The following is a 230,686-nucleotide window of genomic DNA, read 5'->3' on the forward strand; positions in this document are numbered from 1 at the left end:
GCATTTGTATCTACACTCATCCTTGTTTCGGTGATTACTTTCCTAGTGTTTCAAGTCTTGCCTGGCGATCCAGCGCAGATCATCTTAGGCGTTGATGCAGACCCTCAGCAGATAGCCGCTCTACGAGAAACAATGGGACTTGATCGATCAGCGGGTGAACGATACCTAACGTGGGTCAAGGATACGTTATCTGGTGATTTCGGAGAGTCCATTCGTTATCACAGACCGGTAGCAGATATGTTAGTCGAGCGCTTACCGGTTACGCTTTCGCTAGCTTTGTTCTCCCTAGGGTTGACCCTCCTCGTAGGGCTTCCCTTAGGGATTTACATTGCTAGAAAGGATGGTAAATTGTCGGCACTGCTCTTATCACTCTTTACTCAGCTGGGTGTTTCTATACCTTCATTTTGGTTAGCTTTTATTCTTATTTTACTATTCTCCGTAACGCTCAAACTATTTCCAACCTACGGATATACTCCTTGGAGTGAAAATCCGATCGGAGCGATTAAATCATTGTTCTTACCTTCGCTTGCCCTGGCTATCCCAGGGGTTGCCGTAGTGATTCGCTATTTAAGAAATACGCTACTAGACCAATCTCGTATGGACTATGTACGAACTGCAAGAAGTAAAGGTCAACATGAGAAGGGGATCATGTATCGTCATATTTTACGTAATGCACTTATTCCGGTCATTACTATTGTAGGTTTATTAATTGCGGATACACTGGGAGGCAGTATCGTGGTTGAGAACGTATTTGCACTTCCTGGAATCGGGAGTTTGCTCGTAACTTCAATAGGTACAAGGGACTTGCCGCTAGTTCAAACGATGGTGCTATACATTGCAATTATTGTCGTCAGTATCAACTTTATCGTCGATATTCTCTATAAGGTCATCGATCCTCGTATTCGATTGAAAAGGTGAAGGCTATGAACTTTAAGCAATTATTCAAAAGTAAGCCGTTGATGATAGGAAGTTCTTTAATTGGAGTATTGTTGCTGCTGATGCTAATCAGTCTGTTCTATACGCCGTATGGACCTAACGAGATGAATGCTAGCATGCGTTTGGCGAGTCCGCAGCTGGCACATCTATTCGGGACGGATAACTTCGGTCGGGATATCTTCAGTCGAATCATGAACGGGGCGCAAACGGCATTTCTTATCGGTTTTAGTTCCGTGGCCATCGGATTAGTATTTGGGGTATTGATTGGCGCGATTGCGGGGTATTTCGGCGGTTGGTTGGATGAGATTATTATGCGCATCATCGATGCGATGCTAGCATTTCCAGGTATATTACTGGCAATTATGCTAGTTTCCGTGTTTGGGCCAGGGCTTAACAATACGATAATCGCATTAGGGATTATGAGTATCCCTTCATTTTCACGGATTGCCCGTAGTGGCTTTATTCAGTACAAGGAATTTGACTTTGTCAAAGCATCTATAGCTAAAGGAGCAGGACCACTGCGTATTATCTTTTATCATATTCTTCCGAATATGGTGTCGTCTCTTGTTGTTGCGACTTCACTAAGATTTTCGGGATCGATTCTAGCGGAAGCAGGATTAAGCTATTTGGGACTTGGAGTACAGCCTCCTAATCCAAGCTGGGGCAGAATGCTGAATGAGGCACAGCCTTTCATGATTAATGCTCCGTGGTATGTCTTAATTACAGGCGTAGTGATTACAGTTATGGTTCTTGGCTTTAATTTAATTGGCGACGGAATTCGTGATCTTTACGACAGGAAGGGATAGGGGGAATGATCGATGGAATCAGCTCTATTGGCAATGCAGGATGTAGAAGTGGCATTTTCTATTGGGAAGAAAAGCTATCCTGCGTTGCAGGGCATCTCTTTTCAGGTCCGGGAAAAAGAAGTCTTAGGTATCGTTGGTGAATCCGGTTGTGGAAAGAGTCTCACTTCCTTATCCGTGATGGGACTATTGCCTGGCACGGCCAAGATTACTAAAGGCAAGATTGTATTAGGTGACTCGGATGTGACTCATTTGACGGCGGAGGCCTGGTGTCAGATCAGAGGACAGCAAATATCAATGATCTTTCAGGACCCTATGACAGCCTTGAATCCGTTGGTTCCTATAGGCAAGCAGATTGAGGAGACCGTTCGAATTCATTCGGCTATCTCGAAGAATGAGGCCAAGCAGCGAACTCTCGAAATGATGACTAAAGTTGGTCTCTCTAGAGTGGAGCAATTATATCATGAATATCCTCACCAGCTTTCCGGTGGCATGAGACAAAGAGTCATGATCGCCATGGCGCTCATTTGCGAGCCGCAGCTATTGATTGCCGACGAGCCTACAACAGCTCTGGACGTAACGATTCAAGCACAAATTCTTGATTTGCTTCGGGACATGAACCAAACGACAGGTACTGCGATTATTTTTATATCTCATGATCTAGGAGTCATCCGTGAGGTATGTGATCGAGTGATCGTAATGTATGCCGGATATATCGTAGAGGACGCTCCTGTGGCGGAGCTATTAGAAGCGCCCAAACATCCTTATACCCTCGGATTACTACAGTCGATTCCAGATATAGAGAAGAGGGGCCAACCCTTGCATACGATATCCGGGCGCGTGCCGGCAATTACCGAACGGTCAGCCGGATGCCCATTTGTGGGACGTTGCTCAAGTGCTTCCACTAGATGTGAACGAAGTGTTCCTGATCTTACACCTGTGTCGGATACTCATCGTGTTCGCTGTCATCTGTACTCAGAAGTAGGTGCAGTTATATGACGGAGACTTTACCTTTGGTCCGAGTAGAATCTTTATCGAAACATTACGAAGTATCAAGACAAGGACTGCTGGAAGAAAAACAATATGTTAGAGCCGTGGACGACATTTCTTTTGACATTGGCCATGGGGAGACCTTTGGTTTGGTTGGTGAAAGTGGCTGTGGTAAATCAACAACAGGTCAAATGCTTGTCCATCTGTTACAGCACACAAAGGGGAACATCTACTTTGGAGAACGGGATATTACGAATGTCTCGAAAAATGTGATGAAATCCCTGCGTCAGGAACTACAAATCGTATTCCAAGATCCGTATTCTTCGTTAAATCCAAAAAAACAAATCGGCTGGCTCTTAGAGGAGCCCCTAATTATTCATAAAATTGGTGATAAGACAACGAGACAACAAATTGTAGCGGAAGTGCTGGAACAGGTTGGATTGGACCCAAGCTATCTCAAACGGTACCCTCATGAATTAAGCGGTGGACAAAGGCAGCGGGTAGGGATCGCCTCCGCTTTGGTCTTGAATCCTAAGTTTATCGTGATCGATGAAGCGGTATCCGCCCTGGATGTATCGGTTCAGTCACAAATCCTAAATCTGCTGAAGGAGCTGCAGCATAGACGAGGATTAACCTATCTTTTTATTTCGCATGATCTCAATGTCGTTCAATATATGAGCGATCGGGTAGGCGTTATGTACCTAGGAAAAATAGTGGAAATATTCGATGTCGAGTCAGGTGAAGAGCCCCTTCATCCTTATACCCGGGCTCTATTCTCAGCTATACCCAACGTGAAAGGTGAAAGGAAGGAACGGGTCCTGCTAAAAGGGGATGTTCCTAATCCAATTCATCCGCCGAAGGGGTGTACATTTCACCCGAGATGCCCATTTGCGATGGAGAAGTGTAAGCAGGAGGCGCCCCAATTACACCCGTTTGGATTAAATCATCAAGTTAGCTGTCATTTATATGAGGAGGCGAAGGTTAGCCGATGAAAATAGGTGTTATATCAGATTTACATGTCGATCTAAACGAGCTGCCCGGAGAATCCCTTATTGAGGAGATATTGTTACAAGTAGTACGTTCAAGTGAACTTAATTATCTTATTATAGCTGGAGATATTTCCAATGATGTCGGCCGAAGTCTCGCTGTACTCAACATGCTGCAGGCACAGTCCGGTATCCCTGTTCTGTTCGTTCCAGGGAATCATGATTATTGGAGTAAAGATAACGGAGTGACGGATACATGGGAAATTTACAGACAATTTCAGTCCTTTGCAGGATGCTTGAGTGAAAAGCCGTTTGAGCTAGGGGACGATTGGGTCGTGATCGGAAACTCAGGTTGGTATGATTATACGATGGGTGAGCCGAAATACAGCTTTGAAGATTTTGAGAAAATGCATGCGATGGATCGGACATGGCAGGACAGTATTTATGTCAAATGGGATATGAGCAACCGTGACATTCATCGCTATTTCTATCAACATCTGGAGAATGAACTGGAGAAATACCGTAACAAGAACATCATTATGGTAACGCATATGCTAACTCATCCTTATTTCAAGGCACCTATTGATCACCCGCAGTGGCAGTATTTTAACGCCTTCCTAGGAAGCAATGAGTATACAACACTGTACCACAAATATCAGGTGCGTTATGGAATTATGGGACATGTCCACTACCGTAAAACATATACCGAACAGGAGACAGAGATGATCTGTGCCTGCTTAGGATATCGCAAGGAATGGAGAGGGACAGAAGCAATCAAAGAAATCCAGGATTGTCTGCATATCATATCTCTTTAAGAGCCCTTATTCGATAATAAAAATATAGAAGCTGCCTCTAGTAGAATCTACATGGAGGCAGCTTCTTGTGTGCTGGGGGATTTTATTGAATGAAATCCACCATGGATCGGATGATAAGATGTTCCGCTGAAGAAGGAGAGAATGGCTTACCTTCCTTGCCCCTTGCCTGGAATTGCACAGTGACAGGTTGACCTGGAATTAGGTCAAAAAAGTTGTCGCTAAAGATGCCTTCAGTTTGGGTCGTCAACCATACTCCTCTGGCAAGAACATCACTTTCTAGCGTGTAGATACCATTGGCTTCATCTTCTACTTTGCATGTAATGTTTGCACTTTGAAGTGTACAGTCATTAGTGGGGACAAAATAGTGCATTTTGCGATCCAACACTTGACCGTCTTGTTCCAATGTTGCTCGAAGCACGGCTTCTTGATGGTTACTATTCTCGATCCAATCCGCTTTGGATTCAGATCTAATTAGAGCTGCAGTATTTGGTTCCACACTCAGTGGCTGTTGCACCTTCTTTATCAAACGACCATGGAAGTCAAATAGTTCAAGCACAAGTTTGCAGTTCGTAGGTGTGAGGACATCGGACGCAACATGAACATCTGCACGTTCTGGATCACTTCCGTCAATGGAGACCATGATGTCACACATGCTGTTCTTGATATAATATTGAGCGGCTTTCCAGCGACCATGATAATCGATACTTGCCCAAGAGGCTACCGGCCAGCAATCATTGATTTGCCAGTATAGAGAGCCCATGCAATAAGGCATGTTCCGACGGTGGGCTTCGATCGCTGTCTTCATGGCTTCTGCCTGAAGGATTTGGCTCATGTAGAGGAAGGAGGAGAAATCCTTCGGCTCCGGTAAATACATATCCATGTATTGTTTGATCAGTCGATTGCCGTCATTATTACGTTGGTGGCATAGCATGACAGCAGACTCCAGCTCCATATCAGAAGGTTCGGCATATGTGTATACGGATTTCTCCTCCGGGAAGGATTGGAAGCCGTATTCACTCATGAACCGTCCAACTTTAGCATTGTAATTCTCAAATGGCTCCGCTGCATGCCATACTCCCCAATAATGAATGTCGCCTGTGCTAGACAATGCATGTGAATGCTGATCTTTATTCTCTGTTAAAGCTTGCAGCGGTGAGGAAGGCCAGTAGGCTACATTGTGATGTAACTTGCTTACCGCTTCGGGTAGCAACTGATGGAAGATAGCTTCATAATCAGACCAAATTTGCTCTCGCTGCTGCTCGTTATAATTTTGCTTCCAGCCCCATCCGGCATTCTCGTCAAAATGTGCCCAAGCGGAATCCATCTCGTTGTTACCGCACCATAAGGCGATAGAGGGATGGTTCCGAAGACGTTTGATATTCTCCTCAGCTTCGATCAGAACGTTATGAAGAAAAGCTTCGTCTCCAGGATACATGCTGCAGGCGAACATGAAATCTTGCCATACGAGTATTCCGTATTCATCGCACAATTCATAGAATACATCTTGCTCATAGATGCCACCGCCCCATACGCGAAGCATATTCATGTTGCTCATTGCGGCACTGGCGATTTCGTGCTCGTATCTTTCTTTAGTCACCCGCGAAGCAAAGCTATCATTTGGAATATGGTTAGCGCCTTTGGCGAAGACCGGAACACCATTCAACTCGAAGTAAAAAGAACTACCCTTCTCATCCTTCTTCCGAATGAGGTTGATGGTTCTCAGACCGGTTCGTACAGTCCGTTCTGCGAGAGAATTGCCCGCGTGAGTAAATTCCACTTTGAATTCGTAGAGATGTGGATCTCCTAACCCACGTGACCACCATAATTGGGGGTTAGCTATTTCGAATTCGAGGTTGATGTGGTTGGTTCCCTGTCTGAGATCCACATCTAACTCCCATTCTAAGCTTTTGGCAGACAGTCTAATTAAACCTGAGTAGGCCTGATCGCTCTCTATTTCGATGACAGCAGTCAATTTCGCCAGCTGAGGGGTGACCTCTTTTTGCTCCATGTATAGATCGTTGATCTTCACCTCGGACCAAGCTTCGAGCCGGGCCTCACGCCAAATACCACTCGTGACAAATCGAGGGCCCCAATCCCAGCCGTAATGATAAGGGGCTTTACGCGCAAATACGCTGACCTTTTTATCGGCTAACCCTCCACCTTCCGACTGGTCGTTAGGTGCTGGCAAAGCATAACCCAGAGCTTCGAGTTTCGGTAAGTCCTCAGCAATAGGTGAACGGAAGGTGATGTGAAGGTGATTGTTATGTTGCTGCAATAGGTCCTGCACATCTACTTTCCAAGTACGAAACATATTGTCGGCAGAAAGTATGGCTTTACCGTTTAAAGTAACATCTGCGTAAGTATCGAGTCCTTCAAAAATGAGCTCCACGTGCTGGTGGCTCAGCAGTTGTTCATCGGCATCAAACAGCGCCTCGTATTCCCAGTCCTTCTTGTCGATCCACTGTAAATTTTGTTCATTTATTCCGTAAAAGGGGTCAGCAATAATTCCGTTATCCAGCAAATCAGTATGTACACAGCCGGGTACGGTTGCCTGGAGCCACTCTTGATCATCACATGCTTTAAACTTCCAGTTATTCAGGATTAGCTTCATCGTTGTCATTTCATCCTCCCGTAGTAGTTTGAAGTGACATCATTATACAACGCACCTAAAATAACGTAAACTCAATTTGTAATTATTATGTTCATAATGTAAAGTAAGTGTATATAAAGTGAAAAAATGAAGCGTTTATCATAAATATATCCATTGTTAGTTAACAAAATGAACATTATCTTGTTGGGAGTTGTAAATAGTGAAAAGGAAAATGACTTCGCTGGATATTGCCAACCGCCTTGGATTGTCACGGACCACGGTCTCCAAAGCCTTAAATGGGCATGAGGGAATACCGGATTCGACACGTGAACGAGTGTTAAATGTGGCTGCTGAAATTGGGTATAAACACTATGGGAGAGAGATGTCTCTTGGTGTTGATGGCTCTAAAGCTAAGGCGGTATCCGGTATGCCGGATGCATCTCCAGCGGCATTACGAACGATTGCTCTCCTTATGGATAGGGGGATGGCCCAGCAAGGATATTGGGTAGATGTGCTAAGAGGAGTGGAAGAAGCAGCAAGTCAGAACGATTGCACGATGGTATTACACTTTATTTCACCTCAAGATTGTATGGAATTGAAGATTCCTCATTCTTTGGGTCAAAGAGAAATCGATGGAATCATTGCCGCGGGGTTATTTTCAAAGGATTATGTCAAAGTTTTAACAGCGTTAGGTCTTCCAACGGTACAGATAGATTGCCATGCTGATGTCCACACGAAGGATATGATATGTGATACGGTGATGATGGAGAGTGAGCAAAGTGTATACGAACTTACCAACCATTTAATCTCTCTTGGTCATACCAGAATTGGATTCATTGGTGATATCCAGAATTGCCTTTCATTTCATGAGCGATGGTTTGGTTTCACGCGGGCTTTGATCCATGCTAACTTACCTCTGTTACAGTCATGCTGTGCTATAACACCTGTACCTGGGCACTATTTCGATATTCAGGAGGTTAGTGGTTCATTGGAAGTCATGCCGGAGCTTCCGAGTGCATTCGTATGTGCGAACGATCTGGTTGCTAGACAGGTAAAGAAATGGCTGTTGTCTCAAGGTCTTAGGGTACCTAGAGATGTATCGATAACTGGTTTTGATCTGCTGAGTACTGGAGAGGAATCCGGCGGCGGTAATGAGCTGACATCAGTTAGGGTAAACGGCAGCAATATTGGCGCAAGAGCGTTTGAGCAACTATTATGGCGGGCTCAGCGTAGAAATCGCCCAGCCGAGAATATTCGCCTTGCTTGTTCTGTGGAAATAGGAGACTCAACCTCATTTATAGCTTCAAATCCGAAAGATTGAATTTCTAGCAATCAAAGAAAAAACAAGCCCAGGACAACTGCCCAGGGCTTGTTTTTTGATTGGTTGTTATTCCGTGATTTCAACTGGAATGAGCTTGAATTGAGTGACATCAACCAGCCCACGGTTTGAAATGCGGATTTCGGGAATGACAGGCAGAGCGATCAGTGAGAAGGTCATGAAGGGTGCGTTCATGGAACAACCAAGTGTTCTCCAAGCTTCTTCTAATTGATTAACCTGTGCTACAACGGTCTCCAAAGACTGATCTGATATCAGACCAGCGATGGCCATAGGTACTGCAGCGAGGATCTGACCGTCTAGAACGACGATCATCCCACCACCAAGCTTCGCGAGCTCATTGGCGGCAAAGGCCATATCTTCAGGATTTGTCCCCATAACGATCAGGTTGTGACTATCATGAGCTACGGTTGAGGCAACCGCTCCTCGTTGAAGCTTGAAGCCTCTAGCGAAGGCTAGTGAAATATCGCCCGTTCCCTTATGACGCTCTATGCAGGCCAATTGGATCACATCTGCTTCAAGGTCCGGTTGAATGATCCCACCAGATACCTTAAGCGTTGCAGTCGTCTTGACTGTCCGGGCACTGTTCTCGATAACATCAATAACATGAACCTTTGTTTCTCCTTGTTCTATGTCGCTGGAGAGCAGGAAGTCAGAAGGTTGAAGCGGCCGTGCTAAATGAATGGAATCGAGGGCCTTATCGGGATAGACGTAGGTTGGAAACTGGGCTTTAAGTTCGCCATGATCAAATACAACATCACCATCCGTGATAACCGTTGAGGGTTCCATCTGGCGTAGATCATCGATCAATAGGATGTCGGCACATTTACCAGGTGCTATACCGCCAATGTCGCCATCTAATTTGAAATAGCGAGCTGTATTGATAGTCCCCATTTGAATTGCGGTAATGGGGTCAACGCCTTCCTCGATTGTCCGGTGTACAACATGATTGAGGTGGCCTTTTTCAACCAGTGTTTGTGGGTACGCATCATCTGTTACGAGCATGATGTTGTCGGAGCGTACATGATCCTCAGTCACAACCTTGATGACTTCCTTGACGTCTTGCCAAGCGGAGCCTTCACGAACCATAAGATGCATTCCTAAGCGAAGCTTAAGTAACGCCTGTTCTTTGGTTACAGTTTCATGACATGAGCTTGCGCCACTAGCGATATACGCTTGCAACATGGGCTCATCTTCAGCAGGAAAATGTCCGGTTACGGTCTTGCCTGCTTTCAGAGTTGCTGCGATTTCTCCAGCCATTTTAGGATCGCCATAGACTACACCGGGGAAGTTCATTACTTCACCAAGACCCTCAACGCCGTCCCAAGTCATACCTTCGGTGATATCGGATACTTCTAATGTAGCTCCTGCATCTTCCAAGTCGTCTGTGGCAGGGACACAAGAAGGGAAAGTTGTGTATACCTTAAGAGGGAGTCCGCGTCCTTCCTCGTGCATCCATTTAACACCTTCGGTCCCAAATACGTTAGCGATCTCGTGCGGATCCATGAATATTGCAGTTGTACCTTTAGCTAGCGCGGCTTTGGCGAATTCAGTAACGGTAAGCATCGTGCTCTCAACATGCATATGGGCGTCCATAAGGCCTGGGGCAATAAAGCGCCCAGATGCATCAATAACAGTAGTATTATCTCCGATCGTATGAGAGGCATCTCCGACGAATGCAATTCTTCCTTGGGCTACTGCTACGTCGATGTGGCTCAACAGTTCACCTGAGTATACGTTAACCAATGTTCCGTTCTTAATGACGAGTTCAGCTTTACTTTTTCCTATAGCTACATCAGCTAATACGTTACTGACGTCATATAATGGTTTTCTTTGCTGTGCATTCATAATTTATAAAGGGCCTCCTGTAAATAATATTTAATAAAGGTTAACGTATATATCGTATTAATTCAACAAAAGGCTGTCATCCAAGCAGATATTTCACCTGCTTGGATGACAGCCTTTATGTGGTTAAGATCCCTTATACTCCTTGTGGAGGAGTGATCTTCTCAATAACTTTGTCTACTAGTCCGTACTCTTTTGCTTCTGCTGCACTCATGAAGTAGTCGCGGTCGGTATCCTTCTCGATCCGTTCCAACGGCTGTCCTGTACGCTCTGCCAAGATATGATTCAGCTTGTCGCGCATCTTCAAGATGCGGCGTGCACGAATTTCAATATCTGTCGCTTGTCCTTCGGCTCCGCCGAGTGGTTGGTGAATCATAATTTCACTATTCGGCAGCGCATAACGCTTGCCTGGTGCACCTGCATTTAGCAAGAAAGCTCCCATTGAAGCGGCGAGCCCCACGCAAATTGTGGATACATCAGATTTAATGAACTGCATGGTGTCGTAGATAGCCATACCGGCTGTAATCGAGCCACCAGGGCTGTTGATATAGAGACTGATATCTTTGCCCGGATCTTCCGCATCCAGGAATAGCATTTGAGCAATAATGGAGTTAGCGACTACGTCATTGACCTGGGAGCCGAGGAATATGATTCGGTCTTTAAGCAGTCTGGAATAGATGTCGTAGGCGCGCTCCCCGCGGTTACTTTGTTCGACGACCATTGGAATATAACTCACCGATAAAACCTCCTTAAATTTGGATGAGGCATCGCAGGCCCATTTGTTCAAATGGGAGAATCGCCTGTTGCTCTCCATATCGTATTGAATTAGTCACATCAATCTCATAATAGACGAAATCGATTGATATTATCCTCATCATAAACAAATTCAAACAGAAAGTCAAAGATAGTCAAACTAAGGGTAATAAAAATCCCCTAAACGGGGATGTAGTTTAAATAATATGGCGCGCCCGCGAGGAATCGGACCTCGATCTCAGGCTTCGGAGGCCTGCGTCATATCCATTGGACCACGGGCGCAAATGAAGAGTAGCAAAAATGATTATATGATATTGACATGTAAATTGCAAGCGTTAGTTATAGGTTAGAGCTTATACAAAAACAGGGAAAGGTTAAGAATGACGAGATGAAATTGTAGTACGAGTGTTTTTAATATATTTATAGAAGAAATTTTTTTACTCTCAGATCGCATTCATAATAATAGTAATGATTCAATTGCTGTCTTTTTGTTTAATGTGGGTGAATAACCCAGGAAGGTCATGGAAGCTGGAAGAAAAGGATATTTTAAACTTTTAGATTATAGGCAAAGAGTGCCTTAAACATAGTGAAATAGAAATAAAAAAATGAAGTGTTGAGGGGAAGACAGGGCAGATATAGCAGCCCCTAACTGCAATAACTTTATCTAGATGTATAAGAGGTAAGCAGAATGTGAATTATACGAACGTCAGACTTGCAACAGAGAGAAAAATTGGTTAGAATGTAAGTGGGACTTAAAAAGTTTACCCGGGACATTTAAGGGCCATAAAGAGAAGCAGAGAGAAGACGAAGCTTGCAGGAGTTGAAGGCATGCGTAATATTTTAGAAATGCAACAGCAGCTTCTTCCTGATCTCATGGAAATTCTCAAGAAAAGGTACACCATACTTCACCAGATCATGTTATCTGACGTAATTGGCCGTAGAACTTTGGCAACCTCACTGAACATGACGGAACGTGTGTTACGTGCTGAAACGGATCTCCTGAAGGCTCAAGGCCTGATTGAAATTGAGAATATAGGCATGAGAATCAGCGATTCGGGCAGGACACTGCTGGAGAAACTGGAACCGGTAGTGAAGGATATTTTTGGCCTGGCTAATTTGGAAGAGAAGATTCGTAAGGCCTATGGCCTGCAGAAAGTAGTAGTTATTGCAGGTGATTGTGAGACTTCGCCACTTATCAAGCGTGAGCTTGGGCGGGCAGGAGCGAAGGCGCTATTACGAGTGATGCAAGATGGTGACGTTGTTGCCGTTACTGGCGGTTCAACAATGGCAGAGGTCGCAGAACAATTAACACCTTCGGCTAATGCAGTGCTGAAACAAAGCTGGTTCGTACCGGCAAGAGGCGGACTCGGCGAAAGTCTTGAGATTCAGGCCAACACGATTGCTTCCGGAATGGCAAAGAGACTTGGGGCAGGCTATAGTCTGCTACATGTACCCGATTTGTTAGGGAAGGAAGCCTATCAGTCGCTTGTGCACGATCCAAATATCCATGATATTGTGGGCATGATCCGTAAAGCTAGAATCGTAGTTCACGGTATCGGAGACGCCATGGAAATGGCACGACGTCGTAAGATGGAGTTGCCGATGGTTGAGGATTTGCAGAAGGATGGCGCTTTGGCGGAATCATTTGGCTACTATTTTGACGAAGAAGGCGTTGTGGTTCACAAAATGCTGACCCTGGGACTCCGGTTGGAAGACATCATGAAGACTGACATCGTTATTGGAATCGCAGGCGGCAAGAGTAAAGCGAAGGCGATTCATGCCGTACTGAAGTTCGGTCATGAAGGCATTCTTGTCACTGATGAAGCAGCAGCGATGGAAATCGTCAGTGAACTGGAGAACAAGAACAGACAGCAAGAGCACAATGCAATGTGATATTTTTTGATACAATTATTGTTTACTACCGTTTACTCACGGCGGGCTATTCGGTCTGTCTTGAATAATAAAAAAAATGAACATTTGGGAGGAACTATTCAATGAGTATTAAAGTTGGTATTAACGGTTTCGGACGTATTGGACGACTTGCTTTCCGTCGTATTCAAAACGTGGAAGGTATCGAAGTAGTAGCTATTAATGACCTGACTGACGCTAAAATGTTGGCTCATTTGTTGAAATATGATACAACTCAAGGTAAATTTGACGGCGAAGTTGAAGTTCATGACGGATTCTTCAAAGTAAATGGCAAAGAAGTTAAGGTTATTGCTAACCGTAACCCTGAAGAATTGCCATGGGGCGAGCTTGGCGTAGACATCGTACTAGAGTGCACAGGTTTCTTCACAACTAAAGAAGCTGCTGAGAAACACATCAAAGCTGGCGCTAAAAAAGTTGTTATCTCCGCACCTGCTACAGGCGACATGAAAACTGTTGTTTACAACGTTAACCATGACGTTCTTGATGGTACTGAAACAGTTATCTCTGGCGCATCTTGCACAACAAACTGCTTGGCTCCAATGGCAAAAGTTCTTCAAGATCAATTCGGTATCGTTGAAGGCTTGATGACTACAATCCACGCTTACACTGGCGACCAAAATACTTTGGATGCTCCACACGGCAAAGGTGACTTCCGTCGTGCTCGTGCAGCAGCTGAGAACATCATTCCTAACACAACTGGTGCTGCAAAAGCAATCGGTCTTGTTATCCCTGAATTGAAAGGCAAACTTGACGGTGCAGCTCAACGTGTGCCTGTAGCTACAGGTTCTTTGACTGAGTTGGTAACTGTTCTTGAGAAGAACGTAACTGTTGATGAAATCAACGCAGCAATGAAAGCAGCTTCCGATCCTGAAACTTTTGGATATACTGAAGATGAAATCGTATCTTCCGATATCAAAGGTATCACTTTTGGTTCCCTGTTTGATGCAACTCAAACTAAAGTATTGACTGTTGGCGACAAACAATTGGTTAAAACAGTTGCTTGGTATGACAATGAAATGTCCTACACAGCTCAATTGGTTCGTACTTTGGAATTGTTTGCAAAAATCGCTAAGTAATATTTTGAAATTCAAACAAGGCAATCAAAGAGGAGCACCCTTACCCAAGGACTCCTCTTTGGTTCATGCTTAAGACTATATATAGCTTCAAATCGACATTCACACACAAATGTTTGATATATAGAGATAATGTTTTTCTTAGGAGAGAAACAATAAATATGGATAAGCGCAGTCCTTTATATAAAGAGACGCGCACCTAACATTAGGAGGAACGTGGGGATGAACAAGAAGAGTGTACGTGATGTAGAAGTAACTGGTAAACGCGTATTTGTCCGCGTTGATTTCAATGTACCGATGCAAGATGGAGCAATTACGGACGACACTCGGATTCGTGAGACGCTTCCAACGATCAAATACTTGATCGAAAATGGAGCAAAGGTCATTTTGGCGAGCCACTTGGGACGTCCAAAAGGTCAAGTGAATGAATCCATGCGTTTGACTTTGGCAGCTGAGCGTTTGGCTGAGTTACTTGGCAAACCTGTAGCTAAAGCAGATGAAGCAATTGGTGAAGAAGCTAAAGCGAAAGTAGCAGCTTTGAACAATGGCGACGTGCTTGTACTTGAAAATGTTCGTTTCTATCCAGGTGAAGAGAAGAATGATCCAGAACTCGCGAAACAATTCGCTGAGCTTGCTGATTTGTTCGTGAACGATGCTTTTGGCGCCGCTCACCGTGCACATGCTTCGACTGAAGGTATCGCTCACTTCTTACCAGCGGTATCTGGCCTATTGATGGAGAAAGAATTGTCTGTACTTGGCAAAGCATTGTCAACTCCAGACCGTCCTTTCACTGCAATCATTGGTGGTTCCAAAGTTAAGGACAAAATCGATGTTATCGACAACCTACTTAACATTGCTGACAATGTATTGATCGGCGGAGGTCTTGCTTACACATTCTTCAAAGCTCAAGGGTATGAAATTGGGCAATCCTTGCTTGATGATACGAAGCTAGATGCATCTCTAGGCTTCATCGAGAAAGCAAAGAAACTAGGTAAAAACTTCGTGCTTCCTGTTGACGTTGTTGTCGCTGATGACTTCAGTGCGTCTGCTAATCATAAAGAAGTTGACATCGACAGCATTCCTGCTGACTGGGAAGGCGTAGACATCGGACCGAAGACTCGTGCTATGTACGCTGATATCATTAAGAATTCGAAATTGGTTGTTTGGAACGGACCAATGGGCGTATTCGAAATTGATATTTTTGCGAACGGTACGCATGAAGTAGCTAAAGCTTGCGCTACTACAGAAGGTTACACAATTATCGGTGGCGGTGATTCCGCAGCTGCTGCAGAGAAATTCCACTTGGCTGAGCAAATGGATCACATTTCCACAGGTGGCGGAGCTTCCTTGGAATTCATGGAAGGTAAGGCACTTCCAGGCGTTGAAGCTTTGAACGACAAGTAAGAATTAATTATTGGGAACATAGAAGGAGTGAGCCGCATGAGAACACCAATTATTGCAGGAAACTGGAAGATGTTCAAAACCGTTTCCGAAGCGAAGGAATTTTTCGAAGCGGTGAAAGGTAAAGCAGAAGTTGACGGAGTAGAGAGCGTCATCTGTGCACCATTCACTAACCTTCCAGCTTTGGTTGAAGCAGCTAAAGGGACGTCAATCAAAATTGGCGCTCAAAACCTGCACTTCGAAGATGAGGGTGCATTCACCGGAGAAATTAGCGGGGGAATGTTGAAAGAACTAGGCGTGGACTACGTTATCATTGGTCACTCCGAGCGTCGTGCTTACTTTGGCGAAACGGATGAAATTGTTAACAAAAAAGTTCATGCTGCATTCAAACACGGTTTGACTCCGATCCCATGCGTGGGTGAGAAGCTTGAAGAACGTGAAGCAGGTCAAACGAAAGATGTCGTGAAAGTGCAAACAGAAGCGGCTCTTAAAGGTTTGACTCCTGAGCAAGCGGCTCAAGTTGTTATTGCTTACGAGCCAATTTGGGCAATCGGTACTGGCAAATCTTCTACTTCGCAAGATGCGAATGAAGTTATTGCTTATATCCGTAGTCTCGTTAAAGATTTGTACAGCAATGACGTGGCAGACAAAGTACGCATTCAATATGGCGGTAGTGTAAAACCTGAGAATGTAAAAGAGTATATGGGACAAAGCGACATTGATGGCGCACTAGTTGGTGGAGCCAGTCTGCAACCTGTATCTTATACTCAGTTGGTTGAGGGGGCAAAGTAAGATGACTGCTCCTAAACCTGTAGCACTGATCATCATGGACGGATTCGGACTTCGGAATACAGTAGAAGGAAACGCGGTAGCACAAGCTAATAAGCCAAACTACGATCGTTACCTGAAACAATATCCGAATACGACTTTGACCGCTTGCGGCGAGGCAGTAGGTCTTCCGGAAGGTCAAATGGGTAACTCTGAAGTAGGTCACTTGAACATTGGTGCCGGCCGCATCGTGTATCAAGATCTTACTCGGATTTCCAAATCCATCCGCGAAGGTGATTTCTTCCAGAACCAAACGTTGGTTGAAGCCGTTCGCAACGCGAAACAAAACGGTAAGAAACTTCATTTGTATGGTTTGCTGTCTGATGGCGGCGTTCATAGTCATATCGATCACTTATTCGCGATGCTTGACCTTGCTAAGAAGGAAGAGCTAAACGATGTATATATCCATGCGTTCCTGGATGGCCGCGACGTGGCTCCAGATAGTGCAAAAGGATTCATCGAGCGATTGATCGCTAAGATCGAAGAAGTTGGCGTAGGTAAAATTGCTACAGTCCAAGGACGTTACTATGCTATGGACCGTGACAAGCGTTGGGAGCGCGTCGAGAAATCGTACCGCGCGATGGTATACGGCGAAGGCCCTAAATATACCGATCCAATTGTAGCTGTTACGGAATCATATGAGAAATCGGTATTTGACGAATTCGTTATGCCGACCGTAATTGTTGATGGACATGATCAACCAGTTGCTTTAGTTGAGTCTGGTGATTCGGTAGTCTTCCTTAACTTCCGCCCTGACCGCGCTATTCAATTGTCGAACGTGTTCACGAACAAAGACTTCCGTGGTTTTGATCGTGGCCCTAAATTCCCAGAAGGATTACATTTCGTTTGCTTGACTCTGTTCGCAGAGACGGTTGATGGTTATGTAGCTTATGAACCTAAGAACTTGGATAACACATTTGGTGAAGTGCTTGTTCAAAATGGTAAAAAGCAGCTTCGGATTGCGGAAACTGAGAAGTACCCACATGTTACTTTCTTCTTCAGTGGAGGACGTGATGTTGAGCTTCCGGGTGAAACACGGATCCTGATTAATTCACCGAAGGTTGCTACGTATGACTTGCAACCTGAGATGAGTGCTTATGAAGTGGCAGAGGCTTGTGTGAAGGAGATTGAGGCTGATAAACATGATGCCATCATTCTTAACTTTGCCAATCCGGACATGGTAGGACATTCCGGTATGCTGGAGCCAACGAAAAAAGCAGTAGAAGTAACCGACGAATGTGTTGGTAAAGTTGTAGACGCTGTAACTGCTAAAGGCGGAGTTGTTATCATTATCGCTGATCACGGTAATGCCGACATGGTATTCGATGAGAATGGCCGTCCATTTACTGCACACACAACGAACCCAGTACCATTTATCTTGACGGACGAGAACGTTGTGCTTCGCGAAAGCGGAATTCTTGCTGACGTGGCTCCAACGCTTCTTGATCTGATGGGATTGCCAAAACCAGCTGAAATGACGGGTACATCTATGATTGCTAGTCGTAAAGCGTAATATCTTTACTTGATTCGAACTTAGCTAAGTTTAACATCACAAATTTATGACCATAAAAGGAGACTATACAATGACTATTATTTCTGACGTATATGCTCGCGAAGTCCTTGACTCTCGCGGTAACCCAACTGTAGAAGTTGAAGTATATCTGGAGTCCGGTGCAATCGGACGTGCAATCGTTCCTTCCGGTGCATCCACTGGTGCCCACGAAGCAGTTGAGCTTCGTGATGGTGACAAATCCCGTTACCTTGGAAAAGGTGTACTTAAAGCCGTTGAGAACGTGAACGAAATTATCGCTCCTGAAGTTATTGGTATGGACGCACTAGACCAAATCGGCATCGACAAATTGATGATCGCTTTGGATGGTACTCATAACAAAGGTAAATTGGGTGCGAACGCTATTCTTGCAGTATCCATGGCAGTAGCTCGTGCAGCTGCTGACGCTTTGGATCTTCCATTGTACGTATACCTTGGCGGATTCAACGCTAAAGCTCTTCCAGTACCAATGATGAACATCATCAACGGTGGTGAGCATGCTGACAACAACATCGACGTTCAAGAATTTATGGTTCTTCCTGTAGGCGCTCCTAGCTTCAAAGAAGCTCTTCGTACAGGCGCAGAAATCTTCCACAACTTGAAATCCGTACTTCAATCCAAAGGCCTGAACACAGCTGTAGGTGATGAAGGTGGTTTCGCACCGAACCTTGGTTCGAACGAAGAAGCAATCACTACAATCATCGAAGCGATCGAAAAAGCTGGTTACAAACCAGGTGTTGACGTATTCTTGGGTATGGACGTTGCTTCCACTGAGTTCTACAAAGACGGTAAATACACACTTGCTGGTGAAGGTAAATCTTACACTTCAGCTGAGTATGTTGACCTTCTTGCTTCATGGGTTGAGAAATATCCAATCATTACAATCGAAGACGGTATGTCCGAAGACGACTGGGAAGGTTGGAAATTGCTTACTGAAAAATTGGGCGACAAAGTCCAATTGGTTGGTGACGACTTGTTCGTTACAAACACTGAGCGTCTTGCAACAGGTATCGAAAAAGGTATCGGTAACTCCATCTTGGTTAAGGTTAACCAAATTGGTACATTGACTGAAACTTTCGATGCTATCGAAATGGCTAAACGCGCTGGTTACACAGCAGTTATCTCTCACCGTTCTGGTGAATCCGAAGATAGCACAATCGCTGACATCGCAGTTGCGACTAATGCTGGTCAAATCAAAACAGGTGCTCCTTCCCGTACAGACCGTGTTGCAAAATACAACCAATTGCTTCGCATCGAAGATCAATTGGGAGATCTTGCTCAATATAACGGCTTGAAATCTTTCTACAACTTGAAACGTTCATAATTCGAACGCTTTAGCTTATAACCCGGCCGCTATATGCAGCCGGGTTATTCTTTTATTGGTATGACTATCGTAGTAAATCTTCTCCAAATTGATGGAATAAGGTTGTTATTCCAAGGTGGACATGGTACAATAATAATGCTGTTTTTGTATAGTTTAATGATTAAATGAATGCAATAGATTAAGTAAGTTCCGTCTTAGGAGGTGGATTGAATGGATATCTTTTTGAAAGTGTTGCTCATTATTTTCTCTATCGGTCTGATTGCGGTGGTTCTACTGCAGAAAGGGAAGAGCGCGGGTCTTTCCGGTGCCATCTCCGGAGGGGCGGAACATCTTTTTGGCAAATCAAAAGCACGTGGCATGGAACTCGTCCTGGAACGAGTAACGGTAGGTTTAGCTGCTGGCTTCTTTATCTTGTCGATCGTTGTTGCTATTGTATTGGAATAGTATTAAGAAAAAAGGCTCTCGTTTCATATGAAACGAGGGCCTTTTTGTTGTTTTGTTTATCATACCCAGCATATGTTGATATATAGATATTGAGGTCAGTTCGTAGTGTCAAAAGAATCTTTGTGATGATCTGCCCTGGGTCATTCTGACCGAAACGGATGTGAAGGGTTAATTTCGTGTATACTAAGGGTATAAACGAGGGGTAATTCATGGAAAAAATTAATACAAAATTCATACTGGCTTGTCAGACAAGTCGGCCGAGGTGAGACCATGATTAATGAAACAGAACTTTTGTCTTTCATGCGGGAGACCGCTTATAAACCAATGACGTATCAAGAGCTCGAAGAACACTTTCAAATCTCAGATGCTGTGGATTTTAAAGAGTTTCTCAAGCTATTAACACGCTTGGAACAAGAGGGACAAATTATATTAACAAGAACTCAGCGCTACGGCGTACCTGAACGGATGGACCTAGTACGTGGGCGTTTGCAGGCTCATGCCAAAGGTTTCGCATTTTTAATTCCCGAGAATAAAGAACATCCTGATGTTTATATTCATGCGAATGATTTGAAGAGTGCCATGAATGGGGACATCGTATTCGTGCGTGTAAGTTCCAAGAGCGTCGGAGGTGGCAAGCTAGAAGGGGAAGTCGTCCGGATTATTACTCGGGCGGTGACGCAGATCGTAGGTGTATTCCAACATCACGAATCTTATGGGTTTGTTGTACCGGATGATAAGCGGATTAATCGGGATATATTTGTCCCGAGTGAAGCCTTTCAAGGCGCAGTGGACGGGGACAAGGTTGTTGTTCGCATTGTAGAGTATCCCGAGGGACGGGCTGCGGCGCAAGGCGAAGTTGTCGAGATTTTGGGTCATAAGGATGATCCAGGGGTAGATATTTTATCGATTATTCGTAAGCATCAATTACCTGAGGCCTTTCCAGAGGAAGTAATGGAAGAGGCGATAGCTGCACCTGATGTCATTGATGAAGCAGAGATCGCTAAGCAGGGACGGCGAGATTTACGTGATAAGGTCATCGTGACGATTGATGGTGAAGATGCAAAAGACTTGGATGATGCGGTGCATATTGAGAAAATGCCAAACGGTAATATTCGATTGGGCGTTCATATCGCCGATGTAGGATATTATGTTCGCGAGAAATCGGAACTGGATCAGGAAGCCTACAACCGTGGTTGCAGTGTTTATTTGGTAGACCGAGTCATTCCGATGTTGCCTCATCGGTTGTCTAACGGCATATGCTCATTGAACCCGAAGGTGGATCGCTTCACGTTGTCGTGTGAGATGGAATTTGACGAAGACATGAAAGTAGTAAACCATGATGTCTTTACAAGTGTGATTCGGACGAAAGAACGGATGACCTATACGAATGTGCGCAAAATATTGCAGAATGAGGACCCCGAGGTCACAGAGCGCTACAGTGATCTAGTTGATATGTTTAAGCAGATGGAAGAGCTAGCGCTGAGACTACGCGGGAACCGGATGCGGCGCGGCGCTGTCGATTTTGACTTTGTAGAATCGAAGGTCATCGTGGACGAGAACGGTAAAGCAGTAGATATTGTGAAACGAGAACGTTCAATTGCTGAGCAGATTATTGAAGAATTTATGCTTGCAGCGAATGAAACGGTGGCAGAGCATTTCCATTGGCTGAAGGTACCCTTTATTTATCGGATTCATGAGGACCCAGATCAGGAGAAACTAATTAACTTTATGGCGTTTGCGGCCAATTTTGGTTATAAGGTGAAGGGCGGTAAAGGCGATAAGGTGCATCCAAGAGCGCTTCAGAAGCTATTGGAGGATATACAGGGTACCAAGGAGCAAACCGTTCTTAGTACCATGATGTTACGTTCGATGAAGCAGGCGAAATATGATGCGGAGAGTACGGGACACTTTGGTCTTGCGGCGGAGTTCTATACTCACTTTACTTCACCTATTCGCCGTTATCCTGATTTAGTTATCCACCGGGTTATTCGCGAAGTGATCGAAAGTAACGGTGTACTTAGCCAGAAACGGCAGGAATATCTGGCCAGTCGCATGGGAGATATTGCGCAGCAATCCTCTGAGCGCGAGCGGGTTGCCGTAGAGGCAGAGCGTGATACGGAGCAACTGAAGAAAGCGGAGTTCATGCTCGATAAAGTCGGTGAAGAATTTACCGGCATGATCAGCAGTGTAACGAGCTTTGGGATGTTCATTGAGCTGGATAACACGGTTGAAGGGTTGATCCGTCTCAGTGCGATGACTGATGATTATTACCATTTCCATGAGCAGCACATGGCATTGGTCGGTGAGCGTACATCGAAGATTTATCGAATCGGCGATGAGGTGAAGATTCGTGTCGCACGCGTGAACATGGATGATCATACGATTGACTTTGAAATGGTGGATATGAAGCCACACCGTCGTGAGGGTGGATTTGAGGGTAGCTATGGGCGCAGCGGAGGTTATGTTGGGGGGCGTCCTGGTGGAAAATCGGGCAAGGCTGGCGCTAAAGCTGGTAAAGCGGCTGCCAAGGCAGGTAAGTCCGGTAAGGCTGGAAAATATGGTAAAGCCGAACGAGGTAGTAAGCCAGGCGATAGTGGCAAGGGTGGTAAAGCTGTGCCAGGTGGAAACGGCGGCAAGTTCAGCAAAGCTAGACCTGAAGGAAAGAGTGGCAAACCGGGTAAAGGTGGAGCCATTAGAGTTGACGGCGTAGATATTTCTACGGCGGAAGTTAAGGGCAGAGCCGATGTTAATGGCGGCGCAGTTAGTAGTAAGCGCGGTAAGCGGAGCGGAGCCGGTAGAGCGGGGCGGTCGGCAGAGCCTGCGTTGCCGACAGTGACCTTTGGCTTTGGTTCGGGCAAAGGCGGCTACGCCTCAGGCCCGGCGACACTCAGCCGCGGCGGCAATAGCCCGGCCGGCGGCTCTGGTGGTGGAGGCGGCCGGCGGAAGAAGACCTCGCCGAGCGGGATCTTTATTGGCGGAGGCGCAAGCAACGTCGCCGAAGGTGCAACAACGCCAGCGCGAAAGAAGCGCAAGGGCGGCAAGGGCAAAGGCGACGGGAACGGCGCTACGCCTAAGGAGTAACAAGCGATTTATCTGAAGCATTAGGAGATATCGGTAATTTGGGGCCTAGGTAACAAGGCTCTGAATTACCGATATCTTTTATGGAGCAAAACCAAACCTAGCGCTTGACCTCAATCGAAAAATGATCACCAATCGTTGTGAAGCCCTACCCTTACGAGCCAATGTGAACCACTGTAACGAATCTCAGCGACCTTATTTGCAGTTTATTTGATTGTTATGGATTTTAACGAAACCAGCAGGCGTTATTTCATCATTACTCTTACATGAGAACATCATTTGGAAGAAATAAGGTCTTTCTGTTTCGTTAGAATTTTAATGGCCCCCAAAACTTAAAATAAAGGTTACTACTTTCGTTAGATTATTGTCTGAAGTAGTGAAGTGCGCTCGTTCCTTGATTTTGCACTACATAGTTGATACAATAAATTTCTGATATGCTGGAGCACAGAGCTTGGTAAAGGATCGTTTAAGAGGAGGATGAACATGGCGAAGAAGAATGATGGGAATAAGGTATTGGCGCAGAATAAGAAAGCTTCCCATGACTACTTTATCGAAGACACCTTTGAAGCAGGCATGGTGCTGACGGGTACGGAGATCAAATCGATCCGTAATGCCAGAGTTAATATCGGAGATGCTTTTGCCACGATTCGTAATGGTGAGATTCACATTCATAACATGCACATCAGTCCGTTCGAGCAGGGAAATCGGAGCAATCCGTCGGATCCAACTCGTACGCGGAAGCTGCTGATGCACAAGGTTCAGATCCACAAGTTACTTGGTTTATCCAAGCAAGAGGGATACTCCATCGTGCCGCTCAAGATTTACATCCGTAATGGTTATGCTAAGCTGTTGTTAGGTCTTGGTAAAGGGAAGAAACAGTACGACAAACGTGAGACTGCAGCCAAACGGGATGCTCAGCGTGATATCCAACGTGTTCTGCGTGAGAAGCAAAAAGTGGCACGGTAGGTTGAAACTGCTCGGAGCTGTTCAGATTGCCTCATTTTCCAACAACTCTACAGACATTAGGTTTCGAAGATGTGGTATACTGATTAATGTAAGTTATGTAACAATAGATCACCTTGCTTGACGATCTGATCAATCCAGAACCCTTTTTATTAAGGGGGCGTTCTTTGGATTCGACGGGGGTAGTTCGAGCAGGGGTAGCGGGTAGTGGGGACGCGTCCGCTTTATCAACGCTAAAGCCTATTAAACGGCAAACAACAAAACAACTACGCATTAGCAGCCTAAGAAACTGTTAGCGTGCTCCTACCCAGCATCGCCCATGTGACTGGACTAGGGGCTAACATGTAGTGGGATACGCTGTCTCATCTCCGCCTGCGGTGAGCTGAAGAAGATAATCAGGCTGACCCAACGTATAGCCGGTTACGGGGCGATACTCGGGTGACATCAAAACCGTGACTACACCCGTAGACACCTTTGTGGCGTTGCCTTCGGACAGGGGTTCGACTCCCCTCGCCTCCATTTGGAGCACATAGAAAAGACACCCGAGAGGGTGTTTTTTTATGTTGATTTTACAAGACACGATAGGGCCTCGAAGTAATCTTCAGGTGGATTAAGTAAAATTTAAATGTCCCTGTTCACTTTGGCACAACGAAGAATGCAGTATTTAATCAATTGTTTTCTGCACTCAAGTCGTACTTCCCGATCGTACGGAGCAGTTTGCCCAGTACAAAACGCAGCATGACCCTTCCGGACTTGCGAGAGTCCGTAATATTCGTCAGATTCAGCTTAATATAACGGAAGAAATACTTCTAAAAGATGAATTATTTAGTACTAGGGAGGTAAGAGGCATTGTAGTTAGTGAACTGATGCCACATTTTATCCACAGCAAACTGAAATTTGTTGGGTTGCCCTCAATACAACAAACACCCTCACCTTGCACACTCGGTGCAAAGGGAGGGTGTTTTAATTCCAAATGCTATTGACTATCATACTTGACCGTATAGCTTACAGGTTAAGCCCCAGGTCAAGCACGATGTTCAGCATCCGCATGATGATTGCTACCGACTGATCACGGGTAGCGGTGGCTTTCGGTGCGAACTTGCCGTCGCCGACACCGTTCACGATACCTGCTTGGCTAAGCTGATTAATATAGTCAGCAGCCCAGTTACCGTTGATATCAGAGAATTTCGTTCCGTTAGCTGCGCTCATATTCAGAATACGAGCTAGGATTGCAGCCATCTCGGCGCGAGTGATCTCTTGATCAGGATTGAACGCGCCATTGCCTGTACCGTTCACGATACCTGCACGATGCAATGCTCTGATATAGTCAGCAGCCCAGTGACCATCCGTGTCAGAGAAGGAACTGTCCTCTCCTGTCGTATCAATACCTAACGCACGGATGATCATCTCAACGAATTCAGCTCGTGTTACATTATCCGAACCTTTGAACTCACCGTTAGGCTCGCCTTTGACAATACCAAGCTGCGAAGCAAGCTGTATTGCCTTAGCAGCCCAGTGCGTAGCAGGTACGTCAGAGAAGTTGACTGGTTCGTTCGCTTGAAGCGCTTGTTGCACAGCGGATTTCAATTGCTTTGCGTCTACAAGTTTACTATTCAACAATGGCTTCTCCGGAGTTGGTGTCTGCTCTGTAGAGCCAGAATGCTCTGTAGAGCCAGAATCCGCTCCAGAACTGGAGCTCATCGTAGCGCCGGAGCCATTCGCCGGTGTCGTGTCCGTTGAAGTATAGCGCGTGACCATGATCTTCAGATCAGCAGTGTTGCCCGCACTGAATACGAAGGTCAGGACATCATTGTTCGACAATGTCGCCAAGTAGCCCTTCTTGATTGTAACAACTTGCGTACCGTTCGTCGAAGCAGCAGCTACGCTGTAGTCTTTGCCTTCAACAAGCGCAACATCGCCCTTTTTGATTGCGCTGAGCGTGTTGCCCTTCAAAGTTACGTTCACCTTAACGTCAGCTTGTAAATTCGTATAGAACGTAACTGTTGCTGGTGAAATTGTAGAATTCTCTGTTGGTGCAGCTAAACCTATAACCGTCCAAAATGCCGCCTTAGGAGCATAGCTGTTGTCGAACAGCACAGGCATACCCGAACCGCGCCAGCTTTGTATATCGGCTTTGCCCCAGAACGTAACGCGGTCGATATTGTCGGCATATTTTTTGTAAATTCCAAACAATGTGCCATACAACTCTGCTTGTTTCGCTTGTTTTGCTTCGTCAAGGTGATAATTGTTATTTCCCGCGAAAGGAATGTCAAGCTCAGAAACGGTGATTCTTAAGCCCGCTTGAATGAAGCGTTGGATTGTCGTTTCAACTTCTGTTACGTCAACATCGGGGTCTTGACCAACCCAGAAGTGTGATTGCATACCGATACCTTCTACAAGCAAACGCCCGTCGTATCTTGCATCAGCTTTCCACTTCGCGTTAAGAGCTTCTGCCATTTGCGCGATTTGCTCATACTTATAGGTTTCGTTATAGTCGTTGTAATAAAGTGTTGCGTTGGGGTCAGCCAAGCGAGCGGCTACAAACGCATCGTAGATATAATCCGCGCCGCTTTCGCCTTTACTTGCGTCAGCGCCGTTGGCATAAGCTATATACCAAGGTGAATCTTTACGCAAGCCTGTTGTCCAGTCGCTACCGTCAAAGTTTTTGGTAGTGTCGCTGAACGCTTCGTTTACAACGTCCCATGAAATTACTTGACCTTTAAAATGCCCTGCTACGTCAGCGATGTAGCTTTCAAGGTTCGCTTTTGCGCTTGCGCGGTTTGCGGCATCGCCCTTATTTAACCACGCCGGGGATTGTTGATGCCATACAAGTGTATGCCCGTGAACGGCTATGTTGTTAACCTTTGCCCAAGCGATTAACTTATCTGCTAAGGTGTAGTCGTAAGTGTCTTTTGCCTTAGAGATGTTTTCAGGCTTCATTATGTTTTCAGGCGTAACTACGTTATATTGAGCCTTAAACATTGCTTCGGTTTGAGAGATAATGCTTGCGTCTTTCAATGCCTTGTCCGCTTGGTCGTTTTCTTGACCCCAAGGCGTCGCGTCGGCATTACCACCCCAACCAAGAATGTTACCGATTAAGAAATATTTACTGTAAGCGTCTTTAAGTGACGGAAGGGTTAAATCCCACTTAGATTCTGGCCATATATAATCATCAGGAACAAACGGAGCGGCTGTATTTGACCATTTAACCAAAACATTGCCGCTGTCGTCGGTAATTTTAAGGTTGTTGATTGTGAAATCGTTATTGCCCGATTGCCCACGAATGCCAATATTACCAACAAGTCCGCCTGCAACTTCACTACCGCTCATTCTGAAATCAACTGCATAATCTTTAGTTTCATCCTTTGCAATAGTACTTTGGAAGTATGCTGGAACCTTAGTAGCTACTTCATCTGCTTTATAAACATTGTCGTTTACATGGGCTGCATCGGCATCGGTGTGTGGGTCATAACCAACATCGTTATACCAACGCACACGAAAGCCCGATACACCATTTGATGTCACATTAAATGTAAGGTGGTATGTGGCATTCTTTTCTGGCACGAAGGCTACAACAGGGTCATCATCTTGGCTATTTGTAGCAAAAGGCCATACTTTGTTATCAGTACCTAAAACAATCGTTGCACCAGTATATTGCGCTCCGTTTTGACCACTTACAGCTATAACAACGCCAGGAACAGTCGGTAACGGTTTAAGCGGCATTTCAATTCCGCCTTTAACCTTGATGATAAGGCTGTCAATTACAAAATCAGCTATGCCCGCGCTGTCTTGTATTCTAAGCCCTGTACCTGAATCCCAAACGCCCGCATAGCTTAGTGTGAAAGCTGATGTTGCGTCAACTGATGTTAATGTATCATATGTGCCGCTTGCAAGACCCAAAACGATTTTCGCGCCGCTTGGAATAGTGACTCCGTCAGGGATATGCCCGACTAATTCAACGCTATATTCCGCATCTTTCGCTAAGCCTAATGCGGCGGCTTTAACATCAACGCCATTCCAACTCTCTACACGGTTAGAGATTTCAAGGGCTACCGAGCCGTCAGCATTTGATATCGGTGTAAGTGTAGGGCCGCCAGCGCGTGCTAAATAATTGGTTCCGCCATTCGTCATTATGTCAACAAGCCCAGTATCTTCTTGAAGGTCGTAGGCTACAACAACCTCATCCGAAGGTGTTGTTGGGGTAGTTGAACCACCAACGCTAGTGGTGATCTGCAAATCCGTGAGGTATACGATGATGCCCTGCGCCGTACTGCCCGTGTCAATCTGCAGGTTGCCGCCAGTGGCGCTCTGCGTCCATGTATACGTCACCGGGGTAGGAGTCACGCCAATGCTTGTTGATTTCCAATCGTCGTTCGTAGCGGTTTTTTGGTTGCCCCTCACACGTACCTCGCCATTGTCGGACGCTACATAGACGCTAAATGTAACCGAATACGTCTTGTTCGCCTTTGCAATAAAACCGTTGTTGCTGTAATAATTAGTTCCGCCTACAGTGGTTCCGGTTTGGATATTGATCGCCTTATACGTACCGCCCGACGGGTTAATTCCTAACGAGCCGCCGTCATACATCGCCATGGACGATGAGTTCTTGTCGGCCACTTGAATACCAGGCTGGTACATGCCATCAGTGCCTTGTAAGTACTCACCGTCGGGAGTTGTACCTGGAGTTCCCATCTTGCTCGTGTCCAGAGACCAGACAACCGTGTCAGCCGGAGCCTCATTAGGAGTAGTGATCTGCAAATCCGTGAGGTATACGATAGTGCCTTGCGCCGTGCTGCCCGTGTCAATCTGCATATTGCCACCAGCTGCCTTCTGTGTCCAAGTATAGGATACTGGAGTTGGCTCCTTGCTGATGTCTGTTGTCGACCACGTGCCGTTCGCGGCGGCGTCGGTCGCTTTGTTGCCTCTCACGCGCACCTGACCGGAACCGTCCGCTACATAGGCGTTGAACGTAATTGTATACATTTTTCCCGCCTCAGCTACGAAACCGTTGTTCGTGTAATAATCAGTTCCTTGTACAGCGGTTCCGGTTTGGATATTGATCGCCTTATGCGTACCGCCCGACGGGTTAATTCCTAACGAGCCGTCGTTATACATAGCCATGGACGATGAGCTCTTGTCGGCCACTTGAATACCAGGCTGGTACATGCCATCAGTGCCTTGTAAGTACTCACCGTCGGGAGTTGTACCTGGAGTTCCCATCTTGTTCGTGTCCAGAGACCAGACAACGTTACTGCCGGAAACTTCAGCCGATGCTGAAAAGGGCACTGACGTAAAGACCAGCACTAGGCTGCACAGCATAGCAAGGTAAGATTTCTTTCCCATACGTTTCTTTCTCATTCGTTGATTCCACCTCCTAAAGTTTTGTGTAGCACAAAGATGTAACCGCATACATTCGTGGTGATAATCTATGTATACCAAAAAAATGGAGGGATAGCCTTGCAGTATATGCACAATAGATATCATGCCTACGCAGAAGGAACCCGAATGGTATAACCTATGAAATATACTGCAAAAATCTATTCAGCATGACAACCGCTTCTACGCGAGTAGCCTTGCTGCTAGGTGCAATCTTGTTGTTCGGTGTGCCTTGGAGAATACCTGCGTTCGCTGCGCCTGCAACTGAATTCTTCGCCCAAGCGGACAGCTTTGCGTTGCCCGAGAAGGCAGTGAGCTTAGACTTGTCAGTATTCAATGGTTTACCTGCGAAGACGATCGCACGCGACAGCTGTTAACTGTAATCTGGTAGGTCGCGTTGCGATCCAGATTTAAGGCTGCGGCGTTCAAGTCTAGCGCATCCCAGTTGTCTTTACGGTTGCTAATATAGAAGGACTTGCTGTCTCCGTCGTTCACGACTTTAATGTCGGCCCCGCCGGATCTATTCCGGTTATTAACTATTGAATTGTCGATCTTGTCACCTATATTGAATTGCACCCAGTCTACCGTGTATACGGTATAGTCCGCTGCAGCAGCGGATGCGCCTACCGGGCATAACGAGAAGACCAGCAGGGCACAGAGCAGGATCAAATAAGATTTCTTTCTCATGCGTTGATACTACATCCTAAACAATATAGAATAGTACTAAATGTATAATCGCCTTCAATATCCGAAGAAAATCTATGTATATCAAAATAAGAGAAGGCTAGCCTTGCAATATCACGAGAGATATCATGTTCGCGCAGAAGGGGACTCTAACCGAATTGATGGGATGGGGAAAAACATATGAATTCAATGGATCGAATTAATAGTGCGATTGATTATGTTGAAGCCCATATCACAGAGGAAATTGACTTTCAGCAGGTCGCGAGAAGAGCGTGCTGCTCGGTATACCATTTTCAGCGTATGTTTTCCTATATAACGGATATCTCACTCTCCGAATATATTCGCCGCAGGAGGCTTACGCTGGCAGCGTTCGAGTTGCGAGAGGGTGGAGAGAAAGTCATCGACTTAGCTGCCAAGTATGGGTATCAGTCGCCGGAGGCTTTCTCCCGGGCATTCAAAAGTATGCACGGCGTCATGCCCACGATGGCACGGAACCCAGGCGCGCCGCTCAAAGCTTATCCTAAGCTCTCCTTCCACATGTTTATGGATGGCGATAGCGAGATCAGGTACCAGATCATGCAAAAGCCGGCTTTCGATGTATGCGGGATTAAAGCGGATATCGTCGTAGATTCGGAGCGGATGTACGCCCAGATCACTAAGTTCTGGGAAGATAATATCGACAGTGGCGTCGTGGGTCAATTCCACCGTGATATCGGACTGGACTATAATACTCCGCTTAACGCAGCGCTTTTCAATTATTCGCCGAACATGTTCTCCTACATGATCTGCTACGATTCGCCAAGCGGCAGTGTGCCTACCGGATACTTCGTGCTACCTGTTCCGCCGCTTACCTGGGCGGTGTTCTTTACCGCTAAGCATCCTGGTCATCTGACCACAAGAGTTGTTCGTCGCATGCGCGAGCGTATTTTCCTGGAGTGGTTTCCAACGTCTGGCTACACTCAAGCTGTGGGCCCGGAATTCGAGATGTTCAGTCAGGACAATGGCATCTTTGTTGTGGAGGTATGGATTCCGATTACGAAAGCAGATACTTTTCTATGAGTCTATCGGTTGATAAATGAAATCAAGCTCCGGCCAATTGTGGTTTTGCACAGCCACGGTTCGCCTTCATTAAAAGAACTCGCTCATTGAGCGGGTTTTAAAATTATTTTTTTCCTTCCCCAAAACTGGGGATAACAGGGGTTCGACTCCCCTCGCCTCCATACTGAAAACCCGCTCATAGAGCGGGTTTTTTCATGTTTATGGACTTAATTGTAGACAACTTGTAGACATGAAATTACTGGGGAGCTATTTGTTCTGTTTATTGTAGACATTATGTCTCCTACAGTTATTGAAACTATTCTTAATAACTTTGGGGTAAAGGATTTCTTTAAACTGTTACACTTGTCTTCCTTAGATATTGTGTTTGAAAATAATAGCTCAGAGACATTAGCCTTTTTTGAAGAGTTAAGGAATTATACAATACAAGCAGTTGCAAGTTTTCCATATAATATAAATTTAGAAAGATACAAGATTTCGATCAAGGATGGAAGATTACCAAGAGAAGATTCTTTATGGATATTATTCATAGACGAATTGTTAAGGAAAAGACACTCTATTGCGCATGGTTCGAATTTTCAAAATAAGATATCTATAAATGAGCTTGAGGATGCAAAAATAAAGGTCCGGATACTATAATATTCTACAGCACTGGTATTATATTTGAACTTTCATATCTCGGGGAAGGGTACTCTTTTAATAGAGTGTCTTTTCTGATTTAAAAGCAGCACTAGCAGACGAAGAATAATATATTGGCTAATCAGCATAAATGTGATGATCACAACCCATGTAGCTGAACATACGGTGAATAAGCTGTGAGAAAAAGCAGTAATCGGGCAGAGAAATCCATTGCCGTTGGTAAATGTTAAAGGTGCTATGGGCCGACATTTGATTACTCAGCCCAATAGCACGTGTAGAAACTTCGGAATTAATTCATACGTGTAGGAAGTAAGTTAAATCCTTAAATTAAACCCTTTCATAATAAGATCCCAATGATGGTCTGAGCCTCTCCAATCCCTGCCTGATGGAATTGTGACAGAAGAAATGCGCTGCAATCCCCAATCTTCATAAATGACGCCCTTTCCCCACTGCTTATGGAGATTAACTATGAGTATCCTGAAATCTTTGTGCGAGATGTCATATAAAGCTTGTTCCAGAAGTCGTGCCTCCGAGCTTGAAGTGTGTGTACGCACGAAACAAACAGGGGCGGTTTTTATCGTTTTTAAAAATCTGGATATCCTACGGTCGACTTGCTCTTTAAACTGGGGGTGCAGTTGGTTGATATTATAAGGAACGGGGAAATCATGATACGAATCTACCTGGTATGTTATATCACGTAAAACATAATGATTATCGACTATGTTTATAAGACGCAAATTGTTTAATTCCATAAATCCATTGAACCTTGACTTGAGAAGATGGGAAACTTTCGGGGAAGAAGCGGAAGTAAACCAATCAAGTGGACCACTAAATCTGCGGAGTCCCAATCTACGTAATTGATAAGCAGTCTGGCACATTGCTCCAAGGCTGATAAAGGCATGGTAAGTTCCTCTGTTTTGATTCCAATCCAAAGACCTTCACCTCAAATTCATATAATTTCCTTGAATACATAGAATTTCCTCTATTCTTCTATTGTATGGGTATTTAGGAAATTAGTTTGTTCAAATGCCTAGATGATAATTTTTTTGATATGCCAAAAAAACGGCGAATTGTGGTTTTGAACAGCCACGGCTCACCTTCATATGGAGCACACAGAAAAGACACCCTCTCGGGTGTCTTTTTGTTTATTCTTTATACGAATATTTGACGAAGTATCTCACTATTTCAGATCAAATCCTTTGCTTTTTACGTATTCCGTATACCCGCTCAACGGCAAATCTTTATCCAGCATGGCGATGAATTTCCCGGACCAGCTTGCCTTTTGTTTGTTATTCGTTCGCGCACTGTAGTACTCCTCGATTTCCCGGTCATATCTTTCGACCTTTGCTTTAAGATCGGGATCATACCGGTTTTCAAAAAATACGGCAGACTGTGGCAACCGCGGTTTTTGCTCGGGGAACTCGTCGGGAACACCTACTGCAAGACCGACCAAAGGAATGACGAAGTCCGGCAGGCCAAGCCATTCATCCAGTGCAGGCAGGGCCTCATTAATTCCGCCGATAATCACGGCTCCGAGCCCCATCGATTCGGCCGTCACATTGGCATTTTGTAGGGCAAGTGCTGCACTCAGCACAGCGGTTTGGTAAAAATACGAGAAGCTTAGGTTGCGACCCATTTTTTCTTGTTGGTCCGGGCCGGCGGCCAACATCATCCGATGAAGATCGGCGCAAAAAATAAAAAAGTACCCGCATTGCTCAATCGATGGATTTTTCGAATACACCGCAATCTTCTTCCGGAGTTCCTGATCGGTAACGCCGATGATCGAGAACGGTTGCATATGCGCCGAGGTCGGTGCCATTTGCGCTGAATCGACAATGGCTTCGATTTGCTCGCCAGTTAACGGAATATTTTTAAATTTACGTATGGAGCGATGCTGGCGGATCACTTGCATGACCTCATTCATTAGGATTCCCTCCAAATAGATGGTTTCTGTAGAAGCTGTATGAAGACCGTATTTTTCAATATGGTTTCCATGGAAACCATCATAACAAGAAAAAGATATCCTGTCAAATCGTTTCCGTGGAAACCATGATATAATGAAAAGAAAAAAGGTAGGCTTGCCTTATGCCAGATATGAATGATGATTTGCTTCAGCTCAAAAACCGCATCGAAAAGTCAGTGTACCGGATCCTCATCAGCGAAACCGACGAGGACCAAGATCGGCTTTGGCTCATGGAGCATATCTCCGACGACCGGCTAAAAAAGCTGCTGCCTCGCCTATCCGTCTCAAGCCTGCATGTTTTGGACGTCATCAATACGCATGAAGGCATTAAAGGGATCGATATCGCCCGCGATATGGAGATAACCAAAGGCGCAGTCTCCAAAATTACCCGCAAATTGCTGGATCAGGGCCTGATTCGGAAAACCCAGCTACCGGACAACCTCAAAGAAATTTATTTCTCCGTGACTCCGCTCGGCGCCGAATTAGCCGAACTTCATCGGGTATTCCACCAGGAGAAGGATCAAAAAGCGATGGAATTGTTAACAAGTTTCGATGAAGCGTCGTTGGAAATCGTGGCAGACTTTCTGGAGAAGCTGGCCAGCTTGCAATAGGGCACGGTGCTCCGATAGGGAACGGTTTTGCACAACCACGGTCCGCCTCCATTATAAGACTCAAAAATTAACGCCTATTACTATGGTAGAGAATTTGCTGTAACAGTTCGGTATAAAGGATATGAGAAGTGGGCTAATCAATTAATGATTAGCCCACTATTCGATTTCGCTCCTATAAGGGGCATATCACTGGACACGCCTACTAACCTTTAGATCAATGAACTATAAAAACATATATATCATTCGATAATGGAGGTAATTCAACTGTTGCTTGAAGCGTCAAACCAAAGCGATTAGTTGATATAGAACTGATAGTTCCAAGGCTAAAACCTGCGGGATACCTTGATTCGTCTCCTCCATTTGTTTTAACCGTGTCATTTATATTTATTGTACTATCTTTTGAAATTCTATTAATGAATGGTATATTCTCTAGAGGATCATATTCTAGTACTCCAGTTGTTGAATGTTCTCCTACTTCTACCGATATACCTTGATTTTTTAAGAATGCTTCTGAGTTTATTAGTCGTATAGTAGATGTATGGTCCTTTATCTCTGTAACAACACCTATAAGATACTGATCGAGTGATATAACGGATTCATACTCTTTTACTCCATCTAACCTACCAAGATCAATGATAATGGATTCAACTTGTACATTGTTTTCTAATGGTGTTTTATAATCAATAATTCTAGCGATTGGATATGAATATGAAGAAGGCAACTGTTTTTTTGCTTCAGCAGCTTTGACCAATTGCTTATTATCGAATTCCATCATTTTTAACTTCATATCTTGAATTTTATTTAATTCAATTGACTCTTTAAGTTGTTTATTTTCTATGTATATAGATACTAAATTGAACACTTCATCCTTTAATAACGAAACATATAATTTATAATATGAAGTTGCAATCACTGACCCAGTAACAAAAACAATAACAGCAACGGCAACAATAACTTTACTCTTTTTAAGTTTTCTTTTATGCCTATACAATTGGAATTTCCCCTTACATATTAATTGAACTAAAGAAAAGAGAGAAGATAGGCAAGAGAGTTGAATTCTCTATAAAAGACACCTTATAGAATATTGAACCAAGTTGAAATGTTTCTGAAGAAGTAAGTGTTCGCTCTTGAGGTAATTTATACCATAATTAAATTGATTATATCATTAATTGATATACACAATTGAATAAAGAAGGAGGTTAGATTAAATGCGATGTGCTTTTTCGGGATATCCGAGCAACAAATCTACTTCTGCTGGCCCCATAAATGCAGGATACTGGACACCCGAATGGGTGTTTTTTTAATTCCTTAATTAATACCGATTTGTAGTTATAGAATTTTGGAGCACATAACTAACAGAGCAACCAATGTACATTCAGCAAACTTTCAGTTCTATATAAGTTTTGTTTCAGAATAGAAATGTAAACTAATTGTGTACAAAATCTTTTGAAAGGAAGTGATATCGTATGCTGAAGCGTACAATGTCTCTTATGCTTGTCTTCATCTTGACCATGACTAGTGTGGTGGGGATTGCTTCTGCTAGTACGGCTACGCAGGAAATCGTTATTAAACTTTCTGATACAGGAGTAACAGTTGATGGACAAGAAGCGTCAACCAGTTCATCGGCTGCTGTGTATACTGGAGCTAACATTGTATATTATGAGGACGGACATGACAGTAGCTATGGAGAAGGTACAGATTCAGATGCGCACAGTGCGGAGGAAGCAGCCGAGCATACAGTTGTGACCATTACGAAGCCTGGAATTTATCGTGTATCAGGTAAGCTATCAAAAGGACAGCTTGCCATTGATTTAGGGGAGGATGCAGCTTCTGATCCTACAGCAGTTGTGACACTTATTTTAGATGGAGTAGATATTACGAGTACAGTTGCTCCGGCCGTTATTTTCTACAATGTGTATGAACCATACTCAGACACGGAAGATACTAAAGGAATTGTTGATCTGAGTGAAGCAGGAGCCCAAGTTGTATTGGCAGATGATTCTGTTAATACTGTAAACGGTGCTTATGTCGCACGAATTTATAAAGAAGGTACAACGAAAAAGCTGCATAAATATGATGGGACCTTCTATTCTAAAATGTCCATGAACATTTCTGGAGAAGCTAAAGGAACGGGAGAGCTACACATTACTGCTACTAACGAAGGGCTCGACTCTGAGCTGCACTTAGCTCTCAATGGTGGGAAGGTGTATATTAAGTCTCAAGATGATGGAATCAATACGAATGAGGATGGAATTTCGGTTACAAGTATCAATGGTGGCTATCTTCACGTGAATGCAGGTCTAGGAGCTGAAGGGGATGGGATTGACTCCAATGGCTACTTAACGATTAACGGTGGAACTATTGTTACTATGGCTAACGACCGTAGCCCTGACGGTGGTATTGATGCTGATAGTGATATTATCATTAACGGCGGGACAGTGATTGCACTTGGAACGCGTAATGATGCGTCTTCTTCTACTTCTAAGCAGCCGTTCATTGAGTTATCTTTTGCTACGACACAAGCGAAGGGAAGTACGATCAAATTAACAGACGCGGAAGGTAATGAGGTCCTAAATCATACTGCGGAAAAGAACTTTCAAAGCGTAACGTTTTCATCTGCTGACCTTAAACTCAATACTGAATATCATCTGTACATTAATGGTGTAGAGCAACAATATACAGGAAATTCTTTTGGTATGATGGGTGGCGGCTTTGGCGGTAACCGACCTAGTGGTGATAACGGACAAGCTGGACAAGGAACTCCTCCAACGGGAGAACGTCCAGAAAAGCCAGAGGGCACGCGTCCTGAAATGCCTGAAGGAACGACACCTCCTGAACTTCCTGATGGTATGCAGGGAATGCCGGAAGGAGGCTTTAATCCAGGTGGACAAAACACAACTGAAAATGGAGAAGGCTCTACAGCATTCGTATTAACGGATTCTGTTCATAGCTTTTCAGGTATTTCCGAGGCAACTGACAATAGCGATAAAACAAAAGTTACCTTTACTGTTAATGGCGGTGCTGGCATTCAAAGTGTAGCTTCGGGTGAAAGTATTATATTTGAGGGAGTTACAGCAAGTGCAGATGTTCCTGAAAGTGATATTCAGCTAACCGTAACAGATGTACCTTCAGAGAACTATTCTGAAACGTATCTTTTATCTGAGTTGAAAGGTGATTTATCCAAGATTATGCCCGAGGAGGATGGACAATACCGTCTGACCATTGCGGTAGTGTCTTCAAACGAAACATACACTGGGGTATCACAATGGCAATTTGCAATTGGTGTACTACCTTTCACGGATGTGCAGCCAAATGACGCTTCTTATAATGCCATTAAGACTTTGTATGAAAAGGGAATTATGATTGGGACGAGCTCGACGCAGTTTTCGCCAACTTCACCAGTAACACGCGCAACTGCGATTACAACTCTTGGTAGACTTCTCAATATAGAGCAAACTGAATCTAGCTCCTTCAATGATGTTGTGAAAAATAGCTGGTATAGTGGATATGTTGGTTGGGCTGTGGAAAATGGACTTGTTATTGGCGATGGAAACGGGAATTTCATACCAAATGCTAATCTGACTGCTGAGCAGATGAAGCTTGTTATATCGAGATATGTAGAATTGAGTGGATTAGATATTTCAGTAGACGATCTCTTCCCAGATACGCTTACGGGTACAATGACTCGTGCAGAGCTTGCGACTCTATTAAGTAAGTTACTATAATCGATAGGTTCAAATCCCAAGTGTCATCAAAAACACCATTCGTATAAGGATGGTGTTTTTGGTGTGAGAACCGACTTCTATGAATTTGATTTATGTAGTAGTTCTTTTATTTCATGAAGTTGTTCTTCAGTCATTTGTTGTGATTGATGAATTGTATTTAGCTTATCTTCTATCTTTTCTAATCGAAGTTGAGTTTCATTTTGAATTTTCTCGGTATCTTTTTGTACTTTGGAGTTATCCATGACGACTAAAATGGTAAGGCCTGCACTAAAGATCGTTAATCCTCTAGCTATTTGATTTAAATCTAGTTGATTAATGGCAAATAGGCAATCAGCAAATCCTGCACCTATGAATAGGCCACCGATAGTTACAATCCCATTCCATTTCCATTTGTCTGAAATAATATTTAATGTGTGTTTCATTAAGAGATCTCCTTCAGTAGGGTAATATAGTGGCGGTGAATATCAAAGCATATATTTATAATACATTAATTTCAAAATACCAAAAGAACGTACACCAATATAGAGAGATTTAGCATTTAGGGACCCATCGCGAAGTGCAAAAAAAGAGCTAGAAAAGAATAAGTCGCTGCCCCCGAATTGTATTTCAATTCAAATAGATCGCATACATTTATCTACCTATAGTCAGGAATGGAATTATAGGGATTACTGGTGATCTATCAGTTACAATTCTAGTTGATCTCGCATTCTCTATAGTAACTTATTAAGAATGCGAGGTGATATATATGACTTGCATAAGAACTGATGTGGTAACTATTAGGTTTAGACGCAGCACAGTAACTGGACGCAGAATTATCACAGCCGTCAGTATAATAGGAAGTGCTAGACCGTGTAACCGATTCTTGGTTATCGGTAGACGTGTGATTTTTGCTGAACGTTGTCTTTTGATGCACGGATTTCGTCTTGTGACATCCAGACGGAATACTCTGGTTTTTGAACGCAGGATCTTCTAACAAAAAGAAGCGGCAACTCTAAAATGAGTTTCCGCTTCTTTCTTTTTGAGGATCGGTAACACCCTTGCTGGGCATTATATCGGTCCGGAACTGCTGCTGTGGATGTTGCTTCTTGCGTTGGCGGGTTGTATCCTTAAGTCGGTGCAGGGCGCGAGCTTTTTGACTCGCAGCTTGATATTAGAGCGTTACAAGGTCTACTTCGCCAACAGGTTGTACAGCACTTGCGCCATTTCCGACCTTGTAGTCGTGCTTGTAGGGGTGAGCTTTCCGGTGTTGCCATCGATGGTTCCCGTTTCAACCAGTAGTGTCATGGCTTCTTTCGCCCAAGAGTCGATCAAGCCGGCATCGGTGAAATCAGAGATCGTCTTGCCGGAATTACCTTGCGGCAATTCTCCGATGAGCTTCAAGGCATTATAGAGCAGAGTGAACATTTCCTGGCGCGTGATTTCCTTTTCCGGTACGAACTTATTGTTGCCCGTGCCTGAGGATATGCCGAGCCGTTTTGCCGCTGCAAGATAACCGGTATAGTATGTGTTGCCGGCGTCGGAGAAGTTATCCGTCGGATTAGTATCCGCAGCTATACCATATGACTTCATCAGCATGACAAGGAAATCCCCACGGATCAGTTTTTTATCTGGATAATAATTCCCGTTGCTTGTGCCTGTGGTAATCTCTCTTGCGGCAATAAAGGAAACGGCTTCGCTAAACCAAGTGCCTGCCGCCACATCCTTAAAGCTAACTTGATTGTAGCTTACAGCGTAGTTGCTGAAATGGGTGGTGGAGAAGGTCACGGTTTGTGTGACTGGGTCATAGCGCCCGTTTGGTACAGAGATCGCCTTGCCACTGTCGTCGATGTACCAGATGACAATGCTTTCTGGGTGTACAAGTTCGGTCGCTGTTGGTGTATAGGGTATGGATATAATGACCGGTGCCTTGGAATTATTCCACTCGATCTGCTTTCCGTCTATACTCATTGCCAATTGGATCAACGGTCTAGTACCTATTGCTGTGTTTACGCTGTCAGGCAGATCTGATCTATCGCCTTGACCAATGGTAATTTCGGCTTTGTGCCCTTCCATCCCCTCCATACTTGACAACATATTCGTTGGAAGGGTTATGCCGCCTATATTGGTGTTGAAGACCAACGTACCTTTTCTATCTGGCGTGGACAGGTAATCAGCAGGAATCCCCAGTGTATAGGTATTCACTCCAGGGATGGCCGGCATGTTGATAACAATCGGTTGTTCACCTTTGGATATATATTCTGTCACAGTTCCCAAGTCTACCGCAGCGCTGCCGACATACCTATTTGTAATGATAGGTAGGGTGGTTCCTGATATACCGGTTACTGAAACATCCGCATAATAAGTCGATGTGACAGGGGGATTAATGTTACTGCTATTGCTACTACTACCGCTACCACTACCGCCTCCACCATTGTACTTCCACTTAGCAAATAGGGTTAAGTCACCAGTTACAGTGTCTATGTTGAAATCCCATGCGTTAGCATATGATGATTCCTTATACCAGCCAACAAATGTATAGCCTGATAATGTAGGCGTGGCCGGTGCGCTTATTGTGGATCCTGAGGTAACGGCGCTTATATTTGATACAGAACTACCACCCTGAGAATCAAAGGTGATCGTATAGGTTAAGGATGGGGGAGTTACCGTTACCGATGCCGAATTGTTGCTTGTGCCTGGGTCGAACTGGTCAGCATGCGATATAGCCGCTGTGTTTGTTTGCGCATTCGGCGAGACAACGATAGCTTGAAGCGTGAGAGTTTCAGTCGAAGCTACTGGGACGGTTCCGACAGTCCAAACTCCTGTTGTTGATGCATATGTTCCTTGACTTGGCGTTGCAGAAACGAATGTCAGACCGGCAGGCAGCAAATCGGTTACAACCACACCTGTAGCATTGTCAGGCCCATTATTTGTGACAGCGACGGTGAAGGTTATCGTGTCTCCAACATTTGGTGTTGCGTTACTCACCGTATTTGTAATAGCGAGGTCAGCCTCTGTCTGTTTGAGAGTGGGTGTTACAGTAGCTGATGACGTATTGTTACCTGTGTTTGGGTCGAGCTGGTCAGCGTGCGATATAGTCGCTGTGTTTGTTTGCGCATTCGGTGAAACAACCATAGCTTGGAGCGTGAGAGACGCATTTGAAACTACTGTGACTGTTCCGACAGTCCAAGCTCCTGTTACGGAATTGTAGGTTCCTTGACTTGGAGTTGCAGAAATAAATGTGAGACCGGCTGGTAGCAAATCGGTTACAACGACACCTGTAGCACTGTCAGGCCCATTATTTGTGACAGCGACGGTGAAGGTTATCGTGTCTCCAATATTCGGTGTTGCGTTACTCACCGTACTTGTAATGGCGAGGTCTGCCTCTGCCTGTTTGGGAGTTACCGTAACAGAACAGTCGCTGGAAGAGGTGGAAGTGATGTTGTTAGAATCACCTGAGTAGAGTACATACCAGGTATACGTGCCGGTTACCGCATCTGAGGGGGTAAGTGTGAATCCTGTTGGAGTTGTATAAGTTCCATTTCCGTTAACGGCGACTGTCTCAGTATCAACAACGGCTCCGCCGGGAGCATGCAGATTGAACGTAATCGTACCGGTCGGGTAATACCCTCCGGCTAAATCCACGGAAGACTTGAGCACGGTGGAAAACGATCCGACCGTGGCGGAGGTGGTGGTGGCGGCGTTGGTTGCAAGGGTAGTATCTGCTGCGTAAACGGTAGTTTGAATTTGATTACTGACAGCATTATTGCCTGAATTAACATCATCATCGGTATAGGTTGCAGCCCAGGTATACGTGCCGGCTATTAATCCAGCAGTGGGAAGAGTGGTTGATACAGTAAATGACTTATTCCCAGTGACATAAAGGGAACTAGTTAATACACCGCCGCTGGGTGTAGTTAGTGTAGTCTCAATCGAGCCTGTAGGGGCGGCCCCCCCAGTAAAAGTCACGTTCGCAGAGAGCGTAACGGTACCGCTGCTGGGCAGCGTTACGTTGGAGGTTGTAGTAGTAATAACAAGTGACGGAGTGGCTGCAGAAACCGTGCCGGTTACAGGAAGTGCTATTGCAAGTATCATTAATAATGCAAGTATTTTTCGTAGACTCATAGTTGCTTTAAATAGTTTCCTTTTATTTTCCATAATAATTCCGCCTTTTTCAATGAGGTATACAAGCTAGTTTTTTTGAGCACTGAAATTCGTGGAATTCCGCAATATAATCCTTTTTTCCTCCACGCAAAAACTCAATATTATTCGATTCTACAAGGCATAATATAGCAAATCATGGTAGGGTGTAATCCTACTAAAGGACTACGAGGTAAATAAAGATGAAGAAAGTGATCAATATCGCGTTGCGATTAGCTTGAATCTCATGGGTAAAATCAGAATGTCAGGTTTATGGAGTGCGAGATAGAGGAAGGGTCAGGCGTAGTGACAACCGAGTAGTACCCATTGGGGCAGTATTATTATCCATCATCTGAGCTTTGGTGCTGCCGCTCTTGGCGATGTCGTCTATATGGATCGCAATATCCGACAGATCGAGTTGCGCGGACAAGTGAGGAATGCAGAAAGCGATGAGGAATAAAATTCTCATCGCTTTTTTGTGTAAGCAATATTCAAGTTTTTTTGTTGATTTCAAAACCCGCCATTGTTGGGTTAATTAATCTTTAAGTTTATTAATTAGAGATAGTATTCGTTTATTCTTTGTGTCTTCCTTTTTAGCAAGTTCAATATAATTAATCTGCTCTCGCTTAATGTAATCAGGCTGCTCTAGGAATGTATTTAAAATGTTGTGCTCTTCAAGGCTTATAGTAATATAATCTGGCACAACAATTTTACGATTATCCTCACATTTCTTAAGTATTACATGAAGGCTATCACCGAGCTCTTTATGTACTGCTCTTCGCATGAATTCATTATAAACAAAATAATGCCCATTCTTTGATGGCAACAACTTATGGTCAAACTCGTGCCCGTCAACGAAGATTTGAATAGGTACTTTACCATTCGTATTGAATATCTCCCTTACTGAATAGGGGAAATAAACCACTTTCCATTTCATTTTTCCTTCCAGCAGCTTTATCTCACTATCAAATTCATACACCATATTGAATGACACTCCTCATTGTTAAGAAGCCAATTTCGATCACTAACGTTATCATAGCCACTTTACTGTTTCTAGGTGATTCGTGTTCAAAATATTGTTGCAATAACCTATATGATGTTGAACATGCCTTATCTGCATTAGGATTACATCTGTTTTAGTTATTTCTTCGTATAGTACACAGGGTTCCAATAATCTGCCGTCAGTAAGTTCATCAAAAAACGCTCGAGCCACACTCAATATATCCTCTACGTACTTCGTCATTTCCCCTTTAGTAGGGTAGTCAGAGCATTCCTTATCCAAGTCTTCTATAACATCCTTACCGAAGTCAGGTATCATGAATTCTTCATCCTTCTGCTGCCTAAACCAAAATTTCATACTGGTTGTAGCATGAAATATCTGCTTCCAGTATTTTTGCTTGGGATCCATCCAAAAATCATCAGGACATACTTCGATAAGATTCTTTAACATTTCTACTGTCGGATCAAACTGTCTTCTTAAGACAGTTACCATCTTGTCACTCATGCTCATCAACTCACTTATCAAAATTTAGAATCTTAACTTTATTCTTGTTTACAATAACCAAAACCTTCCATTTATTAGTGGCGTTTTTGGAAAATTTGTGAAATATGGAACATTGGGTGAGCGATGATATAGTACAGTGGGAGCGGAAGTAACGATCATGCTGTAACATCTGTTGAAGAAGTCTGATTTGATTAAGCTTGCCCCTGAGATCGACTTTTTGCGTTGTGTATAAGCCGAGTTAGCTGGCTTACGAATCTATATAATCTTATTTGCTCTGTTTTGCCCAAATAAGGTTTGGTAGTTTCCTTAGCGATGTAACCTATGAATCTCTGGGTCGTCAATGGATGAGAATATTAGTAGCGATAGAACAATTTTATGCTACTTCACGTAATACCTCTTTCCCACCAAATAGATCGATGCAAACACAAGTTGTATCCGCTATACTGCTAGTTACGAAGGAGGATGACACGATGGGCTATATTGATGAGGTATCGAAGGAGCTGTACAGCTATCTTCCCTCTCTTACGAAGCAGGATGACTTTGATGAGTTCTGGGAGACCAGCATTAGGGAGGCAAAGGAAGTCCCGCTTGACCCGCGCAGGGATCGAATCGATTACCCGGCTCGCCATGCGAGGGTATACGAAATTTCTTATTACGGGATGGATGAGACGCGAATTCACGGTTGGCTGATCATTCCCGCTTTTACGCAGAAGGAGAAGTATCCGTGCCTGATCCATTATCACGGCTTTAACGGTAGCAGGGGGAAACCCTCGGAGCATATGCATTGGGTGATGATGGGAATGGCCGTGTTGTCCGTGGACTGCCGCGACCAGGGAGGACGGACAGGCAACAACGCTTCTTACTCCCACGGCTATTCAGTAAATGTAGCCAGCAAGGGCGTACATAACAAATGGGAATATTATTATCGGTATGCTTATATGGATGCTTTGAAGGCGATCGATTTCGCCTGTGCTCAGGAGGATATTGATGCATCGAAGATTGTCATCGAAGGTGGTAGCCAGGGCGGAGCGCTTGGTACAGCGGTATCGGCTTTGGACGACCGCCCCGTGCTCTCGATGGTAGACGTGCCGAGCAACAGCAATATCGTCTGCCGAATCGAAGGCAATCACGGCGCTTTCGAAGCAGTAGCGGAATATCTGAAGAAGCATCCGGAGCAAACGGATCTTGTAATGGACAACCTGAGCTATTTTGATACGATGAACCTGGCGGATCGCATCACTTGCCGGGTATTAGCCAGTGTCGGGTTAAAGGATGAGACGTGTCCACCGCAGATGTACTTCGCCACCTATAACCGAATCACAAGCAGTAAAGACATCATCATTTACCCTTTTAACGGGCATGAAGGTGGTGGCGCCGGTCAAACGGAGATCAAGCTAAACTATTTGCAACAGCATTTTCCGGACTGGTTCGAAGAATAGATTAAATTCAGGGAAGGCGGTGCTGAAACCGGCGTCGTCTTTCTTTTTTGCTCGGAATATGTCAATAGAACATTTTGATGCAATTGATCGACCCTGAACCCTACATATTTATACTATTACACGAACAACGATATTTATGGACAACGAGTGAGATATAATGGGAGAACCAAGAGTAAAGGAGTCCTCCAGATGCGGAAATGGCTTACTCACCTCGTTCCCTACAAGTTGAAATACCGGTTGTTTGCCGTGTTTGCACTCGTCATTTTACTTCCATTCAGCGCGCTGAACATATACAACTACCAAAAAATCGAATCGCTCGTCCAGAATAAAATCAGTGAGCAGAGCCATGAGCAACTGGACAATCTTCACCGCTCGCTCGAGGATCAGCTTAGTATCGCGTTTAAGACACTGATCTTCTTGGAACAGGATTCGGAAATCAGGCGTATCCTGCATAAGCCGGAGGAACGTTCCGTCTTGGACAACAAGGAGATTATGGAAGACAAATTTAAAGGGCTCAACAACAGCTTTTTCCTGTACAATCCGTCCGTATATTTCACGCTGCTCGACAATAGCGGCCATGTATACACGTCTTTCCCACCGAATAAGTCCCTGAATTATGACCAGATTGCTTCGAACCCGTCGTTCAAGGCGCTGGAGGAGGGCAAAAATTCCTACCTTTGGGTATCTGACGACGCCAATTACGTGTCTCGGGATATCAGCAAAAGCCCAACGTTATTATCTTTGTACACCGAGCTGCGCGACAGCAGAAACCAGGCTTACGGCCTGGCGCGCATCAGCATCGATTTTTCGTTCTGGTTCCAATCTATGCTGCAAAAATCCGATAGCGACCAAGCGTACTTCATCATGAACCGTTCTGGAGAGGTGATCGCAAGATCGATCCCTGATTCTACACTGTCCGTAGGGGCCGTGCAGGAAATCGCAAGCCTGCCACAGAACGGACATTGGACCGATCAGCAATCCGATGCACTCGTCAACTACAGCTATCTGTCTTCCCTGGATTGGTACCTTGTGGACCGAATTCCGCTCCAGCTGCTATTCTGGGAGATCGAAACGCTGAAGAAGCAGTATTTCGTGACCTTTTACGTTATCACCGCCGCGTTTATAGCGGTTGCGTTCATGATTGCCCATACGTTCACGAGGCCGCTATCCCATATGCAACGGAAGATGAAGGAGGCGGTCCGCAAAGATCTTCGGATCCGGCTGCCCGAGAAGCGCTATAAGGGTGAAATTTTGGAGCTGACGCGAACGTTTAATACGATGATGGTTGATATGAACGGACTCGTTCAACGACTTCGGGTCGAGGAGCGGCAGAAGGACGCGGTGCATTTCCAAATGCTACTCGCTCAGATGAATCCCCATTTTCTGCTGAATACGCTGAATACGATGAAGTGGATCGGGCTGCGGGGAGGAAACGAGGAGATCGTGGAAATTTGCCTCTCTCTCGGGAAGCTACTGGAGACAAGCTTAAACTCCGATGTGGACCTGATTCACCTTCGTGAGGAAATCGAGCTGACGCGCGCATTCCTCTATATTCAACAGGTGAGATATGGAAATCGCTTTCATGTGGAGTTCAGCTATGATGAAGAGCTGATCTACGCCCTGGTGCCGAAACTGAGCCTGCAGCCGTTGGTAGACAACGCGATTAAGCACGGTATCGGCAATATGGCTGAAGGCGGGCGGATTCTAATTCGAATGGGACGTAGTCCCCAGCAACCGGACCAGCTTACGCTGGAAGTCGAGGATAACGGCGCTGGCGTCGGGCAGTCGGATAAGGATCAGGGCGAGGGACGTAAGCGTCCAGGCATCGGGCTACAAAATGTAAGGGAGCGGCTGCGCCTGTTGTTCAAGGACAAAGGAGAGCTTGAAATCATTTCGCTTGAGCAGGGTACGCTCTGCCGTATGCATTTTCCGGTGCTGCTGTCTGAGCCGTATGACCAAGGCCGGCAATCCGATATCATCTAACTAACCGCGAAAGGGTGAACGTGTATGTGGAAAGTACTACTGGTGGAAGACGAAACGTTCGTGCGAGAATCGGTCAAGGAGATCATTCGTTGGGAGGAAATGGGCTTTACACTCGCCGGCGAGGCCAGCAACGGAATGGAAGCGCTACCAATGATCAAGGATAATCCGCCAGATCTGGTGCTATGCGATATCGTCATGCCGCAAATGGACGGCCTTGAGCTGCTGCAGGAGACGCGGAAAGCCGGCATTGCATCCAAGTTCGTCATGCTAACCTGTATCGGCGATTTCGAATCGATGCGTAGAGCGATGGAGTATGGCGCGTCTAATTATATTCTGAAGCTGTCCATGAGCGTCAAAGATCTTCGGGAGACGTTGGTGAAGGTCAGCGCGGAGCTGTCGGCTAAGCCCTCCCCTACTGAGCATTCGGCGCGTTTGGCCGTGGTAGCTAAGGAGAAGATCACCCATCCCGAAGTAAATAAAATCATAGACTATATCGAACAAAATTATGACCAGGACATTACGCTCAAATCGCTCGCCCGCTATGTCATGATGGGGGAGAATTACGTTAGCGCCCTGTTCAAAAAGAAAACCGGTGAGACGCTGATCCATTACCTGCATCGGACGAGAATCGAGAAAGCGATCGAATATCTGACGACAACGGATCTTCCGGTCAATCGGATTTGCCAGAACGTCGGATTCATGAACGATAATTACTTCATTAAAATTTTCAAGCGGATGACGGGGATGACGCCGAGCCATTACCGGATGAAGCAATAGAACAAAATGCTTCTCTGTGACCGGCAATAACCTACAACTGCGTATATCTGTTCCATGAAATCATGATTCTGTTACTTACGGTGTTACCTGCTGCTTTGCTATCCTTGAGCTGCAACATACAATTCCTATTTGATGCGGGGGGATTCAATTGAGAAAAAAAGGTTGGTTAGCGGGATTCGTATCGTTGGTACTGATCGCTAGTGTGATGTCGGGTTGCTCCGGCGGTGGAAGCAATGGGAAAGCTGAGTTGTCGGACGCGAAAGCTGCTGGCGCCGTCGTTAAGCTGAAAATGTGGGGAGGCGTTCCGCCAGAAGCCGGGCCGCAAGAGGTATTGGACGACTGGAACAAGGATCACCCGGAAATTCAAGTGGAGTACGTGCGGTACGTGAACGACGATGAAGGAAACCTGAAGCTGGATACGGCCATTATGACCGGTCAGGATGTAGACCTGTTCGTCAACTATTCCGCTTCGCAGGCGACAAAACGGGTAACCTCGGGGGTTGCGGCTGATCTGAGCACACTTACCGACTATAATATCGATGAGAAAATGGGCCCGGAAGCCGAAAACTGGAAGATCGACGGCAAATTTTACGGCGTGCCGACGACAAAAAGCTCATACTTCGTTGCACTAAATAAGGATGCCCTAGATGCTGCTAATCTCCCGGTTCCGAAGGATTGGACCTGGGAAGAGATGATGGAATACGCCAAAAAGCTGAAACAAGGCGACGGATACGGCTTCATTCAAAATACAGAGCCGTTCGTTGACCCAATCGATTCCGTACTAGCCAAAGAAGGCTATACAAAAGCGGACGGGACGTCCAACCTAGATCACCCGCTGGTGCGCAAATGGCTGGAGTCCTTGAACGTCATGATGAAGAATGATGCAACGACGGCACCGCTCGGCGAGCAGTTAACGTCCAAAATGCCAGTCGAGCAAATGTTCCTCAGCGGTGAAGTACCGATGCTGAACATCGGAGCGTGGTTGCTCCGTAGCTCCAACAATTTCACCGATTATCCACGCGATTTCAAAATCGCGTTTGCACCGGTGCCAAGACTGGCAGAGGATGCAGCGAACCACATGACCCGAGGCGGTCTGGGAGACTATATCTCGATCAACGCCAAGTCAAAGCATCAACAGGAAGCGTGGGAATTTCTGAAGTGGTATGCAGACGGTGGTATGTCGCCGATGGCGGCAGGCGGGCGCCTGCCTGCATCCAAGGATGCCGATCAGGAAGCCGCTCTGAAGAGCATGCTGGGCGACAAAGGGGACACCTACGATCAGGAATCCTTGATGTACGTCATGTTCGACAACAAGACGCCAACCTACGTTCGTACCGTTCCGCAGGAAGTCATGGACCTGCGCTCACAGGAATACGAAAAGTACTTCCTGGACTCGCAAGATATTGACACAACGATGGCAGAGATGGTCAAACGTCATAACGAATATTTGAAATCCAATCCGCAAAAATAACATATCACTTTAGATGCTAGACGCACATCTTAAGTCAAGGGACGGCCAAGTATAATGGCCGTCCCATTTTTGCGATTCGATCATTCATTATAGATAGAACAAATTGATGACGAAGTGCCAGGTGGCAAGCTGCACGGTATTTTTTTTGCATCATTTTGTAGTATGAAGACGATGGTTTTGTTCCTTCTCGCGCCCCCTTCCGACTTGCTAGACTGAGGACATCAAATCAAGAAATGAGGGGAAACGCATGACAAACAATTGGATGAGAAGGCAGCAGAGGCTTGGTTACATCTTTATCGGACCCAGCATGATCGGCGTGCTGTTGTTTTTTCTCATACCGGCCGCATACTCTCTGGGCCTTGTCTTCACAGATTACAAATTCATGAATCCCAATGTCGGTTTCGTCGGTTTCGATAATATTAACCGGATGCTGCACGATAAGCTGTTCTACCTGTCGCTGAAAAATACGGTCATCTTCCTCTTGGCGGTACCGGTATCTCTCGCGCTCGGCTTCGTGGTTGCGGTCATCCTGAACCAGCGGATCTATCTGAAAAAGGTGCTGCGCGCTTTGTACTTCATGCCGTACATCACGAGCGGGGTGGCCGTCTCCTTCGTCTGGATGCTGCTGTTCCAACCAAAGCAGGGACCAATCAACGGATTCCTCCGCGCCATCGGCATCGATCATCCGCCGGGCTGGCTGTCGACCACCACGTCTTCCATGTTTGCCATCGATATTATCTGGATCTGGTTCCTGATGGGCTACAACATGATCATCTATTTGGCTGCATTACAAGAGGTTTCGCCGGAGCTTCTAGAAGCAGCGAAAATTGACGGGGCGCGTCCGGGACAGATGCTCCGTAAAATCATCTGGCCGCTCGTCAGTCCCACCTCGTTCCTGCTGCTCGTGACCGGTATGATCATGACGATCAAGACGTTCGGTATCATACAGGCGACGACGCAGGGCGGTCCCGGAAACAGCACGACCATCTTGTCCCTCTACGTCTATCAGAACGCGTTCCGCTATTACGAAATGGGTTATGCTTCCACGATCTCGTGGGCGTTATTTATCATCATCCTGATTATCACCGCGATCCAATGGATCGGGCAAAAACGTTGGGTCCACTATTAAGAGAAAGAGAGGCCTGAAGCATCATGAAAATCAAAAAACAACTGATCGCCGGTACGCCGGGTAGGCTGCTTGCAACGTTGGTCATGCTGGTACTGGCTATCGTGATGGTTATGCCCTTCTTATGGATGATCAGCACGTCCCTGAAAACGCCGGCTGAGGTATTCAAATACCCGATCGAATGGATTCCCTCGAATCCGACCTGGGAACATCATGTGAAGGTATGGAGCGGTACTAAGAGCTTTGGTACCTATTATCTGAACTCGCTGAAAATTTCCCTGATCGGGACGATTGGAGCCACGTTCCTGTCCGCTTTCGCGGCATACGGCTTCTCCCGAATCGAATTCAAGGGGAGAAACGGGCTGTTCATGCTCTATCTGTCCATGATGATGATTCCTCCACAGGTACTGTTCGTGCCGAAGTTCATCATGTTTGAATGGGCTGGTATTTACAATACGCATTGGGCACTGATCCTGCCCGCCATGTTCACGATTTTCGGTGTATTTATGTTACGCCAGTTCTTCCTGTCTATTCCCCATGAGATTTCTGAGTCGGCTTTCATCGACGGGGCGGGGCATTTCCGGATCTTCTTCCGGCTCGTTCTGCCTCTAGCTAAACCGGCGCTGGCCACTTTGGCTATCATCGATTTCTCTTGGCATTGGAATGATTACGAGAATGCGCTGGTATTCCTGATTGACGAGAATCTGTACACTATTCCGCTTGGACTTCAGAACTTCATTCTGGAAAATATGGTGGATTACAACGGCATGATGGCCGCGGCGTCTGCAGCGATCATCCCGATGATCGTCGTGTTCGCGATCGGCCAACGTTATATCATTCAAGGTTTGACCAACTCTGCGGTGAAAGGGTGAGAAGATGAGAACGGAAACGATACAAAGCGATGTAACGGTCATCGGCGGTGGACTTTCTGGCGTATGTGCCGCCATTGCGGCGGCAAGACTCGGTAGTACAGTCGTGCTTGTGAACAATCGCCCGGTCCTTGGTGGCAACTCTAGCAGTGAGGTGAGGGTGTGGGTGTGTGGTGCGACCGCGCACGGCACCAACCGGTACGCAAGGGAGACCGGCATCATGGGTGAGCTGTTCGTCGAGAACCAGTACCGTAATCCGGACGGTAATCCGTACCTGTGGGATTTGGTCATCCTGGAAGCGGTTCGGGCGGAGCCGAACATCACGCTGCTCCTGAATACCGATGTGCATGAAGTCGAGGCGGACGGTCCGGAAGAGAACCGAATGATCCGGTCGGTTACCGGCTGGATGATGGGCTCCGAGCGGCGTATCCGCATGGAAAGCCCGGTTTACCTAGATAGCACCGGCGATGGTCTCGTTGGCTTCATGGCGGGTGCCCGGCATCGGATCGGGCGGGAGGCCGCTCATGAATACGGAGAAGAGTGGGCGCCTGATGAAGCGGACGATATCACATTGGGCAGCACGCTGTTATTCTACACGAAGGATGCGGGGCATCCGGTCCGCTTCGTGCCCCCTTCCTTCGCCAAGGATATCACCAAGACACCGATCCCGGTCAAGCGCGTCATTCGCAGCGGTGACTCGGGCTGCCATTATTGGTGGATCGAATGGGGCGGTGAATTGGATACGGTTCACGATAATGAAGTTATTCGGGACGAGCTGTCATCGGTCATTTATGGCATTTGGGATTACATCAAAAATTCCGGCCAGTTTGAGTCGGGCAATATGACCCTGGAATGGGTTGGCTCCATTCCAGGAAAAAGAGAATACCGCCGCTTCGTCGGTGATTATGTGCTGAACCAGAACGACATCATCGCACAGGAACCGTTCTCGGATCGCATCGCCTACGGCGGCTGGTCCATCGACCTGCATCCGCCACAAGGCATGTATGCCGAAGCCAGCGGCTCAAAGCATATGCATGCGGACGGGAACTATCATATCCCGTATCGCTGCCTGTATTCGGCGAACGTTTCGAATCTGCTGTTCGCCGGCCGAAATATCAGCGCTTCGCACGTGGCGTTTGGCACGACGCGCGTCATGGCGACCTGCGCCATCATGGGGGAAGCAGCTGGAACCGCAGCTTCCCTTTGCACAGTAAAGGGCGTGACCCCGCGCGACATATACATCTCACATCTGCAAGAGTTGCAGCAGACGCTGCTGCGCCAGGACGCCTCCATCATCGGCCTACGGCATGAAGACGAGCAGGATCTGTCCCGGTCGGCGAAAGTAACGGCGTCATCGGTTCGCCGCATTATTGCCGTCGATCAGCCGGATTCCGCCGTTCAACTAAGCCGGGATGTCGCGGTGCTCTTCCCGGTGGATCCGGCAATCGAAGGGCTGGAGCTGCTTGTAGACGCGGCTGAGGATACCCGGATTATGGTGGAGCTATGGGACACGGGACGACTGGAGAACTACGTACCTCACTCGAAGGTGGCCGAAGCCGAAACGATCGTTCCGAAGGGCAAAGCGCAGTGGGTATCCCTACCGCTCGCTTGGACGCCGGATTTGCCGCAGAATGCTTTTGTCATCATTCGTGAAAATCCGAGCGTCAGCTTGTACCGGTCGGCCGAACCGCTTACTGGCGTCCTTGCTTTCGAGAAGGGTGCCATCCCTAACGCTTCGGTGGAGCTAGAAGACCATGACGAGAATCAGCTCGTCGTAGCCTGGAGCATGAAAGTGCTGATCCGCCAGCCGTTCTGCTTCAAGGTTAAGGGTACGACCGAAGCTTATGCACCGGAGAAAGCGGTCGGAGGATACAAGCGACCGTTCGGAGGTCCAAATATGTGGGCATCCAAGCCAATCGGACCGGAGCAAGAAGCTTGGCTGCAATTGACATGGGAGCAGGACATCGCCATGAAGGAAATCCTTCTGACGTGGAATGATGATGTGAATGAAGACCTGATTAACCTTCATCATCATCGTACATCATTCGAAATTATCCCCGAGCTGGTGAAGTCGTACCGGATCGAGGCCCGGGTACAAGGGCAATGGAGTACAGTGGCTTCCGCTGTGGATAATCGGCGCAGGAGCAATCGCATCCAACTGAAGGACGCAATCTTGGCCGATGCGCTACGCGTTGTCATTGAAGAAACAAATGGCACTTCTTACGCGGAGCTAGTGGAAATCCGGGTGTATTAAAAGTTGAGGCAATTTTCACTTCGTGAACATAGCTAGACAAAAGAAGCAACCTCCGTCCAAACGGACAGAGGTTGCTTTTATATTTTACAGAGAGCAAGACCGATTCAATGGAGGGGGCCTTATCCCATAATGACTCGCACGGTGTTTTCGGCTTCCATGTCGGCGGCCGGGATCAGATGGCCTTGAATTTCTTTGCCGTTCAAGATGATATGGGAAACCCCTTTTTGTACCCCGTTTTTGTTTTCCACCTGAATATTCAGCTTCTTGCCGCGGAATTCCCGTACCATGGAGAAGTCCTTCCAGTCGGAGGGAACGCAAGGGTTAATGCAAAGGCCATCAAACTGTGGTTGGACCCCCATGATGCCTTCCACTAAGGAGACCATCACCGTCGAGGCGGTGCCGGTGAGCCAGTGGACATGCGCCCGGCCTTGATATGGGCTGTCTTTGGATTCGACGAACTGCCCGTGCACATAAGGCTCAAGTTTGCGGATTTCCGCCTTATCGTTCATGCTGGCCGGGCTGCAATCGAGGAAATATTCAAACGCGCGATCCCCATTGCCAATCATGGTTTCCGCCAAAATGAGCCATCCCTGCGGCTGGCTGAAAATGCCGGCGTTCTCCTTGGTTGAAGCATTAAAAAGGACCATCCGTGCTACGGGCATCCCGTATTCCTTGAACGGCGGGTAGCATAACATGGTGCCGTATTCGGTCCGCAGATTGTTATACACTTTGTCCATGGAGAGCCTCGCCTGATCCGGGCGGGCTGCACCGCTTAATACGGCCCAGCTTTGTGGATTCAGCCAGATTCGTGCCTCATCGTTCTCCCAAGAGCCGACCGTATAGTTGTCTTCTGTAAACCCGCGGACGAATTGATCATTCTCCCAAGCATGCTTCTGAATGTTAGTATCTAACTCATCAAGCAAACCTTGTGCCCACTGAACATCGTCGGGTTTGTTCTTGTTCTGCGCGATTTCCATGAACACGTTGAAGCCCATGTATAGCTGGAAAGCGACGAATAGCGATTCTCCCTTGGCTCCAAGACGTAAGCAATCGTTCCAGTCAGCGTAAAGCCCGACCGGCATGCCATGGACGCCCATGCGATCCAAGCTGAATTGAAGCGCTTGGCGCAGATGCTCGTAAACCGTGTCCTCGCCGTGATCGGAATAAGGAATCACTTCATCCGTAAAGCCCCAGTTGCCGCTTTCCTTCAAGTATTTGATCACGGTTGGGAACAGCCACAAAGCATCGTCGGCACGATAATGGGGATGGCCGGTTTCCTGTACATATTCCGGGTCGTCTGGTGTGCCCTCATGCCCAGGGTTATGGTCGAATTTCACGAGTGGAAGACCACCGCCGATGGAAACCTGAGCGGAGATCATCAGTCTTAGACGTTCCAGAGCCATTTCATGATCCAGATGAATGATGCCTTGAATATCCTGCACGGTATCTCTATAGCCAAGTCCGTTGCGTAGACCACAGTATTGGAAGGAAGCCGCACGAGACCAGATGAAAGTGATGAAGCATTGGTATGCGTTCCAAGTATTGATCATGTTATTCAGATTGTCGCTTGGCGTCTGAACCTGGAAACGATTAAGCTTGCTATGCCAGTAAGCTTTCAGTTCTTCGAGCTCCTTGTCCACAACGGACAAATCTTTATATTGGCCAAGAATTTCGGATGCGCCTTCCTCGTCATACTGTCCTAGTAGGAAGACAACTTCTTTCTCTTCTCCCGGCTGTAATTCTACGTTAATTTGCAGGGCACCGCAGGAGTTGGTGTTATAGTTGAGCGAATTGGCACATTGGCCATTTTCGACGGAGGATGGATTGCCGTAACTGCGGTAATCGCCGAGGAACGTATCCCGGTCGCCATCATAAGCGGTCACCTCCGCACCAGCAGCCCCAAAAAATCTCCAGCATTGATCCTCGGGAACATTTTCATTAATAGACTGAAGGATCATATTGTTCTTGTAATAGGTCCGTGAAATGAACAAAGTATATTGAAGGTTAACGTTATCCTGCTCATAGTTGTTATGGTTGGTGAATTCGACATATCCAAAGAGTACCAGCTTTCGGGCTTGGGAGCCATTATTGCGGACTTTCAGGCGCCACACCTCGTAGGTTTTGTTCAGGGGCACGTAATATAAGGATTCCGTCCGGATGTTGTCATAATCCGAAACAATGTTGGTGTATCCGGTTCCATGATGGCATACCGACTTGTACTGATCCAGATCCTTGCCTACCGGCTGCCAAGAGCCGGACCAATAATCGCCCTTCTCCAAGTCTCGCACATAAATATAACGTCCTGGCTCATCCATGGAATTGAAATGGTAGCGGATATGCCGTCCGTTTGCGCCAGACTTTACAAAGCTATACCCTCCTGCATTGCCTGAGATGATGGCGCCGTATTCCGGCGAGCCGAGGTAGTTTGCCCAAGGGGCAGGTGTGTTCGGCTTCGTAATGAGATACTCCTTGTTCTTTTCGTCAAAGTAGCCGTATTGCATGACCATTCCTCCTAGAAAGTGGTGATAGCCAGGACCATAAACGCGCGTTCACAACATGGTGCAATATCCCAACCCAATCTAATCATAAGATAGTTTTAAACAACCTAAAACCCCATATTTGTGAAAAATAAACAAAAGGTTATGATATTAGTGAGGTACCTGAATCCCTGAATGCTCATTTCGATTCTTGTATTAGACTGTTTGAAAGGTCTAACCTTGACGATTGTATAGTCAGAATATAAGATAAGGGTGAATTTTTGTAATTAAAATTTAAACTATATGAAGAGGTGATGGGCTTTCAGCCGAGCATGACGTTTATCAACTTACCAGTCAAGGATTTAAAGCAAGCAATAGACTTCTTTACTCAGTTAGGATTTTCGTTTAATCCCCAGTTTACCGATGATAACGCCACATGTATGATCATCAATGACAATACATTTGCGATGCTTCTGGTTGAATCCTACTTCAAGAACTTTACCAATAAAGAAATTGTTGATGCTACAAAAAGTACCGAAGTCCTGGTTTCACTGCTAGCGGATAGCAAAGAACAGGTCAACGAAATCGTAAACAAAGCCCTCACCGCCGGAGGCTCTCCTTCAAGTGATCCGAAGGACCTCGGATTTATGTATCAATGGGGCTTTCAGGATCCGGACGGGCACATCTGGGAACTGAGCTATATGGACCCTTCTTATGTTCAGCAAGGGTAAATAGGAACGATAGACAAGCAGGCTACCTGTCGATTGACGACGGGTGGCTTTTTTTTGTTTTGATTTTTTTAAAAATGATTCAGGATAAAGCGTCATACGTTGATGCATGAATTTCCCTTTTTCTACAAACACTGTGGGAAATAAAGGGGGAGATTTTTCATGTGTCAACGATTCTCCATGGCGGCAGAGCTGCCGGAGGTGCAGGAGCATTTTCAAGTTGAACGAGTAATGTACTACTATAAGAACCGCTATAATGTGAGCCCTACGCAGCATACGCCAGTTATCTTGCAGCAAAATGGGGAGCGGATTCTGGATGAGTTCCGTTGGGGGTTTATTCCGTACTGGGGTAAAGATGCGGTCAACGCGGATCTCCGAAATGTACATCAAAACCCGACCTATCGCAAATTGGTGGATAAACAGCGATGCGTTATCCCGTGCAATGGGTTTTACTATTGGAAGCAAGAAGGCAAGAAGTCCTACGCGGTACGCGTTGTCATGAAAAACCACGACATGTTTGGGGTCGCTGGCTTATACGAAATTTGGAAGGATACACGTGGGGAGCCGCTCCGCACTTTCACCCTGGTCATGACGGATGCCAACCCGTTGATTGACGAATTCGAGAGTCGGATGCCGGCGATTTTATCGCCGGAAGATGTGGCCCGTTGGCTCGACGAGGGTACGAATGATCTCCATTCTCTGAATCCGATTTTGCGGCCCCATACATCCGTAGAGATGCAAGTTTATGCGGTAACGCCGCTGATCGATAATAACATGTACGATACAGAGGATTGCATTCAGGAAATGGACCTGGAGCGGGCTTGGGTGAAGCGCTGATTAGTTGACTCTGGCATCGCCGCTTCAAGTTTGGTTAGGCACCTGGCATCTTAGGGTGCTTTTTTTGTGTTTATCCATGTCGGTTCGGGGTTAATCCTTCAATTTTGTAAAATTATTTCCACATTGCAAACATGCCACTTCATAAAGGGTTCCTAGCTGGACTTTTCCTACCTCGCTAACCGTTTCATGACCGCATATTGGACATGGAGCCACGTCATAATGGTAGTTGCGCGGTACGGGATTTACCCTGTTATAACCGTTGCATACGCATTTTCTATTTACTATGGTAAATAACGTCTTTAAATCTGTGATGTATTCGGTGTTCCATTGGTCGTAGGAATCAAATTCTTCTTTCGTGATTCGATAATACTCAGGTACATCCGCGATCCCTGTTAGAATTTCAAAAACGTACAACCCTTCCAGAATCCCCACGCTTTGATAAGGGCCTACCTTTATTCTCTTATAGTTTTTGTAATCCATAACAACAATCCCCTAAGTTAGAATGAATTCAGATGTTATGATTATATCAAATTTTTCAAGGGTACCGTGGGTTAAGCACGTAGATTGTGGATTTGTTATTTCACTTTTGATAGGATATAAGAAAGTTTACCTATTTATGGTTGACTTTGGAATAGATCATAGGGGGAACTTAAATCATGCCGAACCGCATTCTGCTAGTAGAGGATGATAGAGAAATTAGCCAATTAATTGAAAGTCATCTGAAACAGGAGAATTACATTGTATGTACTGCGTTTGACGGCGAAGAAGCGGGCGTCCTTCTTCAAAAGGAGAAATTTGATCTTATACTGCTTGATTTGATGCTTCCTAAGATGAATGGGATGGAGTTACTGAAGCGAATACGGGAAACTAGTGTGGTTCCTATCTTGATTATTTCTGCAAAAGACAGCGATATCGATAAGGTGATGGGTCTCGGCTTTGGTGCGGATGATTATTTAAACAAACCTTTCTCTATGGTTGTATTAACAGCTAGAGTGCAGGCTGCTATTCGCAGAGTCACTCAATATATCCAAGCGGACAGCAATCCTGATCTTCAAACCATTCAGTTTAAAGATATTATTCTTGATTTGCATTTGTTCTCTGTACAAGTAAGGGGAGAGATCATACAGCTCACCTCCAAGGAATTTCAAATATTGAAACTGTTTCTATCCCATCAGTCCAAGGTGTTCACCAAAGAGCAAATTTATCAATTGATTTGGGAAGATGCTTATTTAGGAAATGAAAACGCCATCAATGTACATATTCGCAGACTTAGGGAAAAAATCGAAGAGGATCCGTCAAACCCTCAATATATTCGGACCGTTTGGGGTATCGGATATAAACTGGGAGTGTAGGGTATGATTGTTCTCCTGTGCATGATCATTGGCGTTATGGCTGTGACGATGGGGTGGCTCTATTATTCCAGAAGAAAATTACATCAGAATATAAATGAAATTACGGACAAAATAGCAGAAATCATCCAATATGAAACGGATGAGAAAGTGCTTATCCCAACCGATCAGAACAAGATTCAACTGTTGCTCATTCAAGTAAACCGTCTATTGTTTTACAAGCAGATGGTTATTGCGGATTATGCAAAGACCAAAGACAGCCAGAAGAAAATGATATCCAACATGTCTCACGATTTAAAGACCCCCCTGACGGTCATTTTGGGATATGCGGAAAAACTGAATCAGGAAAAACCGATGACTAAAGAGGAACAAACGCGTGTCATTATGCGACTGAACGATAAAGTGAATAGTCTCGTCGCTTTGATTAATCAATTTTTTGACCTAGTAAAAATCGAGTCGGAAGACTATGAAATCCCTTTAAGCAAAATATCGCTCAATGAGATTTGTCGGCAAATCGTACTTGAATTTTATGATCTGCTATCAACTAAGGGGCTTCGAGTAGAGCTTGAAATTCCGGAAAAGTCCTTCTATATTTTCGGTAATGAGCATGCACTTCAGCGAATATTCAGTAATTTAATTTCAAACTCAATCCGGTATGGAAGCGATGGTGGCGTGTTTGGTTTAACCCTTCGTGAAGAAGGAGAATTCGTTGCGGTAGATGTTTGGGATCGCGGCAAAGGTATTGCCGAGGTGAACCAGGACCGCGTATTCGAAAGACTCTACACATTAGATGATGCTCGAAATCCGCAATTTCAGGGAAGTGGCCTAGGCCTAAGCATTTCCAAACGCTTAATTGAAGGTATGAAGGGAACGATTCGCCTCAGCAGTTCACCGTTTGAGAAAACGACATTCACCTGCATGTTTAAACAAATGAAATATTAATACTTCGAAGAGATGTTCTGTTGAACATCTCTTTTTTCGTAAGGAACATGTAAGGAATGAGAAAGAGAAAAACACAATTTTTAAATTATGATAAGAGTAACAAATGAAGCGATATAAAAAATTCAGGAGGCTCAGCAAAATGAATAATATCATTCGAACGTATGATCTCACAAAGAGAATAAACGGAAAAACAATCATATCTAATGTTAATCTTCATGTAAAACGAGGCGAGATCTATGGATTACTCGGATCCAACGGCGCTGGGAAAACGACGATTATGAAAATGCTTACCGGGCTCATCATTCCAACTTCCGGAGAAATCATGTTATTTGACAAGAAACTTACGGAAGATACCAAAGAAGGCTTGAAACGCATCGGCAGCATTATTGAATATCCTATATTTTTCGAACATTTAACGGCAATGGAGAATCTTCAGATTCATTGTGAATACTTGGGCTTCTACGATAAAAAGGCGATTCTCCAAACCCTAGACATGGTCCAATTACAAGGAATCGAAAATAAGAAGGTGAAGGAATTCTCGCTTGGCATGAAGCAGCGCCTTGGGATTGCACGGGCTGCGATCACGAAGCCAGAACTGATTGTGCTGGATGAACCGACGAATGGATTGGATCCCATTGGTATTAAAGACATGAGAGATTTAATTCGGGCGTTGAACAAAGAGTATGGCATTACCTTCCTCCTCTCCAGCCATATATTAGGTGAAATTGAGCAGGTGGCAGACAGAATCGGCGTCATTCAATCTGGCAAGTTGGTCGATGAAGTAGCGATTTCAGACATCCGTCAGCAGCGGAGCGATTATATTGAGCTTGTGACATCCCATGTGCACAAATCAGTCTACCTTCTTGAGCATGAGCTTCATATCACCAATATAAAAATAGTTCAGGATGAGAGAATTCGGATCTATGATGTGGGCATATCCATCGGGGAGATTTCCAAAGTGTTGATTTCCCATGATATTGAGATCGAGGGGATCCAGAAACATTCCAGCACGCTGGAGGATTATTTCTATAATCAAATTCAAGGAGGAGATAAAGTTGATTAAGTTATTGGAGCTGGAGTGGAGGAAATTAGAACGAGGTAAAGTGATCGGGGAAATGATTATTTATTGGTTGATTATCATGTTTCTGCCGACCTTTTTTCTTACCGTCGTATTTGCTGATGAGCCGATGAATACGTTCAGCCAGAGTTATTCCAATGCACTTGGACTAATGATACCGATTCAAATGGGATTCCTATTGTTTGGGGCTTCTCTTATCAATCATGTATTCATAGAAGAGTATAAGAATAAGACGATAACTCTTTCCTTCGGATACCCGATTAGTCGAAAAAAATTGGTTATGGTTAAGGCTATGTTTATTGCAATAGTAGTTTTCTTTTGTTCGCTGGTCTCCTTTGTTCTTTCCGGGATAGCTACCTATGTGCTTGATCAGATGCTGGATGTAATTAACGGAGAACCGACGCTGGCAGATTTTATGTCCTATGCTATACGGACGGTTACTCATTCCGTTGTTATCGCACTTGCAAGTTTGATCCCGTTATTCTTATTTGGAGTCTGGAAGAGGGAGGTCATCCCCACCGTTCTTTGTGCTATTGTTCTTAATCAACTCCCTACTATTCACAATATGCTTAATCTGACGATGAACCTGGAAATTGTTTATGTGATCATTAGTCTTATGGGCATGTTAAGTGTATACCTGTCAGTTAAAATGGTGAATAGATTAGGGGATCTGTAGAACGGGTCATCGCAACATTATTTTTTATAGACGACCGCGTTACGATTTATATAATAGGAAGGGAGGTTATAGGTAAATGTATTGAGGGGAAGGTTCAATCATGTCTATGTCAGAAGCGGCACATGTCTATAAAGCAACGGAGAAGTATGTAAAAATCATCGGACGAACCTACGATTACAACGAAGTGCTATGGCTGGCGCTGTCCGGTGGAGGCGTGGAATTTTCTTTTTACGGTAAAAAAGCGGAAATGATTATAAAGGGCGATCCAATCGCGGTAAGTGGGGATAATGAGGCCAGAATCGGTATCTACGTTAACGGAATCCGGGTTATCGATGATATGGTGAATGAGCCTTTGAAACGGTATACCGCTTTTGACAGCGATACGGAACAACAAGTTACCATAAAGGTTGTTAAGCTGTCGGAAGCGGCGCTGTCGACGATTGGGATTCAGGAGATTATCGTGGACGCCAAAGAGGGGATTAAGCCAACCCCGGAAAATGTACATAAAATTGAATTTATCGGCGATTCAATTACTTGCGGTTATGGGGTTGACGATGATGATGTAGCGGGTTCTTTTTCCACGAAGACGGAGGACGTTACGAAGACCTATGCTTACCTGACATCCCAGAAGCTTCAAGCGGATCACAGCATGGTGTCTTATAGCGGTTATGGTATTATTTCTGGCTATACGGAAAATGGGGAAAAGCTCCTCTCGCAGCTTGTTCCGGATTATTACGAGAAGGTGGGCAAGTCTGAGGGGAAATTTGACGGCACAGTTGTCCCGCAATCTGTAAGCTGGGATTTCGGGAAGTTTGTACCTGATCTTATTGTCGTTAATCTCGGGACAAATGACTATTCTTATACCAAGGATGAGCCCGACAGACAGGCTGATTATACCAAACAATACACTGAGTTCCTTAAAATGGTCAGACGGACTAATCCGGGGGCAACACTCCTTTGTGCCTTTGGGATTATGGGAGATAGTTTGTATCCTTGTGTTAAACATGCGGTTAGCCAGTATACCAAGGAAACGGGTGATACGAATATCGCCGTAATGAAGTTTGACGTGCAGTTAGAAGCCGACGGTTACGTAGTCAACTTCCACCCGTCGGAAGTGACTCAGGAAAAGGCGGCAGAAAAATTGGTGGCGCACATTAAGACACTTATGAAGTGGTAGTGGGAGATTACCTCGCCTTAGGAATATTGGGGGGGCTGTCCCAAAAGTAGTTCATTAACCTTCTAACGAAGCTACATAACGTTATTTCACTGAAAATGAACCATTTGAAAATCTAACGAATCCTAGTAACGTTATTCGTTAATATGAACGCCTATTTGCGCAATTAGAGGACAATAAGATTATCCAGATTCGTTAGAGCTTGAGATTGAGCAAATCCGAGCAAATAACGTTACTGTGATTCGTTAGAATGAAATGAATAAACAGCACAAAAGGGGCTCCCCCGTCATCTATGATGACTTTTGGGAAAGCCCCTTTTAAATTTTCCAGTTGCATGGCTACATTTGGTTAATTTACAGGGGTTATACGACTTGTTCACTTTTATCCTTTGTGAATAGGATGTTGAGAAACTGTTAAAAGGAGGATTTATATGACAAGCAAAGTAAAGGTAACTCCGCAATTCACAAGGCTGTGCAATCAATTCGGAAAAATCCTGGGAGGCGAGTCTGAAGTTGATGAAGGCCCGGTTTGTTTTGTCACGCGGATGACGAATCTTAATGAGAAGATCTTGGGCAGAAGAACTCGCTCTCCTTTGGTTCAAATGCAAATGTTCTCGTTCGAGTCTCTTGATAAGTCAGGCCGCGCGTTATGTCTGGGAGAGACTGCCTTACATCAAAATCAAGTGAATCGCTTGATGTCGAATCTCCGGAAACGGGGAATCAAAGTGACTGCCCTTCATAATCACTGGTTAAAAGAAAATCCTCGCTTGATGTATATGCACTGGGAAGCCATATCGAATCCTATTGTATTCGCCAAAAACACTAAAGAGTCCATCGCATTTCTGGGTTGATGAAGATCGGTCATGAAGCTGTTCTTAATTATGAGTTGAAAGGATGAATCTAAAATGGAGGAACAAGTGAAGGCAAGTCCTCATTTTAAAAGATTATGTAACCAGTTTTCAAAGATTCTAGGTGGAACGGAACATGAAATCACCAAAGGCCCGGTTTGTTTTGTATCTAGAAATAGACGGATCAACGCCAAAATTTTGGGCAGAAAGACGACGTCTCCTCTGGTTCGTTATCAACTGTTCTCATTTGAATCTCTGGACAGTTCCGGCCGCGGCCTTTGTTTGGGAGAAACGGCTCTCTTCCAGAACCAAGTTAATCGATTACTCACCAATCTTCGCAAGAACGGAATTAAAGTAACCGCAGTTCATAATCACTGGCTATTTGAGCAACCTCGGTTGATGTATATCCACTGGGAGTCGATTGATAACCCGATTGAATTCGCAAAGAAAGTAAAACGTTCGATTGCTTTCTTAGGCTAATATAGGTTGAGTCCTTTCTGTATGGTTGGATAACCGCTTAGGAAGGGCTCTTTACTTTGCTTAAGCACTTAGATTAGACTTTTGGCTTCCATATCTATCCTTTATCCCGTTAATTATGATATATTGTCCAAAAAATTGGCAGGTGATCATCATGAGTGAACAATTCTGGCTAGTGGTACAGTATCCCCTTAAAAGCGCAAAAGGCAACGGGCGCGACTGCTGGCTAAGAGATAAAGTAATGGAATACCTGGAGAAGTCTCTAGCTGATGCTAACTTAGGTTACGTGGATGGCTTTGACATGGGAAAGTGTATGGCCGATCCGAAACAATATGCGCTTAATTTATTCTGCGTCGTCACGGATGAAGAACGCAGTATTGCTTTGATCAAGAGAGTTTTAAGAGAAAGCCGGCTTGATTATACCCGTGTAAAAATGGCTACGAGACCTTATGGGACAGAAGGGAACTATACTTTGAAGTATGCCTATAAGAAGGGGGTTAGTAGCTTTTTGTTGTAACTTGTAACCTCTCAACTTCCTGTAAATGAGATAATAAGCGTAACAGAGGAGTAAGGGGTTGTTATCATTGAGAAAAATAGCTTATATATTTGCGATGCTATACATTTTAACTGGTTGTCGGAGTCCCATTGATGAACCATCTGTTCCTGTAACGGAGAACAATCAAGATGTCGGCACATCCATAGAGGATTCGGTTGAGATAGTTTATAAACAAGTAGAAGGACTTAAACCGCTTGGACAAGCGTCTTCCTCGCAAAAGGGAGAAGTCATTGCAACTAAAAAAGTGAATAACACAAAAGTTGAGATATATCGTGTAAGAGGAGATGAGCATGTTCTGGCGGCATCCATTTCAGTGGGCTCGACCAATTATGATATTGGAGAAATCGGGTACGGAAATATGGCTGATTTTCCTATTGAAGAAGTAGAGGTATTTGGTGATAACTATATAAAAATAATTGGTGCAATTGGAGCGAACTCCCCTGTTGCTGATTATATTTTGCCTGATCCAGAGCGCCCTATGATTCTACACATAGAAGCACATACTGTTGAGGCTGATGTAGACCAAGATGGGGTTAAAGAAATTGTATCCACAGTTGGTACAGCGGCCAATACAACAATTTATAAGCTTCATAACAAGCAAATGATGGCCAGTGATTTAAATGAACTTATGAAAGCCCAAATGGTCATGTACGATCCCAAGACAAATATATTCCAAATCCAAAACAGCAATACTAAGCTTGCAGAATGGAAGCTTCAAGGGAGTATGTTGCAATTCATAAACACAAACACGACAGCCGAAGCAACCTCAACAGTTCCAACAGTACCGACAAGCACAACAGCCCCAGCAGACCCAATAGACACAATAGACTCAGCAGACAAATATCTCCCCAATAAGCACACTCCAGAGCCGCCGGTTACAAGAGAACCGGAGAAAAAAGGACATCTGCCTGAAAGTTTTGTTTACTTGGACGAATATATTCCCTCAGCGCAGCAAGTGATGGGTTATAGCGGTGAGAACAATTTTGTAGGGACGCCGATTGATGGCTATCTGGCCCCACTGGCGATCGTTACAGAAGAAGCGGCTCTTGCGCTGCAGGCAGTTAGTGATGAACTAGAGCAACAGGGACTTATATTAGTTTTCTATGATGCATATCGGCCTCAGAAAGCTGTTGATCATTTCATCCGCTGGTCGCTTGATGAAGAAGACTTATTAATGAAAGAAAGCTTTTACCCCCATGAAGAGAAAAGCACCTTATTTAAGAAAGGATACTTGTCCAAACGGTCCGGACATTCCCGGGGAAGCACCGTGGACGTGACACTTGCTTACGCGGATACAGGAGAAGAGCTAGATATGGGAAGCCCGGTCGATATGCTGGATGTTATTTCTAACTTTAATACTGAACAAATCACTCAAGAACAAGCTGCAAACAGACAGCTTCTTAAGCAACTTATGACCAAGCACAATTTTAAGTCGTATAGTAAGGAATGGTGGCATTATACGTTAAAGGCTGAGCCATTTCCAAATAAGTATTTTGATTTTGATGTCGAGTAGCATAATGTAGTATCACAAGGGCGGCCTATCATGGTCGCTTTTTGCTGGTTCTAGATCTTCTGTTCTTATCCTGTTGGGGACCTTAATACTATTAGCTCAGCTCATTAGACTAGCGGATTGAAATGGCAACAAATATTATCCAGTTACGTCTAAATATGTAGGTGAATTTCTGTTCGCTCAATTTACTCAATAAAGGAGCTATACTTATGAAAAAAGTGTTATTGGGGGCTTTTCTGGCATTCAGTCTTTTGACTTTATCATCAACTACTTATGCAGCAGGAGCAAAGATTCAACTCAAAGTTGATGGTGTTGCTATTACATCCGAGGTCAAGCCTGAAAGTAAGAACAATCGTATAATGGTTCCTTTACGTCTTATTAGTGAAAATTTGGGGGCTATCGTCGAATGGTCCAAATCCGAGGTTATTCTTGTTAAAGGCGATATGAAGGTAGTATTGAAATTAAACAGCGCTGTAGCGGAGAAAAACGGTGAGAAGATGCAGCTTGATGTAAAACCATACTTAAAGAATAATAGCGTGTTTGTTCCACTTCGTTTTATTACGGAGGCGTTTGATTGTAATGTCAGTTATAGCAACAATGTTGTAACTGTCGATACTGAACCATTGGTTATAGATGGTATACGAGTACAAGCATTGCAACAAGAATATCATATGATTATGGGGGGCATCATCTCGCAATTCTCTGGAAATACCTATAACGAAGCGGTATATAATATTTTCATGAAAAACAAAGGTGATAAGGTTGAGGCTCCTGCAAGTTATTCGTGGAATTACAACTTAGACACTCCTGGAGCTTATTATAAGAATGCGCAGTATGATTTTCTAGATCAAAAAGGGGATAGCATCGTTCGCTTTGATGTCTATACTTTAACTCAAGGTGTACCATCCGAACTCTTATCAGGATACCCGAAGACTCTGGTTCATGACGCACTTCAAGATGAGTGGTATTTGTTTAGTGATGCTGCACTAAAGTCTATCAATCAGTTAATGGATAACGCTGTGAAAAACGGTTTTCAGAAGATTATAAGTAATACAGTTGCATAAATTTTGCTTCAGTAATTTCATCTGAATAGAAGAATCCTAGTCTAAAGTCTAGTGTTCAGACACCTCCTAAGACGGTTATGTCAGGCAAATAAGGCGGTTATAATAAATTTATAAATCAGAACGTGACTTATGAAGCCAAAGGAGTGTTTGAATATGAAGGCAATAGATGCGCCTGCAAAGGTGCAAACAGGTAAGGTGAATTGGGTACTTTTTAATCCAAAAACCTATACAACGATCCTCTATTTATTGCTATCTCTCCCATTAGGGATTATCTATTTTACAGTAGCGATAACGGGACTTGCGCTATCCATCGGATTAACTCCAATATTTATCGGAATACCGTTATTCTTTGGAGTAGCTAAGCTGCTTCAGGGGATTGTGAATTTTGAGCAAAGCATGATTAGACAAATTTTAGGTTTGCCTAATCCGCCTGTTTCGTATACCAGCAATCAACAGCCTGAAGCTGGGCAGAACTGGTTGATGCGAATGGTGAGAGGTTTTGACGGTGCGTTATTTATTCGAAACCTGCTACTCGTATTACTAAGATTTGTAACAGGCATTGTATTCTTTGTTATTATGGTAACAGTGATTTCACTAGGACTTGGATTTATTGCTCTTCCAGTCGTGCATATCATTTTGATGAATGAAATGCAGCTTGATATTTTAGAGAATAGCTTGTTTAGTTACTTCCATATCGATTGGACCTATAATCAGCAATATCTGCTGTACGTAGGTGTTGGCCTTGTACTTTTTTGGATCGCACTTCGCGTTGTGAATGGGCTTATGCAAATTCAGCGCAGAATCATGTATGTAGATGAGCCCTATCAGCGGCCGTCAGTGCCAGTGGAAACTCACATGCATGCGCCTTTTCAGTCGGAATATTATGACTACCCTGAGGATCAGCCCACTCAAGGAATGATGCAGCCAGCCTATAGAGAACTTTAGAGATGCATGAATAAAGTCCATACTATATCACTAAAAAAAGCGACCGCTCAGGTCGTTTTTTTTGCGTCTATTTTCCGATACATTGTCCGTCAGATTTTTTATTGGAATGAAGTGATTTTTTATTGTTATGTTACTTAATATCTGTTAACCTTAAATTAAGTAACATTATTCGGAGGGATTCGCTGTGCAATTTGTTAATCCGATTCGGGACATGAACACCATTCAAGCGATGAAAGAAGAGTTGAGAAAACACTCTATAAGGGACCTGTTGCTTTTTGTACTGGGAATTAACACCGGGATTAGTCTCCTTGATTTACTGAATCTTACTGTACAGGACGTTTGGGATGGTCAGAGTGCTAAACAGTTTCTTTATATTAAGGATGAAAAGACAGGAGAAGAAAAGGCTCATTACTTAAACAGCAAGATCGGGGAGATATTAACTGAGTATTTATCTAGCATCGAATGGAAATCTGAGGATTATTTATTTAAATCCAAAAAGGATTGTCGTCCAATTACCCGTCAGCAGGCGTATCGAATTATTAACCATTCGGCAAGGGAGGTAGGAATATCTGAGAAAATCGGGACCCATACGCTGAGAAAGACGTTTGGTTATCATGCGTATTATAGAGGAGTGGCCATCTCCATCTTAAAGTCGATTTTGCATCATCATTCCACGGCAGAAACGCTAAAGTATTTGGGTATCGACAGGGCTGAGAAGAAACCCATCAAAGTGGATGTCAATTTATAAATGATCTGTGTTTTGACAAGAATAAAAAAACTCTCCGCATGGAAGCGGAGAGGGTTCGTTTCTTTATTAACTTTTATTCGACAGAGTCATCTAGCCCCATCGCTGTATGAATATCTACGTTTTTTAATTCGGTGACGATCCCGTCACTAACAAGCACGTGTAAAGTTGCAGCGTCTTTCATAAAGCGGAAAATTCCGTTATCGAAATCCGTATCGACTTCTTTGAAGAAAATGCCCTCATAATCGATTTGTTTTTCGTGATTGAAGCTCAGTTTATAATGCTCCCCATCTTTGATCAAATAAGCACGAATTCCCTTTTCATAAATACCTTCTTCATCCCGAATATAACGGGCAACGGAAACAATATGCAGGTCGACAAATGGGATCTCGCGTACCAAGGAATTAATGATGGATCCCTTCGTAATTTGTTCCCATCGGCTGTGCGCCGTCTGGCCAAGAATGATCTGTGTAATGTTGTTATCTCTTGCCACTTCTGCAATGACCTTAGAGACAGGGCGGCTTTCATTGTCCTTCATGATAAATTGGGCCGTTGCATGGGAGTGGGCATATTCTTTCCATTGTTCGATATAGAATAATTTCTCGGCATCCAGTTCATCGAATGGCTTGGGATCAATGGTCAATATATACAGCGGAGCTTTCATCATATTTGCAATTGCACAGCCGCGTTTGATTAGTCTTTCGCTATTGGGACCATAATAAACGCAAACAAGAATGCTCTCATTATACACGTTATTCATTTTAAGTATTTCACCTCAATGCTAATAGTAGGGCTCGATTAAACTATGTAAGACTATAGTTGATGTTACGCAAAGAGTCAACATGTAGAAACGTAAGCAAAAGTCATGAATAAGGAGGAGTGCACTTGACTATATTTTACACCTTTATTTTTCTCCCGTTGATTAGTGCAATGCTTGTACCCTTACTATATAAGTATTTGAATCGCCTAGTACATACGGGATGGTTCGTTTTACTTGTACCTCTATCTATTTTTATCTATTTGTTACGGTATATACCTGACGTTGCGGCTGGAAACACATATAACTACACATTATCTTGGATTCCGTCTCTTGATATGAACATTATCTCCTACGTAGATGGGCTAAGCCTGCTATTCGGTCTTCTAATCAGCGGTGTGGGCACCTTGGTCATTATATATTCCATTTTTTACATGTCCAAGGTTCGGGAGGCTCTCCATAATTTCTATATTTATTTGCTCATGTTCATGGGCGCCATGCTGGGGTTAGTATTCTCGGATCACCTCTTAGTGCTGTACGGGTTCTGGGAGTTAACCAGTGTCTCGTCCTTCTTATTAATATCCTATTGGTACGAACGTAAGAGTTCTCGCCAAGGTGCCCTAAAGGCGTTATTGATTACTGTCCTTGGCGGATTCGGCATGTTAGCCGGATTTATTATGCTGATCATGATGGCGGATACTTATAGCATCCGTGAAATGATCGCGAACCTGGATGTCATCCAAAGTCAAACGTTGTTTATTCCTGCTATGCTATGCATTTTGCTCGGTGCATTCACGAAATCCGCGCAATTTCCGTTCGGTATTTGGCTACCGGATGCGATGGAGGCACCAACCCCGGTGAGCAGTTACCTTCACTCGGCTACGATGGTCAAGGCTGGCATTTATTTAGTGGCTCGTATGACTCCTGTTTTCGGGGGCAGCCCCGTGTGGTTCTGGCTTGTAGCCGGTATTGGTATCATTACACTGTTGTATGGCTCGTTGACCGCGCTGAGACAGACGGATCTAAAGGCAATGTTAGCTTATTCTACGATTAGCCAATTAGGATTAATCATGTGCCTGCTTGGGGTCGGTTCTTTAGCGGTCTATTTTGGACCTAGTGATAGTGGAACTATCTTTGCGGTAGCTACATTTGCCGCCCTATTTCATCTCTTTAATCACTCGACCTTTAAAGGGAGCTTGTTTATGGTTGTCGGTATTATTGACCATGAGACAGGACGGCGTGATATTCGCTATTTAGGCGGTTTGATGCAAGTGATGCCGATCACGTTCACGATCGCTTTGGTTGGCGGCTTATCGATGGCGGGGTTACCGCCGTTTAACGGTTTTTTGAGTAAGGAAATGTTTTTTGCGGCGGTGAATGATGTATCTAAGGCCGGTATTTTCGGTTTGAGTAACATCGGTATGATGTTCCCGATCATTGCTTGGGTAGCCAGCATATTTACGTTTGTCTACTGTATGATATTCATCTTCAAAACCTTTGGAGGCAAATATCGCCCTGAAAAACTGACACGTAAAGTGCATGAGGCGCCTTGGGGTATGTTGTTTTCTCCAGCTATTTTGGGGTTACTCGTTATACTCATTTTCTTCTTCCCGAATGTATTGGGTAAGTATATTCTCACCCCGGCATTAACCTCGATTTTGCCGATGATGCCGATGTCTTCATATGACCTGAAAATTAGCGCATGGCATGGGCTGAACATGGAGCTCGTGATGACGATCGGTGTCATTGCTGTCGGTCTCCTTCTCTTCAAAACAATGAAGCGATGGATCCAGACCATGCGAAATTATCCGCAAGGATTAACCTTGAATCATTGGTACAATCAAGGATTATCGGGTACGGAGAAGCTCTCGGCGTCCCTGACGAATCGGTATATGACAGGCTCGCTGAGACATTATCTCATCTACATTTTTTCTTTCTTTGTCATTGTATTGCTAAGTTCGCTACTACTGCTCTATGGGTTCCAGTTCGATTTTTCAGGTAATGCAGCTATCAGTATTTTTGATGCGGGCCTTGTGCTCGGGATGGTAATCTCCGCATTTACTGTCTTATTTGCTGGCAATCGAATTGTGGCTATTGTTGCACTAGGTGCGTTAGGTTATATGGTTTCTATGTTCTTTGTAATCTTTAGGGCTCCTGACCTGGCATTGACACAAATGGTGGTCGAGACGGTAACAACGGTTCTATTCCTGCTATGCTTCTACCATTTGCCGAAGCTGAAGAAAAGGATCGAACGGATTCCTTTCAAACTAACGAACCTGGTCATATCGATCGCGATGGGTTTGACGGTGACCCTGTTGGCATTGTCGGCGAATGGACATAAATTGTTTGAACCGATTACATCGTTTTTTGAAAATGCCTATGAGCTGGCGGGTGCCAAAAATATTGTTAACGCTATATTAGTGGACTTCCGCGGTTTCGATACGATGCTGGAAATATCTGTGTTGGCCATTGCTGGGCTAGGTGTATATATATTGGTTCATCAGCGTTCCAAAAGGAGGGAACAACATGAAACCGAATGATGTGATATTGAAAAGTGTAACTCGAGTGGCTGCGGTGATCATATTGACCTTTTCGATTTATTTATTTATGAATGGTCACCATCATCCGGGAGGGGGATTCATCGGGGGGCTGAGTACGGCATCAGCTATTGTCCTACTGTATCTTTCGTTTGGAATCGAAAAGGTAAGGGAAAATATTCGAGTCGATTTCAAAAAGCTTGCGGCGATCGGCGTGTTGATTGCGATTGGGACCGGGACGGTGGGCGTGGTATTTGGTAAACCTTTTTTAACCCAGACCTTTGGTCACTTTGATTTACCGATATTTGGAGATACTGAGCTCGCGTCTGCTTTGATTTTTGATACCGGGGTCGCTCTGGCAGTCATAGGCACCGCAGTCAATATTATTCTAAGCATAAGTGAGGATCGCTAATATGGAGACATTAATGGTCATACTTGTCGGTATTTTAATATCCATAGGAACCTATTTGATTCTATCTAAGCAACTGCTGCGGATTGTGCTTGGAGCATCGATTGTGAGTCATGCGGTCAATTTGTTGATCATTACTTCCGGTGGGCTGAAGACGGGGAGTGCCCCTCTGCTGGGAGAGAAAGCCGCGGGCTTTGCAGATGCTATTCCTCAAGCATTAATTTTAACTGCGATTGTCATTAATTTTGCCGTGACAGCGCTAGTACTAGTCCTATGTTATCGTTCCTATCAAAGCTTCGGGACGGATGACATGGAGCAATTAAGGGGAAATGAGCATGAATAATTTATTGATCACGCCGGTTATCATTCCTCTGTTGACTGGAATGGTTCTCATCGTATTCCAGAAAAATATAAAGCTTCAGCGGATTCTTAGTCTGGTCGCCTTGTTAGCCACCAGTGTCATTTCGGTTCTATTGATGAATCAGATCAGAGATGGCGGTATTCAAACATTACAATTGGGCGGTTGGGAAGCACCTTACGGCATAAGTTTCGTGGGTGACATGTTCAGTGCTCTGCTGCTTTTGGCTACCTCTATTGTCGCGGTATGTTGCCTAATCTATGCTTTTTCATCGATTGGTCGAAAACAGGAAAAACTTTATTTCTATCCTCTATTTTTGTTTTTGATCACAGGTGTCAACGGTTCGTTCTTAACAGGGGATTTGTTTAATTTATATGTCTTTTTTGAAATGTTTCTGGTTGCTTCCTATGTACTAATCACATTGGGTGGAGCTCAGAGGCAACTACGTGAGTCGCTGAAATATATTTTTACGAACATTATTGCATCGGCGTTCTTTTTGATCGGCGTTGCCTATCTATATTCTATGACGGGGACATTGAACCTCGCCCATTTATCGATCCGGATCGCGGAGGTTGGACAGGATGGATTAATTACCACCGTCGCATTATTATTCCTCATCGTATTCGCCATGAAGGCGGGATTATTGCTCTATTTCTGGTTACCCGGATCATATAGTGTACCACCAACGGCAATCGCTGCTATTTTCGCCGCGTTACTCACTAAGGTAGGGATATACGCTATTTTTAGAATGTTTACGCTCATCTTTTATCATGAGCCACAGATCACCCATCTGTTTATCGGGATCTTAGCTGCAATTACGATGATTTTTGGCGGACTTGGAGCGATAGGTTTTTGGGATTTGCGAAAAATACTAACCTACAATGTGGTCATAAGTGTCGGATTTATTATGGCTGGACTCGTTTCTTTAACACCCGCTGGCATAACAGGTTCTATTTATTATTTGATTCACGACATACTGATTAAGGGGCTTGTATTTATGATTGGGGGAACGATCGTTCACCTCACGGGAACAAGCAATTTGAAGAATATCAGCGGGTTGATTCGGCTTCACCCCGGGTTAGGCTGGATGTTCTTCATCGCGGCTTTGTCTATGGTTGGAATTCCTCCGTTGAGCGGTTTTCTTGGCAAAGTATTTACGACGCAAGGCGTTTTTGAAGCTGGTTATTACTGGCTTGGAGGAATCGGGCTACTGGCCAGCTTGTTCATTCTGTATTCTATGATCAAAATGTTTATGAACGCTTTTTGGGGTGAAACGATTCTGAGTGTAGAGGAGGAGAAGGGTACGACGAAAGGCTTGTTGTTTCCGATCGCTCTATTGACGCTGGCTAGTGTTGCTATGGGAATCGGGGCTGAAGCGATTACGGGTTATGTAGCCCAAGCTGCGGAAGAATTGCTCGATCCAAATTTATATATTCAGGCCGTGTTTGATTAAAGGGGGGAAACAGAGCCATGCCCGTTCAGGTGCTACTCAACATATTCATTGCTTATTTGTGGATGTTTCTGCAAGAGGAAATGAGCATATTAAACTTTATCAGCGGTTACTTCGTCGGTCTGTTTATTTTACTGTGCATCCGCCGATTCTTTAAAAAACCGTTTTATCTATTTACGCTAGCCGCAGTCGGCAAGCTGTTCATTCTGTTTATCCATGAGCTGAATATTTCTGCGATGATGGTCATGAAGCATGTTCTCCGTCCTAAAATCGATGTCAAACCAGGAATTTTCAAGGTAGAAACGGATTTGGAGGGGGATTTGGAAATCACGCTCTTATCCTTATTAATTTGCTTAACGCCAGGCTCGGTCGTGATGGAGGTAACCCCTGACTCAAAGGCACTGTACATTCACGGTCTGAACATGCCCGAATCCAAGGAATCTGTATTAAAATCAAAATCTGTCTTTGAAAAAGCGATAAAGGATGTGACGAGAAAATGATATTTGAGACGGTGTTGATCACTGCTTTATGTATATTAATGCTGGCCATGCTAGCCAATTTATATCGGATTGTAAAAGGGCCGTCCAGTGCAGACCGTGTTCAAGCGCTGGATTCCGTCGGCATTAATCTGATCGCCAGTACTGCCGTGTTCTCCGTGCTGCTGCACACGCATGCCTTTTTTGATCTCATATTACTGATCGGGATCCTTTCATTTATTGGAACGGTTGCCTTTGCCAGATTTATTGAAAGGGGTGTTGTTATTGAGCGGAAGCGGTGAAGTAGTCGGGGCGATCCTCATACTCATGGGTGCTATTTTTAGCTTGATCAGCGCGATTGGGAATGTGCGTTTGCCCGATGTGTACACAAGGTCTCATGCTGCATCTAAAAGTTCTACGCTTGGCGTGCTGTGCGCGTTGGTTGGAGCATTGCTGTATTTCTTAATTTCCGACGGTTTCTTCAGCATACGCCTCATCTTGGGAATCATCTTTGTATTTTTGACAGCTCCAGTGGCCGCCCATGTGATCTGTCGGGCCGCTTACCGCCATCAGGTGCCGTTAGCTGAACAGAGCGTCCAAGATGAATTGAAGGACTATTATATGGAGGATGAGATCCTCAAGGTAGAAGATAAGGGAAGTCTTGTAACTCAGGGGAAATGAAAAAAGCGATCTCCAGGCGAATTTGAATTGACAATAGGTATAATGAGAGAGAGTATCCATAGGGTGCTCTTTTTTATACACGATACTAGGAGGGAACAATGGAACTTATCAAGAGTCAACTAGAGAGCTATGGGATGAGCGAACAAACGATTGGTTACCTTTCAAGTATGATTATGATCGTGTTTATAGCTTTGATTTGTATATTCGCTAACTTAATAGCAAAAAAAATCGTACTCAGGACGATTGTTCGTATCATCAATAATAATCAACGATATACATGGATCAATGTCATTTTGGAGAAAAAAGTGTTCCACAAGCTGTCGCATCTCGTTCCAGCCATCATCATTATTTATTCTGCATCCATCTTTCCGCTATATCGAACTTTAATTGAAAAAGCTGCAGTAACTTATATGATTATCGTAACTATAACGGTGATTAATGCCTTGCTCAATGCTTTTGATGCTATTTATCGTTCGTTTGAGATCTCCAAGATTAGGCCGATCAAGGGATATATTCAGGTTGTGAAGATCATTCTATTTATCATCGGTGGTATCGTGATGATCTCGAATCTCATTGGCCAGAATCCGTTAATCATTCTCAGTGGGCTAGGGGCATTATCGGCTGTTCTGATGCTAGTGTTCAAGGATTCCATATTAGGTCTGGTAGCAGGAGTTCAATTATCTTCTAATGATATGGTACGAGTAGGTGACTGGATTGAAATGCCCAAATATAATGCAGACGGTGACGTGATCGACATTACTTTGAATACGGTAAAAGTTATGAACTTCGATAAAACGATCACCATGATTCCCAGCTACGCTCTCATATCAGATTCCTTCAAAAATTGGAGAGGCATGCAAGTATCTGGTGGCAGAAGGATTAAACGTAGCGTGAATATCGATACAAGCAGCATATGCTTTTGTACCCAAGAAATGATTGAGGAGTTTCAGAAGATTCAATACCTTACCGAATATATCACGACGAGATTACAACAAATTAATGCATACAACACGGAACATCAAATTAATACAGAGAGCAAGGTGAACGGTAGACAGCTTACGAATGTTGGTGTATTCAGAGAATACATCCATCAGTATCTGAAAAATCATCAGCAGATTCATAAAGATATGACCCTGCTTGTCAGACAGTTAGCCCCGGGAGATAATGGGCTGCCATTGGAAATCTATGCGTTCAGCAATGATACCAACTGGAAGGTGTATGAATCGGTCCAGGCGGATATCTTTGATCATATTTTTGCTGTTGCACCGACATTTGGGCTTCGTGTCTTCCAGAATCCCACTGGCCACGATATCGCTCATGTAAAAGAAAGCACAGAATACTCGCGAGGATATTAAGGGTGCGACCGCGTACTTTACGATCCTGCCTTACGATGGGGGTCTGTTTTTTTGGTTAGGATGCTCATGGACAAGCCGTGGCATCGGTATTATCTAATTTAGAGCCTTTTGTAGTGATGATTATGGGATTAATATTACTATCGAAGCCAATTACAGGTGTAGAAATTCGCGCGGCGGAGTGTAGTTTTATTATCCGTTATCCGAAAGGAAAGAAGATATTACAGGTTATGTGTACGGGCCTTGGCATATTTGTTATGTCGATGGCGATGTAACGAAAGCTTAGATCAGGTTCATGGAATGATAAAAACGGCTCGTCCGCTTCTTCTTAGGAAGGTCGGTTCGAGCCGTTTGGCTTTAGAGCATGTATCCACTTAGGGACGACAAGGCTTAGTTATTCTTGCTGTTGCCTTTACCGGCGCTGCTATTTTTACGATCATGTGTGCGGGTTGTCGTATTTTTACGCGCATGTCCTTGCTGTTTAGCCATGAACCATACCCCCTCTCTATAGAGATAGTATGGGAAAGTGTATCGATTCTATGCTCAGGAGAGGTTAATGTATATCACCCAAAAAAATGTATATGACGAGATGCGGGAATCACGGATATACATAAAAAATGTAGATTTATTTATCTTGGGTCGGTGTGCTAGCTTGTAGGTAAGAGATGAGTCTGAATCCTCGACCATCCATTTATCAAGAATCTCAATACTTTAAAGTTCGGGCGAATGATCAAAAGATTCCCGTGATTTCTTACTTAACGGAAGAAAATTATGACTATGTGCATTTTTCCTTCTCTGGCACAACAACAGAAATTAACATTTTATCATGATTGCAGAGATTCAAACCCTCCATTAAGCCACCACCCCATAGATCTTTTGTTATAGTTACGTCCTAGGATTTATTTAGGAGGTTAGAACATGGTATTAAAGGTTGGAAATTTGTCCGTTACTTACGGTCAGAAACAGGCTGTCGATTCCATTAGTTTTGAAGTAAAGCCTGGTCAAGTATTTGGATTACTAGGTGCAAATGGGGCAGGAAAATCTTCAACCATTGCTGCTGTGCTTGGTATTGAAAAGAGCACTCATGAAGAGCTTAGCATCGTTGGTAAGTCACCATTACGCAATCGAAAGGACATATTTGAACAAGTAGGAGTGCAGTTTCAAGAAACCAATTTCCAAGATAAACTAACCGTTTCTGAGGCATGTGAACAGTGGAGATCACTCTATAAAAAAACGGCTGACGTACCTGCTTTACTACATACCTTTGGGCTTGCAGATAAGGAAAAGCAACTGGTTAAGTCACTTTCTGGCGGGGAGCGTCAGCGACTAGCCGTACTCCTTGCTCTAATTCCTGAACCGAAGCTTGTGTTTTTAGATGAACTGACAACGGGGCTTGATACCAAGGCACGTCGTATGCTGTGGAAGGAGCTTTTAACAATGAAAGAAAACGGTTTGGCGATTGTATTAACATCACATTACATGGATGAGGTTGAAGTCTTATGTGATGAGATATTAATTCTGCGTGAAGGTCAAACCACCTTTCATGGAACCATTCAGGAAGTGTTAGTCGCAAGTGGGCAACCAACGCTTGAAGATGCATATTTACATTTTGCTGGTGAGGAGGAATACTGGGGATGAGTACAATGTTTGCACTTTTAAAAATAGAAGGTAAGCTGGTATGGAAAGGTATTGATATCCTAATTTTCGGTATATGCTTCCCGATCATTTTGGCGACCTTGTTCGGTTACGTACTTAGTAAAGATGCATCGGCGGGTTCATCTACCTTTGAATTATCCTACGCTGCTGTTATAACTATTGGTGTGCTTGCAACGGGTGTAATGGGCCTTCCGTTAACCATTGCTGATTATCGACACCGCGGTATTCTGAAACGATTCCAAGTAACACCGGTATCCCCTTTACAGATTTTATTTGCTCAAGGTCTAATTCAACTTTCTTCTGCGCTTGTTTCATTTATAGGCGTTACTCTCGTATATTATTTATTTTTTGATTATCATATAGCAGGCTCCTGGCTGATGTTCTTGAGCGTATATGCCTTTGTTATTTTAGCCATGTACAGTATTGGCACTTTCATTGGCAGTGTCGTACCGGATCAAAAGTCAGCGAATATGTGGAGTTCTATCGCCTACTTTACGATGTTATTGTTCTCCGGTGCGACGATTCCATATGAAGTGATGCCGCGCTTTTTTCAATGGATCATGGATATATTACCTTTGTCACATGGGATTCATTTATTAAAGCTGGTAAGTACAGGTGGAGAAGCGTCGGGTATGACAGTACCGATTTTGATCTTAGGTTTTATTACCGTGATCTGTTTGACTGGGGCAATCAAATTTTTTAAGTGGAAGTAGGTGAAAGGGATGTACAAAACCAAAGAAATTGCAGAAATGGTTGGGGTACATCCCAACACCGTACGGATTTATGAAGAGTGGAGATATATCTCATCTGTTCCGAGAGGCGAAAATGGTTATCGCATATATTCAGACTTGCATTTATTTCAACTAAAAATGGCTAGAGTCGCTTTTCGTTGTGAAATTGTTCAGGGACTTATTCGGGCAAAGGCTAGAGCTATTGTTGAAGCTAGCGGCAAAGAGGATTTCATTCAAGCGCTAGAGTATGCGCAAAGCTATTTATCCCATCTACAAAAAGAATATAATCGAGCGCTAGAAGCTATTGAACTTTCCGAGCAGTGGATGGGTGGAATAAAATCTATATCTACGGGGACGTATACACGAAAAGAGGTAGCTCAAATTCTAGACCTCTCACCTGAAATTGTTCGAAATTGGGAGCGAAATGGATTAATCACAGTCCCTAGACTTTCAAATGGATCTCGTGTATATACAGAAAATGAAATAAAACGATTGAAAATTATTCGTACTCTAAGGGCGGCACATTATTCAATGAGTGCAATCCTTCGGTTGATGAATCAAGCAGAGAAAATGAGTGGGACTGATTTTAATATTAAGAAAGTACTCGATACCCCTGAAGATCATGAAGACATTATTTCAGTGACAGATCGATTAATCTATTCATTGGAACAAGCCATTGAGTCTGCAAATGAGCTTATATTGTTACTGAGGGAAAAATTGAACCTAGGGAAGTAAGCCTTGGGGTTAGAAACACATTCCGGTGAATTGTGGTTTTGCCAAGCCACGGTTCGCCTCCATATGGAGCGACCCAAAAGACACCCTCTCGGGTGTTCTTTCTGTTTAGAGACCAGTGCAGTTACTAGGTATATAGCGTTGCACTTCATATTACAATTCGACGTCAGATGCAACAAACTTACAAGATAATGCAAGAAAACGTATTATAGTAGTTTTAACTCTATTTCGCCTGTAATATGAGTTGTGAGAGGAAGGGGGCATACAAATTGAAGGTAATATTTGAAGCTGATGCAGGGATAGATCGAAGTGTTACCAAAGTCACAACCAATCCTGCCGAACAAGAAAATTGGATACATATTGAAGAAGCACTAAACAACGCTGAACAAAAGCTTGTAGTCATTAACGCAAAAAATAACCGTAACGTGCAAATCTTGTTAAGTTCTGTTGCAGTTATAGAATCGGAAGATCGAATGTGTAGTGTACGTGTTATTACTGGAGAAATGTTTCTTCTTAATAAACGATTAAAGTTTGTTGAAGAAAGCCTGGATTCACATTTTTTGAAAATTAATAATCAAACCATCGTTAATACAAGCTACATAAAGGAGTTCTCATCAACAGATAATGCACGAATTAAAGTGATATTAAATGACAATTCTAGTTACTTTGTTAGTCGCTTTTACATTAAAAATTTTAGGGGGAAATTATCATGATAAACCAATTGAAACAATCATTTTTTCAAGTATTTACGATGACATTATTGTGGATAGTCTTGCTTATAACTGTCTTTTTTAAGGATCAATCGATCAGTATCGTTTATATGTGGAATGTTGTAGGAATCGCTTTGATTTCAGCCGGAATATTTGGGGTTATTTATAATGCTCTATGGAATTACTTCACTTTAAAGCCGATTTGGAATATTGTTATCTCTTCAACTTTCAATATTTTAGGCGGAATCCTCGCTGTTTGGTTATTTTCAAAAGATATGTTTCATTTCATAGCACCTTGGTTTCCGGGAATGTTGTTACTATCCGTTGTATTGCATACCATTGCCTTTTATTTTTACGCTAGAATAGATAGTAAGAAGAAGGCTGAAGAGTTGAACAAGATTTTGAAGTAGAGGTTTCCAATGGTGGATCGGAATGCGCCGGTGTATTTTAATCATAAAGTGTTGGATGTAACCGTGTCGATGGAGATAGCGGTGGATACAATCTGCAATGGGTCTGGAGTTCCGGTTATGCCGCGGTGAAGGGGCTTGCCGACCATAGTGCCAGAAATGATTCGTTATGAATGATTCGACTCCCACGAAGATGTCTAGTTCGGCAGTATGCTTTATAATTAGATGAGACCAAGTTACAAGGGGGCTCATATATGATAACAAAAGTAAACCGGCAGTTAAATGATGGGCCTAAGATTCAAAAAGAACAAGATATTGTTACCAAAATGATTCGTATATATTGTAAGAAGAAACATCGTCATGAAGGACTTTGCGAGGAATGTCAGGATTTAAATGAGTATGCTCTGAAGAGGCTAGCCTATTGTAAGTTCGGTGAAGAGAAAACAGCTTGTGCAAAATGTCCTGTCCATTGTTATAGACCGGATTATCGTCAAAGAATTAAAGGAGTCATGCGTTTTTCTGGTCCGTGGATGCTACTATATCACCCCATTGAGTCGATTCGGCATATCCCACTACCAGATAAGTTGAGGAAATAAGATTCCAATCTCCAGTTCGACCTAAACTAAAATCAAAACGAAACCGCCGTTCAACACTGAAACTGGTTTGCCATTGATAAACCAATTAAAAGATTCATTTTTTCAAGTATTTACGGTGACATTATTGTGGGTGCTAGATATAAGATTTTGAAGTAGAGGTTTCCAATTCTAAAGATCGTAACGATTCACAACAAAAACAGAGCCATGACCTCCTGAAAAGGGGGCTGGCTCTTTTCGTTTTTTGAATTGGATATTGGACAATACATAGTAATCGTCTAAATCATTTTACCTAATGTGTCTATGGGTCGCGCTGAAATGGGAACAATTATGGTAAGCGCTGGAGGGCCATTGGTGATGGACAATGCACCTCTCTAATTAGGATGTCTTATTTGTTCTGATGTAAGCCATGATTTACGAGTCACTTAATGTTATAATGATTATTTACAATGAAAATTAGGGTGATCTACTACAATGAAGGAAATTCAAACAAATTCACACCACAAGCTGATTATTATCGGTGCAGGTGCTGCAGGCTTAATGGCTGCTATTACTGCGCGGGATCTGGGGATAGATACTGCCATTCTGGAGAGTAACGACCGGATTGGAAAGAAGATATTAATGACCGGTGATGGCCGCTGCAACATTACGAATGAATCCACTGCGACGGGTACAGATGAAGCCGTCGCTTTATCGCGCAAGTATCACAGTAGTCAGGCTGGATTTCCATTGACGGTGTTGCAACAATTTGGTATCCGCCAAACCATTGACTTTTTCTCAGCGCTTGGGCTGCCGCTTACAAGATTGAAGGAAGGCTTGATGTATCCGATGTCGCTGCAGGCTGCATCAGTGTTGGATATTTTTCAGCTTGCGCTGGAGGACCGGAATGTTCCGGTATACCTTAATAATAAAGTGTTGGATATTACCGTTTCGACGGAACATCCACGCTTCACGATTAAATGCCAAACGGAGACAGAGGAGCAAGTTGTTTATACCAGCGAATACCTGTTTCTATGTACGGGTGGCCTTACCGGTCCGAATACGGAAAAGGATAGTCCTAGTTATACGCTTGCCGAACGTCTGGGGCACACCTTGGTCGAGCCTGTACCGGCCATTGTGCAATTGAAGCTGCACTATCCGAATTTGAAGGCGCTGTCCAGTATTAAGTTTCAAGGACAGGCTCATATCATCGTAAACGGTAAAGTCCTCCGTAGCGAATCTGGTGAAATTGGCTTCACGGACTATGGTATTTCTGGCCCGGTAGCTCTCCAGTTAAGCAGAATTGCAGCGTATCATCTCGCAAGAGGAGAAGCTGTAACCGTATCGGTCGATTTGATGCCAGGCCGCACGGAGGAAGAGGTAATTGAATTTTTGGATATGCACTGGGAGAGCTTTGGACATCGGACTGTTATCGATTCCCTCGTCGGTATCTTCAACAAGAAGTTGGTCCCCGTCCTGCTGAAGGAAGCAGGTATCGATCAGCAACCAGACCTGCTTTGCCAGAATCTTTCGCGGAAAACCAAGGAGAAATTTTATCGAATCTTGAAGAGTTGGGAATTTAAAGTGACGGATACCAATGGCTTCGCGAATGCACAAGTGACAGCCGGTGGCATCGATACGACTGAACTAATCGAAGGAACTCTGGAATCCAAGCTAGTACCTGGGCTTTTTTTGGCAGGCGAACTGATAGATGTGGATGGAGACTTCGGCGGTTATAACCTACAATGGGCCTGGAGTTCCGGTTATGTGGCCGCAATGGCGCTTGCTAAGCAAATGTAATGAATTCATAGAAAAGAGGATGTATCGATCAATATGAATGAGGATCAGACTTCTAAGCACCACGAGTTGTTCATTATTGGTGCAGGTGCTGCAGGTTTAATGGCCGCCGTTATTGCACGGGACCAAGGTATAGATACCGCGATTATTGAAAGTAATGATCGAATTGGGAAGAAGATATTAACGACGGGCAATGGGCGTTGTAATATTACGAACGAATCTACTGCGACGGGTACGGATGAAGCGGTCGCTTTATCGCACAAGTATCACAGCAATCAGGCTGGATTTCCGCTACATGTGCTGAAGCAATTTGGTGTCCGCCAAACTATTGATTTTTTCTCCTCGCTCGGGCTTCCTCTTATAAGCTTGGAGGATGGCCGGATGTATCCGATGTCGTTGCAAGCTGCATCTGTGCCGGGTGTTTTTCGGCTTGCGTTGGAGGATCGGAATGTTCCGGTATATTTCAAGAATAAAGTGTTGGATATTACTGTTTCGACGAAACATCCGCGCTTCACGATTAAATGTGAGACGGAGACAGGGGAACAGGTCGTTTATACTAGCAAGTACCTATTTCTATGTACGGGTGGTCTTACCGCTCCAAAAACGGGAACGGATGGATCCGGCTATACGCTTGCAGAGCGTCTCGGGCACACTCTGATCGAACCTGTTCCGGGCATTGTGCAATTGAAGCTAGATTATCCGCATTTGAAGGAACTGTCCGGCATCAAATTTGAGGGACATGCCCATATTATTGTAAACGGTGAAGTCATTCGTAGCGAATATGGCGAAATTCTTTTTACAGCCTATGGCATCTCTGGCCCGCCAATACTTCAGTTAAGCAGGAAGGCGGCATATAACCTTGGAAGAGGAGAAGCTGTGACATTGTCGGTTGATTTGATGCCGGACCGCACGGAGGAAGAGGTAGTTGAATTTCTGGAAACACACTGGGCGATCTTCGGACACCGAACTGTTGCGGACTCCTTTATCGGCATCATCAACAAGAAGCTGATTCCCGTCTTGCTGATGGAGGCAGGAATTGATCCAGAGCTTCACCTACTTTGTCAGGATCTATCGTGGAAAGCCAAGAAAATACTGTATCGAATCATGAAGCGTTGGGAGTTTATAGTGACCGATACTAATAGCTTCACGAATGCGCAAACAACAGCCGGAGGCATCGATACGACGGAGCTAATCGAAGGGACGTTGGAATCTAAGCTAGTTCCAGGGCTGTATTTGGCAGGTGAAGTGATGGATGTGGATGGAGACTGCGGTGGATATAACCTACAATGGGCCTGGAGCTCCGGCTATGCTGCTGCGATGGCGCTTGCTGATAGACGCAACAGCAACAAAACCTACGTCGATCAAGATTGAAGAGTTAGTGAGACAAATAATTCAATCGTATACGATAATACAAACAAACCACTGATAGATTCAGTGGTTTGTTTTGTGATAGATAGAGATACGATCTCAAAATCTATTTGCGCGGGGTGAGATATGGGCCGAGCCCCGTTGCAATAACCTGATGTCCCCGGTCATTAGGATGGATGGGCATAAATCCGCTTAATGCATCTTCAATCTTACCTTTTTGATATCCATGAATAAGACCTGTCTGTTTTCCTTCAAACCACTTATGTGTGGGAGCTACAGTTACATCATAACTATGGGCTAGCTCGTTTATCATACGATTAAATTGGCCTATCGACTCAACTGCAACAGGGCTGTTCGGAAATGGATTGTATTGCGTGCAGCAAATGATCCGAGCGCGACTTCCTTTTTTTATTCGAGTAAAAATGGTACCTAAGTTACGTCTATAGCTGGTTACAAAGTGTTGTACAGCTAATGGTTTCTTGGATCTAACTGAAGTTAATGCCGCATTGGCTAAATCTACTCCTCCGATCCATACAGAAACAACAGAGGAATGACTGATTAATGGGGACCCTCGCCAGATCACAGCATCCAATAGATCACTGCTACTCCAACCTGGCCGAGCCAGTACAAACCCACGAGCCCTGCATGAGTCTGAATTTAAAGTGGATACACTCAATTGGGGATAAGCCTTTGCCCAAGAAGAGGCATTTTCCCCAAATGTAATGGAATCTCCAAGAGCTGTATAGATCATAAGAATATCACCAACCCCACTCTTAATCATATATACAACGTACATAGCCTGATGAAAAAACGATGTAGCGATCTTGGAGATATTATATTGCAACCATGAGCAGGTTGTGTGGACGTTAACAAATATTGCTTCAATACGAGCGGAATGAAATCACCAGCACCAGTTTAACGAACTCTCCAAGCTAAAATACCAGCATTCATACTGCGGCAAGCATTCATCGCAGCTTCAGGCGTATGGTATTGTTCTCCCCATGCTACAAGATATCGGAATTCATAGAATCCACCCAAGGTAGCTGAGAAGTTGGTTTCCCAGTAATTATTCATCGCCCAAGCATATAAATGACCGGGATCTTGCTGTAGCTTGGCATCTCCATTCAGCAGACGGAACTGATGATTTAACGATCCGAGTTGAATGAGTGGCGTATCTGGCATGGCAATAGCAACACCATCATGGTCGGTTACATACGCAGCGCCATCGCCTAAGCAATAGTAGTCTGCCAAACTGCCCGGCAATTGATCTTTGCGAGGGCGTGTTAAAGCGCCCATTTTATCGATCCATAATTCCTCAGTTCCACTTGTAATTGGACTTCCGAAAGGAAGAGAAATATATAAATTCTCTGGGTCCCATACACTGTCCTTGTGTAAACGGACTGCCACATCCACGCGAGGGTGATTCGCATAAGCCGTAACTAGTAAAGAGTAATGTGAGCAACCAGCTACCTCAAATGTCAGTTGGACTGTACCATATACATCACCTTGTGAGATGACTTCTGCTTTGGTGAGGACACCGGTAGAAATAACCGCATCAGGACCTTTTCGATTCCGTCCCATTTTCCGTCGGACTTCGTACATTTCTTGAACATTGGCCGCATGGGTCACATCATACACAGGTGTAAAGGCATGGTGATTACGGTCCTGCCGCAACATATCCTTCTTCGTATGTTTATCGATCCAAGATGTAATGCCCGCTCCTTTAGTCCACTTGATGGTTACGAACGGTGTATCAATATAGGTGGATGTGATCTTAAATGGTTGCTCGTCATTGGTTATATCCAGATCCATCATTCGATCCGATCCAACATAATCGTTACAAGTTGCGGTCTTCTTTATATTTGAATTAACGGCCTGAATATGAATAGTTTTCTCTTCTCCGGGCTGGAGTGTAACAGGAATACTTACAATAACGCCTCGTGTTGCACGGCTGAGTTGAGATGTATATAACTCACCGCTGTCTACATCGCGGACTTCAAATCCGTCTTTAATTAGATCGTAGTGCCAGCCTTCCATAATGAGCTGAGCGAAATCCTCTTGAACATAATCGAAAGGATTATACAGTTTAAATTTCATCGGACGATCCGGGGATAGAAGGGCGTCTCCCTTTTGCTCAAGAATGTCATATAACGCACGATGAGCTGCGGTGCTAGCATTTGCTGCAAATGCTTCTTTACGCAGACCTAATTCTTGGACAAACGGATTCCAAGGCTCGGTAACCGATGAATGATAACCCCATGTATGCTCTGCAAAAAGAGTTAGTTGGTATTCCATGTCCTTCATGGATTCCGGGGATACGATCTCACATTGAGGATCCAGTCGCTTTACCTTTTGATACACCCGCTGTGCTTCGCGAAATACCTGCACATGCTTTGGTGTTGAACCTACGCCATCAGTCCACCAGTCCGGCCAATCTCCGCGATGCACGGGGATGTCATCAGGGTGATTCTCCGCATGTTCACGGACTTCTGCAAAGAAATCTTCCAAGGTAGCAGGTACGATCGTAATTTGTTCCCCGTACTTGGCATTCCACTCTGAGATGAATTCCATAATTTGCGGATTGGGTGAGCCGTTGTCCGTTGGCAACCCGGAGAACATGACTGGTGCAAAACGGAATGCATAGCCATCTTGCTCAAGTCTGTCGATGTAACGATGAATTCGCGCCTCAGCGATCTCAAAGGTAACCCCTTTGCTTGTATCGAATTCGTCTTTAGTCGTGTAGTTACCGCCAATCCCAGGGATGAAGCCTAGATCATTGCCGAACATATAATGCTCACCATTCCAAGTCAGTAACCGTTCGCCACTAGGCATTTCCCACCAAAAAGGGTGTTGCTTCTTCCATAGCGGGTACATGGAATGATGCGTATGAATGCAGGTTATTAAGTTCTGAATCCCTGCATCGAGCAAGACTTGACCATATCCCCAACTGAATCCGGTAATATCGGCAGTCATGGCGGATGTCACGGGAGCTTGAATCGATTCTCCATAACTGCGAATGCGCTCAATCATCGATTCAAACAGTTCTTTTCCTATCAATTCACTCATGTTGAGGTAGGTGCCGGAGAGTCCGATATCGCCTCGGCGAACAGCTTCTGCAAATTCTATTTTCTCTTGGTCGTTTGCTCTCTTCAGAAAAGTTTCAACTGGCCAGAAGGTCTCGCATTCCCACTTAAATCCGGTCCATTCTGGACGGCGACCGGAATGAATTTCACGTAAAATGTGCAGGGCTTGGCGAATAAAGTCCACATGGTATTGCTGGATTTTCTCCTGACGTTCCGTATAGCCGACATCTGTATGGGAATGATGTATCGCATAAATTTTCCATGGTTTGTTGAAGGTCATTGTAAATCTCTCCTTTGGCTTTTTTATTGATGGCATAACATGATCAGAGCCTTGACTTCATTGTTCGAACAGACGCGAAATACCGATGAATGTATGATTCAGCATGTTGCCTGAAGTGTAAATTTGAACTTGCTGTGAATGGATGTGATCTTGAAGTGCATTGCCAAACAAATCATAGCTTTTAGAAAGTTGTCCTCCGAGAACGATGAGGTTTGGCTCGTACAGCATAATATACGGAATGAGCATTTCTGCAAGACGCTTACCAAACTCGGAGAAAACCGCTCTACCGGGACCGCTACCGAGTCTCGCTAATTCAGCGAGTTCCTTCACATCCATTCCCGGCTGTAGGGCTCCCAAATCTTGAGCAAGCTGCAGGATCCCCCTCTTGGAGAAAGCATCATCTATGATCCCATCTTGATAGGGTTGATTGTACAACCATCCATTAGCAGGAATACCTTGGATTTGGTGGTTAATCTTCGATTGATCGATAAAGGCAGAGCCGAGCCCGGTGCCCAAAGTCAATGCAATGAAGCGATCTTGAGGGAAATCCACACTTACACCTAGCGCAAACAGTCTAGCATCATGCTCAAAACGGATATCCGCACTTTTCAGGCGCTGAGCCCATACCTCGTCTATTTTCTCAAGTCGTTCGGAGAATTCTTTTCTTAAATTGATTCCATAGAGAGATTCGAATTTACCCAGTCCCTGGACATAACAAATTCCTTGCTTATAGTCGAACGGTCCGGGAAAAGCCAAGCCAATATGCCAGTGGCTATCCCGTTCATCTCCTATGAATTGTGAATGATAGAACTCGTATTGAGATCTAAAAATAGTCATAAACTGCTCGAGAATGACCTCTTTATCCTGATCTGCAAGCGAAGGAAACTCCATTTGACTAGTTGAAAGAGGGATACCATTCTCCACAAGGCATGTTTTGATGAATGTTCCTCCTACATCAAGTGCAATGACGATGTTAAGTTCCAAGCAGACTCACATCCCAAGCCTTAGATACGCCGGCTTTAATTAATTTGCATGGTTCATTGCCGAGGTTGATCATCTTATACTCTCCAAATCCAGCAGGAAGAATATAAGATTCGGCATAACTGAACTCTACATAAATGGATTCATCCGCACATGAGACGATCCTCACTTGTTCACCTTCTACCAGATTGTACATGACCATCTCATCATCCGTGTTATCTTTCCATGTATCATGCAGGTGCAACCGGTGTACATAGAACAGTAAGTCATCACGCTGGCCTAATACATACTCCTCGTTAGCCCCTTGGGTTTGCAGTAAGGTAGGGAGTGGTATTAGATTTTCTTCTACCCATTCCGTTGTTTTATAGAAATCAATATTCTCGAACGCATGATCGATGTTAATCGGGCGTGGCTTACCATCTAAGCCTTTACGGAGATAATCATAAATTTTAAAAGTAAACCACCACGTGGTGGAGGAGATTTCTAGCACTAAGTTACCTTTGCCGGATGCGTGTACAGTTCCTGTGGGAATCAGAAAAAGATCGCCTTTATCCGCAGCATAGGCATTCACATAGTCTGTTAACGCAATCGGGATGCCGGTTTTCTGAGCCGTTTGTACGGCTTCATAGAATCCTTCTTTGGAGCATTGTTCTGTCAGACCTAAGTAGACCTCGGTATCGCCTTTTTTCTCCATAATATAGTAGGATTCCTGTTGCTCCATAAACTCGTTGAATTGATTACGAACGTATTCTTGCTTCGGATGGACTTGGCATGACAAGTTGCTACCATCAATCGTATCCAAATAATCAAAACGGATCGGAAAATAATCACCGAATAGTTTGACGAGCCGATCTCCGAGGATTCTTGGGTGTTCATAATGCATTACGGTGAGAAATGGTACCTCGATCTGCTTACCTTCATACTCCAAAATGATCGAGTTCTCTGGTGCGATCGGTTCAAAACTCCAGGCACAATTGGTCCAATTCTCCGGCAAATCCGCGAATTCCTTGAGGAATTGACCGCCCCATACTCCAGGTGCAAAGAATGGTTTTACGCGCATAGGTGCTTTGGCAATGCCTAAGATCATTTGAAGTAATGTAAAGGTTGTTGTCATGACCGGATCTTCCGGTTGATTCATATCGACGTAATAATGAACAAACTCTAAAATTTGCTTGCGATAGGTTTCGAAAACAGGCCATTCTACAAACAGGGATATTTTGTACTTCTCTACATCATCCCGGTTCCAACTGAAACCGAAATTTAGTAGCTGTTGTTTGTGCTCCATCTGTTGATACTCGCGAGAGACATCCAGGAAATAGCTAATGTCAAACATGCCTTCACCAAGCCAATAGGCCCCTGGACCAAATGTGATGACAACGGTTGGCACACCGGATGGTGGAATAGCTGCTATGGCATCATTCATGATGATTGAAGCTTCATATTTGGCATCAGATCTAAAATAATCTTCGATCGTTCCTTCTGTAAAATATCCGAACGCGCGGTTGTCAGTAATATGATGATGAAAATGTTGTCGCAGTGCTTCACTTGTTTTTAAGAAACTGCTGGTTCCTAATACAAAGACGTGATGGCCCTTTTGTTCAAGAGCTTCTACAGTTTGTTGGAGAATCGGCTGAAAGTGAGCTCCATGTGTGCCGTCAAAGGCAACACGTATGATGTTGCTTTGACCCTCTTCGGCCAAAGAAACCACTGGAGCTATAATCGCTTCACACCCATGCTGCAGACCTGGTTCTGCAAAAGGAGCTTCTGAACCAGGCTCTATAGGATGATGAACGCGAACAGGATTGATGGGTCTTTTCTGAAACATTCAAGTCACACTCCTATACAGTGAATAGATTCATTGTAAGAAGTTTTGAACTTTATATCTTTAGAAATACACCCCTGTTTTTTGTACAATTCGGACATATTAGCGAGGGTGGTGGAATAACGGTGTGGTTATGTTTGTATTCGATCTTGCCTTCCATCTGCGAATTGGGATTTTCGAAACTTAGCGGGGGCGACACCCAACATTTTTGTAAATACACGGGTAAAATAATGAACGGAATCGAAGCCTGCCCGTTTGGCAATATCCTTAATGGCGATGTCGCTGTTCAGCAGCCATTCTTTTGCTCTTTGAACTCGATGTTCCTGAACATAATGCACGAATGTCTGGCCGAGCTGGGAATGAAATAGTCTGGATAAATGCCGTGAGGAAATACCGAGCTCTTGTGATACATGTTCAATTCTCAAAGGGGAGGACAAATTATCTTCAATGTATAGCTTAGCCCGTTTCAGTAGGCGATGCTCCGCCGTATCTTCATCCAGAGAATTCACACTTGAGTCCGGTAAGGGAGAAAATCCGTGTAGAAAAGAAAGCAACAAAGAGAGGACAAGATGCTGCAACATATCTTTGGAGATGGGATGTTTACTTTCGGCCATACTGAAGATCGTCTGCCAAATCTGAGCAGAGATGCTAGCGTCTTTCGATTCGGCTACGATTTTTCCACGGTGGATCAAACTTCGGAAATTCCTGGAATAGTTCTCGGAAGTCCGTGATTCGTCGATCTCAAAAGCAACAAAAAACAATGTAAGGCCTTGCTCACTGCGAATTTGATGCCATATACCGGGCCTTGAACAGAATAAGATACCTTCCTGCAATAGATAATCGACTCCGTTGTCGGAGTATTCTCCACAGCCTTCAAGTACATAACAGATTTCGAAGAATGAATGGCGGTGTAGAGAGTTATTATAATGAGAGGGCATAAACCCCCAATAATGAATGCGGAAAGAAACCTGTTCTCCGGCAATTTGCGTTATATGTTGATTGAGTAGGGCGTTCGCTCTTCTGAAATCCTGATCAAGCATGATGAACCCTCCAGATAAACTTATAATTCTATAACAATTATGTATATTATATTTGATTCTATCAAATCTGAAAGGGATGATGTATCTTTATATAGAAGTATTAATTAGGTATCGAGATGACAATCAGGAGGTAACACATGAATAGACAGATGCTAGGAGTTCCACTAGAAGGTTTTGCTGATTTTAGCAGAAAAGTAGCTGCAGAAGGTGCTGTCTTGCTAAAAAATGAAGGCCATGTTCTTCCGATTCAAGATAAAGAAAGCGTTTCAATCTTTGGCAGAACTCAAGTTAATTATTATCGTAGCGGTACAGGTTCGGGCGGTAGCGTTCATGTTACACATACAACCAATTTGCTAGATGGTCTTCGGAGTAAGCAGCATATTACAATCAACGAAGACTTAGCCAATGTATATGAAAAGTGGATTGAGACAAACCCATTTGATAACGGTGGAGGCGGATGGGCTGCAGAGCCATGGCATCAGAAAGAAATGCCTTTAACTGATGAACTGGTCACTGAGGCACGCAAGAAATCGGACAAGGCGATCATTGTGATTGGACGTACGGCAGGCGAAGATCAGGATAATGCTAATGAGCCGGGAAGTTACCAGTTAACCGCAGATGAAACAGCAATGCTGAAACAAGTCACTACATATTTTGAACAAACCATCGTGGTGCTGAATGTATCGAATATTATCGATATGAGCTGGATGAATGATGAAGGTTATGTGCATCCGATTCCATGTGTGATCTATGCTTGGCAAGGTGGCATGGAAGGCGGCAATGCGATTGCCGACGTGCTGGTCGGAGAAGTGACACCTAGTGGTAAATTAACCGATACGATTGCTTATTCAATCGAGGATTATCCGTCAACCCGTAACTATGGTCATGAGTTTACAAGCGTTTATGAAGAAGATATCTATGTAGGGTATCGCTATTTTGAGACGTTCTGCCCGGATAAAGTCCAGTTTGAATTCGGATTTGGTTTATCTTATACAGAGTTTACAATCGAGCCTGAGGAGGCCATTCTGGTCACCAAAGAAGGAGAACAATACTTCGAACTAAGTGTAACCGTACAGAATATTGGAACAACTTTTGCAGGTAAAGAGGTCGTTCAGGTCTATTATGAGGCACCACAAGGAAAGCTGGGCCAACCTGCAAAAGTTCTGGCAGCGTTCGGTAAGACGAAAACTCTTGAGCCGGGTGAATCGCAGCGACTTACGGTAAGCTTCCCTGTGCATTCTATGGCGTCCTATGATGACAGTGGCGTGACAGGGCATCTTTCTGCGTATGTCTTGGAAGCAGGGACGTATCACTTTTATGTCGGAAACAGTGTCAGAAATCTGGTGGAAATAGGCGTTCAAGAACAAATCGGTTTCGTTGTGGAAACTCTTCAAGTCGTGGAGCAGTTGGAGGAAGCGCTGGCACCAACGGAAGGCTTTGCGAGAATGAAGCCGGGTGTGCGGCGGGAAGACGGTTCGTATGAGCTCACCTCTGCAGAAGTACCAACTCGAAAGATTTCTTTGGCGGAACGGATCGAAAATAATCTACCTGGAACCTTGGAGCAAACCGGTGACAAAGGGTATAAATTGCAAGATGTTTATGACCAAAAGGTCAGCATGGAAGCTTTTATCGCTCAGCTCAGCGATCAAGATCTAGCCGCAATTGTCAGAGGTGAAGGCATGAGCAGTCCGTTGGTCACACCGGGTACGGCTTCGGCTTTTGGGGGCGTAAGCGACAGTTTATACAATTATGGTATTCCGGTTGCTTGTACGGCAGATGGTCCGTCAGGAATTCGTATGGATAGCGGATTAAAGGCGACTCAGGTTGCTATTGGTACCTTGTTAGCGGCAACTTGGAATGCTGAATTGGTTGAAGAGCTTTATGTCATGGAAGGTCAAGAATTACTTAGCAACAACATTGACGCGTTGCTTGGGCCTGGTTTGAATATCAGACGTAGTCCGCTCAATGGGCGTAACTTTGAATATTTTTCAGAGGACCCGTTGATTACTGGGATTTTTGCTACGGCATGTACTCGCGGTATTATGAAAGGCGGCTCAAATGCTACATTGAAGCATTTCGCTTGTAACAACCAGGAGAAATATCGCAGTAAGGTAAATGCCGTTGTATCTGAGCGTGCCCTAAGGGAGATTTATCTAAAAGGATTTGAAATGGCAGTGAAGCAGGGCGGCGCGAATTCGATTATGACTTCTTATAATCCGATCAACGGGCATTGGGCAGCTTCTAACTATGACTTAAATACTACTATTCTTCGCAAAGAATGGGGCTTTAAAGGTATCGTCATGACAGATTGGTGGGCTGTGATGAATGACGTTGTCCATGGAGGGGCTCCAAGTAATAAATATACGAACGCGATGGTGCGCGCACAAAATGATCTATATATGGTCGTTAATAATTACGGCGCAGAGATTAACTCTTTAGATGATAATACGATTGAATCTTTGGAAAATGGCTCCTTAACTCGCGGAGAACTCCAACGGAACGCGATCAATATTTGCGAGTTCATTATGTCCGCACCTGTGTTTTCCAGAAAACAAGTGATTGAAGAGACGGTTCATCATTTTACGGCCAATCCATCTCTTGTACCGAATCAAGTACAGGCATTGTCTCAGAATACACAGATAAAACCTGCTACTAGTGGATCGACCTTTATGAAGGTAGATGAGGCTGGTCAGTACCGGATCATTGTCAATATCATGTCTCCTGATACCAACTTAGCCCAAAGCGCTTGTAACGTGACGCTGAATGATCAAGCAATGACGACCATTCAAACGAATGGAACAGACGGCAGATGGATCAAACAGAAGCTCGTGAAAATAGAGCTGGAAGCTGGCCTTTATGAATTGAAGTTTGACTTTGTCAAACCAGGTTTGCAGATCGATTGGATTGAATTCAAACAAGTGTAAATGTAGAAATATGGAGCAAACAGAAGAGACACCTGAGAGGGTGTCTTTTTCCAATTTAACCCTATACCCGCTAATGAGTATCTTAATGGCCTTGGATGTGCTACAATAAGTTTATTGAGATAGAGACCTAAGTAATTCGCATAGCGTAGAGGGTTATTCTAGATTTAATAACCTTGTACCATATGTGAATTTTTTTTATTTTTAAAAAGATAAGAATGTCATGTAAATTTTAATTAGGTGGTAATAATTATGGAAACAGGCACAGTGAAATGGTTTAACGGAGAAAAAGGTTTTGGTTTTATCGAAGTTGAAGGCGGAAATGATGTATTCGTACACTTTAGCGCAATCGTTGGAGACGGTTATAAATCTTTGGACGAAGGCCAGCGCGTTGAATTCAACATCGTAGAAGGCAACCGCGGTCCACAAGCCGAAAATGTCGTAAAACTTTAATCTAAAGTTAAGCGCCCTAAACAATATGTTTGGGGCGCTTTTTTTATTGATGAATCCTTGTTCAGATATTGGTATATCTATCTTAGTGAAGGCGACAGCTTATTGCTTATTGCCCCAAACCTTTCTACGATGTGTTGCGGATCGGATCATAAACGCAGCGACCAAAAGGATTATTGTCGCAGTTGCCAGGACAACAGCAAATGACTTATCAAAAGCCGACTGTGCTATTTGGGCGAGAGTAGATCCAGCTGCAACGGGCATATTTTCTGCGGCCAAAAGAGCTTCGTCAAGGCTATCTTGAACGACCGGCGGTACGGCTAGTCCTTCAGGAATAACGATTGAAGCTGTATAAACGAACGAAGAAAGACTACCAAGAAGCGTAATGCTTAGGGCACTACCAAGCTCGAACGATACTTCCTCTATGGATGCGGCCATGCCTGCCTTTTCGATTGGGACATGAAGCATGATTGAATTTGAGGCAGTTGTCATTGCTCCACCAAGACCTGCACCCAGAATCATTAGGGATGCGATCTGTAAGGTTATATTTCCGTTATGGAAGAGCAGAAAGGCACCCATCCCCAAGCCGGAGACAAACAGACAGACCCATTGTACCTTCATCTTGTCAACACGATGTAACACTAACCCGATGAGTATACCTGAGATGAAGGAAGCTATTGAAGTAAATACAACATACACGCCCGCCTCTAGGGGAGAATACCCTAGGACAAGCTGGAGTCGCTGGGTCACGACCAACTCCATTCCAACAAGTGCGAAGGAAGACAGCAGTGCTGTCACCACTCCTGTAGTAAAGCGTGAATCTCTAAAAAGAGAGAAATCGATTAATGGATCAGGGTGCTTACGTTGACGACGTATAAAAAAGATCATTGCTACGATTCCAATTACGGCGGAAATCAAAGCGATTATATATGAGCCTTCACGTCTGCTGATCTCCTTAATTGCATATACGAGGCCAATGAGGCCAATCATAATCTGGACGGAACCAAATAAATCCCACTTTTTATTCTCATTCCCTTTACGGTTGGGGATAAGAAAAATGCCCAAGATCAGTGCGAGAATAGCTATAGGAATATTGATGAGGAAAACCGATCCCCACCAGAAATGTTCCAGTAAGAAACCACCAACGAGTGGACCCATACCAGCTCCAACAGATGAGACGGATGCCCAAATACCAACAGCCAGTGAGCGTTCACGCTCATCCGAAAAGGTCGTACGAATGATCGAAAGTGTTGCAGGCATCATCATGGCTGCACCAATAGCAAGCAGGGTACGTGCGGTAATAAGTACATATGGTGCCGGTGCGTAGGCCGCAATCAGTGAAGCAATCCCAAAGACAGCAAGTCCGGTAACGAAGAGTTTTTTATGCCCAAGACGATCTCCTAGTGTACCTAGACCGGGCAATAGCCCTGCCATCACGAGTGGATAAATGTTAACTATCCAAAGTTTTTCCGAAGCGGAAGCAGCGAGATCATGAGTTAGCTGCGGCAGAACCGTGTACAGAACCGTCATGTCGATGACGATCAGAAACAGTGCGCTGGACACAATCGCCAGCACTATCCAGCGTTGAAGTTTAGATAGTTGAAGTGTAGACATTAGTAATCCTCCATAGATGTATATATCAAAAGTATGTGTTCTAGCTAACCCTCCCTCAGGTAGATAGTAGCGAACGATGCTCCTTGACAGGGAATCGCTGTTACGTTATGTATTGTGAACTATAGGGTAACCCGACAGTCAAGAGGGGAGAATAAAAATGTCAACGGACTATGATCAATACTTTACGACAAGTGAATTCGCCAAGGTATGCGGGGTAACGAAGCATACGTTATTCCATTATGATGACATTGGCATATTAAAACCGGAGATCGTTAAGGAAAACGGTTATCGCTATTATTCTTACAAGCAGTTTTATACCTTTGATATTATTGCGGTCTTGAAAGGGACTGGAACGTCGTTGAATGAGATAAAGGAATATATGAAGGACCAAAATACAGAGCATTTTTTAACAATGCTCAAGCAAAAACAGAAGCAGTTGGTTGAAGAGCGAAGAAAGTTAGAGCGAATGCAGAGGCTTTTACAGGGAGCAATAGATAATACTGATCGTGCGCTTCATGTTAATTGTGGAGAGCCTTGGGTCATGGAATGTGAGGAAGAGTATTTCCTTGCGGTTAGGCTAGCGAAAGACGGTGGGGAAAAGGATCATGTCCGAAAATTATATGGGATATTTGATTATTGCGACGAACACCATATCGAATATGACTTTTCTATCGGTACGATCATTTGCAAGACCCATATAGAGGAAGGGGTCTATGACCCCGATTATTATTGCAATAAAATCAGGTATAAACATGAAGGCGAGCTAATGTATATCAAGCCAAAGGGTAGATATGTGATTATGAATCACAAGGGATCATATGAAAGTTTGCCTAAGTCTTATGAGAAGCTAAAATCATATATTGCTGCTAGTAATTTAACCATTACGGGCAACGCATACGAATATGATTTACTTAGTTATATAGCTGTTGGGGATCCAGATAAGTATGTCATTCAAATTGCGATCCAAATTTAACAGAGGAGACACCTGAGAGGGTGTCTTTTTCCAATTAAACCCTATATCCGCGAATAGGTATCTTAATGACCTTAGATGTGCTATAATAAGTTTATTGAGATAGAGACCTAAGTAATTCGCATAGCGTAGAGGGTTATTCTAGATTTAATAACCTTGTACCATATGTGAATTTTTTTTATTTTTAAAAGATAAGAAAGTCATGTAAATTTTAATTAGGTGGTAATAATTATGGAAACAGGCACAGTGAAATGGTTTAACGGAGAAAAAGGTTTTGGTTTTATCGAAGTTGAAGGCGGAAATGATGTATTCGTACACTTTAGCGCGATCGTTGGAGACGGTTATAAATCTTTGGACGAAGGTCAACGTGTTGAATTTAACATCGTACAAGGCCAACGCGGAGCACAAGCCGAGAACGTTGTAAAACTATAATTCAGAGCTTAATGCCCCAAACCTAGCGGTTTGGGGTATTTTTATTGTTCAGTTAATTTAATACATAGAAAACTCCTTTACAAATAGTTTACAAGAATAACGCTGTTAATTAACAAAACTCCTTCAGACTATAATAGTTGCAAATTGGTTGGGAAGATCGATGATTTGTGCAATTATACAACAGAGGAGATTACTACATGATGAACAGAAGATTCAAATCCTTTATTTGTACTTCACTTGCCTTACTAACGTTGTCTCAGACGATGTTGACGGCATCCGCGGCTGCAGACAAGCCAAATACGAATACCGGCAAATGGATGTCGGGTGAGTATCATACACATACGGTGCAATCGAATGATGCTTCTGAACCTAGTTTGAAACTTGAAAATGTCTTGAATGCCGCATTCCGTGAGGATTTGGATAGTCTATCGGAGGATGCAATGGCTTCATTGAACTATGGTACACCGTTTGATTATCTTGTCGTAACGGATCACCTTCGTAACTCGCCAAGAAATCCGGAGGGCAATGAGAAGGATAGCGCCCGTTGGGAAGCTATTGCAGATCAGGAGAGCAAGATTACCGAGCTGCAGAAGAGTGGGAAATATGCAGGAAAAATAATTTACCCCGGCTTTGAATGGGATATGATGGGACTTGATCATGCCTCGGTTGGGATTGTTGATTCGAAAAGTGATGCTGTGCCGATAGATGCAATTCATCAGTTTGAATATTTGTACAGCTACGATACCACAAGTGATCAATTCACTTCGAATGAAGCTCAGAAATGGGGGGAGCGGCCTACTAAGGATGAGCTCAAACCCGACAAAGATAAGAGCTTTGAAGCGGTGGAATGGCTGAAAAAGTATTATCCTGAAAGCTATGTCTTACTGAACCATCCATCCAGGCACAATGGTAGTAACAGTGGCGTAGTCACCATTGAAGACTTGCGTAAATTGAATGATATAGCCCCTGACATTGTATTCGGTATGGAAGGAATGCCAGGCAATCAGATGGCTGCTAGCGAGAATCGTTCTGAACTTGCTGATATTTACGGCGGTGCAGATGTCATGATCTCGCAGGTTGGCGGTGTTTGGGATGCTTTGCTTGGTGAGGGCCGACGTTTCTGGAATTTTACCAATTCGGACTTTCACTTCAAGGTTAGCAGCAACCGCAAGTATTCCAGCGGATACTGGCCAAGTGAATACTCCAGAAACTACACATGGGTTGAAGGGAACACCTTCAAGGATGTAGTAGATGGTATGCGCTCGGGTAAATCCTTCGCCGTCTATGGCGACCTCATCAATGCGCTCGATTTTACGGCAAGTGGAAACGGTAAGAAAGCAGGAATGGGCGAGGATTTGCAAGTGTCTGCAGGCGATAACACGAACATTACCATTCGTTTCAAGAGCCCTGAGTTCAATAACTATGCACCGATTTCAGAGCATGAAACCAAAGTTGATAATAAGGTCAAGGTGGATCATATCGATCTGATCTCTGGTGAGGTTACAGGTCGTCTTGATGAGAGCGAATATGCTAGTAATACAACGAATGATACAACGAAAATCGTAAAACGATTCACTGAAGCAGACTGGGGACAACCGGATACCGAAGGTTATTACACTATTAATTACACAGTGCCGGCAGATACCAGCCGCTATTATCGTCTGCGTGGTACAAATCTTGGCGTCGATGTAGATGGCTATACGAAGAACGGTGAACCACTGAAAGACCAGTCCTTTGATTATGAGGGAACGGCGACAGCGGAAGAGAATGAGCAGCGTTTTAATCATATCAATGATCGGAATTATACCAGCATGTGGTTCTATTCTAATCCGATTTTTGTCGAAGTTCCGGGTAGTAATTCGGACATGTCTTTCAATGATGTGAGCAGCCATTGGGCGGCTTCTGCGATCGATAATATGGTGAAAAAGGGACTGTTCTCTGGTATCTCAGAGACAAGCTTTAGCCCAAATACGGCAATGTCTCGTAGTATGTTAGTCACGGTTATGCACCGTCTGGCTGGACAACCGAGTGGGGGAACTCATTCATTCCAAGATGTTGGAACAGATACCTATTACAATGATGCAGTTGCATGGGCAAGCACGAACGCCATTGTTAAGGGTGTTGATAGCAAGCGATTTGCTCCAGAACAATCTATTTCACGTGAACAGCTAGCGGTGATCGTCTATAACTATGCGAAATTCATGGGAATGGACGTTAGTGCGACCAGTACGCTTGCAGATTCCACGGATGCCGGCAAAGTTTCCTCGGAGTCTTCTAACGCGGTGCAATGGGCGGTTGGATCAGGTCTCCTATCTGGAAAAGGGGAGAATGTACTCGATCCATCGGGGACAGTGACTCGTGCCGAGGCGGCAACCATCCTTCAGCGTTTCATACAAATAACGAATCATAAATAGTATTGCATGATATGTAAAGGGGGTATCCCATCAGCCATTTCTGGGCTTTTGGGATACCCTTTTGGTTTATAACTTGATCTTCATCGTCTTAACAATCCAGGCCGCGGCTTCCGCGCACGTCGAGATTATTTATAAGATTGATCCATGTTATGGGTTGACCTTATACTATACTTTGAATCCTTTGTATCAGATAGGAAGTGATGACGTTGGCAACTAGCCGTGAATTCGTGGAGCAAGATTATGTTATTGAGCACGTGAGACAGACTTTTCAGTGTACCGTACTATGGTGCGAAGGGCGTGCATGCCTAGAGTATGGCACTGAGGAGGAGTTATATCTTATATCTAAATACATACAAGAAAACTTTGATAAAGATCTTCTGGATGTGTTTTTTACAGCTATTGAGAGCATTCCACTGGAACCGTAGACTGCCCTGCCTTATCGCATAGTTCGCTAATATAATAGGAGAAGTCCGCCAATTAGAAGGACTTCTCCTATTTATATAGGCTAATGCAATTTCGTTCCTTTTAACAAAAGCAATCCGGAGTTGAATCGGGCGGTATTTTGGGCGTAGGATTATCGGCGTTTTCTTCGAATGCGATGAGGGCATGTGTCGCATGGCTGAGTAAGGCCCCGGCTTGTGTAGAAGTGGCGATTAATACTGCTTGGAATATTTCCTCCTGCGTGCCGCCCAGCGCTTTGCACTTCTTGACATGTACATCGATGCAATAAGGACAGCCCGTCACATGGGCCACGGCCACAGCAATGAGTTCCTTCTCTTTTGCGGCAATGATATCTGAAGCATGAAAGACATCTTGCTCGAATGCCAAAAAGGAATTGGCAGCTTGTGGAGCCAGCTTCATAAGATCAGGAATGCGTTGCAGATTAGTACGGTCGTAATAATGTGTCATCATCTACCTCCCATAAAATATTGATAAACTCAGCATAATTGTAGGAGAGAGAGGATCATTCTTCCGTGACAATGTCACACAAACCGATCTAATGTATTCTGCAAAATATGATGATCAATAATTTTAATTTTCCCTCTGCTTAACCTAATGGCACCTAAATTGACAAAATCGCGTAAGACGCGGGTGATAACCTCGCGGGATGTGCCAATTTCGATGGCAAGTTGTTCATGAGTAAGGAGTATATGGTCTGTATTTGCCGATGCTAAGATTAAGTATTCTGCAATCCGATAAGGAATGGGTTGGAAAGCGATATTTTCAAGGAGCTGGGTAACATTCGTCATGCGATCAATGAATTGCTTGTAGATGTATTGTCTAATCGGCTTGATGGTGTCCATCCAACCTCTAAATACGTGTACAGGAAGCAGTAGAACCTCCGTATTCTCTTCAATCGAGACCGATGCCTCGTATTCTGTTTCCCCTAATATGCTTGCCATCATAAGTACGCAGGACTGACCACTACTCACGCGATACAAGGTAATCTCTCTACCTGTTGGGCTTATTTTGAAAATACGAATCTGTCCGCCCATAATGAACATGGCATGCTGAAGCATATGACCTTCTCGAATGGAGTGTGGGGTAGAGGGAGTAATGGAGAGGATTTCTGCAGCATTCCAACTATCATCGGGGACATGAGAGAAAGAGGGGAACAGCTGCTGGATTTGCCGGATTTTCTGTTCAGGAAGAACATGCATAGTAGAGCTCCTTTGAGAGAAATAGTAGCTTAATCATAATTTATTTCCAGTATATAGAAAAGAACCTCGTGTTCTCTCCGCTACTTCGAGCCTAAAATGGTTAATTTTTTTCAGGATAACATAAAGGAGTCGCCCTCTAAGGAGCGATTTCTTTTTTCTTCCATGCATCATCATGGGTAAACGTTGACCTATTCATCGCGAACCATCAACTTACGCTCTACATACAATGAGTCAGGGCATAAGCCTATGCTTACGATGTAAGTTTTACTTCGTAAAACTTTAAGGAGGATGTAACCGTATGGAAATAAGGGTTCGCGGCGGTGATTCGTTCTGGGGATATAGTCAGTTGTTTGGGGTTCCAATACAGCTTCTGCTTGATTCAAATCCGGGCATGAATCCACAAGCATTAATGATAGGACAAACGGTGAATATACCGGGTTATATGACACGAGAATATCAGATCGTTCCTGGGGATACGATTTGGCAGATTGCTAGGACAGCCGGTGTACCGCAGGACACTATAATGCTGCTTAATCCATCAATTCAAGCGAATTATCTTCGTATCGGTCAGATTATTCAGATTCCAAGTCGCGTTACTAACTTAGTGGTTCAAACAATAAGACCATATGATTATGGAGATATGCTGGAGGACCTTAACAACCTCGCTGAGATTTACCCATTTATCCGCATCCAGTCAATTGGTAACTCGGTAATGGGTAAAGTTATTCCTGAAATTCGTCTCGGTATCGGTCCTAAACAGGTCCACGCAAACGCCTCTTTTCATGCGAATGAATGGATCACAACACCTGTCCTCATTCGGTTTCTAAATGAATACTTACTAGCATTAACGAATAATGGTAGCATACGTGGGCTCGCAATGAATCCATTATATGAGACGACCACGCTATCTCTTGTTCCAATGGTTGATCCTGATGGTGTCGATTTAGTCGTGATCGGACTACCGAGTGACGAACCTTATCGAAGTGATGTACTTGCTATAAATGGAGGAAGCAGCGATTTCAGTGGATGGAAGGCCAATATTCGTGGGGTTGATTTAAATAACCAGTTCCCAGCGTTATGGGAACGACAAGCGGAAATAGGTCCACAAGCACCATCTCCTCGTGATTATCCAGGAACGGCGCCACTTACGGAGCCAGAGTCGCAAGCGATGGCTAATTTAACGTGGAACAGTAACTTCAGCCGTGTGTTAGCCTTTCATACACAGGGAAGGGTCATTTATTGGGGCTTTGAAGGGCTTCAGCCACCTGAATCTGAAGTGATTGTTAATGAGTTTGCAAGAGTGAGCGGTTATGAGCCTATAGAGTATGTAGAGAGTTGGGCTGGCTTCAAGGATTGGTTCATCCAAGATTGGAGAAGGCCAGGTTTTACGATTGAATTAGGGCAAGGAACGAATCCACTTCCCTTATCGCAGTTTGAACAAATTTATCAAGAAAGTCTAGGGATATTACTAGCTTCGCTTTATATGTAATTATCATAGATTTTTTAAGTATACAAAAAAGCACCCCGAAGGAGCGACCTTTTTAGTGTCTACTCTTCGGGGTTTTTAGGGTTACTTGTTACGTTTTGATAGTGAGAAGGGAAGCTCCTGCGGTTCATAAGAACGGTAGCTTGGAGCTAATCCAAGGCGAAAATCTAGTGATTTTCCTTCCATAATATCATCGTACGTAATATACAGTTTGGTATAATCCTCACCTTCCAACTTGACGTTGGTAACGAAATTGGACTGTGGGTTATTGTTGTCGGTATGAATCTGCATTTGCTTGCCATCCGGAAGTTCAATCGTGACACTATCAAATAGCGGAATGCCGAGCACATATTCATTACTTCCCGGGCATACCGGGTAGAAGCCCATGGAGCTGAATACATACCAACCGGACATGCTGCCATTGTCTTCATCGCCAGGGAATCCGTCAAAGCCGCTGTTAAACAGATGGGTTAAAATCTGCTTGATTACGACCTGAGAGGAAGCCGGTTCGCCGACATAATTGAACAGATATGGAATGTGGAAGCTCGGCTGATTTGAAATAGCTACCTGGCCAAAATCGACGGCTGCCATTTCGCTCATTTCATGAATTTCAAAACCGTAGCCTAACACATCAAAGTCCGGCGCTTTATTGCATAATTCAGTAATTTTATCAAAAAAACGTTCCTCAGAACCATAAGCCTCGATCAAGCCTTGGAAGTCTTGAAATACCGCAAAGCTACTTTGCCATGCGCTACCCTCGGCATAGTCAAGTCCCCAGCTAATATCGTTGAAATGATCACGGAATTGGCCATGTTGGTCTTTCGCGCGCATGAAGCCCGTCTCAGAATCAAAGATGTTCTTATAGTTCAATGCACTTTGTCTATAATGCTCAGCCACATCAGCTTTGCCTAAGACCTCAGCTACGGTGCTGATGCAGTAGTCACTATAGGCGTAATCCAGCGTATGATTAACACTTTCGTGATAATGATTTGGAACGTAACCATATTTGATATAATCCAGCGTTCCTTGGCGACCGTAACAATCCTTATCGCTTTGTGTCGTTGCTGCGTTCAACATCGCATCAAGCAGTTCAGGCATTAAATGACTTCCAATTCCTTTGGCGGCAGCGTCCGCAATAACCGCATCAATAAGCGTACCTGGCATTAGGCCACGTTCATCCGGTGATAACCACTTGGGCAAGAAGCCAGTTTCGCGGGAGGAGTTCAGGAAACCTTCGAGCATCTCCTCGTATTCTTGTGGAGCAATGATAGAATAGAGCGGATATACGGATTTGTATGTATCCCAGAATCCGTTATTGGTATAGAGAATCCCTTTCTTTACGGCTCTAGCTGTAGTGTCGTAATGAATCGACTCCATATTGGCATCCAATTCATAGAACTTCTGTGGGAAGAGGAACATTCGATATAAGCAAGTATAGAAGGTCCGTAAATATTCCTCGTTCGAATGCGTAACTTGGATTTTATTCAAATAATGGTTCCAGGCTAGGGTTGCTTGTTCTTTCACTTCATTCATAGACAAATGCAGCTCACGCTGAAGATTTAACTCGGCCTGTTCTATACTGATAAATGAAGTCGCCAGCTTAACATTCAGGGTATCCTTCTCGCAGTCCTTAAATCGAATGACAACATGCTGATCCATGCCGCTTACAGCCAACTCATTGCTTAATTCGCCTTCGTTATTATAGTAACCCGATGCATCCAGATCGATGTCATGACTGAAGCTCATGGATACATACATCCGGAATTGATCATCATGACAGCCTGCGAAGTTGCTGACATAACCAGTGATTTTGCGATTCGCTGCATCGATATGAAACTGACTCTTGTTCTTCACATTCAGCACGAATCCAGCTTGCTGCTTGGAATTGTATTGGATTTGCATGGATGCTCCATAACAGGTCGGAACCAGCTCAGTTGTGATGTTATAGCGTTGTTGTTTTACTTTGACGTAGTGAGGCTTGAAAATGGCTTCTTCCGGCCGATAAGAGCTTTGGCAAGAAAACACGGAACTTCTGATTTTGTCATCAGCAATAGGTGTCATGAGAAAATGGGCAAAGTCGCCCATCCATGGACTTGGCTGGTGCGTCAAACGAATGCCTTGAAAGACACGGTCATGTGGATTGAAGAACCAACTTCCCTCATTGTTAGTCTGTACGACAAAGTGATTCATGCCGAAAGGGACAGAGGTATAAGGGAGTGTATTCCCGTTGGAATAGGAATGTTTGTTGTTGGTGCCTTGTCGTGTGTCGATATAATGCAGCATGTAGAATCTCCTTTTAGTTGGATTTAGTAATAGGCGTCATAGTCTCTTCACGGTTTGACGTTCGATAAGCTCTACCGGAACCACAATATTCTCTTGCGGTTGATTCTGAGGATTCTCTATGATCTCTACTAGGTTTTGTGCAGCCAGGTATCCCATTTGTTCAAAATCTTGAGATATCGTGGTCAGCTTAGGTTCAACAAAGCTGGAAAGGTGAATGTTATCAAAGCCTACAATCGAGAAATCATCGGGGATCGATAATCCCAGCTCTTTAGCAATTTGCATGATCTCAATGGCGATCAGGTCATTCTCAGCTACAATCCCCGTAATTCCTTGCTCCATAACGGATTGTATGAAATGGGTATAATATTCTCTTCCGTTATCGTTATCATGAATTAAATAACGCTCGGTTAAATCACTCACGCTGTGATCGATTAAGTTGTAATCATACAACGCCTTTAGATAACCAAAATAACGCTCCCTGATTGACGAGGAATTCTCGACCTTCAAAGAGGAGAGAAAGGCAATTTTCTTGTGGTTATTCTCGATCAAGTGACTGCAAGCCAGGTACCCTCCTGCAAAGTTATCGGAGACAACGGAAGGGAGCGGAATGCCCTCAATATATTTATCCATCGTTACTATCGGATATTTCGACATATGATATTGATACAGCATGCCTAGATCTGAAATGCTGTTTACGGGGTAGAAGATCAACCCCGAATTGGCGCTTTGAAGCGCAGCCTCTAGCAGTTTGTGTTGGCTGACGATCGTACTGGATTGAATGTTTAATGTATAGTCGGTCGTCTTGAGATACTCATTGATGCCCTTCTCGTAATCGCCAAGACCTGGATTGTGGTTGAACGGGAGAACGAGCAGAATCTCTTTGCTAGATTTGTTATTGGGCTGGAGGGACGGTTGCATAGCATTCACGAAGCTCCCCTTCCCTTGAACCCTATAGATCAAATTAGCGTTCTCAAGTTCTGTCAAAGCCCGCTTTGACGTAATCCGACTCACGTTGTAAGTCTTCGATATTTGTGCTTCAGTTGGAAGTTGATCTCCGATTTGTAGTTCTCCAGATTCAATCTGCGCCTTTAGAGCGTTCACGATATGTTGGTATAATGGGATTTGCTCCAAAATGATTCTCCTCACTAATTTGATATATCATATTTGAATTGAGCGAATCAATTTTTGATGTTTATTTTTCGATGACAATAGGATTTTATATGTTGAATATACGACAAAATAGGCAATTCAGCAATAGTGACTTATGATACGGCCGTAAAACCCTTTGAAATATAGAATGAATACGTTAGAATTAAAATAGGTTTTTATCTAAATATGATATATCAAATGTTGATGGATATTAATAGACTAAATTTGTAGGAGAGGTACAAGATGAATGTTAGCTCTAAACTATATGAAGAATTACCCGCGCAGAAAATCTATGAAGTCGTTCAGAAACATTTCGGTTCATCTAGCGAGATCGAGTATTCACTCTTAAAAGGCGGACTCTTTAATACAACTTACAAACTTGTTCTGCATTCACCGATGCGCGAATTCATTTTTAGGGTGGGACCCGTAAACAGGCAATTCCTATTACCTTTTGAACAACATTTAATGAATGCTGAAGTCGAAGTGTATACCTTATTTTCCAAGAATCAAATACCTTGTCCCACGGTTCTTGTGTGTGATTCTACTAAAAGTATCGTTGATAGAGACTATATGATTACAGAATATATACCGAGTGTCCCATTATCAGATGAGAGTATCCCGCAAGATGTTAAGGCAGAATTGTATGAACAAGCGGGCAGATGGACTGCAGAGATACATTCTATTATCGGCTCAAAATTCGGTAGGGTATCAGATATTCAGCAAACGGGTGGATACGATCATTGGGTTGATTTTCTACGGGCGCAGGCAATAGAGACAGGAGTAAAGTGCCTGGAATACGAGGTTTTTGGTGAAAGTGTGGTTAGCAGAATGATTAAGATATATGAAGATACTTCAAGGCTGTATGAAAATATAACGATTCCCCAACTTATTCATGCTGATTTATGGGCAGGGAATATACTTGTCAGATTAAATAAGATCACGAATAAATATGAGCTTGCAGCTATCATTGATGCAGATAGAGCGTTATTTGGCGATGTGGATTTTGAGTTTGCAAGTCCATGGATTACGAATGAATCCTTCTTAAAAGGGTACGGCAAACAGGACAGAGATCATGATCCTTTGCGTGCCTTAAAAAAAGACACATATCAATTACTCTTTCATTTTATTGATAGCTATGTATGGAAAGTGCAATACAACAACATGGTGGAATACGAGAATAATAAGCAAAGGGCAATGGATTTGTTATCTTCAATTGAAGCGGAAATATATATGTAATTATGATCCAAGGGTTGAACAACCGTAAAATCATCAACCTTATAAAATCAGAAAATTGTTGCGAGTATTATGGAGGGTGTTCCGAAGCACTAGTTGCTGGGAGTATCCTCTATTTATTTATAATTGACAATGATAATCATTATCGATATCGTTATCCTTATCCTTATCAATGACATAATGATCATCTATCAAGCTAGCACCCTATTTAAGAAGAAGTAATGGATACGGCTTGATGAACAGATATGGGATTCTGAATCAGGCAATTGCCTATATTGGAGGATGAAGAATGAACTGGGAACAGTATATCCAGCTATGGGAGCATGCATTGATTCAGCCGATGGATATTCGTCAGGTTGTAATTACTAGTGCGGGAAGGCAACAGTTTTTGCTTCCATCTAGTGGATTTATATATGTGGTGCAGGGTCAAGCTACCATTTGGCTGGATGGGGATAAGCATGTAACTAAAAGGTTTTATCTATTGCATGCGGGTAAAGGAAGTCATATCGTTGTTGAGGTTGGACAAGAGCAATGTACATATTTCTACATCTTATACAAAGGTAGTATGCCCACGAAAGCTAGAAAGAGCATCCAGAAGACTTATCTCATGAACAATCCCTTTCAGCTTCAATATTATTGTGAGCCGCTAGCACCAGTCATTTTATATCAACATGTAGAATCTATGCATCAGGGATGGCATCGCGGAGCAAGCTTGGAACGATTTCAAGTGAAAATTCGGCTGTATCAATTTGTACATGAGCTTGTCCGCCAGTTTCAACTTCAGGGGGTTACCCCCAAAAAGACGGATTTAATAGAACAGATCATTCAGTATATTCACGAACATTACTATGAACCCATTACTCTTGAGTCATTAGCTGAGTTATGGAGTTACAGCATACAATATTTATCCAAGCAGTTTAAGCAACGTACTGGTAGAAGTCCCATTGAATATGTGATACAGACGCGGATGGCTAAAGCGAAGGAAATTATGATGTGCAGTGATGTCAGTATCCAGGAGATCGCTGCGAGTGTGGGTTATAGTGACGTGTTTTATTTTACACGCCTGTTCAAGAAGCAGGTTGGAATAACGCCAAGTCAGTATAAATCGAAAGTGAAATTATTAGGTAATTCAGATAGTCCATGGAAAGTGTTCATATCCTCCATGGGCAATTCAGGCTCATCTAGCTATATTGATAATGATAATCGTTATCAATATAGGGGAGAAGGGGAAAATTCAATGCTGAGAAGTACAGGATCGAAGATAGGATTAACGCTGATGTTATGTTTTACGTTAATGCTTACTGCTTGTTCGAATGGGGGCTCTAACCAGACGAATAGTCAGGGTGTTGCAGAAGGAAAGGCAAATCAGGGAACGGAAGCTACACAAAATGGTGCTAATCACAACACAGAAGATAAGGGCATGCGCAAAATATCTACGGTTATGGGGGAAGTTACTATTCCTACCCATCCTGAACGAGTGGTTGTTGATTGGCACTTGGGACAAGTTCTGGCAGTAGGCGTCACTCCTGTTGGGGCATCCAAAACACTAATGGACTATGCGGCCTTCTTAAAGCCGTTTGTACCAGATTCTGTTCAGGAAATTGGACGTGATGGTAGTATCTCTATGGAAAAGGTTCTGGATTTGTCTCCAGACATAATTATTACTTGGAACAAAGATGATTACGAGAATTACTCCAAAATAGCCCCAACCGTGGTATTCGATACTACCGAGTATTCGTCAATTCAAGAGGAAATTACAGCCATGGGTGACATTTTAGGCCGTCAAGAGGAAGCGAAGAATTGGTTGGCTGATTTTGATAAACGTACTGAGGTTGCTCGCAACAAAGTTAAGAGCGTGATCCCTGAAGATGCAACACTATCAATCGTAGATTATGTCACAGTAGATAAATATTTAATGGTCGTGGGGAATACAGGTGAAAGAGGAGGTAAGGCAGCGTATGATATCCTTGGCCTGAAGCCAACTCCTAAAGTAAAGAGCGAGATTATAGACAAAAAAATAGACCGTCTGGAAGTGTCATGGGAGACTGTAGGAGATTATGTGGGTGACTATTTGATTGTGCTTACTATAGAGGGCAAAGAGCCTCCGCAGCTTCCGGCTACATGGACTCAGTTAGATGCGGTAAAGAACGGCCGTGTTATTGAAGTTGAAATGGCAAGTTATTTTGCCGCTGATTCATATTCCACTTTAATTCAGTCTGAAGATATTGCGGATAAGTTTACAAAACTGGCTGAGACTACGAAATAGCAACAATGAAAGGTGAAGGAAATGAGTCACAATGCCCAACCGATGATGACTAAGGACTCACAAGAAGTTCATTCACGACCTTTTGCTGCTTCTGGCATCATCGCCTTAAGTATTATATTGTTAGTTATTTCAATTTTTCTTGCCATATCTCTGGGTGCCGCTGATATTAAGCTTTCTGTTGTGTGGTCGGCTATCTTTCATTTTGATTCAAGTAATATTGAACATCAGACGATTATGGAATTGCGTCTACCACGCGTATTGGGCGGAGTTATGGTAGGCGCCAGCTTTGCTGTTGCAGGTGCGATCATGCAAGGTCTAACACGTAATCCTATGGCTGATTCAGGGTTGCTTGGACTGAATTCAGGAGCCGGGTTTGCGATGGCAATCTGTTTTGCCTTTTTTCCTGGTCTGTCTTTTATGTATTTGATGTTATGTACATTTGTTGGGGCTGGTATTGGTGCAGGAATGGTGTACGGGATCAGTTCGCTAACCAGAGGAGGCATGACACCAGTCAGGCTTGTATTGGCAGGTGCTGCACTTAGTGCACTATTCAGTGCACTAAGTGAAATCATTACCCTACACTTCAATATTGGGCAGAGTATTGCTTTCTGGTATGCAGGCGGTGTAGCTGGGACCAAGTGGTCCCAATTATTAATCATGTTTCCATGGGTCGTTGCGGCACTGTTAGGGGCTATCATCATCTCACGCTCGATCTCAATGCTTAGTCTGGGTGAGGAAATCGCCAAAGGCCTGGGACAAAGGACGAAAGTAGTGAGATTGGTTGCTACAATATTGGTACTCGTACTTGCAGGCTCTGCAGTGTCAGTAGTAGGTCCAGTAGCTTTTGTAGGCCTGCTCATCCCTCACTTAGCCCGTTATTTGGTAGGAGTGGATTACAGATGGATCATTCCATGCTCAGCTGTGTTGGGAAGTTTGCTGGTCGTGCTAGCTGACCTTAGTGCACGTATCATAAATCCTCCGCAGGAGGTCCCGATCGGAGCTCTTATTTCGCTCATTGGAATTCCGTTCTTCCTTTACCTGGCGAATAAGGAAAGGAGGGAATTATAAATGATCCGTGAGTCGATTCCTGAAGCCCTCAAGATCAGGCAGAAAAGTACGGGATGGCTTGTGATGACGGTACTTGGCCTTCTGATAATAGCGATGTTTGTACTTAGTATGAATACAGGATTTATACATCTTTCCCCATTAGAGTTATGGGAGACATTATTAGGACATGGGACCGCGAAGCAAGAATTGATCCTGTTGCAATTTCGTTTGCCGCGTATTGTCATTTCGGTATTGGTCGGGGCAGGGTTAGCTTTATCAGGGTGTATAATGCAGGGTATTTCACGTAATGCTTTAGCCGATTCGGGTATTCTTGGCATTAATGCCGGTGCGGGTTTGGTCGTGGTACTGTTTGTGTCGACCTACTCGATAACTGCGGAAGTTCCCAAATTTGCATTACCATTCCTAGCGCTGTTAGGTGGGGGAGCTACGGCGGCTCTTATTTATACTCTCTCTTATAGACGTGATGGAGGGATTCAACCCACACGGTTGATCCTCACCGGTATAGCTGTGGGTGCAGGGATAAGCTCAGCCATGATTGTATTAATGCTGAAGTTAAGCGAACAAAATTATAAGCTGGTATCTCTATGGCTTGCCGGAAATATTAGTGGAGTGACATGGAGGGATGTTGTTTCATTACTCCCTTGGATCGTCATACTCATCCCCTACGTATTCACCAAATCAAGGTTTTTGAATGTACTTTCCTTAGGTGAGGCAAGAGCTAAGGGTCTTGGAGTATCCGTATCTCGTGAACAATTGAAACTGTTAGCGGTTGCTGTTGGCCTTGCTGCTTCGAGTGTATCGGTTAGTGGAGGTATTGGTTTTGTTGGACTGATTGGCCCCCATCTTGCTCGACGTCTTGTTGGTTCCAGGCATGAACTGCTACTTCCAACATCGGCTTTAATTGGTAGTTTGCTAGTTATCACAGCCGATACCCTCGGAAGATGGGTTTTGCAGCCGACTGAAATTCCAACAGGTCTGGTGGTTGCCATCATTGGATCTCCCTACTTCCTTTATCTATTAGCTAAAGCCAAAAATTAGAGTGGGAAATAAAACAACCAAAGATCTGAAAGAGAGGTACAGCATGCTAAGGCGATTTTTTGCATATTACCGTCCTTATCGAGGTTTATTTATTTTGGATTTTTCCTGTGCTATTATCGCTGCTTTGCTGGAACTCGCATTCCCTGTAGCTGTAAATCAGGTTGTAGATCGGTTATTGCCAAGTGGTAATTGGAGATGGATTGTTTTTGCTTGTCTCGGACTACTTGTCATCTATCTAGTGAGTGCATCCTTACATTTTGTGGTTACGTACTGGGGGCATAAGCTGGGGATAAATATTGAATCAGATATGCGCAAGAAAGTTTTTGATCGCGTGCAAAAGCTATCATTCCGTTTCTTTGATAATAACAAGACAGGTCATTTGGTATCCCGGATGACCAATGATTTAATGGACATTGGTGAGATTGCACACCATGGACCTGAGGATTTATTTATTGCGGTTATTACTTTGGCTGGGGCATTTGGAATTATGCTCAGCATCAATTGGCAGTTGGCTGTGATGACCTTTATTATTGTCCCATTCATGATTTATTTGTCGCTGTATTTCAGTCGAAAGATGTCCAAGGCATTTAAGAAAATGTTCTCTGATATCGCAGATTATAATGCTCGTGTCGAGAATAATGTGAGTGGAATTCGCGTAGTGCAAGCTTTCTCCAATGAACAGCATGAGGTTGCTAAGTTTGCCGTTCAAAACGAATCATTCCGGTTAACAAAACTGCTCACTTACCGGATTATGGCTTGGAATTCTTCGCTTAGCTTCATATTGATGAAGTTCGTCTCATTATTTGTATTGTTGTGCGGCACTTGGTTTGTTCTTAATGATCGCATGACCTATGGCCAGTTTATTGCCTTTATCATGTTATCTAACGTGTTCCTAGGACCGATGGAACAGATTAATAGTGTGATTGAGACGTATCCAAAAGGGGTTGCAGGCTTCAAGCGATACTTGGAGTTACTGGAGACCGAGCCGGATGTGGCAGATCATGCCGGAGCTAAACCGGTCCAAGCAGTACAGGGGAATATTAGGTATGAGAATGTGAATTTTGGATACGAGAACAGAGATAATATTTTGACGAATCTCAATTTAAATATCTCCGCAGGTGAAACCGTAGCGTTGGTGGGACCCTCTGGAGCAGGCAAAACGACGCTATGTAGTTTGCTACCCCGTTTCTATGATGTGAATGAAGGGCGAATTACCATAGATGGGGAGGATATTCGAAACATCACTCTGGAATCTCTACGTTCAAATATTGGTATTGTTCAGCAGGACGTATTTCTTTTTGATGGAAGCATACGTGAGAATATCGCCTACGGGGACCTCGTTGCAAGTGAGGAAGACATTTTGGAAGCAGCCCGACGAGCGCAATTGGAGGAGCTCATCAAATCGCAGCCAGAGGGCTTGGATACGATGATTGGAGAACGTGGGGTGAAGCTATCTGGTGGGCAGAAGCAGCGGTTATCCATCGCGCGTATGTTCCTGAAGAATCCTTCCATTCTTATCTTGGATGAAGCTACGTCTGCACTGGATACGGAGACAGAAGCAGCAATTCAATTAGCGTTATCGGAATTGTCGCGCGGAAGAACAACTTTAGTCATTGCACATCGTCTTGCAACGATTAAGAATGCTGATCGGATCATCGTTGTTGCAGAGCAGGGTGTTATGGAACAAGGTACACATGATGAGTTGATTGGGGAACAGGGGATATACAGTCGTCTACATAGTGCCCAGTTTGGATAGATTAGCGTTTTAGAATGCTTCATCTTCTAGTAAATATCAGTTGTTTTCATATCAACCATGAAAGGGGAGTAGCTTAGGATGGAGCGACCTTTAGAATTATATGATGTTACGATTATAGGCGGGGGACCAGCCGGGATGTATGCGGCTTTTTATAGCGGAATGCGTGATCTTAAGACAAAACTCATCGACGCTAATCAAGAGTTGGGAGGACGGATGCTGCTTTATCCAGAGAAAATGATCTGGGATGTTGGGGGAGTTACCCCTACATTATGTGGAACGCTTATCAAACAGTTAGCTCAGCAAGCGCAGACTTTTGAACCTACGATTGTGCTTGGTGAACAGGTTAGCGAGCTACAAAGGCAGGAGGATGGAACGTTTATTCTCCTCTCTAATTCTGGGCATCGACATTGGACACAAACCGTTATTATGGCGATCGGTTATGGTATTCGAAAGATGGCAAAGCTGGAGATCGAGGGTGCAGACCGATATGAAGTGACAAATTTACATTATACAGTGCAGGAACTGGATATGTTCCGTGGCAAGCATATTGTCATCTCGGGCGGTGGTGACTCTGCGGTGGATTGGGCAAATGAACTGGAGTCTGTTGCTGCCAAGGTAACCATTGTACATCGCAGGAACGAGTTTGGCGGTCATGAACGCAATGTTAATCGCATGCGGCAGTCTTCAGTGAATATTAGGACGCCATATGTTGTTGAGAAGCTTCACAGCAAGGATGGTTCATTAATCGATCAAGTAAGCATCACCCATCTAGAGAGCGGAGAAACTGAGGTCTTAGATGCGGATGATGTGATTGTAAATCACGGCATGAAAAGCGATTTTGGTCCCATACGTAATTGGGGACTGGATATGGGAGAATGGACGGTCAACGTGAACGGTAAAATGGAGACGAACATTCCAGGGGTGTTTGCAGCAGGCGACTTTATTGACTATGACAGTAAAGTCCGCTTAATTGCCGGAGCCTTTAACGATGCAGTGTTGGCTGTGAATAGTGCCAAGTTATTCATAGAGCCGGAGGCGGAGAAAGTTGCTTATGTATCTTCGCACAACAGTAGGTTTAAGGAGAAGAACCTGGCACTGGGCGTTATTGAAGAGGACAACCACTAATCGTGGATGACGTGGGTGACTCTTCACCGAATCAATCGACCTAATCTAATACAAAACAGAGACCCTAAGGGGTCTCTGTTTTTTTGTGTGCCAACTTTATTGGTAGGTAAAAAAATATATCATAAAAGAGAGTGGTTTTAGTATAATATTCCGCAGGAAATATGCCGATATTAGGCGAGAATACGATCTTGAAGAGTAGATTCTTTGATTGTATTTACATCAGGATATGACAAGGAGAGGGCCAATGTGGGAGTTCGTTTGAAAGAGGGTTTGAGAAAATTAGATTCATTGAAAGTAAAGCTGACAGCCATTTTTCTTGTGTTAGCCATTATTCCACTAGCAATTGTGACCTTCATCTTGTTATCGCAATTTAGTTCTACTTTAGAATCGCAGACTAACGGTGAACGTGAGCGTATGGCTACTTTTGAGGCAAAGTCTATTGACGATTGGTTGACAGAACAAATTGCAACGGTTGAAAAAATGCTACAAGAGAATCCTGAAATGAGCAAAGGTAATCTCTCTTATATCATGCCTCAATTGAAGGTTATGACACAGAGTGCGCCTAACATTGACGTTATTTCATATGTCGATAAGAACGGATATGTGACGAGTACCCAAGGGGAAGAAGTCGATGGATCGAAGTTCGAGAATATTATAGCTGTACAAGAGAGTAAAAAATTAGTGATCTCTAATATCGTTCAGGACGATGTTACGAAGAAATATAAGATTTACTTTGATGTCCCCATTTTAAATGAACAAGGTGAATTTGTAGGGGCCATCCAACCGGAGATAGATGCAAGTAAATTAATGAATCTAATAAGTGGAATCAAAACAGGTGAGAAGAGTTATGGCTTTCTATTATCTAATGACGGCACCTATCTAGCCCATCCTGACAGTAACAAGATTGGGAGAAGTTATCAGGATAAGGAGCTATCCGCCCCTGAAAAGATAGAAGCTTTCCAAAAAAGTGTGTTTCAGCATAATGGTGGTAGTTTAGCGTACCCGGAAAAGGGTGAGTGGAAAGAAGCCGCCTTCTATACGATAGAAACGACGGGCTGGAAGTTACTTGTGACAGCTCCCCAAGATGAAGTGCACCATACGGTAGATAAAATGAGAGAGAATGCCTTCATCATTATATTCATCTCACTTATTTGCGTAGCTATCCTAGCTGTATTCATGTCATTGATTACCCTACGTCCTCTGCTGCAGATTTCGAATGTGATGCGGAAAGTAACAACAGGGGATCTAACCCAGCATTTGAAGGTAAAAGGGCAAGATGAAATGGAACAGCTCAAACAGGATATCAATAATATGTTGGCATCCTTTGCACTTATGGTTCGTAAAATATCGGAAACGACAGAGCAAGTAGCTGCTTCATCTGAACAATTGACGGCGATTGCACAAGAATCAACACAAACTGCGGAGCAGATCTCCCAGTCGGTTCATTTTGTTGTACAAGGCTCGGATATGCAGGTTGAGGCATTGGGCCAAACGAACCTCGCGATGGAGGAAATGTCGACAGGAATTCAGAAAATTGCTAGTTCGGCTGCGGTTGTTTCAGAATCGGCTTTTGTAGCTGTAGAGGAAGTTGATCGTGGTAATCAGGATATTCAAAGAGCTGTTCTTCAAATGGATCAAGTCGCAAAGTCGGTTGAGGACACAGCTGGAACGATTCGCTTACTGGAAGAGAAGTCACATGCCATTAACAAAACAGTTCAGCTCATATCCGTTGTTGCTAATCAAACGAATTTATTGTCGCTGAATGCTTCTATTGAAGCGGCAAGAGCTGGTGAACATGGCCGGGGCTTTGCGGTAGTGGCAGGGGAAGTGAAGAAATTAGCGGAGCAAACGGGGCGTGCAACGGGTGAGATTTCCAGCGTAATTAATGAAATTTTGCAAGCGATCGACAAAGCCTCAAGCTCTATGAATAATGGCATTGCTGAAGTTGCTACAGGAGTACAGCAGGTGGAAAGAGTGGGAGAAGCATTTGATAGAATTACTGATTCCATTCAACATGTAAATGAGCAGATTCAAGAGGTTTCTGCCGCTTCGGAACAAATATCTGCCGGAACAGAAGAAGTGACTGCTTCTATGCAAGAGGTTCTAGGTATTGTGAAAGAAGCTGCAACACAATTAAATACGGTATCCCAATCGGTTACCGATCAATATCGTTCTATGGAAGAGATATCGAACTCATCTGAGTCACTTAGTCAAATGGCGGGGGAACTTCAAGAAATGGTAGGCAAGTTTAAGGTGTAATTGGTCGAAATAAATATTGAATGAACATGGAGAAGACCTGCGATGCTTAGCAGGTCTTCTCTTATTTATGGATTGGAAAGCGAATGCTGCATGAATTGGAATGGGAAATGGATTCTGTTATAACTTCGGGCATCTTCTGGCCCCTACTATGAGCGGAATGTAGTGGAATCTCTTTGAGAAATAGTACAGTAAGAAGTGTATAACCTATTGGTTGGTTATTTATGTAAATTAATTTATTTTGTATGTACTGTTTCCCTTATAGAAACAGGCGGAGTAGTCGAGATTTATCTGTGCATAATGTGAACATTCTGTTAAAATATTTTTGTATATTTATGTAAGCACTCAGAATAGGGAGGAGGTTAATCGCATCGATATTATTGGGTTAGACGGCATGTCAAAGGAATCGCTAGAAATGGAATTGCAGCAAGGAGGGAAATTCGTAACTTATACGTTTTGTATTTCTATCATCTTCATGACTTTTCGTAGAAGTTCAAGTATTTACTACATAAAACCGTATATGGGCTCAGTAGGTAAAGGGTTAAAATTCACACTACTAAGCCTACTATTCGGTTGGTGGGGGATTCCCTGGGGCCCCATTTATACGGTAGGTGCACTTATTACTAATTTGCGCGGCGGTCGAGATGTTACTCAGGAGGTTTCTTATTCGTTGACTGGACAAAGAGTCGTACATACTAACGTGTAAATTTTATATGTATAACATAAGAAGAATTATCTATACAGCATATCCTCTTAGAGCACTTGAGAATGAACATTCTGATTTGTTTCTTAGGGGGTATTTTTTATTTTACAGTGGATGTATTACGGTAATGGCATGATTCATTCCAGCACTCAATAATCGAGCAAAAATATGAGGGGCATGATTATATGGTCAACTTGTTGAATAGTATGGAACAAGGGTGTAGTTTTCTACCATTAAGGGGGGATACGCTTGGAACAACGTAAATGGATCAATTCACCGTACACGTTTGCATTAGGAATGTTCGCAATGATGGTTCCCAGTCAGGCATTCAGTTCATTTTATAGCTATTTTTATGTGGAGAAGTTAGGTCTTGGGATTGGACTTGCTACACTGGCCCGGACCATCTTCCTCATCTGGGATGCGGTGAATAATCCGTTATTCGGGTACTGGTCGGATCGAACGAATACCCGCTTTGGACGCCGTAGGCCTTGGGTATTTGGGTCAATTCCGCTATTTATGCTAACTTTCATACTTGTATTTTCACCTCCAGGGGGTTTATCGGAAAATGGACTATTCACCTGGTTTCTAGTAACACTTGTTCTATATGAGGCGGTTGCAACCGTCCTATGGGTGAACTACGGCGCTTTATTCCCAGAACTCTTCCGTGGGGATCGTATCCGTGCCAAAGCCTCTGCAATTCAACAGGGCTACCAGGTTGTAGCTCTACTTATTGCAACCGTAGTGGCTCCTATTATTTACACCGCACTGGGCTTTTCCAATATGGCCATTGTGTTTGCATGTGTCTTTGGTATATTTATGTTCATTTGTATGATGAGCGTCAAAGAGAAAAGAGAACCTGAAGCTGGCGAGCCGCTTAAGCTGGTTGCAGCCTTCAAGGAGACATTGAAGAATAAAAAATTCTGGGTGTTCAACTTCTCGAATTCATTTGCCCAGACCGTGAATGGACTTGTTAGCTCAATCATGCCTTTTTACGCCAAATATGTCCTACGTATCTCAGAAGCACAGGTATCCATCATGTTGGCGGCTGTCTTCATTTCGGTCATTCCATTAGTGTTCGTATGGTACTGGATCATTCGCAAAATGGATGGGGTCAAAGCATGGCGATTGTCTCTTATCGTGTACGGCTTAGCTGTAATTCCGTTCTGGTTTAGTAGTAATCTGGTCAGCGGTATTGTAGCAGGCATTGTTTTTGGCTTTGGATTGGCAGGGTTCTTTGTTACTCCAGCAATCGTAGGCGGACGGATTATAGATGAGGACGCAGACAAAACAGGGTTAAGAAGAGAGGGTATTTATACTGCCGTCAGCGGATTTATTACACGTTCAAGTGGACTTATCTCGGCGCTTGCCTTCTTCGTTGTAGGCATGATATTCGGTTATGAAAGCGGAGATAACCCGGGTCCAGACCCAGCATCGACGTTTCGGTATTTAATGAGTATTGTACCCTTATGTTTATTAGCAATAGCTGTATTTATTTCTTATACGGTCAAGTTTGATTTCTTGGCTAATAAGCGAGGTGACCATGATCATGAGCAAAAAATTAATCATCAACTGTGATGATTTTGGGCAAAGCCCCGCTATGAATCAGGCGATCATGCATATACTCGAAGAGGGTAAAGCATCGTCTGCGACGATCATGGCGGTGGCTCCAGGTTTTGAAGAGGCTGCGGCTTGGAGTGCTCGTAGGCGTAAGCAAAATGTGGGGCTTCATTTAACGATGACAAGTGAGTTTGAGGCCTTGAGGTGGAGTAGCTTAACGGGTCATTCTTCACTGCATGATGAGAGTGGCCATCAATATAAGACGGTGAAGGAATTCGAACAGGGGGCGGAAAGTCGAGCAGTTCAGAAAGAGATGAACGCACAATATGAGCGAGCGAAGAAAGCGGGTATTACGATTAGTCATGTCGATAACCATATGGGAAGCCTATATGGGATAGAGACAGGACGTAGCTTCCTTCCGCAGATGTTCAGGAAAGTATCACGCTGGAGATTACCCGCGAGATTCTTCCGTAACATCTATGCTGAGGATCCACTTCTGGGCTCGTTGAGTAATATTGAACGTCCAGTAGCACTTGCTTCCGCCCTCGCAGATACGTTTGGAGTGCCGATTCCAGACTACCTGTTGTCGCATCCCTTTGGCTTACAAGAAGGGGAGACCTATGATAGCTTCAAACAGTCGATTATCGACAAGCTTTATAGACTCCCTGATGGTGTATGTGAAACCTATATTCATCCGGGGATTGAAGATCCGTGGATGTTAGAGAATATACCGCATTGGGAGAAGCGGGTATGGGAGTCCCGCTTGCCCTTTGACGACGATTTTTCCTATGCAATACGTGATGCTGATGTTGAATTAGTTGACTACCGGTATGTGCAGGAGCATCTAAGACGTCCGCGTGTAAGATCAGCATTCAAGTTGCTTAGGGAGCTGATAAGGTGATTATCTATAAAATGAAAAAACGGACACCTTCGGAATGTCCGTTTTTTTCATGGAGATACCTAGAACCTCCAGTTTGATTTATAAATATCCAAACGCGATAGCTTTTGCATATAGACCGAGGGTGTATGCATCATTAATCTCATGATTTAGGATCATTTTATTGAAATCTTCTTTTGTTATGAATAGTGTTGTATCAATTGCTCCACCATCTGAGTGATTCTCATTTGACGAATTCCAGATAATATTGTGAGCAAAGTATTGATGAACTTGCGAATTCATTATGGAATTTTCCGGGTGAGTACTTCCCATGTAAATGAAATCCGCCGCTGAAACGTTAATTTCTTCTTTTAGCTCCCGCATTGCTGCCTGTGCGGGGCTTTCAGCTTTATTCATAAATCCTCGAGGAACCTCAATAGAAAATGATCGTATAGCATGTCGAAATGATCTGATCAATACAATTTGTCCATCAGAATTTATAGGTAATATTGCAACCCCTTCTGAACGAGGTTCAATCCTTGTATATTCCCCTTTTTGTTCATTTGGGAAAATAACCTTGTCCTGATAAAAATCAAAATAGGGCGTACCATACTTTTTCTCCGTGCTTTGTATTTCAATCTCACCATTCGAGATGTCACCATTATAGAATTCCATTAGATCATCCTCCTAATCTTGATGATGAAAGGCCAAGAGTTTCTTTAATAGTACCCGATCTATTATTGTTTAATATTTCAATACCTGCTGCAGATTGAATATTTGATAAAGATTCAAGATACTTTTCTTTAGATGAAATGCTCTTCTCAAAAAGGTTATCTGCCATTGATAATCCAGATCCAATATAGTTTACTCCTGGAATAGGAAGAAAGCTAATTATTGTATTGGTTAGTTTAAGCCCGGTTGATGTATATTTTAATATTTTCAATTGTTTTTTTCGCTTATTTAATTGTTGAAATTTCTCTCTATTTACCATAAGTCCTAGAGTTTTTAATACTTCTTTATTGAATTGATCAAGTCTAATAATAAAATCATTTTCATGTTCAGAGGATTTCTTTTCTTCATTGTTTAAAAGTTTATTCCAAGCTGCTATAAAATTCTTATGCTCAGGAAGAGATCGAATTTGAGCGATTTCTTCATAATTCAACATGGATAATACTTCTTTGTCGAAGAGTAATGAGTCGAAATGGTCAAACAGTTCCTTAACCTTGACTTCACTTTGAGAATGATGAATACGTGATTCTTTAATTAAATCTCTACCCTCCACAAGATTTTGCTTGAGCTGTGGGTAAGCAATTTCTAAATTAAGTAAATTAGGTATATTTGTTTGATAGTTAGCGGTAATGGAACCTAAAAAAAGATTAGTTTCTCTAGGATAGGAGGCTTTGTAGGATTGATTTACAATATTAGATATTTCTAGCCGATGTAATGTTCCCTTTGATTCTAACAAGTTAAAAATGTCATTATGCAAACCAACTTTAAGTAAACTTTCAAATTCCGAATATTGTGTTGTTCCAGGTTGTATGAGTTTTAACACACTTTCAGTAAATTGTTTTTCTACAGCTTTTAAATCCCAGGACAGACGGTGTTTCTTTGAAAAGTAGTCAATATCTCTTATGTATTCTTTTGAAGAGTGGGCATCGCCCTTACTTTGAAACTGATCATGAAGTTCTTCTATAGAGGTAATATTTTGGCGGACAGCAGGGATGATAATTCCCTTTTCAAGAGCTTTACGATAACCATAACTTTCAGAGCCGAATAAGGTAATTAGATTGTTATTATTGATTAGAAATGAGTCAGGTATAACTAACCTATCTTGAAAAATTAAATAAAAATTCATTAATGATTTAAAGTTTTGGAGCTCAAATTCACCTAACGAGTTATCTGCATAAGCAAAAAAATGATCAGTATTATTTAATTTTTTTTCTTTAGCTAACATGTTAATCTCCCTATTCGTTATTTTATATATAATTTTACAACGAATGGTAGATAGAAACGATGAAAATAATTACATTTTAATAGAGTATGGTTTCTGTATCAGAACAATAGGATCAATATTTTACTACTGGATGTTGTTATATTCAGATTGAAACCGTTTTCGAATGCCTCTAAAATAGTTCTCGAAGAATGAAGTCAGTCATAGCTTACTCAGCTCTGAGAGATTATGAGAATCTATTATTAGGAGGATATTTATGTCCATTTATTATGATAACAGTAACCGGGTGTTCCATTTGCAGTCCAGCAAATCCAGTTACATCATTCAAATCGCTAAGGGTGAAGTTCCAGCCCATCTCTATTGGGGTCCGAAACTAGGAGGGGAGTCATTCCAGCAAGCACTAGATTCAGTGGAAAGACCCTCATTCAGTCCGAGTTTTCTACTGGAGGATAAGACGTATTCTTTAGACACACTTCCAAATGAATTTCCATCCTATGGGAAGGGGGACTATCGGGAACCTGCTCTAGAAGTTCATTTGCAGGATGGCTCGACAGTGACTGATTTTCGTTATGAAGGTTATTCAATCAGTAAAGGCAAGCCGCGTTTAGAGGGCCTTCCTTCCTCGTATGTTGAGCATGAGGATGAAGCAGATACGCTGGAAATTGTTCTGCAGGATGCAAAAAGCGGACTAAAGGCGATTCTTGTCTACACCGTATTTAATCATCTGGATGCAATCACACGGTCCGTACGGATTGAGAATCTGGGACAAGACAAGGTTATATTGAATCGGGTATTAAGCGCTAATGTTGATTTTCATCATTCTGACTTTGATATGCTGCAGTTGTCGGGATCATGGGCCAGAGAACGCCATGTGCATAAGAGATCACTTGTGCCAGGGATTCATCGGATTGATAGCAAACGCGGCGCCAGTAGTCATCAGCAAAATCCGTTTATTGCCTTGCTTGCGAAGGATGCGACGGAAAATCACGGTGAAGTATACGGGTTTAGTCTTGTCTACAGCGGTAGCTTCTTAGCCCAAGCGGAAGTAGACCAATATGGGATGACTCGAGTTGGGATGGGGATTCAGCCATTTGATTTTCAGTGGTTGCTTGAGCCGGGAGATACATTCCAGGCACCTGAAGCTGTACTTGTACGATCGGCTGAAGGGTTAGGTGGAATGTCACGAACCTATCACAAGCTGTATCGAACTAGACTTTGCAGAGGCAAGTTCCGTGATCAGCAAAGACCTATTCTCATTAATAACTGGGAAGCGACGTATTTTGATTTTAACGCAGATAAAATCAAAGAAATTGCCCACGTAGGCAAAGAGCTTGGTCTGGAGTTGTTTGTCCTGGATGATGGATGGTTCGGGAAACGTGACAGTGACAACTGCTCATTGGGCGATTGGGTTGAAGATCGGCGCAAGCTTCCTGAAGGACTTGGTAAGCTAGGAGAAGATATTACGGCAATGGGGATGCAGTTCGGCCTTTGGTTCGAGCCGGAAATGATATCACCAGACAGTGATCTATACCGTGCACATCCAGATTGGTGTCTGCATGTGCCAGATCAGTCTAGAACATTAGGCCGTAACCAGTTGATTCTCGACTTATCGCGTCCAGATGTACAAGAATATATTGTAGATTCAGTCAGTTCCGTGCTGTCTTCGGCACCTATCACCTATGTGAAATGGGATATGAATCGGAATATGACGGAGATTGGTTCCGCATTACTTTCTGCGGAGCGCCAACGAGAAACGGGTCACCGTTACATTCTTGGCCTGTATAAGGTGATGGAGCGAATCGTCTCCCAATTCCCGCATATTTTATTTGAAAGCTGCTCCGGCGGCGGCGGTCGATTCGACCCAGGAATGTTGTATTATATGCCGCAGACCTGGGCTAGCGATGATACGGATGCCGTTGAACGATTGAAGATTCAATATGGAACAAGTATGGTATATCCCGCAAGCTCCATGGGAGCTCATGTGTCAGCCGTTCCAAATCATCAGGTACACCGCAACACCCCTTTGGAGACGCGAGGCCATGTCGCGATGTCCGGGAATTTCGGATACGAGCTGGATCTGACCAAGCTAAGTGAGTCTGAGTGCGAAGACATCAAACAACAGGTTGCTCAGTACAAAGAACTCCGCGAGCTGATCCAGTTTGGAGATTTTTATCGGTTACTTAGCCCTTTTGAAGGAAATGAGACAGCGTGGATGTTTGTATCGGAGGATAAGAAAGAAGCTTTTGCTACTTACTTTAAGATTCTTGCCGAGCCGAATGCCCCACTTTCTAGATTACGTCTGACAGGACTCGATCCGGATAAATCATATCGTCTGCAGCATAACGGGGAGGTCTATAGGGGAGATGAATTGATGTACTTCGGACTCTCTATTTCGCATTTAGAGGGGGATTATAGAAGTCTCCTTTTCGTCTTACAAGAGGTTTGATATGTAAAAAGAGCAACAAAAAAAGGACAAACTAACCGTTTGTCCTTTTTTTGTTGGGGAGGTCCCCTAGTTTTATGCCACGTCTGTCATTGAACTCGTTTTTTTGTCTGAAGTCGGTAATCGCTCGGAGTTAGACCACAGCTCCGACGGAAGCTTTGAGAGAAATAGCTTTGCGAGGAAAAACCAGCGGAACCCGCAACTTCAGAAATGGAAAGATCCGTAGTTTCTAGCAGTTCCTTACTCGCACGTAATCTGACCTCATTTAAATAATTGATAGGCGACATTCCATAATATTTAGCGAAGGTATGTGCCAAATAATACTTACTAAGATGTGCCTTTTCAGCCAGGGAATCGAGTGAGATATCCTCCGCAAAGTTCGAGTCTATATACCGCTTGATCCGGCTACAGACCTTATTAGCCCTTTGAGTAGCTACGACAGAGAATGGATGACCAGAGGAACGCATTAAGCTAATGACCACAACCTCGAGTAAGTTTTGACAGATGGCCTCATAATTTTCATCCTTGTTTTCCGTTTCCCGAAGCATGGCATTGAAATAGAATAATAACTCATCTCGCTGATTTCGATAATTGATGATTTCATGATTTCGACTACCACTTCGATCCCCAAAGTCAAAGCTCATCCCCTCAACCCCAAGTACAACATATTCCAAAGGATCACTACTAACTGATACCTCGGTATGCTCCACATTCGGATTTACAATGACAAGATCGTCCTGCCGCACAGGATAGATTTCATCCTCGACAATGAAATTCCCCCGCCCACTTCGGACATAGAACAGCTCAGCAAAATTATGAGTATGACGTATGCTGAACCAATCACCTTCATAAATTGCGGAACTGACATAGAGCAACCTAGCGGGAATCTCTCCACGCCCCTTACCAGGAAGCCAATAGCGAACATTTCCCAAATGCGGTTCACCCTTTCCTATATGAGCTTATCCTGCCACTAATCTTCATAAATAAAATAGAATCATTTGTAATTTATTAATTTCATTATAAAAGCAAGATATATAAAATCAAGGGCAACATGTCTGTAGAAATAAAATGGCCCGATGCGCTAAGGTAGAAGAGTAAGAAGGATGAATGAAAACGGTTACGATGAATCAACAAAAAAAGATAAATACGGAGGGGTATTATGAAAAAAGTTCTTGGCCTTACACTCACAGCTGCACTGACCCTTAGCCTTGCGGCTTGTGGTGGCAACAATTCTGAAAGTAGTTCTAATTCTTCTACACCAACAGATTCAACTAACACACCAGCGAACTCCACTCCGGCAACTGAAAATCGCACACTTAAGCTAGCCGCTTTGGAAACCGCTTACGGTGCTGATGTATGGAAAGAGATTACAGCAGCATTTGAAAAAGCTAACCCTGGAGTGAAAGTCGAAACTACAATCGATAAAAATATTGAAGATGTAATTGGACCCGGCATGAAATCTGGAGATTTCCCTGATGTCATCCATTTAGCAACAGGTCAGAAAAAAGGCTTGACTGAGACCTTTGTAAAAGATAATAACCTAATCGATCTTACGGATGTACTGTCTATGACGATCCCTGGTGAAAGCGTTACTGTAAAGGATAAGCTGATCCCAGGATTCACCGATACAACGATCACTAACCCTTATGGCGACGGAAAAACTTACCTCATGCCGATGTTCTATAGCCCTACCGGACTATTCTACAATGCAGGTTTGTTTGAACAAAAGGGATGGGAAGTTCCTACGACTTGGGACGAAATGTGGGCTTTAGGTGACAAGGCTAAGGCTGAGGGAATTGCATTATTCTCCTATCCAACAACAGGTTACTTTGATTCATTCTTCTATGCATTACTGAACGAAGTAGGCGGTGCGGATTTCTTCACGAACGCGACGCACTACTCCGAAGGCGTGTGGCAATCTCCTGAAGCTACACAAGTATTTGATCTCATTTCTAAATTAGCGACATACACAGAAAAAACGGTTCCAGCGAATGGTAACAAAGATAACTTTACAAAAAACCAACAACTTATTCTAGATAACAAAGCACTATTCATGCCTAACGGTACTTGGGTAGTTGGTGAAATGGGTAAAGCACCACGTGCAGATGGCTTCAAATGGGGCTTCACTGCTCTACCGGCAGTAAAAGCTGGTGGCGACCGCTACTCTTACACGTTCTTTGAACAAATTTGGGTTCCTGCAAAAGCTGAAAATGCTGATCTAGCAAAACAGTTTATCGCTTATCTGTACTCCGATGAAGCAGCAGCTATTTTCGCCAAAGTCGGTGCGGTTCAACCAATTAAAGGCATGTCTGATAAGCTCGATGGAGACAACAAACTCTTCTACAGTATCTATGACAATGGTGCAAAAGCATCTATGGGTGCATTTGCGACAACTGATCCTGTTGAAGGCGTAAATATCTCGGATAATGTGTTTGGCTCGATCGATTCACTAGTTACAGGTGCTAAGACTCAGCAACAATGGGTTGAGGAAATCACGAAAGCAAGCGACGCGCTGCGTGGTGCATTGAAAAAATAATAAAGCGGATTTCTAAGGATTTCCCATCAATGACGGGATCTAAAGAAAGCCTGAGAATAATGGTGGTCAGCATAAGCTGTCCACCATTATTCTGACCTTAAGAAGGAGAGATTGCCAATGGAAATCAACAAAGGAAGAGGGCGTTTTATATTCCTCTGTCTAGCACCCGCCGTTCTCCTGTTCGTCGTTTTCTTGATTATCCCTACATTTGACGTATTTCGGATGTCACTGTACAAGTGGGGCGGTTATACAGATAACAAAACCTTTGTAGGGTTTCAAAATTTCACCAAGCTTTTTCACAGTGATAAATTTTATCAGACCTTTCAAAACAGCGTACTACTTATTGTTATAGTCACGGTCGTAACCTTTGCCTTTGCACTTATATTTGCATCTATGCTCTCTCGTGAAAAACTGAAAGGGCAAAATCTATTACGCGTCATCTTCTATATTCCGAACATCCTGTCTGTTGTAGTAATCAGTGCGATCTTCTCTGCGATTTTCGATCCAAATAGCGGGTTGTTGAACTCCATCATGAATTTGTTCCGTGGAGCAGGAGCCGATCCAATTCTATGGCTCGGAGATCAGAAAATCGTTATTTTCAGCCTTGGGGGCGCAATGATTTGGCAGGCGATTGGCTATTACATGGTGATGTATATGGCAAGTATGGCCAACGTTCCTGAGAGTTTGTATGAATCAGCTGGACTCGAGGGTGCAGGTCGAATGACGCAGTTTTTCTCTATCACCATCCCATTGATCTGGACGAACATCCGCACCACCCTTACCTTTTTCATCATCAGCACGATTAATATGAGCTTCCTGTTCGTAATGGCTATGACGAGCGGCGGTCCGGACGGTTCCACTGAGGTGTTCCTGAGCTATATGTACAAAGAAGCTTATACCAACTCCTCATATGGTTACGGAATGGCAATCGGTGTTGTTGTGTTCCTATTCTCGTTTGCGCTTGCTGCGATCTTGAATATAGTTACCAAACGAGATCATTTGGAATATTAAGGAGGGGACAAGATGAAGAAAGATAATCACACACTGCGTAGCGGTAGCGATAAGTTCTATAAAGGTTTCATTTACGTTATACTGATCGCTTTGGCCGTAATCATCATAGTCCCTGTACTATGGGCGTTTCTTGCCTCCGTCAAGCAAGATAGTGAGTTCTATGGCAACCCATGGGCGCTTCCGGAAGGGATCTATCTACAGAACTTTGCTGACGCATGGCTAAAGGCAAAAATGGGTACCTACATGCTTAATTCCGTTACTGTGACAGCAATGGCACTAGTGCTTCTACTCGTGGTGGCGTTGCCAGCAGCCTATGTACTTTCTCGGTTTAAATTTAGAGGAAATGGTTTTTGGAACATGATGTTCATGGCGGGCTTGTTTATCAATGTTAACTATATCGTCGTTCCGATCTTCCTCATGCTAAACAACGGTGACAAGGCGATTCGTAGTATCTTTGGACATCCTTTTCTACTGAACAATTTGTTCATACTAGCGATCGTCTATGCTGCTATGTCACTGTCATTCACGATTTATCTGATGTCGGGATATTTCAAATCACTACCAAAAGAATACGAGGAAGCCGCTTCCGTGGATGGCGCAGGCTATTTTCGTACCATGGTGCAAGTTATTATGCCAATGGCCAAGCCAAGCATTGTAACCGTCATTTTGTTCAACTTCCTATCTTTCTGGAATGAATATATCGTATCTATGACACTACTACCCAAACCAGGATTTAAAACGTTACCGGTGGGCTTAATGAACCTGATGGCAGCACAAAAATCAGCTGTTGAGTACGGTCAGATGTACGCAGGTCTAGTACTAGTCATGCTTCCAACCCTTATTCTATATATTCTAGTACAAAAGAAGCTGACCCAAGGTATGACTATGGGCGGGCTGAAAGGTTAAGGTGATAACATGAATGATTCGATGAATGGTTTACGCGGTCTGCTGATGCTGATCGTGTTTATCGTCGGCATGGGACTGGTTATTGTCGGGCAAAAACATATTGGTGCCCCTGGACTTGGGCTCATGCTACTTGGGCTCGCCATGTTGATTGGTCTACTATGGTTCTATAATCGTAAATACAAATAAAGGAGAATGCATCTATGAGTAAAACAAGAGGACGTGTCACCATTCCAACTGATTTGGACGTAATTTCACAAACACAAGAGGTCATGAAACGTTGGGGAGCGGACGCCGTGCGTGACTGCGACGGTACTGATTTCCCCACGGAGCTGCAGGAAATCGATGCTAAGGTCTACTCCACTTATTATACAACTCGGAAGGATAACGTATGGGCAAATGCGAACCCTGACGAAATTCAACAAATGTATTTGATGACACCTTTTTATACGGCTGAAAGTTCAAGCCTGTCCATCACCCTCATGAAGGGGCTTTATCCTGATATGCTCAAAGTGAACTGCCGCGATGATATCAAGCGCTGGTGGGAAGTCATCGATCGCACGACTGGAGAAGTCGTTCCGATTGAACAATGGAGCTATGACGATAAAACTGGCGATGTGACCATCACTACAATCCCATTCCATGACTATACCGTTAGCTTTTTGGCTTATATTATGTGGGATCCAGTTCATATGTATAATGCGGTAATCAATGAATGGAAAGACGTTGAGCATCAAGTTACTTTTGATGTTCGTCAACCGAAAACTCGTGAATTTACAATGAAGCGTATTCGCAAATTCATCGAAGATCATCCGTATGTCAATGTGATTCGCTATACAACCTTCTTCCACCAATTCACCCTGGTATTCGATGAGCTTGCTCGTGAAAAATACGTGGACTGGTACGGATACTCAGCTTCTGTTAGCCCTTATATCCTCGAACAGTTTGAGGAAGAGGTTGGTTATAAGTTCAGACCTGAGTTTATCATCGATCAAGGCTACTACAACAACAACTATCGGATACCTACCAAGGAGTTCCGCGATTTCCAAGCATTCCAGCGCCGTGAAGTTGCGAAGCTTGCTAAGGAAATGGTCGATATTACCCACGAATGTGGTAAAGAGGCCATGATGTTCTTGGGGGATCATTGGATCGGTACTGAGCCTTTCATGGAGGAATTTGCTTCGATTGGTCTTGATGCCGTAGTCGGTAGTGTAGGTAACGGTTCCACACTAAGATTGATCAGTGACATTCCAGGTGTTAAATACACAGAAGGTCGTTTCTTGCCTTACTTCTTCCCAGATACCTTCCACGAAGGCGGAGATCCTGTTAAAGAAGCCAAGGTGAACTGGGTTACGGCACGTCGCGCGATCCTGCGCAAACCAATCGATCGGATTGGTTATGGTGGATATCTCAAGCTTGCACTCGATTTCCCAGAGTTTATCGACTATGTAGAGAGCGTTACAGATGAATTCCGTACACTCTATGACAACGTACAGGGAACAACACCTTATTGTGTTAAGACGGTAGCGGTGCTTAACTGTTGGGGCAAAATGCGGGCATGGGGTAACCATATGGTCCATCATGCACTCTATTATAAGCAAAATTACAGCTATGCTGGCATTATTGAAGCACTCTCCGGTGCACCTTTCGATGTAAAATTCATCAGCTTCGACGATATCAAGCAAGATGCCTCCATTTTAGACGGAATTGACGTTATTTTGAACGTTGGTGATGGGGATACGGCTTATACGGGTGGAGAATGGTGGCTAGATACAGATATCGTTACCGCAGTGAAGAAATTTGTTCATGAGGGTGGCGGATTCATCGGTGTTGGCGAGCCAACAGCGCATCAAGCCAATGGACGATATTTTCAACTGGCAAATATCCTCGGCGTAGAGGAAGAACGAGGCTTTACTCTAGGTTATGATAAGTATAACTGGGATGAGCATGATCATTTCATTACTACAGACTGCAAAACAAACAGTGATGGAAACAAGGAAATCGACTTTGGTGAGGGCAAGAAAAATATCTTTGCACTAGAAGGTACCACGATCCTCCGTCACATCGACAAAGAAGTCCAACTCGCTACCAACGAATTTGGCAGCGGACGCGGCGTATATATAAGTGGTTTGCCATACAGCTTCGAGAACAGTCGTCTGTTGTATCGTGCCATCCTTTGGAGCGCGCACAGTGACCATGAGTTAAACCGTTGGTTCAGTGAAAACTATAATGTTGAGGTCCACGCCTATGTTAAGAACGGCAAATATTGCGTCGTGAACAACACTTATGAGCCACAGGAAACCGTCGTTTATCGTGGTGATGGCTCTAGCTTCTCACTTAAGCTGGAAGCCAATGAGATCAAATGGTACGAGATTTAATACACGCTCATGTGTGGAATATTATTGAAGCCATTCTACGTTTAGTTTAGTATTGCATCAAGAGGAGGCGAACGATATGAATCCAACTACGGAGTCTAAGCGTCCCAATATTCTACTGATTACAGTAGACCAGATGCGATTTGATTGTCTAAGTATTTTGGGCCATCCCATAGTAGAAACGCCTAATTTGGATGAATTAGCTCGAACTGGGGTACGATTTGATCATGCTTATTCCGCAACACCAACCTGTGTACCGGCTCGAGCAGCTATTTTTACAGGGCTAAAGCAAACTTCTCACGGACGTGTCGGCTATCAGGAACGTGTGCCGTGGAATTACCAAACGACGTTACCAGGAGAATTAGCTAAATCGGGTTATCATACGCAATGTGTTGGTAAAATGCATGTATATCCAGCGCGTAGTCTACTTGGATTCCATAATGTTGTATTGCACGATGGTTATCTTCACTATAACCGCAATAAACATAATATTGCTGTTCAAGAACACTACGATGAAGTGGATGATTACTTGCAATGGCTGCGTGGACAAGTTCCAGGAGCAGACTTACTAGATCTAGGGCTTGACTGTAATGCTTCCACAGTTGCAAGGCCGTGGACGCTTCCAGAACACTTGCACCCAACGAATTGGACCGTTAATCAGTCTGTTGATTTCTTACGTCGTAGGGATCCAAGTAAGCCATTTTTCCTGTGGATGTCATTCGTACGACCTCATTCTCCACTTGATCCACCGCAAACCTATTTTGATATGTATAAAGATGCAGATTTTCCTGAACCGGTTGTCGGAGAATGGGCGATGAAGGAAGATCCAGGGTTGAATGGGTTCAATCCTGTTACTTCGCAAGGCATCGTTCCAAAGCGTCGATTGAAGACGGCAATGGCCGCATATTATGCGTTAATAACACATATTGATCATCAAATCGGTCGTTTCCTGCAGGTGCTAAGTGAATATGGCGAACGAGAGAATACGATCATTATGTTTACTTCTGACCATGGTGAATTGCTAGGGGATCATCATTTATTTAGAAAGTCGTTACCATATGAGGGAAGCGCACATATTCCTTTTATTGTGAATGACTTGGGAGGTCACCTAAATCTAGCCTCAGGTTTTGTAGCTTCCGAGGTTATTGAGTTACGTGATATTATGCCTTCTCTATTAGATGCTGCTTCCACAGAGATCCCAGGTTCAGTAGAAGGAAAAAGTATATGGAATTTAGCAAGAGCTAATAAGGAATTACGAGAAAATCCATGGCGTGAATATCTGCATGGTGAGCATGAGCAAGGAATTAAATCTAATCATTGGGTAACGAATGGCGAGGAAAAGTATATTTGGTACTCGCAAACAGGTGAGGAGCAATTCTTCGACTTAGTAGAGGATCCTAGTGAACTACACAATTTAATTCACCAGCCAGAGCTGCAAGAACGTATTCAACGTTGGCGTTCGGCATTAGTTCATGAGCTCAAGGGTCGTGAAGAGGGATATGTACAAGATGACAGTCTAGTTGTTGGTTGCACACCTGTTGCCGTATTATCTCATCTGAGACCTGAATAGTACTGTTAAAAGTCATCAGACTTGATGCAAAAGGGACAAACACTAACCGTTTGTCCCTTTTTTGTGCTACATGAACTAGGTTTCAAAAAACACATGCTTGGCCGAAAACTCTACATCCTGTTCTCGATAGGCTAGAGGATTGACTCCAAAGTACGAACGGAACACCTTTCCAAAATAGCTGGCATTATCAAACCCGGTTTCAACGGCGATTTGGTTAATCGTCATATCGGTTGTTTTGAGCTTGGAAGCAGCAGCCTCAATTCGACGCCTTCTTAAATATTCGAAGGGTGAGAGATTGAGGTTTTTTTGAAATAACCTGCATAAGTGATGCTTGGAAATGCCGATATGATTGGCAACATCATCTAAGCTTAGGTTTTTGTGCAGATTTTCTTTCATAAACTGAATGGCTGTATGTAGCTTTTCATTCTTAATATGATCGGTTAACATATTTGGTTTCTTCAGCAAGCTGTCCATAGATAATATCCATTGAAATGCTTTTGCGGATAAGGCATGTAGATTTCTGTCCTCATGTACCTGTATATCCTCGAACATACTCCACAATAGGCGGATTGGCGAAGATTCCTGTGGGAGCTGAACAATGGGGCCACAATGCGCAGTTAACTGATTCCATAAGGGGATCGCTAAGGGACCACGTATGTTTAACCATAAGAATTCCCAAGGCTCCGATCCTTCTTCCGGATAATAATATTTGTGCATACTGGGGAGGGTCACAAGAAAAGCGTTGTCCTTTGTTAAACGATGGACCGATCCATCGACTTCAATTCGACCTTCTCCAGACAGCGTATATTGAAAAATGACATTACTGGTCTCAGACCTAGTCTGGCCGTCAAATGAATATGCAGGGGATTGGATCAGTTCCCAACCCATGGAATCGAATAGAAGCATCGTAGCTTCTTCTGAACGGATCGAATAGGAGGAGCGAAACATAGGTAGGTTCCTTTCTGAATGGCTGGGTCAATTAAATACTAGTATATGTAACTAGTACACGTACTTTTCCTCAGAGTTTACCCCCTTTTTGGCGTCTCTGCAAGAAACAATTCAGACAGACAGTTAGCATAGTTGGGTGATAAGATAGGAAAGAGCGTCTCGCTAATAGGTTATGTTGAAAGGGATTTGGAGCATGAGGAAACTGGTGATTAGTGATCTCCATGGTTGTTGCGATGAATTTACTGAACTATTAAACAAGGTGAAGTATAGACCTTCAGAGGATCAATTGATTCTGCTCGGTGATTATTGCGATCGAGGTCCTAAGAGTAAGGAAGTCATTGAGCGGGTGTTGCAACTGGTAGACCAGGGACAGGGAAATGCTATTGCGCTACGAGGCAATCATGACCAAATGTTTATCGATGCGATGGAAAGTAATGATAATGCGGTATGGATCGAAAATGGGGGTCTATCCACATTAAAAAGTTATGTCGGTATAGACTGGTTCAAGCAGGGCTTTAACTACGCTGAATACAATAAAGCTAAGGCGTTTATCAAATTATACTATCAACATCACATTGATTTTTTGAAATCATTACCGCTGTATACCGAGGATGACAGACATATATTTGTACATGCGGGCATTGATCCTGCTTTTTCAGGGGACTTCCGATCACAGCCAGATGAATCTTTTTTGTGGGGAAGCGAAGAATTCCTAGACAGTGCAAATCTCTTCAATAAAACGATCGTGTTTGGACATATACCAACGAAACGAATACATAATTCAGCTAAGATATTTTTCGGGGATCAGAAGATTGGCATCGATGGCGGTTGCTGTTATGGTCTTCAATTAAACGGGTTGGAGATTAAGGGAGAGGGATACAAAACTTGCGCTGTGCAGAAAAATAAGGGCTGGGTTGCGCATATTTTACAACTACTTCGGAAGCTACTAGATAAAGGATTGCAACGAATAGACAGGAAACGGTAAAGAGCAGATCAAGGATATTTCCCATGATCTGCTCTTCGGCGTACGAGTCAGAGGACCTTCATCAGACCAAATCACGCCGTAATGTGAATAGGTCTTTGAGTGCATCGGTCGACAGCTCGGTAATCCAGCTCTCGGTACTGGATATGACATTATCGCTGAGTTGTTGCTTGTTCTCTAGCATTTCATCAATGCGTTCCTCAAGCGTACCAAGCGAGATGAACTTGTGTACCTGCACATCCTTAGTCTGCCCCATCCGGTAAGCTCGGTCCGTAGCTTGGTTCTCTACGGCGGGATTCCACCAACGGTCGAAGTGAAACACATGATTCGCCGCTGTCAGATTAAGCCCCACGCCCCCTGCTTTGATCGAAAGTATAAATACATTCGGTTGTTCAGCAGGCGGCAAGGTTTGTGATTGGAACTGATCAATCATGCGGTCACGTGCCGTTTTGGATGTACTTCCATTCAGGTAGAGCACCGGTTCTCCCAGCTCCCCCTGTAGAACATGCTTCAGTATCTCTCCCATACCAATATACTGTGTAAAGATCAGGCAACGCTCGCCTTCATCTCGCAGCTCTTTGACCATTTCGAGCAAGCGCTCCAGTTTGGATGAACGGTTGATTAACATCTCAGTTACTAAAGAGCTATCCTCTTGTTCTCCTTGAGCATCAGGCAAGAAATCCTTCGTTAACAACACTGGATGATCGCACAGCTGCTTTAGATGGGTGAGCGTAGCTAGAATAGCTCCTTTTCTTTCGATCCCTTTTAACTCTTTCACTTTGTTCATTAAGTCGGTTACAGTTTGATCATAGAGAGCACTTTGCTCGGCTGTAAGCTGAATATAGGTTTTCATTTCATTCTTATCAGGCAAATCGAGCTGGATCGCGGGATCTTTCTTCTTACGGCGAAGCATAAATGGCTTCACTAATTTCTGAAGATTGATTGTGCGCTGCTCATCGTGGTCTTTTTCAATCGCTTGAATAAACCGAGTATTAAATGCCCGAGCACTTCCCAGATAACCTGGGTTCATGAAGTCATAGAGAGACCACAGCTCAGAGAGCCGATTCTCTATAGGTGTTCCCGTAAGCACGATCCGATGTTTGGCTGGGAAGCTTCGCACCGCAGCAGATTGTTTGGTTTGGGCATTTTTGATGTTTTGGGCTTCGTCAAGGCATAGCGAGTCCCATGTAAATTCCTTTAGTAATTCTTGATCAAGTGTTGCGGTGGCATATGAGGTTAATATGACATCCGCTTGCCTGATTTCCTCTTGGAAAGCCTCCTCATTAGAGCGTCCGCTCCCATAGTGGAGCATCACTCTAAGTGAAGGGGCAAATCGACTTAATTCCTTCTGCCAGTTACCGAGTACCGAAGTCGGACAGATCAAGAGAGAAGGGAGGGCCTTATCTCCATCCATGTTGGTCTCTTTTAGATGTAATAAATAAGCAATGAATTGTACGGTTTTACCAAGACCCATATCATCTGCCAGGCAGGCACCGAGTCCAAAGCGCCGTAAAAAAGCGAGCCAGGAATAGCCATCATATTGATAGGTCCGCAACTCTGCTCTTAATTCACTCGGAACGGGGAGCTTTGGCCATTCAGATTGTCGTCCAAGCTGACTCATGAGTTTGATCAGATGTTCATTGAGCTCAACCCCAAGCTGGATGCGCTCTGGGGTTTCTTCCTCTTCCTCTGGCTGGTCAGCTGATCGGCCGCTGTAAGACTGATTACTGCTCTCCAGTAGGTGCAGATGTAAGATGTCCTGAAAGGATAGTCCCTGCGAGCTATCCACGCCATCCATAGCTTGACGAATTTGCGCCAGTAGGGCGGGATCGAGTGGGATCCATTGTCCTCGAAATTGAACTAAGCGTTCATTGCGAGCGACGAGCTCGGCAAACTCAGCTTCAGTTAGCTGAGTCTCTCCAATAGCAATGCGCCAATCGAATTGAATAATCGAATTCAGCCCGAATAATGAGCTGCCGTTACTCCCTTGTCGATCATCACTGCCTTCGCCCGCGCGAACCTTCGCCCGAAGTTTTGGCTTTCTGCGGCTAGCTGCTTCCCACCAAGCAGGAAGTAGAACCTGCCAGCCCGCTTCAAGTAAACGGCGGCTGTCTACCGTTAAGAACTGCCAAGCCGCCTCGTCGGACAACGGTTTGCCCAGTACATCTTGCGTTTGCTCGGCCCATTGCTCCCTTGGGAGACTTGCACGTAAATGCTCCAGCCATCCAATGGAGCGCTCACTAATGTGACTTGACCAAGAATCCGGCCATTGACCGGATACGTGTCCATCTTCGGCAAGCCGAACCGAAATAAGTACCGAGAGATCGAACTTATCTTGCAGCACCAGCTTGAGGCGCCAAAATGGCTCTTCATCATCGGGTTCCAGTAGCTGCAACAGGGGCCGGAAGGGTGCAGTATCTGCCCTCCAGCCGATTGAAATCAACCATGCTTGTTCATTCAAGCCTAGGGCCGCACTGTCTTTAGCAAAGAGCATCGGATATTCGCTTCGTAAATCTGAAGCGGTTATTTCCGTTCCATAGTAACGGTGTGAGACGGCAGATGAGAAAGCCGCACTTAATCCATCGTAATCATCAGGACTGCTGCTATCCATGCTCTCTAAAGCGAATCGCACCTTAGAATCTAAGGATTTTTTATCCCAAGTCCACGCTAGCTTTCCTTCCTGGAAGGCAGATAAGCTAGGAATATATTGCTTCTCTACAATGCAGGTATTCAACGCAGAGACGAGTTGGATCAACTGCGTGGCCGCTTCGTCCCATACCCATTCGATATGACTCAGTAGCTTATGTTCTGCAAAGAAGGAGAGCACGTATTCGGATGGAAGAACAACAAGTTCCACCTCTTGAACCTGCCTAATCTCCAATTCAGTACCGTAGAAAGAAGCCTCATGCCAGGCGAACAAACGTTGTTTCAAGTACAATCCAGATACATAACTGTTACCATGAATAGATCCGTAAATAAGAGCATCTCCGTAAGCGCTGAGACTGATATGGACCCTGATGGCTTCTGTGTAATGTCTCATGATATCAGTTTCCCCTTTCGAAGCTCCTCTTGCAATGCGCGCAACCGACTATGACGGCTGGCGAATGCGGTGATGAATTGCTCCCAGCGTTCTTCTTGCTTCAGTTTCTTGTACAGTTTGGACAAACGTTTCAATAGCTTAACGGCCGCTTTATAGCTAACTCTATTCTTGAGTAGAATATATCTTTCAACAGCCTGATGATAAAAGGGTAGGAGCAGTTCTGGGGCATTTTTTTCTATCGGCTGCATAACGCTGACACGAAAATCTAATGGTTCCTTGCCAATGCTTAGCTGATAGTCCATCCAGTGCTGCCATTTACCGTGAGTGAGTAAGGCTTCTTCATATATATTCCGCGAATAAGGTAGCATACTGACAAGGCTATTCCACAAATGCTGCTCAGAATCAGGAAAGTGTTGGATCACCTTATCCCAATACGCTACATACTCGTTCAAATGCTCTTCCCGAAGGCTACTTAGCATCGGACCGATGGTGATCAACCATTCTTGTAGCCTGGACCATTGCTCAGTTGAAGATAGAACATGTAAGAAATGAAGTAAGCGCCCGGGCGGGATGATCATTCCCTTGTTAGCTTGTTGAAGCAGTTCCCAAGCCGGCCCATCTTGAGCTAAATAGAAGTACATTTGGCATTGTGCTAACAACCAGGGAAGCTTAGAAAGTGTGGTGCCGAGCTCAGTTTGAGCTAATTTTAACTGTTCTAGCTCCTCCACATACATCGACTCGTCTTGCAAATTCGGGTGAATCCATTGCAGCCACAGCCGATCATAAATTTCGGAAAAGTATTTGAGATTTTTAGCTTCCACCAGCATGTGACCGCGTAAGTAACTTAATGTCTCTGTAATACGAGGCCACTGCTCCGGCTCATCCTTAATCATAAGCGTACTGCGCAATATACGTTTAACTTCTTCATGCATATCATCAGCAGCAACCTGTGTGTGATACCCTATGAAAATATCTCTATGCGTTCCTGAATTTTGTAAGGGATGTACCAGTTTTTCAAGCACAAATAGATGAGCATGAAGTTTATATAACAGCTCTAAGACAGGTGAAAGTTGAGGCTGTAGGTTATAGATTGAAGCCAGCGCATTTTTAGCATATTGCGCGTTTGGACTATTGAAGCCTACTGAAGAAATGCTCAGCTTAAATAATTCATGCCATTCCTTAATGTTCATAAAAGGTATCCGACTAGCTTGCTCCTGCAATTTAGCAAGGGCTTCTTCTGCCTTACGGTCCACTGTCTGCGAACTGGAAGTATTATGGGGTAAGGGTCTCGTAGGCTGCTTAAACATCGCCGTTGAATTGGCATTGACGATGGCATGAACAGACCGCCCCTGCTGGCTGACGTAATCAAGCAGAACAGCAATCATATGCTTACAGTAGGCTGGAACAGGACAAGAACAACGACTTTCGGATAAGGAGTCCAGATTAAGAGTGACGCGGTACTTATCCTCATCATTACCTTCGACAAGGGCTTCAATCTGCTCAGGATTGGATACTTTCAAAGGCTGGACACGCTCTTGTTTAAAATATTGGAATCCACGTTTTATCGTAAGATCATTGAAGTTTTCTCCGACCTTATGAATGAGAATCTGCCACTGTGTATCATCAAGGGTATATTTTAGGCTCATATTTATTCTCCTAAGGGAGTGTAGTGTAATAAAGCTATTATCTAATCTAACATATCTGAAGTACCTAAAGGAACGGGATAAGAAATACATTCTGAAGGTTGCCATCATCGTAGGGCGTTAAAAATAGGTCAACCAGAAAAAACTGGCTGACCTATTGATACTTATCTATTGTTCCATGCGATAAATAGGAAGCTGAATAATAACGGTAGTACCTTGTCCTTCAACACTGTGAATGTTGACTCCATAAGGGTCTCCATATTTCATCCATATCCGATTATGTACATTTTGTACGCCGATATGCTCCGTTGAAGTAACATTCTTACTATTCAATCTGTCAATTAAATTGGAAAGGTCATAAGGGGAGAGTCCTACTCCGTTATCGATAATGGTAATGACAAGGCAGTTGGTGGCAGACTTCTCCACACTAAGTAGGAGTGATCCTCCTTTGCCACGAGGTTCTAGCCCGTGACTGAGTGCATTCTCAATAATAGGCTGAATGAACATTTTGGGTACGGGAATGGGGAGAAATTCTTCAGGGCAATAGAACTCGAACGTCATCTTATCTGGAAACCGACCTTGGTGAATTTTGACACAGGCTTCTGCAATCTTGAGTTCCTCTCCTAAACTTACCTCATCCTTCTCTTTGATAATGTACCGCAGCATCGTGCTTAATGCGTTCGTCATCTCATAAATTTCCTGATTACCTTTGACGATGGCGATTCCTTTAATAGAATCGAGAGTATTGCTTAGAAAATGTGGCTTGATCTGGCTTTGCAAATAGGCGTATTCCGCTCGTTGCTTCTCCAAATCAACCTGATATAAATTGGTCGTAGTTTCAATCAAGCGTCCAGTTAGATCATTGATTCTCTCGAGCATCGTGTTGAACTCATAGGATATGACCTCAATTTCTGCATAGCCTTCAAGGGAGACCTGCGAATGCAGGACATTCAAATTCTCGGACTTTAGTCTAGTCATGAAGCGCATCAGCTTGGTAAGCGGTTTAAGGATATTCATCATTAGTATGGTATAGGGAATGGAGAACAAGAGCAATGTAACCACCAGTAGCATATAACTGGTTTTCCTTAATGTATCCAATTCCTTGATCAAGCTATGTATCGGTACGGCTGTAACGATACTCCCCGAAATCTCCGGCAGATCAAAAGATTGTATGGCATATTTCTTACCATCGATACTCGCCATATATGCTTTATCACTACTTGCCTGCATGCCCGCCTGCTTGAATTGATCAATCAGCCGATCATCCTCGTTGCTTTTGGTATAAACAATCTCTTGATTATCCATCACGATGAAGGTAGTGTCGGCCAAGCGGGGATAACGCTCAAGCTCCGTATTAATAGACTTAACATCCAGCGCAATGGCGATGAAGCCTACCTTTTCTCCATAGAGAGGAGTATCGCCATAGGAATAAATATTCATGCCGAACAAAAAGTTATCCTTTGGTATTTTATAATCCTCTTTACGATATCCAATATAGTGGACTTCACCATCATCTTGAGCCTGCTCCATAACCGTATTGATATCATTCATTTTTCCGACAAAAGGTGTCTTCGTATTCAAGCGTCCTAAGATCACAATATCAAGTATATCTTTATTGGTATTTTTCACGACACCTATCAGACTCTCGACATTTTTTGAAAGGTTATACATCTTAAGTTTATCCGTCTCGATAAATAAAGCTTGTACGGTAGTATCATAGCCGAGATTCATCATCAGATTGGAAGCGTTAGCATAATTAGCAGACAGCTTCTGCTTCAGCAAGGATACAAGCTCCGTATTATATTGTGTATTCTGATTAATGATCGTTCTACTGGCCTGATGATATACCTTAATGATAACAAAGGGGATCATGGCAATGATCACCATTCCAATAATCATGACTTGTGTTCGAATAGATAGCTTCTTGAAGGGTTTCATTTGTTCACCCTGTATTGTGTAGGTGTGATTTTGTTATATCGCTTGAAAATTCTTGTGAAATAGAAATAATCCTGAAAACCGCATTGTTCTCCAACCTGCTGGATGGTGTGGTCGGTTTCTTTCAAAAGCTTGCAGGCATATTGAATCCGCAGACGGGACACATATTCCACGATGGTTTCTCCGACCTCCTTTTTGAACAATTGACATAAGTAATTAGGACTTAAATAAAATCTGCTTGCAAGTCCTTGGATTGATATCTCTTGAGTAAAGTTATCGTGCAAATAAATTACGATTTCCTTTACCTTTTTATGGGCTACTTTCACTGCGTTAGCGGGTAGTTCCTCGGTGAAATGAGTATATGAGTTCTTGAGAATATCGTCGATCAAGGCATCGACATTGCCATAATGCGTATACAGCTGTTCATATCCTTCGAAGAATCGAATATCGATCTGGTTACCCTCATGAAAGAACAGATACGTTACCGTCGTATAAATCAAATAGGCGTCTTTAATTGTAAAGGTTAAATTGTGGAATAGGTCTCTTGAAGACTCCAGAATCTTAATGAATTGGATCCGGTCTTTGTGTTCAAGAGCAAACTTAATATCCCTAAGCGTTTCGTTGATGGGGACACTATTCTTATTGTTAGCTGGATAGATGCCTGTCTTCCCCGTAGAGAATATGCCGTATGCAGACAGTGAAGCAGCTTCAAGCGAAGCTTCCAGCTCAGCAACATCCGATATGGCATAACCTACACCCGCACTAAAGGAACCTGATGGAGGGGCCATATTCCATGAATGAAGGAAAGCTTCTTTCAATTCATCGTAGACAAGGAAACCTTGTCGGCGGAGGTTCATCGAAAAGCTGAAATGTTTTACTTCATGATTAACTGATGCAAGATTTACTCCTTGTATTACAATCGGCGTAATTTTGGAGTTCGGATGAAGCGGCATATCGTAATCTTCTAGGAGTTGCTTCATCTTTAATGTATTACCAGAGCAGATGGCTTCGTACATGTCGAGGGAAAGCGAGGGTGATTTCGTTTTTAACTTACCATGTAAATAATCGGCGACCCTTGCTAGCATACTATGAATCTCTTCGATCTCGAACGGTTTCAAGCAGTAACCGAAGGTGCCATAGTTAATAGCTCTCTGTGCATAGGCAAATTCCGCATGTCCACTTAACACCACGAACAAGGTTTCAGGAGAGACAGATTTACCATTCTTAATTAATTCTAGGCCATTCATCTCTGGCATCTTAATATCAGTAAGTACCAGATCCGGACGCAGAGTCTTGATCAATTGGAGCGCCTCTAACCCATTATCTGCATGACCGATGACCTCGAACCCATATTTTCCCCAGCTTACGCCTGCTTTAATTCCTTCAACAATCCATTTCTCATCATCGACTACGATAGCTTTATACATGTTGCTCCCCCCCTTGTTGTAAGCGATACTCATAAGTCGATCCTAATAGTGGTAGGACTTGATTGGTATAGACTAAACTACGATGTATATGTCTAAAATTCAGATTCCAAAAAAAATGAAAGCACTTTCATTGAAAAATCCAAATGATTAGAATTTTTTGTCCATACCCGCCTATTCGTTATGTACCTATAATTTATCATATAGCGCCACGATACAGAATCAATTTATCAATAATAGCGAAAGGCGGCGATAATGGATGGCTCAAATGACGAATCATGTACATAAAAAGAGCTTGTGGAAAACGATCCTACAATATAAGTACTTTTATATTATGGTTCTACCTATTTTAATCTGGTATGCAATATTTAGTTACGCCCCAATGTATGGGGTCACGCTGGCATTTAAGACTTTCAACTATAGAGAGGGTATTTTTGGAAGTCCGTGGATAGGGTTAGAGCACTTTCAAACGATTCTGACGGATATGGAGTTAAGACGTGCCTTCTTCAATACGATTTTGATCAGTATAGTGAAGTTGGTTACGCACTTTCCGACACCTATCATCCTAGCTATCGTTCTTTATGAATTTTCACGAACCGTAGCGAGACGTGTATTCCAGACGATCTTAACTTTTCCGCATTTTATCTCATGGGTTGTGTTGTCGGGTATCATCGTCAATATCATGAGCAGAGAGGGAATATTCAATCAATTGATCGTGATGTTTGGGGGAGAAGCGTCAGCACTTCTTGTAGATGAAAATGCATTTCGGCCGATATTGTACATTACGCACATCTGGCGTGAAATTGGCTGGGACTCTATCATTTACTTGGCAGCGCTCTCAGGTATTAATCCCGAGTTGTACGAGGCTGCGGAAATGGATGGGGCCAATCGATTTAAACGCTTACTCCATATCTCATGGCCGGGTCTTAAGAGCACCGTAGCCATTCTATTGATTCTTAACGTTGGTCAATTGATGTCACAGGGGGCTAGCTTCGATCAAATCTTTAACCTTTACAGTTCACCGGTATATTCCGTTGCGGATACCATCGACACCTATATCTATCGAACCTCGTTTACAACGGGTGGGGATTTTGGATATACCACAGCAGTAGGGATTTTGAAGTCCATCATTAGCGTAGTACTCTTGGTTACGGCGAACAAGATCGTGAAGAAGCTTGGTGAGGAAGGCTTGTATTAATCAGCATAAGGAGGACACCAAATTGGATGCCGTGATAAAAAAGAAGAGAAAAAAATGGAGCACTTTTGACATCGTAGCCTATATCGTTCTAGGACTACTCACCCTGATCACATTCTTTCCATTCTATAACGTACTTATTGTCTCGGTTGCGAGGTTCGATGTGATAAGTAAAAGCAATTTATATATCTTACCTAAGTCGTTCGATCTATCGGCGTATAAGCTTATTTTGGCGGATATGAAGTTTTGGACTTCGTTCATCAACTCTGTCATCGTGCTAGTAGCAGGTGTGGCTTTTAGTATGTTTCTATCCGTTGCAGGTGCGTATGCTCTATCTAAAAAGGGGATGCCAGGTAGAAACGGTATGCTTAGTTTGATCCTATTCACGATGTTCTTTAACGGAGGATTAATTCCGTTTTACCTTGTTGTGAAGGAACTAGGCCTAGTTAATAATCTCCTCGTCATGATTATACCGGCGGGACTCAATACCTTTTATCTTATTATAATGAAGAATTACTTTGGCACGATCCCTGAGAGTCTTGAAGAATCAGCCAAGCTGGACGGAGCAAATGATATGTACATTTTGCTTAAAATCATCTTGCCGATATCCGCACCATTCATAGCTACATTTGGCTTGTTCTATGCAGTGGAAAGATGGAATGAGTGGTGGTATGCGTTGATATTCATTAGTGATTCTTCGAAGGTACCACTTCAGATTTATCTTAGAGAGACCTTAATTACATCCAATTCATTGCTTAACACCATGGCCATGGATATGGCCGCAAAGGGGAACTTTGCTAAGGTTTACACCCCAGCTTTGCAAATGGCGACCATAGTAATCACTTGCGTACCTATTATCGCGGTATACCCTTTCCTACAAAAGCATTTTAATAAAGGCATCATGGTTGGATCCATTAAGGGATAAGGAAACATAAATATAAATTTATTATTATCCTAATATGCAATGACAAAGGGAGGATTCATCAATGCAATTAAAGAGAAGTAAATTAATCACTCTCGTAGCATGCACGACGTTGCTGGCAAGCCTATTATCGGCCTGCGGAGGTGGTAACAGCAGCAATGCAGGAAGTACAAGCGGAAATGCAGCAAAGAATTCAGAAGTCAGTTCGAGCGTAGATTCGGACAATCCGTATAAGGAACCTATGGAGATCTCCATAGCATTTTGGGATATCGATTCCGAAATTTCCAAGATTGATCAGGATCCGATTGCCCAAGAAATTTTAAATAAGTTCAATATTAAAATCAAGCCAGTCAATACCACATGGGATGATTATGCTCAGAAGATTCAGATGTGGGCTTCTTCCGGACAGCTTCCTGATATATTTGCTATTGATGCAATTGGAACTCAGTATCAGAAGAAATGGGTTGAACAGGGCGTCGTTAAGGCCATCCCGGATCTGACAAATTATCCGAACTTGGCGAAATTCTTTGAAACACCAGACATCGCAGGATTAAGCGTCGACGGCAAGCAATATACGGTTCCACGGCGGATGTTTCCTAGTGTAGACTGGAGCGCACTCGATAGAATGGTTCTGTACAGATGGGATTTGGCTCAGAAAGCTGGAATTACCAAAGAACCTGAAACATGGGATGAGTTTAAAGCTATGCTTGATGCTATCGTAAAACAGGATGCAGAAGGCAAGAAAATTACTGGACTTACCGCAGGACAGGTGAAGATGCTTGGCGGGTTCTTCTGGCTCTATGGCAATCCGCTAGCTACTAGTGACGGAAGTGGCAACGACTTCAAATGGGTTAAGGAAGATGGAAAATTAATTCCAGCTGTATTTTCTAAGAATGCACTTCCAGCTCTACAGAATATGAGAGATATGTATGACAATAATCTGATTGACCCAGATATTGCTCTTACGAAACCTGATGTAGCTTATGACAAGTTCGCTTCGGGTAAAGCCGCAGCACTTCTTGCTGGTGGTGGTTACATTAACTATGATCAACAAATTTATGTGAAGCGTTGGAAAGAAGCTTACCCAGATGCGGAAATTACGGACAGTGTCAAAGTGCTTAAGCCATTGATCGGACCGGATGGGGAACGTAACCATGCAATCTTCAAGACCTTCTGGTCGGAGAGTTATTTCAGCGGTCAAATAAGCGATGCAAAAATGGAGCGGATTATGGCCCTGTATGATTACATTCTTTCACCAGAGGGCAAAGAATTACTTACTTACGGTAAGAAGGATGTAGATTACAAGGTTGAGGGCGACAAAAAGGTGATGATTGGAACAACCTCGCTAACGGAGAAATACCCAACGAGAATGTTCTTTAAGAACCTTGTTTCCTACGAAACTTCAGACAGCTATGACATGAATAATCCAACCATTTCGAATGAAAAGATTCGTAAGGATGCCGTTGAATATATCGACTGGATTCTAGAGAACACCAAGGTTCCCGATTATGATATTCGCTTAACGTATATGTCCACAGCAACCAAGGATAAGTTCACCATTCTGGATCATGATGATCTATTGAAGGTTATGTTATCCAAGGAACCTGTTGATCAGGCATGGGAAAAAATAATGAAAGATTATAAGGCGAAGGGCTTAGACAAGATGATCGATGAAGTCAACGCTAAAGCCGCAGAAGAAGGCATGAATTAATAAATAGTTAAGAGGCAACTTCCTGAAGGTATTCACTTTCAGGAAGTTGCCTTCGTATATAACAGCACATCCATGAGGTGATGAAGAGATGAAAATAACCATAACAGGATTAAGTGAGCTGTATTTGTCAGCGGTATCACAGGTAACGCAGCACCTGGATATTCAACTGAATGATGTTGGTTTCCCTGTGCATATCGAGCAAGTAGGCACAGGCATTCATATCCGCAATGACGGAAATCAAGGGTTTATTACTTACGGAGAAGCGCATCAATTGATTCGCGCGATTGGATTGTGGAGAGAACGGGTTAAGCAAGAAATGGTCTTCGAGATAAATGAACTTCCTGTCTATGATAGCTTGGGAGTTATGGTAGATTGCTCGCGGAATGCAGTACTTCATGCGAAGGCTTATCAGGAAATGGTCCGTCGATTGGCGCTGATGGGATATTCCACGATTCAATTGTATACAGAAGATACTTATGAATTGAAGGATTATCCGTACTTTGGATATATGAGAGGACGGTATACCGGAGAAGAATTACGGGAGATGGACCGCTATGCGACTATGTTCGGAATTGAGCTTGTGCCTTGTATTCAGACTTTAGCTCATTTGGGGACTACGCTCAAATGGAAAGAACATGCTCATCTTGTAGATTGCAATGATATCCTGTTGATTGATGATCCTCATACCTATACTTTAATAGAAGAGATGTTCGCTACCATGTCCGAGAATTTGAGTAGCCGGAATATCAATATTGGGATGGATGAAGCCCATATGATGGGACTGGGCAAATACTTAGATAAGCATGGTTATCAGGATCGGTCTAAGTTGATGCTGAAGCACTTCGGGAAGGTCATGGAGATTGCCGGGCGATATGGTTATAAGCCGATGATGTGGAGCGATATGTTCTTCAGGCTAGCAAGTTCGGGCGAGTATTACGATGCGAACAGTCAGATCCGGGCAGATATCGTCGAAATGATTCCAGAAGATATCAGCTTGGTCTATTGGGATTATTATTCAGAGGAACCAGCGCTTTATGATGGCATGCTGAAGAAACATAAGCAACTCAACGACAAAATTATTTTCGCCGGTGGGGCATGGAAGTGGATGGGCTTTACACCTAATAATCGGTTTAGCCAACATATCGGTGTCATGGCACATAACAGTTGTGTTGATAACGGAATTAAGGATGTGCTGGTGACAGCTTGGGGAGATAATGGTGCGGAAAGCTCGCTATTTGGAATTCTTCCATCGCTACAGCTATGGGCGGAACTTTGTTATACGAACCGGTCAGATGAAGAACAGCTTCGCGAACGGTTTATGACTTGTACGGGAGGTGTCTATGATGATTTTATGAATCTGGACATCGCGAACCTGGTTCCAGATAACCCTGCACCAGGAGGTTCATCTGTGAACCCGCCTAAGTATTTGCTATATCAAGATACTCTGTGTGGGCTATTCGATAAACATATTGTCCCCGATGTTTACGCGGCACATTATCATCAGGCTGCTTCAATGATGAAGGAGGCAGGTGGGCGAAATCCTCAGTGGAAGGTAGTCTTCGAGACGCAGTATGCGCTTTGCCAACTACTCGAGCTGAAAGTTGATACGGGGATTCATATGCGGAACGCTTATCTGAACGGAGATCGGACGACGTTAAAACGGTATGCCCATGAAGTTCTACCCGAGTTGAAGAGCCGGTGTAAGGAGTTCGTGACAGCATATCGAGCCCAATGGATGTTCGAGAATAAGATTTTCGGATTGGATGTATTCGATCTACGTATGGGTGGTTTAATGCAGCGGTTAGAGTCGGCGATTTGGCGACTGGACATGTATCTGGACGGTGAGATTCCTAACTTGGAAGAATTAGAACAGGAACGCTTATATTTCGATGGCCGTAAGGAAGATGGGGCAACCGTGGCTATGAGTGCTAACTTATGGCATACCATTGCGACGACTTCCGTCATTGCAGGTGTATAAAAGTGAAAGGAACCTTTACCCCGCTCGTTTGTACTAAGGATCAGCTTCCTTCTTTATGTAACGTATCAAATAGACAAAAGCGACTAGCTTATGCTTCAATCACCTAAGATTAGTAAAGGAGAGATTGATTATGCGTATTTTATATCTAGATCTGGATGCACTGCGGCCCGATCACCTCGGAGCTTACGGGTACCATCGGAATACATCTCCCAATATTGATTCTATTGCTGCAGAGGGAGTAAGGTTCGAGAACTGTTACACCTCTGACGCTCCCTGTTTACCTTCTAGGACTGCGGTGATGTCGGGTAGGTTTGGAATTCATACAGGTGTAAACGCCCACGGTGGAACGGCAGCCGACATGCGAAGAGAAGGTGTGAGCCGTGGATTTCATGATATCCTTGGACAGGAGAGCCTGCCGGCGTTTCTTAAAAAAGCAGGAATGCGAACGGTATCGGTCAGCCCATTTGCGGAAAGACATGGGGCTTGGACCTTTAATGCTGGATTCTCGGAAGTGTACAATACGGGGAAATGTGGATTGGAGTCTGCGGAAGAGGTAACCCCTGTTGTGCTAGATTGGATAAGTAGGAATGCCAAACAAGATAACTGGTTCTTACATATTAATTATTGGGATCCGCACACACCTTATCGTGCTCCCGAAGAGTTTGGAAATCCATTTGAGAACGAGCCATTGCCATCCTGGTTGTCAGAGGAGGTCGTAAGCTCACATCTAGGGATGGATGGCCCTTGCAGCCTGGGTAATATAGATATGTTTGTTAGACCAGGATATCCAAGACAACCTGATAAGGTCCGTGACATGGAAGGTGTCCATCGGATTATAGACGGCTATGATTGTGCAGTCCGTTATATGGACAGCCATATAGGGAAGCTGTTTGATGCACTAAGACACGAAGGGGTAATGGATGATCTAGCGATCATTATTAGTGCAGATCATGGAGAGAATTTGGGAGAGCTTGGTATCTATTGCGAACACGGTACGGCAGATCATGCAACTTGCCATGTGCCCATGATTATTAGGTGGCCAGGTTGTAAACAGGGCCATGTGGATGAGGACTTACACTATCAATTGGATCTCGCTCCTACGCTTGCGGAATTAATAAGTAAGCCTGCTGCGGCTTCTTGGGACGGTTCCAGTTTTGCACCCGGGATCCTACGGGGGGATCGTTGCCCTCAGCCTTATCTAGTTATTACGCAGTGCGCACATGTCTGCCAGCGTAGTGTCCGTTTTGGAGACCATATGTATATTCGAACGTACCATACAGGATATTTTGATGTTCAGCATGAGATGTTGTTTAACCTGAAGCAAGACCCGCATGAACAGCATAATCTTGCTGAAACGCACCCAGAATTGTGCCGAGAGGCTGTTTACCTGTTAAATGAGTGGCATGATCAAATGATGAATACGATGCCATATACCGACGATCCGTTGTGGACTGTTATGAAAGAGGGAGGACCCCTTCATGCAAGGGATTACCTGCAATGGAGGAGTAATGCACGATGAGCGCATGCATACAGACTTCGAGGCCACAAAATCTCCATGTTATGTGGAAAACCGTCTCCGAGGATTGTAACTTAGCTTGTGATTATTGCTACTACAGCACAGCTGGGGGGCATCCTCATCAACCGATCCGAGTGATGGACACGGCTCTACTGGAGCAGTTCATCTCCCAGTACATGGATAGATCATCAGGATTAGCAACTTTCTCTTGGCAGGGGGGCGAGCCTCTATTAGCGGGACTTCCGTATTTTGAACAAGTGATTTCAATGGAGGCAAGATATGCACCGCCCCATACGACGATCAGCAATGCACTACAGACGAACGGAACCCTTATTAACGATGACTGGGCCCAATTTTTTAGACGTTACAACTTTCTAATCGGGATTAGTCTAGATGGCCCTCAACCTATTCATGATGCTCACCGTATAACGGGATCAGGGAAAGGTAGCTATGATCTAGTTATGCGCGGGATTCGTCATTTACAGAATGCGGGTGTGGAGTATAACATCTTGACAGTGATCCATGAAGATAACGTGACGAAACCAGACGAGTTGATGGCGTTTTATCAAGAACAAAAATTTCCTTATATTCAGTTTATCCCTTGCATGGATTTTGTCTCGCAGAAGAGTGGAATGCCTGGACGCTTCCGAATTACGCCTGAACAATATGGACAGTTTCTATGCCGTACATTTGATCTGTGGTACAACGATGGGCATCCAGAGCTTCCCGTTCGTATTTTTGAGAATATGCTTCTTGTATTTATGCATCGTGAGGCGGAGTTATGCGCTCACAGTTCCTGCTGTCCGAAAATGATGGTGCTGGAGACGAATGGCGATGCCTACCCGTGTGATTTCTTTATTGATGAAGAGCATAGGTTAGGAAATATCGGTCAAATCGATCTGGAGTCATTGCTTACAAGCCCTGTATATGATGAATTTTTGCAGATGAAACCAAATATGAATGAAGCCTGCCGGCAATGTGAATACCTTAGTTTTTGTCATGGAGGGTGTCCCCGGAACCGGAATTGGATAGATGTTAACGATCGAACCGAGGTGGATTATTTCTGCCAAAGCTATAAAATGTTCTATTCTCATGCATATGAGCGGATGGATATACTTGCGAACCGGCTCAAAGCAGAGCAGATGCAGGAGTATAGGAAGACGGGGCATTCGCTACCAGGTCGAAACGAATTATGCCTTTGCGGGAGTGGGAAGAAGTTCAAGAACTGCTGTCAGCCGTTGTAAGTTCATCCTCCATATTCGTTATGCCATCAACCATAAGGGACGAAGGAGAAGGATCCCCTTTTTTCGGGCGATCCAGTGAAAATCGTCTAACTCAATGTCGGGGGAAAAAGTTATGCAGAAATTATCTATTTCAGGTGATGATTTTATATTAGATGGAAGGCCATTACAGCTACTTTCAGGTGCACTTCATTATTTCCGTATCGTACCGGAATATTGGCGGGATCGTTTGTTGAAGCTGAAGGCTTGTGGATTAAACACCATTGAAACTTATATCCCGTGGAATTTACACGAACCAGAGGAAGGCCGCTTCTATTTTGAAGGTATTGCCGATATCGAGGCTTTCGTTCGGCTTGCCGGAGAGCTTGGCTTGCACGTGATTTTGCGGCCGAGTCCCTTTATTTGTGCCGAATGGGAATTCGGCGGATTGCCTGCATGGCTGCTTGCGGATGATAACATGCAGTTGCGTTGTGAAGATCAGGCTTATTTATCCAAGGTGGATGCATACTTCGACGAGTTACTTCCACGTTTGAGACCTCTGTTAAGCACTCATGGAGGTCCCGTAATCGCCCTTCAAGTAGAGAATGAATATGGAAGCTATGGAACCGACAAAGCTTATCTAAATTATATAAAAGAGGGTATGATCGCCCGCGGTATGGACGTGTTGCTGTTCACCTCAGATGGGGCTGAAGATCACATGCTCCAAGGAGGCATGATCGACGGAGTATTCGCCACGGTGAATTTTGGTTCACGGGCTAAGGAATCCTTCGCCAAATTGCGTGAATATCAGCCAACAGGTCCGCTCATGTGCATGGAATTTTGGAATGGATGGTTTGACCATTGGATGAAACCTCATCATACCCGTCCTGAATCTGAAGTAGCGGAGACGTTGGACGAGATGCTGGCTTTAGGTGCCTCTGTCAACTTTTATATGTTCCATGGGGGAACAAATTTTGGATTTATGAATGGGGCGAATCTTTTTGATAAATATGAACCCATCGTAACCAGCTACGATTATGATACGCTACTGGACGAATCTGGCAAGCCGACGGCAAAATTCTACGCAGCCAGGAAAATGATCGAGAAATATGTAGAGTTGCCGCCACTGGAATTGCCCCCAGTCATTAAGTCGCGGGCTTACGGCAACGTGCAGATGACAGAATCTGCCCCGTTGTTCACCCAGTTAGACGTCTTGTCTCATCCCGTACGTAGAGCTCGTCCCGAGCCCATGGAGAAACTCGGTCAGGCTTACGGGTTCATCTTGTATTCGACGAGGGTCACTGGACCGCGCACCGGCATGGAGCTCATTCTCCAAGAAGTACGCGATCGTGCGTTAGTCTTCGCCAATGGTACCTATGCCGGCACTGTAGAACGTTGGGATCCGAGGGGAATTTCATTGGAGGTTCCACCCGAGGGATTACAAATCGATATTCTTGTAGAAAACATGGGACGCGTGAATTATGGCCCGGAGCTTCGTGATCCAAAAGGCATAACGACCGGCGTAAGATTCGGCTATCAATTCTTACACGATTGGACCATTCGCTCTCTACCGCTAACTAACCTAAATGGATTGTCTTTTGCTCCAGTGGATGGTGAAGATCGTCTTCAGCCAACTTTTTATCGGGGATGCTTTCAAGTTTGCGAGCTGGAGGATACTTTCTTGCGCTTGGACGGATGGAACAAAGGCCAAGCTTTTATAAATGGCTTTAATCTAGGTCGCTACTGGGAGAAGGGTCCGACACAAACGCTGTACGTGCCGGCACCGCTTCTCCGTCAAGGTGAAAATGAACTCATCTTGTTCGAATTACATGCCGTTACAGAGCCTGTCGTTACTTTTGTGGATAAACCGGATTTTGGTTAAAGTAAATAAACAAGGTTGTCCCCAAAACACGAAAATGTTAATGGGGACAACCTTCCTTTTTGCTAGGTTAGAGAATCATATGGTCTCTTACCATAAATGCCGCGCCGGTTACCACAGCTTCTTCTTTCAATTTACCGAGTGAAAATTGAGGTTGATATTCGGGATAGCGATACGTGTTTTTCAGAGCCACGTCCACCGCGGTTTGGAAGAACAACTCATGAGAGTTGATTAGAGCACCGCCGAGAATGATGGTCTCAGGATGAAACAGGTTGATGACGTTAGCGAGGCCAATTCCGAAGTGAACAGCCGCTTGTGTAAATAATTCAGTGACATGTGGATTTCCATCTCTAAGAGCTTGTACCAATACATCATAAGTTAGTTTCTCTGCTGTCACTTTATATGTGTTGAGTATCAGATCTTTGCCCATCTTCACCTCAGATCGTGCTCGATTCTCTAACGCTTGCACGGATACGAATGCTTCTAGAGCTCCGTAATTCCCGTTATTATCCAGCCTAGGACCATCAGTCTGAATGATCATTTGACCAATGGCATCTTCCATATCCGTCGTGCCATGAACAATACTGCCATGCGACATCATCGCATAACGGAGGCCTGCTCCAGCATGTACATAGAGCATATGCTGAATGTTTGCATGACGGATCGACCATCGCTCTCCCAGAAGCGCGGTATTTGCACCGTTGTCCAGTAAAGCTTTGAAACCCGTCCGTTCCTCCACAAGTTTGCATATAGGAAGGTTATTCCAACCTTCGGCAGGGAAGTGTAGTGGACTTAGAATTAAGCCATTCTCCCGGTCAAGGGGACCAACAGCCCCTATTCCGATGCCGATAATTTGACTATCTACTAACTGATGGTCTCTCAGGAAAGCCCGGATCTGATTACTGATGTGTTCCAAAAATCTCTCAGGTGTAAAGGCTTCATCCATGCGCCAATGAATAATAGATTTGGGGTTCATTTGCATATCAAATAATCCAAGAGAAGAGTACATCCTGGAGATTTCCAAACCTAATATATAACCGTAAGAAGGATTGATCTGGTAAAGAATAGGCCTTCTTCCTCCACTAGATTCCCCAAAGCCGGATTCGATCAGCAAGCCTTCTCTTGTTATTTCTTCCAATAGACGAGTCATGGTGCTCTTGGTTAGTGAAAATTCATTAAGAAGGTCCAATTTCGACACTGTACCTTGTTCTGCGATTCGGTCATATATGAGTTTCTTTGGCGATAGAATGAGTGACGAGCGCTTTTCCACAATATACCCCCAAGTAAGTTTTTAATAAATTAAGAGTAAATCCAGTATAACCCATATCAAATCAAATCAAATGTATTTCATAGTCTAAAAACTTAATTCCATTTTGAGAAAAAGTGTTATAATGAATGTAATACAGAATTAAGGATGGAACTTTATGATAACAAATGTAAATGTAAAGACAAATGTAAAGACAAATGTAAAGACACCTGCAAAGACAAATGCAAGAGTACGTTTGTTATTCCAATTGTTTTGGGTATTTTTGCGAATCGGTCCGGTTACCTTCGGGGGTGGTTATGCCATGATCCCGATGATCGAACGGGAAATTTCGACGAAACGACAATGGCTTGGGGAAGAGGAGATGGATGAAATACTCTCTCTGGCTGGTTCCGCACCGGGTGGTGTAGGCGTGAATGCTGCCGCATTTATCGGCTACCGACTTGGAGGAGTACTTGGGGCTATTTCAGCTATAGCGGGGATTACGATCCCAACCTTTATCATTGTTTGTCTACTTAGTTCGGTTTACGCACAATTGGCCGATGAGCCAAAGGTTGCTGCCGCGATGAAGGGTATTCATGGTGCGGTCATTGCTTTAATTCTGATCGCTGCCTATCGAATGGCCAAAAATGCGATTTTCGACAAGACGACAGCTGTAACGGCGATGATCGTGCTGGTCGTTTTACTTATATCCGGTATGAATCCCATCTATATGATCGCAATCGGGTTAATTATCGGGTTTGTATTTTTACAAGTTAAACAGCTATTTGGACTTCAGGTGAAGACGGAAAAGGAGAAGGAGTGCTTGGATTATTCTGATGAAGAGTCCAACTACCCAGAGTATTACATCTAGGGAGGACACGATGTGATTTGGAACCTATTTATCACCTTTGTTAAAATTGGACTGCTCTCCTTTGGAGGAGGGTATGCGATCATCCCGATGATTCAGCATGAAGCCATGACTGGCGGGTGGTTATCTGAAATGGAATTTCAGGAGGTCGTATCCATCGCTGGGATGTCACCTGGCCCAGTCGCGACGAACAGTGCAACCTTGATCGGATATCGTGTGGCGGGAATGGGCGGAGCCATCGCGTCGACATTAGGCATGATTCTACCTTCACTAATTCTCATTATTGTTATCTCCATTTTCTTTTATCGGGTGAGGAACAGCAAGTGGATGAAGACTGTATTCTATGGTTTACGTCCCGTGATTACGGGGCTGATTGCCTATGCTGCGATTCATTTTGGATTTATGGGCAAGGATTATTCTTTTCTTTCATGGCAAACACTCGGTACGCTCATCATTGTATTCGTTGCGCTATATGGTCTTGTCAAAAATAAACTACATCCACTTACGATAATTGTTGCCTCTGGAATTCTTGGAGTCGTATTTTTCTAAATAGAATATGGAATATCTTCAGATGGGAGATTTGCACATGACTGAGAATATGAAGGCTTGCTGCGCAGCCAGTCGTAATCAGGCTTTGGGGAAAGAGCCCATCCTGGGTTGCAGCGTGAACAAATCTGTACAAGGATTATCCAGGGAGAAGGACCTTTCGGGCATGGTTCTTATTCCAGGAGGCAGTTTTCTTATGGGGACAGATGATAAGGAAGGGTTCCCATCCGATGGGGAAGGACCCGTTAGGAACGTGACCGTCTCATCCTTTTTGCTAGATGAAACGGCGGTTACCAATGAGCAGTTCGCTGCTTTTATAGAGGCAACCCACTACGTTACAGATGCGGATCGATTCGGCTGGTCTTACGTGTTTCACTCTTTTATTCCCGAAGAGACAAGTAAGAAGGTTACGCAAGTGGCCTCTCAAACCCCATGGTGGTGTGTGGTAGAGGGAGCAAATTGGCGTCACCCAGAAGGTCCTGATTCCCATGTGAAAGAACGTCTAGATCATCCCGTTGTCCATATATCATGGCATGATGCGGACGCTTATTGTCGCTGGGCCGGGAAGCGCCTTCCGACGGAAGCGGAATGGGAGTATGCCGCCCGTGGTGGTCTCATTCAAAAACGATATCCTTGGGGCGACGAATTAAAACTAGGAGGTCAGCATTGGTGTAACATATGGCAAGGAAAGTTTCCGGACAAAAATCATGCTAGCGACGGTTATGCAGGTACTGCCCCCGCAAGGAGTTATCTTCCGAACGGGTATGGGCTCTACAACATGGCGGGAAACGTATGGGAATGGTGTGATGATTGGTTCACCCAGGCGTATCACTTATCAGCGGAAACGATAAACCCGAAAGGACCATCAAGTGGAACGGCACGATCCATGCGCGGCGGCTCATACCTATGCCATAAATCCTATTGCAATCGTTATCGAGTAGCGGCGAGAAGCAAGAATACGCCAGACAGTTCTTCAGGTAATATTGGTTTCCGTTGTGCGGCAGATATTTAGTAACGACGATTCCTCAACCAATGACATAGAGAGGATGATACATAATGAAAAGTAAAACTCATATTTGGCTCATTACAACAGATCAGATGCGCGCCGATGCTATGGGTACTGAGAATCCAACTCTTCAGACTCCAGTACTCGATAAGCTGGCATCTGAAGGAACCGTAATGGCTAATGCTTATTGTGCCAGTCCTGTATGTACACCGTCCCGAGCTTCCATCTTCACAGGTCGATATCCTCATGTGCATGGTGCTTGGAATATTGGTGTATCGCTTGATGAGGATGAGGTAACGCTTGGCGATTATTTGAAGCAAGAGAACTATCGAACTGTCGGTGTTGGTAAGATGCACTTTCGTCCGCAATGTAAGACGGACTTCTCGAGGGAAGCAGAGGACGTTGCTATTCGAGATCGTGGCAGGGAAAAAGACAATACGTATTATGGCTTGGACGAACATCATATTTCCGAGGATAACCCGATAGGTGAGTATTTGGTGTGGCTTCGAGAACGTGATCCGGTGATAGCAGATCGTTTTGAACTGGATCGATACCGCTCGAAGGATGCTGAGCATGATGTATGGGAGAGCGATATGCCGGCGGAACTTCATCAGACGTACTGGATCGCAGAGAAGAGTATTGAAGCAATCATGGCGCATGATACGGAACAGCCACTATTTCTATGGACCAGCTTCGTTGATCCGCATCATCCATTTGATCCTCCTAAAGCCTATGCCAAGCTATATGATGCTGTTGATATGAAGGTCCCGCACGCTGATCCTGATGAATTGCGGCTACGTCCGGAGCATTTACTTCATCAAAGCTCCAAAGGTTATTGGCCAGGAGGCGGAGAGCCTCATGCGTATGCCGAAGAACATCTAAGCAGATTAATACGCAATTATTATGGGATGATTTCGTTTATCGATGAGCAAATTGGACGGATCATGGACTGCTGGAAGCAAAAGGGTATGTACGATAATGTTCTAGTGGTGTTTACAAGTGACCATGGGGAACTGCTTGGTGATCATGGATTGCTGTATAAAGGACCGTGGTTTTATGAGGGACTGACACGTATTCCGATGATCGTTTGTGGTCCTGGAATTGCACAGGGACAAAGAAGTAGCGCATTGATGGAGCATGTCGATATCCTACCGACACTGCTGGAGGCCATAGGCTTAACGCGGCCGTATGGTGTACAGGGTTTATCGCAGTGGGAAGTGCTCAATGGAACGAAGGAATTCGTGCGGGAGTCTGCTATCACATCGTATGATGCACATGACCGCGGGATTCAAGCGAAATGTTTGCGTACGAATCGTTACAAGCTTGTTGTGTTCGCTGGTGAGGAGTATGGAGAGCTGTATGATTTACTAGAGGACCCAGATGAGCGCTGCAATTTATTCTTTGATCATGATTCGCGCGAGGTCAAACTGAATTTGATGGAAATGCTCACACATCGGCTTATCCTGGCTCAAGATCCACTTCCGGAACGTAAAGCAAACTGGTAACGAACTAGGAAAGTTGAAAATAATTAAATATGAATCTACTTAATACAGCTATTCTATATGGAGTGGCTGTTTTTTTATATCTCGCGGACGTCGCTATTGAAATTAGTGATGAGATTGAGGGCATGTGACTTCTAAATGCTAAATCTATACCACTAACAAGGAATATGTTACCATAAGCCAAAGTGGAGTAAGAGCCCATATTTAAACTTGATTTATTTGTGAAAACGGTTACAAATAAAGAAGAGATCTCCATTCTACTAAATGCTTAATAAAATTGGGGTGTGAGTATGAAGAAATGGCTAGGAAGATCCCTAAAGCATAAATTATCGCTTTTGATCATCGTTGTTGCACTTGTTCCACTACTATTTCTCGGCATATTCTCTTATAACCTTGCGGCGGGGCTCACGGAGGAGAAGGCCAAAATATCAGGGATGAATACGCTTCGTCAGCTTGAAGCTTATTTAGATACGATGGTTATGGATGTAGAGAATATGTCCCTATTTCTCATCGGACATAATGGTGTGCAAGAATATTTGAAGACTCCTGAGAATAATTTCGTTCAGCAGACCACGATCATTAACTTTCTCACTAATTTAGCTTTTTCGAAAAATTATATAGCGAATATCATTATTGAACCATTAGGCGATAAAGCACCGATCTCGTTCAAATCCTTAGTAGGTTCCGACTTCACGGATATCACAGATTCGATTCCTAATTATTATGATCAGCAGCCTAATTGGTGGTCTTCCGTGCACCAACAATGGACCTTTGATGGGGTACGTAAGGTGATTACACTTGCCAGACCGATTCGTAGTACGGATAAATTTAAGCTGATCGGTAAGGAGCAAATCAATCTCGATCAAGCTGTGATTGCGAAGCAAATTACGCAAGCCGTGTTAGAGAAAAGTGGATTTGTTCTGCTTCTTGACGAGGAAAATCGAATTCTCGCGGGTCCCTCCGATTGGGAGACAAACCGCCCCCTCTCACATTATTATCCGGATATCGGCTCATTTGAAGGGGGAAGTGGATTTTTAGATTACGGGGAAGGGTCTGACAAAAAAACGATCCTCTATAAAACGATGGACAGCGGAAACTGGAAACTAGTCGGAATTATCCCGTCTGAAGAATATCGCTCGCAGAACCGTTATTTTCTTACTTTAACGGCTGTAGCGGTCTCGGTTGCTATTCTTTTCGTCATTATTTTTGTCATCTTTCTTATTCAAAAAATAACGAATCCCTTATCTGCGTTAACTAAGTTCCTTAAGAATACAAGTCCTGATGAGCCTATGCCTGCCATCCCTGTGAAATCTATCGATGAGGTGGGTCAACTTATTGTAAGCTACAACAAGTTAAGCTCACGGATCGTCAAACTGACCGATGAAGTGAAATGGAATGAGTCACTGAAGAAGGAAGCCGATATGCAGGCACTACAAATTCAGATGAACCCGCACTTTTTATACAATACATTATCCTCTATTCACTGGCTGGCACTGATGAACCATGATACGAAAATTGCTGAGATGGTAGGCTCGCTGAGTGATTTTCTGAGATTCAGTCTAAATAACGGCCAAGAGTATTGTTCCATTGAGCAAGAGATCATTCATGTCAAAAATTACGTTAGCATTCAGTCGATCCGGTACCCTGATAAATTTAAATTTCAGGTGAACGTGGAGGCGAGCATACAGGAGAAATTCACTTTGAAGCTTCTGTTACAGCCGTTGGTGGAAAATGCGATGTTACACGGTCTATTGAAGCGGCCAGGTGAAGGTAGTATTAGCATTGATGCAAAATGCGATGATCAAGGGATTCATTTTACCGTAACTGACGATGGTATCGGGATTGCACCTGAACGGTTGAATTGGTTACGTACGCAGTTATCAGAGCATCCGGTGGCTCATGAGAAGGAGCGCCCTACAAAAGGAGGTTATGGGCTACGCAATGTTCATAATCGACTTGTGCTGCATTATGGTAAGGAAGCCGGACTTATTGTTGACAGTACAGAGGGAGAAGGGACCCGAATTATGTTTACCATCCCTGATTCAGAGGATACAGTTGGCTGATAGCACATTAGGAAATAGTGAGGGAGTTGATATGAATGAAAGTGTTAATTGTAGATGATGAAGTGATCATTCGTAATGGACTAAGCACCGTAATCAATTGGGAAGATAGTGGGTTTACCGTACTAGAACCGGCTGCCTCTGCGGAGGAGGCTCTGCTCCGTATCCCAACGGAACGACCGGAGATCATCTTTACCGACATTCAGATGACAGGGAAAAGTGGGCTGGACATGGCCCATGAAGTGAAGAGAGAATATCCAGACACGGAAATGATCATCATCTCGGGTTACGATGAGTTTGCTTATGCTCAACAGGCCTTACGGGAGGGAGTAAGCGATTATTTACTCAAAACAAGTCGTCCCAATGAGATCATCGGGGCTGCCCTTCGGGCAAAGGAACGTCTCGAACAGCGTAGACAAGTGGGTGAGCAGGGAAGAGCCAATGAAACCGCTCTGAATCGGAGTTTTCTAAGAAAAATGATTGCTTCAACATCTACTCCAAGTGAACAGACTGTAACGGAGTTATGGAACAGATATCCGAGTCTGCGCGTGATCAAAGGCAAACAGCTGCTACAGGTCTGGCTTCTCTCTACGCAAGCTGGCGATCGTGAAGAGAGTGGAAATTCCGAAGCACTATATGGCGCACTGGGTGATATGTTAACCGGTCTGTTGCCATGCGAGTGGCTGCAATGGAATGAGTCTGTGCTGCTCTTGGTTAGAGTAGACGTAGATAATAATGGCTGGGATACCGTGGAATGGGCGATTCAAAAAGCGGGCCAAGCGCTTTGTTGTGAAATATTTGCTGCTTGTGGACGGAGTATAGTAGATGCCTATCAGTTACGTGAAGCAGTGGACACGGCTGTAGAAGCCCATGCTTATTCTTGGTTATTAAGCCATGAGCAAATTGTACGCTATGACAAGCTTGGAGAACGTAAAGGACTTCGAGTAGTCTGTACGCTGGAAGAAGAAATTACACTTTCCTCCTTACTTCGATCAGGAAATATGGATGAATTACAAATGGAGATAGGGAATATTGTGGAGCGAATCAAGTACGATTCTCAGGCAACACCCGGTTCTGTGCAGGCTTATCTAAACTCTTTACTTATCGCAGGCCACAGGTGGTTAGAACGCGCTGCTTCTTCGATCGGGTACTCTAACTTACTCTCGAATGGAGAAGAAGTGGATAAGGTGGAACTGGCCAGAAGACCGGAGCAGACGCTGATGCATCATTTTGAAGTAATGATGAAGCAGTATGATCTTATGGTATCTGGCACAAGTCCGGTTCAACGAGCACTTGCTTATATCCACGATCATTTGGATCAGAGTCTATCTCTAAGCCAAGTTGCCAAGCATGTGCATATGAACCCGAATTATTTCAGCGAAGTATTCAAACGAGAGACCGGACAAAATTATATTGAATTCGTTACCCAGGCTAAACTGCGCAAAGCGATGTCACTGTTAAGCGAGACGCCAGCTAAAATTAGCGAAGTGGCAAATCAAATAGGGTATGAAGATATCAAGCATTTTAATCGTTTGTTCAAAAAATTTACGGGTCAGACGCCCTCGGAGTATCGGGGCAAAAGCTGAAATTAGTCCTCCTATCAACTGAATTATCTCCCCTATGGATCGTCCATCGTCCTCTCTATACTTAAGGTATTCATTATCTCAGGGTGAGCTGCCCGTGGTTCACTCTGTATAACTAAAGGGGGATTGGCAATGAAATCAATACGAAAAATGAGTCTCATGCTTCTGGTTATGGTATTTATCCTTGCAGCTTGTGGAAGCGGTAACAATAGTGGCACCAGTAACAAAGCTGGAGAAGAACCTACGAAAAAGAATGAGAAGGTAAAACTGTCCGTGTGGCATAACTTTGCCGGAGATGACTTGCGTGCCAAGACGGTAAGAGGACTTATCGAGAAGTTTGCTCAAGATAATCCAGATATAGAGCTCGATGCACAAGCGATCCCACCGGATGGATACCGTCAACGTTTGAGTACGGTTGCGGCGGGGAACGAGTTGCCGGATTTATTTTTCGTCTATGCAGGAAGTCATTCCACTGAATTATATAAAGGCGGATTATTGCAACCGATTACAGAAGTGATTGATGAGCACGCTGAGTGGAAAAATAACTTTCTTCCAGGTGCCTTTGACCCTTATACATTTGAGCCAGACAAGATTTATACCGCGCCAATAGGGATGTCTGCAACTTCGATTCTCTATTACAATACTTCCTTGTTCGAGAAATACAACGTCAAGGTTCCAACAACTTGGGATGAAATGATGACGGCGATTAAGGTGTTTAACGACAACAAAATTACTCCGATCGCACTAGGAAACAAAGCACCATGGGTGGCGCAATCGACGATCATCGGATCGCTTGCCGATCGCGTAACGGGAACAGAATGGTTCAAGAATGCAGCTGCACAAAAGGGCGCGAAATTTACAGATCCTGAATTTATCGATGCACTAGGATATTTTAAACAGCTTGTTGATAATAAAGCATTCCAAGAAGGTGCTAACAGTATCGATAATACACAAGCTGAGCAATATTTCATCCAAGGAAATGCCGCTATGATGGTTAGCGGAGCATGGACCCTTACGAATTTGGCAGCATCGGCAAGTGAGGAACAATTGAAGGTTGTTGATGTTACGGTACTTCCATCTATTCCTGGTGGAAAAGGAGAGGGTAACACGATCTCCGGCGGCGCAGGTGGAGGCTTGGCATTAAGCAAACGTACCGAAGGTGCCGCTAAAGATGCAGCCCTAAAACTGATTTATGCAGTTAGTGGACCTGAGGCTCAGAAGGCGATTGCAGAGAGCAATTCTATGGTTATGTACAATACGGACATCGATCAATCCAAGGTAAGCTCACTTTACTATAAAGCGTTCAACTTAGTGAAGAAGACGAACATCACACCAGTATATGATGCCTATCTATCTGCGGAAGCAGCAGAAGTGATCAATAACGGCTTGCAGGAAATTATGACTGGTGGAACTCCAGAGAGCGTTGCGAAGAAACTTCAGGATGCGCAGGCAAGATCAACTACTCCATAATATGGTCAACCTGAGTCGACATAAGGAGGGAGAATTGTTATGCCTACCGCTGTACGGAGTAAAAGTTTTATTGCACTAGCCCTACTTCCGGCGCTACTTCTGTTTGTGGTCTTTGTCATCATCCCTATTTTTTGGTCCGCGTATTATGGAGTGTTTGAGTGGAAAGGGATCGGGGCATCTAGATTTATTGGTTTGGATAACTATCGGGAGATTTTACAGGATCATATCTTCTGGAGAGCTCTTAAAAATAATTTGATTCTAGTTGTATCAGCGATTATCGGGCAGATCCCAATTGCACTTCTGTTAGCTTTGGTATTGCTCAAAAATTCTTTTTTCTCTCGTTTTATTCGTTCTGCGGTGTTCATGCCTATGGTACTTTCGACGGTTGTCGTAGGACTCATCTGGGGATATATCTACCATCCGCAATTCGGATTACTTAATACCATGCTAGAGGCGATTGGACTGGATTCTTGGACCCACGCCTGGCTCTCTGAACCGAATATCAACATCCTAGCGATTACGATTCCAATTAACTGGAGTAATATCGGACCTTACATGCTTATCTTTATTGCGGCTCTACAGAATATATCGCCAGAAATTCACGACGCCGCTAATATCGATGGAGCACGTGGAGGAAGGAAGCTGTTCAATGTAACGCTACCGATGATTTGGAGTACGGTCGTTGTTACCATGGTACTTTGCATTTCGGGAAGCTTGAAGGCATTCGATCATGTCATGGTGATGACGCACGGAGGTCCGGCACAATCAACAGAGCTACTAGCGACTTACATGTACAATAACACGTTCCGAGTTTACCGTTACGGTTATGGTTCAGCCGTATCAACCATCATCATGATCATTAGCGCCTTACTGATCGGGATTAATTATCTCCTGACACGTAGGAAAGCGGAATAGCGAGAAGGAGGAAGGAGTGTGGAGCTAAGAACAACTCAGGCCACGGGAGCTAACCTGGATTCCCATAATAGGAAACTTGTAAAAAAGGGGTTATCCGGTCTAGGAAAACTGGTGTTAATCGGATATGCCATCTTTACACTATATCCCTTGTATTGGTTATTTATTAGTGCCTTTAAGACGAATGAGGATTTCTTTAATCGTCCTTATGCTTTACCACTTGTCTGGATGAGAGAGAATATATTCCGGGCGTGGGAACTAGGGAAAATGGGAAAAGCAATGTTTAACTCTACGTTCGTAACGATATCTTCGGTCATTCTCACACTTATACTTGGGATTCTAGCAGGATATGTGTTGTCACGGTTTCAATTCCGGTTCAAGAGGGTCGCTGTATCTCTATTCATGGCGGGACTATTAATTCCGATTCATAGTACGCTTGTCCCGTTATTTCTGATGATGAAAGAGATGAACTTATTAAACACGTACGGGGCACTAATTCTACCGTATACGGCGTTTGAGCTTCCGATCGCGATCTTCTTGGCGATGGGTTACATGGCCTCTATTCCAAGAGAAATTGAAGAAGCAGCCATGATCGATGGTAGTGGTTGGTGGGGCGTCTTTGGCCGGGTGATTTTCCCGCTCTGTACTCCAATTGTCGCTACCATTTCAATCTTAGCTTTCCTACGGTTCTGGAATGATTTCTCTTTCGCCCTTGTATTCATTAACTCGCAAGCGCTAAAGACACTGCCGCTGAGTCTGGCCTTATTCTCAGATGGCTTTGGAACCGATTATAGCCTGACGATGGGAGCCATGGCTATCGCCGTCATCCCTACAATCGTTGTATATTTGATTCTACAGGATCAAATCATGAAGGGCATGGTAGCTGGTTCGATTAAAGGGTAAAGCTTGTAGTTCTAGATCAAATGATTCGGCTATTAAGTGCAAAAGCAGTTCATCCTCTGGCGGAGGATGAGCTGCTTTTTGTATTTATTCTTATCTAAGCGATTCACCTCTAAGATGTCTCGGGCAATTAGTTAATAAAACTCGCGATAAAGCATAATGTAGATTTTACATTTCGAATGTACACTTCTTGTATACAAGATTAATAAGAAAGTGTGGGTAGTCATCATGGCGAGTATACAACTCAAGCAAGTAACAAAGAAATACAACGATTCCAAGATTGCGGTGGATGCCATTGATCTAGACATTCATGAGGGTTCCTTTACCGTATTGCTCGGTCCTTCGGGATGCGGGAAGACGACAACCTTGCGCATGATTGCGGGGTTAGAGGATATTTCATCCGGTCAGCTATGGATTGGCGAACAAGATGTGACACAAGCGGATGCGTCGGAGCGTGGAATCGCCATGGTTTTTCAAAATTATGCGCTTTATCCCCATATGACGGTGCGAAATAACATCGAGTTTGGATTGAAAAATGCTAAAAAACCACCGACAGAGCGTACCAGCATTTTAGCTAAAGTCATGAAAATGGTTGGTCTAGAAGAATATATGGATGCGAAACCAGGGAGTCTGTCAGGTGGTCAAAGGCAACGTGTTGCATTAGGCAGAGCGGTCTCCAAGTCGCCCAAGGTATTTCTCATGGATGAGCCTCTATCTAACCTTGATGCTAAATTGAGAAATCAGATGCGTACTGAGATTATCCGCCTGCATAAGCAGTTAAAATCGACCTTCGTCTATGTGACGCATGATCAGACGGAAGCGATGACAATGGGAGATACCATTGTTGTGATGAATCAGGGGCGCATTATGCAGGTGGGCTCTCCAAGGGAAATCTACCATGATCCCAATCATCTCTTTGTTGCCCAGTTCATTGGTGATCCGGGTATGAACATCTTGCCGATGCATGGAGGGAGTATCGTAGCCTTTCGGGCGCAAAAAGCACTCGTCAGCACTCAACAATTCAACGGCATTTCACTGACGGGGAAAGTTGTTACGCAGGAAATGCTGGGTGCGGACATGCTCTATTGCGTGGAGACAGCGTTAGGAAGTGCCATGGTCAAGCAGCCGGATGTGGGACCGATACTAGAGGGTAACATCTCAATATTTATCCCACAAGAAGATTTATATTTCTTTGATACTGAAGGTCATCGTATTCGAGAACAAGATGAGGTGATCTCACATTTTCGGAGGTTGCAAAGCGAGGGGCGTCCCAATGAAATCATGTAACTGGAAGCCGTATATACTCGTCATGCCTGCACTGATTGGATCATTACTTTTTACCATCTATCCGTTAATCTATGCCCTGTATCTCAGCTTGAACGATGTTGATGTGATCAATGACAAGTTTGAATTTATCGGATTGAAGAATTACAGTCACCTATTCCAATCGGATCTCTTCTTACAGGTTGTTGGTAACACTTTGGTCTATATGCTCGTGACAGTGGTCCTGACAACAAGCTTATCACTCGTACTTGCTGTCATGTTGAACAAATCGACATGGATTCATCAGTTCGCACAGGGCGCAGTGTTCAGTCCGCATATTATTCCGTTGGTATCTGTTTCAATGCTTTGGTTATGGCTGATGAACAAAGATGCGGGGTTATTAAACTATATTCTAGATTTACTCGGTTTACCAAAACTGCTGTGGGTAGAGAGTCCAAGCACCTCGATGCTGTCTCTGATTTTGGTGTCAGTGTGGAAGGGATTGGGGTTTAATATTCTCTTGATTATTGCGGCGTTACAGAGTATTCCGACTTCAGTTATCGAAGCAGCTAGGCTGGATAAAGCGGGGAAATATACGATGTTCTTTAAAGTGACGATCCCCTTGATTTCACCGACATTATTCTTAATTTTTATCGTGAATATCATTGCCTCTTTCCAAGTATTCGACTCGGTGAACGTGATGACAGGCGGAGGACCGCTCAATTCAACCAATGTGATTGCCTATTGGATTTATCAGACGGCATTTAGTTATTACCGGATTGGTGAAGCTTCCGCGGGAGCGATTGTCCTGTTTGTCTTTGTTGGCTTACTCACGATTGTTCATTTCAAATTATCGCAATCACGTGTTCACTATCAATAAACAGCAGGGAGAAGGGAGGTAAGAAGCATGTCTGTATATACTCGAAAAGGTTGGCTGTCATGGAAGAAGATCGCAGGCGCTTGTTTTCTGCTCATTCTAGGTATGGTGTATATTTTCCCCTTCCTATGGATGTTAAGCACCTCGTTTAAACCTGCGAACGAGACGCTGCAATTTCCGCCGTCCTTGATTCCATCTGAATTTACGTTATCGAATTATGTCTACGTATTTCAGAGCGGGCCGTTTGTACGGTTTTTTCTCAATAGTGTCATCGTAACCTTGTCTATCGTTGTTATTCAATTGTTAGTTGCGATACCAGCAGCCTATGCGTTTGCTAAGAAAAAGTTTAAGGGCTCCAACTTGATCTATGGGGTCATTTTATCGGGTCTACTTATTCCGGTACAGGTGGTTATTCTGCCAATCTACTTGTTATTCAGTAAGTTGGGATGGATTAATTCATATGCGGCATTAATAGTTCCGTTTATTACATCGGCTTTTGGAATCTTTTTGCTGACACAGACTTTTAAACAAGTTCCTGAAGAAATCTTAGAAGCCGCCAAGTTAGATCAAGCTTCTGAATTTAAAGTTATCCGTAAAATTATGCTGCCGATGATTAAGCCAACGCTAATCACTTTGATCTTGTTCACGTTCATTTCCCACTGGAACGATTTGTTCTGGCCGATGGTGATGACAAATAGCGATACGTATCGAACATTAACCGTAGGAATGATGCGGTTGCGGGACATGGAGAGTCAACAATGGAGCATTTTGATGGCAGGCAACATTTTGTTGATTGCTCCGGTACTGGTCATTTATCTATTCGCTAGTTCTAAGATCAAGACAGCATTTGTATATGGCGGTATTAAGTAATGTAGCTGTTAAACAACAATGAGGAGGAAGAAAGATCATGAAAAAAAGTTTTAAATTAGGCACGCTATGTATTCTAATGAGCGTATTGTTGGCGGCATGCGGTGGTGGTGGCAATACTGCGGATAGCGGTACGGAAGGTTCCAATGCGAATGCAAATGGAGCGAGTAATGAGAAGGTTAGTTTTGAATTTTGGTACGGCTTGCCGAGTGTCTTTGCGACTTCCTTTGAACAATTAGTCCAAGATTTTAATGCCTCTCATCCGAATATTGAAGTGGTGCCTGTCAATAATGGCGATGTAGCGACGAATGCATTAAAGCTGCAGGCCGCTTTGATTGCTGGGAATCAACCCGCCGTTTCTTTGATGGATATGTCACAAATGGGGCAGTTCGCGGGTAGCTTACAGGACCTTAATGCTTATTATCCGCAAGAATCGATTGCAAAGTTCAATGACAACCTGCTCAAAAACTCATATGTCGAAGATAAGTTTATTGCCGTTCCTTTTAATCGTAGTGTGTCATTGTTGTTCTACAATAAAGGGATGTTCGAAAAAGCGGGCATAAGTGAAGCGCCTAAGACTTGGGATGAATTGCATGCCACGGCTAAGAAGTTGTCAGATAAGGCGAATAATGTGTATGGCTTTGCCACGGCTGCCGATATGATTTTCCTTGAAAATGCAATCTATTCGGAGGGTGGAACAATTATCTCACCTGATAATAAAACGATGGAGATCAATAGCCCCGCAGGGCAAAAGGTCATTCAAATGCTTCAGGACATGGTGAAAGATGGCTCAGCAAATATTCCGACGGGCGATAAGATGAATGCAATGACTCAACTGTCTACTGATTTCGCTTCGGGTAAATTAGCGATGATTCCTATGTCGTCTGCAGCGATGACGAGTATTCTGAAGAGCGTTGAAGGCAGAATGGATGTCGGCGTTACATTTTTACCCGCAGGAACTCAAAATGCCGTTGCAGCCACAGGTTCGAATCTTGTCATGTTCTCTAAATCTTCAGAAGAGCAGAAAACAGCAGCAGGACAATTCTTGCAATGGATGACGGAGAAAGACAACATTGCATTTTTAAGCAAATCTACGGGATATGTTCCTGTCACCCAAGAAGCTGTGGATACGGAAACGATTCAACAGTTGTGGAAGGAAACGCCGGTATTCCGAGTTCCTTATGACGAATTGCAATATGCACATCCAAGACCGATCGTTAAAAATTATGCGGAGATGAACGCAAAAATTGAAGATGAAGTTACGAAAGCCTTGCTCGATCTTAGTATTACACCAGCTGAGGCGTTACAGGCGGCATCTGATCAAGCGCAATCCGTATTAGATGCAAGTAATAAATAACAACATATATTTTAAAACAGAGAGGGGAAACATCCCATGAGTACAACAGTACAATTCACGAAAGAACAGGAAACAAAAACGTTTTATAATGAAAAACAAATTTATTCAGAACAACGTCCATGGATCGGCGAGCTTCCAGTAACGAACGGCAAAGATTTTACGTTTGCTGTACTAGGGGATCGTTGTGGAATTGCTATTCCAGGTGTTTTTGAAAAAGCGTTAACGACGGTCCATGCTCTTCAGCCTGATTTTGTTGTGAGTGTGGGCGATTTGATAGAAGGATATTTGGATGATGAACAGCTAGCCCATATGCAATGGGAACACATGGAGGCGTTACTTCAGGAGATCAAACTTCCCGTGTTCCAAACGATCGGCAACCATGATTGTGGTAGTGCCTTAATGAGTAAAGTGTGGCGCGAACGTAAGGGGCTTGATTATTATGCTTATCGTATAGGCCGTGTTCTTTTCCTCGTTGTGAATACGGAAGAAGTGCCGCAAACGATGACACAGGAAATGGAAGTAGGATTCCGACAAATTTCTGAATTAGTGAAACATGATCCAGAACAAGTCATTGCGATGATGCACCAGCATTTTGATCAGGGAAATTCGGAAGGAAATGCGCATCAAACTGTGAATAATGTGTTGTCCGAAGAGCAGATAGCTTTCTTTACAGAGGTTCTACGTGAGAACGAAGATGTGACATGGACTTTTGTGACGATGCATACCCCGATGTGGAAGGGGAACGATGCAGGCTTTGGAAAACTAACTGAGCTACTCAGCACTCGTAAACATACAATGTTGGCAGGACATTTTCACGAGTTAGAGTTCACGGGCCCTAGCGATCATGCTCGTATTCAAATGGGAAGAACAGGCGCCATACCGCATAAATCGAGCAAAGGGGATATTCAGCATATCCTATGGGTTACTGTAAAAGATGGCATTCCGAGCTTTCAAGTCATCGGATTGGATGGTATATATACCATTCAGCATTTTGAACTGTAAATATTGCTAAAGCTATCTTCTATATGCTAGATTACAATCATTAAAAAGGGATGTAGGATGATTCGAGTAGGCTGCTCAATATTTGTGCAGCCTGCTTTTTTCGCTTCTCTATTCAAGATATACTGAAGAAGAACTTGTATATTCTAATTATTTGTTCATATAAAGGGGTTTATCATGATGTCGTCGTTATCATTAGAAGAGATTGCTTATCAGGAGATTCGTCGAAAGATTTTGGATGTCGAGCATATGCCAAATGATCTGCTGTCTGAGCAAGATTTGGCAGAGCAATTTGGGATGAGCCGTACGCCAATTCGATCTGCATTGGCTCATTTGGAAACGGAAGGGCTCGTTGTGACTTTGAAGAAGAGGGGCGTGCTAATCAAGGAAATTCAATTGCAAGAAGTGTTTGATATGAATGATATGATTAGTGCGATGCAGTTCTATGCAATCGATATTGCGGAAGAAAATGAGTACCCCTATGATTTTGAATTGCTGGAACAGTATGAACAACGGGTGAAGGAAGCTGCAAAGAACAATGATAGTAAGGACTACTATGAGAATGCACTTTTATTTATGCGAACAATCATCTTAACTTTAGGTAATCAATCGATGATTCAGATTTTTGATTCATTTAAAGATAAATTACTCGTATTTCACCTCGTACAGCGTAAATTACATCATGTGAATCGTCCCTACATGGCGATTCCTTATATCGAAACCGTATTGAAATCGTTAAAGGACAAAAATATTCCACAAGCCAAATCTGCGTTGAAAATGCTAGTGATGATAGAAGAACGAAGAAGATAAGAACGTACGAAATACGAAATCGGGTGAAATATCTAGATTGGGAGGAGTAACGGATAAACCTCGTAATTGTATAACAAATAATTCGGCTAATTAAAGCACAAGCAGTTCATCCCCTGACGGATAATGAGCTGCTTTTTTATACTTGTAAATTATTCAATTTATGATACTTTATTCAAGGATAAAGACGTTAACTATTTAATAGTTGTTATAGGTGGTTGGAGGATGAAAATATTGAAGAGACTTATCATATTGTTGGGGATCGTTTGTGTATTGCTTACGGCATGTAAGGATAAACAAGTTGTTTCCAGCCTAGTTGTTCCAGAGAATTCACCAACGACCCAAACCGAGCTTGATGATGCTGAACTGCAACGTACCCAAATAACTGAAGCCGATGTACTTTCTATTCGCAAGAAGGCCGATCAAGTAGAAAATGATGTTTTCGTTTCATCTGATACGTGGCTCTGTAACGAAAATGATGAGGGACAAATAGCTATCCCACATACAGACACCCAATTCGATATCTATTATATGTGCGAAAAGTTTAATACGAAGGACAAGATTATGAACTATCTTACAGCCGCACTTACTGTAAGAAATGCGCAAGAGCAGATTAGTTCAAGAATGGATAGTGGACTATTTGCTGTCATTAATGGAGCAACGGGGATAGCACCATGGGAAGGAGTTGACGGCCGAGATTGGGACACGGCAAAGGTGATTGATTTTAATGTTGGAGATCAGAGTGCGGATGTAGTCATACAGGTTTTTGATGCGGCTTTTGATTCCTATGATACATATGATGGACATTATATTTATGAGGATGGCTGGAAAGAAGATTCCTTTAATATTCGAACTATAGATGAAGGTACACAAAATGAGCAAACCTCATCCGATGATGTTAATAATAGCGAGCTGGTGTCTATTGATACATTAAAAGGAACCGTCAAAGTACCAAGGGGATTATTGAGTTTTATAAATGATTTGGATGAGGACCAAGAGGATAATCTTATTCAAATATTAAGCAAAGATATGGATCAGGATGGAAACGTAGAGTATGTTGTGAGTTATGGTCCAGATAAGGAACTATTTGATAAGAGTTATGTGATCCGTGATGTTCAATCTAACTACAAATTATTGAAACCTGAACTGGAATCTGGAGGCTACTATATCTACGATATTAGCCTGGTCAATTTAGAGGGTTCCGGACAGAGTTATATCTATATTGGTATTACAAATGGTGCTTCACTGGAAGGTGCGGGGGTTTATAGCATTAGTAATAACGAGGTCATTAATCTCTATTATGGAGCCTCGGCTACGGGATCTGGAGAGGATCTATTAGAGGATGATGACAAAGACGGGGTGTTCGATAAGGCTGTCGCATATAGACATTTCTCGCGTTTTGAGATGATTAGTACCAGTAATTGGAATGGCAAGACCTTTGATAAGCCTGTTGATTCTTTTAAGAATAGTGAGACCGGATTTGTCTATCCGAAGAGTAGTGAAGATTTAATCGAAACCTATGTTGAAGCTGTATATTTGGGAGCGGAGAAGGAAATGAATCAAATGACATCTCCCGAGATGACTAGTGAATTCGATGTCCTATCGGTATTTAAGAATACTAGTGAGTTTCACTATTTTATGGCCTTTGATGACGTTGAATATAAAGTAATAAAGGCTGATAAGAACACACAAATAATGAACATGACTAAAGGCGATGAGACGGTGCAGTTCACACTAAATTTTGATAGTAAGGAGCAACGTTGGAAGATCGCTTCCAAAGCAGGGGTTTCACAACAAGGTGATTAACGAAAAAATAGTGAGCACCTAAGTGCCCACTATTTTTTTTATTTAGGGCGACGTTTTGTCATGTTCCTAAACATAATGAGTGCGGCGGCTATCATACCCAATACACCAACACTACTAGCTGATTCAGGCGTCATCCCAAACAGAACGCATAGATTAGTAACTAAACTTCTCGTAAGCAGCGCGACTATAATTAGTAATAGCGGACGCATAAAATTGTAACCTCTCATGTCAGGAACACTCCTACCTATTTCGCAAGTTATGATCTCATCAATCTAATAGAAGCTATTATATCACAAATAGGAAACGCATACATTTCTCAATGAAGCTGTTCAATCCATTAAAATTGATGATCTATGTGTCATTGCATTAAAGGATATGATAGCTTATACTCATATACATAGATTAACGATGTATAGTAAATCTAGGTATGGAGGTGAAATGGGATGACAATTAATAAAGAACTCCTTAAAGGGAGTACGGTTATTTTGCTGCTTACGGTGTTAAATAAGAAAGAAATGTACGGCTATGAATTGATTAAAGAGATCGAACAGAGTTCGGAGGGGGTATTTTCCATGAAGGAAGGTACTTTATATCCCATTTTACACATGATGGAGGCTGAGGGATGGCTGGATGCGAATTGGAGTATGCATGATGGGCGAAAGCGCAAATATTATCGAATAACCGATAGAGGCCGGAATCAGTTAAAGGAAAAAACGAAAGAATGGGTGTTGTTTCGGACCGCAGTGGATACCGTTATTGGGGAGGGGAGCTAATGCGACCAATCGAGGACAACAAGGTAGTCCAGAACTACTTGGATAGCGTATGCAAGCATGTCCGAGCGAAACAACTACACCCAGAAATTCGTGAGGAGTTAAGTGGTCATATCGCAGAACGGATGGAGATCCTACTCCTAGAGGGGCTCCCCGAACAACTTGCCGCAGAAGAAGCTGTTTCGCAAATGGGTGCCCCGGATACGATTGGGCAGAGTCTGCATCAGGCACACAAACCCCTAATGGAATGGAGACTGTTTATTATTCTGGGGTTACTGGCGATTGTTGGACTTTTGAGTGCATTTAACGTCCAGAATTCAGAATCTTTACCCCGCTACTTTACTCATTTGTTTGAGAAAAAAGCCATTTTCACAGGTATCGGGTTAATGGGACTTGCCGGTTTATATTTCTTCGATTATCGGAAATTGAAACCATATTCCGAAGCCATATTCTTCAGTGTTCTCTGCCTTATGGCAGTTACGTTCACTACAGGCAGCGCGATCAATGGGAGTAAGGCCTTTCTTAGCATAGGATCCATGGGTATTAATACAATGGTGCTATCTTTGTTGCCACTTCTCATTGCATTGGCAGGTATGAAGCCTGCCAATCAATGGGGCCGAATTGAGAGTATGGTTCAGCTTGTATATCGCGGGATATTACCTGTTGTATTATTTAGCCTGGGTAGTTCAATGGTTTATGGTTTCATTTATTTATGCGGTTTCTTAGTACTTACATGGAGAACGAAGAAGAGCCTAAGCCAGTATTTAGTTTTTGCTTTGTTCTTTATGACATTTTTTACTTTTATGCTTGTGCGCAGTATAGATCAAATACACCATCGACTTCAGGCATTCTTCAATCCAATGGACGAAAGTAGTTCTAGTTATTATATGATCCAAATGGTAGGAGCCATTCGTTCCGCTGGATGGTCAGGGCATGGGTTTGCCTCGCAAAACGGAACTCTTCCTCATATTTACAGTGAATCCTTGTTCCCGTACTTAATCTATTGTTTTGGTTGGGGCATTGGAATATTGGTCGTTGTATTGGCCATCCTATTTCTCGCACGTCTCTGGAACATGACAGCTTCAGTCAAGGATGAATACGCCAAAAGCATAACGATTGCCTTCATTATTGTTTTTGGTTTCCGACTTCTATGGCCGATTCTAATGAGCCTTGGGATAGTTCCTATAGTTGGATTAGAATTACCCTTCATTGGTAATGGAGTAGTGACCACCTTTGATTTTGCAGCTATTGGATTCCTCCTTTCGATTTACAGATGCAAGAATATACTCCCAAGCGCATTATGTGACTAATTATGAAGAAGCAGTACATCTCTACCTTGACCATGATATGTAATTTAGTTGTCTGGACATCATTTGATGTCCTTTTTTGTTTGTTACACAAATCTAACTAGGACCCTGCAATAAATCTCCTACTCATGGTAAACAATAACAGAAGACCATGATATAGGAGGACATATCCGTATGACAAAAACAATGGATCTGATTATGTTCAGTGGAGAATATGACAAGGCGATGGCTGCGCTCATATTGGCCAATACAGCCAGGGAGATGGATGTGGAGGTGAATATGTTTTTTGCGTTCTGGGGACTATCTTTGATTCGTGACCCGGATAACATGTCAAATGATGATAAAACGCTGTATGAAAAAATGTTCTCCTTCATCTCACCTAAAGGACCTGAAGATTTACCTTTATCCAAAATGAACTGGGCAGGTGTCGGCAAAAGAGTTCTACTAGATATGATGGACGATGATCATGCACCAAGGCTGAAAGACTTTTTGAAAGGTGCACGAAAAAAACAGGTTCATTTCTATGCATGTAAATTGTCCGTGGAAGTGATGGGATTTAAGCAAGAGGAATTTCTACCTGAAGTAGAAATTGTTGAAGCGAAAGATTTTCTCAAAGGTGCGCTTGAATCGAATATACAGATGTTTATTTGATCCGCATTAACCTAATCCTTGTGCTGGGCATACATTAGGATAGCTATATAGAAAGAACTCAGTTCAATCTATATAAAAGGGATGTCGGGGGGAGAACACCATTGCTGCAAGCGAGAATTGGAAATGAGTCGTATACTGCTAGCGGATTGGAGTCGTACTTTTATCACTTCAGAAAACACGTGATCGGAATCGATCAGACCTTTATGACAGCGTATGGCAAACAGGGGATATTGTACGCCGATTGGACGGCAAGTGGCCGGCTGTTTCGGCCTATTGAGTACAAACTTACAGATCTCTATGGCCCGTTTGTTGCCAATACGCATACGGAATCGAATGTGACTGGAACGGCTATGACAACAGCCTACAAACATGCGCGTGACATCATTAAGAATCATGTGCATGCGGACGAATACGATGTGTTGCTAACCGGTGGATCGGGAATGACGGCGATGGTGAATAAGTTGCAGCGATTGCTTGGGCTAAAGGTTCCGGACAAATGGCGCAAAAAATTACAAATACCTGATGAGGAACGTCCGATCATTTTCGTGACCCATATGGAGCACCATTCGAATCAATTAACTTGGATGGAGACGATTGGTGATGTAGTCATTGTCGATCCTGACCACCATGGAATGGTAGATCCGGCGCAGCTTGAAAGACAATTGCAAGCTCATCAAAATCGCAGGCTGAAGATTGGTGCATTCACCGCATGCTCTAATGTAACAGGTGTTCACACCCCGTATCATGCACTTTCTAGAAAGATGCATCAATACGGTGGACTGTGTTTTATCGATTTCTCTGCGTCTGCTCCGTATGTCGATATCCATATGCATCCTACCGATCCACTTGAGAAGCTGGATGCGATTTATTTCTCGCCGCATAAATTTTTGGGGGGACCTGGCACAAGTGGTGTCTTAATTATGGATTCCAGACTAATCACAAGTCCTATTCCGGATCATCCCGGTGGAGGAACAGTACTGTGGAGTAACCCTTGGGGAGGTAAACGATATAACTGGGATGTGGAATCGCGTGAGGATGGCGGTACCCCAGGATTTCTACAAACCATTAAAACCGCATTATGCATTACTTTAAAGGAGAAAATGGGCACGCAGCAAATGCAGCACAGAGAGTGGGAAATGCTCGACATTCTTCTACCCAAGCTGGGTAGTATCGATGGGCTGCATGTGCTGGACGGTCATATTACCAAGCGGAAAGGCATTGTGTCTTTTTATGTGGAGAAGATCCACTTTAATCTGATAGTTCGCCTTCTTAATGATCGGTATGGCATTCAAACCCGAGGTGGTTGCTCCTGCGCGGGAACATTTGGACACTATCTATTTCATATGAATCAAACCGTGTCCCAACAAATCACCGACAAAATTGATTCAGGTGATTTATCGAATAAACCAGGCTGGGTGCGAATTTCCTTACATCCTATTATGACAAACCGTGAAATAGAGTATATCATTCAAGCAATCAGAGATATTACGGAGAACATCAAGAAATATAAGCAAGACTACATTTATCTTCCACAGCAAAATGAATTCCATCACGTAGGATCCGTGTCTAACCCACCGGTAGAGCAATGGTTCTCGTGGTAGGATCCAATTCAAGCCTTCTTCATAGCTCTTCTTCTGATCATGAAGGCGGTATATGTCATCAATGCGGGTAGAGCGATGGCAGAGCCAACAACGCCTAGGAGGAAATATACAGATTGGGCATAGCTGTCTTTATTCCCCGCATAGGCAGTTAACCCAAAACCTATAAGGGCTATTATTGCGAATATAAGGGCAATGATTCCCACAGACTTAGCAGTACGACTATATTTCTCATATGACGTATTGCGGTCGGAATAGATTGGAGCGGTGCCGGTAGGTGCGGAAAAAACATGAATTCTTGCTCCAGCAGAGCAGACGTGATTCCATCCGGCAGCTACAAAGGTTTCTACATAATCATCCATGTCAGAGGGTTGGATCGTATGGTAATCTATTTCGTAGATCAGGTCTTGTGGTTCTGCTTTACGCAGACGGTAGCCTAGAAAAGAGAACGACTCCAATTGCCAACCCTGCTGAGCCAATCTGCCTAGTTTTTGCATCTCTTTCTGCTCTGCAAATGCGGTTCCCCACGATATGATATAACGATGAGTTTTATTCTTTCTCATTTTCGTTCTCCTCCTCAGCTGATTTGATCGCCTTTAATCCTTGCTTCGCCATGCGCGTGCGCCGTTCAATTTCATTCATAACAATGTCTCTGCCCTTACTTGTGACCATGTAAGGTTTGCGTCGTTCATCGTCCGAGCTCCCCGCTTGAATATACTCATTCTTCATCATTTTCTTGATTAACGTATACAGTGTCGCCGGCCCAACGGTTACTTCCCCTTCGGTTAATTCCTCAATGTACTTCATGATCGCATATCCATGTCTAGGCACAAGTAGCGATAGCAAAATATAATATGCCGCATCCGTTAGTTGCTCTGTAATCATAGAATCATTGCGGGACAAGTCAGCACCTCCTTGTATATCCTTTGTCGATATATCCAAGTTCGATATATCCATTACCGATATAATAAAATATGGGAGTAAGTCTGTCAACTATTTATGAATCATTGTATATTCATTCATTGATATAAGACGCCCGATCCAATATAATCATGGGTAAACATGGAAACCTAGGTTGTTTTACCCTACGCAGTGGAAGCTACAATGAATTGGGAGTGAAAGGATTGCTGTTCAACACGTATGTTTTTATTTTTGCTTTCTGGCCGATTTCGGTAGGAATCTACTTTTTACTTAATCGTCTTAGGTATGTTACTGCTGCGAAACTATCATTAGTTGTTGCCTCGTTATTTTTTTACAGCTGGTGGAATATTAGCTATCTTCCTCTAATCATTGGATCGATTGGATTTAACTATATTGTAGGCAGGCTGCTGCAAGCAGCGGTACATGGCGTTCAAAAGAAAGGAATACTCCGATCTCCTAAAAGTATTCTTATTATCGGTCTTGTCGGGAATATACTTCTGCTAGGCTACTATAAGTATAGTGATTTCTTCTTGAGCAATTTATCTGATATAACGGGACATACATTCCCTTTACTTCATCTGGTATTGCCTTTAGGTATTAGCTTTTTCACATTTACGCAAATTGCTTATCTAGTTGATGCTTATCGCGGTAAGACACGTGAGTATAACCTAATGAGTTATATTCTGTTCGTTACGTTCTACCCCCATCTGATTGCTGGTCCGATCCTTCATCATAGTGAGATGATGCCCCAGTTTGATAGATTGCGGAATAAGCACTGGAATTGGAATAATGCTGCCAAGGGAGTCTGTATTTTTGTCATCGGTTTGTTTAAAAAAGTCGTTATCGCAGACACGTTTGCACAATATGCCAATGATGGTTTTCTGTCAGCCCATCAATTTATCGATACGTGGGTTGCGACATTGTCTTATACATTACAGCTATACTTTGACTTTAGTGGATACACGGATATGGCAATTGGGGCTGCACTCTTATTTAACATTGTACTGCCACAGAACTTTAACTCGCCGTACAAGGCTCTGAATATACAAGACTTTTGGCGCCGTTGGCATATGACGCTCAGTCGTTTTCTGCGAGATTACATCTATATTCCTCTGGGTGGAAATCGCCGTGGTGAATTCATTGCTATGCGGAACATCATTATCACCTTCTTAATCGGTGGATTGTGGCATGGTGCGGGTTGGACTTTCATTTTGTGGGGATTTCTACATGGTGCTGGACAAGCAGTTCATCGGATGTGGATGAAGGTTGGAAAACCGATGCCAAAGTGGTTGGCTTGGTTGATCACATTCCTATTTATTAATATAGCTTGGGTATTCTTCCGCGCAGATAATGTTCCACAAGCGTTCCGTCTTCTAAAAGGAATGGCAGGACTTAATGGATTTGATATGGGCTCGATCAAGGCACTTGCTCCAGCAGGATTGTTTATTCTCATTATTTTACCTATCGTATTATTCGCTTCTAATTCGTCTGAACGAGTTACAGCTTTCCGACCTACAAAGAAAAAAGCGCTCTTTATGGCAGCTATCTTCGTTGTGTCGTTACTTTATTTCAACCGTATTACTGAATTTCTATACTTTAATTTCTAGGTGGAAGGGAGAATGATGTTGTGCAACAGTTAACACCAGTCCCAACGCCAGAATCCTCAAAGAGTCAGGCTAATGGACGAATACATAAAGAACAACGAAAGCGCGCGACTGCCAAACAGAGTAGAACAATGCTAATTCAGTTTGCAGTTTCCGCTGTCATTTTGACCACTTTAGTTGCATTGCTTACGGTTGTTCTTGATCCACTGCAGTTTTATCATAAATCTTTTTATCCAGCGATCTATTCTAATGAAGAACGTTATCAGAACCCGGGGTTAGCTAAAAATTATGATTATGATACGATCATTATCGGAACCTCGATGACGGAGAATTTTCTTCCTTCCGTAGTGAATAAAGCCCTAGACGGCAATACACTGAAGTTGTCTGTGCGCGGGTCGACCGCTGACGAGCATCATGCGATTGCTAAGATTGCACTTAAGACGGGGAAAGTGAAAACGGTGTTATGGGGGTTAGATTATTTCTCTCTCAAATTGGATAGCAAAGAAGAAGGAGACAACCCATCCTATCTGTATGATGATATATGGTGGAATGATTATAAGTACTGGTTAAACTATTCTGTGTATCAGAATCTATTTATAGAAGCTATATTAAGACCGCTACGAGGGCTGGAGCCAAGACAACTGGAGGACCTATACAATTGGAACAATATAGTCACCTTTGGTGCGGATCAGGTTGTAGAGGATTATAAAACTTCCCGGCAAAGCGAGGCTTACTTCGGCTTAAATGAAGAACCGATTGCTAGTATTAAAAAGGTCTTTAATGAACAAATTTTAGAGCTCGTTAAGCAGTATCCCGATGTAGAATTTAATTTCTATTATCCTCCGTATAGCATTTTAAGGCAGAAAGTATGGAAGGATACCAATAACACCCGTTATCTCAATCAGCTTGAGATGAAAGAGTGGATGTTTGAGCAATTTGATCAATTGCCTAACGTCAACGTATATGATTTCCAAGAAGAATCGGAATGGACGTATAATCTTGATTTATACAAAGACTTGTCCCACCATAATCAAGATGTGAATAGCTGGATTGCTGAGGCCGTTGGACGAGAAGATGCTAAATACAAGGTGACACAAGGTAATGTTGAACAATTTACACTTCAAATGGAGAAACAGCTCACCAATATTGCGGTCACTAGTAAGAACCAAGTTGTAAATCTTGAATTTTCTTTGCGAGAGGGTGATCAGACGACCCCACTTACCTTTACAACCTTCAGCTTAGCGGAGGGGGAGCAAGATATCCTCGTCCCTGTCAAAGAAATGACAGCAGCAATAGGAGCAGAAATGGTATGGAACCAAGGAGATAAGTCGATGACCTTTAAACGTGGTGATCAGGATGTAGTATTACGTGTTGGAAGCAAGGTAGCCGAAACCTCGAACGGCTCGAAGGAGATTGCTTTTGCACCGCAGATCATCAAAGGTACAACGATGGTTCCTCTTGCGTCAGTAGCTGAACTACTCAGTTTTGAGGCGAAGATAGAGCACCCTAGCGAACACATCGTTCGAATAACATTATTACCGGTGTAAGTAACAACCTAATGTAATTGGAGGTGGTACTGTAATGATTACAGACTTATGGTATACGATTCAGGAAATTGATAGAGAAACATATGCAATTAGTGAATATGGACATTGGGAGAAAGTGCATTCATTTTTATTATTGGGTAAGGAAAAAGCGGTTCTAATTGATACCGGTCTTGGGATTGATAATATTAAACGGATTACGGATGAATTGACTGATCTACCGATTATGGTGTTCACTACGCATGTTCATACGGATCATATTGGATGCCACGGACAATTTGAAGAAATTTATGTTCATGAAGGAGATGCGGATTGGCTGATCAATGGGATTAAGGGGATGTCCATTGAACAAATAAGAAGAGATATTGGTAGAGATATTACGATACCTACGCCAGAATCATTTAATCCAAATACGTACAAGCCCTTTCAAGGAGTTCCAACTGGTTACTTACAAGATGGCGATGCAATCGATCTAGGCAACAGACAGTTAGTTATATATCATACACCTGGGCATTCTCCAGGTCATATCTCGATTTTTGACACTACCAAAGGATATTTGTTTACTGGTGATTTGCTTTATGATGACACGCCTATATATGCCTTCTATCCGTCGACTAATCCAGTTGATCTCATTAATTCGCTGGACAGAATATCGAATATACCTAATGTTACACAAGTTTATGGCTCCCATAATACCTTAGGACTCGAACCTGCTATATTACAAGAAGTGAAAATCGCAGTTAAAGAACTTAGAGAACAGGATCTCGTAAAATTCGGGACGGGAATTCATAGATATAATGGGTTTAGCGTACAGTTTTAACTGTATCATAGAAGAAATCAAGAAGAAGCCCCCGAAAGTACCTTTCGGGGGCTTCTTCTATGGTTTTCACTTAACCAATTATTAAAAGATCAGTGTCTGAATTCCATGTGGAGGACACACGGTATCAGCGAGTTGTCCGCGATAACGCAAAGCGTAAGGAATTTCATTATCGGTCCGATTCAAGACAACGACAACAATGGATCCATCCGGATTTTTGAAGGAGGTTATTTCAAGCTGATCGGTATATTTGCTTACAGCGATTCGCTTCGCACCAGGAAGGATGAATTTACTGAATTGTCCGATATAATAATACGAACTTTCATAAATGACTTCATTCTGAATCGTATCCGCAATGATTGGAGCATCACAATAATTGCCTACATGGTTGGGTCCACCTTGCTCATTCAGTACGATATTCCAGTCGGTCCAAGCGGACATCCAATTGTTCAGATTACCCATAATATCATGACCGTAACGTTCTCCAGTCTTCCAAGAATTCAGATGGACGCCACCCTCTTGGCAGCCTTCGGTAAATACCAGCGCTTTATCTGGAAAACGATCATGAACAGCAGATAGTGCTTCAAAATGGTCGCCGGAATACCAGTGGAAGCCAATCCCCCAAATATATTTAGAAGCGGCTACGTCTTCAAAAGCAACCTTAGCACGTTCGTATACTCGCTCTTTATTATGGTCCCAAATCATTATTTTTATGTGAGACAGCCCATTATCTTCAAGGGCAGGTCCTAGATAATCCCGGACGAAGTCTTTTTCCTCTTCGGCTGTATAAATACAGGAGTCCCAAATTTGTTTAGCTTTCGCTTCATTTTGCACACTAAGTCCCCAAATACGAATACCCTCAGCTTCATAAGCTTGAATATATTTAACGAAATATTGTGCCCAAGTCTCTTGAAACTCTGGTTTTAATTTGCCACCGTTGTTCATTTCTCTATTAGTCTTCATCCAAGCTGGTGGGCTCCAAGGTGAAGCAAACAACTTAAATTCATTACCAGCCATATCAGCAGCTTTACTGATCAGCGGCATAATAGCTTCACGATCTCTAGAGATATCGAAGCTTTCCAAGCTAGGATCTTCAACTTCTACATAGGTGTAATTTCCTAATGAAAAGTCGCAGCTATTGATATGAGAGCGACAGAAGGTGTATCCGATTCCAGATGCTTTATCGAAATAAGCACGAAGAATCTCCTCTTGTTTATCCTCACTTAACTTGGTGATGGTTACAGCCGAAGCCTCCGTCAATGCGCCACCAAATCCGATAATTTCCTGATATTCAATATCGTCATAGATGTTAATCAATTGATTCTCGCGCTCATCAAGATCAGGAGTGAAAGTGAGAGCTTCTTGTTCAGTGAGTCGATCCGCAGTGCCTTGAGCAGTTTGAATTACACGTACTTTGTGCATAGTCTTGATCTCAGCTCCTTCATTAATATATGGCTTAATTATAAAAAGAGCGGATGGATAATAGTAGAAACAATATATCTGTAAACATGAACAATATGATAATATCTTTTTAAAGAATAGAGGTGTTGAGGAGTGGGAAATGAGCTTGAAGTAATATTGTGCGAGTATTCCATACACAAAACTTATTTTCAAAATAACAAGAGCAGGGACAGAGAATGCTTCATTTTTCGCTTCCAGGCTGAAGGGACAAGTCAGGTCATTTTGACATCTGGGACCTATATTATGCGACCAGGGGACTTGTTATTGCTGCGCCCTGGAGACCTGTACGATTTGCGTATTGATCTTGAGACGAACACCTCAGGATTCAGTGCTGATTATTATGTGTTTTGCGATGGGAAATGGCTAGATGAATGGTGGGGACAGATGGCTCGTCCACAAATATCACGTGTATCGGATGAGAGCAGGCTAAGGGAGCTATGGCATCAATTAATATTAGAGAAACGTCGATTGGATGGCGGTTCAAGTGTGCTGAAGGTTACACTGTTGAAGGCACTTTGCTATATGATAGATCGGGCGCTGTCGGAAGTGTCGGAGCCTACCTCCATTTCTGCTTATCATGCGCTACGTATTAGGCATTATCTGGAATCAAATGCAACGAGTAGTATTGAACTAGAGCAGATTGCCAAGCATGTGGGATTGAGTGTATCAAGAACAATGGGGGTATTTAAGCAAGAGTATGGAGTTTCAATCCTGCAATATGTTCATAAGTTGCGTTTATCCTATGCATTGGACTTGATGAAATCAAGTACCATGACATTGGAACACATTGCTGAGGTTGCTGGGTTTGGTAGCTATACTTATTTTAATCGGATATTCCGTGCGAACTATACCGTCACTCCAGGGACTTACCGGAAAGGATTAAACGATTAGTTGGTAGCTCTTAACATTTAGACAAATAAGAAGAGTCACCTCGAAGGGTGCTCTTCTTATTTGTGTTGTTTCTATCATAGAAGGCTAGAATTACTACACACAGTTCGGTAATTACTTAGGCGCAACTACACTGTCATCCTGTGTAATCAATACAATTTTAGCATTAGTGATACCTGGCAATGACCGGGTCATGATTGGTGAATGGTAAGCGACAACTTTCATGCCTGCTTTCAATTCGTTATCTCCACCAAATAGGGAGATGACTTTGGTATCTTCTGTGATGTTCAGAATTACATCATTGTTAATAGATTTGTCAGAGCCAACATTTACATAGACTTGGTCTTTGGATTGATTCTCCGATGCCATAATTGTGCCTTCGACTTTAATGGAGTCGGATTCTTTAACCACGATTTTATTCGCATGGGTTTGACCTGGGAAGCTTAGGGCCATCGCTGGACCGTAGAAAGCCTCTATAGCAATATCAGCTTTCAATGCATCTGCAGTTAATGATGTACCTTCTTCGTTGACGATTTGAGTTGTTTCATCAACCGACAGGATAACATAATCTACGCCACCTTGCTCCATCGGGCTGCCGACAAGGGTAATTCTGTTATTCTCTACATTTGTAATGATACCGTCCGTACCTGGCGCCTCCTCTTGAACCGACTCTTCTACTTCAGTATTCACCACGACATAGTTTGTTGTGGATTGTGGTGGAAGACTCATTGTAACAGCAGGACCATAGAATGCTTTTACACTCATACCAACTTGGATATCACTTGCATTGATCGCCTTGCCGTTTTGGTCCAAGATTACAGCCTTGTTAGCAAAATGCAATACAATCGTATCTTCGTATGAATTGTAAATATCTTTACCTGTTACGACAATCCCATTTTCTTTCACTTCGGATACCTTGCCGTCAATTGCTGTGAAACTTTGGTCTTGAACAATAAGTGTTAGGGCAGTTCCACGTGCTGGAATACTCTTTGTAATGTTCGGGCCATAGAATGCTTTAACAACCTTTTTCTCATCGATAATTGTTTGTAAAGCTACTCTTTTGCCTTTAGAATCTATAATTTTTGTATCTTTGGTGATAGATAGAATCATCTCACTTTGATCGGTTGGAGCAAGACCACGACCAGTTACGGTAATGAATTTCCCTGTTTTATCGTTCACAAAATTTGTGATTTGGCCCATGGTACCAGGAACAACTTTAACTTGATTAAGAATGGTTCCTCCATGATTCGTTGTTGCAGGTGGTACATCCTGTGCACTTGCCGCGAGCGGCATAGCTGCCAACGTTAAAATGGATGCTGTTGCTAATACTTTATACATTTTGTTCATTTGTCATACCTCCATTATTTGTGTTGATATTGCACCTTAGTTGTTTGGAATGTTGATCTAAACCTAAGCCTAAATGGGCTTGCTTACATAGTCCTAGACGGTGAAGTCTCGAAAAATGTTGCGATTTTAATGAAGATTTTCAAATTTTCATATATTTTCTATGGCTATATGTGTATGAATTTACATTAATTTTGAAGTGATATGAGTAGGGATCCATGTTACCATGTGAACGTACCAAAAATCAGGCCGAAGCTCATATGAGCGCGGGGGAACCACCAATTGGGGTGAAGTCGCAAGTATGCGATAAGGGGATCCACCTTGACCCGAACCCGTCAGCTAACCTCGTAGGCTACAAAGGGAGAGATTTACTATATGAGAAATACAGTTAGAAATATTGTGATTACAGGAGCACTTGTATTAGCGCCTGTCTTAGCGGCTAGTCCTACTATGGCTGCTGCGCAGAATGATGCAACTCAAGCCCCTAATCAAAAAATGATCAATTTTAATACATGTGGCTCTAACTTCTATACGATACTGCAGGGAGGAGAACTGAATCAGCAAAGTTTGTCCGACCTATTGAAGAAGTTAGGTCTCGATATAAAACTTCCAACTGTTACAGTGCCTGATGCTAATGTTCCAGATAATAGTAAACCTGAATCTAGCAAACCTGAGTCTAGTAAACCAGAAACAAATAAGCCAGAGACCAATAAACCAGAAGTAAACAAACCAGAAACAAACAAACCAGAAACAAACAAACCAGAGACAAACAAACCAGAGACCAATAAACCAAGCCAACCACCTGTAAATAACGGATCAGATAATACGGATAAAGGTGACAAGGATAGTTTTGCTGCGCAAGTGGTTAATCTAGTGAATCAAGAACGTGCCAAAGCAGGACTTCAACCCTTGAAATCCGATGCTGCGCTTACTAATGTAGCCATGATCAAAGCAAAAGATATGTACAACAACAATTACTTTGACCATAATTCACCTACTTTAGGTTCTCCATTTGATCTAATGACATCACAAGGTATTCAATACCGTACTGCTGGTGAGAACATTGCCAAAGGGCAACGTACACCAGAAGAAGTGATGAATGCTTGGATGAATAGTGCTGGACACCGTCAGAACATCCTAAGTGCAAACTATACAACTATAGGTGTTGCTTACTACAATGGTGTATGGGTACAAGAATTTATTGGATAATACGAGTTTAAAGATAGAAGTCTGCAGTTAACTCTGCAGGCTTTTTTTATTACGATATAGTAGAAGCGAAATGATGATATCGTTCCCTTTCGTATAAAACTGGATATATAGAGTAAATCCTTACTCTACATGTGAAAAATCACTCAAAATGTGGTATGTTTAAGTTAAATTGCGTTAAACAGGAGCGGTTTGTCATGAGAGTTAGTATTTTCGATGTAGCCAAGAAATCGGGGCTATCGGTCGTTACGGTATCTAGAGTGCTCAATAATGCGACTTCCGTACGTGAGAAGAATAGAGAAAAAGTGTTGCAGGCCATGAAGGATTTGGATTATCGTCCGAATGCGTCTGCTCGAAGCCTAGCAAGCGGTAAAACCGGCATCATTGGGCTTATATTGAACACCTTACATGATACTGCTCTCGATGCGGTAGTTACAGAAATCAACGACTGTTTAGCGGAGCATGATTATTTCTTGGCACTTTCGATTTCGAAGGATGAAGATATGTTCTACCGTTCTATGTTTCAGGAAGATCGAGTGGACGGAGTCATCCTATTGTCACCGACAAATTCTGACGTATATATAATGGAGCTTAAGAAGCGGAAAATCCCGTTTGTTATTCTTGATAATCAGCAGCGTAATCCTTCGGTGCCTTCGGTCATCGTCAATAATTACAAAGGCGGTTACGATGCGACGAAGCATCTGATAGATCTTGGACATACTCAAATTGCACACATTAGTGGGCCTGAATCTCTCCTTAGTAGTCGAGAACGGGAGCGGGGCTTCATTGCTGCGCTCGAAGAGGCAGGACTGCAACCGTTTGGTATTGAACAAGGAACGTTTAGTATTACTTCTGGTTACCAGATTGCGAAGCGGTGGATTGATTCAGGTCAATTACCCACAGCTGTATTTGCTGCTGATGACTTCATTGCATTTGGCATCATAGATGCATTTAAGAATGAAGGTATACGTATTCCTCAAGATGTTTCGGTCGTTGGATTTGATGACCAATCTTATTCCGAAGAATTCCATCCAGCTCTAACAACGGTTCGTCAACCGGTTGAGAAAATCGGGAGACAAGGAGTGAAGATGCTACTGAAATTGATCAAGGAACCGCCTAAACGAAATGTAATTTCGGAGTTTGATCCAAAGCTGATTGTTAGAGAATCTACGGGTGCGCCTCGACGCTCCGATGAATTAAACATATAAGTATCAAATTCAATATTAAGTGGAATTAGATAAAAGAAAACAAGGCCTCTAGGGTTACTGCTTTTGTAGTAATCATGGAGGCTTTATTTTTATGAGTTAAAAATGGAGTTGCACCATAGGGGGATGTTAGAGAATATTTAGAGAATATTACCCCATAAAGTTTAATCGCTTTAATTTAATCTGATATAACAGACAGGATTTTCGACAAACATCCAAGGGTTCATTGAATGAATAAGCGGGTCGTAGAGAAGGTTGTCTAAAGACGTATTTAAAGATAAGGGAGATAATTTAAATGTTATATAAACTAACACAATAAATTAAATAAAACAAGATATAATTCAGATCGAAAAATCATATCCCTCAAATATATAACACTAAATGTTACATACATGTTATATGAACATAATGTAAACCCTTACTTTATTCTATTCGATATCTACGGTAAACTTTGTGATTAATTTTTCAAATAGGTAACATAGGGGATGAAGCGGTTACAAATGGGTTTTGAGTAGATAAATTCACTTAATTTAAAAAAGTATTGTCAAATGACACGAATATGATTATTATTATCTCATAGCATATAAAGTTAAAGCCCTTTAACTTTATGATTAACTTTAGAGCATTGCAAAATACAAAAGGGGAGGGATTGTAAGGATGAAATTATCTGAATCCAAACGCGAGAATTTCTATTTCTACCTATTTATCGCGCCATGGTTAATCGGATTTTTAGTCTTTGCGTTATATCCAATTTTATCATCGCTGTATTATAGTTTTACGGATTACGACATTATCAGTAAGCCAACTTTTGTCGGCTTGGATAACTTTAGAGAGCTGTTCCAAGATGAGTTATTCTACAAATCGATTGTAGTAACGTTGAAGTACACTTTCATAAGTGTTCCTCTAGGACTATTCCTTTCTCTAATCTTTGCAATGCTCATTAATATGAAAATTCCAGCACGTGGTTTCTTCCGTACCGCAATGTACTTTCCAAGTATGATTTCCGGCGTTTCGATGTCACTATTGTGGTTCTGGATCTTTAATCCTGAAGCAGGGATTTTCAACTACATTCTTTCATTGTTTGGAGTGAAGGGACCGGCATGGTTCTTAGATGAAAAGTTTGCAATGTGGGCCTTGATCATCATGACCTTCTGGGGTGTAGGTGGCGGGATGATTATCTTCTTGGCTGGCTTGCAGGGCGTTCCGGCAAGTTTGCTTGAGGCAGCTAGATTGGATGGAGCAAGTAAATGGAAGACATTCTGGAGCGTAACGTTCCCGATGATTTCTCCAGTATTTTTATTCCAATTGATTATGGCGGTCATTGAGTCGTTCCAGGTATTTACGCAAGCTTACGTTATGACACAGGGTGGTCCAAACTATTCAACACGATTCTATGTATTTAACGTTTACGTAAGCGCATTCAAGGATTTCCGGCTCGGGTATGCCTCTGCGATGGCTTGGTTACTGTTGGTTGCCATACTTATCGTAACAGTGATCATTATGAAATCATCGAATCGATTCGTCTACTATGAGGGGGGACGGGATTAATGAGTAACGCCGTGATTGAGAAAAATCCGCATGTCACCATTGACCCTGCAAAAATAAAAGGTGATTCCAAGCGAAAAATGACGATTGGCGAGATTATCGCATTTATTCTACTGATTTGCATTACCTTTACGATGATCTTTCCAGTGATATTCATGGTATCTACGGCACTTAAGACGTCGAAGGAAATGCTACAATTTCCACCTACGATTATTCCGAATGTATTCGCGTGGGAGAACTTTAAGACACTTTTCACGAACGATGAAATTAAATTCGGTATCCTTTATAAGAACAGTATCATTGTCGCAGTAGTTTCTGTTATCGGTACGGTCTTTTCATCCGCACTGGTGGCATATGGGTTCTCAAGATATCGGGCTAAAGGTAAGAAAATCATGTTCATGCTGATGATTTCTACTATGATGCTCCCATATCCAGCGGTTATGATACCGCAATTCATCCTCTTCTCTAACTTGGGCTGGATGAACACCTTCTTGCCTTTGATCGTACCGACTTTCCTGGGCTCAGCTTATCAAATCTTCCTGCTAAGACAATTCTTCATGTCATTGCCGAATGAATTGTATGATTCCGGTAAAATCGATGGCTGTAGCGAATTCCGTTTGTTCTGGAAAATAGCAATCCCGCTTTCGGGTCCTGCATTAGCTACCGTTGCTATCTTCACCTTTATCTGGACATGGAATGACTTGCTAGGACCTGTATTGTACTTAAGCTCTCAAGAAAAATTCACTCTACCTGTTGGTTTGGCCGCTATGATGTCATCCAAGTTCCGGATTGCTCCTTACAACTTGCTAATGTGTGCATCGATCATGACGACTTTGCCAATTATAGCGATCTTTGCTTCAGCGCAGAAACACTTTACTGAGGGAATTGTTCTTACCGGTATTAAGTAATTGATCACATGCAATACGCTCAATTATTTGATATATACAAACTTTTTTAAAGGGGGATATTTGAATGAAACAAGCTAAGAAAAAGTTGCTCTTACTTCCAAGTCTGATTCTAGTATTCGTATTGATCTTGTCTGCTTGTGGTGGTAATAGTAAAGGAAGTTCCGGTGACGGGGATAAAGGTTCTGGTCCAGTAACTATTACGTACTATACGATCGACTCTCCGGATAGAACTTATGTAGAGAAACTAATCCCTGACTTTGAAAGCACGCATCCTAACATTAAAGTAAAGGTAGAGAAGGCCCCTTACGAACAATTCGACTCCAAACTTCAAGCGAACGTTGCAGCCAAGAATGCACCTGACCTTACATCTCACTTTGGCTATGGCGGTTTCGCAGAGTATTACAATAAAGGTTTGTTATCTGATTTGACAGATATTATGAAAGAAGATGGCTTTAAAGCATCTGATTATGGAATTCAAGATGAGTTGATGGACATCTATAAAGTTGATGGTAAAACTTATGGTATTCCTTTTAGTAACTACGTTACTATCATGCTATATAACAAAGATATGTTTGATAAAGCAGGCGTGCCATATCCAACTTCTGATTATGAAGATAAAACCTGGACGTTCGACAAGATGGTTGAAGTGGCGGATAAGCTAACTGTTCGTGATGATGATCTTGAAAAATCACAATATGGCGTTGATTTCGGTTGGGGCGAGTTCGATATGAGACCGGCGTATCTTGGAGTGAAAGTATATTCTGATGACACATGGACAAACGGCGGCAAACCAAGCGAAACGTATTTTGATTCTCCAGAAGCGATTGCAGCTTACGAGAAATTTATGGGCTTGATTTGGGATAAGAAAGTCTCCCCTCCTCCTGCTTGGTCTAAATCTGTATCAGGTCAATTCGGAGATCCGTTCTTGTCTGGCAAAATCGGAATGAGTATCGTAGGTTCATGGGGATTGGCTAGCCAAGATCAATACAATTTTAAAGTTGGTGTAGCAGCTGTTCCTTACAGCGGCACGGATGCTCCAAGAAGCGTACTATATGTTGACCCATTATTCGTATTGAAGGATTCCAAACATCCAAAAGAAGCTTATGAATTCATTAAATTCCTAATCTCCAAAGATGTTCAAGAGAAATCGATTGAATTGAGCGGTGGTACACCTCCAATTAACGATCAAGCTAAAGATAAATATTACAACAGCTTCGCAGGTGTTGATCCTAAAGAAATTAAGAATGTATATGATGGAGCAAACAAATACGGCGTTGAATCTTTCAACCATCTAGTAGCAAACTACTCGCAAATTAATGAATTGTTCATTAATGAGTTTGCGGCTGCTCAGAATAACACCAAACCTGTTCCAGAAGTTATGCAAGGAATTCAAAAGAAATTAGATAAACTGTTAGAACGTGTAAACAAATAAGATAAGGCAACCGAAGTGCGATATGGTGGGGGGAGTGGAGGAATCCCTTCCCCTCATTTGTACTCTCACTTAATGATTGCTTTTAGGAGCGACAACAAGGTGAAAGTGAGCATTTTTGATGTAGCCAAGAGATCGGGTTTGTCGGTTGTTACTGTTTCTCGCGTCTTGAATAATTCGACCAGTGTACGAGAAAAGAATCGGTTAAAAGTTTTGGAGGCTATGAAAGAGCTGGATTATCACCCGAATGCAGCCGCTCGCAGTTTGGCGAGAGGGGAGACAAGAATTATCGGGTTGATTGTCACGACGCTCAAAGACTCCTTTTTAGATGAGATTGTGAGAGAGATCACGATCGCAGCTGCTGCCCAAGGGTATTTTGTTGCGTTATCTGTTTCCTCTGACTCACAAGATAAAGGACATTATTTATTTCAGGAAGACCGTGTAGACGGCGTGCTCTTATTGTCACCTATGCGCGAAGATGAATACGTTCTTGAATTAAAGAAGAGTCAAATTCCGTTTGTTATGCTTGACAATCAGCATGCGAATTCGCCCGCAACCTCAGTTATTGTTGATAATTTTAAAGGCGGATATGAAGCAACGAAGCACCTTATCGATCTTGGACATAAAGAGATAGCGCACATTGGCGGTCCAGAGTTGTTTTTAAGTAGTCGTGAAAGAGAACGAGGATTTCTTACAGCATTAGAGGAATCAGGATTAAAACCCTTCAGCATAGAACGGGGGGAGTTTGAAATATCGACGGGTTACACCATTGCCCGTAGCTGGATTGAAGCTGGAAACATGCCGACAGCATTATTTGCAGGTGATGATTACATTGCACTCGGTGCGATGAATGCTTTTACTAATGAAGGAATTAGAGTCCCAGGGGATATCTCAATCATCGGGTTTGACGATCAGATGATCGCTTCGCAAATTCGTCCGATGCTAACAACGATGCGACAACCTGCGGATCAAATCGGGAGGACAGGAGTTGAATTGTTGCTTAAGAACATTAGCGGAGTAGCCAAGAGGAATGTGACCGTTCAATTGAGCCCTGAGCTTGTTGTTCGGGAATCCACCTCGCCTAGACTCTAACAAACATGCAATCATAGGAGTGAATCCGTTGAAATATTATTTGGGTGTAGACGGTGGCGGTAGCAAGACGTACGCACTTATCGCAGATGAACATGGAAAGATTATTGGTAAAGGACAAAGTGGAAACGGCAATCATCAAACCGATTATGAGGAAGCAAAGCATAGTATCCGGGAATCCGTGGAGATGGCACTCCGTGGGGCGGGCCTTAGTCGGGACGAGATTACATTTGCTTACTTTGGTTTAGCTGGTGCCGATAGAGAAGTAGATTATGAGATATTGAGACCGATGCTCGCAGAGCTTGGATTGCCGAAATATGATCTGAACTGTGATACTGTGATCGCGCTTCGGGCGGGAACAGATCGTCCCTATGGCGTCGTGCTGATCTGCGGAACAGGAACGAACAGTGCAGGAATTAGTCCGCGTGATGACTTTTATCAGTGTGGTGGTTTTTCCTATATGCTTGGAGACTTCGGCGGCGGTGGATCGTTATGCATTGAGGTTTTCCGTGCTGTTATTCGGGCGTGGGATGGACGGGAGCAGCCGACACTGTTAACGGAATTGCTTCTGCAGCATCTAGGTTATGACAGTGTATTAGCGATGTTTAATGATTATTTGGATCATGACAAGACACCACCCCTTAGCACAACGAAACTGTTGTTCCAAGCTGCGGCTCAAGGGGATGAAGTAGCTACAACTATTTTGCGAGTACAAGGGGAGGAACTAGGGAAGTCGGCACAGGCTGTGATCAAACGTTTAGGGATGGAAAATGATAAGTTCGATGTTGTACTTGCGGGTAGCATTATTACTCGAGGTGAAGCACGCTTTATCCATCCCTATATCGAGCAGGCAGTTAAGGCGTGTGCACCTCACGCATCTCTAGTGAAGCTTCAAGTGGAACCTGTTGTTGGAGCGTTGTGGTTGGCTTTCGAAGCTGAGGGGAATAGTCTTCCCCAGGAAGTATATGAGCGGCTTCGTACCGTATCGGATTACAATCTAGTGTAATGATTCAGTAAGACAAATTATCATAATCCATCAGTTGAAAGGAAGATGAATCAGCATGGAAAAACGCGAAGGTTTGAAAATAGCAGTTATTGGTGGGGGCTCTTCATATACACCGGAAATTGTAGAAGGTTTTATTCAAAGATATGAGCAGTTACCAGTTCGAGAACTGTGGTTAGTTGATATCGAGCAAGGTAGACATAAACTTGAAATTGTTGGGGAATTAGCTAAACGAATGGTGGCCAAATCAGGGCTCCCCATTCAAGTATTCTTAACCCTAGATCGCCGCGAAGCGATTGCAGGAGCTGATTTTATTACAACTCAAATGAGAGTTGGGTTACTGGAGGCGCGGAAGTGGGATGAGCATATCCCGAATCAGCATGGGGTAATCGGTCAAGAAACAACTGGTCCTGGGGGAATGATGAAGGCTCTTCGGACAATCCCAGTCTTATTAGACATATGTAAAGATATCGAAGAGTTAAGTCCAGACGCATGGCTGTTGAATTTTACAAATCCGGCGGGGATGGTCACAGAGGCGATCAATCGGCATTCTAACGTGAAAAGTATTGGACTTTGTAATGCACCAATTGGTTTGCAGAAGAGATTAAGTGAACAATACAACACGCCGATCGATAACATTTATACGGAGTTTGTAGGACTGAATCACTTGCACTGGGTAACTCGTATCGAGGTTGATGGCGAGGATAAACTTCAGGAAATGCTAGATAACCGTGAGGACTATTCCGCAAAGAATGTTCCGCCATCTGAATGGGATCCTGAATTCCTGAGTGGATTAGGCGGATATCCTTCGTATTATTTGAAGTATTTCTACATGACCGACGTTATGCTTGAGGAACAAGTAGAGTCATTGAACGCGAACGGAACTCGTGCCGATGTTGTGAAGAGAGTCGAAGATGAATTGTTTGAACTGTACAAGGATCTGAACCTGCAAGATAAACCGAAGCAATTGGAACAACGTGGGGGTGCGTATTATTCCGAAGCAGCGGTAAATCTAATGGATTCGCTATATAACGATAAGCGCGATGTTCAGACTTTGAACGTATCCAACGGGAACATTCTTGATTTCCTTCCGGCAGATGCCAGTATTGAGGTGAACTGTCTCGTTACGAGTAAAGGCCCAATTCCAGTGTCGGTAACACGAGTTCCTGAACAAACGAAAGGGCTCATCCATGCGGTCAAAACCTATGAGAGACTAACTATTGAAGCTGCAGTAACTGGTGATAGATCTATCGCGTTGCAAGCGATGGCAAGCCATCCGTTAGTTCCATCGGTCAAAGTAGCCAAGATATTGCTGGACGAGATGCTGGAATGTAACAAGCAATACTTACCTGCATTTTTTAAATAAATAGAATAAGGTAAGAAGGGAAAAACAAAGACCAGCCATGGGCTGGTCTTTGTTAATAGATAATTGATTCAGTCATGTTATTTAAAGAACACTTTATCCAAGTAATTAGTTAGATCCGTGCGAAGCTTATCGATGTCTTCTTTATATGTTTCTGAGTTGTTGGCAGGGCTACGGTCATTGACGAAGCGTCCTTTGTTCTCTACGCCCCAGAATCCTGCGGTATCATCGTCTAACACTTTGAACGCGGCCATGTATTGATCCCATAGCTTATCGTTGATGCCGACTCCATCTCCGCTGAAGCCCCGACCGCCGCCAAGGAAGCCACAGTTCATAATAGTAAAGATTGATTTGTCTTTCAACAATCCTTCTAGTCCATCAGCTGTGTTCTGATAAGCGAACTTCTTAGCAAATACGCGCTCCATATATCCTTTCACGATCGCGTTTGGCGTGTCATGCCAGTTTGGATAGACAAAGATAATATACGTTGCTTGTTTTACATAATTTTGTTCAGTTGCTACGTCCGGTGTCGGTTCCCCAGTTCCGTCTTTTGCATAATAGAAATCCTCTGGCATGATGACTGGGTTAAATTTCAAATCATACAGATCGCGGACTTCTACCTCTACGCCTTTATCTTCGAAATGTTTCATTGCTGTATAGGCTAAATCATAGTTTACACTGTACTTACGTGGATCACCGACTACGAATAGCGCCTTCTTCTTATTAGAATCAGTAAAGCCCTTAGGTTCATACTTCCGTATGTGTGAATCCGGTACAACTGAGGCGGATGTTTCTGCATCTACGGATGCTCCCGTTGTTGCTTCCGTATCAGCGGCTGCCCCTTCATTGGTCGTAGACACATTGGAAGGTGTTGTGTCAGCCGTTTCGCTGTCTTGCCGACCGCATGCGGTAATGGATAATACAAGGCTTGCTGTGATTAGTAAAAAGATAAATTTTTTGATGATAAGCTCCTCCTTAGATTATGTACAATTCCAAATATATCAAGAGCTGATTATTAATCATGTGAATTAAATCACAAAGTAGCTTGATTTGTCACAATAACCGGTTTCAATGTGAATTATAGAAGGAAACTACGATATATTTACAAAAATTACATTGGATTAAATGAATGTTACTTCTAAACGTGGCATTATCGCTATATGACCAATATCACATCAAAATATGAAACTATCGGACTATATACCAATATATAGCAATTAATTACAATGGAAATATGAAATATGTGATTGTATAAGACAAGTACATCCTCTGATTTATCTCGAACTATGTAAACGCTACCATTTTTTTGCCTTCCCAAGATACTCCTATGCCGCTGCATATGAATATACCTTTCTAAGACACTGCCTGTTACCTACTTCGGTTCTACTTACTCTTGCATTTTGAATGGGAGGTGTGATTGCTGGCTAGCCCTATGAAACTGTAAGAAAAAATTGTAGGAGGCGATGGTATGAGAAGAGCTTTAATTAGAAGAGTTAGAGGGTTCAAAAGGACACTTCCGCTTGTGATTGTTATTGCTGTTTTCTTAGGTATGCTACCATCTATGGCTTTTGCAGCGGATCGAGGTGCCTGGGCACCAAATGTATCATATGCTTTAAATGATACGGTTACGTATGGTGGGAATACGTATAAAGATATTCAGCCTCACACCTCTCTTCTTGGCTGGGAGCCGCCGAATGTACCTGCGCTCTGGGTGCTAGTCCAAGGGGGAGGGGGTAATGATATCTTGCCACCTTCCGCGCCTACTAATTTGCATGCAACGGGTACTACAACATCTAGCGTGAGCTTGGCTTGGGATGCATCGACCGATAATGTCGGAGTTACAGGTTACGATGTGTATCAAGGAACGACCCTGCTAGGGACTGTCTCAGGAAGCACACTCAACTATACAAATTCAGGGCTTAGTGCTAACACGACCTATACGTATAAGGTTACTGCCAAGGATGCTGCAGGTAACATATCCGGCTATAGCAATCAAATTAGCGTAACCACAGACCCTATTTCGGGAGGTGATTTACTACCTCCAACGGTTCCTACTAATGTTACTGTAAGCTCAACGACTTCTTCCAGTATTTCATTATCTTGGACCGCGTCAACGGATAATGTTGCAGTCACCGGATATAACGTCTATCAAGGCTCGACGTTAGCACTTACGGTAACGGGTACAACAGCTACCATCACGGGGCTTGCAGCTAGTACAACTTACTCCTTTACGGTTGTAGCCAAGGATGCTGCCGGCAATGTTTCCGCTGCAAGTACAGCTGTCAGTGGAACAACTACGGGCGGTGGCGGGAACTTACCGAAGCACGTTCTTACTGGATACTGGCATAACTTCATTAATAACTCGTCTAACATAAAAGTAAGCGACATCCCAAGCCAATACGATATTATTGTCCTGTCCTTTGCTGATATGGATCTAACGAAACCAGGTGGCGTTACCTTTAATGTTGATTCTAAATTATCTACTGCGCTTGGCGGATATAGTAATGCTGATTTGATTAGTGATATCCAGGCGAAGCGAGCGCAAGGCAAGAAAGTTATTCTTTCCATCGGGGGGGCTGAAGGTAATATTAACCTGGGCAGCGCAACTCCGAATGTATCCAATTTTGTTACCAGTATGACAGGTCTCATTAATCAGTTTGGATTAGATGGTATTGATATCGATCTGGAGAGCGGCATGAATGTAGCGAATTTAACATCAGCGGTTCGTCAGATACAGCAACAATTTGGCCCGAACTTCATCCTGACTATGGCTCCTCAAACGATTGACATGCAAAGTTCAAATACCTCTTATATTCAGCTGTATAATAATTTGAAGGACATCACAACGGTTGTGAATGTTCAGTACTACAACTCAGGCTGTATGTTAGGTCGTGACGGACAATGTTATTCCCAAGGCACGATTAATTTCCTCACGGCTCTTTCCGATTTGACGCTGCAATGGATTGAACCTTCTCAATTTGGAATCGGTGTTCCCGCCGTTCCTTCTGCAGCCGGCGGAGGTTATGTTGCACCTAGTGTTGTAAATGATGCATTGAAGTGCTTGGCAACGGGTAGTAACTGTGGAACATATAAACCTGTTGCGAAATACCCGGATATTCGCGGTGCTATGACATGGTCTATTAACTGGGATAAGACAAGCAATTATAATCTGGCTAATACGATAAAAGCATTCTTAACAACGATGCCTTAAGTTAGGCGAAGAGAAAAGGGTGTCCTAAGACCGTGAACATGGCTTGGGACACCCTTTTTTGCGAATGACTTTAATGGCGTGGCTTATTTAGATCCTGCCTGAGCTTGCGCCATATATTGACTGAAATCAGCGATACTTGGGTTAGCTATATAATGGCCGCCTTCAACCTGGATGGTTTGTCCTGTGATGAATTTGGATTCATCAGAAGCCAGGAATAGGACCGTGTTTCCGATATCATCGGCTTCACCATGATAAGGTAAAGCATTGAATTTCATGAATATATCCAATACCTCCTGCGGCATATTTCGCTTAGCTGCTGGAGTTAAGATCAGGCCGGGGGCAACACCATTGCAACGAATCTTATCCTTACCGTACTGAGCAGCAATATATCTAGTAAGATTCACAACCGCTGCTTTGGAAGCGCCGTAAGCAGAACGTAGGGTATCTCCTGCAAACGCCGACATCGATGCCGTATTAATAATAGATCCTCCGCCGGCTTTAATCATATGTGGTATTGCATAACGGCTACCTACTAGGACACTCTTGGTATTTACATTCATCAGACGATCCCATTCGTCCAAATCTATATTTACTACATCAAGGTCTTTTTGCAAATTGGTTAAGCCTACATTGTTAAATAAAACCGTAACCGTACCGTATTGCGCAACTGTAAAATCTACCGCTGCCTTGATCGAATCCTCTTTCGATGCATCCAAGAATAAGCCAACCGCTTCCCCGCCTTGGCTTGTAATGTGCGCTGCCGCTTCTTTTGCAGCATCCGTATTAAAGTCCGCAATGACAACCTTAGCGCCTTCTTTGGCCAATAAAGTAGCAGCTGACAATCCTATACCGGAGGCTCCTCCTGTTACTAAAGCGACTTTACCTTGTACTCGATTCATGATGTAATCTCCTTTGTTAGTTGTAGATTTAAATGAGCTATCTATTCGTTACGATCATTAATATTAGCTAATAATTTTTCGTGGATTTTTAGATACTGATGTACTTCTTCCTCAGTAAGTGTCTGAAATAGTCTGACTCTTAATTCCTGACCTTTTTGCTGTGCTTCTTTCAGAACTTCCAGACCTTTGTCAGTGATGGCAAGGAGCACGTTTCGACGATCGTCTGTGTTGTATTGCCGTTCGGCAAAGCCTAAACGAATAAGCCGATTTGAAATATGAGTCATTGCTCCTGGGGTATATCCCAGTTTCTTGGCTAACATGGTTTGTTTCTGTGGACCCTTATGTTTCAATTCGGATAAGACGATAACTGGAGAAATTCCAATGTTGTGCTCAAAGGAGTTCATCCATTGAATGATCACTTCATTCGTAAATAATTCAACCGTATGGATCAGTCTGAAAATATCAGTTTGTTCCAAGAATTAACCTCCTATATGGTAAAAATAATACGCCATACTATCTAAGTTTAATGGCACCGCCATCAACCATAATTGTCTGTCCTGTAATGTAGTCTGAATCCTCACTTGCCAAGAAGACCGCTACACGTCCAATATCACTTTCTAGTTCACCCAAACGTCCAAGTGGAATCTTGGATAGCATGGTTCTATAGTATTCAGGTTCTTCTTCTGCCCACTTTTGAACGCCTGGAGAATTGGCAATAGGAGAAATCAAATTAACGTTGATTCCAAACGGTCCAAATTCATTAGCTGCTACACGTGTTATGGCACGAATGGCTTCTTTCGCAGCAGCATATGTTGCTTGACCTACATCGCCATTCAGTCCTGCGCCCGAAGAGAAATTAATGATTTTACCTTTCGTCTCTTTTAAATAGGGCAATGCCGCCTGCATAAGGTAGAAGGTTGGGTAGAAACCTGTGTTGAAAGATAAGTCGAAGTCTTCTTGTGTAATTTGATCAAATGATTTCATTCTTGACGCATGAGCGTTATTAACTAGAATATCCAACTTACCAAAGGTGTCGATGGCCTGTTGTATAATTCCCTGTAGTTTATTATGATCTGCAAGATTAGCTTGTATGAAAATAGATTCCGGTTGGTATATCTGCAATTCTTGAATGGATTGTAGACCAACTTCTTCGTTAAGATCCACAATGACCACTTTGGCTCCCTCTTTAACAAAAGCCATGGCCATTCCTTTACCTATTCCCGATGCTCCGCCTGTAATAATTGCAACTTTTCCATCCAGTCTATTCATTAAGTAACATCTCCTTCTAGAATTATTTTAACACAATAATATTTAATATTAAAATACTTAAAATTTAACAATACTTATAAAGGAGCATTCGTTGTCTAGTAGTACTTCTGAGTCACTCACATAATTTACCGATCATTACAATTCAAAATGCAATAAGTGAAGTCAAAAAAAGCCAAGATCTCTATTGATCTTGGCTTTACTTGAGTATCTTTCAAACTTATCCTTTTACCGAACCGGCAACGACTCCGTTAATAATGAACCTTTGCATAAATAAGTAGAATATGACCATTGGAGTAACACCGAGAACCATCATTGGGAAAAAAGCGGTCCAGTCGGTAGAGAACGGTCCTACGTTTTTGTATACCTCGAGCAGAATCACCGCCTTGGAAGGACTTTGCAGAAATAGAAGAGGGGTCATAAAGTCATTCCAGACCGCTAGTGCATTTAGAATACACACCGTTGCAATGATTGGCTTTAGTAGTGGGAATACAATGACCCAATAGATACGTAGCTTGCGACACCCGTCTATAGCAGCTGCTTCTTCCAGCTCAAATGGGATGGTGTTAATAAAGCCCTTAAACAGAAATATAGAGAACGACATATTTATGCAGAAGACACTGACTAATATAACACCTACTAAGGAATTCATGACACCTAAACCAGACACGACCTTATACAACGGAATTAATGAAATCTGAAAGGGAACCATGAGTCCAATCATGAATATTCCATAAATTCGTTTATACATTTTTTCTGGTCTGCGGGCAATGACATAGGCAGCCATCGATGAAAAGGCTACGAGTAGGGATACAGAACTCACATTAACAATAACGTTGTTTAGAAGTGCTCGCGGATAATTCATTGCGGTAAAAGCCTTTATATAGTTATCCAGCATAAAGACTTTTGGCAATCCCATCGGGCTCAGGGCGGCCTCCGCTGGTGTCTTGAATGTTGTGACAAGCAGATAATAGATTGGGATTAGCATGATGACGGCCAGAATAATCAACACAACTTCTAGTAGGATCAGGCTGCGTTTGTTCATGATATTTTCTCCTCCCATTTATTAAAGCTCCATGTGATAGCTTTGGAAACTATTAATACCAGTAGAAAGAAAATCACGCCGAATGCAGCAGCATATGCTGTTCTTCCTTCAGTGAATCCTCTTCGAATCAACATGGTTGTAATGGTTTCAGTCGCATATCCTGGACCGCCTGAAGTCATGGAGAAGATAATATCAAATACTTTTAATCCGCCGATCATACTCATCAGAACGTTAAAAGAAACGGAAGGGTAGAGTAGGGGGAGCGTGACTCTAAAAAATCGGTGCCTAGCATTCGCTCCATCGATTTTCGCCGCTTCGTATAAGGATTCATCAATACTTTGGATATTCGCCAAATAAATAACCATGGCCCATCCAGTCCATTGCCATAATTGTGTGAACAAGACGGAGAACAATGCAAGCTTGGGATTGCCAAGCCAATTGATCGGTTGAAGTCCGAACAACTGTACAAGTTGATTCAACAGACCATGATCAGCAGAAGTCATAATGAAAGACCATAGATAACCTACAATTAATACGCTCAGAATCGCTGGAGCAAAAAACACGGTTTTCAATAAATTAGCCGACTTGAGCTTTAACGATAGAGCAACTGCCAAGGGGATAGCTAATATATTTTGTAAAATGGTCATAACAATTGCATAAATAAATGAATTCTTGACGGCAGCCGTCGTCTGAACGTCATGGAATAATCCAACAAAATTCTTAAGGCCAATGAAGCTATAGTTAGGTTTATATACAGACCAGTTCGTTAAACTGTATCCAAAGTTCATCAGTGTCGGCAAAATAAAAAAGATGCTAAATCCAATAAGTGCTGGTGCAATCATCAGTAAATACACGTAATTATTCCGCAGGGTCTTCGTGAATTCCGGTTTCATATATGTTCCTCCCCTATGCAGAAGGGGGCTGAAATAGCCCCCATTCCTCCTATATATCTAATCTTCTGCTTTACATTGAATCTCTGATTGTCTTTGCTGTTTGATCGGCATCTTGTAATGCTTGATCTGTAGTTTTCATGCCAGAGAGCACTTCTTGCAGAGCTTTACCATAGCTTTCTACGATTGGATTTCCCCCGAGCCAGTACAACCAAGGTCCATATACATGACCTGCTTCGAAGGCAGCTGAAGAGTCAGCAAATTCTTCACCTAAATCCACTTCAACACCTTTAACGAAGGAGCTACCTACGTTATCTGCGATCAGAGCTTGTTGAGCTTCAGGGGTAGCAGTAACTCGAAGTACTTCTAGTGCAGCTTCCACATTTTTAGAATCTTTGTTGATTGCTAATGCACTGCCTGGTCCACCAATCATCCAACCTGTTCCTTTTTCAACACCAGGGAACGGGAACATGCCTAGTTCAAGATCTGGATTTTTTTGTTTGATGGTTTCTAATGCCCAAGGTCCGGATTGCCACATAGCTGATTTACCGGTTGCAAACTCGTCTAGCGCTTGATCGTAATCCATCCCTAGCATTTTCGAATCCAAATATCCTTGATCGATAATCTTCTTCCACTCTGTGAGTGCCTTACTCCAGTTGTCCGCGAGTAACACTTCACCAGCATTAAACTTGTCGTCAAAGCCTTTGCTCTCTTGCTTGGAATAAAACTCATTAAGCACCATACCCATGGATTGTTTCATCATAGGTTCCCAGGATGCGGCTCCCATCGATTGTGGTTTAATCCCTTTATCTTTCAGCGTTTTATGGATTTGCATCCATTCATCAAATGTTTGCGGTGGGGTTAAGCCGTTTTCTTTAAAGATAGCTTTGTTATAATAAATTCCTTCGAACCAAGATTGTAGAGGTGTGGCATAGATTTTATCTTTGAGTGTATAAGCCTGAAATCCTGTGTCTACATAATTGCTGATAAAATCCTGATCTGTAAGATCAAGCAGATATCCTGCCGAAGCTAAGAGGGTTGTTTCTCCACCCGTCTCAATGAGATCCGGTCCTTCCTTGGAGGCAAGTTGTGTGTTTAAGACACTATTAAACTGGTCTAACGCTACAAATTGAAACTCTACTTCAATGTTAGGAAGCTTCTCTTTCAAGAATTCCAAGTACGATTTTCTAATGCTCTCTTGGTTATAGGCCATGAGGCGAACCTTAACCTTCTTGCCATCCTGTGCCTCGGAATTTGCGGCTGGCTTATTGTTGGAATCTGCAGTTTGGTTCGGTTCTGTCTTTGCGCAACCAGAAACTACAGAAGTGGCTAATATCGCCGTAAGCAACATCGCAAGTGACTTTTTCATGTGTGACCCCTCCGTATAAATTGTTATATTCTTAATCCTTACACCCCAATGATAGCGTTTTCTTTAAGGACGATGAATCAATAATATTCGTGATCTTTTATCACATTATTATTGTTTTTAGGTCGATTCGATATAGGATTCTAAAGAAATATTACGATCAGGCATGCTAATGCAAATATATTCTAGCACTATATTACGTTCGGCTGTTTCATAATAAAAAAGCCCACGCATTGGTTGGTCACTAGCTACCAAGCAATGCGTGAGCAGATTAAAGATGAATGGTTTAAGCTTGCAATTCCAGTACGATCGGTTCACCCACAAGTGGAGCCAAGGTAACAGTTACTCCACCATCCCATAATAGACCATGCCGATCCTTCCATGTTCCCTTGGGCAACTTCACGAATCGATCAACTGCGCCTTTTAGTAGGATAGGGGCAACTAATACTTGATCACCTAGCATGAATTGATCCGTTATGTTCTCTAGGTTTTGATTAGGAAAGACGTAATCCATCAATCTGGCTATTGGTTCACCTGTAAGGCGAGCATGATCCACTAGCTGCAGGATCAAAGGCATATATTCATTTCGGAGCTCAACACTTTTCTTAATAAGCTCAAAGTTGTCCGGGCTAAGCACCCTCCACGGGGCTGCAGAAAATTGCATCGTGGGAAGTAGACAAGCAATTTGTGCATGACGCACAAATAATTCCTCATCCAAGTTCTGAGAGTTCTGATGAAAGTTTAAATATTCTCCTCCGCCAATCATATCCGTACAAACAAACGGATGACCCGTTATTCCCTGAACAAGCGTATTAGGAATCAGAGATTGTATACCATGCTCGTCCCAACTATGGTTCTTATCCGCTAATCTCTGCATAAGAGGAAGGCCTGCAGCTTTCCACGTCACCCGGAACTCATTATATTCGTATTTGCTCCCATACTCTGCCCATAGTCGCGATTGCGTATTAGGATCGGTAGGGCTATAGGTGACCATCTCATTGCTGTAGAAGATACTATCACCTGCATCAAATTTGAAGCCATCTACTCCATATTCATTCATTAGGATGGAGAGTTGTTGGTCTAACCACTCTATCGTAGCGGGATTAGACATGTCCAATACCGCCGAGTATCCATTCCACCATTTGCAAATATAAGGATCATTATCCTTGGTTTCAATAAGCAAGTGATGATCTCTTAAATATCTGAATTCGGTTGTGTCCGGTGTTATGAAGGGGCATATCCATGCCATTACCTTAAAACCTTGAGTATGTAAATCATCTATCATTTGCTTAGCATCAGGAAACTTCTCTTTGTTAAATGACCATTTTCCATAATAGTCGCTCCAGCCGTCATCAATCATCAGAACACCGCTAGGTAATCCATGTCCCGTGATATCAGCTGCATATTTCATAACGTCCTTCTGATTCTGATAGAATGTAAGTTCAATCCAAGTATTATATTGTGGCGCTGTAAATAGATTCATCCCGATGGAGTCCCCTTTGAACGGGAAATGTTTGGCGCGCGCATCGATATAAGCCTCTTGAAGGGTAGCATGCTGTGCACTTATAATAGGTTCACTCTTGTGATAGTCGATGGATAGGGTGCCTTTTTTGAAATGAAGCTGGAAACCATCCTCACACCAAATATATCTTCCTTTTGTTGAGACCATAAATGGCATTGCCTGATTTACCGTGGTATTGATCTCCATGTTGATATCGCTTTCAGATTCTTCACCCAAAGGCTGTGCCCAGCCATAATGACAATATCCTCCATACCAGCGTTCATTCGTTAATAGATCAAATGTGATGTTCAAGAAGCTCGCTCCTTTATCATTCTGTATGTTATCGCCATTTTATCATCGACCCACGAACTCTAACATGAATTATATTATCGTTTTATATTACTATGTTATGTTGCTGGGATTGTTCTTGTACTCATTCGGCGTGACCCCGTGCATTTTTTTGAATAGCTTGGAGAAATAACTGGGGTTGTCATAGCCGACATTATAAGAAATCTCGTAACTCTTCATATCCGTATGTTCAAGCATATATCTCGCTTTTTCCATTCGAATCTCAGTTAATGATACCCACATGCTCTTTCCGGTTTCGCGTTTGTACAAATAACAGAAATAGTTTTTACTCATTGCGACATGCTCGCACACTTCTTCTAGCGATATATTTTCGCTGTAGTGATCCTCTAAATATTGGATACTCTTTTCCACAAGCTTATTTACACTGGAATCTCCGCTTGTATCCAGCGTACTGATGCTATTTATCATTTTCACCATAAAGTTCGTGAGTAGGTCGATGGTTGAAAGCTTGAGTAAATCTTGATAATTCACGTTCATGATCACGTTGGATATCGAAGATATATATTTTTCTTCCAGTAGATACTTCTTAATTTCAGATAAAATGTTGAAACAAAAATCATACACATCATCCAATGAGGAAGGGCCCATATGAATCGTATGCTGCAAGATTTCAACTAACTTTTCACGAGCGGAGACGATCTTGCCGCTTAGAATATATGAGATAATGGTCTTCTCATCCTCAATTAGCTGCAGTTTATCGAATGCTGTAATTTCATAGTTGTATCCATGACCAATAACCCCGCCGTTGTTCGTATATTGACTCAGACGTTTCAGCTTCTCAACCTCTTCATACGCAAGGGGAAGTTCATTCATAGTATGATAGGTACTGCTAAAGCATACGTTACAAGGAATTGCGAACGTTTCCAAAAATGAATGAATCATTTTTTGGGCACAGTTGGGGGCTTGGTCCACATGGATATGAGATATAAGAATAAACCAGCTATCATCTTCGTATTCCAAAATAATGATTTCTCCGTACTCTTGTAACACGTGACTTAAACTTTCTTGGATATAGCTACTCTTTGAATAAAGTAAGTTATTCATATCCATAAAGTCTTTCATGGTTTCATTCTCGATGTTAATACTGAACAATATATATTCATCAAATTGAAATTGGAGTTCACTGGCGATTCCATGAAGAGAGTTCTCCGAAACCGTCTTTTTCATGAATCCTTTAATCATTCTACTTTGGGAAATGTGCTTATTTTGCTGAATCATTTTCTGTGTTTTTTTGTTAGACGCAATTTCATGTACAGCTTCTTTTAAAGCTAAATCTAATTCCAGCTCATCCATAGGCTTTAAAATATAAGTAGATACACCATATTTCATTGCTTGTTTAGCATATTGGAACTCTCCGAACCCACTAAGTAGAATAATTCGTGTCTCTTTGTTTATTTCTCTTACTTGTCTAATGAACTCGATTCCATTCATCCCAGGCATATTAATATCGGTAATAATCAATTCAACCTGATAATTACGAAACTGGTCTAAGGCTTGTTTTCCGCTTTGCGCAGTTGCAATGACTTGAATACCGTACGAGTTCCAATCAATGGTATTCTCCAACATCCGCACCGTTAAAAGTTCATCATCTACAATTAATGCGCTGATCATAGTTGCACCCCTCTTCTTGTTACCTTAGTAAGGTTATTTTGGAATCACAATGGATATCGTTGTGTGTTTACCTTCTTCCGAGTGTATACGGATGCCATAGCTGCCTCCATAGGTAATCCTAATTCGTTCGTGAATATTAGCAAGTCCAATACTGCTTGATTTGCTGCCAACCCGACTGTTCCTCAGTTCATGTTGTAGCTGCTCTTGCTTGTTCGTTGGAATACCGGCTCCATTATCAATGACTGAAATAAGTACATCCTCGTATTCTTCCTGAATCGAAATAACGATATATCCGTGACCCTTCTTTAAAATCCCATGTTGGATTGCGTTTTCTACAATCGGCTGAAGGATCAATTTAGGGACCTTCACGCTCCATAACTCTTCTGGACAAACAACCTCATAATCGAACATGTTAGGATATCGGTACATTTGAATTTTAATAAAATTTTCCGCATGATGAATCTCTCGGTGCAATTCTACCATTTCATATGGTTGGTATATGGAATAGGTCAACATCTTTCCGAGAATCGTTGATATTTCCGATATCGCTTGTGAATCATTACTTAATGCTAAAGCTTTAATATTCTGCAATGTATTATTTAAGAAGTGCGGATTGATTTGATGCTGCAATGCCCGTACTTGGGCATCCTTGGCACTGGCTTGCTCAAGCAGAACCTCTTGATTTAGATCATGGAGCTTCATAATCATTTTGTCTGCTGTGGTTGATAGAATGAGAATTTCCTTGGTACTGTCATCGTATAAATCTACGTCCAAGCTTTCTGCAGGGATCCTTTTGAACTTCTGAGCTAGCTTTGTAATCGGTTTCGTTATACTTTTCGATATGATCATCGATGAGATTAATACGGCAGCGATGGTAGCTAGTACGGAATAGAATGAGAACATCATCAATACATGAATGTGGCGATCCACTTCATCAAGTGATTTCAGGCCGATATTCTTCCAACCTGTGATCCGTGAGGTATCGTATACAACAGAGTAGGGGGATGTATCCGAGTCTGTCTGATCAACAATGAAGCTACCCTTATCACCCTTCAGCTGCTGTTTCAATTGTTGCATTTGCTTGTCATTTAAGCCATTCGAAGTATCCCAGACGATATTATCTTGAGCGTCAACGATGATGATCGCATGAGAAAAGGATAGATCTCCGGAGTAAAACATCTTATCTACATAAAAGTTAAACATTAATGTAGCGTTATAGTTCTTATGTACGTTGCGATAGTCTTTGACAGGAATGAACATGGAGATGGTTTGCCCATCGGTCTTATTGAAATAATAGTCTTGTGCATGTAGGCCTGAGAAATTTACGATAGCATAATCATCCTGAGTTGCCCGGAACCAATCCTGTTCTCTGAAATTATAATCCTGTCTGATAGAGCTCCCAGAATGATATAAAGCCGAACCATCTTTCCCGATGATTATAATGTCTTTAATGTCATAGTTATAACCGATGGCATTCTGCATGGCATATTCAACGGTCCACTTGTTACCTAACTCATATTTGTAATCGACCTCATCGACAGAGTTTCTATATTCAACCGCTTTTAATATATTTTCATTGCTGCCTAATACTTGAATGATCTTCTTAAGGTGGCTGAAGTAAGTGTCCATCGTGGATATGGATTGCCCAACGATTTGCTCCCCGTTACTGACAGCGTTTTCACGAAACGTCTCTTTGAAATATTGGGTGATAGCCAGACTGAAAATACCCAAAATGACGATGAGCATCGTAATAAAATACACATTTATTTTACTTCTTAGTGATCTGGGTCTTCTCATGATCTTGCTCCTATGGACTGTTATATTTAACCCATTGTACTATATAAGGCCTATTTACAGCAGATTGTAATCTATAATCTGTAATTTGTAATCTTAGCCCTCCAATCTAACGCACCTGAAAAAAACAAACCTCTTTCCTTAATATCACACCTCCCCAGGAGAAAAGATTACCCCCATAATAAGGTTAAGCATTTACTAGGGGGGAATAAAATTGGTCAAGATGTCTAAATGGGTGAGTCTCGCATTAGCAACAACATTGGTGCTTAGCTTAGCGGCTTGCGGTAGCAACTCGGGCTCGAAAGATAACAAAGGTAGTGCAAATTCAGGTTCGGCAAATGCAACGGATAAGCCAGCTGAGAAGACTCCAGATAAAAAAATTACAATTACGTTCCAGAACATCTATCCTGACCCAACGGATCCTAAGAATCAAATCATGAAGAAGCTGGTAGACCAATATCACGCAGATCATCCAAACATTACGATTGAGCTTGATTCGCTCAATACGGATCAACAAAAACTGAAGCTGAAAACACAGGCTGCATCTAAAGAAGTTCCGGATATCACTATCGTAAACCCTGCAGCACAAATGAAACCTTTTGTGGATGCTAAATTGTTTGCTCCATTAAATGACATGCTCGACCAAAACGGTCTAGGCGCTACTTTCCAAGAAGGATTGTTAGATTGGTATAGCTTTGATGGCAATACTTATGCCGTTCCAGACGGTAATAACATCGCGGTTGTTTACTACAACAAAGAGCTATTCGAACAAGCAGGCGTAAAGGTACCAACAACCTTTGAAGAAATGCTTGAAGTTGTAAAAACATTGAAATCAAAAGGAATTACTCCGATTGCGATCGGTGAAAAGGATTCATGGACAGGTTCCTTCTTATTTATGAACATGGTGCTTCGTACCAATGGTGGACCTGGATTCCTGCAGGATGTAGTAGATAAGAAGAAAACATTTGAAGACCCTGCGTTCACAGAAGCAGTTGATGCATTCGAAAGTTTAGTTGCAGCTGGAGCCTTCCAAGAGGGAGCAACTTCCTTTGACTATAATGCCGGAGAGAACTTATTTAAAACAGGAAAATCCGCTATGTATTTCATGGGTACTTGGGCAACTGGCGGTATCGAAACTTCTTCAGTTAATGGAAAAGTGGGCGTGTTTAAGTTCCCGACGATTAACGGTAAAGGTGATCCAAACGAATTTATGTTAGCACCAGGTAGTGCGTTCGCAATTTCAGCGGATAGCGAGCATTTACAAGAAACAAAGGATTTCTTGAACTACTTCATGCTGAACTTCCCGAAAGAAACTTTTGAAGCTAAAGGTGCGGTGGGAATCGGTCAAGTCGTAGATGGAGATTTTAAAGCGGCTGGTTATTCTGATATGGCTATGGAAGTACTAGGTCTGTTCAAAGAAGTAAAAGGTGGCGACTTGGCATTTGATAACACGATGAATCCAGGTACAGCGCAAGTACACTTAAACAGCATTCAGAACCTGTTCGTGCAGAAGAAGGATGCTAGCGAAGTAGCGAAAGAGCATCAAACGGCATACGAAGACAATAACAAATAGATTCAGCAACCTGATGTGAAGGGGACACTTGTTGTTCCCTTCATCTCTATCATGAAGGACAGAAGGAGGAGATGAGGCGTGAACGTTCTTAAGGTCTCCCGTTTTACGATTGTTGCGTTTATACTGCCTTGTACACTGATTTATTTTGGAATTGTCTTCGTGCCCATCCTCGTATCATTATATAGCGGTTTATTAGATTGGAATGGAATTGGTCAATCGTCCTTTATAGGATTTGAAAATTTTAGAAATCTATTTTTCCATGATCCTGTATTTTGGCCTGCAGTACGGAGAACACTGATGTTTGCCGTGTTTTCGATGGCAGAAATTCCGATTGCCTTAATGGTAGCTATCTTCCTGCGGAGATATATTCGCAAACCAAATTTTTTGGTGTCCAGCTATTTCATGCCGGTTATTCTATCTGTTGTTATCATCGGTCAGTTGTGGAAAACCATTTACAACCCGGCAGCGATGGGTGGGATGTTAAATCAAATGTTAGAGACAGTTGGACTAGAGTCCTGGACGAGATCTTGGTTAACCGAACCCGCAGTAGCAATGTTCGCCTTATATTTCGTCGCATTGTGGCAGTACTTGGGTTATCATACGCTCATCCAGTTTACAGGAATTTCAAATATTCCATCTGAAATATATGAGGCAGCTCGAATTGATGGAGCTGATGGCTTCAAGGCAGATCGTTACATTACTTTCCCCATGATTATTCCGATTTTTAAAATTTCCATTGTGCTGGCGTTTATCGGGTCGCTTCAAGCGTTCGATATGGTTATGGTCATGACGGGCGGAGGACCTGCTCACGCTACGGATGTGATCTCCACACATATGTATAATATGTCGTTCTTATCCATGAAGTATGGATATGGTAGTTCGATAGCTGCATTCCTGGTGATCCTATGTTTAATCGCCACAGTGATCATTAACTTTATCTTTAGTTCATTAGAGAAACGATTCTCATAAAGGAGGGAAATCGATATGGGTACATCCAGTGTAGTGGGTGTAAGAAATCGGAAAGTCATACCCGAACGCCAACAGAAACATAAACGATTTTCCCTTGCTAAAGGAATCGTTATTCTAATCTTGTCTGTACTCGTAGTAACTCAGCTCTACCCATTGATCTGGCTCGTGCTCTACTCTTTCAAAACGAATGAGGAGATATTGTCGGGAAGCTTCTTCTCGCTTCCGCATTCCCCGCAATGGATCAACTTCACCTCCGCGCTTGCTGGTGGTAGATATTTCCGTTACTTATGGAATAGCTTCTTCGTTACTTCGGTGACGATGATCTGCGTTATTATTTTCAGCTCCTTGACAGCTTTTGCCATCAGTCGTTTCCGTTGGCGCTATGGGCAAGTGTTACTGCTGATGTTTCTGGTCGGTATGATGATCCCGATGCAAGCGACATTATTGCCATTAATGATTATTTTTAAGAACATACACATTCTGAATACGCATTTATCACTTATCCTGCCTTATATCGCCTTCCAAACTCCCATTGCTGTCTTTATCCTTCATGGTTTCATGAAGACGATCCCGGGAGAGATTGAAGAGTCAGCGATTATGGACGGTGCGAATGTATTCCGAGTCTATTGGAACATTATATTACCGGTTTCTGTACCACCTGTCGTGACCGTTTGTATTCTAACTTTTATTAACATATGGAACGAATATATCTTGGCGGCCACATTTATTTCTGCAGAAAAACTGAAGACATTGCCGTTTGGTGTGAACAGCTTTGTCAGCCAATATTCAGTAAACTATGGTGCTATTGGGGCTTTTCTAGTATTAGGTGCACTTCCTGTGATCTTGGTCTATTTCTTATTAGCAGACAAAATCACGGAGGGAATGGTAGCTGGAGCTGTAAAAGGATAATATTTCCCGAAGCGGTTATTGTGATAATATGGAATTAAATCGAGTGTAGGAGGATAACCAATTGACTCGAATGTTCCGTTCTATCCGTGGCCGTCTTTTTCTACTTTTCTTGACTTGTATGACTGTCATCCTTATCCTCGTAAGTTTTATGTATTATACACGTGCACTCAGTATTATTCATTCGAAAATCAGTGATATTGCCGAGAAGAATATTTCACAAACAGCAGGGCTCTTTGACCTGTTGCTTGAGGGTTATAATAGTGTCACGAAATCACTGAATGGGAATTATGAATTAACACGTCTACTTCAAGAAAATTCCAGTAATCCATCCGTTTCGGTTATTAATGAAAGGTGGATTACGAATATTATTGGTGCGGCGTATTATTCCCGCAAGGAGATTGTTGGGATTCACATTATTACGAATTCCGGTAAAGTGTATAGCTACGAGAAACAATTTGCGGGTGTCATCGACATCAATTATGCGCAAACGGAATGGTACAACAAACTGAAAGCGTCATCAGGAAATATGGTTTGGCTAGGGATGTATTCCAGTTCGCCTATTAATACATTGCAACAAGATCGGGTTTTTGTATTTGGTAGGCAACTCTACGATCTAACCGATTATAAGTCCATTGGAATCATTGTTATCGAAACAGACCCGACTCCGATCTCAGATGCTTTGTCCAATGTCAGCATAAGCCCGGGGACGAATGTGTTTATTATGGGAGCGGAAGGTCAAGTGATTGCTAGCAATGGAGGGCAAGAAGATAAGGAGCCCGTACTAACCAATCTTCCCAGACCTACGAATGAGCAGGCAATTATCGTAGATGATAAATCTGACCAATTGATCGTTGCAGCCAAGACTGCGCTTGCAGATTGGACGATTTACGGACTGACACCTAAGGGTGATTTTAGCGCTGAGATTAATCAAACAAGAATGTACTTATTTATGGTGCTTCTTGTGCTGATAGCTCTATCTACAGCAGTAGCTTCTCTAGTGTCTAAGACGATTGCTTCTCCTTTGAAGCTATTGATCCGTGAAATGAAGAAAGTTGAAATGGGGAATTTTAAAGGATCGGTGAACGTAAATTCATTTGATGAGATCAATAGTTTAGTCTCTTCCTTTAATCGAATGGTTCTACGGATGGATGAACTCATTGAGCGGATTAAGATATCTTCGGTCAGCGAGAAGAATGCCCAGCTACAAGCACTTCAATCCCAAGTGAATCCGCATTTTTTATATAATACTCTGGATATGATCTATTGGATGTTGGATGAGAAGGGCAATGAGAGACTGAGCCGAGTAGTACTCTCCTTGTCCCAAATGTTTCGGTATAGTAGTAATTGGGAAGAAGCTTCGCAAACCACGCTCCGACAAGAATTGGAGCAGATTCGCCACTATTTGAACATTATTGAGAGCCGTCTAGAGGATCGAGTTCAAACTGAAATTCATGTGGATGAGATGTGGCTCGATGTTATTTTACCGAAAGTGACCATTCAACCGATTATCGAAAACGCAGTGAAATATGGGTTAGAACCGCTGGGTATTCCATGTAAATTACAGGTATCCGCTGAACAACATGATCATGAACTCCATATTCAAATAGTTGATAACGGTATGGGTATGGAGGAAGAAACGTTGCGGCAAGTTAAAGCCTCACTACAAACGAACTCGGATTTTATATTGGAATCAACTCATCGATCAAGAAGGGGAATCGGACTGCGTAATGTTCACGCTCGGATTCATATGATGTTTGGGGGAGCCTATGGTGTTCGGATTGAAAGTGAGAAGGGAGTAGGAACAACAGTTATTGTTGTATTACCAATTCCGTTACAAGGAGGGACATGGAGATGAATATCCTCATCGTGGATGATGAATCGGTCATCAGGGAAGGTATTAAACGAACCATTCATAATGCTTATCCACAGTACGGTATTTATCTGGCTGCTAATCCAGATGAGGCTGTACAATTGTTGCGAAGTCGTCCTATCGATATCGTATTGACGGATATTCTTATGCCAGGTATGACGGGTCTAGAATTGATGCAATTGTCTAAAGCTAGTTACCCCCATATCAAATGGGTTATTATTTCCGCCTATTCTGAATTTGCTTATGCCAAAGAAGCGGTGCGGCTAGGAGCAATGGACTATTTGCTCAAACCAATTGGTAAGGAAATGCTGCTGGAGATGATCGCCAAACTAGAGCACAAAATTGGCTCTGAAGTAGAGATCGAACAGGGCTCGAAATTGCTGAAGACGAATTTGAAATTTCTGCGTGAAGCCGTGTTCCAACGCTGGGCTTCTGGTATGGATATCGGGGGCATGGATATAGATTCAATTATCGCGAATCATCCACGGTTTCAACTAATTATGGTGAAGATGGAAAGTGACAAGATCGTTCATTTAGAGCATTTTATTATAGATAATGTACTTACTGAATTAATGTCCAAGTATGGCAAAGGATTTGTTACAAGCTTTGATACGAAAAGTGTGTTAGGTCTTATAACGATGAGTGAAGAAGCTTGCATCAAGGACATGTTGGAACAATTCCGCATTCATTTGAAAAAATATTTAAGAGTACCTTTTCAAATTTTGCACTCAGAGCAATTGATTGACTTTAAGGCGATACCCAAAGAAGTACAACGGATGCATCAAGATTCGATTTCTCAAGAATTTGAGTATTATGCAACTGGTGGGAACCAAGTTATTGAAGTAGCGCAACAATATATTAAAAACTATTATAATACCGACTTAACGCTCGAGAAGGTTGCTTCAATTGTATATTTGAACCCCGTGTATTTTAGCCAAGTGTTCAAACAAAAGACGGGGTATGGCTTCAAAGAGTACGTTATTCATTTGCGAATGGAGCAAGCAAAGCAACTATTGCTTAATCCGCAGCTCAAGTTGGTGGATATATCGGAACGGATAGGCTATCAGGACGTGAAGCATTTTACCCAGGTATTTCGTAAAAGATTCAATGTTACACCGACGGAATATCGGCTAGGGCAGCGAGCTGAAGTGAGAACGGTGTGACAATGATCGTCGCCATCGTAGCCCTTTGAGCGCTGGTAGTATTCATAAACGAGTGAGAAACAGAAGGAACCCATCCTTCTGTTTCTTGCGGTTTGGGCTGAAACGACATATATTACGAGGTTGCAGAAGGTGTTGTTTCCACTATAGGCGTGGAAGTTGAGGGAGTGGCGAACCAGGATTCATCCACATCATTGGCGTTAGGGAGACTCCGTGTCACGGGGTCAAACACCCAGAATATTCCCACCCCTAGCACCGCAATACCGCAGCCTGCGATAACGGATGAGCTTGCAGCAATAACGCCTAGACTGCCGCCAATCAGACTGCCAAGCGGCATGGCAATTCCACTTAATCCAGATGCTGCGGCAAACACGGTTCCCAAACTTTTTTCCGGTACGCCTTTTTGGATTGCAGTGTTGATGATTACATTGGTAGCACCACCAGGAAACCAAGCCAGTCCATAGATCAAGACCACGAGCCAGGTCCAAGGGGTCAATACACTGATACACCAGGCGACTCCGGATAAGCAGAAGGCAGCGGCAAAAATAGCTCCGAGTCGGATTCGCTCCAGTTTCATGTAGGGAGCAAGTACCGCACCAAGTAGACTCCCACAAGCTTGAGCCATTAGCAGAATTCCATATATACCAGCACCGCCAAGGCTGTTAGCGAAGGCAGGCATGACGGTAAAGGTGGCTCCACCAGCCGCATTAATTACGATAACGCCGAATTGGATTCGTGCTAGCGGAGTGGCAAGGATCAGCCGAAGTCCCTCTTTCATCTCAGATATATAATTTTTCATAGGAATCCGCGAGGAGTTGGGTTTAGAGCTCTTTTGTTCTTGCGGTGAATGACCATGATCAGATGAAGAAGGGGAGGATGCTTTGATTCGAAGTTGCGTAAATAGAAGCGCTCCAATGAAGAATCCTAATGAATTCCATAGATACAGTGAAACTGCTCCCAGTAAAATAATTAACGCTCCCGATACTGCGTTACACGCAACGTCGATGCCTTGATAGGCAATTGAAAATAAGGAATTACCTTGGGTCAGCTGCTTCTTGTCGAGGATCTTTGGTAGAGCAGACATTTGTGCGGGGTAGAACCACATATTAATTGTCGTTAGTATCGGTGTAATGAGGAGTACTATTCCAACCGTCAGAAAGTTGAAATAAAATGCCACAGGTACAATAAGCAACAATAGAGCCTGTAACAGCTGACTATAGACTAGCAGACCACGCAATGGTAAGCGGTCAATCATAGGACCGGAGAACAATTGAATGATTCTAGGTAAGATGGACAAAAAACCAGCAAGTCCTGTATACAATGTCGAACCACCCAGATCATACACCAGCCACATTGCCGCAACGGCGTATAAACTATCGCCGATATTTGTCAGAATACGGCCGATAAACAGTATCGTGAAATTGCGATTTCTAAAAATCTCCACAGGGTGAACACTCCCATCCTAAGTCGCTTAATTAATAAACCCGTTTGTAAGTCAGATGAGCGACCTATTCCGACGGTTCTGACGAAATCAAATTAAATCCAATAGCATATTCTTGGCTATTCTTCGCCTTGGACGCTATAGAAGTCGTAAGCCATTTTTCCATTAGAGCCTTCACGTCAGCCGTCATTTCCTCTCGCTGCTCCGGTGATAGCTGCATTCTCAAGCTGATCCGTGTACTTGAAGCTGCATTATAATCATCAGCCAGTACGGGATCAATTAGTTGCTTGCCATGCGTGTTAAACCACTTCGCTTTGGATTTGTAATATTTCTCCACAATGCCGCCTACCGTTCGGGTCTCTACGATATCTATTAATTTTCCTTCGTATAATTTCTGGATATGATAGTGAACACTACCCGGGGATTCTCCCAATTCATCCGCTACTTGTTTGGCAGTTTTTGCTGTGTTAATCAAAGTTCCGATTATCTTGATTCGTTGTGCACTACCCAACAATTTGGCCTGTTCTACTGAAATCTCAATAGCCTGATTTTGATCCTTATCCATTTACAAACACTCCATTCTGTAAAATAATTATTCCATTTAAATTATTCATTCTGCTTTATTTAGTCATTCTAATTTTTTAGATTGATGTAACACGATCATAAAAGATCTTGAAACTTTTGTAAATAGCCAATTTATTTTAGTTAGAATTTATTTTCTGTGTAATCATCAAATAATAGTAAGATTGTATTACTAATAGAGAGGAGAATATTAGAATAACAATGACTCCGCGATTATAATATGTTGTATATATGAATAGAAATGAGGCGGCAACATGTCTGTAGAAGCGGTATGGCGGGGAAATGTTAACCAAGCAATTTGTGCGTTTACATTTGATGACGGTCCTTCTCAGCTTCCACTTGAATGGTGGTTAGATGTTCTAGAACAGGAAGAAGCCGTAGGTACCTTTTTCTTTACCGGGGAGTGGATGGATAAGTACCCGGAGAAGGCGAGAGAAATATTGTCTCGGGGTCATGTGCTTGCTCCTCATACGTATCATCATCGACGGATGGCCGAAGTGCCGAAGTCTGTATTTTTAGATCAGCTCAAACAAACCGAACTGGCTTATCAGGATGCGACCGGTCTTCCTTGTCCTAATTTTATGCGTTTTCCTTATTGTTCGTTCCGGGAGGAAAATCTGGATTGGCTTGCTGAGACAGGTGTGTATGATATCGAAGGTATTGATTCTGGCGATTGGGCGGGTGTACCTGCGAAGGATATCGTAGCCAAAATCGAGCCTAAACTGGAGAACGGAACGATAGTGGTTATGCACAGTAATGATATTTCAGTAGGTACTCCGGATGCCTTAAGAGAACTAATTCAGATCGCTAAGCAAAAAGGGCTACGATGTGTAGGAATTCCCGAAATACTAGAATCTGTAGGGATAGAAGCCGGTGCCAGACCGTGGAAAATCACAGTTGAGGTTCCAGCCGAACTGGACCATCCATTGGAAGATTGGATTGCATTGGAGAACAGAGATCAGCTCGTAAATCTCGCAGCTCAGACCACAAAATGGAACATTGCTGAATATATGCTACATTTCAATTCCGAGAGTGAGTGGCTTGAACATCTGGAGAATCCTCTTCATGAGTTTGGTGTTACAGAGAATCGTGAGCTGTTTGCAATTCGAGAATTTAATGAATCCTATTGGGGATATGTGCGTACCGGCTTCAGAGAAAATACGTTAGTTTTGTTAGATTATGCATCTAAAGAGGCGCAAGCGGATACATTGGTTTATATTCTTCGTTGGGCTGCAGAGACTGCCAGCAAACTTGGATTAACCCAAATCGAAGCAAGACAGGATATTCGCAAGCTGAACGAGATGTGTAGACAATTAGGTTGGCCAGCGGAGATTACGGAAGATTAAACTTCATTCAACAAACCCCCGACCACTTGCGGTTGGGGGTTTTATTCATAATAGTTATGGATTATCCAATGCTGCAAGTAAATCAGTAAGAACTACCTTTTCGTCCGAACTAAGCTCCCCGCTTGATTTCCACGTTGAAATATCTTCTTTTACCTGTGCGACATCCAGATAACCTAGATTGTAAGCTATGAAAGAAATAACGGATTGTTGTTGTGCTTGATCTTCCATTGTTGCAAGTGTTTCGACGACCGTATTTCGGTCTTTTTGATAAAGCTCACCTACAATTGCCGAATAAGATTCGGAACTGGCCCCATCTAAACCTTTTGTGGCTAAGAATAGATTGGAGTAGTATTCAGGTGTAATAAGGGTAATGTTGTTATAGAGAAATTCTATTGTGTCTAGTGATTTCCCGTCACTGCTCTTATTATAGGCATGCCAATCGATGTTGGGGATGTTCTGGAGAAGATTTAGGACACTGTCCTTCCCCGCATCAAGAGGATATACAACGTTATCAGTCACGTTAGTTGAAGGATTCAGCAATACTGTTTCCTTACTGTCCGTACATCCTGTAATGACGGCTAGCGTTACACATATACAGGTACAGGCTATAGTAAAGCGTTTTGAGATCATAGTAGGTTCATCTCCTTCAATGTATCAAACGATGTTTTCCATAAAATGTTACGGTCTGAGAAAAAATATTGTGAAGGAGTAGTATTGTCAACTCGTAAGAGGGGGATGGTGTCGGAAGCTTTCACGTATATGGAAGAAAAGTGACGGGGACAATATAGGGATCGAGCATCTATGGGGGGGAGTCACATGCGTAAAATTTGGTGGAAAGAAGCCATCGCTTATGAAATATATCCGAGGAGTTTTATGGATTCGAATGGTGATGGGATCGGGGATTTACAAGGGATCATCTCCAAGCTTGATTATTTACAGGAGCTCGGAATTGATGTTATCTGGGTATGTCCAATTTATAAATCTCCAAATGATGATAATGGTTATGATATTAGTGATTATCAGGACATAATGGATGACTTCGGGACGATGGAGGATTTTGACTCTCTATTGCGTGAAGTACATAAACGGGATATGAGGATTATCTTGGACCTTGTGCTTAATCATACATCGGATGAACATCCCTGGTTTGTTGAATCTCGTTCTTCACGGGATAACCCAAAACGGGACTATTACATTTGGCGTGATGCAAAAAACGGAGCCGAACCGAATAACTGGGAGTCTATGTTTAATGGTTCTGCCTGGGAATATGATGAAGTAACTGAACAATATTATTTGCATCTGTACTCAAGGAAACAGCCGGATTTGAACATGGAAAATCCAATCGTAAGGCAGGAATTAGTCCAAATGATCCGTTGGTGGCTGGATAAAGGAATTGATGGATTCAGGGTTGACGCGATATCGCATATTAAGAAACTGCCGGGACTTCCGGATATGCCGAATCCGTGTAATCTTCGTTACGTGGATGCTACGGAAGGACATCGAAATATCAGAGGTATTGGTGAATTTATTCAACAATTCAAGCATGAAGGCTTTGCTAGTTATGATATTATGACCGTTGGCGAAGCGAGTGGCATCCCTATTTCGCAAGTTGACTTGTGGATCGGCGAGAAGAACGGTGCGTTTAATATGATTTTTCAATTCGAGCACGTCAACATTGATTTCGGGCCCGAGGGACGCTGGGATTGCGCTCCCTGGAATTTGGCGGCTTTAAAGGAGATTATGAATAAGTGGCAAACAGGGCTTGAAGGTATAGGATGGAATGCATTATACCTCGAAAATCATGACCAGCCACGTTCTGTATCACGATTCGGTGATCCTGTGCATTATCATAAAGAATCATCCAAAATGCTGGCAACCTTTTATATGCTAATGCAGGGAACCCCGTTTATTTACCAGGGACAGGAAATTGGGATGACCAATGTAGAGTTCAATGAGCTAAGTGACTACCGAGATGTAGAAATTTATAATTTTTACCGTGAGCGTCTGATGGACCAAAAAGATATTGAGGATACGATGCGTAGGATCCGTTACCGGGCGCGTGATAATGCGAGAACGCCGATGCAATGGGATGATACGGTGCATAGTGGATTTTCAACTGTAGTCCCTTGGATTCGCATCAATCCTAACTATCATGAGATTAATGTTGCTAAGCAGATCTCGGATCCAGACTCTATTCTACATTATTATAAAATGCTGATCGCTTTGCGTAAGGGGAATGAAGCGCTCATTTATGGAAAATATGAAAGTTGGCTTATGGATCATCGAGAAATCTTCGCGTACACTCGAACATTCGAAGGTCAGGTTTTCCTAGTCTTGCTGAATTTCTCTGGGAATACTCCAGAATTTATAATACCGCAGGAATTAAGCAAATATAGTAGACAAGTCGTGCTCACGAATGTTGAACATACAAGCCAGAACAAGGATACATTTGAAATGAAACCTTATGAAGCTGTTGTTTATCAGTTGAATTAAGGTAAAAATCGAACAAAGCAAATAGCAGGATGACTGATCACCCTGCTATTTGTGTATGTATTTCTTTGTGAAAACTATGAGGTAGCAATGGCAAACTAGTTCTGCTTCCCTTCGATAGCACAGAGTAATACGCTTGCGGCCAGTCCTAAGCGGCGATCAAGTACTTGCCCAGGGTCGGAGGAGAAGTCGACATTTATCTTGGTGACAAATGGGTTGAAGTTTTGCTTGAACGTACTGACCGTGGTCCCGTTCATTAATACATTGTATGTCTGAGGGATCAGATTACTTAAGAAACGGCGTAACATCGCAAAAAGGGTACTATCTTCCTTGATTCGGCCAATTTCAACCTCACCCGCATTCAGTATGATCCATTCATCCTTTAGTATAGATTTCATTCCTTTTCTGCGCAGGCTACCCACATGTTCTCCGGTTAACGCATCTTTGACGTCGTACGTAGCGGAGAAATCAATGATATTACGGGCTGAAATCGTAAGTAATTCTTGACTCATACTTTCATCGCTGTAAAGCCGAATATCCTCTTTTAGTTTAAAAGCTTTCAATTGCGAGAACATCACCAGTTCCTCATTGGCGTTATAAATGTGGAACTTGGCACCGACGACGGCGAGCACCTTGCGTCTTACTAAATACTGAGTATAACTAAATTTATCATGCACTTTATTGGTCAGCCTCCCATAGATAATATCAACTATTATCTTAAGGTAAGAATTCCAAGCTGTATAGACATTTAGTAAACAAAAAACAGTAATCGTTCGTGAAGAGAGGGCGATTACTGTTATGGGTGTACATTGGAGCAAATAATCCAGTTTTTCATCAAAAAAGTCGAAGCCTTTCGGCTAAGACTACTTGGTCTCATATTTATGAAGGGCTTTTAGAAAATTCCCTTCAATCAATTTGCTAAGCTTCTCAATGATTTGTTGGGGTTGTTCCTTCATGCCGTCTCTCATCCATTGAATGACGAGCCCGGTGAAGGCAAGTGTATAGAAATTCGCAATAAACTGTTTGTCCTCGTTGCGGACATTTATTCCACCGGACAGCTCGTTAATAACTCCCATAATGAGGTCATTCGTAACGGAATATAGATAGTTGTCCAGATGATTTCGACCAAGGGAATCCAGTGTATTATTGCAAAAGGCTTTGTTGCTCTCTATATAACAGAATATTTTATAAAAACCGTCGGTCCAGGTATCATAACTGCGATATTGAGCGATACTTTCAACCGCTTCTGTCTTGTATATCCAGCCCAGTAGATCGAAAATATCTTGAAAGTGATAATAGAAGGTTTGTCTGTTCAATCCACAATCGTCCACAAGGTGCTGTACGGAAATTTTATTAAGCGGAGTATGCTCCATCAAAGATTTCAGTGAATGGGCCAGAGCATTTTTTGTTAGGATAGAATTGGACATGGTTATATCACCTCATTCATAGTTCACTTGCCAGAATGCCGCATTATACTGATTCGAGTTCCTCGGCACTTTGAAGTACGTGCTTCAACAACTCAGGGATATCTTCCATCTGTTCCTCTGTAATTTGGCGTTTGAATTGTAGCTCGATACAGTTATTATAAACTTCGCTTTCTTCACCATAAATGAAGCTTAAGGCTTGAAGAGGGCGTAAATCAGATCCCCAGATCGCATGCAGAATACTCTTGATAGCTTGGCATTGAATAGCTACGTTCTCTACTTGCGTGTAAAAGCGAAGCTGTAAATTGCAGCCAGGATTTTGATTCGGGACCTCTAATATTTCGTCATTTAGATCCTTTGTCGAGGCCGATAACACAATTTCCGCCGTTACTTTCTGTCCCCCGATGAGTTTGAACGAAAGCGTGAATTCCCGGGACATAAGCGCCATATTCACAAGGTCGGAGCGATCTGTAACGACGAGAATTCCGTCCAAATTATCATAGTCATAGATCTGGTTCTCTATAGCGACCTTAATATTGTCGAAGACAGTAGGGTGAAACAATTCTGGTACCTCCTCCGTTTTTTCTTTATTGTAACATGACGGGAAAAGGAGTAGTCTTTTCTTAATAATGTAGCATTATGCAGTTAGTTAGGGGGAAATACATTGTTTATCTTAAACGATGGTGAAGCTTTACTAATGAGCATCCTAGCTTATTATCATAAAAGTGGGATAGAACAAGTCATTGGTGACTTGAAGGTTACAAACCAACGCACCATATTCGAGTCAAAACAACATTATATATTACAAGGGCATATTGAATTTTTAAATAAGGATATTCAAACAGTTGAACCATTTAACTCTTTTATATTGGTGCCGAATGGAGTAAAGATCACCTTAAAGTCAGAACAAGAGTACAAGTTTAAGCTGACGGATAGAGAAAGACTAATACATATATTATTGAAACAAAAGGAGAGTTCAACAACATGAGTGACAAGATCACGCTATTTGAAGCTTTTAAACAAACTACCTATCCTTTACCAGGTCATGGCCCAAGAAACATTCAAGTATTGAAAGAGGCACTAGAACATGCCGATGGCAACATGGATAGTGATATGTATGGAAAAGGGAAGGTCATTGAGGATTTCCAAGAGCAGATGGCAAAGCTACTAGGGAAGGACTCGGCTGTGTTTTTTCCAAGTGGAACGATGGCCCAGCAAATTGCCTTAAGAATATGGTGTGATCAGAAGGGGCTAAAGAAAGTAGCTTACCATCCCTTATGCCATTTAGAGATTCATGAGGAAGATGGCCTGAAAGAGCTACATCATATTGAGCCTATTTTGCTTGCTGATAGTAACCGATTGATTACCTTGGAAGATATACAGAACATGCAGGAGGACATTGCTTGCTTACTGCTTGAGTTACCTCAACGTGAGATCGGTGGGCAATTACCGGCGTATAGTGAACTAGAAGCAATCTCCGCTTACTGTCGCGACAAAGGGATTAAACTGCATTTAGATGGAGCAAGACTGTTTGAGATTCTCCCCTTTTATCAAAAATCGGCTGCTGAGGTCTGTGCGTTGTTTGATAGTGTGTACATTTCTTTCTACAAAGGGCTTGGCGGGATTACAGGTGCTATCCTTGCGGGTGATGTTGATTTTACGGCTGAGTCCAAGGTATGGAAGAGACGGCATGGTGGCGATCTTATTAGCCTGTACCCTTATATTATTAGTTCTGATTATTATTTCAGAGGGCGAGTGGATAAAATGGGGCAGTATTATGAGGCTGCAAAGGAACTTGCTGGCATGATGAATGAGTGCCACAGGGTGGCGACGCTACCTATAGAACCTGTCTCTAATATGTTCCACTTACATTTTGAGGTGCCTAAGGAGAAGTTGGAACCGATCCTAATCGCTATTTATGAGGCTACGGGCCTCGGAATAACGGGTTATTTAAAAGAAATCAACGAGACAAGCTGTTCTTGTGAAATCAGTATCGGAGATCGTTACGCTAACATTCCCAAAGAAACGCTGCAGAGTGCTTTTCAAATGCTAGACGAGAAAATGAGAGCGATGATCTAGTATCAACCGCAGTAGCTAAGTGAGGATGAATTCTTTAAAAACAGTGAGAGCGTCTATTTATAGGCAATCTCACTGTTTTTTTGGTTTCAATATAAACATAAATCATAATCAACATGACAATTTTGGAACAGTCCAATTTATGAATTGATGGTAAATTTAGATTACCGATCGGGAGGAGGAACCATATGAACTATATGGAGTGTTTTCAAAAAAGTATTGATTTCATTGAAGAACAGCTTACCGAAAAAATAACTGTGGAAACTTTAGCTGGAATTGCGGGCTTTTCCTCTGATCATTTCTATAGGTTATTTCATGTGTATGTCGGAATGCCCGTAATGGAGTATGTGCGAATACGGAGACTGGCTCACGCGGTTGTTGAATTATCTACCGACAAAAAGATTATCGATATTGCCATGGAATATGGATTCGAGACTCATTCCGGTTTTTGTAAAGCATTTCGGAAGGTTTATGGGTGTTCCCCTGAAAATTATCGTAAATATGTGAGTACAAAAGTGCCTGGGAAAGTTAATCTTGCCCTTTATGAAAAGTTGAAACTATATGGAGGAATTATTCTGGAGCCTAAATTTATAACCAAACCAGCATTTAAAATTGTTGGGTATGCACTTGAAACTACATTTGAAGAAAGCCGAAGCAAGCGGGATATCCCCGCATTCTGGAATCACTTTGATGCTGATGGACTAGAGCAACAATTATATGATCAGCTCAAACCTGAAGAACATGGGGAGTATTGTGTATGTTTTCCTCCGAATATGGAGACGGGTGCATTTACGTATGTGATCGGCGTTAAAGTAGAGAATTTCGATAACGCTAAGGAAGAGATGTTTAAGGGAAGCATACCCGAGGCCACTTATGCTGTATTTACCTCGCCCCCTGCTGATTATGTTGATCATGGCTTCGCCAAAGCAGTCGAGGGTACTACAAAGTATATTTTTGAAGAATGGTTTCCTGATTCGGGATATGAGCTTGCGCCGGGTAAAGTGGATTATGAGTTCTATGATGAACGTTGCCATGCTCAGACTGGAGCGGTGATGGAGATTCACATTCCGGTAGTGAAAAGTGAATAACGCATGGTCATTAAATTGCAGGTCATTGATACATATGTGCGTTAACTCTAGAAGCAGTTTTCAGAGAGCAGTCTCTTTGAAAACTGTTTTTTTGTTGTGTAGGTTAGCAAGCTCACTTAAAGTTAGCCTTCATGAGTTGGGTAGGACCAAGTACGTGTAGACGTATCAGTTGAATCGCCATGTATTTGGGTGTATAGGGCATGTTATTTTCCAGCCAATACATAATGAGGCCAAGGTGGGCTGATGTTGCATAACGAACTACGAGTTCTCTTGGCACCAACGCTTGATTGTCATGGGGCTGAGCAATTATGGATCTATGATATAAAGATTTCCGAATGGCTTCTTCCATGCGCATTGCAAATCCAGTCAACCCGTGTGCGCCTAGCATCACCTTATAGAACTTTGCGTAGTCAGCAATATGCTCAAATTGGCGAACAAAGGAGTCAGGGGGAGTATCCACATCCTTAACAAAGTCATCAATTTCAAAGCCGGGTGGCAGTTGGAATACAGTTGCAAATTCATTGATTTTCTCATCTACGATTTTATCTAGTAAATCATATTTATCCTGATAGTGAAGATAGAACGTCGCGCGATTGATTTCTGCACGGGAGGTAATATCTCGCACGGTGATATGATCAAACCCTTTCTCCTCTATTAGTGAAAGCAATGCATCGCTGATCAGATGAAGTGTTCGCTTAATACGTGGATCAAGTTTAATAGACATGGTTATCCTCCTGTGTTTATTTTTTATAATTTTTACAACTCTATACCATTATCCGTTGATAATACGACACTTTCTGAAATACTGTTGGTTGCGATTAGGCTGGTTAAATCATATTATAAACGACACAGTGTTGCAAATACATCTTTGTGTCAATTTATTGCGGTCATCGCCACAATTATCAATAAAGGAAAGGATGTGTATAGGAATGTCAAATGAGAATGAAGGATCGAGGACAGGGTTGATTACAATCGGATTATTAATGGGGTTGTTTCTGTCTTCCCTAGATCAGACTATTATTTCAACTGCCATGCCGACGGTAATTAAAGAATTGGGAGGGTTATCCGTATATAGCTGGGTGTTTACGATCTATATGTTAGCTTCGACAACAACCATGCCGATCTACGGTAAGCTTGCGGATTTATTTGGGCGAAAAAGGATGTATTTGATCGGGATATTTCTATTTCTCGCTGGCTCCACTTTATGTGGGCTTGCTGGGGATATGACGGAGTTAATTATTTTCAGAGGTATACAAGGTCTGGGAGCTGGGGCTTTAATGCCAATTTCTATGACGATCGTCGCGGATATTTATCCCCCAGACAAACGGGGGAAATTTATGGGGCTGTTTGGGACCGTATTCGCTATTTCAAGTCTTCTTGGTCCGGCGCTTGGAGGGGTGATCGTAGAACATTGGAACTGGGGCTGGATCTTTTACATGAATCTTGTCATTGGCATTCCTGCTTTGATCATAATAGCTATAGCGATGGAGGAAAGCAAAAGCAAGGAGAGACGGTCGATCGATTGGTTTGGTGCACTTACTTTGAGTGGGGCTATCATAGCTATATTGCTTGCCTTGGTGTTAGGTGGTAGTGGGCAGGGAGAAGGAATGAGTTATGCTTGGGGATCAACGGAGATTATTGGTTTGTTCAGTATAGGGGCTATGCTGCTTGCTCTGTTTCTCTGGATTGAGATGAAAGTGAAGGAGCCGATACTCCCGCTTCATCTCTTCAAGATTCGGGTTATTGGGTTTGGGAATATAGTGGGATTCTTTATGAGTGCAGGTTTATTTGGTGCGATAGTGTATATTCCATTATTCGTGCAGGGTGTGATCGGAGTGAATTCATCCATCTCGGGCTATATTTTAACCCCACTTATGTTATCAGTCATGATCACGTCGACTCTGGCTGGACGGTGGATGAGTAAAGTTTCCTATCGAACGATTCTGATCCCAAGTATGGTGTTGATGAGTGTGGGGATTGCTCTACTGAGTCAAATTACAGTGGATACGACTAAATTAGAGATGATTATATATATGGTTATTGCCGGGTTAGGCATGGGTGCAATTTATCCTACAATTGGTACTGCTGCACAAAGTGCAGTCGATATAAATATGCGTGGAGTCGCCACCTCATCTTCTCAATTTTTTCGTTCCATTGGAGGCACGATTGGAGTCAGCGTGTTTGGTAGCCTCATGTCACAGCAAATGGCATCAGGGATAAATAAACTCAGTACGAAGTCGGTTTCCTTTCCTGCAGACCAATTAGAGAATTTCACCAATCCACAGATTCTTTTAGACTCTGCAGCACGTGCGTCATTACCCCAAGAGGTACTCTTGGAACTACGAAATGTATTTAGTAATGCTATAGATCATTTATTCCTAGGGGCGGTAATTTTTGTCCTCATTGGTCTTATAGCAAGTTTCTTTATGGGAGATGCTAGGTTAGTAGGAAAGAATAATATCACTGAAAATAAAAGTTAAGATTCATTAAGAACTAACTTAGAAATCAAAGCATTGTTAGACTTTCCACAGTAAGGCTTAGATAGATTTGAGTAAAAAAGGGGGTTGCCATCCAATGATGGTAGCCCCCTTTACTTGATTTTAAAGATCTAAACTCTTTTTCCCCCTCTTATGAGATCAATAAGCCACAATAGAAGGGGGAACATGAGCCCCATCATTATCGCATGGATAGTCCAGATAGGGGTGAACTCTTGGAAATAAGCTGCGTTTGGGAAAGCGACAATGGCTAGGGTAATCATGATAAGGGCCAAGGGGAACGTTAGGAATCGGTATTCCTTCATATT

Annotated in this window: 190 protein-coding genes, 1 tRNA gene, 1 other RNA gene, 1 pseudogene and 1 riboswitch (2 of these 194 only partly in view); of the genes and pseudogenes, 134 read left to right on the forward strand and 59 right to left on the reverse strand. The window is 43.2% G+C overall.

Annotated features, from left to right (window positions below; translation table 11 throughout):
* The 5 genes in view from IEW05_RS21230 to IEW05_RS21250 are tightly spaced (at most 12 nt apart) and all read left to right on the forward strand, a layout consistent with a single transcriptional unit that may run on beyond the window.
* A protein-coding gene (locus IEW05_RS21230) for an ABC transporter permease (protein WP_188541867.1) crosses the window boundary here: on the forward strand, nucleotides 1-918 show its 3' portion. It extends 27 nt beyond the left edge of the window; 918 of the gene's 945 nt are visible here — the last part of the coding sequence; the start codon falls outside the window, past its left edge; its stop codon occupies nucleotides 916-918.
* A 5-nt stretch (nucleotides 919-923) separates the two neighbouring features.
* Nucleotides 924-1,742, forward strand: coding sequence for an ABC transporter permease (locus tag IEW05_RS21235; protein WP_188541868.1), 819 nt, complete (start codon nucleotides 924-926; stop codon nucleotides 1,740-1,742).
* A gap of 12 nt (nucleotides 1,743-1,754) precedes the next feature.
* Nucleotides 1,755-2,738: an ABC transporter ATP-binding protein gene (locus IEW05_RS21240; protein ID WP_188541869.1), complete on the forward strand. Its 984-nt coding sequence runs from the start codon at nucleotides 1,755-1,757 to the stop codon at nucleotides 2,736-2,738.
* The gene (locus IEW05_RS21245) at nucleotides 2,735-3,721 is read left to right on the forward strand and encodes an ABC transporter ATP-binding protein (RefSeq protein ID WP_188541870.1); all 987 of its coding nucleotides are present in this window, start codon (nucleotides 2,735-2,737) and stop codon (nucleotides 3,719-3,721) included. The genes IEW05_RS21240 and IEW05_RS21245 overlap by 4 nt, the downstream gene beginning before the upstream one ends.
* Entirely contained in the window at nucleotides 3,718-4,530 is an 813-nt protein-coding gene (locus IEW05_RS21250; protein ID WP_188541871.1) for a metallophosphoesterase, read from the forward strand. The genes IEW05_RS21245 and IEW05_RS21250 overlap by 4 nt, the downstream gene beginning before the upstream one ends.
* Before the next feature lie 82 nt (nucleotides 4,531-4,612).
* Here IEW05_RS21250 and IEW05_RS21255 read toward each other — a convergent pair whose 3' ends face one another.
* Nucleotides 4,613-7,150 carry a beta-mannosidase gene (locus tag IEW05_RS21255; protein WP_188541872.1) on the reverse strand — a complete coding sequence of 846 codons (2,538 nt, stop codon included), beginning with the start codon at nucleotides 7,148-7,150 and terminating at the stop codon, nucleotides 4,613-4,615.
* 190 nt (nucleotides 7,151-7,340) lie between these two features.
* Between IEW05_RS21255 and IEW05_RS21260 the strand changes: the two genes are divergently transcribed.
* On the forward strand, nucleotides 7,341-8,441 hold the full coding sequence (locus IEW05_RS21260; protein ID WP_188541873.1) for a LacI family DNA-binding transcriptional regulator: 1,101 nt from the start codon (nucleotides 7,341-7,343) through the stop codon (nucleotides 8,439-8,441).
* A 66-nt stretch (nucleotides 8,442-8,507) separates the two neighbouring features.
* Here IEW05_RS21260 and ade read toward each other — a convergent pair whose 3' ends face one another.
* The 3 genes from ade to IEW05_RS21275 all read right to left on the reverse strand — a co-directional run bounded on the left by ade (nucleotide 8,508) and on the right by IEW05_RS21275 (nucleotide 11,336).
* On the reverse strand, nucleotides 8,508-10,304 hold the full coding sequence (ade, locus tag IEW05_RS21265; protein ID WP_188541874.1) for an adenine deaminase: 1,797 nt from the start codon (nucleotides 10,302-10,304) through the stop codon (nucleotides 8,508-8,510).
* A 133-nt stretch (nucleotides 10,305-10,437) separates the two neighbouring features.
* Nucleotides 10,438-11,037, reverse strand: a complete 600-nt coding sequence (clpP, locus tag IEW05_RS21270) for an ATP-dependent Clp endopeptidase proteolytic subunit ClpP (protein WP_188541875.1) — start codon at nucleotides 11,035-11,037, stop codon at nucleotides 10,438-10,440.
* A 224-nt stretch (nucleotides 11,038-11,261) separates the two neighbouring features.
* Nucleotides 11,262-11,336: transfer RNA gene (locus IEW05_RS21275), tRNA-Arg, on the reverse strand.
* Nucleotides 11,337-11,882: 546 nt separating this feature from the next.
* Here IEW05_RS21275 and IEW05_RS21280 point away from each other — a divergent pair.
* The 10 genes from IEW05_RS21280 to ssrA all read left to right on the forward strand — a co-directional run bounded on the left by IEW05_RS21280 (nucleotide 11,883) and on the right by ssrA (nucleotide 24,165).
* Nucleotides 11,883-12,947, forward strand: a complete 1,065-nt coding sequence (locus tag IEW05_RS21280; RefSeq protein WP_188541876.1) for a sugar-binding transcriptional regulator — start codon at nucleotides 11,883-11,885, stop codon at nucleotides 12,945-12,947.
* A 101-nt stretch (nucleotides 12,948-13,048) separates the two neighbouring features.
* Nucleotides 13,049-14,059 carry a type I glyceraldehyde-3-phosphate dehydrogenase gene (gap, locus tag IEW05_RS21285; RefSeq protein WP_188541877.1) on the forward strand — a complete coding sequence of 337 codons (1,011 nt, stop codon included), beginning with the start codon at nucleotides 13,049-13,051 and terminating at the stop codon, nucleotides 14,057-14,059.
* A 219-nt stretch (nucleotides 14,060-14,278) separates the two neighbouring features.
* Nucleotides 14,279-15,460, forward strand: a complete 1,182-nt coding sequence (locus tag IEW05_RS21290; protein WP_188541878.1) for a phosphoglycerate kinase — start codon at nucleotides 14,279-14,281, stop codon at nucleotides 15,458-15,460.
* Nucleotides 15,461-15,496: 36 nt separating this feature from the next.
* Nucleotides 15,497-16,249, forward strand: coding sequence for a triose-phosphate isomerase (tpiA, locus tag IEW05_RS21295; RefSeq protein WP_188541879.1), 753 nt, complete (start codon nucleotides 15,497-15,499; stop codon nucleotides 16,247-16,249).
* 1 nt (nucleotide 16,250) lies between these two features.
* The gene (gene gpmI / locus IEW05_RS21300) at nucleotides 16,251-17,798 is read left to right on the forward strand and encodes a 2,3-bisphosphoglycerate-independent phosphoglycerate mutase (protein ID WP_188541880.1); all 1,548 of its coding nucleotides are present in this window, start codon (nucleotides 16,251-16,253) and stop codon (nucleotides 17,796-17,798) included.
* A gap of 70 nt (nucleotides 17,799-17,868) precedes the next feature.
* The gene (gene eno / locus IEW05_RS21305; RefSeq protein ID WP_188541881.1) at nucleotides 17,869-19,158 is read left to right on the forward strand and encodes a phosphopyruvate hydratase; all 1,290 of its coding nucleotides are present in this window, start codon (nucleotides 17,869-17,871) and stop codon (nucleotides 19,156-19,158) included.
* Between the two features lie 210 nt (nucleotides 19,159-19,368).
* Nucleotides 19,369-19,602, forward strand: coding sequence for a preprotein translocase subunit SecG (gene secG / locus IEW05_RS21310; RefSeq protein WP_188541882.1), 234 nt, complete (start codon nucleotides 19,369-19,371; stop codon nucleotides 19,600-19,602).
* A gap of 270 nt (nucleotides 19,603-19,872) precedes the next feature.
* The gene (gene rnr, locus IEW05_RS21315; RefSeq protein WP_188541883.1) at nucleotides 19,873-22,683 is read left to right on the forward strand and encodes a ribonuclease R; all 2,811 of its coding nucleotides are present in this window, start codon (nucleotides 19,873-19,875) and stop codon (nucleotides 22,681-22,683) included.
* 480 nt (nucleotides 22,684-23,163) lie between these two features.
* Nucleotides 23,164-23,646, forward strand: a complete 483-nt coding sequence (smpB, locus tag IEW05_RS21320) for an SsrA-binding protein SmpB (RefSeq protein WP_188541884.1) — start codon at nucleotides 23,164-23,166, stop codon at nucleotides 23,644-23,646.
* A gap of 153 nt (nucleotides 23,647-23,799) precedes the next feature.
* Nucleotides 23,800-24,165, forward strand: a transfer-messenger RNA (tmRNA) gene (ssrA, locus tag IEW05_RS21325).
* Nucleotides 24,166-24,648: 483 nt separating this feature from the next.
* Here ssrA and IEW05_RS21330 read toward each other — a convergent pair.
* The 3 genes from IEW05_RS21330 to IEW05_RS21340 all read right to left on the reverse strand — a co-directional run bounded on the left by IEW05_RS21330 (nucleotide 24,649) and on the right by IEW05_RS21340 (nucleotide 29,706).
* A complete protein-coding gene (locus IEW05_RS21330; protein ID WP_188541885.1) occupies nucleotides 24,649-29,001 on the reverse strand; it encodes an endo-1,4-beta-xylanase in 4,353 nt (1,450 codons plus the stop codon).
* A 157-nt stretch (nucleotides 29,002-29,158) separates the two neighbouring features.
* The gene (locus tag IEW05_RS21335) at nucleotides 29,159-29,356 is read right to left on the reverse strand and encodes an S-layer homology domain-containing protein (RefSeq protein ID WP_188541886.1); all 198 of its coding nucleotides are present in this window, start codon (nucleotides 29,354-29,356) and stop codon (nucleotides 29,159-29,161) included.
* Complete coding sequence (locus IEW05_RS21340; protein ID WP_188541887.1) at nucleotides 29,353-29,706, reverse strand: hypothetical protein; 354 nt, start codon at nucleotides 29,704-29,706, stop codon at nucleotides 29,353-29,355. Before IEW05_RS21340 ends, IEW05_RS21335 begins: the two co-directional genes overlap by 4 nt.
* Nucleotides 29,707-29,883: 177 nt before the next feature.
* Between IEW05_RS21340 and IEW05_RS21345 the strand changes: the two genes are divergently transcribed.
* Nucleotides 29,884-30,762, forward strand: a complete 879-nt coding sequence (locus tag IEW05_RS21345) for an AraC family transcriptional regulator (protein WP_188541888.1) — start codon at nucleotides 29,884-29,886, stop codon at nucleotides 30,760-30,762.
* Nucleotides 30,763-31,035: 273 nt separating this feature from the next.
* Entirely contained in the window at nucleotides 31,036-31,398 is a 363-nt protein-coding gene (locus IEW05_RS21350; protein ID WP_188541889.1) for a HEPN domain-containing protein, read from the forward strand.
* Between the two features lie 314 nt (nucleotides 31,399-31,712).
* Here IEW05_RS21350 and IEW05_RS21355 read toward each other — a convergent pair whose 3' ends face one another.
* A complete protein-coding gene (locus IEW05_RS21355) occupies nucleotides 31,713-32,330 on the reverse strand; it encodes a DUF1796 family putative cysteine peptidase (protein WP_188541890.1) in 618 nt (205 codons plus the stop codon).
* 248 nt (nucleotides 32,331-32,578) lie between these two features.
* Nucleotides 32,579-33,322: an NADPH-dependent oxidoreductase gene (locus tag IEW05_RS21360; RefSeq protein ID WP_188541891.1), complete on the reverse strand. Its 744-nt coding sequence runs from the start codon at nucleotides 33,320-33,322 to the stop codon at nucleotides 32,579-32,581.
* Between the two features lie 161 nt (nucleotides 33,323-33,483).
* On the opposite strand from IEW05_RS21360, the gene IEW05_RS21365 reads away from it, so the two are divergent.
* Entirely contained in the window at nucleotides 33,484-33,972 is a 489-nt protein-coding gene (locus IEW05_RS21365; RefSeq protein WP_188541892.1) for a MarR family transcriptional regulator, read from the forward strand.
* A gap of 214 nt (nucleotides 33,973-34,186) precedes the next feature.
* Here IEW05_RS21365 and mreC read toward each other — a convergent pair whose 3' ends face one another.
* Entirely contained in the window at nucleotides 34,187-34,963 is a 777-nt protein-coding gene (mreC, locus tag IEW05_RS21370) for a rod shape-determining protein MreC (protein WP_188541893.1), read from the reverse strand.
* Nucleotides 34,964-35,438: 475 nt separating this feature from the next.
* On the opposite strand from mreC, the gene IEW05_RS21375 reads away from it, so the two are divergent.
* Nucleotides 35,439-37,697 (forward strand): carbohydrate-binding domain-containing protein, encoded by a 2,259-nt coding sequence (locus IEW05_RS21375; RefSeq protein WP_188541894.1) that lies wholly within the window; start codon nucleotides 35,439-35,441, stop codon nucleotides 37,695-37,697.
* A 77-nt stretch (nucleotides 37,698-37,774) separates the two neighbouring features.
* On the opposite strand, the gene IEW05_RS21380 is transcribed toward IEW05_RS21375, so the two are convergent.
* From IEW05_RS21380 to IEW05_RS21395, 4 genes are all read right to left on the reverse strand, one after another.
* Nucleotides 37,775-38,119, reverse strand: a complete 345-nt coding sequence (locus IEW05_RS21380; RefSeq protein ID WP_188541895.1) for a hypothetical protein — start codon at nucleotides 38,117-38,119, stop codon at nucleotides 37,775-37,777.
* A 745-nt stretch (nucleotides 38,120-38,864) separates the two neighbouring features.
* Nucleotides 38,865-41,831, reverse strand: a complete 2,967-nt coding sequence (locus tag IEW05_RS21385; RefSeq protein WP_188541896.1) for an S-layer homology domain-containing protein — start codon at nucleotides 41,829-41,831, stop codon at nucleotides 38,865-38,867.
* Nucleotides 41,832-42,348: 517 nt separating this feature from the next.
* Nucleotides 42,349-42,795, reverse strand: coding sequence for a YdeI/OmpD-associated family protein (locus tag IEW05_RS21390; RefSeq protein ID WP_188541897.1), 447 nt, complete (start codon nucleotides 42,793-42,795; stop codon nucleotides 42,349-42,351).
* Nucleotides 42,796-42,846: 51 nt separating this feature from the next.
* Nucleotides 42,847-43,317: a DinB family protein gene (locus tag IEW05_RS21395; RefSeq protein ID WP_188541898.1), complete on the reverse strand. Its 471-nt coding sequence runs from the start codon at nucleotides 43,315-43,317 to the stop codon at nucleotides 42,847-42,849.
* 344 nt (nucleotides 43,318-43,661) lie between these two features.
* On the opposite strand from IEW05_RS21395, the gene IEW05_RS21400 reads away from it, so the two are divergent.
* The 7 genes from IEW05_RS21400 to IEW05_RS21430 all read left to right on the forward strand — a co-directional run bounded on the left by IEW05_RS21400 (nucleotide 43,662) and on the right by IEW05_RS21430 (nucleotide 53,236).
* Nucleotides 43,662-44,756, forward strand: coding sequence for an acetylxylan esterase (locus tag IEW05_RS21400; RefSeq protein WP_229753640.1), 1,095 nt, complete (start codon nucleotides 43,662-43,664; stop codon nucleotides 44,754-44,756).
* Nucleotides 44,757-44,945: 189 nt separating this feature from the next.
* The gene (locus tag IEW05_RS21405; RefSeq protein WP_188541899.1) at nucleotides 44,946-46,739 is read left to right on the forward strand and encodes a sensor histidine kinase; all 1,794 of its coding nucleotides are present in this window, start codon (nucleotides 44,946-44,948) and stop codon (nucleotides 46,737-46,739) included.
* A gap of 24 nt (nucleotides 46,740-46,763) precedes the next feature.
* Nucleotides 46,764-47,516: a response regulator transcription factor gene (locus IEW05_RS21410; RefSeq protein ID WP_188541900.1), complete on the forward strand. Its 753-nt coding sequence runs from the start codon at nucleotides 46,764-46,766 to the stop codon at nucleotides 47,514-47,516.
* A gap of 148 nt (nucleotides 47,517-47,664) precedes the next feature.
* Nucleotides 47,665-48,987: an ABC transporter substrate-binding protein gene (locus IEW05_RS21415; protein ID WP_229753642.1), complete on the forward strand. Its 1,323-nt coding sequence runs from the start codon at nucleotides 47,665-47,667 to the stop codon at nucleotides 48,985-48,987.
* 247 nt (nucleotides 48,988-49,234) lie between these two features.
* Complete coding sequence (locus IEW05_RS21420; protein ID WP_188541901.1) at nucleotides 49,235-50,116, forward strand: carbohydrate ABC transporter permease; 882 nt, start codon at nucleotides 49,235-49,237, stop codon at nucleotides 50,114-50,116.
* A gap of 83 nt (nucleotides 50,117-50,199) precedes the next feature.
* Entirely contained in the window at nucleotides 50,200-50,985 is a 786-nt protein-coding gene (locus IEW05_RS21425) for a carbohydrate ABC transporter permease (protein WP_373285854.1), read from the forward strand.
* A gap of 4 nt (nucleotides 50,986-50,989) precedes the next feature.
* Nucleotides 50,990-53,236, forward strand: coding sequence for an FAD-dependent oxidoreductase (locus IEW05_RS21430; RefSeq protein ID WP_188541903.1), 2,247 nt, complete (start codon nucleotides 50,990-50,992; stop codon nucleotides 53,234-53,236).
* Between the two features lie 119 nt (nucleotides 53,237-53,355).
* Here the strand turns inward: IEW05_RS21430 and IEW05_RS21435 are convergent, their stop codons facing one another.
* Nucleotides 53,356-55,737 carry a glycoside hydrolase family 94 protein gene (locus IEW05_RS21435; protein WP_188541904.1) on the reverse strand — a complete coding sequence of 794 codons (2,382 nt, stop codon included), beginning with the start codon at nucleotides 55,735-55,737 and terminating at the stop codon, nucleotides 53,356-53,358.
* A 290-nt stretch (nucleotides 55,738-56,027) separates the two neighbouring features.
* On the opposite strand from IEW05_RS21435, the gene IEW05_RS21440 reads away from it, so the two are divergent.
* Both IEW05_RS21440 and IEW05_RS21445 read left to right on the forward strand, forming a co-directional pair.
* Nucleotides 56,028-56,444 carry a VOC family protein gene (locus IEW05_RS21440; RefSeq protein ID WP_188541905.1) on the forward strand — a complete coding sequence of 139 codons (417 nt, stop codon included), beginning with the start codon at nucleotides 56,028-56,030 and terminating at the stop codon, nucleotides 56,442-56,444.
* A gap of 159 nt (nucleotides 56,445-56,603) precedes the next feature.
* A complete protein-coding gene (locus tag IEW05_RS21445; RefSeq protein WP_188541906.1) occupies nucleotides 56,604-57,278 on the forward strand; it encodes an SOS response-associated peptidase in 675 nt (224 codons plus the stop codon).
* Between the two features lie 90 nt (nucleotides 57,279-57,368).
* Here the strand turns inward: IEW05_RS21445 and IEW05_RS21450 are convergent, their stop codons facing one another.
* Nucleotides 57,369-57,758: a hypothetical protein gene (locus IEW05_RS21450; RefSeq protein WP_188541907.1), complete on the reverse strand. Its 390-nt coding sequence runs from the start codon at nucleotides 57,756-57,758 to the stop codon at nucleotides 57,369-57,371.
* A gap of 176 nt (nucleotides 57,759-57,934) precedes the next feature.
* Here IEW05_RS21450 and IEW05_RS21455 point away from each other — a divergent pair, with 176 nt between their 5' ends.
* The 12 genes from IEW05_RS21455 (at nucleotide 57,935) to IEW05_RS21510 (ending at nucleotide 68,644) form a co-directional block, all read left to right on the forward strand.
* Complete coding sequence (locus tag IEW05_RS21455; protein WP_308420461.1) at nucleotides 57,935-58,630, forward strand: response regulator transcription factor; 696 nt, start codon at nucleotides 57,935-57,937, stop codon at nucleotides 58,628-58,630.
* 3 nt (nucleotides 58,631-58,633) lie between these two features.
* Nucleotides 58,634-59,569 carry a sensor histidine kinase gene (locus IEW05_RS21460; RefSeq protein WP_188541908.1) on the forward strand — a complete coding sequence of 312 codons (936 nt, stop codon included), beginning with the start codon at nucleotides 58,634-58,636 and terminating at the stop codon, nucleotides 59,567-59,569.
* 139 nt (nucleotides 59,570-59,708) lie between these two features.
* On the forward strand, nucleotides 59,709-60,632 hold the full coding sequence (locus tag IEW05_RS21465) for an ABC transporter ATP-binding protein (RefSeq protein WP_188541909.1): 924 nt from the start codon (nucleotides 59,709-59,711) through the stop codon (nucleotides 60,630-60,632).
* Nucleotides 60,625-61,323 carry an ABC transporter permease gene (locus tag IEW05_RS21470; protein ID WP_188541910.1) on the forward strand — a complete coding sequence of 233 codons (699 nt, stop codon included), beginning with the start codon at nucleotides 60,625-60,627 and terminating at the stop codon, nucleotides 61,321-61,323. Before IEW05_RS21465 ends, IEW05_RS21470 begins: the two co-directional genes overlap by 8 nt.
* A gap of 100 nt (nucleotides 61,324-61,423) precedes the next feature.
* Complete coding sequence (locus IEW05_RS21475; RefSeq protein WP_229753646.1) at nucleotides 61,424-62,500, forward strand: SGNH/GDSL hydrolase family protein; 1,077 nt, start codon at nucleotides 61,424-61,426, stop codon at nucleotides 62,498-62,500.
* A gap of 427 nt (nucleotides 62,501-62,927) precedes the next feature.
* Nucleotides 62,928-63,347 (forward strand): DUF1259 domain-containing protein, encoded by a 420-nt coding sequence (locus tag IEW05_RS21480; RefSeq protein WP_188541911.1) that lies wholly within the window; start codon nucleotides 62,928-62,930, stop codon nucleotides 63,345-63,347.
* A gap of 54 nt (nucleotides 63,348-63,401) precedes the next feature.
* Nucleotides 63,402-63,824 carry a DUF1259 domain-containing protein gene (locus IEW05_RS21485; protein WP_188541912.1) on the forward strand — a complete coding sequence of 141 codons (423 nt, stop codon included), beginning with the start codon at nucleotides 63,402-63,404 and terminating at the stop codon, nucleotides 63,822-63,824.
* 151 nt (nucleotides 63,825-63,975) lie between these two features.
* Nucleotides 63,976-64,338, forward strand: coding sequence for a hypothetical protein (locus IEW05_RS21490; protein ID WP_188541913.1), 363 nt, complete (start codon nucleotides 63,976-63,978; stop codon nucleotides 64,336-64,338).
* A 67-nt stretch (nucleotides 64,339-64,405) separates the two neighbouring features.
* Nucleotides 64,406-65,890 carry a M15 family metallopeptidase gene (locus IEW05_RS25865; RefSeq protein WP_229753648.1) on the forward strand — a complete coding sequence of 495 codons (1,485 nt, stop codon included), beginning with the start codon at nucleotides 64,406-64,408 and terminating at the stop codon, nucleotides 65,888-65,890.
* A 206-nt stretch (nucleotides 65,891-66,096) separates the two neighbouring features.
* On the forward strand, nucleotides 66,097-66,951 hold the full coding sequence (locus tag IEW05_RS21500) for a copper amine oxidase N-terminal domain-containing protein (protein WP_188541914.1): 855 nt from the start codon (nucleotides 66,097-66,099) through the stop codon (nucleotides 66,949-66,951).
* A 153-nt stretch (nucleotides 66,952-67,104) separates the two neighbouring features.
* Complete coding sequence (locus tag IEW05_RS21505; RefSeq protein ID WP_188541915.1) at nucleotides 67,105-67,896, forward strand: sensor domain-containing protein; 792 nt, start codon at nucleotides 67,105-67,107, stop codon at nucleotides 67,894-67,896.
* A gap of 184 nt (nucleotides 67,897-68,080) precedes the next feature.
* Nucleotides 68,081-68,644 carry a tyrosine-type recombinase/integrase gene (locus IEW05_RS21510; protein WP_188541916.1) on the forward strand — a complete coding sequence of 188 codons (564 nt, stop codon included), beginning with the start codon at nucleotides 68,081-68,083 and terminating at the stop codon, nucleotides 68,642-68,644.
* 73 nt (nucleotides 68,645-68,717) lie between these two features.
* On the opposite strand, the gene IEW05_RS21515 is transcribed toward IEW05_RS21510, so the two are convergent.
* Entirely contained in the window at nucleotides 68,718-69,401 is a 684-nt protein-coding gene (locus IEW05_RS21515) for a universal stress protein (protein ID WP_188541917.1), read from the reverse strand.
* Between the two features lie 125 nt (nucleotides 69,402-69,526).
* On the opposite strand from IEW05_RS21515, the gene IEW05_RS21520 reads away from it, so the two are divergent.
* The 17 genes and pseudogenes from IEW05_RS21520 to IEW05_RS21610 all read left to right on the forward strand — a co-directional run bounded on the left by IEW05_RS21520 (nucleotide 69,527) and on the right by IEW05_RS21610 (nucleotide 84,637).
* Nucleotides 69,527-71,938, forward strand: a complete 2,412-nt coding sequence (locus IEW05_RS21520; RefSeq protein ID WP_188541918.1) for a Na+/H+ antiporter subunit A — start codon at nucleotides 69,527-69,529, stop codon at nucleotides 71,936-71,938.
* Nucleotides 71,925-72,347 (forward strand): Na(+)/H(+) antiporter subunit B, encoded by a 423-nt coding sequence (locus IEW05_RS21525; protein ID WP_188541919.1) that lies wholly within the window; start codon nucleotides 71,925-71,927, stop codon nucleotides 72,345-72,347. Before IEW05_RS21520 ends, IEW05_RS21525 begins: the two co-directional genes overlap by 14 nt.
* 1 nt (nucleotide 72,348) lies before the next feature.
* Nucleotides 72,349-72,687, forward strand: coding sequence for a Na(+)/H(+) antiporter subunit C (locus IEW05_RS21530; protein ID WP_188541920.1), 339 nt, complete (start codon nucleotides 72,349-72,351; stop codon nucleotides 72,685-72,687).
* A complete protein-coding gene (locus IEW05_RS21535; RefSeq protein WP_188541921.1) occupies nucleotides 72,680-74,155 on the forward strand; it encodes a Na+/H+ antiporter subunit D in 1,476 nt (491 codons plus the stop codon). The genes IEW05_RS21530 and IEW05_RS21535 overlap by 8 nt, the downstream gene beginning before the upstream one ends.
* A 17-nt stretch (nucleotides 74,156-74,172) precedes the next feature.
* Nucleotides 74,173-74,652, forward strand: a complete 480-nt coding sequence (locus tag IEW05_RS21540) for a Na+/H+ antiporter subunit E (protein WP_188541922.1) — start codon at nucleotides 74,173-74,175, stop codon at nucleotides 74,650-74,652.
* Nucleotides 74,649-74,930, forward strand: a complete 282-nt coding sequence (locus IEW05_RS21545; protein WP_188541923.1) for a Na(+)/H(+) antiporter subunit F1 — start codon at nucleotides 74,649-74,651, stop codon at nucleotides 74,928-74,930. Before IEW05_RS21540 ends, IEW05_RS21545 begins: the two co-directional genes overlap by 4 nt.
* Nucleotides 74,914-75,309 carry a Na+/H+ antiporter subunit G gene (locus IEW05_RS21550; RefSeq protein WP_188541924.1) on the forward strand — a complete coding sequence of 132 codons (396 nt, stop codon included), beginning with the start codon at nucleotides 74,914-74,916 and terminating at the stop codon, nucleotides 75,307-75,309. Before IEW05_RS21545 ends, IEW05_RS21550 begins: the two co-directional genes overlap by 17 nt.
* Nucleotides 75,310-75,407: 98 nt before the next feature.
* Nucleotides 75,408-76,664 carry a mechanosensitive ion channel family protein gene (locus IEW05_RS21555; protein ID WP_188541925.1) on the forward strand — a complete coding sequence of 419 codons (1,257 nt, stop codon included), beginning with the start codon at nucleotides 75,408-75,410 and terminating at the stop codon, nucleotides 76,662-76,664.
* An 80-nt stretch (nucleotides 76,665-76,744) separates the two neighbouring features.
* Nucleotides 76,745-76,947, forward strand: a pseudogene (locus tag IEW05_RS25870) (D-alanyl-D-alanine carboxypeptidase family protein); the annotation flags it as partial.
* A 632-nt stretch (nucleotides 76,948-77,579) separates the two neighbouring features.
* Nucleotides 77,580-78,299, forward strand: a complete 720-nt coding sequence (locus IEW05_RS21570) for an ABC transporter ATP-binding protein (protein ID WP_188541926.1) — start codon at nucleotides 77,580-77,582, stop codon at nucleotides 78,297-78,299.
* Nucleotides 78,296-79,030: an ABC transporter permease gene (locus tag IEW05_RS21575; protein ID WP_188541927.1), complete on the forward strand. Its 735-nt coding sequence runs from the start codon at nucleotides 78,296-78,298 to the stop codon at nucleotides 79,028-79,030. Before IEW05_RS21570 ends, IEW05_RS21575 begins: the two co-directional genes overlap by 4 nt.
* Before the next feature lie 9 nt (nucleotides 79,031-79,039).
* The gene (locus IEW05_RS21580) at nucleotides 79,040-79,783 is read left to right on the forward strand and encodes a MerR family transcriptional regulator (protein ID WP_188541928.1); all 744 of its coding nucleotides are present in this window, start codon (nucleotides 79,040-79,042) and stop codon (nucleotides 79,781-79,783) included.
* 266 nt (nucleotides 79,784-80,049) lie between these two features.
* Nucleotides 80,050-80,493 carry a LytTR family DNA-binding domain-containing protein gene (locus IEW05_RS21585; protein WP_188541929.1) on the forward strand — a complete coding sequence of 148 codons (444 nt, stop codon included), beginning with the start codon at nucleotides 80,050-80,052 and terminating at the stop codon, nucleotides 80,491-80,493.
* Nucleotides 80,490-80,900 carry a hypothetical protein gene (locus tag IEW05_RS21590; RefSeq protein ID WP_188541930.1) on the forward strand — a complete coding sequence of 137 codons (411 nt, stop codon included), beginning with the start codon at nucleotides 80,490-80,492 and terminating at the stop codon, nucleotides 80,898-80,900. The genes IEW05_RS21585 and IEW05_RS21590 overlap by 4 nt, the downstream gene beginning before the upstream one ends.
* A 251-nt stretch (nucleotides 80,901-81,151) precedes the next feature.
* The gene (locus IEW05_RS21600) at nucleotides 81,152-81,493 is read left to right on the forward strand and encodes a nitrous oxide-stimulated promoter family protein (protein WP_188541931.1); all 342 of its coding nucleotides are present in this window, start codon (nucleotides 81,152-81,154) and stop codon (nucleotides 81,491-81,493) included.
* Nucleotides 81,494-81,964: 471 nt separating this feature from the next.
* Nucleotides 81,965-83,269: a BaiN/RdsA family NAD(P)/FAD-dependent oxidoreductase gene (locus tag IEW05_RS21605; RefSeq protein WP_188541932.1), complete on the forward strand. Its 1,305-nt coding sequence runs from the start codon at nucleotides 81,965-81,967 to the stop codon at nucleotides 83,267-83,269.
* Nucleotides 83,270-83,302: 33 nt separating this feature from the next.
* The gene (locus IEW05_RS21610; RefSeq protein ID WP_188541933.1) at nucleotides 83,303-84,637 is read left to right on the forward strand and encodes a BaiN/RdsA family NAD(P)/FAD-dependent oxidoreductase; all 1,335 of its coding nucleotides are present in this window, start codon (nucleotides 83,303-83,305) and stop codon (nucleotides 84,635-84,637) included.
* A 103-nt stretch (nucleotides 84,638-84,740) separates the two neighbouring features.
* On the opposite strand, the gene IEW05_RS21615 is transcribed toward IEW05_RS21610, so the two are convergent.
* The 5 genes from IEW05_RS21615 to IEW05_RS21635 form a co-directional block, all read right to left on the reverse strand.
* Nucleotides 84,741-85,478, reverse strand: coding sequence for an SGNH/GDSL hydrolase family protein (locus IEW05_RS21615; protein ID WP_308420462.1), 738 nt, complete (start codon nucleotides 85,476-85,478; stop codon nucleotides 84,741-84,743).
* A 71-nt stretch (nucleotides 85,479-85,549) separates the two neighbouring features.
* Nucleotides 85,550-87,997, reverse strand: a complete 2,448-nt coding sequence (locus IEW05_RS21620) for a glycoside hydrolase family 38 N-terminal domain-containing protein (RefSeq protein ID WP_188541935.1) — start codon at nucleotides 87,995-87,997, stop codon at nucleotides 85,550-85,552.
* 57 nt (nucleotides 87,998-88,054) lie between these two features.
* Nucleotides 88,055-88,981, reverse strand: coding sequence for an ROK family protein (locus tag IEW05_RS21625; RefSeq protein WP_188541936.1), 927 nt, complete (start codon nucleotides 88,979-88,981; stop codon nucleotides 88,055-88,057).
* Entirely contained in the window at nucleotides 88,971-90,803 is a 1,833-nt protein-coding gene (locus tag IEW05_RS21630) for a class I mannose-6-phosphate isomerase (RefSeq protein WP_188541937.1), read from the reverse strand. Before IEW05_RS21630 ends, IEW05_RS21625 begins: the two co-directional genes overlap by 11 nt.
* 128 nt (nucleotides 90,804-90,931) lie before the next feature.
* The gene (locus IEW05_RS21635; RefSeq protein WP_188541938.1) at nucleotides 90,932-91,840 is read right to left on the reverse strand and encodes an AraC family transcriptional regulator; all 909 of its coding nucleotides are present in this window, start codon (nucleotides 91,838-91,840) and stop codon (nucleotides 90,932-90,934) included.
* Nucleotides 91,841-91,977: 137 nt separating this feature from the next.
* Between IEW05_RS21635 and IEW05_RS21640 the strand changes: the two genes are divergently transcribed.
* Together IEW05_RS21640 and cspD are read left to right on the forward strand one after the other, a co-directional pair.
* Nucleotides 91,978-94,764, forward strand: a complete 2,787-nt coding sequence (locus IEW05_RS21640) for a glycoside hydrolase family 3 C-terminal domain-containing protein (RefSeq protein WP_188541939.1) — start codon at nucleotides 91,978-91,980, stop codon at nucleotides 94,762-94,764.
* A 249-nt stretch (nucleotides 94,765-95,013) separates the two neighbouring features.
* On the forward strand, nucleotides 95,014-95,214 hold the full coding sequence (gene cspD / locus IEW05_RS21645; RefSeq protein WP_188541940.1) for a cold-shock protein CspD: 201 nt from the start codon (nucleotides 95,014-95,016) through the stop codon (nucleotides 95,212-95,214).
* A 99-nt stretch (nucleotides 95,215-95,313) separates the two neighbouring features.
* Here cspD and IEW05_RS21650 read toward each other — a convergent pair whose 3' ends face one another.
* Complete coding sequence (locus tag IEW05_RS21650; protein ID WP_188541941.1) at nucleotides 95,314-96,825, reverse strand: MFS transporter; 1,512 nt, start codon at nucleotides 96,823-96,825, stop codon at nucleotides 95,314-95,316.
* 157 nt (nucleotides 96,826-96,982) lie between these two features.
* Between IEW05_RS21650 and IEW05_RS21655 the strand changes: the two genes are divergently transcribed.
* The 4 genes from IEW05_RS21655 to IEW05_RS21670 all read left to right on the forward strand — a co-directional run bounded on the left by IEW05_RS21655 (nucleotide 96,983) and on the right by IEW05_RS21670 (nucleotide 101,066).
* Nucleotides 96,983-97,798: a MerR family transcriptional regulator gene (locus IEW05_RS21655; protein ID WP_188541942.1), complete on the forward strand. Its 816-nt coding sequence runs from the start codon at nucleotides 96,983-96,985 to the stop codon at nucleotides 97,796-97,798.
* 228 nt (nucleotides 97,799-98,026) lie between these two features.
* The gene (locus IEW05_RS21660; RefSeq protein ID WP_188541943.1) at nucleotides 98,027-98,227 is read left to right on the forward strand and encodes a cold-shock protein; all 201 of its coding nucleotides are present in this window, start codon (nucleotides 98,027-98,029) and stop codon (nucleotides 98,225-98,227) included.
* 197 nt (nucleotides 98,228-98,424) lie between these two features.
* Entirely contained in the window at nucleotides 98,425-100,641 is a 2,217-nt protein-coding gene (locus IEW05_RS21665; RefSeq protein ID WP_188541944.1) for an S-layer homology domain-containing protein, read from the forward strand.
* A gap of 206 nt (nucleotides 100,642-100,847) precedes the next feature.
* Complete coding sequence (locus IEW05_RS21670) at nucleotides 100,848-101,066, forward strand: hypothetical protein (protein ID WP_229753650.1); 219 nt, start codon at nucleotides 100,848-100,850, stop codon at nucleotides 101,064-101,066.
* 100 nt (nucleotides 101,067-101,166) lie between these two features.
* Here IEW05_RS21670 and IEW05_RS21675 read toward each other — a convergent pair whose 3' ends face one another.
* Both IEW05_RS21675 and IEW05_RS21680 read right to left on the reverse strand, forming a co-directional pair.
* Nucleotides 101,167-101,550 carry a carboxymuconolactone decarboxylase family protein gene (locus tag IEW05_RS21675; RefSeq protein WP_188541946.1) on the reverse strand — a complete coding sequence of 128 codons (384 nt, stop codon included), beginning with the start codon at nucleotides 101,548-101,550 and terminating at the stop codon, nucleotides 101,167-101,169.
* A gap of 74 nt (nucleotides 101,551-101,624) precedes the next feature.
* Nucleotides 101,625-102,302: a Crp/Fnr family transcriptional regulator gene (locus IEW05_RS21680; protein ID WP_188541947.1), complete on the reverse strand. Its 678-nt coding sequence runs from the start codon at nucleotides 102,300-102,302 to the stop codon at nucleotides 101,625-101,627.
* 298 nt (nucleotides 102,303-102,600) lie between these two features.
* Here IEW05_RS21680 and IEW05_RS21685 point away from each other — a divergent pair, with 298 nt between their 5' ends.
* The gene (locus IEW05_RS21685) at nucleotides 102,601-103,791 is read left to right on the forward strand and encodes a M14 family metallopeptidase (RefSeq protein WP_188541948.1); all 1,191 of its coding nucleotides are present in this window, start codon (nucleotides 102,601-102,603) and stop codon (nucleotides 103,789-103,791) included.
* Between the two features lie 81 nt (nucleotides 103,792-103,872).
* Here the strand turns inward: IEW05_RS21685 and IEW05_RS21690 are convergent, their stop codons facing one another.
* Together IEW05_RS21690 and IEW05_RS21695 are read right to left on the reverse strand one after the other, a co-directional pair.
* A complete protein-coding gene (locus IEW05_RS21690; RefSeq protein WP_188541949.1) occupies nucleotides 103,873-106,071 on the reverse strand; it encodes a GH92 family glycosyl hydrolase in 2,199 nt (732 codons plus the stop codon).
* Between the two features lie 36 nt (nucleotides 106,072-106,107).
* Nucleotides 106,108-107,202, reverse strand: a complete 1,095-nt coding sequence (locus tag IEW05_RS21695; RefSeq protein ID WP_188541950.1) for a GntR family transcriptional regulator — start codon at nucleotides 107,200-107,202, stop codon at nucleotides 106,108-106,110.
* A 261-nt stretch (nucleotides 107,203-107,463) separates the two neighbouring features.
* Here IEW05_RS21695 and IEW05_RS21700 point away from each other — a divergent pair, with 261 nt between their 5' ends.
* From IEW05_RS21700 to IEW05_RS21745, 10 genes are all read left to right on the forward strand, one after another.
* On the forward strand, nucleotides 107,464-108,456 hold the full coding sequence (locus IEW05_RS21700; protein WP_188541951.1) for a phosphotransferase family protein: 993 nt from the start codon (nucleotides 107,464-107,466) through the stop codon (nucleotides 108,454-108,456).
* A gap of 286 nt (nucleotides 108,457-108,742) precedes the next feature.
* Entirely contained in the window at nucleotides 108,743-110,719 is a 1,977-nt protein-coding gene (locus IEW05_RS21705; RefSeq protein WP_188541952.1) for an ABC transporter substrate-binding protein, read from the forward strand.
* Between the two features lie 42 nt (nucleotides 110,720-110,761).
* The gene (locus IEW05_RS21710) at nucleotides 110,762-111,787 is read left to right on the forward strand and encodes a FecCD family ABC transporter permease (protein ID WP_229753652.1); all 1,026 of its coding nucleotides are present in this window, start codon (nucleotides 110,762-110,764) and stop codon (nucleotides 111,785-111,787) included.
* Nucleotides 111,788-112,825 (forward strand): FecCD family ABC transporter permease, encoded by a 1,038-nt coding sequence (locus IEW05_RS21715; protein WP_188541954.1) that lies wholly within the window; start codon nucleotides 111,788-111,790, stop codon nucleotides 112,823-112,825.
* A gap of 43 nt (nucleotides 112,826-112,868) precedes the next feature.
* Nucleotides 112,869-114,581, forward strand: coding sequence for an ABC transporter ATP-binding protein (locus tag IEW05_RS21720; RefSeq protein WP_188541955.1), 1,713 nt, complete (start codon nucleotides 112,869-112,871; stop codon nucleotides 114,579-114,581).
* A gap of 78 nt (nucleotides 114,582-114,659) precedes the next feature.
* Nucleotides 114,660-115,706, forward strand: a complete 1,047-nt coding sequence (locus tag IEW05_RS21725) for an NAD(P)/FAD-dependent oxidoreductase (RefSeq protein ID WP_188541956.1) — start codon at nucleotides 114,660-114,662, stop codon at nucleotides 115,704-115,706.
* A gap of 270 nt (nucleotides 115,707-115,976) precedes the next feature.
* Nucleotides 115,977-117,965, forward strand: coding sequence for a methyl-accepting chemotaxis protein (locus IEW05_RS21730; protein WP_194434154.1), 1,989 nt, complete (start codon nucleotides 115,977-115,979; stop codon nucleotides 117,963-117,965).
* A 391-nt stretch (nucleotides 117,966-118,356) separates the two neighbouring features.
* Nucleotides 118,357-118,668 carry a hypothetical protein gene (locus IEW05_RS21735; protein ID WP_188541958.1) on the forward strand — a complete coding sequence of 104 codons (312 nt, stop codon included), beginning with the start codon at nucleotides 118,357-118,359 and terminating at the stop codon, nucleotides 118,666-118,668.
* Nucleotides 118,669-118,962: 294 nt separating this feature from the next.
* On the forward strand, nucleotides 118,963-120,240 hold the full coding sequence (locus IEW05_RS21740) for an MFS transporter (protein ID WP_188542095.1): 1,278 nt from the start codon (nucleotides 118,963-118,965) through the stop codon (nucleotides 120,238-120,240).
* On the forward strand, nucleotides 120,212-121,123 hold the full coding sequence (locus IEW05_RS21745) for a polysaccharide deacetylase family protein (RefSeq protein WP_188541959.1): 912 nt from the start codon (nucleotides 120,212-120,214) through the stop codon (nucleotides 121,121-121,123). The genes IEW05_RS21740 and IEW05_RS21745 overlap by 29 nt, the downstream gene beginning before the upstream one ends.
* Nucleotides 121,124-121,201: 78 nt before the next feature.
* On the opposite strand, the gene IEW05_RS21750 is transcribed toward IEW05_RS21745, so the two are convergent.
* Complete coding sequence (locus tag IEW05_RS21750) at nucleotides 121,202-121,774, reverse strand: NUDIX hydrolase (protein ID WP_188541960.1); 573 nt, start codon at nucleotides 121,772-121,774, stop codon at nucleotides 121,202-121,204.
* Between the two features lie 4 nt (nucleotides 121,775-121,778).
* A complete protein-coding gene (locus IEW05_RS21755) occupies nucleotides 121,779-123,053 on the reverse strand; it encodes a hypothetical protein (RefSeq protein WP_188541961.1) in 1,275 nt (424 codons plus the stop codon).
* 253 nt (nucleotides 123,054-123,306) lie between these two features.
* On the opposite strand from IEW05_RS21755, the gene IEW05_RS21760 reads away from it, so the two are divergent.
* On the forward strand, nucleotides 123,307-125,496 hold the full coding sequence (locus IEW05_RS21760) for an alpha-galactosidase (RefSeq protein WP_188541962.1): 2,190 nt from the start codon (nucleotides 123,307-123,309) through the stop codon (nucleotides 125,494-125,496).
* An 86-nt stretch (nucleotides 125,497-125,582) separates the two neighbouring features.
* On the opposite strand, the gene IEW05_RS21765 is transcribed toward IEW05_RS21760, so the two are convergent.
* The gene (locus IEW05_RS21765) at nucleotides 125,583-126,425 is read right to left on the reverse strand and encodes an AraC family transcriptional regulator (RefSeq protein ID WP_188541963.1); all 843 of its coding nucleotides are present in this window, start codon (nucleotides 126,423-126,425) and stop codon (nucleotides 125,583-125,585) included.
* 227 nt (nucleotides 126,426-126,652) lie between these two features.
* Here IEW05_RS21765 and IEW05_RS21770 point away from each other — a divergent pair, with 227 nt between their 5' ends.
* The 6 genes from IEW05_RS21770 to IEW05_RS21795 all read left to right on the forward strand — a co-directional run bounded on the left by IEW05_RS21770 (nucleotide 126,653) and on the right by IEW05_RS21795 (nucleotide 133,888).
* Nucleotides 126,653-128,029, forward strand: coding sequence for a carbohydrate ABC transporter substrate-binding protein (locus IEW05_RS21770; RefSeq protein ID WP_188541964.1), 1,377 nt, complete (start codon nucleotides 126,653-126,655; stop codon nucleotides 128,027-128,029).
* 117 nt (nucleotides 128,030-128,146) lie between these two features.
* Entirely contained in the window at nucleotides 128,147-129,040 is an 894-nt protein-coding gene (locus IEW05_RS21775; protein ID WP_188541965.1) for a carbohydrate ABC transporter permease, read from the forward strand.
* A 12-nt stretch (nucleotides 129,041-129,052) separates the two neighbouring features.
* On the forward strand, nucleotides 129,053-129,946 hold the full coding sequence (locus IEW05_RS21780) for a carbohydrate ABC transporter permease (protein WP_188541966.1): 894 nt from the start codon (nucleotides 129,053-129,055) through the stop codon (nucleotides 129,944-129,946).
* Nucleotides 129,947-129,955: 9 nt separating this feature from the next.
* Nucleotides 129,956-130,132 (forward strand): DUF6903 family protein, encoded by a 177-nt coding sequence (locus IEW05_RS21785; RefSeq protein WP_188541967.1) that lies wholly within the window; start codon nucleotides 129,956-129,958, stop codon nucleotides 130,130-130,132.
* A gap of 14 nt (nucleotides 130,133-130,146) precedes the next feature.
* The gene (gene gnpA, locus IEW05_RS21790) at nucleotides 130,147-132,321 is read left to right on the forward strand and encodes a 1,3-beta-galactosyl-N-acetylhexosamine phosphorylase (protein WP_188541968.1); all 2,175 of its coding nucleotides are present in this window, start codon (nucleotides 130,147-130,149) and stop codon (nucleotides 132,319-132,321) included.
* A 76-nt stretch (nucleotides 132,322-132,397) separates the two neighbouring features.
* The gene (locus tag IEW05_RS21795) at nucleotides 132,398-133,888 is read left to right on the forward strand and encodes an arylsulfatase (protein WP_188541969.1); all 1,491 of its coding nucleotides are present in this window, start codon (nucleotides 132,398-132,400) and stop codon (nucleotides 133,886-133,888) included.
* Between the two features lie 75 nt (nucleotides 133,889-133,963).
* Here IEW05_RS21795 and IEW05_RS21800 read toward each other — a convergent pair whose 3' ends face one another.
* Nucleotides 133,964-134,836 carry an AraC family transcriptional regulator gene (locus IEW05_RS21800; RefSeq protein ID WP_188541970.1) on the reverse strand — a complete coding sequence of 291 codons (873 nt, stop codon included), beginning with the start codon at nucleotides 134,834-134,836 and terminating at the stop codon, nucleotides 133,964-133,966.
* Between the two features lie 193 nt (nucleotides 134,837-135,029).
* Here IEW05_RS21800 and IEW05_RS21805 point away from each other — a divergent pair, with 193 nt between their 5' ends.
* Complete coding sequence (locus tag IEW05_RS21805; protein ID WP_188541971.1) at nucleotides 135,030-135,821, forward strand: metallophosphoesterase family protein; 792 nt, start codon at nucleotides 135,030-135,032, stop codon at nucleotides 135,819-135,821.
* Between the two features lie 61 nt (nucleotides 135,822-135,882).
* Here the strand turns inward: IEW05_RS21805 and IEW05_RS21810 are convergent, their stop codons facing one another.
* From IEW05_RS21810 to IEW05_RS21825, 4 genes are all read right to left on the reverse strand, one after another.
* Entirely contained in the window at nucleotides 135,883-138,858 is a 2,976-nt protein-coding gene (locus IEW05_RS21810) for a DEAD/DEAH box helicase (RefSeq protein WP_188541972.1), read from the reverse strand.
* On the reverse strand, nucleotides 138,855-140,504 hold the full coding sequence (locus tag IEW05_RS21815; protein WP_188541973.1) for an SWIM zinc finger family protein: 1,650 nt from the start codon (nucleotides 140,502-140,504) through the stop codon (nucleotides 138,855-138,857). The genes IEW05_RS21810 and IEW05_RS21815 overlap by 4 nt, the downstream gene beginning before the upstream one ends.
* Before the next feature lie 165 nt (nucleotides 140,505-140,669).
* Nucleotides 140,670-142,439, reverse strand: coding sequence for a sensor histidine kinase (locus IEW05_RS21820; protein WP_188541974.1), 1,770 nt, complete (start codon nucleotides 142,437-142,439; stop codon nucleotides 140,670-140,672).
* Complete coding sequence (locus IEW05_RS21825) at nucleotides 142,436-143,863, reverse strand: response regulator transcription factor (RefSeq protein ID WP_188541975.1); 1,428 nt, start codon at nucleotides 143,861-143,863, stop codon at nucleotides 142,436-142,438. The genes IEW05_RS21820 and IEW05_RS21825 overlap by 4 nt, the downstream gene beginning before the upstream one ends.
* Nucleotides 143,864-144,119: 256 nt before the next feature.
* Here IEW05_RS21825 and IEW05_RS21830 point away from each other — a divergent pair, with 256 nt between their 5' ends.
* The 7 genes from IEW05_RS21830 (at nucleotide 144,120) to IEW05_RS21860 (ending at nucleotide 154,284) form a co-directional block, all read left to right on the forward strand.
* Nucleotides 144,120-145,058, forward strand: a complete 939-nt coding sequence (locus tag IEW05_RS21830; RefSeq protein ID WP_188541976.1) for an ABC transporter permease — start codon at nucleotides 144,120-144,122, stop codon at nucleotides 145,056-145,058.
* 31 nt (nucleotides 145,059-145,089) lie between these two features.
* Nucleotides 145,090-145,980 (forward strand): carbohydrate ABC transporter permease, encoded by an 891-nt coding sequence (locus IEW05_RS21835; RefSeq protein WP_188542096.1) that lies wholly within the window; start codon nucleotides 145,090-145,092, stop codon nucleotides 145,978-145,980.
* Between the two features lie 61 nt (nucleotides 145,981-146,041).
* The gene (locus tag IEW05_RS21840; protein ID WP_188541977.1) at nucleotides 146,042-147,688 is read left to right on the forward strand and encodes an extracellular solute-binding protein; all 1,647 of its coding nucleotides are present in this window, start codon (nucleotides 146,042-146,044) and stop codon (nucleotides 147,686-147,688) included.
* Between the two features lie 88 nt (nucleotides 147,689-147,776).
* Complete coding sequence (locus IEW05_RS21845) at nucleotides 147,777-149,666, forward strand: beta-N-acetylhexosaminidase (RefSeq protein ID WP_188541978.1); 1,890 nt, start codon at nucleotides 147,777-147,779, stop codon at nucleotides 149,664-149,666.
* 130 nt (nucleotides 149,667-149,796) lie between these two features.
* A complete protein-coding gene (locus IEW05_RS21850; protein WP_188541979.1) occupies nucleotides 149,797-151,185 on the forward strand; it encodes a sulfatase family protein in 1,389 nt (462 codons plus the stop codon).
* Nucleotides 151,182-152,426 carry an anaerobic sulfatase maturase gene (locus IEW05_RS21855; protein WP_188541980.1) on the forward strand — a complete coding sequence of 415 codons (1,245 nt, stop codon included), beginning with the start codon at nucleotides 151,182-151,184 and terminating at the stop codon, nucleotides 152,424-152,426. Before IEW05_RS21850 ends, IEW05_RS21855 begins: the two co-directional genes overlap by 4 nt.
* Before the next feature lie 112 nt (nucleotides 152,427-152,538).
* Nucleotides 152,539-154,284: a glycoside hydrolase family 35 protein gene (locus IEW05_RS21860; protein ID WP_188541981.1), complete on the forward strand. Its 1,746-nt coding sequence runs from the start codon at nucleotides 152,539-152,541 to the stop codon at nucleotides 154,282-154,284.
* Between the two features lie 67 nt (nucleotides 154,285-154,351).
* Here IEW05_RS21860 and IEW05_RS21865 read toward each other — a convergent pair whose 3' ends face one another.
* Entirely contained in the window at nucleotides 154,352-155,551 is a 1,200-nt protein-coding gene (locus IEW05_RS21865; protein WP_188541982.1) for an ROK family protein, read from the reverse strand.
* A gap of 154 nt (nucleotides 155,552-155,705) precedes the next feature.
* On the opposite strand from IEW05_RS21865, the gene IEW05_RS21870 reads away from it, so the two are divergent.
* From IEW05_RS21870 to IEW05_RS21945, 16 genes are all read left to right on the forward strand, one after another.
* The gene (locus IEW05_RS21870; protein ID WP_188541983.1) at nucleotides 155,706-156,398 is read left to right on the forward strand and encodes a chromate transporter; all 693 of its coding nucleotides are present in this window, start codon (nucleotides 155,706-155,708) and stop codon (nucleotides 156,396-156,398) included.
* A 12-nt stretch (nucleotides 156,399-156,410) separates the two neighbouring features.
* Nucleotides 156,411-156,944, forward strand: a complete 534-nt coding sequence (locus IEW05_RS21875; RefSeq protein ID WP_188541984.1) for a chromate transporter — start codon at nucleotides 156,411-156,413, stop codon at nucleotides 156,942-156,944.
* 22 nt (nucleotides 156,945-156,966) lie between these two features.
* The gene (locus IEW05_RS21880) at nucleotides 156,967-157,953 is read left to right on the forward strand and encodes a formylglycine-generating enzyme family protein (protein ID WP_444543955.1); all 987 of its coding nucleotides are present in this window, start codon (nucleotides 156,967-156,969) and stop codon (nucleotides 157,951-157,953) included.
* A gap of 44 nt (nucleotides 157,954-157,997) precedes the next feature.
* On the forward strand, nucleotides 157,998-159,452 hold the full coding sequence (locus tag IEW05_RS21885) for a sulfatase family protein (protein WP_229753654.1): 1,455 nt from the start codon (nucleotides 157,998-158,000) through the stop codon (nucleotides 159,450-159,452).
* A gap of 287 nt (nucleotides 159,453-159,739) precedes the next feature.
* Nucleotides 159,740-161,512: a cache domain-containing sensor histidine kinase gene (locus IEW05_RS21890; protein ID WP_188541986.1), complete on the forward strand. Its 1,773-nt coding sequence runs from the start codon at nucleotides 159,740-159,742 to the stop codon at nucleotides 161,510-161,512.
* 35 nt (nucleotides 161,513-161,547) lie between these two features.
* Complete coding sequence (locus IEW05_RS21895; RefSeq protein WP_188541987.1) at nucleotides 161,548-163,095, forward strand: response regulator transcription factor; 1,548 nt, start codon at nucleotides 161,548-161,550, stop codon at nucleotides 163,093-163,095.
* 129 nt (nucleotides 163,096-163,224) lie between these two features.
* A complete protein-coding gene (locus IEW05_RS21900) occupies nucleotides 163,225-164,562 on the forward strand; it encodes an extracellular solute-binding protein (RefSeq protein ID WP_188541988.1) in 1,338 nt (445 codons plus the stop codon).
* Between the two features lie 39 nt (nucleotides 164,563-164,601).
* On the forward strand, nucleotides 164,602-165,477 hold the full coding sequence (locus IEW05_RS21905) for a carbohydrate ABC transporter permease (protein WP_188541989.1): 876 nt from the start codon (nucleotides 164,602-164,604) through the stop codon (nucleotides 165,475-165,477).
* 18 nt (nucleotides 165,478-165,495) lie between these two features.
* Nucleotides 165,496-166,377: a carbohydrate ABC transporter permease gene (locus IEW05_RS21910; RefSeq protein ID WP_188541990.1), complete on the forward strand. Its 882-nt coding sequence runs from the start codon at nucleotides 165,496-165,498 to the stop codon at nucleotides 166,375-166,377.
* 225 nt (nucleotides 166,378-166,602) lie between these two features.
* The gene (locus IEW05_RS21915) at nucleotides 166,603-167,661 is read left to right on the forward strand and encodes an ABC transporter ATP-binding protein (RefSeq protein WP_188541991.1); all 1,059 of its coding nucleotides are present in this window, start codon (nucleotides 166,603-166,605) and stop codon (nucleotides 167,659-167,661) included.
* Nucleotides 167,648-168,517 (forward strand): carbohydrate ABC transporter permease, encoded by an 870-nt coding sequence (locus IEW05_RS21920; RefSeq protein WP_188541992.1) that lies wholly within the window; start codon nucleotides 167,648-167,650, stop codon nucleotides 168,515-168,517. Before IEW05_RS21915 ends, IEW05_RS21920 begins: the two co-directional genes overlap by 14 nt.
* Nucleotides 168,518-168,544: 27 nt before the next feature.
* Nucleotides 168,545-169,384 (forward strand): carbohydrate ABC transporter permease, encoded by an 840-nt coding sequence (locus tag IEW05_RS21925; protein ID WP_188541993.1) that lies wholly within the window; start codon nucleotides 168,545-168,547, stop codon nucleotides 169,382-169,384.
* Nucleotides 169,385-169,421: 37 nt separating this feature from the next.
* Nucleotides 169,422-170,738, forward strand: coding sequence for an ABC transporter substrate-binding protein (locus IEW05_RS21930; RefSeq protein WP_188541994.1), 1,317 nt, complete (start codon nucleotides 169,422-169,424; stop codon nucleotides 170,736-170,738).
* Nucleotides 170,739-170,774: 36 nt separating this feature from the next.
* Entirely contained in the window at nucleotides 170,775-171,740 is a 966-nt protein-coding gene (locus tag IEW05_RS21935; protein WP_188541995.1) for a metallophosphoesterase family protein, read from the forward strand.
* A 174-nt stretch (nucleotides 171,741-171,914) separates the two neighbouring features.
* The gene (locus IEW05_RS21940) at nucleotides 171,915-172,547 is read left to right on the forward strand and encodes a GntR family transcriptional regulator (RefSeq protein WP_188541996.1); all 633 of its coding nucleotides are present in this window, start codon (nucleotides 171,915-171,917) and stop codon (nucleotides 172,545-172,547) included.
* 222 nt (nucleotides 172,548-172,769) lie between these two features.
* Complete coding sequence (locus IEW05_RS21945) at nucleotides 172,770-174,350, forward strand: DL-endopeptidase inhibitor IseA family protein (protein ID WP_188541997.1); 1,581 nt, start codon at nucleotides 172,770-172,772, stop codon at nucleotides 174,348-174,350.
* A 38-nt stretch (nucleotides 174,351-174,388) separates the two neighbouring features.
* Here the strand turns inward: IEW05_RS21945 and IEW05_RS21950 are convergent, their stop codons facing one another.
* A complete protein-coding gene (locus IEW05_RS21950; protein ID WP_188541998.1) occupies nucleotides 174,389-174,577 on the reverse strand; it encodes a hypothetical protein in 189 nt (62 codons plus the stop codon).
* 216 nt (nucleotides 174,578-174,793) lie between these two features.
* Between IEW05_RS21950 and IEW05_RS21955 the strand changes: the two genes are divergently transcribed.
* The 4 genes from IEW05_RS21955 (at nucleotide 174,794) to IEW05_RS21970 (ending at nucleotide 178,679) form a co-directional block, all read left to right on the forward strand.
* The gene (locus IEW05_RS21955) at nucleotides 174,794-175,123 is read left to right on the forward strand and encodes a PadR family transcriptional regulator (RefSeq protein WP_188541999.1); all 330 of its coding nucleotides are present in this window, start codon (nucleotides 174,794-174,796) and stop codon (nucleotides 175,121-175,123) included.
* Nucleotides 175,123-176,430 carry an FtsW/RodA/SpoVE family cell cycle protein gene (locus tag IEW05_RS21960; protein WP_188542000.1) on the forward strand — a complete coding sequence of 436 codons (1,308 nt, stop codon included), beginning with the start codon at nucleotides 175,123-175,125 and terminating at the stop codon, nucleotides 176,428-176,430. Before IEW05_RS21955 ends, IEW05_RS21960 begins: the two co-directional genes overlap by 1 nt.
* 171 nt (nucleotides 176,431-176,601) lie before the next feature.
* A complete protein-coding gene (locus tag IEW05_RS21965; protein ID WP_188542001.1) occupies nucleotides 176,602-177,078 on the forward strand; it encodes a DsrE/DsrF/DrsH-like family protein in 477 nt (158 codons plus the stop codon).
* A gap of 101 nt (nucleotides 177,079-177,179) precedes the next feature.
* The gene (locus IEW05_RS21970; protein ID WP_188542002.1) at nucleotides 177,180-178,679 is read left to right on the forward strand and encodes an aminotransferase class V-fold PLP-dependent enzyme; all 1,500 of its coding nucleotides are present in this window, start codon (nucleotides 177,180-177,182) and stop codon (nucleotides 178,677-178,679) included.
* Between the two features lie 8 nt (nucleotides 178,680-178,687).
* On the opposite strand, the gene IEW05_RS21975 is transcribed toward IEW05_RS21970, so the two are convergent.
* Together IEW05_RS21975 and IEW05_RS21980 are read right to left on the reverse strand one after the other, a co-directional pair.
* On the reverse strand, nucleotides 178,688-179,239 hold the full coding sequence (locus tag IEW05_RS21975) for a DUF2812 domain-containing protein (RefSeq protein ID WP_188542003.1): 552 nt from the start codon (nucleotides 179,237-179,239) through the stop codon (nucleotides 178,688-178,690).
* A complete protein-coding gene (locus IEW05_RS21980; RefSeq protein ID WP_188542004.1) occupies nucleotides 179,226-179,579 on the reverse strand; it encodes a PadR family transcriptional regulator in 354 nt (117 codons plus the stop codon). Before IEW05_RS21980 ends, IEW05_RS21975 begins: the two co-directional genes overlap by 14 nt.
* Nucleotides 179,580-179,800: 221 nt before the next feature.
* Between IEW05_RS21980 and IEW05_RS21985 the strand changes: the two genes are divergently transcribed.
* From IEW05_RS21985 to IEW05_RS21995, 3 genes are read left to right on the forward strand one after another with little or no spacing between them, the layout of a single operon-like run.
* A complete protein-coding gene (locus IEW05_RS21985; protein WP_229753667.1) occupies nucleotides 179,801-181,204 on the forward strand; it encodes an MBOAT family O-acyltransferase in 1,404 nt (467 codons plus the stop codon).
* 20 nt (nucleotides 181,205-181,224) lie between these two features.
* A complete protein-coding gene (locus tag IEW05_RS21990) occupies nucleotides 181,225-182,748 on the forward strand; it encodes a stalk domain-containing protein (protein ID WP_188542006.1) in 1,524 nt (507 codons plus the stop codon).
* A gap of 34 nt (nucleotides 182,749-182,782) precedes the next feature.
* Nucleotides 182,783-183,565 (forward strand): MBL fold metallo-hydrolase, encoded by a 783-nt coding sequence (locus IEW05_RS21995; protein WP_188542007.1) that lies wholly within the window; start codon nucleotides 182,783-182,785, stop codon nucleotides 183,563-183,565.
* 81 nt (nucleotides 183,566-183,646) lie between these two features.
* On the opposite strand, the gene IEW05_RS22000 is transcribed toward IEW05_RS21995, so the two are convergent.
* The gene (locus IEW05_RS22000) at nucleotides 183,647-184,984 is read right to left on the reverse strand and encodes a glycoside hydrolase family 30 protein (RefSeq protein ID WP_188542008.1); all 1,338 of its coding nucleotides are present in this window, start codon (nucleotides 184,982-184,984) and stop codon (nucleotides 183,647-183,649) included.
* Nucleotides 184,985-185,116: 132 nt separating this feature from the next.
* On the opposite strand from IEW05_RS22000, the gene IEW05_RS22005 reads away from it, so the two are divergent.
* Nucleotides 185,117-185,914 carry an AraC family transcriptional regulator gene (locus IEW05_RS22005; RefSeq protein WP_188542009.1) on the forward strand — a complete coding sequence of 266 codons (798 nt, stop codon included), beginning with the start codon at nucleotides 185,117-185,119 and terminating at the stop codon, nucleotides 185,912-185,914.
* A gap of 111 nt (nucleotides 185,915-186,025) precedes the next feature.
* Here the strand turns inward: IEW05_RS22005 and IEW05_RS22010 are convergent, their stop codons facing one another.
* A complete protein-coding gene (locus tag IEW05_RS22010) occupies nucleotides 186,026-187,258 on the reverse strand; it encodes a peptidase (protein ID WP_188542010.1) in 1,233 nt (410 codons plus the stop codon).
* A gap of 234 nt (nucleotides 187,259-187,492) precedes the next feature.
* A riboswitch (cyclic di-AMP (ydaO/yuaA leader) is annotated at nucleotides 187,493-187,624 on the forward strand.
* Nucleotides 187,625-187,630: 6 nt separating this feature from the next.
* On the opposite strand from IEW05_RS22010, the gene IEW05_RS22015 reads away from it, so the two are divergent.
* From IEW05_RS22015 to IEW05_RS22050, 8 genes are all read left to right on the forward strand, one after another.
* Nucleotides 187,631-188,464 (forward strand): CAP domain-containing protein, encoded by an 834-nt coding sequence (locus IEW05_RS22015; RefSeq protein WP_188542011.1) that lies wholly within the window; start codon nucleotides 187,631-187,633, stop codon nucleotides 188,462-188,464.
* 194 nt (nucleotides 188,465-188,658) lie between these two features.
* Nucleotides 188,659-189,669 carry a LacI family DNA-binding transcriptional regulator gene (locus tag IEW05_RS22020; RefSeq protein ID WP_188542012.1) on the forward strand — a complete coding sequence of 337 codons (1,011 nt, stop codon included), beginning with the start codon at nucleotides 188,659-188,661 and terminating at the stop codon, nucleotides 189,667-189,669.
* Nucleotides 189,670-190,323: 654 nt separating this feature from the next.
* The gene (locus IEW05_RS22025) at nucleotides 190,324-191,214 is read left to right on the forward strand and encodes a carbohydrate ABC transporter permease (protein WP_188542013.1); all 891 of its coding nucleotides are present in this window, start codon (nucleotides 190,324-190,326) and stop codon (nucleotides 191,212-191,214) included.
* A complete protein-coding gene (locus tag IEW05_RS22030) occupies nucleotides 191,214-192,119 on the forward strand; it encodes a carbohydrate ABC transporter permease (protein ID WP_188542014.1) in 906 nt (301 codons plus the stop codon). Before IEW05_RS22025 ends, IEW05_RS22030 begins: the two co-directional genes overlap by 1 nt.
* Before the next feature lie 64 nt (nucleotides 192,120-192,183).
* Nucleotides 192,184-193,551, forward strand: coding sequence for an ABC transporter substrate-binding protein (locus IEW05_RS22035; RefSeq protein WP_188542015.1), 1,368 nt, complete (start codon nucleotides 192,184-192,186; stop codon nucleotides 193,549-193,551).
* Nucleotides 193,552-193,650: 99 nt separating this feature from the next.
* Nucleotides 193,651-194,640: a LacI family DNA-binding transcriptional regulator gene (locus IEW05_RS22040; RefSeq protein WP_188542016.1), complete on the forward strand. Its 990-nt coding sequence runs from the start codon at nucleotides 193,651-193,653 to the stop codon at nucleotides 194,638-194,640.
* Between the two features lie 28 nt (nucleotides 194,641-194,668).
* A complete protein-coding gene (locus IEW05_RS22045; protein WP_188542017.1) occupies nucleotides 194,669-195,643 on the forward strand; it encodes an N-acetylglucosamine kinase in 975 nt (324 codons plus the stop codon).
* 55 nt (nucleotides 195,644-195,698) lie between these two features.
* A complete protein-coding gene (locus IEW05_RS22050) occupies nucleotides 195,699-197,006 on the forward strand; it encodes a 6-phospho-beta-glucosidase (protein WP_188542018.1) in 1,308 nt (435 codons plus the stop codon).
* A gap of 77 nt (nucleotides 197,007-197,083) precedes the next feature.
* Here IEW05_RS22050 and IEW05_RS22055 read toward each other — a convergent pair whose 3' ends face one another.
* A complete protein-coding gene (locus IEW05_RS22055; RefSeq protein ID WP_229753656.1) occupies nucleotides 197,084-197,863 on the reverse strand; it encodes an NAD(P)H-dependent oxidoreductase in 780 nt (259 codons plus the stop codon).
* A 608-nt stretch (nucleotides 197,864-198,471) separates the two neighbouring features.
* Between IEW05_RS22055 and IEW05_RS22060 the strand changes: the two genes are divergently transcribed.
* Nucleotides 198,472-200,214, forward strand: coding sequence for a fibronectin type III domain-containing protein (locus IEW05_RS22060; protein WP_188542019.1), 1,743 nt, complete (start codon nucleotides 198,472-198,474; stop codon nucleotides 200,212-200,214).
* A gap of 83 nt (nucleotides 200,215-200,297) precedes the next feature.
* Here the strand turns inward: IEW05_RS22060 and IEW05_RS22065 are convergent, their stop codons facing one another.
* From IEW05_RS22065 to IEW05_RS22105, 9 genes are all read right to left on the reverse strand, one after another.
* Nucleotides 200,298-201,113 (reverse strand): SDR family NAD(P)-dependent oxidoreductase, encoded by an 816-nt coding sequence (locus IEW05_RS22065; RefSeq protein ID WP_188542020.1) that lies wholly within the window; start codon nucleotides 201,111-201,113, stop codon nucleotides 200,298-200,300.
* 41 nt (nucleotides 201,114-201,154) lie between these two features.
* The gene (locus IEW05_RS22070) at nucleotides 201,155-201,589 is read right to left on the reverse strand and encodes a MarR family winged helix-turn-helix transcriptional regulator (RefSeq protein ID WP_188542021.1); all 435 of its coding nucleotides are present in this window, start codon (nucleotides 201,587-201,589) and stop codon (nucleotides 201,155-201,157) included.
* Between the two features lie 37 nt (nucleotides 201,590-201,626).
* Nucleotides 201,627-202,382, reverse strand: a complete 756-nt coding sequence (locus IEW05_RS22075; protein WP_188542022.1) for an SDR family NAD(P)-dependent oxidoreductase — start codon at nucleotides 202,380-202,382, stop codon at nucleotides 201,627-201,629.
* A gap of 217 nt (nucleotides 202,383-202,599) precedes the next feature.
* Complete coding sequence (locus tag IEW05_RS22080) at nucleotides 202,600-203,424, reverse strand: carbohydrate ABC transporter permease (protein WP_188542023.1); 825 nt, start codon at nucleotides 203,422-203,424, stop codon at nucleotides 202,600-202,602.
* Entirely contained in the window at nucleotides 203,421-204,317 is an 897-nt protein-coding gene (locus IEW05_RS22085; RefSeq protein ID WP_188542024.1) for a carbohydrate ABC transporter permease, read from the reverse strand. Before IEW05_RS22085 ends, IEW05_RS22080 begins: the two co-directional genes overlap by 4 nt.
* A gap of 70 nt (nucleotides 204,318-204,387) precedes the next feature.
* Nucleotides 204,388-205,683 carry an ABC transporter substrate-binding protein gene (locus IEW05_RS22090; RefSeq protein ID WP_188542025.1) on the reverse strand — a complete coding sequence of 432 codons (1,296 nt, stop codon included), beginning with the start codon at nucleotides 205,681-205,683 and terminating at the stop codon, nucleotides 204,388-204,390.
* Between the two features lie 283 nt (nucleotides 205,684-205,966).
* The gene (locus tag IEW05_RS22095; protein ID WP_229753658.1) at nucleotides 205,967-207,493 is read right to left on the reverse strand and encodes a glycoside hydrolase family 31 protein; all 1,527 of its coding nucleotides are present in this window, start codon (nucleotides 207,491-207,493) and stop codon (nucleotides 205,967-205,969) included.
* Between the two features lie 90 nt (nucleotides 207,494-207,583).
* The gene (locus IEW05_RS22100) at nucleotides 207,584-209,161 is read right to left on the reverse strand and encodes a response regulator (RefSeq protein WP_188542026.1); all 1,578 of its coding nucleotides are present in this window, start codon (nucleotides 209,159-209,161) and stop codon (nucleotides 207,584-207,586) included.
* 33 nt (nucleotides 209,162-209,194) lie between these two features.
* Nucleotides 209,195-210,958, reverse strand: coding sequence for a sensor histidine kinase (locus IEW05_RS22105; protein ID WP_188542027.1), 1,764 nt, complete (start codon nucleotides 210,956-210,958; stop codon nucleotides 209,195-209,197).
* 220 nt (nucleotides 210,959-211,178) lie between these two features.
* Between IEW05_RS22105 and IEW05_RS22110 the strand changes: the two genes are divergently transcribed.
* From IEW05_RS22110 to IEW05_RS22130, 5 genes are all read left to right on the forward strand, one after another.
* Nucleotides 211,179-212,528, forward strand: a complete 1,350-nt coding sequence (locus IEW05_RS22110) for an extracellular solute-binding protein (RefSeq protein WP_188542100.1) — start codon at nucleotides 211,179-211,181, stop codon at nucleotides 212,526-212,528.
* A gap of 78 nt (nucleotides 212,529-212,606) precedes the next feature.
* Nucleotides 212,607-213,497: a carbohydrate ABC transporter permease gene (locus IEW05_RS22115; RefSeq protein ID WP_188542028.1), complete on the forward strand. Its 891-nt coding sequence runs from the start codon at nucleotides 212,607-212,609 to the stop codon at nucleotides 213,495-213,497.
* A 15-nt stretch (nucleotides 213,498-213,512) separates the two neighbouring features.
* The gene (locus IEW05_RS22120; protein ID WP_188542029.1) at nucleotides 213,513-214,406 is read left to right on the forward strand and encodes a carbohydrate ABC transporter permease; all 894 of its coding nucleotides are present in this window, start codon (nucleotides 213,513-213,515) and stop codon (nucleotides 214,404-214,406) included.
* Nucleotides 214,407-214,476: 70 nt separating this feature from the next.
* Nucleotides 214,477-216,261: a sensor histidine kinase gene (locus IEW05_RS22125; protein ID WP_229753673.1), complete on the forward strand. Its 1,785-nt coding sequence runs from the start codon at nucleotides 214,477-214,479 to the stop codon at nucleotides 216,259-216,261.
* Nucleotides 216,258-217,439, forward strand: a complete 1,182-nt coding sequence (locus IEW05_RS22130; protein WP_188542031.1) for a response regulator transcription factor — start codon at nucleotides 216,258-216,260, stop codon at nucleotides 217,437-217,439. The genes IEW05_RS22125 and IEW05_RS22130 overlap by 4 nt, the downstream gene beginning before the upstream one ends.
* Nucleotides 217,440-217,551: 112 nt before the next feature.
* Here the strand turns inward: IEW05_RS22130 and IEW05_RS22135 are convergent, their stop codons facing one another.
* Both IEW05_RS22135 and IEW05_RS22140 read right to left on the reverse strand, forming a co-directional pair.
* Nucleotides 217,552-218,880, reverse strand: coding sequence for an MFS transporter (locus IEW05_RS22135; protein ID WP_188542032.1), 1,329 nt, complete (start codon nucleotides 218,878-218,880; stop codon nucleotides 217,552-217,554).
* A 64-nt stretch (nucleotides 218,881-218,944) separates the two neighbouring features.
* Nucleotides 218,945-219,442, reverse strand: a complete 498-nt coding sequence (locus IEW05_RS22140; protein ID WP_188542033.1) for an ArsR/SmtB family transcription factor — start codon at nucleotides 219,440-219,442, stop codon at nucleotides 218,945-218,947.
* 271 nt (nucleotides 219,443-219,713) lie between these two features.
* Between IEW05_RS22140 and IEW05_RS22145 the strand changes: the two genes are divergently transcribed.
* Entirely contained in the window at nucleotides 219,714-220,805 is a 1,092-nt protein-coding gene (locus tag IEW05_RS22145; RefSeq protein ID WP_188542034.1) for a polysaccharide deacetylase family protein, read from the forward strand.
* Between the two features lie 54 nt (nucleotides 220,806-220,859).
* On the opposite strand, the gene IEW05_RS22150 is transcribed toward IEW05_RS22145, so the two are convergent.
* Entirely contained in the window at nucleotides 220,860-221,435 is a 576-nt protein-coding gene (locus IEW05_RS22150) for a hypothetical protein (protein WP_188542035.1), read from the reverse strand.
* A 186-nt stretch (nucleotides 221,436-221,621) separates the two neighbouring features.
* Here IEW05_RS22150 and IEW05_RS22155 point away from each other — a divergent pair, with 186 nt between their 5' ends.
* Complete coding sequence (locus IEW05_RS22155) at nucleotides 221,622-223,298, forward strand: glycoside hydrolase family 13 protein (RefSeq protein ID WP_188542036.1); 1,677 nt, start codon at nucleotides 221,622-221,624, stop codon at nucleotides 223,296-223,298.
* A gap of 95 nt (nucleotides 223,299-223,393) precedes the next feature.
* Here IEW05_RS22155 and IEW05_RS22160 read toward each other — a convergent pair whose 3' ends face one another.
* The 3 genes from IEW05_RS22160 to IEW05_RS22170 form a co-directional block, all read right to left on the reverse strand.
* On the reverse strand, nucleotides 223,394-223,972 hold the full coding sequence (locus IEW05_RS22160) for an LURP-one-related family protein (protein WP_188542037.1): 579 nt from the start codon (nucleotides 223,970-223,972) through the stop codon (nucleotides 223,394-223,396).
* Between the two features lie 186 nt (nucleotides 223,973-224,158).
* Nucleotides 224,159-224,722, reverse strand: a complete 564-nt coding sequence (gene dhaS / locus IEW05_RS22165) for a dihydroxyacetone kinase transcriptional activator DhaS (protein ID WP_188542038.1) — start codon at nucleotides 224,720-224,722, stop codon at nucleotides 224,159-224,161.
* Between the two features lie 43 nt (nucleotides 224,723-224,765).
* Nucleotides 224,766-225,281, reverse strand: coding sequence for a hypothetical protein (locus tag IEW05_RS22170; RefSeq protein ID WP_188542039.1), 516 nt, complete (start codon nucleotides 225,279-225,281; stop codon nucleotides 224,766-224,768).
* Between the two features lie 102 nt (nucleotides 225,282-225,383).
* On the opposite strand from IEW05_RS22170, the gene IEW05_RS22175 reads away from it, so the two are divergent.
* The 3 genes from IEW05_RS22175 to IEW05_RS22185 all read left to right on the forward strand — a co-directional run bounded on the left by IEW05_RS22175 (nucleotide 225,384) and on the right by IEW05_RS22185 (nucleotide 227,883).
* Nucleotides 225,384-225,707, forward strand: coding sequence for a GRAM domain-containing protein (locus IEW05_RS22175; protein ID WP_188542040.1), 324 nt, complete (start codon nucleotides 225,384-225,386; stop codon nucleotides 225,705-225,707).
* Nucleotides 225,704-226,798, forward strand: a complete 1,095-nt coding sequence (locus tag IEW05_RS22180) for a threonine aldolase family protein (protein ID WP_188542041.1) — start codon at nucleotides 225,704-225,706, stop codon at nucleotides 226,796-226,798. Before IEW05_RS22175 ends, IEW05_RS22180 begins: the two co-directional genes overlap by 4 nt.
* 185 nt (nucleotides 226,799-226,983) lie before the next feature.
* Nucleotides 226,984-227,883: an AraC family transcriptional regulator gene (locus IEW05_RS22185; RefSeq protein WP_188542042.1), complete on the forward strand. Its 900-nt coding sequence runs from the start codon at nucleotides 226,984-226,986 to the stop codon at nucleotides 227,881-227,883.
* A gap of 112 nt (nucleotides 227,884-227,995) precedes the next feature.
* Here the strand turns inward: IEW05_RS22185 and IEW05_RS22190 are convergent, their stop codons facing one another.
* Nucleotides 227,996-228,607 carry a TetR/AcrR family transcriptional regulator gene (locus IEW05_RS22190; RefSeq protein WP_188542043.1) on the reverse strand — a complete coding sequence of 204 codons (612 nt, stop codon included), beginning with the start codon at nucleotides 228,605-228,607 and terminating at the stop codon, nucleotides 227,996-227,998.
* 205 nt (nucleotides 228,608-228,812) lie between these two features.
* Here IEW05_RS22190 and IEW05_RS22195 point away from each other — a divergent pair, with 205 nt between their 5' ends.
* Nucleotides 228,813-230,363 (forward strand): MDR family MFS transporter, encoded by a 1,551-nt coding sequence (locus IEW05_RS22195; protein ID WP_188542044.1) that lies wholly within the window; start codon nucleotides 228,813-228,815, stop codon nucleotides 230,361-230,363.
* Between the two features lie 128 nt (nucleotides 230,364-230,491).
* On the opposite strand, the gene IEW05_RS22200 is transcribed toward IEW05_RS22195, so the two are convergent.
* Nucleotides 230,492-230,686: the 3' portion of a GerAB/ArcD/ProY family transporter gene (locus IEW05_RS22200; protein WP_188542045.1), read on the reverse strand. Its footprint extends 924 nt past the window's final position; 195 of the gene's 1,119 nt are visible here — the last part of the coding sequence; its start codon lies off the right edge, out of view; its stop codon occupies nucleotides 230,492-230,494.

Source organism: Paenibacillus segetis (assembly GCF_014639155.1).
GTDB classification, from domain to species: Bacteria; Bacillota; Bacilli; order Paenibacillales; family Paenibacillaceae; genus Fontibacillus; species Fontibacillus segetis.

Excerpts from the sequence above, each read along its gene's own strand:
- IEW05_RS21235 (WP_188541868.1), top strand. The coding sequence starts at position 924 with ATGAACTTTAAGCAATTATTCAAAAGTAAGCCGTTGATGATAGGAAGT.
- IEW05_RS21240 (WP_188541869.1), top strand. The coding sequence starts at position 1,755 with ATGGAATCAGCTCTATTGGCAATGCAGGATGTAGAAGTGGCATTTTCT.
- IEW05_RS21245 (WP_188541870.1), top strand. The coding sequence starts at position 2,735 with ATGACGGAGACTTTACCTTTGGTCCGAGTAGAATCTTTATCGAAACAT.
- IEW05_RS21250 (WP_188541871.1), top strand. The coding sequence starts at position 3,718 with ATGAAAATAGGTGTTATATCAGATTTACATGTCGATCTAAACGAGCTG.
- IEW05_RS21255 (WP_188541872.1), bottom strand. The coding sequence starts at position 7,150 with ATGACAACGATGAAGCTAATCCTGAATAACTGGAAGTTTAAAGCATGT.
- ade (WP_188541874.1), bottom strand. The coding sequence starts at position 10,304 with ATGAATGCACAGCAAAGAAAACCATTATATGACGTCAGTAACGTATTA.
- IEW05_RS21280 (WP_188541876.1), top strand. The coding sequence starts at position 11,883 with ATGCGTAATATTTTAGAAATGCAACAGCAGCTTCTTCCTGATCTCATG.
- gap (WP_188541877.1), top strand. The coding sequence starts at position 13,049 with ATGAGTATTAAAGTTGGTATTAACGGTTTCGGACGTATTGGACGACTT.
- IEW05_RS21290 (WP_188541878.1), top strand. The coding sequence starts at position 14,279 with ATGAACAAGAAGAGTGTACGTGATGTAGAAGTAACTGGTAAACGCGTA.
- tpiA (WP_188541879.1), top strand. The coding sequence starts at position 15,497 with ATGAGAACACCAATTATTGCAGGAAACTGGAAGATGTTCAAAACCGTT.
- gpmI (WP_188541880.1), top strand. The coding sequence starts at position 16,251 with ATGACTGCTCCTAAACCTGTAGCACTGATCATCATGGACGGATTCGGA.
- eno (WP_188541881.1), top strand. The coding sequence starts at position 17,869 with ATGACTATTATTTCTGACGTATATGCTCGCGAAGTCCTTGACTCTCGC.
- secG (WP_188541882.1), top strand. The coding sequence starts at position 19,369 with ATGGATATCTTTTTGAAAGTGTTGCTCATTATTTTCTCTATCGGTCTG.
- rnr (WP_188541883.1), top strand. The coding sequence starts at position 19,873 with ATGATTAATGAAACAGAACTTTTGTCTTTCATGCGGGAGACCGCTTAT.
- smpB (WP_188541884.1), top strand. The coding sequence starts at position 23,164 with ATGGCGAAGAAGAATGATGGGAATAAGGTATTGGCGCAGAATAAGAAA.
- IEW05_RS21330 (WP_188541885.1), bottom strand. The coding sequence starts at position 29,001 with ATGAGAAAGAAACGTATGGGAAAGAAATCTTACCTTGCTATGCTGTGC.
- IEW05_RS21340 (WP_188541887.1), bottom strand. The coding sequence starts at position 29,706 with ATGAGAAAGAAATCTTATTTGATCCTGCTCTGTGCCCTGCTGGTCTTC.
- IEW05_RS21345 (WP_188541888.1), top strand. The coding sequence starts at position 29,884 with ATGAATTCAATGGATCGAATTAATAGTGCGATTGATTATGTTGAAGCC.
- IEW05_RS21350 (WP_188541889.1), top strand. The coding sequence starts at position 31,036 with ATGTCTCCTACAGTTATTGAAACTATTCTTAATAACTTTGGGGTAAAG.
- IEW05_RS21360 (WP_188541891.1), bottom strand. The coding sequence starts at position 33,322 with ATGAATGAGGTCATGCAAGTGATCCGCCAGCATCGCTCCATACGTAAA.
- IEW05_RS21365 (WP_188541892.1), top strand. The coding sequence starts at position 33,484 with ATGCCAGATATGAATGATGATTTGCTTCAGCTCAAAAACCGCATCGAA.
- IEW05_RS21375 (WP_188541894.1), top strand. The coding sequence starts at position 35,439 with ATGCTGAAGCGTACAATGTCTCTTATGCTTGTCTTCATCTTGACCATG.
- IEW05_RS21380 (WP_188541895.1), bottom strand. The coding sequence starts at position 38,119 with ATGAAACACACATTAAATATTATTTCAGACAAATGGAAATGGAATGGG.
- IEW05_RS21385 (WP_188541896.1), bottom strand. The coding sequence starts at position 41,831 with ATGGAAAATAAAAGGAAACTATTTAAAGCAACTATGAGTCTACGAAAA.
- IEW05_RS21390 (WP_188541897.1), bottom strand. The coding sequence starts at position 42,795 with ATGGTGTATGAATTTGATAGTGAGATAAAGCTGCTGGAAGGAAAAATG.
- IEW05_RS21395 (WP_188541898.1), bottom strand. The coding sequence starts at position 43,317 with ATGAGTGACAAGATGGTAACTGTCTTAAGAAGACAGTTTGATCCGACA.
- IEW05_RS21400 (WP_229753640.1), top strand. The coding sequence starts at position 43,662 with ATGAGAATATTAGTAGCGATAGAACAATTTTATGCTACTTCACGTAAT.
- IEW05_RS21405 (WP_188541899.1), top strand. The coding sequence starts at position 44,946 with ATGCGGAAATGGCTTACTCACCTCGTTCCCTACAAGTTGAAATACCGG.
- IEW05_RS21410 (WP_188541900.1), top strand. The coding sequence starts at position 46,764 with ATGTGGAAAGTACTACTGGTGGAAGACGAAACGTTCGTGCGAGAATCG.
- IEW05_RS21420 (WP_188541901.1), top strand. The coding sequence starts at position 49,235 with ATGACAAACAATTGGATGAGAAGGCAGCAGAGGCTTGGTTACATCTTT.
- IEW05_RS21425 (WP_373285854.1), top strand. The coding sequence starts at position 50,200 with ATGCTGGTACTGGCTATCGTGATGGTTATGCCCTTCTTATGGATGATC.
- IEW05_RS21430 (WP_188541903.1), top strand. The coding sequence starts at position 50,990 with ATGAGAACGGAAACGATACAAAGCGATGTAACGGTCATCGGCGGTGGA.
- IEW05_RS21435 (WP_188541904.1), bottom strand. The coding sequence starts at position 55,737 with ATGCAATACGGCTACTTTGACGAAAAGAACAAGGAGTATCTCATTACG.
- IEW05_RS21440 (WP_188541905.1), top strand. The coding sequence starts at position 56,028 with ATGGGCTTTCAGCCGAGCATGACGTTTATCAACTTACCAGTCAAGGAT.
- IEW05_RS21445 (WP_188541906.1), top strand. The coding sequence starts at position 56,604 with ATGTGTCAACGATTCTCCATGGCGGCAGAGCTGCCGGAGGTGCAGGAG.
- IEW05_RS21450 (WP_188541907.1), bottom strand. The coding sequence starts at position 57,758 with ATGGATTACAAAAACTATAAGAGAATAAAGGTAGGCCCTTATCAAAGC.
- IEW05_RS21455 (WP_308420461.1), top strand. The coding sequence starts at position 57,935 with ATGCCGAACCGCATTCTGCTAGTAGAGGATGATAGAGAAATTAGCCAA.
- IEW05_RS21460 (WP_188541908.1), top strand. The coding sequence starts at position 58,634 with ATGATTGTTCTCCTGTGCATGATCATTGGCGTTATGGCTGTGACGATG.
- IEW05_RS21465 (WP_188541909.1), top strand. The coding sequence starts at position 59,709 with ATGAATAATATCATTCGAACGTATGATCTCACAAAGAGAATAAACGGA.
- IEW05_RS21475 (WP_229753646.1), top strand. The coding sequence starts at position 61,424 with ATGTCTATGTCAGAAGCGGCACATGTCTATAAAGCAACGGAGAAGTAT.
- IEW05_RS21480 (WP_188541911.1), top strand. The coding sequence starts at position 62,928 with ATGACAAGCAAAGTAAAGGTAACTCCGCAATTCACAAGGCTGTGCAAT.
- IEW05_RS21485 (WP_188541912.1), top strand. The coding sequence starts at position 63,402 with ATGGAGGAACAAGTGAAGGCAAGTCCTCATTTTAAAAGATTATGTAAC.
- IEW05_RS21490 (WP_188541913.1), top strand. The coding sequence starts at position 63,976 with ATGAGTGAACAATTCTGGCTAGTGGTACAGTATCCCCTTAAAAGCGCA.
- IEW05_RS21500 (WP_188541914.1), top strand. The coding sequence starts at position 66,097 with ATGAAAAAAGTGTTATTGGGGGCTTTTCTGGCATTCAGTCTTTTGACT.
- IEW05_RS21505 (WP_188541915.1), top strand. The coding sequence starts at position 67,105 with ATGAAGGCAATAGATGCGCCTGCAAAGGTGCAAACAGGTAAGGTGAAT.
- IEW05_RS21515 (WP_188541917.1), bottom strand. The coding sequence starts at position 69,401 with ATGAATAACGTGTATAATGAGAGCATTCTTGTTTGCGTTTATTATGGT.
- IEW05_RS21525 (WP_188541919.1), top strand. The coding sequence starts at position 71,925 with ATGAAACCGAATGATGTGATATTGAAAAGTGTAACTCGAGTGGCTGCG.
- IEW05_RS21530 (WP_188541920.1), top strand. The coding sequence starts at position 72,349 with ATGGAGACATTAATGGTCATACTTGTCGGTATTTTAATATCCATAGGA.
- IEW05_RS21535 (WP_188541921.1), top strand. The coding sequence starts at position 72,680 with ATGAATAATTTATTGATCACGCCGGTTATCATTCCTCTGTTGACTGGA.
- IEW05_RS21540 (WP_188541922.1), top strand. The coding sequence starts at position 74,173 with ATGCCCGTTCAGGTGCTACTCAACATATTCATTGCTTATTTGTGGATG.
- IEW05_RS21545 (WP_188541923.1), top strand. The coding sequence starts at position 74,649 with ATGATATTTGAGACGGTGTTGATCACTGCTTTATGTATATTAATGCTG.
- IEW05_RS21555 (WP_188541925.1), top strand. The coding sequence starts at position 75,408 with ATGGAACTTATCAAGAGTCAACTAGAGAGCTATGGGATGAGCGAACAA.
- IEW05_RS21570 (WP_188541926.1), top strand. The coding sequence starts at position 77,580 with ATGGTATTAAAGGTTGGAAATTTGTCCGTTACTTACGGTCAGAAACAG.
- IEW05_RS21575 (WP_188541927.1), top strand. The coding sequence starts at position 78,296 with ATGAGTACAATGTTTGCACTTTTAAAAATAGAAGGTAAGCTGGTATGG.
- IEW05_RS21580 (WP_188541928.1), top strand. The coding sequence starts at position 79,040 with ATGTACAAAACCAAAGAAATTGCAGAAATGGTTGGGGTACATCCCAAC.
- IEW05_RS21590 (WP_188541930.1), top strand. The coding sequence starts at position 80,490 with ATGATAAACCAATTGAAACAATCATTTTTTCAAGTATTTACGATGACA.
- IEW05_RS21600 (WP_188541931.1), top strand. The coding sequence starts at position 81,152 with ATGATAACAAAAGTAAACCGGCAGTTAAATGATGGGCCTAAGATTCAA.
- IEW05_RS21605 (WP_188541932.1), top strand. The coding sequence starts at position 81,965 with ATGAAGGAAATTCAAACAAATTCACACCACAAGCTGATTATTATCGGT.
- IEW05_RS21610 (WP_188541933.1), top strand. The coding sequence starts at position 83,303 with ATGAATGAGGATCAGACTTCTAAGCACCACGAGTTGTTCATTATTGGT.
- IEW05_RS21620 (WP_188541935.1), bottom strand. The coding sequence starts at position 87,997 with ATGACCTTCAACAAACCATGGAAAATTTATGCGATACATCATTCCCAT.
- IEW05_RS21630 (WP_188541937.1), bottom strand. The coding sequence starts at position 90,803 with ATGTTTCAGAAAAGACCCATCAATCCTGTTCGCGTTCATCATCCTATA.
- IEW05_RS21635 (WP_188541938.1), bottom strand. The coding sequence starts at position 91,840 with ATGCTTGATCAGGATTTCAGAAGAGCGAACGCCCTACTCAATCAACAT.
- IEW05_RS21640 (WP_188541939.1), top strand. The coding sequence starts at position 91,978 with ATGAATAGACAGATGCTAGGAGTTCCACTAGAAGGTTTTGCTGATTTT.
- cspD (WP_188541940.1), top strand. The coding sequence starts at position 95,014 with ATGGAAACAGGCACAGTGAAATGGTTTAACGGAGAAAAAGGTTTTGGT.
- IEW05_RS21650 (WP_188541941.1), bottom strand. The coding sequence starts at position 96,825 with ATGTCTACACTTCAACTATCTAAACTTCAACGCTGGATAGTGCTGGCG.
- IEW05_RS21655 (WP_188541942.1), top strand. The coding sequence starts at position 96,983 with ATGTCAACGGACTATGATCAATACTTTACGACAAGTGAATTCGCCAAG.
- IEW05_RS21660 (WP_188541943.1), top strand. The coding sequence starts at position 98,027 with ATGGAAACAGGCACAGTGAAATGGTTTAACGGAGAAAAAGGTTTTGGT.
- IEW05_RS21665 (WP_188541944.1), top strand. The coding sequence starts at position 98,425 with ATGATGAACAGAAGATTCAAATCCTTTATTTGTACTTCACTTGCCTTA.
- IEW05_RS21675 (WP_188541946.1), bottom strand. The coding sequence starts at position 101,550 with ATGACACATTATTACGACCGTACTAATCTGCAACGCATTCCTGATCTT.
- IEW05_RS21680 (WP_188541947.1), bottom strand. The coding sequence starts at position 102,302 with ATGCATGTTCTTCCTGAACAGAAAATCCGGCAAATCCAGCAGCTGTTC.
- IEW05_RS21685 (WP_188541948.1), top strand. The coding sequence starts at position 102,601 with ATGGAAATAAGGGTTCGCGGCGGTGATTCGTTCTGGGGATATAGTCAG.
- IEW05_RS21690 (WP_188541949.1), bottom strand. The coding sequence starts at position 106,071 with ATGCTGCATTATATCGACACACGACAAGGCACCAACAACAAACATTCC.
- IEW05_RS21700 (WP_188541951.1), top strand. The coding sequence starts at position 107,464 with ATGAATGTTAGCTCTAAACTATATGAAGAATTACCCGCGCAGAAAATC.
- IEW05_RS21705 (WP_188541952.1), top strand. The coding sequence starts at position 108,743 with ATGAACTGGGAACAGTATATCCAGCTATGGGAGCATGCATTGATTCAG.
- IEW05_RS21710 (WP_229753652.1), top strand. The coding sequence starts at position 110,762 with ATGATGACTAAGGACTCACAAGAAGTTCATTCACGACCTTTTGCTGCT.
- IEW05_RS21715 (WP_188541954.1), top strand. The coding sequence starts at position 111,788 with ATGATCCGTGAGTCGATTCCTGAAGCCCTCAAGATCAGGCAGAAAAGT.
- IEW05_RS21720 (WP_188541955.1), top strand. The coding sequence starts at position 112,869 with ATGCTAAGGCGATTTTTTGCATATTACCGTCCTTATCGAGGTTTATTT.
- IEW05_RS21725 (WP_188541956.1), top strand. The coding sequence starts at position 114,660 with ATGGAGCGACCTTTAGAATTATATGATGTTACGATTATAGGCGGGGGA.
- IEW05_RS21735 (WP_188541958.1), top strand. The coding sequence starts at position 118,357 with ATGTCAAAGGAATCGCTAGAAATGGAATTGCAGCAAGGAGGGAAATTC.
- IEW05_RS21740 (WP_188542095.1), top strand. The coding sequence starts at position 118,963 with ATGTTCGCAATGATGGTTCCCAGTCAGGCATTCAGTTCATTTTATAGC.
- IEW05_RS21745 (WP_188541959.1), top strand. The coding sequence starts at position 120,212 with ATGAGCAAAAAATTAATCATCAACTGTGATGATTTTGGGCAAAGCCCC.
- IEW05_RS21750 (WP_188541960.1), bottom strand. The coding sequence starts at position 121,774 with ATGGAATTCTATAATGGTGACATCTCGAATGGTGAGATTGAAATACAA.
- IEW05_RS21755 (WP_188541961.1), bottom strand. The coding sequence starts at position 123,053 with ATGTTAGCTAAAGAAAAAAAATTAAATAATACTGATCATTTTTTTGCT.
- IEW05_RS21760 (WP_188541962.1), top strand. The coding sequence starts at position 123,307 with ATGTCCATTTATTATGATAACAGTAACCGGGTGTTCCATTTGCAGTCC.
- IEW05_RS21770 (WP_188541964.1), top strand. The coding sequence starts at position 126,653 with ATGAAAAAAGTTCTTGGCCTTACACTCACAGCTGCACTGACCCTTAGC.
- IEW05_RS21775 (WP_188541965.1), top strand. The coding sequence starts at position 128,147 with ATGGAAATCAACAAAGGAAGAGGGCGTTTTATATTCCTCTGTCTAGCA.
- IEW05_RS21780 (WP_188541966.1), top strand. The coding sequence starts at position 129,053 with ATGAAGAAAGATAATCACACACTGCGTAGCGGTAGCGATAAGTTCTAT.
- IEW05_RS21785 (WP_188541967.1), top strand. The coding sequence starts at position 129,956 with ATGAATGATTCGATGAATGGTTTACGCGGTCTGCTGATGCTGATCGTG.
- gnpA (WP_188541968.1), top strand. The coding sequence starts at position 130,147 with ATGAGTAAAACAAGAGGACGTGTCACCATTCCAACTGATTTGGACGTA.
- IEW05_RS21795 (WP_188541969.1), top strand. The coding sequence starts at position 132,398 with ATGAATCCAACTACGGAGTCTAAGCGTCCCAATATTCTACTGATTACA.
- IEW05_RS21800 (WP_188541970.1), bottom strand. The coding sequence starts at position 134,836 with ATGTTTCGCTCCTCCTATTCGATCCGTTCAGAAGAAGCTACGATGCTT.
- IEW05_RS21805 (WP_188541971.1), top strand. The coding sequence starts at position 135,030 with ATGAGGAAACTGGTGATTAGTGATCTCCATGGTTGTTGCGATGAATTT.
- IEW05_RS21810 (WP_188541972.1), bottom strand. The coding sequence starts at position 138,858 with ATGAGACATTACACAGAAGCCATCAGGGTCCATATCAGTCTCAGCGCT.
- IEW05_RS21815 (WP_188541973.1), bottom strand. The coding sequence starts at position 140,504 with ATGAGCCTAAAATATACCCTTGATGATACACAGTGGCAGATTCTCATT.
- IEW05_RS21820 (WP_188541974.1), bottom strand. The coding sequence starts at position 142,439 with ATGAAACCCTTCAAGAAGCTATCTATTCGAACACAAGTCATGATTATT.
- IEW05_RS21825 (WP_188541975.1), bottom strand. The coding sequence starts at position 143,863 with ATGTATAAAGCTATCGTAGTCGATGATGAGAAATGGATTGTTGAAGGA.
- IEW05_RS21830 (WP_188541976.1), top strand. The coding sequence starts at position 144,120 with ATGGCTCAAATGACGAATCATGTACATAAAAAGAGCTTGTGGAAAACG.
- IEW05_RS21840 (WP_188541977.1), top strand. The coding sequence starts at position 146,042 with ATGCAATTAAAGAGAAGTAAATTAATCACTCTCGTAGCATGCACGACG.
- IEW05_RS21845 (WP_188541978.1), top strand. The coding sequence starts at position 147,777 with ATGAAAATAACCATAACAGGATTAAGTGAGCTGTATTTGTCAGCGGTA.
- IEW05_RS21850 (WP_188541979.1), top strand. The coding sequence starts at position 149,797 with ATGCGTATTTTATATCTAGATCTGGATGCACTGCGGCCCGATCACCTC.
- IEW05_RS21855 (WP_188541980.1), top strand. The coding sequence starts at position 151,182 with ATGAGCGCATGCATACAGACTTCGAGGCCACAAAATCTCCATGTTATG.
- IEW05_RS21860 (WP_188541981.1), top strand. The coding sequence starts at position 152,539 with ATGCAGAAATTATCTATTTCAGGTGATGATTTTATATTAGATGGAAGG.
- IEW05_RS21870 (WP_188541983.1), top strand. The coding sequence starts at position 155,706 with ATGATAACAAATGTAAATGTAAAGACAAATGTAAAGACAAATGTAAAG.
- IEW05_RS21880 (WP_444543955.1), top strand. The coding sequence starts at position 156,967 with ATGGGAGATTTGCACATGACTGAGAATATGAAGGCTTGCTGCGCAGCC.
- IEW05_RS21885 (WP_229753654.1), top strand. The coding sequence starts at position 157,998 with ATGAAAAGTAAAACTCATATTTGGCTCATTACAACAGATCAGATGCGC.
- IEW05_RS21890 (WP_188541986.1), top strand. The coding sequence starts at position 159,740 with ATGAAGAAATGGCTAGGAAGATCCCTAAAGCATAAATTATCGCTTTTG.
- IEW05_RS21895 (WP_188541987.1), top strand. The coding sequence starts at position 161,548 with ATGAAAGTGTTAATTGTAGATGATGAAGTGATCATTCGTAATGGACTA.
- IEW05_RS21900 (WP_188541988.1), top strand. The coding sequence starts at position 163,225 with ATGAAATCAATACGAAAAATGAGTCTCATGCTTCTGGTTATGGTATTT.
- IEW05_RS21905 (WP_188541989.1), top strand. The coding sequence starts at position 164,602 with ATGCCTACCGCTGTACGGAGTAAAAGTTTTATTGCACTAGCCCTACTT.
- IEW05_RS21915 (WP_188541991.1), top strand. The coding sequence starts at position 166,603 with ATGGCGAGTATACAACTCAAGCAAGTAACAAAGAAATACAACGATTCC.
- IEW05_RS21920 (WP_188541992.1), top strand. The coding sequence starts at position 167,648 with ATGAAATCATGTAACTGGAAGCCGTATATACTCGTCATGCCTGCACTG.
- IEW05_RS21925 (WP_188541993.1), top strand. The coding sequence starts at position 168,545 with ATGTCTGTATATACTCGAAAAGGTTGGCTGTCATGGAAGAAGATCGCA.
- IEW05_RS21930 (WP_188541994.1), top strand. The coding sequence starts at position 169,422 with ATGAAAAAAAGTTTTAAATTAGGCACGCTATGTATTCTAATGAGCGTA.
- IEW05_RS21935 (WP_188541995.1), top strand. The coding sequence starts at position 170,775 with ATGAGTACAACAGTACAATTCACGAAAGAACAGGAAACAAAAACGTTT.
- IEW05_RS21940 (WP_188541996.1), top strand. The coding sequence starts at position 171,915 with ATGATGTCGTCGTTATCATTAGAAGAGATTGCTTATCAGGAGATTCGT.
- IEW05_RS21945 (WP_188541997.1), top strand. The coding sequence starts at position 172,770 with ATGAAAATATTGAAGAGACTTATCATATTGTTGGGGATCGTTTGTGTA.
- IEW05_RS21950 (WP_188541998.1), bottom strand. The coding sequence starts at position 174,577 with ATGAGAGGTTACAATTTTATGCGTCCGCTATTACTAATTATAGTCGCG.
- IEW05_RS21955 (WP_188541999.1), top strand. The coding sequence starts at position 174,794 with ATGACAATTAATAAAGAACTCCTTAAAGGGAGTACGGTTATTTTGCTG.
- IEW05_RS21960 (WP_188542000.1), top strand. The coding sequence starts at position 175,123 with ATGCGACCAATCGAGGACAACAAGGTAGTCCAGAACTACTTGGATAGC.
- IEW05_RS21965 (WP_188542001.1), top strand. The coding sequence starts at position 176,602 with ATGACAAAAACAATGGATCTGATTATGTTCAGTGGAGAATATGACAAG.
- IEW05_RS21975 (WP_188542003.1), bottom strand. The coding sequence starts at position 179,239 with ATGAGAAAGAATAAAACTCATCGTTATATCATATCGTGGGGAACCGCA.
- IEW05_RS21995 (WP_188542007.1), top strand. The coding sequence starts at position 182,783 with ATGATTACAGACTTATGGTATACGATTCAGGAAATTGATAGAGAAACA.
- IEW05_RS22000 (WP_188542008.1), bottom strand. The coding sequence starts at position 184,984 with ATGCACAAAGTACGTGTAATTCAAACTGCTCAAGGCACTGCGGATCGA.
- IEW05_RS22010 (WP_188542010.1), bottom strand. The coding sequence starts at position 187,258 with ATGAACAAAATGTATAAAGTATTAGCAACAGCATCCATTTTAACGTTG.
- IEW05_RS22015 (WP_188542011.1), top strand. The coding sequence starts at position 187,631 with ATGAGAAATACAGTTAGAAATATTGTGATTACAGGAGCACTTGTATTA.
- IEW05_RS22020 (WP_188542012.1), top strand. The coding sequence starts at position 188,659 with ATGAGAGTTAGTATTTTCGATGTAGCCAAGAAATCGGGGCTATCGGTC.
- IEW05_RS22025 (WP_188542013.1), top strand. The coding sequence starts at position 190,324 with ATGAAATTATCTGAATCCAAACGCGAGAATTTCTATTTCTACCTATTT.
- IEW05_RS22030 (WP_188542014.1), top strand. The coding sequence starts at position 191,214 with ATGAGTAACGCCGTGATTGAGAAAAATCCGCATGTCACCATTGACCCT.
- IEW05_RS22035 (WP_188542015.1), top strand. The coding sequence starts at position 192,184 with ATGAAACAAGCTAAGAAAAAGTTGCTCTTACTTCCAAGTCTGATTCTA.
- IEW05_RS22050 (WP_188542018.1), top strand. The coding sequence starts at position 195,699 with ATGGAAAAACGCGAAGGTTTGAAAATAGCAGTTATTGGTGGGGGCTCT.
- IEW05_RS22060 (WP_188542019.1), top strand. The coding sequence starts at position 198,472 with ATGAGAAGAGCTTTAATTAGAAGAGTTAGAGGGTTCAAAAGGACACTT.
- IEW05_RS22065 (WP_188542020.1), bottom strand. The coding sequence starts at position 201,113 with ATGAATCGAGTACAAGGTAAAGTCGCTTTAGTAACAGGAGGAGCCTCC.
- IEW05_RS22075 (WP_188542022.1), bottom strand. The coding sequence starts at position 202,382 with ATGAATAGACTGGATGGAAAAGTTGCAATTATTACAGGCGGAGCATCG.
- IEW05_RS22080 (WP_188542023.1), bottom strand. The coding sequence starts at position 203,424 with ATGAACAAACGCAGCCTGATCCTACTAGAAGTTGTGTTGATTATTCTG.
- IEW05_RS22085 (WP_188542024.1), bottom strand. The coding sequence starts at position 204,317 with ATGAAACCGGAATTCACGAAGACCCTGCGGAATAATTACGTGTATTTA.
- IEW05_RS22090 (WP_188542025.1), bottom strand. The coding sequence starts at position 205,683 with ATGAAAAAGTCACTTGCGATGTTGCTTACGGCGATATTAGCCACTTCT.
- IEW05_RS22100 (WP_188542026.1), bottom strand. The coding sequence starts at position 209,161 with ATGATCAGCGCATTAATTGTAGATGATGAACTTTTAACGGTGCGGATG.
- IEW05_RS22105 (WP_188542027.1), bottom strand. The coding sequence starts at position 210,958 with ATGAGAAGACCCAGATCACTAAGAAGTAAAATAAATGTGTATTTTATT.
- IEW05_RS22110 (WP_188542100.1), top strand. The coding sequence starts at position 211,179 with ATGTCTAAATGGGTGAGTCTCGCATTAGCAACAACATTGGTGCTTAGC.
- IEW05_RS22120 (WP_188542029.1), top strand. The coding sequence starts at position 213,513 with ATGGGTACATCCAGTGTAGTGGGTGTAAGAAATCGGAAAGTCATACCC.
- IEW05_RS22125 (WP_229753673.1), top strand. The coding sequence starts at position 214,477 with ATGTTCCGTTCTATCCGTGGCCGTCTTTTTCTACTTTTCTTGACTTGT.
- IEW05_RS22130 (WP_188542031.1), top strand. The coding sequence starts at position 216,258 with ATGAATATCCTCATCGTGGATGATGAATCGGTCATCAGGGAAGGTATT.
- IEW05_RS22140 (WP_188542033.1), bottom strand. The coding sequence starts at position 219,442 with ATGGATAAGGATCAAAATCAGGCTATTGAGATTTCAGTAGAACAGGCC.
- IEW05_RS22145 (WP_188542034.1), top strand. The coding sequence starts at position 219,714 with ATGTCTGTAGAAGCGGTATGGCGGGGAAATGTTAACCAAGCAATTTGT.
- IEW05_RS22150 (WP_188542035.1), bottom strand. The coding sequence starts at position 221,435 with ATGATCTCAAAACGCTTTACTATAGCCTGTACCTGTATATGTGTAACG.
- IEW05_RS22155 (WP_188542036.1), top strand. The coding sequence starts at position 221,622 with ATGCGTAAAATTTGGTGGAAAGAAGCCATCGCTTATGAAATATATCCG.
- dhaS (WP_188542038.1), bottom strand. The coding sequence starts at position 224,722 with ATGTCCAATTCTATCCTAACAAAAAATGCTCTGGCCCATTCACTGAAA.
- IEW05_RS22180 (WP_188542041.1), top strand. The coding sequence starts at position 225,704 with ATGAGTGACAAGATCACGCTATTTGAAGCTTTTAAACAAACTACCTAT.
- IEW05_RS22185 (WP_188542042.1), top strand. The coding sequence starts at position 226,984 with ATGAACTATATGGAGTGTTTTCAAAAAAGTATTGATTTCATTGAAGAA.
- IEW05_RS22190 (WP_188542043.1), bottom strand. The coding sequence starts at position 228,607 with ATGTCTATTAAACTTGATCCACGTATTAAGCGAACACTTCATCTGATC.
- IEW05_RS22195 (WP_188542044.1), top strand. The coding sequence starts at position 228,813 with ATGTCAAATGAGAATGAAGGATCGAGGACAGGGTTGATTACAATCGGA.